Annotated in this window: 224 protein-coding genes, 1 tRNA gene, 1 other RNA gene and 1 riboswitch (2 of these 227 only partly in view); of the genes, 146 read left to right on the forward strand and 80 right to left on the reverse strand. The window is 67.9% G+C overall.

Features of this window, described 5'->3' with window-relative positions:
* The 3 genes from ACKI2N_RS02085 to ACKI2N_RS02095 form a co-directional block, all read right to left on the reverse strand.
* Nucleotides 1-363: the start of an ATP-binding cassette domain-containing protein gene (locus ACKI2N_RS02085; protein WP_426990321.1), read on the reverse strand. 2,226 nt of this gene lie to the left of the window's left edge; only the first 363 of its 2,589 coding nucleotides appear in the window; it begins with the start codon at nt 361-363; its stop codon lies beyond the left edge, outside the window.
* Nucleotides 360-1,238, reverse strand: a complete 879-nt coding sequence (locus ACKI2N_RS02090; RefSeq protein ID WP_420996151.1) for a branched-chain amino acid ABC transporter permease — start codon at nt 1,236-1,238, stop codon at nt 360-362. Before ACKI2N_RS02090 ends, ACKI2N_RS02085 begins: the two co-directional genes overlap by 4 nt.
* A gap of 71 nt (nt 1,239-1,309) precedes the next feature.
* Entirely contained in the window at nt 1,310-2,485 is a 1,176-nt protein-coding gene (locus tag ACKI2N_RS02095) for an ABC transporter substrate-binding protein (protein WP_420996152.1), read from the reverse strand.
* A 294-nt stretch (nt 2,486-2,779) separates the two neighbouring features.
* On the opposite strand from ACKI2N_RS02095, the gene ACKI2N_RS02100 reads away from it, so the two are divergent.
* From ACKI2N_RS02100 to ACKI2N_RS02120, 5 genes are all read left to right on the forward strand, one after another.
* The gene (locus ACKI2N_RS02100; protein WP_420996153.1) at nt 2,780-3,760 is read left to right on the forward strand and encodes a polysaccharide deacetylase family protein; all 981 of its coding nucleotides are present in this window, start codon (nt 2,780-2,782) and stop codon (nt 3,758-3,760) included.
* Between the two features lie 4 nt (nt 3,761-3,764).
* Nucleotides 3,765-4,577, forward strand: coding sequence for a GntR family transcriptional regulator (locus tag ACKI2N_RS02105; protein ID WP_420996154.1), 813 nt, complete (start codon nt 3,765-3,767; stop codon nt 4,575-4,577).
* A gap of 2 nt (nt 4,578-4,579) precedes the next feature.
* The gene (locus ACKI2N_RS02110; RefSeq protein ID WP_420996155.1) at nt 4,580-5,215 is read left to right on the forward strand and encodes a flavin reductase family protein; all 636 of its coding nucleotides are present in this window, start codon (nt 4,580-4,582) and stop codon (nt 5,213-5,215) included.
* Between the two features lie 85 nt (nt 5,216-5,300).
* A complete protein-coding gene (locus ACKI2N_RS02115) occupies nt 5,301-5,543 on the forward strand; it encodes a type II toxin-antitoxin system Phd/YefM family antitoxin (RefSeq protein WP_420996156.1) in 243 nt (80 codons plus the stop codon).
* Entirely contained in the window at nt 5,540-5,929 is a 390-nt protein-coding gene (locus ACKI2N_RS02120) for a type II toxin-antitoxin system VapC family toxin (RefSeq protein ID WP_420996157.1), read from the forward strand. Before ACKI2N_RS02115 ends, ACKI2N_RS02120 begins: the two co-directional genes overlap by 4 nt.
* 12 nt (nt 5,930-5,941) lie before the next feature.
* On the opposite strand, the gene ACKI2N_RS02125 is transcribed toward ACKI2N_RS02120, so the two are convergent.
* The 7 genes from ACKI2N_RS02125 to urtA form a co-directional block, all read right to left on the reverse strand.
* Nucleotides 5,942-6,274, reverse strand: a complete 333-nt coding sequence (locus ACKI2N_RS02125) for a zinc ribbon domain-containing protein (RefSeq protein WP_420996158.1) — start codon at nt 6,272-6,274, stop codon at nt 5,942-5,944.
* Nucleotides 6,275-6,353: 79 nt separating this feature from the next.
* Nucleotides 6,354-7,583 carry a formamidase gene (gene fmdA / locus ACKI2N_RS02130; RefSeq protein ID WP_420996159.1) on the reverse strand — a complete coding sequence of 410 codons (1,230 nt, stop codon included), beginning with the start codon at nt 7,581-7,583 and terminating at the stop codon, nt 6,354-6,356.
* Between the two features lie 37 nt (nt 7,584-7,620).
* Complete coding sequence (gene urtE, locus ACKI2N_RS02135) at nt 7,621-8,310, reverse strand: urea ABC transporter ATP-binding subunit UrtE (RefSeq protein ID WP_420996160.1); 690 nt, start codon at nt 8,308-8,310, stop codon at nt 7,621-7,623.
* A gap of 29 nt (nt 8,311-8,339) precedes the next feature.
* Nucleotides 8,340-9,083: an urea ABC transporter ATP-binding protein UrtD gene (gene urtD / locus ACKI2N_RS02140; protein WP_020204904.1), complete on the reverse strand. Its 744-nt coding sequence runs from the start codon at nt 9,081-9,083 to the stop codon at nt 8,340-8,342.
* Between the two features lie 16 nt (nt 9,084-9,099).
* Nucleotides 9,100-10,305, reverse strand: coding sequence for an urea ABC transporter permease subunit UrtC (gene urtC / locus ACKI2N_RS02145; protein ID WP_420996161.1), 1,206 nt, complete (start codon nt 10,303-10,305; stop codon nt 9,100-9,102).
* A 51-nt stretch (nt 10,306-10,356) separates the two neighbouring features.
* On the reverse strand, nt 10,357-11,271 hold the full coding sequence (urtB, locus tag ACKI2N_RS02150) for an urea ABC transporter permease subunit UrtB (RefSeq protein WP_420996162.1): 915 nt from the start codon (nt 11,269-11,271) through the stop codon (nt 10,357-10,359).
* 401 nt (nt 11,272-11,672) lie between these two features.
* Nucleotides 11,673-12,896 (reverse strand): urea ABC transporter substrate-binding protein, encoded by a 1,224-nt coding sequence (gene urtA / locus ACKI2N_RS02155; protein WP_420996282.1) that lies wholly within the window; start codon nt 12,894-12,896, stop codon nt 11,673-11,675.
* Nucleotides 12,897-13,192: 296 nt separating this feature from the next.
* Between urtA and ACKI2N_RS02160 the strand changes: the two genes are divergently transcribed.
* The gene (locus ACKI2N_RS02160) at nt 13,193-16,561 is read left to right on the forward strand and encodes an ATP-binding protein (RefSeq protein WP_420996163.1); all 3,369 of its coding nucleotides are present in this window, start codon (nt 13,193-13,195) and stop codon (nt 16,559-16,561) included.
* Nucleotides 16,545-17,429 (forward strand): response regulator, encoded by an 885-nt coding sequence (locus tag ACKI2N_RS02165; RefSeq protein ID WP_420996164.1) that lies wholly within the window; start codon nt 16,545-16,547, stop codon nt 17,427-17,429. Before ACKI2N_RS02160 ends, ACKI2N_RS02165 begins: the two co-directional genes overlap by 17 nt.
* A 19-nt stretch (nt 17,430-17,448) precedes the next feature.
* On the opposite strand, the gene dmeF is transcribed toward ACKI2N_RS02165, so the two are convergent.
* Nucleotides 17,449-18,489 carry a CDF family Co(II)/Ni(II) efflux transporter DmeF gene (gene dmeF, locus ACKI2N_RS02170; RefSeq protein ID WP_420996165.1) on the reverse strand — a complete coding sequence of 347 codons (1,041 nt, stop codon included), beginning with the start codon at nt 18,487-18,489 and terminating at the stop codon, nt 17,449-17,451.
* Nucleotides 18,490-18,720: 231 nt separating this feature from the next.
* Between dmeF and chrA the strand changes: the two genes are divergently transcribed.
* A complete protein-coding gene (gene chrA, locus ACKI2N_RS02175) occupies nt 18,721-20,070 on the forward strand; it encodes a chromate efflux transporter (protein WP_420996166.1) in 1,350 nt (449 codons plus the stop codon).
* Nucleotides 20,071-20,097: 27 nt separating this feature from the next.
* On the opposite strand, the gene ACKI2N_RS02180 is transcribed toward chrA, so the two are convergent.
* A complete protein-coding gene (locus ACKI2N_RS02180) occupies nt 20,098-21,018 on the reverse strand; it encodes a LysR family transcriptional regulator (RefSeq protein WP_420996167.1) in 921 nt (306 codons plus the stop codon).
* Between the two features lie 145 nt (nt 21,019-21,163).
* Between ACKI2N_RS02180 and ACKI2N_RS02185 the strand changes: the two genes are divergently transcribed.
* From ACKI2N_RS02185 to ACKI2N_RS02210, 6 genes are all read left to right on the forward strand, one after another.
* Nucleotides 21,164-22,195, forward strand: coding sequence for a tripartite tricarboxylate transporter substrate binding protein (locus tag ACKI2N_RS02185; protein WP_420996168.1), 1,032 nt, complete (start codon nt 21,164-21,166; stop codon nt 22,193-22,195).
* 58 nt (nt 22,196-22,253) lie between these two features.
* Nucleotides 22,254-23,672 (forward strand): 3-isopropylmalate dehydratase large subunit, encoded by a 1,419-nt coding sequence (gene leuC / locus ACKI2N_RS02190; RefSeq protein ID WP_420996169.1) that lies wholly within the window; start codon nt 22,254-22,256, stop codon nt 23,670-23,672.
* Nucleotides 23,665-24,366, forward strand: a complete 702-nt coding sequence (gene leuD, locus ACKI2N_RS02195) for a 3-isopropylmalate dehydratase small subunit (protein WP_420996170.1) — start codon at nt 23,665-23,667, stop codon at nt 24,364-24,366. The genes leuC and leuD overlap by 8 nt, the downstream gene beginning before the upstream one ends.
* A gap of 27 nt (nt 24,367-24,393) precedes the next feature.
* Nucleotides 24,394-25,278, forward strand: coding sequence for an alpha/beta fold hydrolase (locus ACKI2N_RS02200; protein ID WP_420996171.1), 885 nt, complete (start codon nt 24,394-24,396; stop codon nt 25,276-25,278).
* Nucleotides 25,279-25,611: 333 nt separating this feature from the next.
* A complete protein-coding gene (locus ACKI2N_RS02205) occupies nt 25,612-27,327 on the forward strand; it encodes a putative bifunctional diguanylate cyclase/phosphodiesterase (RefSeq protein WP_420996172.1) in 1,716 nt (571 codons plus the stop codon).
* Nucleotides 27,328-27,696: 369 nt separating this feature from the next.
* Nucleotides 27,697-28,275, forward strand: a complete 579-nt coding sequence (locus tag ACKI2N_RS02210) for an acyloxyacyl hydrolase (protein ID WP_420996173.1) — start codon at nt 27,697-27,699, stop codon at nt 28,273-28,275.
* Between the two features lie 37 nt (nt 28,276-28,312).
* On the opposite strand, the gene ACKI2N_RS02215 is transcribed toward ACKI2N_RS02210, so the two are convergent.
* Complete coding sequence (locus ACKI2N_RS02215; protein ID WP_420996174.1) at nt 28,313-29,836, reverse strand: PLP-dependent aminotransferase family protein; 1,524 nt, start codon at nt 29,834-29,836, stop codon at nt 28,313-28,315.
* A 371-nt stretch (nt 29,837-30,207) separates the two neighbouring features.
* Here ACKI2N_RS02215 and ACKI2N_RS02220 point away from each other — a divergent pair, with 371 nt between their 5' ends.
* The 4 genes from ACKI2N_RS02220 to ACKI2N_RS02235 all read left to right on the forward strand — a co-directional run bounded on the left by ACKI2N_RS02220 (nt 30,208) and on the right by ACKI2N_RS02235 (nt 35,441).
* Nucleotides 30,208-31,539, forward strand: a complete 1,332-nt coding sequence (locus ACKI2N_RS02220; protein WP_420996175.1) for an aspartate aminotransferase family protein — start codon at nt 30,208-30,210, stop codon at nt 31,537-31,539.
* Between the two features lie 53 nt (nt 31,540-31,592).
* Nucleotides 31,593-33,110 (forward strand): CoA-acylating methylmalonate-semialdehyde dehydrogenase, encoded by a 1,518-nt coding sequence (locus ACKI2N_RS02225; protein ID WP_420996176.1) that lies wholly within the window; start codon nt 31,593-31,595, stop codon nt 33,108-33,110.
* A 361-nt stretch (nt 33,111-33,471) separates the two neighbouring features.
* Nucleotides 33,472-34,863 carry an amino acid permease gene (locus ACKI2N_RS02230; protein ID WP_420996177.1) on the forward strand — a complete coding sequence of 464 codons (1,392 nt, stop codon included), beginning with the start codon at nt 33,472-33,474 and terminating at the stop codon, nt 34,861-34,863.
* A gap of 134 nt (nt 34,864-34,997) precedes the next feature.
* Nucleotides 34,998-35,441, forward strand: coding sequence for a MarR family winged helix-turn-helix transcriptional regulator (locus ACKI2N_RS02235; RefSeq protein ID WP_420996178.1), 444 nt, complete (start codon nt 34,998-35,000; stop codon nt 35,439-35,441).
* A gap of 98 nt (nt 35,442-35,539) precedes the next feature.
* On the opposite strand, the gene ACKI2N_RS02240 is transcribed toward ACKI2N_RS02235, so the two are convergent.
* Together ACKI2N_RS02240 and ACKI2N_RS02245 are read right to left on the reverse strand one after the other, a co-directional pair.
* The gene (locus ACKI2N_RS02240; protein WP_420996179.1) at nt 35,540-36,316 is read right to left on the reverse strand and encodes an enoyl-CoA hydratase-related protein; all 777 of its coding nucleotides are present in this window, start codon (nt 36,314-36,316) and stop codon (nt 35,540-35,542) included.
* 97 nt (nt 36,317-36,413) lie between these two features.
* Nucleotides 36,414-37,820: a PLP-dependent aminotransferase family protein gene (locus ACKI2N_RS02245; protein WP_420996180.1), complete on the reverse strand. Its 1,407-nt coding sequence runs from the start codon at nt 37,818-37,820 to the stop codon at nt 36,414-36,416.
* A 203-nt stretch (nt 37,821-38,023) separates the two neighbouring features.
* Here ACKI2N_RS02245 and ACKI2N_RS02250 point away from each other — a divergent pair, with 203 nt between their 5' ends.
* The gene (locus tag ACKI2N_RS02250) at nt 38,024-38,359 is read left to right on the forward strand and encodes a DUF2917 domain-containing protein (RefSeq protein ID WP_420996181.1); all 336 of its coding nucleotides are present in this window, start codon (nt 38,024-38,026) and stop codon (nt 38,357-38,359) included.
* A gap of 36 nt (nt 38,360-38,395) precedes the next feature.
* Here the strand turns inward: ACKI2N_RS02250 and ACKI2N_RS02255 are convergent, their stop codons facing one another.
* Nucleotides 38,396-39,304, reverse strand: a complete 909-nt coding sequence (locus tag ACKI2N_RS02255; RefSeq protein WP_420996182.1) for a LysR substrate-binding domain-containing protein — start codon at nt 39,302-39,304, stop codon at nt 38,396-38,398.
* Between the two features lie 136 nt (nt 39,305-39,440).
* Between ACKI2N_RS02255 and ACKI2N_RS02260 the strand changes: the two genes are divergently transcribed.
* The 4 genes from ACKI2N_RS02260 (at nt 39,441) to ACKI2N_RS02275 (ending at nt 45,485) form a co-directional block, all read left to right on the forward strand.
* Nucleotides 39,441-40,448 (forward strand): zinc-binding alcohol dehydrogenase family protein, encoded by a 1,008-nt coding sequence (locus tag ACKI2N_RS02260; RefSeq protein ID WP_420996183.1) that lies wholly within the window; start codon nt 39,441-39,443, stop codon nt 40,446-40,448.
* A gap of 262 nt (nt 40,449-40,710) precedes the next feature.
* Nucleotides 40,711-44,016: a fused isobutyryl-CoA mutase/GTPase IcmF gene (gene icmF / locus ACKI2N_RS02265; RefSeq protein ID WP_420996184.1), complete on the forward strand. Its 3,306-nt coding sequence runs from the start codon at nt 40,711-40,713 to the stop codon at nt 44,014-44,016.
* Nucleotides 44,017-44,126: 110 nt separating this feature from the next.
* Nucleotides 44,127-44,558: an HIT family protein gene (locus ACKI2N_RS02270; RefSeq protein ID WP_420996185.1), complete on the forward strand. Its 432-nt coding sequence runs from the start codon at nt 44,127-44,129 to the stop codon at nt 44,556-44,558.
* Between the two features lie 72 nt (nt 44,559-44,630).
* Nucleotides 44,631-45,485, forward strand: coding sequence for a 3-hydroxybutyryl-CoA dehydrogenase (locus ACKI2N_RS02275; protein ID WP_420996186.1), 855 nt, complete (start codon nt 44,631-44,633; stop codon nt 45,483-45,485).
* 119 nt (nt 45,486-45,604) lie between these two features.
* On the opposite strand, the gene ACKI2N_RS02280 is transcribed toward ACKI2N_RS02275, so the two are convergent.
* Nucleotides 45,605-46,198: a TetR/AcrR family transcriptional regulator gene (locus ACKI2N_RS02280; RefSeq protein WP_420996187.1), complete on the reverse strand. Its 594-nt coding sequence runs from the start codon at nt 46,196-46,198 to the stop codon at nt 45,605-45,607.
* Nucleotides 46,199-46,336: 138 nt separating this feature from the next.
* On the opposite strand from ACKI2N_RS02280, the gene ACKI2N_RS02285 reads away from it, so the two are divergent.
* Both ACKI2N_RS02285 and ACKI2N_RS02290 read left to right on the forward strand, forming a co-directional pair.
* Entirely contained in the window at nt 46,337-47,314 is a 978-nt protein-coding gene (locus tag ACKI2N_RS02285; protein WP_420996188.1) for a Nit6803 family nitrilase, read from the forward strand.
* A gap of 70 nt (nt 47,315-47,384) precedes the next feature.
* Nucleotides 47,385-47,960: a carbonic anhydrase gene (locus ACKI2N_RS02290; protein WP_420996189.1), complete on the forward strand. Its 576-nt coding sequence runs from the start codon at nt 47,385-47,387 to the stop codon at nt 47,958-47,960.
* A 293-nt stretch (nt 47,961-48,253) separates the two neighbouring features.
* Here ACKI2N_RS02290 and ACKI2N_RS02295 read toward each other — a convergent pair whose 3' ends face one another.
* Genes ACKI2N_RS02295 through ACKI2N_RS02305 form a run of 3 tightly spaced genes read right to left on the reverse strand, consistent with a single transcriptional unit; the run spans nt 48,254 to nt 54,037 of the window.
* Entirely contained in the window at nt 48,254-49,699 is a 1,446-nt protein-coding gene (locus tag ACKI2N_RS02295; RefSeq protein WP_420996190.1) for an AdeC/AdeK/OprM family multidrug efflux complex outer membrane factor, read from the reverse strand.
* Nucleotides 49,696-52,842 carry an efflux RND transporter permease subunit gene (locus ACKI2N_RS02300; protein ID WP_420996191.1) on the reverse strand — a complete coding sequence of 1,049 codons (3,147 nt, stop codon included), beginning with the start codon at nt 52,840-52,842 and terminating at the stop codon, nt 49,696-49,698. The genes ACKI2N_RS02295 and ACKI2N_RS02300 overlap by 4 nt, the downstream gene beginning before the upstream one ends.
* Nucleotides 52,843-52,882: 40 nt before the next feature.
* A complete protein-coding gene (locus ACKI2N_RS02305) occupies nt 52,883-54,037 on the reverse strand; it encodes an efflux RND transporter periplasmic adaptor subunit (RefSeq protein ID WP_420996192.1) in 1,155 nt (384 codons plus the stop codon).
* 642 nt (nt 54,038-54,679) lie between these two features.
* On the opposite strand from ACKI2N_RS02305, the gene ACKI2N_RS02310 reads away from it, so the two are divergent.
* The 3 genes from ACKI2N_RS02310 (at nt 54,680) to ACKI2N_RS02320 (ending at nt 57,572) form a co-directional block, all read left to right on the forward strand.
* Nucleotides 54,680-55,579: a LysR substrate-binding domain-containing protein gene (locus ACKI2N_RS02310; protein ID WP_420996193.1), complete on the forward strand. Its 900-nt coding sequence runs from the start codon at nt 54,680-54,682 to the stop codon at nt 55,577-55,579.
* Between the two features lie 217 nt (nt 55,580-55,796).
* Nucleotides 55,797-56,549: an SDR family NAD(P)-dependent oxidoreductase gene (locus ACKI2N_RS02315; protein ID WP_420996194.1), complete on the forward strand. Its 753-nt coding sequence runs from the start codon at nt 55,797-55,799 to the stop codon at nt 56,547-56,549.
* 33 nt (nt 56,550-56,582) lie between these two features.
* Nucleotides 56,583-57,572 carry a zinc-dependent alcohol dehydrogenase family protein gene (locus tag ACKI2N_RS02320; protein WP_420996195.1) on the forward strand — a complete coding sequence of 330 codons (990 nt, stop codon included), beginning with the start codon at nt 56,583-56,585 and terminating at the stop codon, nt 57,570-57,572.
* 33 nt (nt 57,573-57,605) lie between these two features.
* Here the strand turns inward: ACKI2N_RS02320 and ACKI2N_RS02325 are convergent, their stop codons facing one another.
* The gene (locus tag ACKI2N_RS02325) at nt 57,606-58,277 is read right to left on the reverse strand and encodes a Crp/Fnr family transcriptional regulator (RefSeq protein ID WP_420996196.1); all 672 of its coding nucleotides are present in this window, start codon (nt 58,275-58,277) and stop codon (nt 57,606-57,608) included.
* A gap of 243 nt (nt 58,278-58,520) precedes the next feature.
* Between ACKI2N_RS02325 and ACKI2N_RS02330 the strand changes: the two genes are divergently transcribed.
* From ACKI2N_RS02330 to ACKI2N_RS02360, 7 genes are all read left to right on the forward strand, one after another.
* Nucleotides 58,521-60,488 (forward strand): AMP-dependent synthetase/ligase, encoded by a 1,968-nt coding sequence (locus ACKI2N_RS02330; RefSeq protein ID WP_420996197.1) that lies wholly within the window; start codon nt 58,521-58,523, stop codon nt 60,486-60,488.
* A gap of 14 nt (nt 60,489-60,502) precedes the next feature.
* The gene (locus tag ACKI2N_RS02335) at nt 60,503-61,408 is read left to right on the forward strand and encodes an ABC transporter ATP-binding protein (protein WP_420996198.1); all 906 of its coding nucleotides are present in this window, start codon (nt 60,503-60,505) and stop codon (nt 61,406-61,408) included.
* Nucleotides 61,409-61,445: 37 nt separating this feature from the next.
* The gene (locus tag ACKI2N_RS02340) at nt 61,446-62,360 is read left to right on the forward strand and encodes a branched-chain amino acid ABC transporter permease (protein WP_020206308.1); all 915 of its coding nucleotides are present in this window, start codon (nt 61,446-61,448) and stop codon (nt 62,358-62,360) included.
* A gap of 29 nt (nt 62,361-62,389) precedes the next feature.
* Nucleotides 62,390-63,466: a branched-chain amino acid ABC transporter permease gene (locus ACKI2N_RS02345; protein ID WP_420996199.1), complete on the forward strand. Its 1,077-nt coding sequence runs from the start codon at nt 62,390-62,392 to the stop codon at nt 63,464-63,466.
* 84 nt (nt 63,467-63,550) lie between these two features.
* The gene (locus ACKI2N_RS02350) at nt 63,551-64,885 is read left to right on the forward strand and encodes an ABC transporter substrate-binding protein (protein WP_420996200.1); all 1,335 of its coding nucleotides are present in this window, start codon (nt 63,551-63,553) and stop codon (nt 64,883-64,885) included.
* Nucleotides 64,886-65,141: 256 nt separating this feature from the next.
* A complete protein-coding gene (locus ACKI2N_RS02355; protein WP_059410357.1) occupies nt 65,142-65,957 on the forward strand; it encodes an ABC transporter ATP-binding protein in 816 nt (271 codons plus the stop codon).
* Between the two features lie 206 nt (nt 65,958-66,163).
* Nucleotides 66,164-67,414 carry a phenylacetate--CoA ligase family protein gene (locus ACKI2N_RS02360; RefSeq protein WP_420996201.1) on the forward strand — a complete coding sequence of 417 codons (1,251 nt, stop codon included), beginning with the start codon at nt 66,164-66,166 and terminating at the stop codon, nt 67,412-67,414.
* Between the two features lie 581 nt (nt 67,415-67,995).
* On the opposite strand, the gene ACKI2N_RS02365 is transcribed toward ACKI2N_RS02360, so the two are convergent.
* Both ACKI2N_RS02365 and ACKI2N_RS02370 read right to left on the reverse strand, forming a co-directional pair.
* Nucleotides 67,996-68,613: a hypothetical protein gene (locus ACKI2N_RS02365; protein ID WP_420996202.1), complete on the reverse strand. Its 618-nt coding sequence runs from the start codon at nt 68,611-68,613 to the stop codon at nt 67,996-67,998.
* 244 nt (nt 68,614-68,857) lie between these two features.
* Nucleotides 68,858-69,310 carry a helix-turn-helix domain-containing protein gene (locus tag ACKI2N_RS02370; RefSeq protein ID WP_420996203.1) on the reverse strand — a complete coding sequence of 151 codons (453 nt, stop codon included), beginning with the start codon at nt 69,308-69,310 and terminating at the stop codon, nt 68,858-68,860.
* Nucleotides 69,311-69,472: 162 nt separating this feature from the next.
* Here ACKI2N_RS02370 and ACKI2N_RS02375 point away from each other — a divergent pair, with 162 nt between their 5' ends.
* From ACKI2N_RS02375 to ACKI2N_RS02625, 51 genes are all read left to right on the forward strand, one after another.
* Nucleotides 69,473-69,844, forward strand: coding sequence for a helix-turn-helix domain-containing protein (locus ACKI2N_RS02375; RefSeq protein ID WP_420996204.1), 372 nt, complete (start codon nt 69,473-69,475; stop codon nt 69,842-69,844).
* Nucleotides 69,845-69,871: 27 nt separating this feature from the next.
* The gene (locus tag ACKI2N_RS02380; protein ID WP_420996205.1) at nt 69,872-70,384 is read left to right on the forward strand and encodes a hypothetical protein; all 513 of its coding nucleotides are present in this window, start codon (nt 69,872-69,874) and stop codon (nt 70,382-70,384) included.
* A gap of 35 nt (nt 70,385-70,419) precedes the next feature.
* Nucleotides 70,420-72,654 carry a transposase gene (locus ACKI2N_RS02385; protein ID WP_420996206.1) on the forward strand — a complete coding sequence of 745 codons (2,235 nt, stop codon included), beginning with the start codon at nt 70,420-70,422 and terminating at the stop codon, nt 72,652-72,654.
* Nucleotides 72,655-72,672: 18 nt separating this feature from the next.
* Nucleotides 72,673-73,437, forward strand: coding sequence for an AAA family ATPase (locus ACKI2N_RS02390; protein WP_420996207.1), 765 nt, complete (start codon nt 72,673-72,675; stop codon nt 73,435-73,437).
* Nucleotides 73,437-73,718, forward strand: coding sequence for a hypothetical protein (locus ACKI2N_RS02395; protein ID WP_420996208.1), 282 nt, complete (start codon nt 73,437-73,439; stop codon nt 73,716-73,718). The genes ACKI2N_RS02390 and ACKI2N_RS02395 overlap by 1 nt, the downstream gene beginning before the upstream one ends.
* Nucleotides 73,708-74,343 carry a hypothetical protein gene (locus ACKI2N_RS02400; protein WP_420996209.1) on the forward strand — a complete coding sequence of 212 codons (636 nt, stop codon included), beginning with the start codon at nt 73,708-73,710 and terminating at the stop codon, nt 74,341-74,343. The genes ACKI2N_RS02395 and ACKI2N_RS02400 overlap by 11 nt, the downstream gene beginning before the upstream one ends.
* A complete protein-coding gene (locus tag ACKI2N_RS02405; RefSeq protein WP_420996210.1) occupies nt 74,333-74,821 on the forward strand; it encodes a MarR family transcriptional regulator in 489 nt (162 codons plus the stop codon). The genes ACKI2N_RS02400 and ACKI2N_RS02405 overlap by 11 nt, the downstream gene beginning before the upstream one ends.
* Entirely contained in the window at nt 74,818-75,156 is a 339-nt protein-coding gene (locus tag ACKI2N_RS02410; protein WP_420996211.1) for a hypothetical protein, read from the forward strand. The genes ACKI2N_RS02405 and ACKI2N_RS02410 overlap by 4 nt, the downstream gene beginning before the upstream one ends.
* Entirely contained in the window at nt 75,153-75,305 is a 153-nt protein-coding gene (locus ACKI2N_RS02415; protein ID WP_420996212.1) for a hypothetical protein, read from the forward strand. Before ACKI2N_RS02410 ends, ACKI2N_RS02415 begins: the two co-directional genes overlap by 4 nt.
* A 13-nt stretch (nt 75,306-75,318) precedes the next feature.
* Nucleotides 75,319-75,900 carry a hypothetical protein gene (locus ACKI2N_RS02420; protein WP_420996213.1) on the forward strand — a complete coding sequence of 194 codons (582 nt, stop codon included), beginning with the start codon at nt 75,319-75,321 and terminating at the stop codon, nt 75,898-75,900.
* On the forward strand, nt 75,897-76,256 hold the full coding sequence (locus ACKI2N_RS02425; protein ID WP_420996214.1) for a hypothetical protein: 360 nt from the start codon (nt 75,897-75,899) through the stop codon (nt 76,254-76,256). Before ACKI2N_RS02420 ends, ACKI2N_RS02425 begins: the two co-directional genes overlap by 4 nt.
* A 45-nt stretch (nt 76,257-76,301) precedes the next feature.
* Nucleotides 76,302-76,826 (forward strand): host-nuclease inhibitor Gam family protein, encoded by a 525-nt coding sequence (locus tag ACKI2N_RS02430; protein WP_420996215.1) that lies wholly within the window; start codon nt 76,302-76,304, stop codon nt 76,824-76,826.
* A gap of 10 nt (nt 76,827-76,836) precedes the next feature.
* Entirely contained in the window at nt 76,837-77,121 is a 285-nt protein-coding gene (locus tag ACKI2N_RS02435; RefSeq protein WP_420996216.1) for a hypothetical protein, read from the forward strand.
* 10 nt (nt 77,122-77,131) lie between these two features.
* Nucleotides 77,132-77,350, forward strand: a complete 219-nt coding sequence (locus ACKI2N_RS02440; protein ID WP_420996217.1) for a hypothetical protein — start codon at nt 77,132-77,134, stop codon at nt 77,348-77,350.
* Nucleotides 77,351-77,417: hammerhead ribozyme type II (locus ACKI2N_RS02445), an RNA gene on the forward strand. It begins immediately after the preceding gene.
* A gap of 8 nt (nt 77,418-77,425) precedes the next feature.
* A complete protein-coding gene (locus tag ACKI2N_RS02450) occupies nt 77,426-78,121 on the forward strand; it encodes a DUF2786 domain-containing protein (protein ID WP_420996218.1) in 696 nt (231 codons plus the stop codon).
* A 17-nt stretch (nt 78,122-78,138) separates the two neighbouring features.
* Nucleotides 78,139-78,792 carry a hypothetical protein gene (locus ACKI2N_RS02455; RefSeq protein ID WP_420996219.1) on the forward strand — a complete coding sequence of 218 codons (654 nt, stop codon included), beginning with the start codon at nt 78,139-78,141 and terminating at the stop codon, nt 78,790-78,792.
* Between the two features lie 4 nt (nt 78,793-78,796).
* On the forward strand, nt 78,797-79,192 hold the full coding sequence (locus ACKI2N_RS02460; RefSeq protein WP_420996220.1) for a gp16 family protein: 396 nt from the start codon (nt 78,797-78,799) through the stop codon (nt 79,190-79,192).
* 1 nt (nt 79,193) lies between these two features.
* Nucleotides 79,194-79,640 carry a Mor transcription activator family protein gene (locus ACKI2N_RS02465; protein ID WP_420996221.1) on the forward strand — a complete coding sequence of 149 codons (447 nt, stop codon included), beginning with the start codon at nt 79,194-79,196 and terminating at the stop codon, nt 79,638-79,640.
* Between the two features lie 140 nt (nt 79,641-79,780).
* Entirely contained in the window at nt 79,781-80,218 is a 438-nt protein-coding gene (locus ACKI2N_RS02470) for a structural protein P5 (RefSeq protein ID WP_420996222.1), read from the forward strand.
* Nucleotides 80,215-80,448, forward strand: coding sequence for a hypothetical protein (locus ACKI2N_RS02475; RefSeq protein ID WP_420996223.1), 234 nt, complete (start codon nt 80,215-80,217; stop codon nt 80,446-80,448). Before ACKI2N_RS02470 ends, ACKI2N_RS02475 begins: the two co-directional genes overlap by 4 nt.
* Nucleotides 80,435-81,046: a hypothetical protein gene (locus tag ACKI2N_RS02480; protein WP_420996224.1), complete on the forward strand. Its 612-nt coding sequence runs from the start codon at nt 80,435-80,437 to the stop codon at nt 81,044-81,046. The genes ACKI2N_RS02475 and ACKI2N_RS02480 overlap by 14 nt, the downstream gene beginning before the upstream one ends.
* Nucleotides 81,036-81,254: a TraR/DksA C4-type zinc finger protein gene (locus tag ACKI2N_RS02485; protein WP_420996225.1), complete on the forward strand. Its 219-nt coding sequence runs from the start codon at nt 81,036-81,038 to the stop codon at nt 81,252-81,254. The genes ACKI2N_RS02480 and ACKI2N_RS02485 overlap by 11 nt, the downstream gene beginning before the upstream one ends.
* Nucleotides 81,251-81,556: a hypothetical protein gene (locus ACKI2N_RS02490; protein ID WP_420996226.1), complete on the forward strand. Its 306-nt coding sequence runs from the start codon at nt 81,251-81,253 to the stop codon at nt 81,554-81,556. The genes ACKI2N_RS02485 and ACKI2N_RS02490 overlap by 4 nt, the downstream gene beginning before the upstream one ends.
* Nucleotides 81,556-81,780: a hypothetical protein gene (locus ACKI2N_RS02495; protein ID WP_420996227.1), complete on the forward strand. Its 225-nt coding sequence runs from the start codon at nt 81,556-81,558 to the stop codon at nt 81,778-81,780. The genes ACKI2N_RS02490 and ACKI2N_RS02495 overlap by 1 nt, the downstream gene beginning before the upstream one ends.
* Before the next feature lie 6 nt (nt 81,781-81,786).
* Nucleotides 81,787-82,287 carry a DUF1804 family protein gene (locus tag ACKI2N_RS02500; protein WP_420996228.1) on the forward strand — a complete coding sequence of 167 codons (501 nt, stop codon included), beginning with the start codon at nt 81,787-81,789 and terminating at the stop codon, nt 82,285-82,287.
* Nucleotides 82,280-84,058 (forward strand): hypothetical protein, encoded by a 1,779-nt coding sequence (locus tag ACKI2N_RS02505; protein WP_420996229.1) that lies wholly within the window; start codon nt 82,280-82,282, stop codon nt 84,056-84,058. The genes ACKI2N_RS02500 and ACKI2N_RS02505 overlap by 8 nt, the downstream gene beginning before the upstream one ends.
* Before the next feature lie 9 nt (nt 84,059-84,067).
* Nucleotides 84,068-85,666, forward strand: coding sequence for a DUF935 domain-containing protein (locus ACKI2N_RS02510; RefSeq protein WP_420996230.1), 1,599 nt, complete (start codon nt 84,068-84,070; stop codon nt 85,664-85,666).
* A complete protein-coding gene (locus ACKI2N_RS02515) occupies nt 85,653-86,957 on the forward strand; it encodes a phage minor head protein (RefSeq protein WP_420996231.1) in 1,305 nt (434 codons plus the stop codon). Before ACKI2N_RS02510 ends, ACKI2N_RS02515 begins: the two co-directional genes overlap by 14 nt.
* Nucleotides 86,958-87,062: 105 nt before the next feature.
* A complete protein-coding gene (locus ACKI2N_RS02520; protein ID WP_420996232.1) occupies nt 87,063-87,638 on the forward strand; it encodes a phage virion morphogenesis protein in 576 nt (191 codons plus the stop codon).
* A 206-nt stretch (nt 87,639-87,844) separates the two neighbouring features.
* Nucleotides 87,845-88,981: a phage protease gene (locus ACKI2N_RS02525; protein ID WP_420996233.1), complete on the forward strand. Its 1,137-nt coding sequence runs from the start codon at nt 87,845-87,847 to the stop codon at nt 88,979-88,981.
* Nucleotides 88,982-89,016: 35 nt separating this feature from the next.
* Nucleotides 89,017-89,427 (forward strand): hypothetical protein, encoded by a 411-nt coding sequence (locus ACKI2N_RS02530; RefSeq protein ID WP_420996234.1) that lies wholly within the window; start codon nt 89,017-89,019, stop codon nt 89,425-89,427.
* Between the two features lie 34 nt (nt 89,428-89,461).
* Nucleotides 89,462-90,529: a Mu-like prophage major head subunit gpT family protein gene (locus ACKI2N_RS02535; protein ID WP_420996235.1), complete on the forward strand. Its 1,068-nt coding sequence runs from the start codon at nt 89,462-89,464 to the stop codon at nt 90,527-90,529.
* Between the two features lie 120 nt (nt 90,530-90,649).
* Nucleotides 90,650-91,081 (forward strand): hypothetical protein, encoded by a 432-nt coding sequence (locus tag ACKI2N_RS02540; protein ID WP_420996236.1) that lies wholly within the window; start codon nt 90,650-90,652, stop codon nt 91,079-91,081.
* Between the two features lie 3 nt (nt 91,082-91,084).
* Nucleotides 91,085-91,510, forward strand: a complete 426-nt coding sequence (locus ACKI2N_RS02545) for a gp436 family protein (RefSeq protein WP_420996237.1) — start codon at nt 91,085-91,087, stop codon at nt 91,508-91,510.
* On the forward strand, nt 91,507-92,163 hold the full coding sequence (locus ACKI2N_RS02550) for a DUF1834 family protein (protein WP_420996238.1): 657 nt from the start codon (nt 91,507-91,509) through the stop codon (nt 92,161-92,163). Before ACKI2N_RS02545 ends, ACKI2N_RS02550 begins: the two co-directional genes overlap by 4 nt.
* A 3-nt stretch (nt 92,164-92,166) precedes the next feature.
* A complete protein-coding gene (locus tag ACKI2N_RS02555) occupies nt 92,167-92,367 on the forward strand; it encodes a DUF2635 domain-containing protein (RefSeq protein ID WP_420996239.1) in 201 nt (66 codons plus the stop codon).
* Nucleotides 92,364-93,785, forward strand: coding sequence for a phage tail sheath subtilisin-like domain-containing protein (locus ACKI2N_RS02560; protein ID WP_420996240.1), 1,422 nt, complete (start codon nt 92,364-92,366; stop codon nt 93,783-93,785). The genes ACKI2N_RS02555 and ACKI2N_RS02560 overlap by 4 nt, the downstream gene beginning before the upstream one ends.
* 36 nt (nt 93,786-93,821) lie before the next feature.
* Nucleotides 93,822-94,196: a phage tail protein gene (locus tag ACKI2N_RS02565; RefSeq protein ID WP_420996241.1), complete on the forward strand. Its 375-nt coding sequence runs from the start codon at nt 93,822-93,824 to the stop codon at nt 94,194-94,196.
* Nucleotides 94,193-94,573, forward strand: a complete 381-nt coding sequence (locus ACKI2N_RS02570) for a hypothetical protein (RefSeq protein ID WP_420996242.1) — start codon at nt 94,193-94,195, stop codon at nt 94,571-94,573. Before ACKI2N_RS02565 ends, ACKI2N_RS02570 begins: the two co-directional genes overlap by 4 nt.
* A gap of 161 nt (nt 94,574-94,734) precedes the next feature.
* Entirely contained in the window at nt 94,735-96,858 is a 2,124-nt protein-coding gene (locus ACKI2N_RS02575; protein WP_420996243.1) for a phage tail tape measure protein, read from the forward strand.
* Complete coding sequence (locus ACKI2N_RS02580; protein ID WP_420996244.1) at nt 96,858-98,180, forward strand: DNA circularization protein; 1,323 nt, start codon at nt 96,858-96,860, stop codon at nt 98,178-98,180. Before ACKI2N_RS02575 ends, ACKI2N_RS02580 begins: the two co-directional genes overlap by 1 nt.
* Before the next feature lie 22 nt (nt 98,181-98,202).
* Entirely contained in the window at nt 98,203-99,288 is a 1,086-nt protein-coding gene (locus ACKI2N_RS02585) for a phage baseplate assembly protein (RefSeq protein WP_420996245.1), read from the forward strand.
* Nucleotides 99,278-99,931 carry a phage baseplate assembly protein V gene (locus tag ACKI2N_RS02590; protein WP_420996246.1) on the forward strand — a complete coding sequence of 218 codons (654 nt, stop codon included), beginning with the start codon at nt 99,278-99,280 and terminating at the stop codon, nt 99,929-99,931. The genes ACKI2N_RS02585 and ACKI2N_RS02590 overlap by 11 nt, the downstream gene beginning before the upstream one ends.
* 58 nt (nt 99,932-99,989) lie before the next feature.
* Nucleotides 99,990-100,340, forward strand: a complete 351-nt coding sequence (locus tag ACKI2N_RS02595; protein ID WP_420996247.1) for a phage GP46 family protein — start codon at nt 99,990-99,992, stop codon at nt 100,338-100,340.
* Nucleotides 100,340-101,404 (forward strand): baseplate J/gp47 family protein, encoded by a 1,065-nt coding sequence (locus tag ACKI2N_RS02600; RefSeq protein ID WP_420996248.1) that lies wholly within the window; start codon nt 100,340-100,342, stop codon nt 101,402-101,404. The genes ACKI2N_RS02595 and ACKI2N_RS02600 overlap by 1 nt, the downstream gene beginning before the upstream one ends.
* Complete coding sequence (locus tag ACKI2N_RS02605; RefSeq protein ID WP_420996249.1) at nt 101,401-101,970, forward strand: YmfQ family protein; 570 nt, start codon at nt 101,401-101,403, stop codon at nt 101,968-101,970. Before ACKI2N_RS02600 ends, ACKI2N_RS02605 begins: the two co-directional genes overlap by 4 nt.
* Before the next feature lie 2 nt (nt 101,971-101,972).
* Entirely contained in the window at nt 101,973-102,914 is a 942-nt protein-coding gene (locus tag ACKI2N_RS02610; RefSeq protein ID WP_420996250.1) for a gp53-like domain-containing protein, read from the forward strand.
* 12 nt (nt 102,915-102,926) lie between these two features.
* Nucleotides 102,927-103,355, forward strand: a complete 429-nt coding sequence (locus ACKI2N_RS02615) for a tail fiber assembly protein (RefSeq protein WP_420996251.1) — start codon at nt 102,927-102,929, stop codon at nt 103,353-103,355.
* A complete protein-coding gene (locus ACKI2N_RS02620) occupies nt 103,352-103,954 on the forward strand; it encodes a DUF7338 family protein (protein ID WP_420996252.1) in 603 nt (200 codons plus the stop codon). Before ACKI2N_RS02615 ends, ACKI2N_RS02620 begins: the two co-directional genes overlap by 4 nt.
* 151 nt (nt 103,955-104,105) lie before the next feature.
* A complete protein-coding gene (locus tag ACKI2N_RS02625) occupies nt 104,106-104,897 on the forward strand; it encodes a DNA adenine methylase (protein WP_420996253.1) in 792 nt (263 codons plus the stop codon).
* Between the two features lie 555 nt (nt 104,898-105,452).
* Here the strand turns inward: ACKI2N_RS02625 and ACKI2N_RS02630 are convergent.
* Nucleotides 105,453-105,923: an Lrp/AsnC family transcriptional regulator gene (locus ACKI2N_RS02630; protein ID WP_420996255.1), complete on the reverse strand. Its 471-nt coding sequence runs from the start codon at nt 105,921-105,923 to the stop codon at nt 105,453-105,455.
* 295 nt (nt 105,924-106,218) lie between these two features.
* Between ACKI2N_RS02630 and ACKI2N_RS02635 the strand changes: the two genes are divergently transcribed.
* Nucleotides 106,219-107,655, forward strand: a complete 1,437-nt coding sequence (locus ACKI2N_RS02635) for an amino acid permease (protein ID WP_420996256.1) — start codon at nt 106,219-106,221, stop codon at nt 107,653-107,655.
* Nucleotides 107,656-107,665: 10 nt separating this feature from the next.
* On the opposite strand, the gene ACKI2N_RS02640 is transcribed toward ACKI2N_RS02635, so the two are convergent.
* Both ACKI2N_RS02640 and ACKI2N_RS02645 read right to left on the reverse strand, forming a co-directional pair.
* Nucleotides 107,666-108,088 (reverse strand): YbaN family protein, encoded by a 423-nt coding sequence (locus ACKI2N_RS02640; protein WP_420996257.1) that lies wholly within the window; start codon nt 108,086-108,088, stop codon nt 107,666-107,668.
* An 83-nt stretch (nt 108,089-108,171) separates the two neighbouring features.
* Nucleotides 108,172-109,149, reverse strand: a complete 978-nt coding sequence (locus tag ACKI2N_RS02645) for an NAD(P)H-dependent flavin oxidoreductase (protein ID WP_420996258.1) — start codon at nt 109,147-109,149, stop codon at nt 108,172-108,174.
* Nucleotides 109,150-109,600: 451 nt separating this feature from the next.
* Between ACKI2N_RS02645 and ACKI2N_RS02650 the strand changes: the two genes are divergently transcribed.
* Both ACKI2N_RS02650 and ACKI2N_RS02655 read left to right on the forward strand, forming a co-directional pair.
* Nucleotides 109,601-110,002 carry a hypothetical protein gene (locus ACKI2N_RS02650; protein ID WP_420996259.1) on the forward strand — a complete coding sequence of 134 codons (402 nt, stop codon included), beginning with the start codon at nt 109,601-109,603 and terminating at the stop codon, nt 110,000-110,002.
* Nucleotides 110,003-110,848: 846 nt separating this feature from the next.
* Nucleotides 110,849-111,121: a hypothetical protein gene (locus tag ACKI2N_RS02655; protein ID WP_420996260.1), complete on the forward strand. Its 273-nt coding sequence runs from the start codon at nt 110,849-110,851 to the stop codon at nt 111,119-111,121.
* Nucleotides 111,122-112,048: 927 nt separating this feature from the next.
* On the opposite strand, the gene ACKI2N_RS02660 is transcribed toward ACKI2N_RS02655, so the two are convergent.
* A complete protein-coding gene (locus ACKI2N_RS02660) occupies nt 112,049-112,468 on the reverse strand; it encodes a helix-turn-helix domain-containing protein (protein WP_420996261.1) in 420 nt (139 codons plus the stop codon).
* On the reverse strand, nt 112,465-112,764 hold the full coding sequence (locus ACKI2N_RS02665) for a type II toxin-antitoxin system HigB family toxin (RefSeq protein WP_420996262.1): 300 nt from the start codon (nt 112,762-112,764) through the stop codon (nt 112,465-112,467). Before ACKI2N_RS02665 ends, ACKI2N_RS02660 begins: the two co-directional genes overlap by 4 nt.
* A gap of 1,199 nt (nt 112,765-113,963) precedes the next feature.
* Between ACKI2N_RS02665 and ACKI2N_RS02670 the strand changes: the two genes are divergently transcribed.
* Together ACKI2N_RS02670 and ACKI2N_RS02675 are read left to right on the forward strand one after the other, a co-directional pair.
* Nucleotides 113,964-115,325: a hypothetical protein gene (locus ACKI2N_RS02670; RefSeq protein WP_420996263.1), complete on the forward strand. Its 1,362-nt coding sequence runs from the start codon at nt 113,964-113,966 to the stop codon at nt 115,323-115,325.
* Nucleotides 115,326-115,376: 51 nt separating this feature from the next.
* Complete coding sequence (locus ACKI2N_RS02675; protein WP_420996264.1) at nt 115,377-116,231, forward strand: DNA adenine methylase; 855 nt, start codon at nt 115,377-115,379, stop codon at nt 116,229-116,231.
* A gap of 368 nt (nt 116,232-116,599) precedes the next feature.
* Here the strand turns inward: ACKI2N_RS02675 and ACKI2N_RS02680 are convergent, their stop codons facing one another.
* From ACKI2N_RS02680 to ACKI2N_RS02725, 10 genes are all read right to left on the reverse strand, one after another.
* The gene (locus tag ACKI2N_RS02680; RefSeq protein ID WP_420996265.1) at nt 116,600-116,962 is read right to left on the reverse strand and encodes a DUF4124 domain-containing protein; all 363 of its coding nucleotides are present in this window, start codon (nt 116,960-116,962) and stop codon (nt 116,600-116,602) included.
* Nucleotides 116,963-117,002: 40 nt separating this feature from the next.
* The gene (locus ACKI2N_RS02685) at nt 117,003-117,332 is read right to left on the reverse strand and encodes a hypothetical protein (protein WP_420996266.1); all 330 of its coding nucleotides are present in this window, start codon (nt 117,330-117,332) and stop codon (nt 117,003-117,005) included.
* A gap of 3 nt (nt 117,333-117,335) precedes the next feature.
* Nucleotides 117,336-117,950 (reverse strand): hypothetical protein, encoded by a 615-nt coding sequence (locus ACKI2N_RS02690; protein ID WP_420996267.1) that lies wholly within the window; start codon nt 117,948-117,950, stop codon nt 117,336-117,338.
* Between the two features lie 2 nt (nt 117,951-117,952).
* Nucleotides 117,953-118,501 carry a PAAR domain-containing protein gene (locus ACKI2N_RS02695; RefSeq protein ID WP_420996268.1) on the reverse strand — a complete coding sequence of 183 codons (549 nt, stop codon included), beginning with the start codon at nt 118,499-118,501 and terminating at the stop codon, nt 117,953-117,955.
* 312 nt (nt 118,502-118,813) lie between these two features.
* Nucleotides 118,814-119,296 (reverse strand): DUF4411 family protein, encoded by a 483-nt coding sequence (locus ACKI2N_RS02700; RefSeq protein ID WP_420996269.1) that lies wholly within the window; start codon nt 119,294-119,296, stop codon nt 118,814-118,816.
* A complete protein-coding gene (locus ACKI2N_RS02705) occupies nt 119,283-120,431 on the reverse strand; it encodes a helix-turn-helix domain-containing protein (RefSeq protein ID WP_420996270.1) in 1,149 nt (382 codons plus the stop codon). The genes ACKI2N_RS02700 and ACKI2N_RS02705 overlap by 14 nt, the downstream gene beginning before the upstream one ends.
* 70 nt (nt 120,432-120,501) lie before the next feature.
* Complete coding sequence (locus ACKI2N_RS02710) at nt 120,502-120,900, reverse strand: DoxX family protein (protein ID WP_420996271.1); 399 nt, start codon at nt 120,898-120,900, stop codon at nt 120,502-120,504.
* Between the two features lie 36 nt (nt 120,901-120,936).
* Nucleotides 120,937-121,608, reverse strand: a complete 672-nt coding sequence (locus ACKI2N_RS02715; protein ID WP_420996272.1) for an alpha/beta hydrolase — start codon at nt 121,606-121,608, stop codon at nt 120,937-120,939.
* Nucleotides 121,605-122,465, reverse strand: coding sequence for a DODA-type extradiol aromatic ring-opening family dioxygenase (locus ACKI2N_RS02720; RefSeq protein ID WP_420996273.1), 861 nt, complete (start codon nt 122,463-122,465; stop codon nt 121,605-121,607). The genes ACKI2N_RS02715 and ACKI2N_RS02720 overlap by 4 nt, the downstream gene beginning before the upstream one ends.
* A 20-nt stretch (nt 122,466-122,485) precedes the next feature.
* A complete protein-coding gene (locus ACKI2N_RS02725; protein WP_420996274.1) occupies nt 122,486-123,115 on the reverse strand; it encodes an NADPH-dependent F420 reductase in 630 nt (209 codons plus the stop codon).
* Between the two features lie 110 nt (nt 123,116-123,225).
* On the opposite strand from ACKI2N_RS02725, the gene ACKI2N_RS02730 reads away from it, so the two are divergent.
* The 6 genes from ACKI2N_RS02730 to ACKI2N_RS02755 all read left to right on the forward strand — a co-directional run bounded on the left by ACKI2N_RS02730 (nt 123,226) and on the right by ACKI2N_RS02755 (nt 130,387).
* Nucleotides 123,226-124,125, forward strand: a complete 900-nt coding sequence (locus tag ACKI2N_RS02730) for a LysR family transcriptional regulator (protein ID WP_420996275.1) — start codon at nt 123,226-123,228, stop codon at nt 124,123-124,125.
* Between the two features lie 139 nt (nt 124,126-124,264).
* Entirely contained in the window at nt 124,265-125,188 is a 924-nt protein-coding gene (locus ACKI2N_RS02735; RefSeq protein ID WP_420996276.1) for a LysR substrate-binding domain-containing protein, read from the forward strand.
* A 126-nt stretch (nt 125,189-125,314) separates the two neighbouring features.
* The gene (locus tag ACKI2N_RS02740; protein ID WP_420996277.1) at nt 125,315-126,988 is read left to right on the forward strand and encodes an alpha-keto acid decarboxylase family protein; all 1,674 of its coding nucleotides are present in this window, start codon (nt 125,315-125,317) and stop codon (nt 126,986-126,988) included.
* Between the two features lie 101 nt (nt 126,989-127,089).
* On the forward strand, nt 127,090-127,593 hold the full coding sequence (locus ACKI2N_RS02745; protein WP_420996278.1) for a VOC family protein: 504 nt from the start codon (nt 127,090-127,092) through the stop codon (nt 127,591-127,593).
* 5 nt (nt 127,594-127,598) lie between these two features.
* On the forward strand, nt 127,599-128,873 hold the full coding sequence (locus ACKI2N_RS02750; RefSeq protein ID WP_420996279.1) for an MFS transporter: 1,275 nt from the start codon (nt 127,599-127,601) through the stop codon (nt 128,871-128,873).
* Nucleotides 128,874-128,919: 46 nt separating this feature from the next.
* Nucleotides 128,920-128,995: riboswitch (Fluoride riboswitch) on the forward strand.
* Nucleotides 128,996-129,082: 87 nt separating this feature from the next.
* Nucleotides 129,083-130,387 (forward strand): voltage-gated chloride channel family protein, encoded by a 1,305-nt coding sequence (locus ACKI2N_RS02755; protein WP_420996280.1) that lies wholly within the window; start codon nt 129,083-129,085, stop codon nt 130,385-130,387.
* A 19-nt stretch (nt 130,388-130,406) separates the two neighbouring features.
* Here ACKI2N_RS02755 and ACKI2N_RS02760 read toward each other — a convergent pair whose 3' ends face one another.
* The 7 genes from ACKI2N_RS02760 to ACKI2N_RS02790 all read right to left on the reverse strand — a co-directional run bounded on the left by ACKI2N_RS02760 (nt 130,407) and on the right by ACKI2N_RS02790 (nt 138,596).
* On the reverse strand, nt 130,407-131,060 hold the full coding sequence (locus ACKI2N_RS02760) for a DUF5074 domain-containing protein (protein ID WP_420996281.1): 654 nt from the start codon (nt 131,058-131,060) through the stop codon (nt 130,407-130,409).
* A 38-nt stretch (nt 131,061-131,098) separates the two neighbouring features.
* Entirely contained in the window at nt 131,099-132,337 is a 1,239-nt protein-coding gene (locus tag ACKI2N_RS02765; RefSeq protein ID WP_426990362.1) for a helix-turn-helix domain-containing protein, read from the reverse strand.
* A gap of 86 nt (nt 132,338-132,423) precedes the next feature.
* Nucleotides 132,424-133,977, reverse strand: coding sequence for a DHA2 family efflux MFS transporter permease subunit (locus ACKI2N_RS02770; protein WP_420998446.1), 1,554 nt, complete (start codon nt 133,975-133,977; stop codon nt 132,424-132,426).
* 108 nt (nt 133,978-134,085) lie between these two features.
* Entirely contained in the window at nt 134,086-135,345 is a 1,260-nt protein-coding gene (locus ACKI2N_RS02775) for an efflux RND transporter periplasmic adaptor subunit (protein ID WP_420998445.1), read from the reverse strand.
* 45 nt (nt 135,346-135,390) lie between these two features.
* A complete protein-coding gene (locus ACKI2N_RS02780; protein WP_426990819.1) occupies nt 135,391-136,950 on the reverse strand; it encodes an efflux transporter outer membrane subunit in 1,560 nt (519 codons plus the stop codon).
* Between the two features lie 648 nt (nt 136,951-137,598).
* Complete coding sequence (locus tag ACKI2N_RS02785) at nt 137,599-138,270, reverse strand: DUF2076 domain-containing protein (RefSeq protein ID WP_420998444.1); 672 nt, start codon at nt 138,268-138,270, stop codon at nt 137,599-137,601.
* A gap of 188 nt (nt 138,271-138,458) precedes the next feature.
* Nucleotides 138,459-138,596 carry a hypothetical protein gene (locus tag ACKI2N_RS02790; protein WP_420998443.1) on the reverse strand — a complete coding sequence of 46 codons (138 nt, stop codon included), beginning with the start codon at nt 138,594-138,596 and terminating at the stop codon, nt 138,459-138,461.
* Nucleotides 138,597-138,825: 229 nt separating this feature from the next.
* Here ACKI2N_RS02790 and ACKI2N_RS02795 point away from each other — a divergent pair, with 229 nt between their 5' ends.
* Complete coding sequence (locus tag ACKI2N_RS02795; RefSeq protein WP_420998442.1) at nt 138,826-139,554, forward strand: hypothetical protein; 729 nt, start codon at nt 138,826-138,828, stop codon at nt 139,552-139,554.
* Between the two features lie 39 nt (nt 139,555-139,593).
* Here the strand turns inward: ACKI2N_RS02795 and map are convergent, their stop codons facing one another.
* Nucleotides 139,594-140,412, reverse strand: a complete 819-nt coding sequence (map, locus tag ACKI2N_RS02800) for a type I methionyl aminopeptidase (RefSeq protein WP_420998441.1) — start codon at nt 140,410-140,412, stop codon at nt 139,594-139,596.
* Nucleotides 140,409-140,660, reverse strand: a complete 252-nt coding sequence (locus tag ACKI2N_RS02805) for a ParD-like family protein (RefSeq protein WP_420998440.1) — start codon at nt 140,658-140,660, stop codon at nt 140,409-140,411. Before ACKI2N_RS02805 ends, map begins: the two co-directional genes overlap by 4 nt.
* Before the next feature lie 247 nt (nt 140,661-140,907).
* On the opposite strand from ACKI2N_RS02805, the gene ACKI2N_RS02810 reads away from it, so the two are divergent.
* Nucleotides 140,908-141,654, forward strand: coding sequence for an SDR family NAD(P)-dependent oxidoreductase (locus tag ACKI2N_RS02810; protein ID WP_420998439.1), 747 nt, complete (start codon nt 140,908-140,910; stop codon nt 141,652-141,654).
* A gap of 14 nt (nt 141,655-141,668) precedes the next feature.
* On the opposite strand, the gene ACKI2N_RS02815 is transcribed toward ACKI2N_RS02810, so the two are convergent.
* From ACKI2N_RS02815 to ACKI2N_RS02825, 3 genes are all read right to left on the reverse strand, one after another.
* On the reverse strand, nt 141,669-142,766 hold the full coding sequence (locus ACKI2N_RS02815) for a DNA alkylation repair protein (RefSeq protein ID WP_420998438.1): 1,098 nt from the start codon (nt 142,764-142,766) through the stop codon (nt 141,669-141,671).
* A gap of 243 nt (nt 142,767-143,009) precedes the next feature.
* Nucleotides 143,010-143,096: transfer RNA gene (locus ACKI2N_RS02820), tRNA-Leu, on the reverse strand.
* Nucleotides 143,097-143,541: 445 nt separating this feature from the next.
* On the reverse strand, nt 143,542-144,540 hold the full coding sequence (locus tag ACKI2N_RS02825; protein ID WP_420998437.1) for an NAD-dependent epimerase/dehydratase family protein: 999 nt from the start codon (nt 144,538-144,540) through the stop codon (nt 143,542-143,544).
* A 97-nt stretch (nt 144,541-144,637) separates the two neighbouring features.
* Here ACKI2N_RS02825 and ACKI2N_RS02830 point away from each other — a divergent pair, with 97 nt between their 5' ends.
* Both ACKI2N_RS02830 and ACKI2N_RS02835 read left to right on the forward strand, forming a co-directional pair.
* A complete protein-coding gene (locus ACKI2N_RS02830) occupies nt 144,638-145,543 on the forward strand; it encodes a LysR family transcriptional regulator (RefSeq protein ID WP_420998436.1) in 906 nt (301 codons plus the stop codon).
* Nucleotides 145,544-145,697: 154 nt separating this feature from the next.
* Complete coding sequence (locus ACKI2N_RS02835) at nt 145,698-146,399, forward strand: glutathione S-transferase C-terminal domain-containing protein (protein WP_420998435.1); 702 nt, start codon at nt 145,698-145,700, stop codon at nt 146,397-146,399.
* Nucleotides 146,400-146,470: 71 nt separating this feature from the next.
* On the opposite strand, the gene ACKI2N_RS02840 is transcribed toward ACKI2N_RS02835, so the two are convergent.
* The 6 genes from ACKI2N_RS02840 to ACKI2N_RS02865 form a co-directional block, all read right to left on the reverse strand.
* Entirely contained in the window at nt 146,471-147,436 is a 966-nt protein-coding gene (locus ACKI2N_RS02840; RefSeq protein ID WP_420998434.1) for a spore coat U domain-containing protein, read from the reverse strand.
* Between the two features lie 47 nt (nt 147,437-147,483).
* The gene (locus ACKI2N_RS02845) at nt 147,484-149,811 is read right to left on the reverse strand and encodes a fimbria/pilus outer membrane usher protein (RefSeq protein ID WP_426990368.1); all 2,328 of its coding nucleotides are present in this window, start codon (nt 149,809-149,811) and stop codon (nt 147,484-147,486) included.
* Nucleotides 149,812-149,922: 111 nt separating this feature from the next.
* Nucleotides 149,923-150,798, reverse strand: a complete 876-nt coding sequence (locus ACKI2N_RS02850; RefSeq protein WP_420994510.1) for a molecular chaperone — start codon at nt 150,796-150,798, stop codon at nt 149,923-149,925.
* Nucleotides 150,799-150,837: 39 nt separating this feature from the next.
* The gene (locus tag ACKI2N_RS02855) at nt 150,838-151,365 is read right to left on the reverse strand and encodes a spore coat protein U domain-containing protein (protein WP_420994511.1); all 528 of its coding nucleotides are present in this window, start codon (nt 151,363-151,365) and stop codon (nt 150,838-150,840) included.
* 41 nt (nt 151,366-151,406) lie between these two features.
* Nucleotides 151,407-151,976 carry a spore coat protein U domain-containing protein gene (locus ACKI2N_RS02860; protein ID WP_420994512.1) on the reverse strand — a complete coding sequence of 190 codons (570 nt, stop codon included), beginning with the start codon at nt 151,974-151,976 and terminating at the stop codon, nt 151,407-151,409.
* Nucleotides 151,977-152,080: 104 nt separating this feature from the next.
* The gene (locus tag ACKI2N_RS02865; RefSeq protein WP_420994513.1) at nt 152,081-152,287 is read right to left on the reverse strand and encodes a hypothetical protein; all 207 of its coding nucleotides are present in this window, start codon (nt 152,285-152,287) and stop codon (nt 152,081-152,083) included.
* Between the two features lie 200 nt (nt 152,288-152,487).
* On the opposite strand from ACKI2N_RS02865, the gene ACKI2N_RS02870 reads away from it, so the two are divergent.
* Nucleotides 152,488-154,113: an EAL domain-containing protein gene (locus ACKI2N_RS02870; protein ID WP_420994693.1), complete on the forward strand. Its 1,626-nt coding sequence runs from the start codon at nt 152,488-152,490 to the stop codon at nt 154,111-154,113.
* Between the two features lie 113 nt (nt 154,114-154,226).
* On the opposite strand, the gene ACKI2N_RS02875 is transcribed toward ACKI2N_RS02870, so the two are convergent.
* Nucleotides 154,227-155,165 (reverse strand): LysR substrate-binding domain-containing protein, encoded by a 939-nt coding sequence (locus ACKI2N_RS02875; RefSeq protein ID WP_420994514.1) that lies wholly within the window; start codon nt 155,163-155,165, stop codon nt 154,227-154,229.
* A 144-nt stretch (nt 155,166-155,309) separates the two neighbouring features.
* Here ACKI2N_RS02875 and ACKI2N_RS02880 point away from each other — a divergent pair, with 144 nt between their 5' ends.
* Nucleotides 155,310-156,059, forward strand: coding sequence for an SDR family NAD(P)-dependent oxidoreductase (locus ACKI2N_RS02880; protein ID WP_420994515.1), 750 nt, complete (start codon nt 155,310-155,312; stop codon nt 156,057-156,059).
* Between the two features lie 43 nt (nt 156,060-156,102).
* Here ACKI2N_RS02880 and ACKI2N_RS02885 read toward each other — a convergent pair whose 3' ends face one another.
* The 5 genes from ACKI2N_RS02885 to ACKI2N_RS02905 form a co-directional block, all read right to left on the reverse strand.
* Complete coding sequence (locus tag ACKI2N_RS02885) at nt 156,103-157,296, reverse strand: class I SAM-dependent rRNA methyltransferase (protein ID WP_420994516.1); 1,194 nt, start codon at nt 157,294-157,296, stop codon at nt 156,103-156,105.
* A gap of 406 nt (nt 157,297-157,702) precedes the next feature.
* Nucleotides 157,703-158,005, reverse strand: coding sequence for an HP0495 family protein (locus tag ACKI2N_RS02890; RefSeq protein ID WP_420994517.1), 303 nt, complete (start codon nt 158,003-158,005; stop codon nt 157,703-157,705).
* 32 nt (nt 158,006-158,037) lie between these two features.
* A complete protein-coding gene (locus ACKI2N_RS02895) occupies nt 158,038-159,255 on the reverse strand; it encodes a D-alanyl-D-alanine carboxypeptidase family protein (RefSeq protein ID WP_420994518.1) in 1,218 nt (405 codons plus the stop codon).
* Nucleotides 159,256-159,332: 77 nt separating this feature from the next.
* Nucleotides 159,333-159,977 (reverse strand): alpha/beta hydrolase, encoded by a 645-nt coding sequence (locus tag ACKI2N_RS02900; protein ID WP_420994519.1) that lies wholly within the window; start codon nt 159,975-159,977, stop codon nt 159,333-159,335.
* Between the two features lie 118 nt (nt 159,978-160,095).
* Entirely contained in the window at nt 160,096-160,413 is a 318-nt protein-coding gene (locus tag ACKI2N_RS02905) for a (2Fe-2S) ferredoxin domain-containing protein (RefSeq protein ID WP_420994520.1), read from the reverse strand.
* 421 nt (nt 160,414-160,834) lie between these two features.
* Here ACKI2N_RS02905 and ACKI2N_RS02910 point away from each other — a divergent pair, with 421 nt between their 5' ends.
* The 4 genes from ACKI2N_RS02910 to cmdF all read left to right on the forward strand — a co-directional run bounded on the left by ACKI2N_RS02910 (nt 160,835) and on the right by cmdF (nt 167,281).
* Nucleotides 160,835-162,133, forward strand: a complete 1,299-nt coding sequence (locus ACKI2N_RS02910; RefSeq protein ID WP_420994521.1) for a dicarboxylate/amino acid:cation symporter — start codon at nt 160,835-160,837, stop codon at nt 162,131-162,133.
* Between the two features lie 91 nt (nt 162,134-162,224).
* On the forward strand, nt 162,225-164,237 hold the full coding sequence (locus ACKI2N_RS02915) for a sensor histidine kinase (protein ID WP_420994522.1): 2,013 nt from the start codon (nt 162,225-162,227) through the stop codon (nt 164,235-164,237).
* An 8-nt stretch (nt 164,238-164,245) separates the two neighbouring features.
* Nucleotides 164,246-165,562, forward strand: coding sequence for a sigma-54-dependent transcriptional regulator (locus ACKI2N_RS02920; RefSeq protein WP_420994523.1), 1,317 nt, complete (start codon nt 164,246-164,248; stop codon nt 165,560-165,562).
* Nucleotides 165,563-165,664: 102 nt separating this feature from the next.
* A complete protein-coding gene (gene cmdF, locus ACKI2N_RS02925) occupies nt 165,665-167,281 on the forward strand; it encodes a tyrosine 2,3-aminomutase (protein ID WP_420994524.1) in 1,617 nt (538 codons plus the stop codon).
* Nucleotides 167,282-167,309: 28 nt separating this feature from the next.
* Here cmdF and ACKI2N_RS02930 read toward each other — a convergent pair whose 3' ends face one another.
* The 3 genes from ACKI2N_RS02930 to ACKI2N_RS02940 all read right to left on the reverse strand — a co-directional run bounded on the left by ACKI2N_RS02930 (nt 167,310) and on the right by ACKI2N_RS02940 (nt 170,890).
* The gene (locus ACKI2N_RS02930; protein WP_420994525.1) at nt 167,310-169,358 is read right to left on the reverse strand and encodes an ATP-dependent helicase; all 2,049 of its coding nucleotides are present in this window, start codon (nt 169,356-169,358) and stop codon (nt 167,310-167,312) included.
* 279 nt (nt 169,359-169,637) lie between these two features.
* Complete coding sequence (locus ACKI2N_RS02935; protein ID WP_420994526.1) at nt 169,638-170,195, reverse strand: TlpA disulfide reductase family protein; 558 nt, start codon at nt 170,193-170,195, stop codon at nt 169,638-169,640.
* Nucleotides 170,196-170,368: 173 nt separating this feature from the next.
* Nucleotides 170,369-170,890: a thioredoxin gene (locus ACKI2N_RS02940; protein ID WP_420994527.1), complete on the reverse strand. Its 522-nt coding sequence runs from the start codon at nt 170,888-170,890 to the stop codon at nt 170,369-170,371.
* Between the two features lie 177 nt (nt 170,891-171,067).
* Between ACKI2N_RS02940 and ACKI2N_RS02945 the strand changes: the two genes are divergently transcribed.
* The 3 genes from ACKI2N_RS02945 (at nt 171,068) to ACKI2N_RS02955 (ending at nt 172,618) form a co-directional block, all read left to right on the forward strand.
* Nucleotides 171,068-171,661 carry a hypothetical protein gene (locus ACKI2N_RS02945; RefSeq protein WP_420994528.1) on the forward strand — a complete coding sequence of 198 codons (594 nt, stop codon included), beginning with the start codon at nt 171,068-171,070 and terminating at the stop codon, nt 171,659-171,661.
* Nucleotides 171,662-171,714: 53 nt separating this feature from the next.
* Nucleotides 171,715-172,362: a LysE family transporter gene (locus ACKI2N_RS02950; protein WP_420994529.1), complete on the forward strand. Its 648-nt coding sequence runs from the start codon at nt 171,715-171,717 to the stop codon at nt 172,360-172,362.
* An 88-nt stretch (nt 172,363-172,450) separates the two neighbouring features.
* On the forward strand, nt 172,451-172,618 hold the full coding sequence (locus ACKI2N_RS02955; protein WP_420994530.1) for a hypothetical protein: 168 nt from the start codon (nt 172,451-172,453) through the stop codon (nt 172,616-172,618).
* A 260-nt stretch (nt 172,619-172,878) separates the two neighbouring features.
* Here the strand turns inward: ACKI2N_RS02955 and ACKI2N_RS02960 are convergent, their stop codons facing one another.
* The gene (locus tag ACKI2N_RS02960; protein ID WP_420994531.1) at nt 172,879-174,423 is read right to left on the reverse strand and encodes a YifB family Mg chelatase-like AAA ATPase; all 1,545 of its coding nucleotides are present in this window, start codon (nt 174,421-174,423) and stop codon (nt 172,879-172,881) included.
* Nucleotides 174,424-174,564: 141 nt separating this feature from the next.
* Nucleotides 174,565-174,828: an accessory factor UbiK family protein gene (locus ACKI2N_RS02965; protein ID WP_020206861.1), complete on the reverse strand. Its 264-nt coding sequence runs from the start codon at nt 174,826-174,828 to the stop codon at nt 174,565-174,567.
* A gap of 374 nt (nt 174,829-175,202) precedes the next feature.
* Here ACKI2N_RS02965 and ACKI2N_RS02970 point away from each other — a divergent pair, with 374 nt between their 5' ends.
* The 10 genes from ACKI2N_RS02970 to bfr all read left to right on the forward strand — a co-directional run bounded on the left by ACKI2N_RS02970 (nt 175,203) and on the right by bfr (nt 184,690).
* On the forward strand, nt 175,203-176,012 hold the full coding sequence (locus tag ACKI2N_RS02970; protein WP_420994532.1) for a TorF family putative porin: 810 nt from the start codon (nt 175,203-175,205) through the stop codon (nt 176,010-176,012).
* 64 nt (nt 176,013-176,076) lie between these two features.
* A complete protein-coding gene (locus ACKI2N_RS02975; protein ID WP_006159494.1) occupies nt 176,077-176,415 on the forward strand; it encodes a P-II family nitrogen regulator in 339 nt (112 codons plus the stop codon).
* A 30-nt stretch (nt 176,416-176,445) separates the two neighbouring features.
* Entirely contained in the window at nt 176,446-177,984 is a 1,539-nt protein-coding gene (gene amt / locus ACKI2N_RS02980; protein ID WP_420994533.1) for an ammonium transporter, read from the forward strand.
* A 546-nt stretch (nt 177,985-178,530) separates the two neighbouring features.
* On the forward strand, nt 178,531-179,826 hold the full coding sequence (gene gshA / locus ACKI2N_RS02985; RefSeq protein ID WP_420994534.1) for a glutamate--cysteine ligase: 1,296 nt from the start codon (nt 178,531-178,533) through the stop codon (nt 179,824-179,826).
* A gap of 78 nt (nt 179,827-179,904) precedes the next feature.
* Nucleotides 179,905-180,858, forward strand: coding sequence for a glutathione synthase (gene gshB, locus ACKI2N_RS02990; RefSeq protein WP_420994535.1), 954 nt, complete (start codon nt 179,905-179,907; stop codon nt 180,856-180,858).
* Between the two features lie 82 nt (nt 180,859-180,940).
* A complete protein-coding gene (locus ACKI2N_RS02995; protein ID WP_420994536.1) occupies nt 180,941-181,396 on the forward strand; it encodes a PTS sugar transporter subunit IIA in 456 nt (151 codons plus the stop codon).
* On the forward strand, nt 181,365-181,634 hold the full coding sequence (locus ACKI2N_RS03000) for an HPr family phosphocarrier protein (RefSeq protein ID WP_020202613.1): 270 nt from the start codon (nt 181,365-181,367) through the stop codon (nt 181,632-181,634). The genes ACKI2N_RS02995 and ACKI2N_RS03000 overlap by 32 nt, the downstream gene beginning before the upstream one ends.
* A 136-nt stretch (nt 181,635-181,770) precedes the next feature.
* Complete coding sequence (gene ptsP, locus ACKI2N_RS03005; RefSeq protein WP_420994537.1) at nt 181,771-183,555, forward strand: phosphoenolpyruvate--protein phosphotransferase; 1,785 nt, start codon at nt 181,771-181,773, stop codon at nt 183,553-183,555.
* 246 nt (nt 183,556-183,801) lie between these two features.
* The gene (locus ACKI2N_RS03010; RefSeq protein ID WP_420994538.1) at nt 183,802-184,098 is read left to right on the forward strand and encodes a (2Fe-2S)-binding protein; all 297 of its coding nucleotides are present in this window, start codon (nt 183,802-183,804) and stop codon (nt 184,096-184,098) included.
* A 112-nt stretch (nt 184,099-184,210) separates the two neighbouring features.
* The gene (bfr, locus tag ACKI2N_RS03015) at nt 184,211-184,690 is read left to right on the forward strand and encodes a bacterioferritin (protein WP_420994539.1); all 480 of its coding nucleotides are present in this window, start codon (nt 184,211-184,213) and stop codon (nt 184,688-184,690) included.
* 247 nt (nt 184,691-184,937) lie between these two features.
* Here the strand turns inward: bfr and ACKI2N_RS03020 are convergent, their stop codons facing one another.
* The 3 genes from ACKI2N_RS03020 to gpmA form a co-directional block, all read right to left on the reverse strand.
* Entirely contained in the window at nt 184,938-185,705 is a 768-nt protein-coding gene (locus ACKI2N_RS03020; RefSeq protein WP_420994540.1) for a HesA/MoeB/ThiF family protein, read from the reverse strand.
* A gap of 51 nt (nt 185,706-185,756) precedes the next feature.
* Nucleotides 185,757-187,334, reverse strand: coding sequence for a S41 family peptidase (locus ACKI2N_RS03025; RefSeq protein WP_420994541.1), 1,578 nt, complete (start codon nt 187,332-187,334; stop codon nt 185,757-185,759).
* 162 nt (nt 187,335-187,496) lie between these two features.
* Nucleotides 187,497-188,243: a 2,3-diphosphoglycerate-dependent phosphoglycerate mutase gene (gpmA, locus tag ACKI2N_RS03030; RefSeq protein WP_420994542.1), complete on the reverse strand. Its 747-nt coding sequence runs from the start codon at nt 188,241-188,243 to the stop codon at nt 187,497-187,499.
* A gap of 139 nt (nt 188,244-188,382) precedes the next feature.
* Here gpmA and ACKI2N_RS03035 point away from each other — a divergent pair, with 139 nt between their 5' ends.
* From ACKI2N_RS03035 to ACKI2N_RS03055, 5 genes are all read left to right on the forward strand, one after another.
* Nucleotides 188,383-188,799, forward strand: a complete 417-nt coding sequence (locus ACKI2N_RS03035; RefSeq protein ID WP_420994543.1) for a rhodanese-like domain-containing protein — start codon at nt 188,383-188,385, stop codon at nt 188,797-188,799.
* Nucleotides 188,800-188,886: 87 nt separating this feature from the next.
* Nucleotides 188,887-189,144, forward strand: a complete 258-nt coding sequence (gene grxC / locus ACKI2N_RS03040; RefSeq protein ID WP_420994544.1) for a glutaredoxin 3 — start codon at nt 188,887-188,889, stop codon at nt 189,142-189,144.
* Between the two features lie 163 nt (nt 189,145-189,307).
* Nucleotides 189,308-189,826, forward strand: coding sequence for a protein-export chaperone SecB (gene secB, locus ACKI2N_RS03045; RefSeq protein ID WP_020202622.1), 519 nt, complete (start codon nt 189,308-189,310; stop codon nt 189,824-189,826).
* A gap of 120 nt (nt 189,827-189,946) precedes the next feature.
* Complete coding sequence (locus ACKI2N_RS03050; protein WP_420994545.1) at nt 189,947-190,963, forward strand: NAD(P)H-dependent glycerol-3-phosphate dehydrogenase; 1,017 nt, start codon at nt 189,947-189,949, stop codon at nt 190,961-190,963.
* Nucleotides 190,964-191,041: 78 nt separating this feature from the next.
* On the forward strand, nt 191,042-192,040 hold the full coding sequence (locus ACKI2N_RS03055) for a Bug family tripartite tricarboxylate transporter substrate binding protein (RefSeq protein ID WP_420994546.1): 999 nt from the start codon (nt 191,042-191,044) through the stop codon (nt 192,038-192,040).
* A 23-nt stretch (nt 192,041-192,063) separates the two neighbouring features.
* Here ACKI2N_RS03055 and trmL read toward each other — a convergent pair whose 3' ends face one another.
* Both trmL and ACKI2N_RS03065 read right to left on the reverse strand, forming a co-directional pair.
* Complete coding sequence (gene trmL, locus ACKI2N_RS03060; RefSeq protein ID WP_420994547.1) at nt 192,064-192,534, reverse strand: tRNA (uridine(34)/cytosine(34)/5-carboxymethylaminomethyluridine(34)-2'-O)-methyltransferase TrmL; 471 nt, start codon at nt 192,532-192,534, stop codon at nt 192,064-192,066.
* Nucleotides 192,535-192,636: 102 nt separating this feature from the next.
* Nucleotides 192,637-193,530 carry a ComF family protein gene (locus ACKI2N_RS03065; RefSeq protein WP_420994548.1) on the reverse strand — a complete coding sequence of 298 codons (894 nt, stop codon included), beginning with the start codon at nt 193,528-193,530 and terminating at the stop codon, nt 192,637-192,639.
* Here ACKI2N_RS03065 and ACKI2N_RS03070 point away from each other — a divergent pair.
* The 8 genes from ACKI2N_RS03070 to ACKI2N_RS03105 all read left to right on the forward strand — a co-directional run bounded on the left by ACKI2N_RS03070 (nt 193,519) and on the right by ACKI2N_RS03105 (nt 200,243).
* Nucleotides 193,519-194,463 (forward strand): methyltransferase domain-containing protein, encoded by a 945-nt coding sequence (locus tag ACKI2N_RS03070; protein WP_420994549.1) that lies wholly within the window; start codon nt 193,519-193,521, stop codon nt 194,461-194,463. The genes ACKI2N_RS03065 and ACKI2N_RS03070 overlap by 12 nt on opposite strands.
* Nucleotides 194,464-194,683: 220 nt before the next feature.
* Nucleotides 194,684-195,193 carry a DUF2244 domain-containing protein gene (locus tag ACKI2N_RS03075; RefSeq protein ID WP_420994550.1) on the forward strand — a complete coding sequence of 170 codons (510 nt, stop codon included), beginning with the start codon at nt 194,684-194,686 and terminating at the stop codon, nt 195,191-195,193.
* A gap of 62 nt (nt 195,194-195,255) precedes the next feature.
* Entirely contained in the window at nt 195,256-196,512 is a 1,257-nt protein-coding gene (gene coxB, locus ACKI2N_RS03080) for a cytochrome c oxidase subunit II (protein WP_420994551.1), read from the forward strand.
* A 23-nt stretch (nt 196,513-196,535) separates the two neighbouring features.
* On the forward strand, nt 196,536-198,155 hold the full coding sequence (gene ctaD, locus ACKI2N_RS03085; RefSeq protein ID WP_420994552.1) for a cytochrome c oxidase subunit I: 1,620 nt from the start codon (nt 196,536-196,538) through the stop codon (nt 198,153-198,155).
* A 65-nt stretch (nt 198,156-198,220) separates the two neighbouring features.
* A complete protein-coding gene (locus ACKI2N_RS03090) occupies nt 198,221-198,352 on the forward strand; it encodes a cytochrome oxidase small assembly protein (RefSeq protein WP_420994553.1) in 132 nt (43 codons plus the stop codon).
* A gap of 29 nt (nt 198,353-198,381) precedes the next feature.
* Entirely contained in the window at nt 198,382-198,993 is a 612-nt protein-coding gene (locus ACKI2N_RS03095) for a cytochrome c oxidase assembly protein (RefSeq protein ID WP_420994554.1), read from the forward strand.
* 70 nt (nt 198,994-199,063) lie between these two features.
* The gene (locus tag ACKI2N_RS03100) at nt 199,064-199,279 is read left to right on the forward strand and encodes a DUF2970 domain-containing protein (RefSeq protein WP_420994555.1); all 216 of its coding nucleotides are present in this window, start codon (nt 199,064-199,066) and stop codon (nt 199,277-199,279) included.
* Between the two features lie 103 nt (nt 199,280-199,382).
* Nucleotides 199,383-200,243: a cytochrome c oxidase subunit 3 gene (locus tag ACKI2N_RS03105; protein ID WP_420994556.1), complete on the forward strand. Its 861-nt coding sequence runs from the start codon at nt 199,383-199,385 to the stop codon at nt 200,241-200,243.
* 191 nt (nt 200,244-200,434) lie between these two features.
* Here ACKI2N_RS03105 and ACKI2N_RS03110 read toward each other — a convergent pair whose 3' ends face one another.
* A complete protein-coding gene (locus ACKI2N_RS03110; protein ID WP_420994557.1) occupies nt 200,435-200,644 on the reverse strand; it encodes a twin transmembrane helix small protein in 210 nt (69 codons plus the stop codon).
* 84 nt (nt 200,645-200,728) lie between these two features.
* Between ACKI2N_RS03110 and ACKI2N_RS03115 the strand changes: the two genes are divergently transcribed.
* The 5 genes from ACKI2N_RS03115 (at nt 200,729) to ACKI2N_RS03135 (ending at nt 205,063) form a co-directional block, all read left to right on the forward strand.
* Nucleotides 200,729-201,523 (forward strand): SURF1 family protein, encoded by a 795-nt coding sequence (locus ACKI2N_RS03115; protein WP_420994558.1) that lies wholly within the window; start codon nt 200,729-200,731, stop codon nt 201,521-201,523.
* 55 nt (nt 201,524-201,578) lie between these two features.
* The gene (locus tag ACKI2N_RS03120; RefSeq protein ID WP_420994559.1) at nt 201,579-202,235 is read left to right on the forward strand and encodes an SCO family protein; all 657 of its coding nucleotides are present in this window, start codon (nt 201,579-201,581) and stop codon (nt 202,233-202,235) included.
* 36 nt (nt 202,236-202,271) lie between these two features.
* The gene (locus ACKI2N_RS03125) at nt 202,272-203,375 is read left to right on the forward strand and encodes a COX15/CtaA family protein (protein WP_420994560.1); all 1,104 of its coding nucleotides are present in this window, start codon (nt 202,272-202,274) and stop codon (nt 203,373-203,375) included.
* The gene (locus ACKI2N_RS03130) at nt 203,372-204,307 is read left to right on the forward strand and encodes a heme o synthase (RefSeq protein WP_420994561.1); all 936 of its coding nucleotides are present in this window, start codon (nt 203,372-203,374) and stop codon (nt 204,305-204,307) included. Before ACKI2N_RS03125 ends, ACKI2N_RS03130 begins: the two co-directional genes overlap by 4 nt.
* A gap of 129 nt (nt 204,308-204,436) precedes the next feature.
* The gene (locus ACKI2N_RS03135; protein WP_420994563.1) at nt 204,437-205,063 is read left to right on the forward strand and encodes an SCO family protein; all 627 of its coding nucleotides are present in this window, start codon (nt 204,437-204,439) and stop codon (nt 205,061-205,063) included.
* 111 nt (nt 205,064-205,174) lie between these two features.
* Here the strand turns inward: ACKI2N_RS03135 and rpoH are convergent, their stop codons facing one another.
* Nucleotides 205,175-206,104, reverse strand: a complete 930-nt coding sequence (rpoH, locus tag ACKI2N_RS03140) for an RNA polymerase sigma factor RpoH (protein WP_420994564.1) — start codon at nt 206,102-206,104, stop codon at nt 205,175-205,177.
* Nucleotides 206,105-206,458: 354 nt separating this feature from the next.
* On the opposite strand from rpoH, the gene ACKI2N_RS03145 reads away from it, so the two are divergent.
* On the forward strand, nt 206,459-207,337 hold the full coding sequence (locus ACKI2N_RS03145) for a pirin family protein (RefSeq protein WP_420994565.1): 879 nt from the start codon (nt 206,459-206,461) through the stop codon (nt 207,335-207,337).
* Between the two features lie 44 nt (nt 207,338-207,381).
* Here ACKI2N_RS03145 and ybiB read toward each other — a convergent pair whose 3' ends face one another.
* The 5 genes from ybiB to ACKI2N_RS03170 all read right to left on the reverse strand — a co-directional run bounded on the left by ybiB (nt 207,382) and on the right by ACKI2N_RS03170 (nt 212,672).
* On the reverse strand, nt 207,382-208,389 hold the full coding sequence (ybiB, locus tag ACKI2N_RS03150; protein WP_420994566.1) for a DNA-binding protein YbiB: 1,008 nt from the start codon (nt 208,387-208,389) through the stop codon (nt 207,382-207,384).
* Nucleotides 208,390-208,506: 117 nt separating this feature from the next.
* Nucleotides 208,507-209,310 (reverse strand): ABC transporter ATP-binding protein, encoded by an 804-nt coding sequence (locus ACKI2N_RS03155; RefSeq protein WP_420994567.1) that lies wholly within the window; start codon nt 209,308-209,310, stop codon nt 208,507-208,509.
* Between the two features lie 17 nt (nt 209,311-209,327).
* The gene (gene ntrB, locus ACKI2N_RS03160) at nt 209,328-210,185 is read right to left on the reverse strand and encodes a nitrate ABC transporter permease (RefSeq protein WP_420994694.1); all 858 of its coding nucleotides are present in this window, start codon (nt 210,183-210,185) and stop codon (nt 209,328-209,330) included.
* Nucleotides 210,186-210,342: 157 nt separating this feature from the next.
* Complete coding sequence (locus tag ACKI2N_RS03165; RefSeq protein ID WP_420994568.1) at nt 210,343-211,662, reverse strand: CmpA/NrtA family ABC transporter substrate-binding protein; 1,320 nt, start codon at nt 211,660-211,662, stop codon at nt 210,343-210,345.
* A gap of 365 nt (nt 211,663-212,027) precedes the next feature.
* A complete protein-coding gene (locus ACKI2N_RS03170) occupies nt 212,028-212,672 on the reverse strand; it encodes an ANTAR domain-containing response regulator (RefSeq protein WP_420994569.1) in 645 nt (214 codons plus the stop codon).
* 225 nt (nt 212,673-212,897) lie between these two features.
* Here ACKI2N_RS03170 and ACKI2N_RS03175 point away from each other — a divergent pair, with 225 nt between their 5' ends.
* Nucleotides 212,898-213,599, forward strand: a complete 702-nt coding sequence (locus tag ACKI2N_RS03175) for a fumarylacetoacetate hydrolase family protein (protein ID WP_420994570.1) — start codon at nt 212,898-212,900, stop codon at nt 213,597-213,599.
* Between the two features lie 7 nt (nt 213,600-213,606).
* Nucleotides 213,607-214,251 carry a maleylacetoacetate isomerase gene (gene maiA, locus ACKI2N_RS03180; protein WP_420994695.1) on the forward strand — a complete coding sequence of 215 codons (645 nt, stop codon included), beginning with the start codon at nt 213,607-213,609 and terminating at the stop codon, nt 214,249-214,251.
* A 101-nt stretch (nt 214,252-214,352) separates the two neighbouring features.
* Here maiA and ftsY read toward each other — a convergent pair whose 3' ends face one another.
* Nucleotides 214,353-215,615, reverse strand: a complete 1,263-nt coding sequence (gene ftsY / locus ACKI2N_RS03185; RefSeq protein ID WP_420994571.1) for a signal recognition particle-docking protein FtsY — start codon at nt 215,613-215,615, stop codon at nt 214,353-214,355.
* Nucleotides 215,616-215,675: 60 nt separating this feature from the next.
* Here ftsY and ACKI2N_RS03190 point away from each other — a divergent pair, with 60 nt between their 5' ends.
* The 5 genes from ACKI2N_RS03190 to ACKI2N_RS03210 form a co-directional block, all read left to right on the forward strand.
* Nucleotides 215,676-217,214 (forward strand): M16 family metallopeptidase, encoded by a 1,539-nt coding sequence (locus tag ACKI2N_RS03190; protein ID WP_420994572.1) that lies wholly within the window; start codon nt 215,676-215,678, stop codon nt 217,212-217,214.
* A gap of 19 nt (nt 217,215-217,233) precedes the next feature.
* The gene (locus tag ACKI2N_RS03195) at nt 217,234-218,607 is read left to right on the forward strand and encodes a M16 family metallopeptidase (RefSeq protein ID WP_420994573.1); all 1,374 of its coding nucleotides are present in this window, start codon (nt 217,234-217,236) and stop codon (nt 218,605-218,607) included.
* 62 nt (nt 218,608-218,669) lie between these two features.
* A complete protein-coding gene (gene rsmD / locus ACKI2N_RS03200; RefSeq protein WP_420994574.1) occupies nt 218,670-219,299 on the forward strand; it encodes a 16S rRNA (guanine(966)-N(2))-methyltransferase RsmD in 630 nt (209 codons plus the stop codon).
* Nucleotides 219,300-219,514: 215 nt separating this feature from the next.
* Nucleotides 219,515-220,000, forward strand: a complete 486-nt coding sequence (gene coaD, locus ACKI2N_RS03205; RefSeq protein ID WP_011515175.1) for a pantetheine-phosphate adenylyltransferase — start codon at nt 219,515-219,517, stop codon at nt 219,998-220,000.
* Between the two features lie 69 nt (nt 220,001-220,069).
* Nucleotides 220,070-220,318, forward strand: partial view of a YfhL family 4Fe-4S dicluster ferredoxin gene (locus ACKI2N_RS03210; RefSeq protein WP_420994575.1) — the 5' portion only. 12 nt of this gene lie beyond the right edge of the window; the window shows 249 of its 261 coding nt (coding positions 1-249); the start codon lies at nt 220,070-220,072; the stop codon falls past the right edge of the window.

Below are 220,318 nucleotides of genomic sequence, written 5' to 3' on the forward strand. Positions count from 1 at the left end.
CGCCGCCGCCAGCAGCGCGCCCACCGGCCACGCGGCCCAGAAGCTCCAGCCGGCCTGCCCGGTCAGCACCGCCACCGCGTACGCGCCGATGGCGTAGAAGCCCACGTGGCCGAACGAGACCTGGCCGGTCAGCCCGAGCAGCAGGTTCAGGCCCACGCCGCAGATCGCCAGCATGGCGACGCCGGCGATGACGAAGACGAAATAGCCGTTGACCAGCAGCGCCGCCGCGCCGGCGGCTGCCAGCGCGAGCGCCATCGCGCCGACCTGCAGCGGCGTGCCGAGGCCCAGCAGCGGGGCTTTCGGCGTGTCGGCCGCGGATGCGGCAGCCGCCTGCGGCGCCGATGCGAGAGTGGAATCGTTCATACCTTGCGCACCTCCGCGCGCCCGAACAGGCCGTCAGGCCGCATGGCCAGCAGCACGATCACCAGCGTGAAGGTGATGATCTGGGTGTAGCCCGAGCCGAGCGACGCCGTCACCAGCGCCTCGGCCACGCCGAAGATCAGCCCCGCCACCATCACGCCCCAGGCGCTGCCCAGGCCGCCGAGGATGGCCACCGCGAAGGCCTTGAGGCCGAACACGGTACCCATGTCGGACTGCACGTTGAACAGCGGCGCGATCAGCACGCCGGCAATGCCGGCCAGCAGCGTGGACAGCGCGAACGACGCCGCCACCAGGCGCCGGATCGGGATGCCCATCAGGCGCGCGGCGTCGCGGTTCTGCACCACCGCCAGCATCGCCACGCCCCAGCGCGAGCGGCGCAGCGCGAGATGCAGCATCCCCGCCAGCGCCAGCCCGATCACCGGGATCAGCAACTGCAGCGGATAGACGCCCACGCCGGTGTCGCCGAGCTGCACCGACGCCGCCGCCAGCGGCGAGGGCAGGCTGCGCGGCTCGGTGCCGAAGGTCAGCATCACCACGTTGTCGAGCACGATGCCCAGCGCCACCGTGGCCATCAGCCACGCATTGGAGCCGCGGCTGGCGAACGGACGCACCGCCAGGAACTCCACCGCCAGCCCGTACAGCGCGCACAGCGCCAGCGCCGGCAGCACCGCCAGCGCCATCGGCCAGCCCAGCGTCTGCGCGAAGGTGTAGGTCAGCACCGCGCCGAGCATCATCGAGCTGCCCTGCGCGAAGTTGACCGTGGCCGAGACCGCGTAGGTAATGTGGAAGCCCAGTGCCATCAGCCCGTACATGCTGCCCAGGCCGAGGCCGCTGATGAGGGCGGAGATCCATAACATGGTGAGTCCTTGTGGTGCTTTGTGTTGCCTTGCCATGCGGATGCGGTTCGGGACGCCGCGCCGCCGCCGCCTTACTTCGCCACCGGCACGATCCGGTTGTCGATGAACTGCGCCCACACGTAGTCGTTCTCGCTCAGCGCGTCATGCACCTGCGGCGTGAACGGCTTGACGTAGGTCTTGATCAGGCCCTCGTAGCGGTCGATCTTGTAGAAGCCCTCGCGCACCGCCTCGCCCTTGGTGGAGCCGGCCTGCGCGATGGCCAGCGCGGCGAGCTGGGTGGCGTCGTAGGCGTTGGCCACGCCCACCGCCGGCGTGATGTCGTCCGGGCCCTTGATGTCGCTGTACCTGGCCTTCAGCTCGGCCACCACGCGCGTGCTGACCGGCGTGGGCGCGCCGAAGAAGCTGTAGGTCTGCACGAAGTGCACGTTCTTCGCATTGGCGCCGGCCAGTTCGGTGAAGCGCCCGCCAGCGGGGCCCCAGTGCGATACCACCGGCACCTTCCAGCCCATGCGGTCGAGCGATTTCACCACCTGCGCCGACGGGCCCACGTTGCCGACCATGAACAGCACGTCGGCGCCGGCGGCCTTGAGGCGGCCGAGCTGCGGCACCACGTCCACGTCGTTGGCCTCGAATTTCTCGATGCCGGCCGGCTTCAGGCCCTTGGCCGCGAGCGCCGCGACGATGCCCTTCTCGTTCGATTCGCCCCACGGGTTGTTGACCAGGATCAGGCCGGGCTTGCCGGCGTTGAAGCTCTTCTGCGCGTACTGCAGCATGGCCTTGTCCACCACTTCGTCCACCGCCGAGACGCGGAACGCATAGTTGGGGTTGGCGCCGTTGCGCGTGATCGGCGTGCCGGCCGCCCACGGTCCCATGAACGGCACCTTCTCCTGGTTGGCGATCGGCACGATGGCCATCGACACCGGCGTGTCCAGCCCGCCGAACAGCACCGCCACCTTCTCCTTGTAGATCAGCTCGCGCGCGGCCAGCACGCCCTTGGCGGGGTTGCCTTCGTCGTCGCGCCGCACCAGCTCCAGCTTGCGCCCGCCCAGCAGGCCGCCCCTGGCGTTGATCTCGTCGATGGCGACGGTCATGCCGCGCGTGAGCGCCTCGCCGGCGCGCGCCGACTGGCCGGACAGGGCCGTGACCAGCCCGATCTTGATGGTGTCGGCGGCGAGCGCGGGCAAGGCGGGCAGGGCGCAGGCGGCGGCGATGGCGGCCAGCACGGCGCGGCGAGAGACGGGGGTCATGGCAGTTCTCCGGAAAAGGGCAAAAGCAGGGGCAGGCAGGGATGGGAATGGGCTACGGGCCTTGCCGCTCGCAAGACGCATGCCATCCGTCTGCAAAACATGGCGAAATACCGCGACGACCGGGAATTCGATACGTAGACGATATGGCCTGCTTTTTGCGAACGATCCTGCCAAGAAGTTGCATACGATCAACGCAGCCCATCCCTGCACGATGTCGGTGCCCGATGCCCCGAGCGGTGGCGGGGCCGCACCGAAGCGGCGCCAGGGCGGGGCATGACGCGAGACATCCGGACCATGACGCAAAACCCGATTCCCCCGGCAGCCCAGGTGCTGGCCGGCGCCGGCCTTGACTCCGATTTCGGACCGCTGCGCACGCACGGCCGCTTTCCGTACCGGCCCATCACCGACACGGACAGCTACCGCTGGCCCGGCGGCGCGCGGCTGGCGGTCTACCTCGGCTTCAACATCGAGCACTTCGCCTTCGGCGAGGGACTCGGCGCCAACCTCGGCCCGGTCTCGCCGCAGCCGGACGTGCTCAACTACAGCTGGCGCGAGTACGGCAACCGCGTGGGCGCGTGGCGCTGCCTGGAGCTGTTCGACGAGCTCGCGCTGCCGGCCGGCGTGATCGTCAATACCGCGCTCTACGACCATTGCCCGCAAGTGGTGGACGCCTTCCTCGCGCGCGGCGACGAGCTGATCGGCCACGGCCACACCAACGCGCGCCGCCAGAGCGAGCTGGACGAAGCCGGCGAGCGCGCGCTGCTGCAGCATTGCCGCGCGCGCATCGCCGCGCATGCGGGCAAGGCGCCGTCGGGCTGGCTGTCGCCGTGGATCGCCGAGACCGCGCGCACCCCCGACCTGCTGGCCGAGACCGGCTACCGCTATACGCTCAACTGGTGCCACGACGACCGCCCGGTGCGCATGGACACGCGCGGCGGCCCGCTGTGGGCAATTCCCTATCCGCAGGAGCTCAACGACATTCCCATGATCGTGGGCCGCCAGATGGACGGCAGCGCCTTCGCCGACATGATCATCGACCAGTTCGACGAGATGCTGGCGCAGGCGGACCACCCGCGGCACCCGCAGCCGCTGGTGATGGGCATCGCGCTGCATCCCTACCTGGTCGGCCAGCCCTACCGGCTGCGCCACCTGCGCCGCGCGCTGGCGCACATCGCGGCGCGCGCCCAGCAGGGTGGCGTGTGGCTTGCCACGCCCGGCGCGATCTGCGACCACCTCGAACAGGTGGCGCCGCCGCCGGTCGCCGCTTCGCGCTAACATCATGCGCCCGAACGCTACCTTGACCATGGCCGACGTCATGCCCCGCCCCGCCTCGCCCCGCCCCGCCAGACCGAAAGCCGCGCCGCAGCGGGCCGCCCCGCCCGCGGACGCCTCGCCGGCCGACCTCGCCGGCGAAGCCCCGGCCGATGCCGACACCCGCATCTACCGTTCCATCTTCGACGGCGTGCTCAATCACCGCCTCACGCCCGGCACCAAGCTGCCCGAGCCCGAGCTGTGCCAGTTGTTCGGCGTCGGCCGCGCGGTGGTGCGGCGCGTGCTGGAAAAGCTCGCGCACGACGGCATCGTCGAGCTGCGCCCCAACAAGGGCGCGGTCATCGCCGAGCCCACGCCGGCCGAGACCAGCCAGATCTTCGAAGCGCGCCGCGCCATGGAGCGCGTGTTGGTGGAGCTGGCGGTGCAGCGCGTCACCGAGGCCGACCTGCGCGCGCTGCGCGAGCAGCTCGCCGCCGAGCACGAAGCCATGCACCGCTTCGACCAGCCCTCGTGGGCGCGGCTGGCCAGCGGCTTCCACCTGCGCATCGCGGCGCTGGCGCGCAACCCGGTGCTGCAGCGCTACCTGACCGAGCTGGTGTCGCGCTGCTCGCTGATCGTGGGCCTGTACGAGCCGCCCGGCCACGCGCCGTGCGAGCACGACGAGCACGCCGCCATCGTCGACTGCATCGAGCGCCGCGACGCCGCCGGCGCGGTGCAACGCATGGAAGCCCACCTGCGCGAGCTGGAGCAGCGCATCGAGACCTCGCGCATGCAGGGCGAGAAAAGCCTGGCGCAACTGCTCGGCCTGAGCAAGGAGTAAGCATGGAAGTCGACTTCGAAGCCATCACCGAATACCAGCGCTACAAGCTCATGGCGAGCCTGATCGTGCCGCGCCCGATCGCGCTGGTGACCACGCTGGCCGCCGACGGCACCGTCAATGCCGCGCCGTTCTCCATGTTCAACATGCTGGGCGAGGAGCCGCCCATCGTGATGATCAGCGTCAACCGGATGCAGGACGGCGCGCTCAAGGACACCGCCGTCAACATCGCGCGCAGCCATGAGTTCGTGGTGCACCTGAGCGACGAAGCGATGGCGCGGAAGATGCACGACTGCGGCGAGCGCCTGCCGCCCGACCAGAGCGAGCTGGCGCGCGTGGGCCTCACGCCGCTGCCCTCCAGCGCGGTCGCGCCGCCGCGCATCGCCGAGGCGCCGGTGGCGTTCGAATGCACGCTGTGGGAAACGCTGGAAACCGCCAGCCGCCAGATCTTCATCGGCCGCGTGCTGCGCCTGCACGCGCGCGACGGCCTGATCGACACCGAGACCTGGCGCGTGCGCCTGCAGGACTACTTCCCGGTGGGCCGCTTCGGCGCGAGCTTCTACGTGACCACGCGCGACCGGTTCTCGCTGGAGGCGGAGGCGGGGGTGGCTACGGCGAGTACGGCGGTGGACGAGATGTGAAGGTGCGCCGGGGACGCCCAGTCCGTGCTTGCCATGCGTGAACGCATAGACTAGACTAACCGAACTTAGTTTATCTGGGCGTACCATGCAAACCATCAATATCCACGAGGCGAAGACACATCTTTCCCGGCTCGTCGAGCAGGCGGCCAATGGCGAGCCATTCGTCATCGCCAAGGCCGGCAAGCCGCTGGTCAAGGTCGTCCCGCTTTCGGCGAGTACCGGAAAGGCAAAGCGGCTTGGCTTCCTTGTGGGCGAAATCTCCGTTCCCGACGATTTCGACCGGATGGGAGCCAAGGAAATCGAGCAGCTCTTCGGCGGGGACGCATGAAGATCTTGCTCGACACGCACTTGCTGCTGTGGGCGGCGGCTACGCCGCTGCGCCTGCCGGCGGATGCGCGAGCCCTCATCGAGGCGGAGGAGACGGAACTCTTCTTCAGCGCCGCCAGCATCTGGGAAATTGCCATCAAGCGCGGCCTGGGACGCGCCGACTTCCAGGTCGATGCGCGCGTGCTGCGGCGCGCGCTGCTCGACAACGAGTACAACGAGCTGCCGATCGGCAGCGAGCACGCCGTGGCCATCGAGAGCCTGCCTCCCATTCACAAGGACCCGTTCGACCGGCTGCTGGTGGCGCAGGCCACCGTCGAAGGCATCACCTTGCTGACGGCGGATGCGACCGTCGGCCAGTATCCCGGTCCCGTGCGCCTCGTGCGCTAGCGTGCCTCCCGCCTAATGGCTGATCATCCAGGGCCGCCCGTTCGGGTTGCCCTTGGGCGCGCCCGCCGGGGCGCCGGCCAGCTTCACCTTGCCGCCGCCCGCGCAGCACCCGCAGCCCGCGCCGTGCCCGCGCCCCGATTCCTTGGGCGCGTGCGCGCTGCGTTCGTTGATGGCGTGCGCGCGGCGCGACGCGGCCGGCATGCCGGCCAGCGACGGCGCGGCGACCAGCGCGCGTTCGGCGAAGCTGCCGCAGGACGGGCAGGCGCAGGGTTCGTCGCGGCGCGACATCGGCCGCAGCGCGGCGAAGTCGCCGCAGTCGCGGCAGCGGTAGTCGTAGGTGGGCATCGGGTGGTCTCCTGTCCGGGTTGCATGCGCGGGCCGCACGCGCCGTCGCGCGCGGCCCGCGCACGCGGTGCTGGCCTGTTCAAACGTCCTGCGAGATCGGCAGGTCCACGTCGCCCTTGATGTGCTTGACGGGGCCGTCCGCGCTCGGGCGGATGTCGAAGTCGAAGATCTGCGTGGGCAGCCACAGCGTCGCGCAGGCGTTGGGAATGTCCACCACGCCGCTGATGTGCCCCTGCACCGGCGCCGTGCCGAGGATGGAATAGGCCTGCGCCGGAGAGTAGCCGAACTTGGTCATGTACTCGATGGCGTTGAGGCAGGCCTGGCGGTAGGCCACGTGCACGTCCAGGTAATGCTGCTGGCCGGCCTCGTCCACCGAGATGCCTTCGAAGATCAGGTAGTCGTTGTAGTGCGGCGTGATCGGGCTGGGCTTGAAGATGGGGTTCTTGATGCCGTACTTGGCCATGCCGCCCTTGATCAGCGACACGCGCATGTGCACCCAGCCCGCCATCTCGATGGCGCCGCAGAAGGTGATTTCGCCGTCGCCCTGCGAGAAGTGCAGGTCGCCCACCGACAGGCCGGCGCCGTCCACGTAGACCGGGAAGTACACCTTGGCGCCGCGCGACAGGTCCTTGATGTCGCAGTTGCCGCCGTGCTCGCGCGGCGGCACCGTGCGCGCGCCGTGCGCGGCGGCCTGGTCGCGCGCGTCGCCCTGCAGGCGGCCCATGTGCGCGGTGGCCGCGAACGGCGGGTTGGCCAGCGGCGGCACGCGGTCCGGCTCGGTGGCGATGAAGTCCAGCTCGCGCTTGTTCCAGGTCTCCAGCATGGACTTGTCGGGCAGGCAGCCGATCAGCCCCGGGTGGATCAGCCCGGCGAAGTTGACGCCGGGAATGTGGCGCGACGAGGTGTAGAGGCCGTGGAAATCCCAGATCGATTTCTGCGCCAGCGGGAAATGGTCGGTCAGGAAGCCGCCGCCGTTCTGCTTGGAGAAGAAGCCGTTGAAGCCCCACTGGCTGTCGGCCTTGGCGCCGATGTCGAGCAGATCCACCACCAGCAGGTCGCCGGGCTCGGCGCCTTCCACGCCGACCGGGCCGGACAGGAAGTGCACGATCGACAGGTCGATGTCGCGCACGTCGTCGGCCGAGTCGTTGTTCTTGATGAAGCCGCCGGTCCAGTCGTAGGTCTCCAGGATGAAGTCGTCGCCGGGCTTGACCCAGCAGGCCATCGGGATGTCCGGGTGCCAGCGGTTGTGGACGTCGGGATTCTCGTACGGGGATTGGGCCAGGTCGACCTTGATCAGGGTGTCCGTCATGACATGCCTCCAGTGTTGGCGTGGGTTGGGGTGGGGTCTATACAGACAGCAGTTGCCGGATGTGCTCGACGTCGGTGCTGTCGCGCTGGGTCTCGTGCACGAAGCGCCCGCCTTCGATCACCAGCAGGCGGTCGGCCACGTCGAGCGCGAAGCTGAGCACCTGCTCGGAGAAGACGATGGTGATGTCGCGCGTGCGGCGGATCTCCAGCAGCGCGCGCGCGATGTCCTTGATGATGGAGGGCTGGATGCCCTCGGTGGGCTCGTCGAGCAGCAGCACCTTGGGATTGGCCACCAGCGCGCGCGCGATGGCCAGTTGCTGCTGCTGGCCGCCGGACAGGTTGCCGCCCTTGCGCCGGCGCATGTCGAACAGTACCGGGAACATGGCGAAGATCTCCTCGGGGATGCGGCGCGTCTTGCCCTGCTCCATGCCGGTGAGGATGTTCTCCTCCACGCTCAGGTGCGAGAAGATCATGCGCCCCTGCGGCACGTAGGCCAGCCCCGCGCGCACGCGGCGGTAGCTCTCGTCGCTGGCCACGTCGCGGCCGTCCACGCAGACCTGTCCCGAGCGCACCGGCAGCATGCCGATCATGGCCTTGAACAGCGTGGTCTTTCCCATGCCGTTGCGGCCCATGATGGCCACCGTCTCGCCCTGCGCGGCGGCGAACGACACGCCGTGCAGCGCCTCGCTCTGGCCGTAGTTCACGACCACGTTGTCGACTGTGAGCATGCTGGTTTCCTCCGGTAAAGTGGCCAGCATCAGTGGCCGAGATAGACGTCGATCACGCGCGGATCGTTCTGCACCTGCTCCATCGAGCCTTCCGCGAGGATCTTGCCCTGGTGCATCACGGTGACCTTGTCGGCGATGCGCTTGACGAAATCCATGTCGTGCTCGATCACGATCACCGCGCGCCCGCGGCTGATGCGCTTGAGCAGCTCGGCGGTCTGCTCGCGCTCGCGCACGCTCATGCCGGCGATGGGCTCGTCGAGCATCAGCAGCTGCGGCTCCTGCATCAGCAGCATGCCGATCTCCAGCCACTGCTTCTGTCCGTGCGAGAGTTGCGCGGCCTCGCGCCCGAGCGCGTCGCCCAGGCCGATCTCGGCGGCCACGTCGGCCACGCGCTGGCGCACCTCCGGCGTGGTGCGGAACATCAGCGCGCCGAACACGCCGCGCCCGCGCGGAAACGACACCGCGAGGTTCTGGAACACGCTGAGGTTCTCGTAGATGGACGGCGTCTGGAACTTGCGGCCCACGCCCGCGCGCACGATGCGGTACTCGGCCAGCCCGGTCATCTCGCGGTTGGCGAACTTGATGCTGCCGCCGGTGGCGCGCGTCTTGCCGCAGATCAGGTCGAGCAGCGTGGTCTTGCCGGCGCCATTGGGGCCGATGATCACGCGCAGCTCGTCGCGGTCCACGTAGAGCGTGAGGTTGTCGATGGCGCGAAAGCCGTCGAAGGAGACCGTCAGGTCCTCCACCGCCAGCATGAAATCGGTATTGCTCATGGCGTCTTCCTCGCGTTCAGGCGCGCTGCTGCGCGCCGGCTTCGGTGGTCCCGGCATCGCCGGCGGCGGCCGGTGTGGCCGGCGTGGCGGCGTGGTCGCGGCGCGCCATGTACTTGCGGTAGAGGCCGGCCAGCCCGTCGGGGAAGGCCACCACCACGCCGATGAACAGCGCCGCCATCAGGAACAGCCACAGGTCCGGGAAGCTCTCGGAGAAGTACGTCTTGCCGAAGTTGACCAGCAGCGTGCCCCACACCGCGCCCACCAGGCTCATGCGCCCGCCCACCGCGGCGAAGATCACCATCTCGATGGACGGCACGATGCCGACGAACGACGGCGACATGAAGCCCACCTGCAGCGTGAACAGCGCGCCGCCCACGGCCGACAGCGCCGCGGCCAGGCAGAACACGAAGACCTTGAACATCGCCACGTCGTAGCCGGAGAAGCGCACCCGGTCTTCCTTGTCGCGCATGGCCAGCAGCAGCACGCCGAGCTTGCTGCGCTGGATCCAGCGGCACAGCGCGATGGCGCCGAACAGCAGCGCCACGTTGGCGAAGTACAGGATCACCTTGGCGCTGTCGCTGCGGATGTCCCAGCCCAGCATGGTCTTGAGGTCGGTGATGCCGTTGACGCCGCCGGTGTAGCCCTGCTGGCCGATGATCAGCACCGACAGGATCAGCGCCACGGCCTGCGTGATGATGGCGAAGTAGACCCCGCCCACGCGCCGGCGGAACATGGCGAAGCTCACCACGAAGGCCAGCGCCACCGGCACCGCGATCACGCCGGCCAGCGCGAACGGCAGGTGGCGGAACGGCTCCCACCACCACGGCAGCGCGGTGAGCTGGTTCCAGTCCATGAAGTCGGGGATGCCGGGGGTGGACTGGATCGCGGTGCTCTTGGGGTCGGAAGCCTCGAGCTTGAGGAACATCGCCATGGCGTAGCCGCCGAGGCCGAAGAATACGCCCTGGCCGAGGCTGAGCACGCCGCCGTAGCCCCACAGCATGACCAGCCCGACGGCGACGAAGGCGTAGCTGAGGTACTTGCCGACCAGGTTGAGGCGGAACACGTCGAGCGCCAGCGGCATGACCACCACCAGCACCACGGCCAGCAGCAGGTAGCCGGAGAGTTCGCTGCGCAGCAGGCGCAGCGGCAGGGGCGGGCGGCGCGGCGCCGGCGCGGCGGAAGAGGAAGAAGCGGAAGAAGTGGAAGAAGCGGAAGGGGACATCACGAGCTCCTGGGGCGGTGCCGTTCGGTTCAATGGATGGCGATGGCGGCTTCAGCGCCGCACCGCCGGCGCGAACAGGCCTTGCGGGCGGATCATCAGGATGGTCACGATCAGCAGCAGCGTGAGCACGCGCGCCATCGAGCCGGTCAGGAAGAACTCGCTGATCGACTGCGCCTGCGCGATGCCGAAGGCCGAGGCCACGGTGCCGAGCAGGCTCGCCGCGCCGCCGAAGGTCACCACCAGGAACGAGTCGACGATGTACAGCGAGCCGCTGGTGGGGCCGGTCGAGCCGATCGTGGTGAAGGCCGCGCCGGCCACGCCGGCGATGCCGCAGCCGATGGCGAAGGTGAGGCGGTCGGTGCGGCGCGTGTTGATGCCGGCGGCATTGGCCATGGCGCGGTTGAGCGTGGTGGCGCGCACGCGCAGCCCCCAGCGCGAGCGGTACAGCGCCAGCCACACCATGCCGGTGACGAACAGCGTGAGCGCCATCACGAACAGGCCGTTGATGGGAATGTCGAGGCCCGCGGCCGGCGCCCACGAGCCCATCAGCCACTCCGGCAGCGTGGGGCTGACCTCTTTGGGGCCGAAGGTGGAGCGGAACGTCTGCTGCATGCCCAGCGACAGGCCCCAGGTCGCCAGCAGCGTGTCGAGCGGGCGGCGGTACAGGTGGCGGATCAGCGCCCACTCGGCCAGCCAGCCCGCGCAGAACGCCAGCACGAAGGCCGCGCCGATCGCCAGCGGGAAATAGAACGGCATCCACGACGGCGCCAGGCGCTCGGTCAGCGTGGAGGCCAGGAAGATGGTGTAGGCGCCGATCGTCATGAACTCGCCGTGGGCCATGTTGATCACGCCCATCTGGCCGAAGATGATGGCCAGGCCCAGCGCCATCAGCAGCAGCACCGAGAACAGGCTCAGGCCGGCAAAGCCCTGCATCAGGCCGATGTTCAGCATGTCGGTTAGATTCATGTCGCGCTCGCCAAGGAAAGAAAGGTGCATCGAAGACGCCGGACGACGGCGTCGGCTATCGGTTTTTTGGCGCCGGACAAGCGAAGCCGATGGTCTTGTCCGGCACGGCAGCATTGGCCAACCCCCGCCCTCTCCCCCGGCCCCTCTCCCGCTGCGCGGGAGAGGGGAGAAACCCCTCGGGCGATTGACGAAGCCGGCGAATGGGCCCACACCGCCAGAGCTGGCCCAAGCAAGGTGTTCTCCCTCTCCCCTCACGGGGAGAGGGCCGGGGAGAGGGGCGGTTTGACTAGGAGCCACCTCAGGCGGGGCCAACGGTTTTTTCCAGCCCGGCAGCATCCGCAAGCCCCCGCCCTCTCCCCCGGCCCCTCTCCCGCAGGCGGGAGAGGGGAGCAAACCAGGCTTTACTGATACCCCTTCGGGAACGGATTCGGCGGGATCAGCTGCGGCGACTCGGCCACCACCTTGAACTGCCCGTCGAGCTGCGCCAGGCCCACGCGCGTCTTGCTCCACAGGTGGTGGTTGGGGTCGACCTTGACGAAGCCTTCCGGCGCGGTCTTCAGCTCGATGCCGGGCGAGGACGCCACCACCTTGTCGATGTCGAAGCTGCCGGCCTTCTCCACCGCGGCCTTCCACAGCCACGGGCCGAGGTAGGCGGCCTGGGTCACGTCGCCGATCACCGACTTGGCGCCGTACTTGGTCTTGAACGCCTCGACGAAGGACTTGTTGTTGGCGTTGTCGAGCGACTGGAAGTACTTCATGGCGGCGTAGAAACCGGCGATGTTCTCGCCGCCGATGCCCAGCACTTCGTCCTCGGTCACCGAGATGGTCAGCAGGAACTGCTTGTCGGCGGTGATGCCGGCCGCCTTGAGCTGCTTGTAGAAGGCCACATTGGAGCCGCCCACCACGATGGCGTAGATGCAGTCCGGCTTGGCGACCTTGATCTTGTTGATCAGCGAGTTGAAGTTGGTGTGGCCCAGCGGGTAGTACTCCTCGCCCACCACCTTGAGCTTGAGGAAGTTCTCGATGTGCTTGCGCGCGATCTTGTTCGAGGTGCGTGGCCAGATGTAGTCCGAGCCGATCAGGAAGAAGCTCTTGGCGCCTTTCTGCTTGGCGGCCCAGTCCAGGCCCCAGATGATCTGCTGGGTGGCTTCCTGGCCGGTGTAGATGACGTTCTTGGATTGCTCCAGGCCTTCGTAGAAGGTCGGGTAGTAGAGCAGGCCGTTTTCCTTTTCGAAGATCGGCAGCACGGCCTTGCGCGAGGCCGAGGTCCAGCAGCCGAACACGGCCGCCACGCGGTCGTTGACCAGCAGCTTCTTGGACTTCTCGGCGAAGGTGGGCCAGTCGGAGGCGCCGTCTTCCTTGATGACCTTGATCTTGCGCCCGAGGATGCCGCCGGCGGCGTTGATCTGGTCGATGGCGAGCTGCTCGGCCTGGATCGAGCCGGTCTCGGAGATGGCCATGGTGCCGGTGGCGGAATGCAGCTGGCCGACCGTGACCTCGGTATCGGTGACGGCCAGCCTGGTGGTGTTGGCGACCGAGGTCGGCACCGCGGCGCGCGCCTGCATGCTCAGGCCGGACAGGCCCGCCAGCGACAGCGCCGGCAGCGAGGCCAGGCCCTGCATCATGCGCCGGCGCTGCGGCGAGATGGTGCCGCCGTCTTCGGTTTGCTGCGGTGGGAGGGACCCGTTCTTTGCTTTGTCACGCATGATCGACGCTCCTTGGAGGCGTGGTTGGATGGCGATGGAAGGCGGTGATTGACCCTGCGGCTGGATCATGGTGCAGCGCAACGCGCGCTTCCATACGTCATTCGACGTACGCGCATGCGCATGCCCGGCGGGCCGCCGGCACGGCACAGCTCTTGCATCAGCGCAACGCGGCCCACGCCCGGCCCAAGCCCGCACCGTCCGGAGTCATCCACCCCATGCCCACCGCCAGCCAGCCCGTGCAGCGCATCAGCAAGATCCGGCGCGACTACAACCGCTGGGTTGCCGACGAGACCCTGGAGGACTACGCGCTGCGTTTTGCACCAAGGACGTTCCGCAAGTGGAGCGCCTTCCGCGTGGCCAATACCGCTTTTGGTGCAGTGGCCTTCCTGGCGCTGGAGGCCATCGGCGCGGCCATCACGCTCAGCTACGGCTTCACCAACGCCATGTGGGCCATCGGCGTGGTCAGCCTGGCGATCTTCCTGACCGGCCTGCCGATCTCCTACTACGCCGCCCGCCACGGACTGGACATGGACCTGCTGGCGCGCGGCGCCGGCTTCGGCTACCTGGGCTCCACCGTCACCTCGCTGATCTACGCCAGCTTCACCTTCATCTTCTTCGCGCTCGAGGCGGCCATCATGGCGCAGGCCTTCGAGCTGCTGTTCGGGCTGCCGCGCTCGTTCGGCTACCTGCTCTCGGCGCTGGTGGTGATCCCGCTGGTCACGCACGGCGTGACGCTGATCTCGCGCTTCCAGTTGTGGACGCAGCCGCTGTGGCTGGTGCTGCTGGCGCTGCCCTACGCGGCGATCGCCTGGCGCGAGCCCGGCCTGTACGCCGACTTCCTCTCCTTCAACGGGCGCCTGGCCGAGGGCGACGGTTTCTCGTGGCACGCGTTCGGCGCCGCCGCCACCGTGACCGCCGCGCTGATCGCGCAGATCGGCGAGCAGGTGGACTTCCTGCGCTTCATGCCGGAGCTGACGCGGCGCAACCGGCTGCGCTGGTGGAGCGCGCTGATCGCCGCCGGCCCGGGCTGGATCCTGCTGGGCGCGGCCAAGATGGCGGGCGGCGCCTTCCTGGCCTTCGTCGCGCTGCAGGCCGAGGTGCCGATCTCGCATGCGCTGGAGCCCACGCAGATGTACCTGGCCGGCTTCGCGCGCGCGCTCGGCGGCGCCGGCCCGGCGTGGCTGGCGGTGGCGCTGACCGGGCTGTTCGTGCTGCTGTCGCAGACCAAGATCAACATCACCAATGCCTACGCCGGCTCGCTGGCGTGGTCCAACGTGTTCGCGCGGCTCACCCACAGCCATCCGGGGCGCGTGGTGTGGCTGGGCTTCAACGTGCTGATCGCGGTGATGCTGATGGCCATGGGCGTGTTCGAGGCGCTCGAGCAGGTGCTGGCGCTTTATGCCCACCTGGCGGTGGCGTGGGTCGGCGCCATCGTCGGCGACCTCGTCATCAGCAAGCCGCTGGGGCTGTCGCCGCGCACCATCGAGTTCCGCCGCGCCTACCTGTTCGACATCAACCCGGCCGGCTTCGGCGCCATGATGCTGGCGTCGGCGCTGTCGATGCTGGTGCACCTGGGCGCGTTCGGCGAGACGCTGCGGCCCGCTTCGATCGGCGTGGGGCTGGCGCTGGCCATCGCGTTCCCGCCGCTGATCGCCTTCGCCACCCACAGCCGCTACTACATCGCGCGCGTGCCGGTGGACTTCGGCCCGCGCCACAAGCGCGTGCGCTGCACGATCTGCCGCAACCCGTTCGAGGTGGAGGACGTGGCCGCGTGCCCGGCCTACCGCGGCCCGATCTGCTCGCTGTGCTGCACGCTCGACGCGCGCTGCGGCGACCGCTGCAAGCCCGGCGCCAGCGCGCAGGAACAGATCGCCACGGCGCTGGCGCGCGTGCTGCCGGCCGGCACGCCGCCGGTGATGGCGCGCCGCATCGGCCAGTTCTGCCTGGTGCTGGCGGGCATGGTGTTCGCGTTCGGCACGCTGCTGTGGCTGCTCTACACGCAGGAGCAGCTGTCCGGCTCGCTGTACGCGGCGATGCAGCCGCGCACCGGCCTGTTCGTCAAGATCTTCGCCGGGCTGCTGCTGTTCGCCGCGGTGGCGGCATGGTGGCTGGTGCTGGCCAACGAAAGCCGCGCGGTGGCGCAGGAAGAGTCGGAGCGGCAGAACATGCTGCTGCAGAAGGAAATCGACGCGCACCGCCACACCGACGCGCTGCTGCAGGGCGCCAAGGAAGCCGCCGAGAAGGCCAACCTGGCCAAGAGCCGCTTCATCACCGGCATGAGCCACGAGATGCGCGCCGGCCTGAATTCCATCCTCGGCTACTCGCAGCTGCTGCTGCGCGCGCCCCGGCTGCCGGGCGCACTGCGCGAAGACGTGCGCACCATCGGGCGCGCCGGCGAGCATCTCTCCAGCCTGGTGGACGGGCTGCTGGAGCTGTCGCGCATCGAGGCCGGCAAGCTGCGCCTGGCGCAGGAAGCGGTGGCGCTGGAAGGCCTGTTCGACGAACTGGTGCGCATGTTCCGCCCGCTGGCCGCGGCGCGCGGGCTGGCGTTCCACTACCGCGTGGAGGGCACGCTGCCCACGCACGTGCACGGCGACCCCAAGCGGCTGCGCCAGATCGTCATCAACCTGGTCAGCAACGCCATCAAGTTCACCGAGCAGGGCGCCGTCACGCTGTCGGTGCGGCACCAGCGCGAGCTGGCCACCATCGCGGTGAGCGACACCGGCCCGGGCATCGACGCCGCCGACCAGGCGCGCATCTTCGATCCGTTCGAGCGCGCCGGCGGCCACGACGACCGCGAGGGCATCGGCCTGGGGCTGGCCATCGTGCGGTTGCTGGCGGACCTGATGGGCGGCGAGATCCGCGTGCGCAGCGCGCCCGGCGCCGGCAGCGAGTTCACCGTGCGGCTGTACCTGCCGGCGGTGACGGCGCCGCTGGCGCGCCGCGCCGCCGCGCCGGACAGCCCGCTGCCGGCCAACGCGCGCGTGCTGGTGGTGGACGACCGCGCGGCGCACCGCGCCGTGCTGCTCGGCTTCCTGGCGCCGCTCGGCCTGGCCGTGCGCGAGGCGGGCGAGGGCGCCGCGGTGCTGCCCGCGGTGCAGCGCTGGCAGCCGCAACTGGTGCTGCTCGACCTCAACCTGCCGGACGCCTCGGGCTGGGACCTGTGCCGCATGCTGCGCGCGCTGCCGCGGCCGCCGCTGGTGGTGATCGTGTCCGCCAACGCGCACGAGAACACCGAGGAGGCGCGCGCCACGCACGGCTATTTCGCCTTCGTCAGCAAGCCGGTGCGCGAGGCGGAACTGATCGAGGTGGTGCGGCGCGCGCTGGCCGGCGCGGCCGAGCAGGACGCCGGCGCGCGCCCGGCGCATTCGGCGCACCGGGCGCCGCCCGCGGACCTGCTGCGCGAGCTGCTGCTGCTCGGCGCCACCGGGCGCCAGCGCGCGCTCGAGGCGCAACTGGCCGAGCTGGCCGAAGGCGCCGACGACAGCGCGCCGTGGGCCGCCCGCATGCTGGCGCTGGCGCGCAGCAATGCCGATGCATTCAACCATTCCCTAGGCGAGGCGCTCCATGATTCCCGCTCCTGACCTGCAGACCCGCGTGCTGGTGGTGGACGACAACGCCGACGCGCGCGGCTTCATCGCGCGGGCGCTCGGCGGCGAAGCCATGGCCGTGCATGCCGCCCACAGCGGCGACGCCGCGCTCGCCGCGCTGGCGTTCTTCGAGCCCGACGCGGTGCTGCTCGACGTGGACATGCCAGGCATGGACGGCTTCGCCACCTGCGCCGCGCTGGTCGACCGCCATGCCGACCTGCCGGTGATCTTCATGACGGGCCTGGGCGAGACCGGCCACATCGTGCGCGGCTTCGAAGTCGGCGGCTGCGACTACGTGACCAAGCCGGTGGCGATCGCCGAGGTGGTGGCGCGGGTGCGCTCGCACGCCGCCAAGGCGCGCCTGGCGCGCAGCGCGCGCGCGGCCGTGCTGGGCAGCGCGGTGCCGATGCTGGCGGCCGGCGCGGGCGGCCAGCTGATGTGGATGAACGCCAGCGCGGCGGCGCTGCTGCAGGCGCAGGGCCTGGCCGCGGTGCCGCCGGGCCAGGCCCTGCCCGCGCCGCTGGCCGCGGCGCTGCAATCGCTGCGCGAGGAGGCCGGGCCGCAGGATGCGTGTTGCGGCGCGCTGCAACTGCGCCGGCTCACCGGCGTGACGGCGGGCGTGACCGTGGTCGAACTGTCGCCGCATGCCACCTCCGAAGCCTGCACGGCGACCGAGCTGACGCCGCGCGAGGCGGAGGTGATGGTGTGGGTGGCGCGCGGCAAGACCAACCGCGACGTGGCCGAGATCCTCGGCATGAGCCCGCGCACGGTCAACAAGCATCTCGAGCATATCTACGAGAAGCTCGGCGTGGAGACGCGCACGGCGGCGGTGGCCGCCGCGCAGCGGGGCTTGCCGGCCTAGCCCGCCGCGCCCCGCGTGCTCAGGCCGGCCGCGGCGCCGGCGCGGCGCCGTCGTGGGGACAGCGGTGGATCTCCACCGTCACGTGCGCGAGTTCTTCATGCACGGACAGCGCCTGCCTGACGCGCGCCGGCGTCAGCGCCTCGTCATGCGTCACCAGGCTGGCGATCACGGCGAACTTCTGCTTGCCCACGCGCCACACGTGCAGGTCGGCCACGCGCGTGCCTTCGGGGCCGTCGTCGAAGCCGGCCAGCACCTCGCGCACCTCGTCCACCACCGGGTGGTCCATCTCGCGGTCCAGCAGCACGGTGCCGGTCTGCCGCAGCAGGCCCAGCGCCCAGTGGCCGACCAGCGCCGCGCCGGCCAGGCCCATCGCCGGGTCGAGCCAGCCCAGGCCGAGCCACCAGCCGCCGGCCAGCGCCAGCACCGCCAGCACCGAGGTGGCGGCATCGGCCAGCACGTGCAGGTAGGCGGAGCGCAGGTTGAGGTCGTGGCCGCCGTGGCCGCCGTGGCCGCCGTGGCCGCCGTGGCGGTGATCGTGCCCGTGGTCATGGCCGTGCGCATGCCCGTGATCGCGATCGTGATCGTGGCCATGAGCATGGCCATGGTGCGCGCCGCCCAGGATCAGCGCGCACGCCAGGTTGACCAGCAGGCCGCCGATGGTCACCGCCAGCGCTTCGCGGTAGTGGATGGCCTGCGGGCTGAACAGCCGCTCGACCGAGCCGTACGCCATCAGCGCGGCCACGCCGAGCAGGACGACGGCGCTGGCGAAACCGGCCAGCACTTCGATCTTCCACGCGCCGAAGGCGAAGCGGCGGTCGCCGGCGTAGCGGCGCGCCGCGGCGTAGGCGAAGGCGGTCAGACCGATGGCCAGCGCGTGCGAGCTCATGTGCCAGCCGTCGGCCAGCAGCGCCATCGAGTTGAACCACAGGCCGGCGGCGATCTCGGCCACCATGGTGGCGGCGGTGATCAGCATCACCAGGCGGGTGCCGCGCTCGGCGGCGCGGTTGCCGGTGTCGAATACGTGGCTGTGGGTCCAGCGGGAGAGGTCCTGGGTGTGCATGGCGGTCCTGTGTGGCGGATTCGGGGCGAACTGGCGCAAGCTTAACGGCAGCCGCGCCGGCGGTGCGCTTCATCCCTGCCGGGGGTGTGGATAGCGCGGCGGGCGGGCTGTCACATGGGCCTGCTATAAGTGCCTGTTATAAGTGTCTGCTATCGTTGGCGCGCCGCTTCCCCGCCGGCAAGGCGCGGGACGCCGCGGCACCCCCTACCGGACCAGAGCTCCCCGCACACGATGCACGCCTCCACCCTTGCCGCCGCGCCCGTCCCGGCGCCGATCTCCTTGCGCCAGGCGTTCTGGTACTGGCTCAAGCTGGGCTTCATCAGCTTCGGCGGGCCGGCGGGGCAGATCGCCATCATGCACGAGGACCTGGTCGAGCGGCGCCGCTGGATTTCCGAGGGCCGCTTCCTGCACGCGCTCAACTACTGCATGGTGCTGCCCGGGCCGGAGGCGCAGCAGCTCGCCACCTACATCGGCTGGCTGATGCACCGCACCTGGGGCGGGGTGATCGCGGGCGGGCTGTTCGTGCTGCCGTCGCTGCTGATCCTGATGCTGCTGTCGTGGATCTACCTGCGCTTCGGCGAGGTGCCGGCGGTGGCCGGCGTGCTGTACGGCATCAAGCCGGCGGTGACGGCCATCGTGGTGTCGGCGGCGTGGCGCATCGGCTCGCGCGCGCTCAGGAACGGCTGGCTGTGGGCCATCGCGGCGGCGTCGTTCGTCGCCATCTTCGGGCTTGGCCTGCCGTTCCCGGCCATCGTGGTGGCGGCGGCGCTGGCCGGCCACGTGGGCGGGCGCATCGCGCCGGGGCGCTTCGCCGGCGGCGGCGGGCACGGCGCCGGCAACGCGGGCCATGGCCCGGCGCTGATCGACGACCACACGCCCACGCCGGCGCATGCGTTTTTCTCGTGGCCGCGCTTCGCGCGCGTGCTGGCGGCCTTCCTGGCCATCTGGGCGCTGGCGCTGGGCGCGCTGGCCTGGCGCTACGGCTGGCAGGGCACGCTCACGCAGATGGGCTGGTTTTTCACCAAGGCCGCGCTGATGACCTTCGGCGGCGCCTACGCGGTGCTGCCGTATGTGTACCAGGGCGCGGTGGCGCATTTCCACTGGCTGAGCGCGCCGCAGATGATCGACGGCCTGGCGCTGGGCGAGACCACGCCCGGGCCGCTCATCATGGTGGTGGCCTTCGTCGGCTTCGTGGGCGGCTGGACCCATGCCGTGTTCGGCGCCGGCGCGCAGGTGGCCTCGGCGGTGGCGGCGGCCGCGGTGGTGACCTTCTTCACCTTCCTGCCGTCCTTCCTGTTCATCCTGCTGGGCGGCCCGTTCGTGGAAAGCACGCACGGCAACCTCAGGTTCACCGCGCCGCTGACCGCCATCACGGCGGCGGTGGTCGGCGTGATCGTCAACCTGGCGGTGTTCTTCGCCTATCACGTGCTGTGGCCGGCCGGGCTGCACGGCCGCTTCGACTGGCCTTCGGCGCTGATCGGGCTGGCCGCGGCGGTGGCGCTGTTCCGCTTCAGGGCCGGGGTGATCCCGGTGATCCTGGGCTGCGGGCTGGCCGGCATGGCCGTCGCGCTGCTGCGCTGAAGCCCGGCGCCCGGCGCCGGGAGTCCGCTACCAGCCGCTGTAGGGCGCGCCCGGCTCGCGGTGCGCGGCGAAGTGCCGGGCGAGATAGTCGACGAAGGCGCGCACCTTGGCGGTGAGGTGGTCGCGCGTGAGGAACACGGCCGACACGTCCGCCGGTGGCGTCGACCACTCCGGCAGCACCTGCCGCAGCCGGCCCGAGCGCAGCAGCGGCGCCACCTCCCATTCCGAGCGCATCAGGATGCCGTGGCCCTGAAGGGCCCAGCCGAGCGCGACCTCGCCGTCGTTGGTGCTGGCCGCGCCGCGCACCTTCACGGTTTCCTGGCGGCTGGCCGAGCGCAGGTGCCAGGTGCCGTAGGTGGCGTCGCTCTCGCGGATCACGATGCAGCGGTGCCGCTGCAGCTCGCGCGGCGAGGCGGGCTCGCCGTGGCCGGCCAGGTAGCGCGGCGCGGCGCACAGCAGGCGGCGGTTGTGGGCGAGGGGGCGCGCGGTCAGGCGCGCGTCGGGCAGGTCGCCCACGCGGATGCCCACGTCGAAGCCGGCCTCGGCCAGGTTGAGCGGCCGGTCGGTGAGCTCGAGCTGCACCTCCACCTCGGGGCAGGCCAGCAGGAAGGCGCCCACCGCGGGCGCCACGTGGCGCCGCCCGAAGCCCAGCGTGGCGTTGACCCGCAGCAGCCCGCGCGGCGCCACGCGGCTGCCGCCCAGGCCCTGCTCCAGTTCCTCCAGCTCGGCCAGGATGCGCGCACCCTGCGCCAGGTAGGCCTCGCCCTCCTGCGTCACGCTCAGGCGACGCGTGGTGCGGTTGAGCAGGCGCACGCCCAGGCGCGCCTCCAGCGCGGCCAGCCGCTTGCTGGCGGCCGACGGCGTGATGCCGAACTGCTGCGCCGCGCCGGCCAGGCTGCCGCGCTTGACCAGGGTGACGAAGAAGGCGAGGTCGGAGAAGGTGTCCAAACGCGGGAATTGGTGAATTGAAAGACTGAATGAAAGTCTGTGGATGAAATTATAGCGGCGTGTTCAATGGTTACACTGGCATCTCCATAAAACAGCGCGGCGGAAGCGTTCCCGTTTCCAAGCCGCCGGACCAAGGAGACCCACCATGACCCGTTCCACCGTGACCCGCGCGTTGACCACCCTGGCGCGCCGCGTGCGCCGCGCGCCCGCCGCCGCGCTTGGCGCGCTCGCCGTATCCGCGGTATCCGCCGCGCTGGCGCCCGCCGGCGCCGCCGCCGAGACCTTCCCGGCGCGGCCGATCCGCCTGATCGTGCCGTTCGCGCCCGGCGGCAGCGTGGACATCGCCGCGCGCCTGATCACGGAAGCCTGGGGCCGCCAGCTCGGCCAGCCGGTGGTGGCGGACAACCGCGCCGGCGCCTCCGGCAACATCGGCATGGACCAGACCGCCAAGGCCAGGCCCGACGGCTACACGCTGGCCATCAACAACGTGGCGCTGGCGGTCAATCCTTCGCTGTTCGCCCGGCTGCCGTTCGACACCGAGCGCGACCTGATGTCGGTCGGCACCATGGGCACCTCGCAGCATGTGCTGGTGGTCACCAACAGCCTGCCGGCCAAGGACGTGAAGCAGCTGATCGCGCTGGCCAAGAGCGAGCCCGGCAAGCTGAGCTTCGGCTCGGCCGGCACCGGCAGCACCCTCCACATGGCGGCGGAGCTGTTCAAGTCCGAGTCCGGCGCCAACATCCTGCACGTGCCCTACAAGGGCGGCGGCCCGGCCATGCTCGACACCATCGCCGGCCAGGTGCAGATCAGCTTCCCGGTGCTGTCGGCCGCGCAGCAGCAGGTGCAGGCCGGCAAGCTGCGCGCGCTGGCGGTGACCGGGCCCAAGCGCTCGCCGCTGATGCCGGGCGTGCCGACCGTCGCCGAGGCGGGCCTGCCCAACTACACGTTCGAGACCTGGTTCATCGTCAGCGCGCCGGCCGGCACGCCCAAGGACGTCGTCGCCACGCTCAACCGCACGCTGAACCAGGCGCTGTCCACGCCGGAGATGAAGGCGCGCCTGCTCAAGGAAGGCTTCGAGCCGCTCACCATGAGCCCGGCCCAGGCCGACGCGATGCTGCACAAGGAAACCCGGCGCTGGGCCGCGCAGATCAAGCAGGCCGGCATCACGCCGGAATAAGCCACGCCGGCCGCCCCCAGCGGCGGCCGCCATGCCACCCAACCACACGCACAGTCCCATGCCAGGCCGTACCCTTTACCGCAAGCTGGTGGATTCGCACACCGTGGCCGCGCTCGACGCCGACCACGTGCTGCTCTACGCGGATCTGCACCTGATGAACGAATACACCAGCCCGCAGGCGTTCGCCGGGCTGGCGGAACATGGCCGCGCCGTGCCCGCGCCGGGCCAGCAGGTGGCGGTGGTGGACCACATCATCCCCACCCACGCGCAGAGCCCGCGCCGCATCCAGGACCCGGCGTCCGCCTTGCAGGCGCGCAACCTCAAGCGCAACTGCGACCGGCACGGCATCCCGCTGTTCGACACCGACGACGCGCTGCAGGGCATCGAGCACGTGATCGCGCCCGAGCACGGCATGATCCGCCCGGGCATGGTGGTGCTGTGCGGCGACAGCCATACCACCACCTACGGCGCGCTGGGCGCGCTCGGCTTCGGCATCGGCACCTCCGAGGTGGAGCACGTGCTGGCCACGCAGACGCTGGTGTACCGCGTGGCGAAGGACATGCGCATCCGCGTGGACGGCACGCTGCCGCGCGGCGCCACCGCCAAGGACCTGATCCTCCACGTCATCAGCCGCATCGGCGCGCAGGGCGCGCGCGGCTACGTGGTGGAGTTCTGCGGCAGCGCCATCGGCGCGCTCTCGGTCGAGGCGCGCATGACCCTGTGCAACATGACGGTGGAAGCCGGCGCGCGCGGCGCGCTGATCGCGCCCGACGCGCGCACCATCGACTACGTGCTGGCGCGCGCGCCGGATATCGCCGGCGCGCTGCGCGAGCGCGCGCTGGCCTGCTGGCGCGGCCTGCACTCCGACGCCGGCGCGCGCTTCGACAGCGAACTCGCGTTCGACGCCGGCCACGTCGCGCCCTACGTGAGCTGGGGCACCAGCCCCGACCAGGCCATCGCCATCGACGCGCGCGTGCCGCTGCCCGCGGACGCCGCCGACGAGGTGGCGCGCAGCGCCGCGGCGCGCGCGCTCGACTACATCGGCCTGGAGGCCGGCGCCACGCTGGAGGGACTGCCGGTGCAGCGCGTGTTCATCGGCTCGTGCACCAACGGCCGCATCGAGGACCTGCGCGCGGTGGCCGACATCGTGCGCGGCCGCCGCGTGGCCGAGGGCGTGCGCGCGATGGTGGTGCCGGGCTCGGGCGCGGTGCGCGCCCAGGCCGAGGCCGAAGGCATCGCGCAGGTGCTGCTCGACGCCGGCTTCGAGTGGCGCAAGCCCGGCTGCTCGATGTGCCTGGCCATGAACGACGACGTGCTGGCGCCTGGCGAGCGCTGCGCCTCCACCACCAACCGCAATTTCGAGGGACGCCAGGGGCGCGCCGGGCGCACCCACCTGATGAGTCCCGCCATGGCCGCCGCCGCGGCGCTGACCGGCTGCATCACCGACGTGCGCCGCCTGGAGCAAACCGATGCCTGACGTCCGCAGCGAAATTCGCACCGAGAGCCATACCGAAAGCCAGGCCGAAAGCCAGGCCGGACATGACCTGATCGCCGCCACCGGCGCGCCGCTGCCGGTGGGCAACCTCGACACCGACCAGATCATGCCCAAGCAGTTCCTGCGCATCATCGACAAGGCCGGGCTGGACCGCGGGCTGCTGTACGACATGCGCTTCGACGCGCAGGGCGCGCCGCGCGCGGACTTCGTGCTCAACCAGCCGCGGTACCAGGGCGCCGGCGTGCTGGTGGCCGGGCCCAACTTCGGCTGCGGCTCCAGCCGCGAGCACGCGGTGTGGGGGCTGCAGCAGTTCGGCATCCGCGCGGTGATCGCGCCGAGCTTCGGCGAGATCTTCTACTCCAACGCCATCAACAACCGCCTGCTGCTGGCGATGCTGCCGCAGGCCGAGGTGGATGCGCTGATGGCCGCGGTGTCGGCGCCCGTGCCGGCGCGCATCGAGATCGACCTGGCCGCCATGACGGTGAGCGCCGGCGCGCTGCGCTTCGGCTTCGCGCTGGCCGAGCGCCACCGCCTGATGTTCCGCCAGGGCCTGGACATGATCGGCGCCACGCTGGCGCAGCAGGCGCGGATAGCGGAATTCGCGCGGCGCCATCACAATGCACAGCCGTGGCTGCAGGACGTCGCGGCCAGGACGATGGCGCGGCTGGCCGCCTAGGCGCGGCCGCATCCAGGAGGACCGATCGTGTTCGAAGGCTTCACCCCGCGCCGCGTGCCCTGCGGCGACGTCGAGATCCATGCCGTGGTGGGCGGGCAGGGCCCGGCCCTGCTGCTGCTGCACGGCCACCCGCAGACGCACGTGATCTGGCACAAGGTCGCCGCCGCGCTGGCGCGCCACTTCACCGTGGTCGCCACCGACCTGCGCGGCTACGGCGACAGCGGCAAGCCGGCCGGCCTGCCGGACCACGCCAACTACAGCAAGCGTGCCATGGCGCAGGACCAGGTGGCGGCGATGCGCGCGCTCGGCTTCGAGCGCTTCCTGGTGATGGCGCACGACCGCGGCGCGCGCGTGGCGCACCGCATGGCGCTGGACCATCCCGCCGCGGTGCGCCGGCTGGTGACGCTGGACGTCGCGCCCACGCTGGCCATGTACGAGCAGACCGGCCTGGCGTTCGCCACGGCCTACTGGCACTGGTTCTTCCTGATCCGTCCGGCGCCGTTCCCCGAGACGCTGATCGAGGCCGACCCCGCGCTCTACCTGCGCAGTACCATGGGCGCGCGCAGCGCGGGCCTGGCGCCGTTCACGGACGCGGCCATGGCCGAATACCTGCGTTGCCTCGGCTTGCCCGGCGCCGCGCACGGCCTGTGCGAGGACTACCGGGCCAGCGCCTCGATCGATCTCGGGCACGACCGCGCCGATCTCGCCGCCGGGCGCAAGGTCGAATGCGCGATGCTCGCGCTGTGGGGCGAGCAGGGCGCGGTGGGCCGCTGCTTCGCGCCGCTCGGGGAATGGCGCAAGGTGGCGCGCGACGTACGGGGCAAGAGCCTGCCGTGCGGCCATTACATCGCCGAGGAAGCGCCGGAGCTGCTGCTGGAAGAAACGCTGCCGTTCCTGCTGGCGGCGGGCTGAACCCCGCGCTGGCGCGCGGCGGCGCACGCCACTGTGGCGCGGAGCCGACGCAAGTGGGGCAGGCGGGGGGTACGAACCGCGCGCGCGCCGCCCGGCCCCGGCCGATGGCGCGATGGCGCGCCAAAGCGGCGGCGCGGCCGCCCCTGCAACGGGTGTTCGAGGATAAAATGCGCGGCGATGCATGCATCTGCCGCGTCGTCCCGGTCCGGGCCGGGCGACTTACAGGCCATCCTCTCCGCCATGGACGACACTTCCCCGCGCGCGCCGCTCCCGCCATCTGCCTCAACGTCTGCCGCGTCCGCCGCATCCGCCGCGCCTGCCGGCGTGGCCGCGATGGCGGACATGGCGGCGCATGCGGCGGCCGGGCCCGCGGCACCGCTGCTCGACTGCGTCGCCGATGCCATCGTCGCGCTCGACCGCGACTGGCGCTTCACCTACGTCAACGAGACCGCCGAACGCCTGTTCAGGCGCAGCCGCGCCGAACTGCTGGGCCGCGGCCTCCGCGACTGCTGCCCCGAGCTGGACGGCTCGCCCTGCTACCAGGCCGGCCTCGAGGCCGCCGCCAGCGGCGAGCCCCGCGCCTGTACCGCCTTCCATGCGCCGCTGGCCAGCTGGCTGGAGGCCCGCGTGTTTCCGCACGCGGGCGGGCTGACCATCCTGCTGCGCGACGTCAGCAGCGAGCGCGAGCAGTCCGCGCAGCTCGAGTACCACGCCGGCCACGACTACCTGACCGGCCTGCCCAACCGCCGGCGCTGCACGCAGGTGCTGGCGGATGCGGTGGCGGAGGCCGAGGCGGCCGCAGCGGGCGCGGCGGCCGGGGACGGCGCGGACGATGCGCACGCCGGCGGCGTGGCCGTGCTGTTCGTCGACCTCGACCGCTTCAAGGAAGTGAACGACGCGTTCGGCCACGCCGCCGGCGACACCCTGCTGCGCGAAGTGGCGGGGCGCTTCCGCGCGCTGCTCACGCCCGACGTGTTCGTGGCGCGCGTGGGCGGCGACGAGTTCGTCTTCATCCTGTGCCGCGCGCGCGCCGGCCAGGCCGAGCGCTTTGCCGGCTCCATCCTGGCCGGCGTCTCGCACCCGTTCCAGGTGGAGGGCCATGCGGTGCTGCTGGGCGCCAGCGTGGGCATCGCGCAGTGGCCGCAGGCGGGCAGCAGCGCCGACACCCTGCTCAACCACGCCGACGCCGCCATGTACGCCGCCAAGGGCGCGGGGCGCTTCCAGTTCCGCACCTTCCACCGCGATCTCGCGCACGGCATGCGCCAGCGCCTGCAATTGCGCGCCGACCTGCTGGCCGCGCTGGCCGACGACCAGCTCGTGCTGCATTTCCAGCCGCAATGGTCCCTGCCGGATGCGCGCCTGGTGGGCGCCGAGGCGCTGCTGCGCTGGCAGCACCCGGTGCACGGGCTGCTGCTGCCGGGCGCCTTCCTCGACGTGATCCTGGAGTCGCCGCTGGAAGCCGCGGTCGGCATGTGGGTGATGCGCGCCGTGTGCGGCCAGATCGCCGGCTGGCGCCGCGCGGGCCTGCCGGTGCCCAAGATCTCGCTCAACCTCTCGGCGCGCCAGCTGGTGATGCCGGGGCTGGCCGGGGTGCTGGCCGGGCTGGCGAGCGAACACCGGGTGCCGTGCGCGCTGCTGGACGTGGAAGTCACCGAGAACGCGCTGATGACCGATCTGGACAATGCCGCCGCGGCGCTGGGCGAGCTCAAGCGGGCCGGCATCAGCGCCTCGCTCGACGATTTCGGCTCGGGCTACTCCAGCCTGGCGTACCTGACGCGCCTGCCGGTCGACACGCTCAAGGTCGACAAATCCTTCGTCGCCGCGCTGGGCCGCGCGCCCGAGGCGCTGGCGGTGATGCGCGGGGTGATCGCGCTGGCCCGCTCGCTGGGCCTGCGCAGCCTGGCCGAAGGCGTGGAAAACGAGGCCCAGCAACGCCTGCTGGCCGACGAAGGCTGCGATGCGGCGCAGGGCTTCCTGCTCGGCAGGCCGCTGCCGGCGGCGGAATTTGCCGCCGTGATGCGCGGCGGCGGGGCCGCCGGGCGCGGCTGATGCAGCGCGGCAACAACCCGCAGGCATGCCGAGCACGATGGGGCCCGGAGGTGCATAATCGCCCACCAGTACGACAAGCCCTAGCCGGAGTGGTCGACCGGCTCAACATACATTCATGAATGGATGTATAATTCCGCGATCGTTTGCCTGGGTCCAAGCCGATTGGTCCAGGCGCCTGTTGCGGAACTTGACCATGACTTACCGTTTTATTGCCGGATGCATCGGCACCTGGCTTGCGATCGCCGTGACCGCGGGCTGGGTGGTGGAGCGCCTCTGGTCCTGAGTACGGGTGGTCGGCCTTGCCGCAGAGAGGCGGCAAGGTTTTCGCTAGGACTTGCCATTCTCGCGGTTTTACCACCCACCTTGCACATGACCAATCAGAAGAAGAAGGCCGGCCTTGCCCGCCGGTTCGCATCGCAATTCAAGGCGCTTGGCGCCATTGCCGCTCTCGGCGCCTGCGCAGCCGCGCATGCCGACCCTGCTGTCCATGTCGCCGTCGGCCGCGACCCCGGCCACAACATCAACAAGTACGAACTCGGCGTCAACTGGGACTCCGGCTTTGCCTGGGGCAACCCGCAGGGCTGGCAGTTCAAGCTGCAGTGGGAAGCCGAAGTCGCCGAGTGGAACACCCTGAGCGGCACCAACCACCACAACCTGACCGAATTCGGCTTCACGCCGGTCTGGCGCCTGGAAAAGCGCGGCGGCGCGTGGGTGCCGTTCCTCGAAGCCGCGGTCGGCGTGCGCATGCTGAGCAGCAAGTACACCTCGGAAGAGCACCGTTCGGGCAGCCTGTTCCAGTTCTCGGACATGCTCGGCCTGGGCGTGGCCTTCGGCCCGCGGACCGCGTACGAGGCCGGCTTCCGCTACCAGCACGTCTCCAACGCCGGCATCAAGCAGCCCAACCCGGGCAGCGGTTTCTACACGGGCTACGTGCGCTACCGCTTCTAAGGCCATCCGCCGGGCCCGGCGCCCGGCGCCCGGCGGCTCAGGCCAGCCGCGCCAGCCCCGGGCGCGCATTGCGCGCGCCGCGCGCCGGGCTCTCCGCCGGCGCTGCGCGCCCCTGCTCGCCACGCAGCGAATCGAAGAAGCGCCACAGCGCCGGCGCGTCGCTGGTCGCCACGTTGAAGCGGATCCACGGCGAATCGCCCTCGTCCGGCACGAAATACGATCCGGGCGCGAGCCAGATGCCGTGCTCCAGCGCCAGCGTGGCCAGCCGGTTGCCGGACCGCGCGGCCTCGTCACCGTCGCCGGCGCTTTTTCCGTTCTCGTCCGGTCGCACGCGCGCCCAGGCGAACATCCCGCCTTCCGGGCGCAGCAGCACTTCCAGCCCGTGCGCTTCCATCTTCTCCGTGATGCGGTCCTGCTGCCCGCGCAGCCGCTCGGCCAGCGCCGCCACATGGCGGCCGTAGTGGCCGCTGGCCAGCACCGAATACACCAGCCGCTCGGTCACTTCCGACGAAGTCAGCCCCACCGCCATCTTGGTGCGCGCCAGCGCCTTGGCCAGCTCCGGGCTGGCCGCCAGGTAGCCCACCCGCAGCGAAGGCGTGATGGTCTTGGAGAAGCCGTTCACGTAGATCACGTGCGAGAGCCCGTCCATGGCCGCCAGCATGGGCGAGCCGGCCGGCGCCAGCTCGCGGTAGATGTCGTCTTCCACCACCAGCAGCCGGTATTGCTCGGCCAGCTGCAGCACGCGGTGCGCGTTCATGCTGGTGAGCGTGCCGCCGGTGGGGTTCTGCAGCACCGTGTTGACGAACAGCGCGCGCGGCGCATGGGTGCGGATGGCATGGTCCAGCGCGTCGGTGTCCAGCCCGGCGGCGGTGCGGCGCACGCCGACCACCTGCAGGCCGGCCAGGCGCAGGATCTGCAGCAGGTTGCAGTAGCAGGGATCTTCCACCAGCACCGTGTCGCCGGGGCGCAGCAGCGTGCGCACCACCAGGTCCAGCGCCTGGGTGGCGCCCTGCGTGAGCACCACCTGCTGGGCCTGCACCGGCATGCCGTACTGGCTCAGGCCGGCGGCAATATGCTCGCGCAGCGCGGCGAAGCCGTAGGGGTGGCCGTAGCCCGACACCTGCGCGGCCGGCACGCGCGCGGCCGCGCGCATGGCCTGGTGCAGCCCTTCCTCGTTGAGCCAGTCGCCCGGCAGCCAGCCGGCGCCGGCCTTGATCGGCACGGAGTGATCGGCGAACACGTCGGACAGCAGCCAGGCCGCATTGAGCCCGGGCGCCTCCCAGCGTGCCGCGGGCGCCTGGCCCGCCGGCGCGTGGCGGTGCGCCACCGTATAGCCCGAGCCCACCCGCGCGCTCAGGTAGCCCAGCGCGGTCAGGCGGCCGTAGGCCTCGGCCACCGTGAACGTGCTGACGCCGTGCTGCTGGGCGAAACGCCGCACCGAAGGCAGCGCCACGCCGGCGCGCAGCACGCGGCGGTCGACCAGGCTGGCGATGCCGGCCACGATCTGTTCGGTCAGGGTGTCGCCGCCGCGGCGGCCGCGCACGAGTTCCAGGTTGAGCATGCGTCACGCACCATGAAATAGACCTGTACAGTTTAAGCGCGCCGCGCGGCAAACGGAAAGCACAGTTTCACGGCGCATCGATGCCGCACCGCAACGCAGTCCCCGCCACGGGCGGGCTTTTCCATGACGCGATGCGCAATCGCATTGCCCGCGGAGGGCGCGGCGGGTGCCGGCGACGCTGCCCTATCTGTACGGTTGTTGCAGCCTTGCCTGTACGGTCAGGCGAGGTTTTGCCGACCGTATATTCTTCAAGGCAGGCCGGGCCGCTACAGTGGCCCCATTCACCAGCAGTGCCCCCGGACAACTTACCGAACAACCCGGGCGCGGCCACGAGCGCCGCCGCCCAAGCCCGAACCCCCTGAGGAGGACGTATGGATGCCGCCAAGACCGTGATCCCCGATCTCGACGCCCTGTGGATGCCGTTTACCGCCAACCGCCAGTACAAGGCGGCGCCGCGCCTGCTCGCCTCGGCCAGCGGCATGTACTACACCACTCATGACGGCCGCCAGGTCCTCGACGGCTGCGCCGGCCTGTGGTGCGTGGCCGCCGGCCACTGCCGCACCGAGATCACCGAGGCGGTGACCCGCCAGGTGCAGACGCTGGACTACGCGCCGCCGTTCCAGATGAGCCACCCGCTCACCTTCGAGGCCGCCACCAAGCTGGCCGGCATCATGCCCGCGGGCCTGGACCGCATCTTCTTCACCAACTCGGGCTCGGAATCGGTCGACACCGCGCTGAAGATCGCGCTGGCCTACCACCGCGCGCGCGGCGAAGGCCAGCGCACCCGCTTCATCGGCCGCGAGCGCGGCTACCACGGCGTGGGCTTCGGCGGCATGGCGGTGGGCGGCATCGGCGGCAACCGCAAGGTGTTCTCCGCCAACCTGATGCCCGGCACCGACCACCTGCCGGCCACGCTCAACATCGCCGAGGCGGCCTACTCCAAGGGCCAGCCGCAATGGGGCGCGCACCTGGCCGAAGACCTCGAGCGCATCCTGGCGCTGCACGATCCGTCCAACGTGGCGGCCGTGATCGTCGAGCCGCTGGCCGGCTCGGCCGGCGTGCTGGTGCCGCCGGTGGGCTACCTGGAAAAGCTGCGCGAGATCACCAGCAAGCATGGCATCCTGCTGATCTTCGACGAAGTCATCACCGCCTTCGGCCGCCTGGGCGCGGCCACCGCGGCCGAGCGCTTCAAGGTCACGCCGGACCTGATCACCATGGCCAAGGCCATCAACAACGCAGCCGTGCCGATGGGCGCGGTGGCGGTGCGCCGCGAGGTGCACGACACCGTGGTCAACTCCGCCGCGCCTGGCGCGATCGAGTTCCTGCACGGCTACACCTACTCGGGCCACCCGCTGGCGGCCGCCGCGGCCATCGCCACGCTGGACATCTACAAGAACGAGAACCTGTTCGGCCGCGCCGCCGCGCTGGCTCCCGTGTTCGAGGCCGCCGCGCACTCGGTGCGCGGCGCGCCGCACGTGAAGGACATCCGCAACCTCGGCCTGGTGGCCGGCATCGAGCTGGAGCCGCGCGCGGGCCAGCCCGGCGCGCGCGGCTACGAGGCCTTCCTCAAGTGCCTGGAGCGCGGCGTGCTGGTGCGCTACACCGGCGACATCCTGGCCTTCTCGCCGCCGCTGATCATCACGGAAGAGCAGATCGGCCACATGTTCGACATCGTGAAGAAGGTCCTGCAGGAAGTGCAGTGACGCAGTGAGGCAGTGACCATCGCCACCGTCGAGACAAGACAAGGAACACTGACGTGAACATCGCAGAAAACCGGCAGATCGCCGACATCCAGCACTACATCGGCGGCACCGTGCGCGCCGCCTCGTCGGAGCGCTTCGCCGACGTCTTCAACCCGGCCACCGGCGCCGTGGCCGGCCGCGTGGCGCTGGGCAACGCGCAGGACGTGGCCGCCGCGGTGGCCGCCGCGCACGCGGCGTTCCCGGCCTGGTCCGAGACCGCGCCGCTCAAGCGCGCGCGCATCCTGTTCAAGTTCAAGGAACTGCTCGACAAGCACCACGACGACCTCGCCGCGCTGATCACGCGCGAGCACGGCAAGGTGTTCTCGGACGCCAAGGGCGAAGTCACGCGCGGCATCGAGGTGGTGGAATTCGCCTGCGGCATCCCCAACCTGCTCAAGACCGACTTCACCGACAACATCGGCGGCGGCATCGACAACTGGAACCTGCGCCAGCCGCTGGGCGTGGTGGCCGGCATCACGCCGTTCAACTTCCCGGTGATGGTGCCGATGTGGATGTTCCCGGTGGCGCTGGCGTGCGGCAATACGTTCGTGCTCAAGCCGTCCGAGCGCGACCCGTCGCCCTCGCTGCTGATCGCCGACCTGCTCAAGCAGGCCGGCCTGCCCGACGGCGTGTTCAACGTGGTGCAGGGCGGCAAGGAAGCCGTCGACGCGCTGCTCGAGCACAAGGACGTGCAGGCGCTGTCGTTCGTCGGCTCCACGCCGATCGCCGAGTACATCTACACCCAGGGCACGAAGTACGGCAAGCGCGTGCAGGCCCTCGGCGGCGCCAAGAACCACCTCGTGGTGATGCCCGACGCCGACCTCGACCAGGCCGTGGACGCGCTGATCGGCGCTGCCTACGGCTCGGCCGGCGAGCGCTGCATGGCGATCTCGGTGGCGGTGGCGGTCGGCGAGGTGGCCGACAAGCTGGTGCCGCGCCTGGCCGAGCGCGCCAGGACGCTGAAGATCCGCAACGGCATGGAAGCCGACGCCGAGATGGGCCCGCTGGTCACGGCGGCCCACAAGGCCAAGGTGGAAGGCTATATCGCCAAGGGCGTGGAAGAAGGTGCCACGCTGGTGACCGACGGCCGCGGCCACAAGGTCGAAGGCCATGAAGACGGCTTCTACGTGGGCGGCACGCTGTTCGACCACGTCACGCCGGACATGGCCATCTACAAGGAAGAGATCTTCGGCCCGGTGCTGTCGGTGGTGCGCGTGAACGACCTCGCGCATGCGGTGGAGCTGATCAACGCCCACGAGTTCGGCAACGGCGTGTCCTGCTACACCAGCGACGGCGGCGTGGCGCGCGCGTTCTCGCGCCAGATCCAGGTGGGCATGGTCGGCATCAACGTGCCGATCCCGGTGCCGATGGCGTGGCACTCGTTCGGCGGCTGGAAGCGCTCGCTGTTCGGCGACCATCACGCCTACGGCGAGGAAGGCATCCGCTTCTACACGCGCTACAAGAGCATCATGCAGCGCTGGCCGGACAGCATCGGCAAGGGCGCGGAATTCACCATGCCGGTGGCGAAGTAACGCCCCTCGCCCTGGCGGCGCGAATGCCCTTCACCAGTCGGTGCAAGGGCATTTTTCTTTGGCGGCTGGCGCGCCGGGCTCGCCCGGCGCGGGCGCGGCTCATGCGTGGCTCAGGCGGGCGGCGTGGCCCAGTCCTCGAACCCACTGCGGCCGCGTCCCAGGGCAGGATGCCGTCGAGGCGCGAGACGAAGGCGGAAACAAGCTGCGCGCGAAAGCGGGAGCTTTTGACACATGTCGGCATGTGGCCCGTCGGCGCTTTGCCCATGCCGGGCCAGGGGTGTCCCAAGTGACGTCCAGGCCGGCAGGCAGGAGTAAACTACGCGGCTTTTCAGAAGCCAAGAAGCGTCAGGAGTTGCCCGCCATGAGTCTGTTCCGCACCAAGAACATCGAAGCCATGCTGGCCGCGGCGCGCGACGACGGGCTGAAAAAGGTGCTCGGGCCGCTCGATCTCGTCATGATGGGCATCGGCGCCATCATCGGCACCGGCATTTTCGTGCTGACCGGCACCGGCGCGCTCACCGCCGGCCCGGCGCTGACCGTGTCCTTCGTGATCGCCGCGCTGGCGTGCGGGTTTGCCGCGCTGTGCTACGCGGAGTTCGCCTCCGCGATTCCCGTGTCCGGCTCCATCTATACCTACAGCTACGCCACGCTCGGCGAGATCGTGGCGTGGATGATCGGCTGGGACCTGCTGCTCGAATACGGGCTGGCCACCTCGGCGGTGTCGGTGGGCTGGTCGGGCTATTTCCAGTCGCTGATCGCCGGCTTCGGCATCCACCTGCCGGATGCGCTGAGCGCCGCGCCGGGCGCGGTGCCGGGCAAGGAAACGCTGTTCAACCTGCCGGCGGCCGCGATCATGCTGGCCATCACCTGGGTGGTGTCGTACGGCGTGCGCGAATCGGCGCGCCTGAACAACGTGATGGTCGCCATCAAGATCGCCGTGGTGCTGCTGTTCATCGCGGTGGGCGTGTGGCACGTGCAGCCGGCCAACTGGCGGCCGTTCGCGCCGTTCGGCTTCGACGGCATCTTCAACGCCGCGGCGCTGGTGTTCTTCGCCTTCATCGGCTTCGACGCGGTGACCTCCGCCGCCGAGGAGGTGCGCAACCCGCGCCGCGACCTGCCCATCGGCATCATCGGCTCGCTGGCGGTCTGCACGGTGCTGTACGTGACGGTGGCGGCCATCATGACCGGCATCGTGCCGTTCGCCAGTTTCGCCGGCATCGACCACCCGGTCTCGCTGGCGCTGCAATACGCCGGCGAGAACTGGGTGGCCGGCTTCGTCGACCTGGGCGCCATCCTCGGCATGACCACGGTGATCCTGGTGATGACCTTCGGCCAGACCCGCATCATCTTCGCCATGTCGCGCGACGGCCTGCTGCCCGCGCGCCTGTCGCGCGTGCACCCGGTGCACGCCACGCCGTTCTTCGCGACCTGGACGGTGGGCCTCGTGTTCGCGGCGATCGCCGCCTTCGTGCCGCTCAACGTGCTGGCCGAGCTGATCAATATCGGCACGCTGGCCGCCTTCACGCTGATCTCGGTGGCGGTGATGGTGCTGCGCAAGACCCGGCCGGAGCTGCCGCGCGCGTTCCGCTGCCCGGGCGTGCCGGTGGTGCCGCTGCTGTCGGTGGCGTTCTGCGTGTTCCTGATGGCCCACCTGCAGGCGCTGACCTGGATCGCCTTCCTGATCTGGCTGGCGCTGGGGCTGGCGATCTACTTCCTCTATGCGCGCCGCAACGCGGTGCTGCATGGCGGCTGAGGCGCGAGCGGGCCGGTGTCCCGCCGATGAGTCCGAACGCTGGCGGGCATGGTAAGGTTCGCACGCGAAGCGCTTCGCGACCGCCGATGGCCAGGGGCGCGGGCAATGGCAACCACCGATGCGAGGACGACAAGTTGACGGTAAAGGACGATTCGGAGCGCCGCCTGGTCTACCTGCTGAACGTCGGCCAGCGCCGCCTGCAGCGCTGGACGCAGGCCCGCGCCGCGGCCGGCGGCGTGACCGCCGCGCAGGCGGGCCTGCTGTATTTCCTGGGCAAGAACAACGGCGCGCTGATGAGCGAGGCGGCCGCCGCGCTCGACATGGGCGCCCCGGGCATGAGCGGCCTGGTGGACCGCATGGCCCTGGCGGGCCTGGTGGAGCGGCGCGCCGACGCCACCGACGGGCGCGCCTCGCGCATCTGGCTGACGCCGGCGGGCCGGGCCGCGCGGGCGCGCGCGAAAGCGGGCCTGGCGCAGCTCAACGCCCTGCTGACCGAAGGCTTCAGCGAGGCGGAAATGGCTACCGTCGCGCGCTGGCTGCAGAGCCTGCAGGACAAGTTTCCCGCCAGCGACGACTAAGACGCCGTTTCGAAAGGATCCTGGCGTCGTTGCGTGGCAAGGCAAGTACTACTTGTGCTTGTCCGCGGCCAAGCGCCCGGCCAGGACCGCTTCGCTTCCTACCCGCGCGCCACCTGCGAGAAATCGGCCGGGCGGCGCTGCGCGAACGCGGCAAAGGCCTCGCTGGCCTCCGCGCTCTTCAGGCGCTCTTCGAAGCAGGCGCTCTCCGCATCCATCTGCGCGACCAGCGCCTGCCCGTTGCGCATCAGTCCCTTCATCGCCAGCAGCGCGCCGGCCGGCTTGGCGGCGATGCGAGCGGCCATCGCCCTGGCTTGCGCATGCAGCTGGTCCGCCGGCACGGTGCGGTTGGCGATGCCCCAGGCCAGCGCCTGCGCGGCGGCCACCGGCTCGCCGAGCGCGAACATCTCGAACGCGCGCGCATGGCCCACGCGCAGCGGCATCAGCAGGCTGGAGGCGGCTTCCGGCACCAGCGCGAGGTTGATGAATGGCGTGATGAGCTGGGCGTCGTCGGCCAGCAGCACGTAATCGCAATGGAGCAGCATGGTGGTGCCGACGCCGACCGCCTTGCCCTGCACGGCGGCGACCAGTGGCACCCTGGCGGTGGCGAGGCTGCGCAGGAAGCGCAGCACGTGCCGCACGGCCGGGCCGTTGCCGGTGGCCTGGGCGGCGAACTCGCTGACGTCGTTGCCGGCGCTGAAGGTGTCGCCCGCGGCCTGGATGACGACGACGCGGATATCCGGATCATCCTGCGCGCCTTCGATGGCGTTCGCCAGCGCGCCGTACATGGCGTTGGTCAGCGCGTTCTTCTTGTCGGTGCGCGAGATGGTCAGCGTGAGTATGCCGCCGGCGAGGCCGGCTTCGAGTTCGGGGATCAATTCCTGTCTCCTGAAATAAGATTCGCATGCAAAGTATATCTACTTTGCATGCGAAGTAAACCGCTGGGCGCAGGGCCCGGCAGACAGGCGTCCGCTCTTATCTTTCGCGCGCGCCCGCCTCTTGCAGGAAGGCCAGCGCGCGCGGCTCCTCGACGAAGGCGGAATTGATGCGGATCCAGGCCGAGGTCTCGCCGCCGGGGCGGAAGTAGTTGCCCGGCGCCAGCGTCACGCCGTGCTGCTCGGCCAGCGTCACCAGCTCGCGCGAGTCCTCCACGCCGCGCGTGCGCGCCCACAGGAAGTTGCCGCCGGCCGGTTCGCAATACACCTCCCAGCCCGCGCCGTGCAGCCGCCGCACCGCGCCCGCGGTGGCCTGGCGCACGCGCAGGCGCAGGCGCTCCATGTACTTGCGGTAGGCGCCGCGCTCCAGCAGCGCGGCGGTCACGGCCTCGGCGAAGTGCGAGCCGGCCACGCTGGTGAGCACCTTCACGTCCACCAAGTCCTTGACCAGTGCCTTGTCGGCCACCAGGTAGCCGATGCGCAGCGAGGCCGACACCGTCTTGGAAAAGCCGCCGATGTAGATCACGTGCTCGAGCTGGTCCAGCGTGGCGAGGCGGTCGGTGAAGTGGGTCTGGAAATCCGAGAAGATGTCGTCCTCGACGAAGCGGAAGCCGTGCCGCCGCGCCAGCTCCAGCAGGCGGAACGCCACCGGCGGCGCCAGCGTGGAGCCGGTGGGGTTCTGCAGCACGCTGTTGGTGAAGAACAGCTTGGGCTTGTGCTCGCGCAGCAGCGCCTCGGCGGCGTCCGGGTCGGGGCCGCTGGCGGTGTGCGGCACGCCCACCAGGCGCACGCCGTGCAGCCGCAGCAGGCCGAACAGGTTGTAGTAGCCGGGATCCTCCACGAACACCGTGTCGCCGGGCTTGAGCAGGCGGCGCACCACCAGGTCCAGCGCCTGGCTGGCGCCGCTCGTGATCAGCACCTGCGGCAGCTCGGCGGTGATGCCGAGCTGCCGCACGCGCGTGAGCACGTGCTGGCGCAGCTCCGGCAGGCCCATCGGCGTGGCGTAGTGGATCACGCTGGCCACGTCGGTGCGCGACACCTGGCGGATGGCCTGGGTCAGGCCTTCGAGGTCGCGCCATTGCTCGGGCACGAAGCCGCCCGCCAGCTTGAGGGTGGCGCTCGGATGGTTGAACTGCTCGAGGATATGGTCCGACAGGTCTTCGGCCAGGCTCGGGTTGGACCAGCCGTTGGCCCCGCGCGCCAGCAGCGGGCTGTCCGCCACGAAGAAACCCGAGCCGTGGCGCGAATCGAGCAGGCCCTGCGACACCAGCCGGTCGTAGGCCTCGATCACCGGGAAGCGGCTGATGCCGTGCTCCGCCGCGAGCTGCCGGATCGACGGCAGGCGCGCGCCGGGCCGGACCTCGCTCGAGCTGATCCAGTTCTTGACCTCGTTGACGATCTGGTCGGTGATGGGCACGCCGGTGGCGGGGACGAGGGTGAGCTTCATGGGGGCGCGGGTCGGGAAAAACGTGTGCCGGGAAAGGCAAGTGTCAGGAAAAACTGCTGAACAGTACATGGGAAACTGTTCACGACTGTTCATGGGATTGTAGTTGCCGCCGTGAATAATGGAAGGCATGCGGAGGAGGTGCCCCCGCCGGTCGTGCCGGCAGGGCAGGGAGCCAACCGCAATGCAGAGACAGGAGCGGCAACATGCGTGAACTACGGACCTTCGAACTGGATGAACCTGGCCGGCCAGTGGGCTGGCGCGCCCGCGAAGGGCAAACCGTCAAGGCGGTCGAAGGGCGCCTGTGGCTGACCATCGAAGGGCACCATGCCGACATCTGGCTGCTGCCCGGGGCGGTGTTCGCGCTTCCGGCCGGCGCCAAGGTATGGCTGTCCGGCGAAAGCGAGGGGGCGCGCTTCATGCTGGCCGAGACACCGGTGCCGCTGTCGTGGCGCTGGCTGGCCATCGTCGGGCGCGCGCTGGGCCGGCGCCTGGGCCAGCGGCAGGCCGGCGCCGCGCAGTGCCCGGAGCCGGGCGTCTGAGCCACCGCCCGGCCGGGTCGTCGCGCCGTTCTCGTTCTATTTGCGGCGATAGAGGATGTCGGCGCAGCGCGTGCGCAGGAATTCGTGCAGCCGCTGCACCGCGGGCGTGAGCAGCGTGCGGTGCGCGCTGACCAGTTGCAGCGGCGTCGGCTCGCCGTACCCGGGCGGGAACAGTTCGACCAGGCGGCCGGCGTACAGGTCCGGCGAGACATCGATGCGCGACTTGTACACCAGCCCGTGGCCGGCCACCGCCCAGCGCCGCACCACATCGGCGTCGTCGCTGACGCGGTCGCCTTTCACCGTCACGGTTTCCACGCCGCGCGGCAGGTGGAAGGTCCAGCGCTCGTGCGTCTGCTCGCCCATCACGTAGCGCAGGCAATTGTGCTGGCGCAGGTCCTCGGGCGAGGCCGGCGCGCCGTGGCGTTTCAGGTAGGCGGGCGAGGCGCACAGCGTGCGGCGGTTGGCCGGCGCCAGCGGCAGCGCCACCAGGCTGGAATCGGCCAGCGCGCCGTAGCGCACGCCGATATCGAGCGGCTGGCGGAAGAAATCCGCGGTCTGGTCGCTGATGCGCAGGTGCAGGGAGACTTTCGGATGCGCCTGCTGGAACGTATCGAGCCACGGCAGCAGCACGTTGCGCCCCAGGTCCGACGGCGCGGACAGCCGGATCGGCCCGGCGATGTCGGCGCTGGCCTGCGCCAGCGCCTGGCGCCCGCCGTCGATGGCGGCCAGCGCGGCCTGCGCGTGCGGCAGGTAGCGCTCACCTTCCTCCGACAGGCGCAGGCTGCGCGTGGAGCGCACGAACAGGCGCAGGCCCAGCTCCTGCTCCAGCCGCTTCATGGCGCTGCTGGCCAGCGCGGGCGTGATGTCCAGCACTCTGGCCGCCGCGGAAAAGCTGCCTGACTCGGCGGTCTGGACAAATACCTGGAGGTCGTCGAGTCTGAGCATTTTCCTTGAATCGGCGAAAGTGTTTGCTGGATTAGACCATTTTTCGCCGAAGGCGGATAGGCGAACATCGCGGCATGCATCGGTGCGCTTCCTGCCTCCGATCCGCTCGATTCCCATGCCCAGGAGCCTTCCCGCCATGAAAGCCATTGCCTATACCCGCAACGACCTTCCCATCACCGATCCGGCCTCGCTGGTCGATATCGAGTTGCCGGTGCCCACGCCCGGCCCGCGCGACCTGCTGGTGGCGATCCGCGCCATCTCGGTCAACCCGGTGGACACCAAGGTGCGCGCCAAATTCCCGACCGAAGCCCCGCGCGTGCTGGGCTGGGACGCCGCTGGCACGGTGACCGCCGTGGGGGCCGAGGTCACGCTGTTCCGTCCCGGCGACGAGGTCTACTACGCCGGCGCGCTGGGCCGCCCCGGCAGCAACGCCGAATACAGCCTCGTGGACGAGCGCATCGCCGGCCGCAAGCCGGCCACGCTGACCGATGCGCACGCCGCCGCGCTGCCGCTGACCTCGCTGACCGCCTGGGAACTGCTGTTCGACCGCCTCCATATCACTGAGGGCGGCGGCGCCGGCCAGCACCTGCTGGTGGTCGGCGCGGCCGGCGGCGTGGGTTCGATCCTGGTGCAGCTGGCGCGCAAGCTCACCGGGCTGACCATCATCGGCACCGCCTCGCGCGCCGAAACCCGGCAATGGGTGCAGGACCTCGGCGCGCACCACGTCATCGACCACAGCCAGCCGCTGGCCGGCGAACTGGCCCGCATCGGCGTCAAGCAAGTCGAGCACATCGCCAGCCTGACGCATACCGATGCGCACTACGCCGCGCTGGTCGAAGCGCTGGCCCCGCAAGGCCAGTTCGCGCTGATCGACGACCCCGCCACGCTGGACGCCATGCCGCTCAAGCGCAAGTCGGCATCGCTGCACTGGGAGTTCATGTTCGCGCGCTCCCTGTTCGAGACCCCGGACATGATCCGCCAGCACGAGATCCTCGACCGGGTTGCCGGCCTGATCGACGACGGCACCCTCAAGACCACCCTCGGCGAGCACTACGGCACCATCAATGCCGCCAACCTGCGCCGCGCGCATGCCCTGCTCGAGAGCGGCCGCGCGCGCGGCAAGATCGTGCTCGAGGGGTTCTGAACGCCGCCGGGCGCCAGGTGCCGGCAGTATTGTCGATTTGCAAAAAGGGCGCTTCGGCGCCCTTTTGCTTTTTGGGGCGTCCATCCATTTTCCGGCGGGGAAACCGGACCGGCACGACTGCGCGCTACTTCGAAGCGGCAGATAGTTGTACCCTCACGACATGGCGGTCTGACGCGTCAGACAAACAGCGGGCGGCCATGGCGTTCCTCGGTTTGAGCAGTGACCTCGAAGCCTCACAAAACAATGGGTTCAGGTGGAGACAATGACCGATCTTTCCGACGTGCAGAAGGGCGCACAACCGGGCGCACAACCGGGCGCCTCCCATCCGGCGCAGGGACCGAAGGGTCCCGTCAACAAGGTGCGCTTCGTCACCGCGGCCTCGCTGTTCGACGGCCACGATGCCTCGATCAACATCATGCGGCGCATCCTGCAGTCCTCGGGCTGCGAGGTGATTCATCTCGGGCACAACCGCTCGGTGCAGGAGGTGGTCAACGCGGCGCTGCAGGAGGACGTGCAGGGCATCGCCATTTCCAGCTACCAGGGCGGCCACGTCGAGTACTTCAAGTACATGATCGACCTGCTGCGCGAGCGCGGCGGGGAGCATGTGCAGGTGTTCGGCGGCGGCGGCGGCGTGATCGTGCCCGATGAGATCCGCGAGCTCCAGGCCTACGGCGTGGCGCGCATCTTCAGCCCCGAGGACGGCCAGCGCATGGGCCTGGCCGGCATGATCGCGGACATGGTGCGGCGCTGCGACATCGACCTCGCGCGCTACGCGCCCGCCACGCTCGACGCGCTCCGGGGCGGCGGCCGCCGCGCGCTGGCGCAGCTGATCACGGCGCTGGAGAACGGCAAGGCCGCGCCGGGGCTGGCCGAGGCGCTGCGCGCCGAAGCGGCGGGCGTGGCGACGCCGGTGCTGGGCATCACGGGCACCGGCGGCGCCGGCAAGTCGTCGCTGACCGACGAGCTGATCCGCCGCTTCCGGCTGGACCAGCGCGACGCGCTGTCGATCGCGGTGATCTCCATCGATCCGTCGCGCCGCAAGTCGGGCGGCGCGCTGCTGGGCGACCGCATCCGCATGAACGCGATCGACCACCCGAACATCTTCATGCGCTCGCTGGCCACGCGCGAGGCCGGCTCGGAGATCTCGCGGGCGCTGCCGGACGTGCTGGCGGCGTGCAAGGCGGGCGGCTTCGACCTGATCGTGGTAGAGACCTCGGGCATCGGCCAGGGCGACGCGGCCATCGTGCCGCACGCGGACCTGTCGCTGTACGTGATGACGCCGGAGTTCGGCGCCGCCAGCCAGCTCGAGAAGATCGACATGCTGGACTTCGCCGATTTCGTCGCCATCAACAAGTTCGACCGCAAGGGCGCGCACGATGCCTGGCGCGACGTGGCCAGGCAGGTGCAGCGCAACCGCGAGCAATGGCATGGCAAGCCGGAAGACATGCCGGTCTACGGCACCCAGGCCTCGCGCTTCAACGACGACGGCGTCACCATGCTGTACCAGGGCCTGCGCGACGCCTTGCAGGCGCGCGGCATGCGCGTGGCCGAAGGCACGCTGCCGCGGCTGGCCGGGCGCATTTCCACCGGCCACAACGTGATCGTGCCGCCGGCGCGCAGCCGCTACCTGGCCGAGCTGGCCGACACCGTGCGCGCCTACCACCGCCGCGTGGCGGCGCAGAGCCGGCTGGCGCGCGAGCGCCAGCAACTGCGCGAGGCGCGCCGCATGCTGCTGGCCGCGCAGGGGCAGGATGGCGGCGACGCCCTGCAGGCGCTGGCCGGCGAACGCGACGCCGCGCTCGGCGCGCACGAGCGCAAGCTGCTGGCGATGTGGCCGGAAATGCGCCGCGCCTACGGCGGCGACGAATACGTGGTGAAGATCCGCGACAAGGAAATCCGCACCGCGCTGACCGCCAGGACGCTGTCCGGCACCACCATCCGCAAGGTGGTGCTGCCGCGCTTCGAGGACGACGGCGAAGTGCTGCGCTGGCTGATGCGCGAGAACGTGCCCGGCAGCTTTCCGTACACCGCCGGCGTGTTCGCCTTCAAGCGCGAGAACGAAGATCCCACCCGCATGTTCGCCGGCGAGGGCGACGCGTTTCGCACCAACCGCCGCTTCAGGCTGGTGTCCGAGGGCATGGACGCCAAGCGCCTGTCCACCGCGTTCGACTCGGTCACGCTGTACGGCGAGGACCCGCACACGCGCCCGGACATCTACGGCAAGGTCGGCAACTCGGGCGTGTCCATCGCCACGCTGGACGACATGAAGGTGCTGTACGACGGCTTCGACCTGACCAGCCCGTCGACCTCGGTGTCGATGACCATCAACGGCCCCGCGCCCACCATCCTGGCGATGTTCATGAACACCGCCATCGACCAGCAGCTCGACAAGTTCCGCGCCGACAACGGCCGCGAGCCCAGCGCCGGCGAGGAAGCCAAGATCCGCGCGTGGGTGCTGCAGAACGTGCGCGGCACGGTGCAGGCCGACATCCTCAAGGAAGACCAGGGCCAGAACACCTGCATCTTCTCCACCGAGTTCTCGCTCAAGGTGATGGGCGACATCCAGGAATACTTCGTGCACCACCAGGTGCGCAATTTCTACTCGGTGTCGATCTCCGGCTATCACATCGCGGAAGCCGGCGCCAACCCGATCTCGCAGCTCGCCTTCACGCTCGCCAACGGCTTCACCTACGTGGAGGCGTATCTCGCGCGCGGCATGCACATCGACGATTTCGCGCCCAACCTGTCGTTCTTCTTCTCCAACGGCATGGATCCCGAATACAGCGTGCTCGGGCGCGTGGCGCGCCGCATCTGGGCGGTGACCATGCGCGACAAGTACGGCGCCAACGAGCGCAGCCAGAAGCTCAAGTACCACATCCAGACCTCGGGCCGCTCGCTGCATGCGCAGGAAATCGACTTCAACGACATCCGCACCACGCTGCAGGCGCTGATCGCCATCTACGACAACTGCAACTCCCTGCACACCAACGCCTACGACGAGGCCATCACCACGCCCACCGGCGAATCGGTGCGCCGCGCGCTCGCCATCCAGCTCATCATCAACCGCGAATGGGGCGTGGCCAGGTGCGAGAACCCCAGCCAGGGCAGCTTCCTGATCGAGGAACTGACCGACCTGGTGGAAGAGGCGGTGATGCAGGAGTTCGAGCGCATCGCCGAGCGCGGCGGCGTGCTCGGCGCGATGGAGACCGGCTACCAGCGCGGCAAGATCCAGGAAGAGTCGCTGTACTACGAGCAGCGCAAGCACGACGGCACGCTGCCGATCATCGGCGTCAACACCTTCCGCAACCCGGATGGCGATCCCACCCCGCAGGCGCTGGAGCTGGCCCGCTCCAGCGACGCGGAAAAGCAGAGCCAGCTCGGCCGCCTGGCGGACTTCCACGCGCGCCACGCCGGCGCCGCGCCCGCCATGCTGGCGCGCCTGCGCCAGGCCGTGATCGACGACGAGAACGTGTTCGCCGTGCTGATGGACGCGGTGCGCACCTGCTCGCTGGGGCAGGTCACGCACGCGCTGTTCGAGGTGGGCGGGCAGTACCGCCGCAATATGTGATGCGGCCGCCGGGGTTTGGCGCGGCCCGGCGCTGCGTTAAACTTCAAGGCTGCGCCCGCCACAGCGCGCCATGGCATGCCGTGGCGCGCCCAACAGCAACGAGACCAGACATGAGCAACGCGTACGATCCCAACAACATCTTCGCCCGCATCCTGCGCGGCGAACTGCCGTGCACCAAGGTCTATGAGGATGACGACACCATCGCCTTCATGGACATCATGCCGCAGTCCGACGGCCACACGCTGGTGGTGACCAAGGAGCCCGCCGCCGAGATCTTCGACCTGTCCGAAGCCGCCGCCGGCGCCGCCATCCGCACCACGCAGCGCGTCGCGCGCGCCGTGCGCGCCGCGTTCAGCCCGGACGGCATCTCGATCGGCCAGTTCAACGGCGCCGCCGCCGGCCAGACCGTGCCCCACGTGCATTTCCACATCGTGCCGCGCTACGCCGACCGCGCCCTGCGCGGCCACGGCACCGACATCCAGGACCCGGCCGTGCTGGCCGAGCACGCCGGGCGCATCATCGCCGCGCTGCGCGAGGCCTGAGCAGGACACCGCATCGGCGCGCGCCGCCCGCGCGCCGCACCCCATCAAGCAACCCGCAACAAGGAAGAGAAAATGGCAATCAGGACAGTGGGCATCGTAGGCGCCGGCACCATGGGCAACGGCATCGCGCAGGCATGCGCCGTGGTGGGCCTGGACGTGGTGATGGTGGACATCAGCGACGCCGCCGTGCAGAAGGGCGTCGCCACCGTCGCCGGCAGCCTGGACCGCCTGATCAAGAAGGACAAGATCAGCGAAGCCGACAAGGCCGCGGCGCTCGCGCGCATCAAGGGCTCCACCGCCTACGACGACCTCAAGGCCGCCGACATCGTGATCGAAGCCGCCACCGAGAACTTCGACCTGAAGGTCAAGATCCTCAAGCAGATCGACGCCATCGTCGGCGACGACGTGGTGGTGGCCTCCAACACCTCCTCGATCTCGATCACCAAGCTGGCCGCCGTCATCAGCCGCCCGGCCAACTTCATCGGCATGCACTTCTTCAACCCGGTGCCGATGATGGCCCTGGTCGAGTTGATCCGCGGCCTGCAGACCAGCGACACCACGCACGCGCTGGTGGAAGCGCTGTCGAAGGAACTCGGCAAGTATCCGATCACGGTCAAGAACAACCCGGGCTTCGTGGTCAACCGCATCCTCTGCCCGATGATCAACGAAGCGTTCTGCGTGCTCGGCGAAGGCCTGGCTTCGCCGGAAGAGATCGACGAAGGCATGAAGCTGGGCTGCAACCACCCGATCGGCCCGCTGGCGCTGGCCGACATGATCGGCCTGGACACCATGCTGGCGGTGATGGAAGTGCTGTACACCGAATTCGCCGACCCGAAGTACCGCCCGGCCATGCTGATGCGCGAGATGGTGGCCGCAGGCTACCTGGGCCGCAAGACCGGCCGCGGCGTGTACGTCTACAGCAAGTAAAAGAGCAAGCGCGGCACGGCCACAGCAGGAACCAAAGCAAGAGCCGGCGACGGGATGCCCCTGTCGCCGGCTTTTTTTCTGCTCCGCCGCTGCCCGCGGTGGGCGGCCGCGTCAGGCGGTCAGGCGGCCGGCGCGGACTCCAGCAGCAGCGTCACGACGTTCTGCGCATTCGCCAGGATGGCCTTCGCCATGCCTGGCTCCAGCGCCAGGCGCGACAGCGTCACCGCGCCCACCATGGTCGACACGATCGCATCGGCCACGCCGGCCGGGTCGGCAATCTCCAGCTGCGCCGTCTGCTTCGCCAGCAGGCCCACCAGGCGCTCGCAGCCGCTCACGGCGGCCGCCTGGACCTGCTCGTCGAACTTCTCCAGCTCCCCGCCCAGGTTGGCCAGCGGGCATAGATAGACCGGATCCTCCACTTGCCGCTGGTTAAGGTAGCGCGACACGATCAGGTCGATCGCCTCGCGCGGTGCCTTGCCCGCCACGGCATCCTCGAACATGCCGATCAACTGGTCGAATGCCAGCCGGTTGGCCTCGGCGATGAGCTGTTCCTTCGACTCGAAGTGCCGGTAAAAGCCGCCCGCGGTCAGGCCGGCCGCCTCCATCACGTCCGCGATGCCCGTCGCGGCGAGCCCGCGCGCCAAAAAGAGCCGGGAAGCCGTCGCCACGATGCGCTTCCGGGTTTCCGCCGTATCGGCTTTCGATCTTTTCATTTGCCGCAATCCCCGGTTTCCAGAAAGTTGCCTTGCCTTATTTAGATTTTCATCATACTCTAAAACTTAGATGTTAGACATACGCTAAAACATCTGCTCCCCACCCCGGACCACTCTTCACTCTTCAGAGAGACCTCCATGACCATCATCAAGGCAGCTGCAGTCCAGATCAGCCCCGTCCTCTACAGCCGCGAAGGCACCGTGGACAAGGTCGTCCAGCAGATCCTCGCGCTCGGCCGCCAGGGCGTGCAGTTCGCCACCTTTCCCGAAACCGTGGTGCCGTACTACCCGTACTTCTCGTTCGTCCAGTCGCCCTACAAGATGGGCGCGGAACACTACAAGCTGCTGGAGCAGTCCGTGACGGTGCCGTCGGCCGCCACGCACGCCATCGGCGAAGCCGCCCGCCAGGCGGGCATGGTGGTGTCGATCGGCGTCAACGAGCGCGACGGCGGCACCATCTACAACACGCAATTGCTGTTCGACGCCGACGGCACGCTGATCCAGCGCCGCCGCAAGATCTCCCCGACTTATCACGAGCGCATGGTGTGGGGCTCGGGCGACGGCTCCGGCCTGCGCGCGGTGGACAGCGCGGTGGGGCGCATCGGCTCGCTGGCGTGCTGGGAGCACTACAACCCGCTGGCGCGCTACGCGCTGATGGCCGACGGCGAGCAGATCCATTCGGCGATGTATCCCGGCTCGTTCGCGGGCGACGTGTTCTCCGAGCAGATCTCGATCAATATCCGCCAGCACGCGCTGGAATCCGGCTGCTTCGTGGTCAACGCCACCGCCTGGCTCGATGCCGACCAGCAGGCCCGCATCATGAAAGACACCGGCTGCGACATCGAGCCGATCTCCAGCGGCTGCTACACCGCCATCGTGTCCCCGGAAGGCGCGCTGCTGGGCGAGCCGCTGCGCGCCGGCGAGGGCGCCGTGATCGCCGACCTGGACTTCGGCCTGATCGACAAGCGCAAGCGCATGATGGATTCGCGCGGCCACTACAGCCGCCCGGAGCTGCTCAGCCTGGTGATCGACCGCACGCCGCATGCCCACGTGCAGGAACGCAGCGCATACCCGGTGCCCGCCGCCGGCGACGAATCCGCCGAGACCGGCAACTGAGCCTCCCGGCCCGCCCGGGCCGCCAAGCCGACCGGGCTTTCACTTCCCCCATCCGCAAGAGAGACCTGACATGAACGAGACCGACAACGTCGTCGACAACCTGACCCGGCGCAACGAGACCTTCGCCGGCAGCCGCTTTTCCCCCGGCCTGAAGATGATGCCGTCGATGAAGACCATGGTCATCGGCTGCATCGACCCGCGCGTGGACCCGGCCGACGTGCTCGGCCTGGCGCCGGGCGAGGCGGCCGTGATCCGCAATATCGGCGGCCGGCTCGACCCCGCCACGCTGCAGACCATGGCGCTGATGCGCACCGTGGCGCAGTCGCGCGGCGGCAACGTCGGCGCGGGATGGAACCTGATCGTGCTGCACCACACCGACTGCGGCATCGTGGACTGCCACGTCCACGCGCCCGTGCAGCTCGCCAAGCATCTCGCGGTCGAGCCGGAGACCCTCGACGCGCTGGCCATCGGCGATCCGCACGCCGCCGTCGCGCTCGACGTCGCCGCGCTCAAGGCCAACCCGAAGCTGCCGGCGGAAATCCTCGTGACGGGGCTGGTGTATGACGTGGCGTCGGGGCTGGTGGAGACGGTCGTGCCGACGGCGCCGCTGCGGCCCGCGGCGGCGTTGCCGAAGGGGGGCGCTTGAGAGGGGCTGGATATTCGCAGTGAAGGCCGCTGGCGCGGCCGGGCGTTGTCGCGGGGGATGCGCCGGCGCGTGAGCGGGTGCTGGCCCTCTCCCCCGGCCCCTCTCCCGCAGGCGGGAGAGGGGAGCAAGACTGTGGTTGTCGGCCTTCGCCAGCAGGTCACGAGACCTCAAGCACGCAACGGTGTTCTCCCCTCTCCCGCCTGCGGGAGAGGGGCCGGGGGAGAGGGCGGGCGCCACCACGAAGCGCAAGACTCCGCGTACCGCAAACGCACCGCCCACCCCCACCGGCCGGCTTAAGAAGCCGGCGTCCCCGCAGAAGCTTCCTTCCATCCACCCCCGAGTGCCTTGTACAGGTTGACCTCGCTGCTCAGCTGGTTGAGCCGGTCGCCGATCAGCACCTGCTGCGCGTTGAACAGCTGGCGCTGCGCATCGAGCACGGTCAGGTAGTTGTCGACGCCGGTGCGGTAGCGCTGCTCGGCCAGCCGGTAGTAGTCCTGCGTCGCGTCGACCAGGCGCATCTGCGCCTGGAGCTGGTCGCCGAACGTGCCGCGCGCGGCAAGCCCGTCGGCCACTTCGCGGAAGGCCGTCTGGATGGTGCGCTCGTACTGGGCTACGTTGATGTCCTTCTGGATGCGCGCGTAGTCCAGGCTCGCCGACAAGCTGCCCGCGGTAAACAGCGGCAGGTTGATGTGCGGCTGGAACAGCCAGGTGCCCGAGCCCGCCGAGAACAGGTCGGAGAGCTGGTTGCTGGCCGTGCCGGCGGAGGCCGTCAGGCTGATGCTGGGGAAGAACGCCGCGCGCGCCGCGCCGATGTCGGCGTTGGCCGACAGCAACTGGTGCTCGGCCGACAGGATGTCGGGCCGGTTCTGCAGCAGGTCCGACGGCAGTCCGGCCGGGACCTCGGCCAGCAGCTTCTGGTCCAGCTCCAGGCCCGGCGGCAGGTCGGCCGGCATGCTGCTGGTGCCGAGCAGCTGCAGCAGCGCGTTCTCGTCCTGCGCGACCTGGCGCGTGTAGCGGGCCAGGCTGGCGCGCGCGGTCTCCACGCTGGTCTGCGCCTGGCGCAGGTCCAGGCGCGAGGCCACGCCCTCGTCGTAGCTGCGCCTGGTCAGGCGGTAGCTGCGCTCGTAGGTGCCGAGCGTGTCGCGCGTGAGCTGCAGCAGCGCCTCGTCGGCGCGCAGCGTCAGGTATGCATCCGCCACGCTTGAGACCAGCGCGATATGGGTGCCGCGCATGGCTTCCTGGCTGGCGAAGTAGCGCTCCAGCGTGGCGGTGCTCAGGCTGCGCACGCGCCCGAACAGGTCGAGCTCCCAAGCCGTGGTGCCGAGCGACACGCCGTAGCTGCTGCTGATGACGCGCTGGCCCGTGTTCGACAGGTCGGCCGGCACGCGCTGGCGCGAGCCCGACGCGCTGGCGTCCACCTCGGGGAACAGCTCGGCGCGCTGGATGCGGTACTGCGCGCGGTAAGCCTCCACGTTGAGCGCGGCCACGCGCAGGTCGCGGTTGTTGTCGAGCGCCGTCTCGATGAGGCGGCGCAGGCGCGGATCGGCGAAGAAATCGCGCCAGCCGAGCTCGGTCGCCTGCGGCGCCTGGGCGGTTGCGCCGGCCTGCGGGTAGGCCGGGCCCTGCGGATAGGCGCCCGCCACCGGCGCGGCCGGGCGCTCGTAGTGCGGAATCAGGCTGCAACCGGACAGCGCAGCGAGCGCCGCCGCGGCGGCCAGGCTAATCACGTGTTTTTTCATTGGAGCGCTTCCGTATTGAGGGGGGCCGCGTCGGCGTGCGGCTTGCGCTTGAACAGCGAGCCGACCACGACGAAGAACAGCGGCACCCAGAAGATGGCCAGGACGGTGGCCGTCACCATGCCGCCGATCACGCCAGTGCCGATGGCGTGCTGGCTGCCGGCGCCGGCGCCGCTCGATACCGCCAGCGGCGCCACGCCCAGCATGAACGCCAGCGAGGTCATGATGATCGGGCGCAGCCGCATGCGGCAGGCCTCGACCGCCGCCTCGACCATGCCCTTGCCCTGCTCATGCAGCTCCTTGGCGAACTCGACGATCAGGATCGCGTTCTTGGCCGACAGGCCGACCGTGGTCAGCAGGCCCACCTGGAAGAACACGTCGTTGGACAGCCCGCGCAGGAGCGTGGCCAGCAGCGCGCCGATCACGCCCAGCGGCACCACCAGCATCACCGAGAACGGGATCGACCAGCTTTCGTACAGCGCGGCCAGGCACAGGAACACCACCAGCAGCGACAGTGCGTACAGCGCCGGCGCCTGCGAGCCCGACAGCCGCTCCTCATACGACAGCCCGGTCCACGCGTAGCCGATGCCCGGCGGCATCTGCTTCATGATTTCCTCGACCGCCGCCATCGCCTCGCCCGAGCTGCGGCCCGCGGCCGGCTCGCCGAGCACTTCCACCGCCGGCACGCCGTTGTAGCGCTGCAGCTTGGGCGAGCCATAGCCCCACTTGCCGGTGGCGAAGGCCGAGAACGGCACCATCGCGCCCTTGTCGTTGCGCACGAACCACTTGTCCACGTCGTCCGGGTTCATGCGCGAGTTGGCCTGGCCCTGCAGGTAGACCCGCTTGACGCGGCCACGGTCGATGAAGTCGTTGACGTAGCTCGAGCCCCACGCGATGGACACCGTGTTGTTGATGTCCGACAGCGAGACGCCGAGCGCGCGCGCCTTTTCGTCGTCGATCTCCAGCAGGTACTGCGGCTGGTCGTTCAGGCCGTTCGGCCGCACGCGCTGGAGCACCGGGTTCTTCGCCGCCAGTTGCAGGAACTTGTCGCGCGCGTTCATCAGCGCCAGGTGGCCCAGGCCGGCCTGGTCCTGCATGTAGAGGTCGAAGCCGGTCGCGTTGCCCAGTTCCTGCACCGCGGGCGGCGCGAACGCGAACGACAGCGAATCGCGGAACGAGGCGAACTTGCGCTGCGCGCGCTGGGTCAGGTCGAACACGCTGGTGTTCTCGCCGCTGCGCTCCTCCCACGGCTTGAGCAGGATGAACGCCAGGCCCGAGTTCTGGCCGCGGCCGGCGAAGTTGAAGCCGTTCACCGTGAACAGCGAGTCCACCACCTTGCCCTCGTCCTTGAGCAGGTACTCGCGCATCTGGTCCAGCACCTTCTGCGTGCGCTCGGCGGTCGCGCCCGACGGGGTCTGCACCTGGGCATACAGCACGCCCTGGTCTTCTTCCGGCAGGAACGAGGTCGGGATGCGCGTAAACAGGAAGGCCATCGCCGCGACGATCGCGATGTAGAGCAGCAGGAACGGGATGCGGCGGCGCAGGATTCCCTTCACGCTGCGCTCATAGCCCTGCGTGGTGGCGATGAACTTGCGGTTGAACCAGCCGAAGAAGCCGCGCTTGTGCTCGCCGTGGTCGCCCTTGTCGATCGGCTTGAGCATGGTGGCGCACAGCGCCGGCGTCAGCACCAGCGCCACCAGCACCGACAGCACCATCGACGAGACGATGGTGATCGAGAACTGGCGGTAGATCACGCCGGTCGAGCCGCCGAAGAACGCCATCGGCAGGAACACCGCCGACAGCACCATCGCGATGCCCACCAGCGCGCCCTGGATCTGCCCCATCGACTTACGCGCGGCCTCCTTGGGAGACAGCCCTTCCTCGGCCATCACCCGCTCGACGTTCTCCACCACCACGATGGCATCGTCCACCAGCAGGCCGATCGCCAGCACCATGCCGAACATGGTCAGCGTGTTGATCGAGTAGCCGAACGCCGCCAGCACGCCGAAGGTGCCCAGCAGCACCACCGGCACGGCGATGGTCGGGATCAGCGTGGCGCGCACGTTCTGCAGGAACAGGTACATCACCAGGAACACCAGCACGATGGCCTCGAGCAGCGTCTTCACCACCTCGTGGATGGAGCCCGAGATCACCGGCGAGGTGTCATACGGATACACCACCTTCATGCCCGGCGGGAAGAACGGCTGCAGCTGGTCCAGCGTGGTGCGGATCGCCTTGACCGTCTCCAGCGCGTTGGCGCCGCTGGCCAGGCGCACGGCGATGCCGGACGCCGGCTGGCCGTTGTACTGCGCGTTGATGTTGTAGTCCTGCCCGCCCAGCTCGACCTGCGCCACGTCCTTCAGGCGCACCTGCGAGCCGTCCGGGTTGACCTTGAGCAGGATGTTGCCGAACTGCTCGCTGGTCTGCAGGCGGGTCTTGCCGATCACGCTGGCATTGAGCTGCTGGCCCTTGACCGCCGGCAGCCCGCCCAGCTGGCCCGAGGCCACCTGCACGTTCTGCGCCTTGATGGCGTTGCTGACGTCGAGCGGCGCGAGCTGGTAGCTGTTGAGCTTGGCCGGGTCGATCCACACGCGCATCGCGTACTGCGAGCCGAACACCTGGAAGTCGCCCACGCCATAGGTGCGCGACAGCGGATCCTGGATGTTCGAGACGATGTAGTTCGACAAGTCCTCGCGCGTCACCTTCGGATCGGTCGAGATCAGGCCCACGATGAGCAGGAAGTTGCGCACCGACTTGGTCACGCGGATACCCTGCTGCTGCACTTCCTGCGGCAGCAGCGGCGTGGCCAGCTGCAGCTTGTTCTGCACCTGGACCTGCGCGATGTCCGGGTTGGTGCCTTGCTCGAAGGTCACGGTGATGGTCATGCTGCCGTCGGAGTTGCTTTCCGACGAGATGTAGCGCAGGCGGTCCAGGCCGTTGAGCTGCTGCTCGATGACCTGCACGACCGTGTCCTGCACCGTCTCGGCGGAAGCGCCGGGGTAGTTGACCGAAATGGCGATGGTCGGCGGCGCGATGGCCGGGTACTGGCTGATCGGCAGTGCCCGGATCGACAGCACGCCGGCGAGCATGATGACCAGCGCGATCACCCACGCGAAGATCGGGCGATCGATGAAGAATTTAGACATGGAGGATTCCTTATCCCTTGTTCCTTGCTCTGGCTAGCGCTCAGGACTTGGCCAGCGCGGCGGCATCCGACGCGCCGCCGGCCGTGGCCGTGGCCGTGGCCGCTGCCGGTACCGCCTTGACCTTGGCGCCCGGGCGCACGAACTGCAGGCCCTCGACGATGACGCGGTCGCCGGCGCTCAGGCCGCTGGTCACCAGCCACTTGTCGCCCACGGCGCGCTCGGTGGTGAGCGTGCGCAGCTCGACCTCATCCTTGGCGTTGACCACCAGCGCGGTAGCCTGGCCCTTGAGGTCGCGCGTGACGCCGACCTGCGGCGCCAGGATCGCGTTGGCCTTGACGCCTTCGCTCAGGCGCGCGTGCACGAACATGCCCGGCAGCAGCACGTGGTTCGGGTTCGGGAACACCGCGCGCAGCGTCACCGAGCCGGTGCCCTGGTCCACCGACACTTCGGAGAACTCCAGCCGGCCCGCCTCGGGATAGACCGTGCCGTCCTCCAGCCGCAGGCTCACCTTGGCGGCGTTGGTGCCGGCGCTGTCGAGCTTGCCGTCGGCCAGCTCGCGGCGCAGGCGCAGCAGCGTGGACGAAGGCTGGGTCACGTCGACGTAGATCGGGTCGATCTGCTGGACCGTGGCCAGCGCGGTGGCCTGGCCGTTGACCGCCAGCGCGCCCTCGGTCACGGTGGAGCGGCCGATGCGCCCGGAGATCGGCGCCAGCACCTTGGTGTAGCGCAGGTTGATCTCGGCGCGCTGCACGGCGGCCTGCGCCTGCAGGAACGACGCCTTGGCCTCGGCCGCGGCCTGCTTGCTGACCGCTTCGTCGGCCACCAGGCGGCCGTAGCGCTCGGCCAGCAGGCGGCTCGATTCCAGCGTGGCCTGGGCGCTCTTGTAGGTCGCGTCGTAGGTGGCCGGGTCGATCTGGTACAGCTGCTGCCCTTGCTTGACGTCGCTGCCTTCCTTGAACAGCCGGCGCTGGATGATGCCGTCGACCTGCGGCCGCACTTCGGCGACCAGGTAGGCCGAGGTGCGGCCCGGCAGCTCGGAGTCGACCATGACCGACTGCGGTGCCAGCGTGACCACCCCGACCTGCGGCGGCTGCGGAGCCGCCGCTTGCTCTTTCTTGCCGCATCCGGCGAGCGCGGCCAGGGCAATCCCCGGCACGCCCAGAATCAAAGCACGCGTGATGCGCGATCGTTGCATTGCGATTTCCTAGAAGATTGAAAGACTGCGAGACCCGATCGACCTCCGGACCGTCCATCCTGCGGTCGCGTGGGTCAGCCGATACGGTTGAGTGAGAGCGCCCGCCTGCAGGCGCCTATGCCGGATGTCCGGCAGCGATTAAGATGCGAAGGTAGCTGACAGGTCAGATGTTGACAAGAGGATTATAGGGAAATGAAAAAGTTCAGACAAAGGGCGCTCCGGGCTGCCGGCGCCGGCTGTCGCCTGCGGCGCGGTACATGAGGAGGCCTGGTGTCGGGCGGGTCGGGACAGTCGCCGTCATGCCGCTGAAGCGAGCAAGGAACGTGCCGCCGGGGCCTCTCCATCACGGGCGCGAGTCCACCTACCGATACGCAGATAGGCGATTCTATCCCGGCTGCGCCGGGTTTTCCCGGCATTGTCCGGGCGAAATATTTCAAACGATTAATGCGAGCGGCGAAACCGCCGCGCGCTCTGCGGCATGTTGTCGCAGCGCCAGGGCCGCAGTGAGCCACTTTGGTGCGTGCGGCGGGGGCGAACGCAGCCGCCGGACCGCGCGCGGCCGATGAACGAAAATGGAGCGCGCCGGCGCGCTGCACGGGCGCCACGGTCTTCACGCGGTCTTCAAGACAGGACAATGCAGGCATGAACATGTTCGAAGCGATGGGAATCTTCGTCCAGGTGGTCGATCACGGCAGCTTCGCGCGCGCCGCGCAAGCCAATCAGCTCCATCGCCCCGCCGTGACCAAGGCCATCCAGCAACTGGAGCAGGAGCTCGGCGTGCAACTGCTGCGCCGTACCACGCGCAAGCTGAGCATGACCGAGGAGGGCGAGGAGTTTTACCAGCGCTGCACCCAGCTCCTGGGCGACTTCGCCGACGCGCTCGCGCTGTTCTCGCCCACCCACCCGCCCAAGGGCAAGCTGCGCCTGGACGTGCCCACCGCGGTGGCCAAGGCCATCATCGTGCCGGCCCTGCCCGACTTCCGCCGACGCTATCCGGCCATCGAACTGATCCTGCGCTGCTCGGACCACCCGGTCGACCTGATCGGCGAAGGCGTGGACTGCGCGGTGCGGCTCGGTGAGCTGGCGGACTCCAGCCTGGTGGCGCGCCGCGTCGGCACCATCCCGATGGTGACGTGCGGCTCGCCGGACTACCTGTCCCGGCACGGCACGCCGGCGTGCCTCGACGACCTCGACCGGCACGTCGCGGTCAATTTCCTGATCCAGCACGGCCGGCGCACGCTCGAATGGCAGTTCGAGGCGGATGGCGCCATCGTGTCGAAACACGTGCACAGCGACATCGTGGTGGACGACTCCGAAGCGTTCCACGCCTGCGGGCTGGCCGGCATGGGGCTGCTGCAGGGCCTGCGCCCGGCCTTGCAGCCCTATATCGACGCCGGGCAGCTGGTCGAGATCCTGCCCGGCATCAAGGCGGTGCCCCGGCCGATTTCCGTGGTCGTGACCGAGCGCCGCTATCGCCCGCCAAAGGTGGACGCGTTCATCGGCTGGCTGGCGCGGCTCTTCGTCGAGCAGGGACTGGCCTGAGCATTGTCATCGCTGGCGCGGTCTTTGTCGCCGTCGCCATTGTTATGGCCGCAGTAATAATCAAGTTCCCCGGCGCGCGTTTATCGGCGCGCGCATTGCGCGTAGATTCGCGCCGCGGGCAGTGCTGGTCTTTGCATTCCAAGGTTGGGCGACGAGGGCGGCGCTGGCGCCCGCTCACCGCCCGCCGCCAAGGCGGCACCAACCCGGGAAAACCAAGATGGACCTGCACCTCAACGGCAAGACCGCCGTGGTCACCGGCGCCAGCCAGGGCATCGGCCGCGCCATCGCCATGGCGCTGGCCGCCGAAGGCGCCAAGGTGTTCGCAACCGCGCGCAACGAGGCGCTGCTCGCCAGCCTGGCCGACGATATCGTCGCCGCCGGCGGCGCCGAGCCCGTCCTGCTGGCGCAGGACTTCGTCGCCGACGACGGCCCGCGCCGCATCGTCGACGCCGCGCTGGCGCAGCTCGGCCACGTCGACATCCTCGTCAACAACGCCGGCGGCAGCCGCCCGATGGGCGTGGACGCCCCCGAGGCGCAATGGCTCGAAGGCATGACGCTCAACTTCGACCGCCACCGCCAGCTCACCCAGGCGCTGCTGCCCAATTTCCTCGAACGCAAGGCGGGCGCCATCGTGAGCCTGTCCGGCAACCTGGAGCCGGAAGTCGTGAACGCCGCGATGGTGGCCAAGGCCGGCCTCGTGGTCTGGTCCAAGGGCCTGTCCGAGCAGCTCGGCCCGCATGGCATCACGGTCAACTGCGTGCAGCCCGGCCTGATCGACACCGCGCAGATCCGCCGCCTGTATCCCGGCGACGAGCGCCGCAAGTTCGCCGAGCGCGAGATCGCCCTGCGCGACTTCGGCGAGCCCGAGGACGTGGCCAACGTGGTGACCTTCCTGGTGTCGCCGCGTGCGCGCTATATCACCGGCACGGTGACGGTGGTCGACGGCGGCATGCGCCGCTATTCCTTCTGAACGATTCCTTTCCACCGCCAAGAGAACAACGCAATGCCAAAGGTTTACCAGTTCAACCGCACCGGCGGTCCCGAGGTGCTGGAACTGCATGAGGTCGAAGTGGCCGCGCCCGGCGCCGGCGAAGTGCAGATCCGCGTCAAGGCGATCGGCCTGAACCGCGCCGAAGTGATGTACCGCAGCGGGCAATACGTGATCGAGCCGCGCTTTCCGGCCCGCCTGGGCTATGAAGCCGCCGGCGTGGTGGAGGCGGTCGGCGACGGCGTGGCGGGCTTCGCGCCCGGCGACAAGGTCAGCGTGGTGCCCGCCTTCTCGTTCGCCGACTACGGCATGTACGGCGAGCTGGTCAACGCGCCCGCCCACGCGGTGGTCAGGCATCCCCGCGGCCTGCCGTTCGTCGACGCCGCCGCCGCGTGGATGATGTTCGTCACCGCCTACGGCGCGCTGGTCGAATTCGGCAACCTGCGCGCCGGCGAGACCGTGCTGGTGCGCGCGGCCTCCAGCAGCGTGGGACTGGCCGCCATCCAGATCGCCAGGATGGTGGGCGCGGTGCCGGTGGCCCTGACGCGCGGCAGCGCCAAGCGGCAGGCGCTGCTGGACGCCGGCGCGGCGCACGTCGTCGCCATGCAGGAGCAGGATCTGGTCGCCGAAGTGGCGCGCATCACCGGCGGCGCCGGCGCGCGCATGGCGTTCGACCCCGTGGGCGGCCCGCAAGCCGCCAAGCTGCTCAAGGCGCTGTCCGTCGACGGCATCTTCTTCCAGTACGGCGCGCTCGACGCCGGCGACATCCCGGTGCCGGTGATGGACCTGCTCGGCAAGCACCTGACGCTGCGCGGCTACGAGCTGTTCGAGATCACCACCGACCCGGACAAGCTGCGCAAGGCCCGCGACTTCGTCAACGCCGGCCTCGCCTCCGGCCAGCTCAAGCCGGTGGTGGACAAGACCTTCGCCTTCGCCGACATGGCCGAGGCGCACCGCTACATGGAGTCGAACGCGCAGGTCGGCAAGATCGTCGTCACCTTGTAGCGGCGCGCGCCGGACCGGCAGGCGCGGGGAGGCTCACTCCCCCCCGTACTGCCGCAGCCCCTCCAGGTCCAGCACCTCGATCACCCCGTAGTCCACCTTCACCAGCCCCTGCTGCTCCAGCACCTTGAGCGCCTGGTTGGCGCGCTGGCGCGAGATGCCAGCCAGCAGCCCGATCTCCTCCTGCGAGATCTCCAGCGTGGTGCCCAGCCCCGGATACAGGTGCTCGTTGAACAGCGACGACACCGCGCGCGCCACGCGCGAGTCGATGTCGAGCAGGCGCTCGTACTCCACCGCGGCGATGAACTGCCCGAGCCGCTCGTTGAACTGCGTGAGCAGGAAGCGCGTGAACGGCAGGCTGGTATCGAGCAGCCACTGGAACGTGTCGAGCGGCAGGAAGGCGATGCGCGAGCGCCGCAGCGCCATCACGTCGTACTTGCGGATCTCGCGCTTGAGCACCGCGCCCTCGCCGAACCAGCCGCCGGTGGGCACGCCGGTGAAGGTCACCGACTTGCCCGAGGGCGACACCGTGGTGATCTTGACGATGCCTTCGAGCACGCCCAGCCAGTGCTCGGCCACGTCGCCCTTGTGGCAAACGTAGTCGCCCTGGCTGTATTCGCGCACGCACATGGCGCGGCGCACGCGCTCGCGCTGCTCCGGCGTGAGGTCGGCCGCCCACACGCAGCGGTCCACGAAATCGTTAAGCATTAGCTGAAAACCCTTCCCGTAGGGATTAACCCCGAATTGTCACCGGCGTGACAACCGGGGGAAATGGCATGAACTATCTTACGATCACCACGAACCGCGAGTGCGCGCCAGGACAGGCGCGGCGGGCTTGTTGCGACGCGGCGGCCGCATGGCCGCCGGCGGGCAAAACAGGCCAAGTATAACCAGCGGAAGCAGGCTTGACACCGGCTGCGGAGCCCCGCCGCCGAGGGAAAGGAGACAGCGATGCAGGAACCGTCGGCGACGACCTTCCCGCGCCTGCTGCTGGCGCATGCCCAGCAGCGGCCCGGAAGCCCGGCCTACCGCGAGAAGGACCTCGGTATCTGGCAGACCTACAGCTGGGCGCAGGCCGCGCAGGAAGTGCGCGCGCTGGCCTGCGGGCTGGCCGCGCTCGGCTTCGCGCGCGGCATGAACCTGGCGGTGGTGGGCGACAACCGCCCGCGCCTGTACTGGGCCATGAGCGCCGCGCAGGCGCTCGGCGGCGTGCCCGTGCCGCTGTACCAGGACGCCATCGGCGGCGAGATGGTCTACGTGCTCGACGACGCCGAGATCGACTTCGCCGTCGTCGAGGACCAGGAGCAGGTCGACAAGCTGCTCGAGGTCGAGGCCCAGCTCGCGCGGCAGGGCCGCGCGGTGCGCCACATCATCTACGAAGACCCGCGCGGGCTGCGCGGCTACGACCAACCGGCATTGATGTCGTACCAGCGCCTGCAGGAGATCGGCCGCGAGTTCGACCGCGCCAACCCGGGCTTCTTCGACGCCGCCGTCGCGGCCGGCTCGCCCGAGGACACCGCCATCATCCTCTACACCTCCGGCACCACCGGCAAGCCCAAGGGCGTGTGCCACTCGCACCGCGGCCTGATCGGCGCGGCGCGCAACGGCTGCGCGTTCGACGGCCTGGTGCCCGGCGACGACGTGCTGTCCTACCTGCCGATGGCGTGGGTCGGCGACAACCTGTTCTCCTACGCGCAGGCCCTGGTGGCCGGCTTCACGGTGAACTGCCCCGAGTCGCGCGACACCGTGATGACCGACCTGCGCGAGATCGGCCCCACCTATTACTTCGCGCCGCCGCGCATCTACGAGAACCTGCTCACGCAGGTGATGATCCGCATGGAAGACGCGGGCTGGGCCAAGCGCCGCCTGTTCCACTGGGCCATGAACGTGGCGCGCCGCTGCGGCACCGACATCCTCGACGGGCGTCCGGTGCCGCTGGCCGAGCGCCTGCGCTACGCCGCCGGCGAAGCGCTGATCTACGGGCCGCTGCGCAACGTGCTCGGCATGAGCCGCATCCGCGTGGGCTACACCGCGGGCGAGGCCATCGGCCCGGACCTGTTCCGCTTCTACCGCTCCATCGGCGTCAATCTCAAGCAGTTCTACGGCCAGACCGAGACCTGCGCCTACGTCTGCCTGCAGCCGGACGGCAAGGTCAAGTTCGACTCCGTCGGCCCGGCCGCGCCCGGCATGGAGATCCGCATCGCCGACAACGGCGAGGTGCTGGTGCGCGGCGTGGGCCTGCTCAAGTCCTACTACAAGCGCGACGACGCCACCCGCGAGGCCATCAACGACGAAGGCTATTTCATGACCGGCGACGCCGGCGTGATCGACGCCGACGGCCACCTCAAGATCATCGACCGCGCCAAGGACGTCGGCAAGCTCGCCGACGGCGCGATGTTCGCGCCCAAGTACATCGAGAACAAGCTCAAGTTCTTTCCCTACATCAAGGAAGCGGTGGCCTTCGGCACCGGGCGCGACCGCGTCTGCGTGTTCATCAACATCGATTTCGACGCGGTGGGCAACTGGGCCGAGCGGCGCCACCTGGCGTATGCCGGCTATATCGACCTGGCCGCCCAGCCCGAGGTGATCGCCATGATCGGCGAGTGCGTGGAGCAGGTGAACGCCGACCTCGCGGCCGACGCCATGCTGGCCGGCTCGCAGGTGGCGCGCTTCCTGATCCTGCACAAGGAGCTCGACCCGGACGACGACGAGCTCACGCGCACGCGCAAGGTGCGGCGCGGCTTTATCGCGGAGAAATACGCGGCGCTGGTCGACGCGCTGTTCGCCGGCCGCGCCGAGCAGTTCATCGAGACGCGCGTGAAGTTCGAGGACGGGCGCGAAGGCAGCGTCTCGGCCACCCTGAAGCTGGTCGATGTGAAGCGCTTTGCGCCGGCTGCCGGCGCGGCGCGCGCGGCATGAGCGGAGACGCAAGGATGACCCAGATGGCATGGCAAGGCGTAGCGCGCGGCGGCGATGGCCAGCCCGCATGGAGCGGGGCGGCCACCGCGGCGATCGCGGCGGCCCCGGTGCAGGACGAGGCGCAGCCCGCGCAGGCGCACGCGCGCCAGGCCGGCGACGTGATCCTGGACCTGCAGAACATCTCGCTCTCGTTCGGCGGCGTGAAGGCGCTCACCGACATCTCGTTCGACGTGCGCGAGCACGAGATCCGCGCCATCATCGGCCCCAACGGCGCGGGCAAGAGTTCCATGCTCAACGTCATCAACGGGGTCTACCACCCGCAGCAGGGCCGCATCGTGTTCCGCGGCCAGGAGCGCCGCAAGATGCATCCCACCGAGGCCGCGCGCCAGGGCATCGCGCGCACCTTCCAGAACATCGCGCTGTTCAAGGGCATGACCGTGCTCGACAACATCATGACCGGGCGCAACACCAAGTTCCGCAGTGGCCTGCTGGCCAACGCGCTGTGGTGGGGCCCGGCGCGCAACGAGGAAATGCAGCACCGCCGCAAGGTGGAGGAAGTGATCGACTTCCTGGAGATCCAGGCCATCCGCAAGACCCCGGTGGGACGCCTGCCCTACGGCCTGCAAAAGCGCGTGGAACTCGCCCGCGCGCTGGCGGCCGAGCCGTCCATGCTGCTGCTCGACGAGCCGATGGCCGGCATGAACGTGGAAGAAAAGCAGGACATGTGCCGCTTCATCCTCGACGTGAACCACCAGTTCGGCACCACCATCGTGCTGATCGAGCACGACATGGGCGTGGTGATGGACATCTCCGACCGCGTGGTGGTGCTCGACTACGGCAAGAAGATCGGCGACGGCACGCCCGACGTGGTCAAGGCCAACCCGGACGTGATCCGCGCCTACCTCGGCGCCGGGCACTGAGCGCGCGGGATCCAGGTAACCGGAAACAGGGAACACCATGACCTTCTTCTTCGAGATCCTGATCGGCGGCCTGCTGTCGGGACTGATGTACTCGCTGGTGGCGCTCGGCTTCGTGCTGATCTACAAGGCCTCGGGCGTGTTCAACTTCGCCCAGGGCGCCATGGTCTACTTCGCCGCGCTGGCGGTGGTGGGGCTGATGGACAAGGGCTTGCCGATGTGGGCCGCCGTGATCGGCGCCTTCGGCGTGATGCTGGTGGTGGGCATCAGCACCGAGCGCTTCGTGCTGCGCAAGCTGGTCAACCAGCCGCCCATCACGCTGTTCATGGCCACCATCGGCCTGTCCTTCTTCCTCGAAGGGCTGGGGCCGCTGCTGTTCGGCAACGAGGTGCGGCCCATCAACCTCGGCATCGTCGACGAGCCGATCGAAGCCATCCTCACGCGCTTCAATATCGTGCTGTCCAAGTTCGACCTCGCCGCGGCGGCCATCGCCGGCATCCTGGTCGGCGCGCTGGCGCTGTTCTTCCAGTTCACCAAGGTCGGCCGCGCGCTGCGCGCGGTGGCGGACGATCACCAGGCGGCGCTGTCGCTGGGGATCCCGCTGCAGCATATCTGGGCCATCGTGTGGGGCGTGGCGGGGTTCGTCGCGCTGGTGGCGGGCATGCTGTGGGGTTCGCGCAATGGCGTGCAGTTCGCGCTGACGCTGACCGCGCTCAAGGCGCTGCCGGTGCTGATCCTGGGCGGCTTCACCTCGGTGCCGGGCGCCATCGTCGGCGGGCTCATCATCGGCGCGTCCGAGAAGCTGGCCGAGATCTACATTCCGCCGGTGTTCCAGTCCGCGTTCGGCGGCAACTTCGGCGGCATCGAAGGGTGGTTCCCCTACGTATTCGCGCTGCTGTTTCTCCTCGTCAGGCCGGAAGGACTGTTCGGCGAGAAGCACATCGACCGCGTCTGAGCGGCACGGCCCCAACAGGAGACAAGCCCATGTTCTATCGTGAAGCCGGCCAGTTCAAGACCACCTACGTGGCCGACAGCCAGGTATTCCCCATCCGCCAGGACCGCATCGGCTTTGCCGTGCTGATGGCGGTGGCCTTCGTGGCGATTCCGTTCACCGCGTCGGAATACTGGTTCTCCGCCATCCTGATCCCGTTCCTGATCTTCGCGCTCGCCGCGCTCGGCCTGAACATCCTGACCGGCTACGCCGGCCAGCTCTCGCTCGGCACCGCCGCGTTCATGGCGGTGGGGGCCTATGCTGCGTACAACTTCCAGCTGCGCATCGAAGGGCTGCCGGTGCTGCTCACCTTCATCCTGGCCGGGCTGTCCGCCGCGCTGGTGGGCGTGGCGTTCGGCCTGCCGTCGCTGCGCATCAAGGGCTTCTACCTCGCCGTGGCCACGCTGGCCGCGCAGTTCTTCGTGGTGTGGGCGCTGACCAAGTTCCCCTGGTTCTCCAACAACAGCTCCTCGGGCGTGATCACCGCGCAGAAGCTCGCGCTGTTTGGCATCGCCATCGACACGCCGGTCAAGAAATACCTGTTCGTGCTGGCGCTGGTGACGGTGCTGGCGATGGTGGCCAAGAACCTGGTGCGCTCCTCCACCGGGCGCGCCTGGATGTCGGTGCGCGACATGGACGTGGCCGCCGAGGTGATCGGCATCCCGCTGATGCGCACCAAGCTGCTGGCGTTCGCCGTCAGCTCGTTCTACTGCGGCGTGGCCGGCGCGCTGTACGCGTTCTGCTACCTCGGCTCGGTGGAGCCGGACGGCTTTTCGCTGGACCTGTCGTTCCGCGTGCTGTTCATGATCATCATCGGCGGCGTGGGCAGCATCCTCGGCTCCTTCCTCGGTGCGGCCTTCATCCTGCTGCTGCCGATCTTCCTGGACAACCTGCTGCCGCCGCTGGCCGCGCTGCTGCACCTGCCCTTCACCAACGCGGCGGTGTCGCACATCCAGCTGATGGTGTTCGGCGCGCTGATCATCTTCTTCCTGGTGGTGGAGCCGCACGGGCTGGCGCGGCTGTGGCAGATCGCCAAGGAAAAGCTGCGGCTGTGGCCGTTCCCGCACTGAGCCGCCAACAGGTTTTCGAGGTCGGACCAAGCAAAACGGGTATTCCATAACAAACACACACCTGCCAAGGTGAAGGAGACTGTCATGACCATCCTGATTCGCAACCTGCAGCGCATTGCCGTGGCGGCGGGCGCGTGCGCCGCGCTGCTGGCGCCGCCGGCCGCGCAGGCCCAGAGCGGCGAGCAGTTCGTGGCGCTGCCCAGCTACCGCGTGGGGCCGTACGGCGCCAACGGGCAGTCCTTCTACGGCGGCTTCATCGACTATCTCAACTACGTCAACCTGAAGGAAGGCGGCGTCAACGGCGTCAAGCTCTCGTGGGAAGAGTGCGAGACCGAGTACAACAACGCCAAGGGCGTGGAATGCTATGAGCGCCTGAAGGCCAAGAGCGCGGCCAGCAAGGGCACCGCGTACCACACCATGTCCACCGGCATCTCCTACGCGCTGGTGGACAAGACCTCGGCCGACAAGGTGCCGCTGGTGATGATGGGCTACGGCCGCACCGACGCGGTGGACGGCTCGGTGTTCCCCTACGCCTTCCCGCTGGTCACCACCTACCAGATGCAGGTCTCAGCCATCGTCAAGTTCCTCGCCGCCAAGAACAACGGCTCGCTGGCCGGCAAGAAGATCGTCTACCTGTACCACGACTCCGCCTACGGCAAGGAACCCATCGTCGCGCTGGAGGCCGAGGCCAAGCTCGGCAAGTTCAACCTGGTCGAGATCCCGGTGGCGCACCCCGGCAACGAGCAGGGCGCGCAATGGCTCAAGATCCGCCAGGAAAACCCCGACTACGTGATCTTCTGGGGCTGGGGCGTGATGAACCAGACCGCGCTCAAGGCCGCGCAGAAGGTGGGCTACGCGCGCGACAAGATGATCGGCTCGTGGTGGGCCGGCTCCGAGGAAGACACCGTGCCCGCCGGCGACGCCGCCAAGGGCTACATGAGCGCCACCTGGAACGTGGCCGGCAAGAACGTGCCGCTCATCGCCGACATCGACAAGGTGGTCTACGGCGCCGGCAAGGGCAACATGCAGGACCGCAACAAGGTCGGCTCCGTGCTCTACAACCGCGGCGTGTCCGCCGCCGTGGTCACCGTGGAAGCCATCCGCGTGGCGCAGGCCAGGTACGGCAAGGGCAAGGTCATGAGCGGAGACGACATGCGCTGGGCCTTCGAGAACCTCAACGTCACCAACGCGCGCCTGCAGCAGATCGGCGCCACCGGCCTGCTGCCCGAGATCAAGACCAGCTGCGACAACCACGAAGGCTCCGGCAAGGTGAAGATCCAGCAATGGGACGGCACCAGGTGGACCGTGGTGTCCGACTGGATCGAAGGCAACAAGAACCTGATCCACCCGCTGTTCAAGGCCACCGCCGCGCAGTTCGCCAAGGAAAAGGGGATCACGCCGGCGTGCATGAAGTCGTGATGGCGTTGGTTTGCTCCCCTCTCCCATGAAGTGGGAGAGGGGCCGGGGGAGAGGGCAGGGCGCCGGCAGAAGCGAAAGCGCTCACTCCGGGCGAACGCCGGCCCTCTCCCCCAACCCCTCTCCCGCAGGCGGGAGAGGGGAGCAAGGCGGCGGGAGATTGAACCGCCAACTGTTGCCTCTCCGCTTCCGCGCAGCGAAAGAAGGGAGCAGGAAAACGCCAGGCGCAGCAAGAAAGAACCACCAACCGAGCCGTACCATGACCCTCTTGTCCGTCAACAACATCGAAGTCATCTACGACCACGTCATCCTGGTGCTCAAGGGCGTCTCGCTCGACGTGCCGGAAGGCCGGATCGTGGCGCTGCTGGGCGCCAACGGCGCGGGCAAGACCACCACGCTCAAGGCCATCTCCAACCTGCTGCATGCCGAGCGCGGCGACGTCACCAAGGGCTCCATCGAATACCGCGGCGACCGCGTGGACCGCCTCACGCCCAACGCGCTGGTCAGGCGCGGCGTGATCCAGGTGATGGAAGGGCGCCACTGCTTCGCCCACCTCACGCTGGAAGAAAACCTGCTCACCGGCGCCTACACGCGCGGCCTCTCGCGCGCCGAGACGCGCGACGCGCTCGAGCGCATCTATGCCTATTTCCCGCGCCTGAAGACGCGCCGCAAGTCGCAGGCCGGCTACACCTCCGGCGGCGAGCAGCAGATGTGCGCGATCGGCCGGGCCATGATGGCCAAGCCCAGCATGATCTTGCTCGACGAGCCCTCGATGGGCCTGGCCCCGCAGATCGTGGAAGAGATCTTCGAGATCGTGCGCGACCTCAACCAGCGCGAAAAGGTCAGCTTCCTGCTGGCCGAGCAGAACACCATGGTGGCGCTGCGCTATGCCGACTACGGCTACATCCTCGAGAACGGCCGCGTGGTGATGGACGGCGCGGCCGAGGCGCTGCGCTCCAACGAGGACGTGAAGGAGTTCTACCTCGGCGTGGCGGCCAATGACGGCGAGGGCGGCGGGCGCAGCTCGTTCCGCGACGTCAAGAGTTATCGCCGAAGGAAGCGCTGGCTCGCCTGAGAAGGACTCATGGATTTACTGCGCGGCCCCGGGCACGTCCCGCGGTGCTCGCCGTACCCATGTACGGCTGCGCGCCTCGGACGCGCCGCGAGCTGCTCGCTACGCTCCCTGAGCCCTTCCCGGGACCATCTTCCGGCCTGGGCAGAGTTATTTTTATCACGATGATAGCCGCTCATTCTCATTCATACGCGATCCTGAGCCAAACCATGTCCGAACACTTCGATTCGCTGGAGACGCGCGCGCCCGCCGCGCGCGCGCAGGCCCTGCTGGCGGACCTGCGCCGGCAGGTAGCCCACGCCAAGGCGCACGCGCCTTACTTCGCGCAGCTGCTGCGCGAAGTGGACCCGGACGCGCTCGATTCGCGCGCGGCGCTGGCCGCGCTGCCGGTGACGCGCAAGTCAGAGCTCACGCAGCGCCAGCGCGCCGCGCCGCCGCTGGGCGGGCTCAACGCCACGCCGCTGGGCGGCCTGCGCCACATTTTTCAGTCGCCCGGCCCCATCCACGAGCCGGACGGCCACGGCGCCGACTGGTGGCGCATCGCGCGCGCCATGTTCGCCGCGGGCTTCCGTGCCGGGGACCTGGTCTACAACACCTTCTCCTATCACTTCACGCCGGCCGGCATGATGATGGAAAGCGGCGCGCACAAGCTGGGCTGCTGCGTGTTCCCGGCCGGCGTGGGCCAGACCGAATCGCAGGTGCAGGCGCTGGCCAGCCTGCAGCCGGCCGCCTACGCCGGCACGCCCTCGTTCCTGCGCATCCTGCTGGAGAAAGGCGACGAGATGGGCCTGCCGTGCACCAGCCTGCGCAAGGCGCTGGTCACCGGCGAAGCGCTGCCGCCCTCGCTGCGCGCCTGGTTCGGCGAGCGCGGCATCCGCGTGCAGCAGATGTACGGCAGCGCCGACGTCGGCCTGATCGCCTACGAAAGCGAAGGTGCTGACGGCTGGGTAGTGGACGAAGGCGTGCTGGTGGAAATCGTCGAGCCCGGCGGCACGCAGCCGATGCCCGACGGCGAGGTGGGCGAGGTAGTGGTGACCGTGCTGGGCAATGGCGATTACCCGCTGATCCGCTTCGGCACCGGCGACCTCTCCGCCTTCGTGGCCGGCTCCGCCGAGCGCGCCAGCCCGTGCGGGCGAACCAACCAGCGGCTCAAGGGATGGCTCGGCCGGGCCGACCAGACCACCAAGGTCAAAGGGATGTTTGTGCATCCCGGGCAGGTGGGCGAGGTCATGCGGCGGCATCCCGAGGTACGGGCAGCGCGGCTGATCGTCACCGGCAGCGTGGGGGCCGACGTGATGACCCTGCATTGCGATGCCACGCAGGGCGACGACAACCTGGCACGCGCCATCGGTGAATCATTGCGTGAAGTATTGCGCCTGCGCGGCGAAGTGCATTTTGTGGCGGCGGGGTCGTTGCCGGAGGACGGGAGGGTGATTGAGGATGCCAGGAGTTATGAGTGAAGGTTTATTGGTGGGTTTTGTTTAGAGTATGCATGCCTTCGTGGGCCTGGCGGCTCGGACTTTGATTGGTTTATTCTGGAGTCTGCTTGCGGCTGCGGGCCTAGCGGCTTGGGCTTGGTAGCCCATTCGCACACATGTAAGTGTCACTTTTCTTTTCTCGAAAAGAAAAGTAACCAAAAGAAAGCGATTCTTGCAGAAGGCTGGGCGCTCAGACTTTAAATCTGATGGTGGTTTCGTGGTGGGCACGTTGGCTTCGACGAGGCTGCTGACGCTACCGGTTTGCTCGCCTGTGGCGTCGCGGGTGGTGTTCGATTCGCGGTGAAGCTGCATGATGGCGTAGGCCCCGGTGGTTCAAGCTGCTGCCGCGACCGGAGCGGATGGGCACGTCATAGGCGCCGCGCTTGTGGGGTGGTGCTTGGTTTGGCATAGCAGGAAAGAAACAAAAAAAGGCTCCAAAGCCAATAAAATCAAGGCTTTCAGCCAATTTCCCCGCTCTGCGCCCTTTGGCACAAAACAGTCAAAAAACGAGCACCTTCTGAACAGATTTTGCACAAGGATTGGCACAGAGCGGGCGCCCATAGTCACTTCCTGCGCATGACGGCCAGATACAGCTTCTCCAGTTGGTCATCCGAGAGGTCAATCAAGGACTCCTTCCGCCAGGCTTTGCGCACGTAGTTGGTGCGCCAATGCTCCCAGCCGAACTCCTGGCACCGCGCATGGATAGCCCGCACCCGGCGCTCGCGCCAGCCCGCCGATCTATTCGCACCAGGCATGCCATCCAGCCTTGCACGCCAGCGCACGAGGTAGCTCTCGGCGCGATCAAAGGCGTCGGAAGCAATCTCCGCGTATGAACTGACCTTCATATGGGTGTTCAGGCGCTTCATTACGGCTGCGGGGGAGACCTCGTGCCCCTCCAGAACCCTTGATACGCCTACGATTTGGTCTCGTAGATCAAGGAGCCGGCGTTTCTGGGCGGCATCCAGGACGCCGCAGCCGGTTTGGACAACTGTGACCTTGGGGCGGACGTTAAAAACGTTGTGAACGTTGCCGTTCCCCACAAAGACAGTGCCACCACTCACGGTGACATTGGGCATGACCTGCCCTGGCGCGCTTGCTGGCGCCATCCCTTCATCTTCCCCGACCAGTTTGGCCCAGGCGTCGGCGAACCGGCGCCCTTTTTCTTGTACTACCACCTGCATTACCTCCTGAGCGGCCGAAGTCAGGAGATTGGCACCTTCCACCGGCCGCACTATGGAAGGGCCAGTTGTTGTTCTTCCTCTATATCGACCACCGGTGCGGCGGCCTTAACGAGCTCACTGCAGAAAGCTGCAAGGACCATGCAGCTTCGACTAAAAAGGCTGCAGCTTCCCTGCGCCCCTTTGTTTTCAAGGCTTCCACGGGATTTAACTCGGCATCTAGCGCGCGCGAAAGCTGCAGGCGAGATCAGGCGACCAGCCGCAGTATCCGCTCCACGCTCGGCCCCTCTGCTTTCCCCGTTTCGACAATGTAGTCGTAGAGCAGCGCAGCGAGCTCAGCCTTCTTCTTGGCGCTTGCGCGGACGCCTGCGGCAGCGATCTTGGTCTCAAGCTTTTCTAGTACCACCTCCAACAACTCGACATCCAGCGGGCCTGCTGACGGCTGCGCTCTCTCCCCGGAGTCGTCAAAGGTCATTGAGCCTTTCCCCGTCAACAGCCAGTCGACGCTGATCCCGAGGCTGCTGTAACAGGCCAGCAAATCCCCGCCCGGCATGCTTTTTCCTGCTTCATTGCCCTGCAATCCCGGCTTAGAAATCCCGAATTTGTCGGCCAACTTTTGTTGAGAGAGGCCAAGGAACTGCCTTGCTTCCTTCAGGCGCGCGGCAACGTCAGCCTTCCTCATTTCTGTCGCACTTGCCATCAGAACACCTCCCCAGAAGTGCGACACGCGTGTCGCACTTCACCAACTGTGTCGCACTTAGCGAAATCCTCAATGGAATCAAATGGTTGGAAATAACATGCCATTTGGCATGTCAAATCCGAAGTGCGACATCGCAAAACACGTTGCGTGGCGTGATGCACCATGCTATTGTTTGCTCCCATGGATAAGTTAAACACACCAAAAAAACCAGTCCTTGGTTCGAACAAGGACTGGCACCGGGTCGACATCAAGGCCGCGCTGGAACGGGCTGGGTATTCCCTCCGTCAGCTCAGCCTCCAGCACGGCTACGCACCCGGTTCGCTCAAGGCCACGTTAGACAGGCCGTGGCCTTGCGCGGAGCGAATCATCGCCGGCGCCATTGGCGTGCACCCGGCCGAAATCTGGCCAAGCCGCTATGACGCCAGCGGCAATCCCATGAGTGGTCGGAATCAACGCGGCATTGGCCGCTGGTCTACCCGTAAGTCTATCAGCGCACTTAACCATCGCAATGTTGAAAGCGCGGTGGCAGCTTAACTACGCCCCGTCCCAAGGATTTGACATATGAAACGGCGAGCAAATCAGGCGAAAGCGAGCAACCAGCTGGAGCTGTCCTTCTATGAAGTCCCCCCGCAACCCAAGAACGAGGCAGGTAGCTTGGACATCGCGATGAACATCCGCGAGGCCCTGGTCGACACCCTTGGCGGTGCTGCCGGTCGCGGTATGGACCGCCATGACGTGGCGGCACAGATTTCCCGCCTTGCCCACTACGACATCAGCAAGAACATGCTAGATCGCTACTGCGCGCCGAGCGCAGACGGATGGCGCTTTCCCGCCGAGGCCATCCCGGCCTTGGTTGTTGCCACCGGTGACTACCGACTTCTGGAGATTCTGGCTGCCGCCTGCGGCTGCAAGGTCTACCGAGGCCAGGAAGCCATGCTGGCGGAAATTGGCGCCCTGACTCTCCAAGAGCGCACTGTTAAGGATCGCCTCGCTGAACTGCGTCGCACGGTGCCGAAGTCGGTTCTTGACCGGCTGGTCGAGGAGGAAGCCAAGCGCAGCGGGGGGCGCCAGTGAAGGTCGGGTTCGACTTGATTGCCGAGGCGCTTTCCATGACGAAGCGCTCGGCAGAACGCCTGTCTTTGCGGGAGGGATGGCCTTTCTCCCTTGAGCCCGTTCGAGGTGGTCATCGCAAAGTCTTCTCCATTGCAGATCTTCCCACCGACATCCGGCGGAGGGTCGAGCGTCGAGAGGGGCTTAACGCGAGCGCTGACGCGGCAGTTGCCATCGACGTCGCCATCGCCCGCATCCGCCAATCGGCGGCCGAGAAGGCTGAGCAGCGCCGCCTGCAGGGCGAGGCCAACCTCAAGAAGCTCCTGGACAACATGTCCGAGGGGGTTAAGGCTCGCCTGGACGCCCGCTTCGCCGTCGTGCGCAGCTGGGAACAGTGGTTTGCCGCGGCCCGGTACATGACGCGCTCGGTCAGTTGGGAGGCCTATGCCCAAGCCTACAACGCCGGTGAGCTGCAGGTCGCCCACGAAGTCATCGTCGTCTTTCCGAAGGTGTCCGCCCGCTCGGTCCAGCGCTGGGTGCTGGACTTCGAGCGCGACGGCATGGCCGGTCTCATTGATGAGAACGACGGGCGCCTGCGCAAAGACGTCAACGTCTTCACCACCCAGCCCCTCCTGGAGAAGGTGACCATCGCGCTGCTGATCGAGCGCCCGCACCTGGGGGTGCAGAGCCTGCTGGACCTGATCGAGGCTGCTGCCACCGATGAGAAGACCGGCGCGCCGCTGTTTAACGTCCCGACGTACCACCAGGCGTACCGCTTCCTGAAAGCCTGGAAGGCCAAGAACGCCGAGCTGCTCAGCGCGTCGACCAACCCCGACCACTGGAAGAACCACTACATGACTGGCTTCGGCAACGCCTCGGCCGACGTGGTGCGCTTGAACCAGCGTTGGGAAATGGATGCGACGCCGGCCGACTGGATGCTGACCGACGACGATGGCACCCAACGCCGTTACAGCGCCTCGGTCGTCATCGACGTGTACAGCCGCCGCATGATCGCCGTGCTGGCCCCGACCCCCAAGACCGAGACACACAAGTTCGCGCTGCGCCAGGCCCTGCTGGCCTGGGGTAAGCCAGAGGAAATCGTGACCGACAACGGTAAGGACTACCAGAGCGTGGACTTTCAGGAAACGCTGCGCCAGCTCGAAATCCACCACCACACGACGGCGCCTTTCTCGCCGTGGGAAAAGCCCCACGTCGAGCGCGGTATCCAGACCATCCTGCACTCCAACCTGGAAGCGCTCTCCGCGTTCGTAGGCCATAACGTTACCGAGCGGTCCGCCATTGAGGCGCGCCAGAGCTTCGCCGAGCGCCTGTTCAAAAAGGACCAGGTCGTTGCGCTGGCCCTGCCGGCGGCGAAGCTCCAGCAGCTCATTAACGACTGGTTGGCGGGCACATACGAGCAGCGCGAGCATAGCGGCCTGGACAAGACCCCGTTCGAAATGGCTGCGGCCTATCGCGGAAAGCTGTCCCGAATCCAGGACGAGCGCGCCCTCGACCTGCTGCTGGCCCAGCCGGCCGGCAAGGGAAGCTATGTGGTGACGAAGAAGGGCCTGACCATCGAAGGCGCGAACTACATCGCCGCCGAGCTGGGCCTGTATGTCGGCCGCGACGTCCGCGTGCGTCAGACGGCGGACATGGGCGAGCTCGTGGTCTACCACGAGGGCGAATTCGTGTGCGTGGCGGTCTGCCCGGAGCGCACCGGTGTGTCGCGCAAGGAAATCGCCGCCCACGCCCGCGAAAAGCAGCGCGAGAACGTGCAACGGCTGCGCCGCGAGGCAAAGTCCACGAAGACCAACCCCGACCAGTTGATCGGATCGCTGCTGCGCAAGCGCGCGGAGGCTGCCGGCAAGCTGGCCGCGCTGCCCCAGCCCGCTGTTAAGCACGAGACGCCGGCCCTTGCCGCCGCTGGCGCGGCCCATCGCGCGCTGGCCGGTCGTCAGGAAGCCGCCCCGGTGCCGGCTGACCTGCAGCACATTCTCGACGCCCGCAAGCAGGCCGAGAGCAACCCCATCCCGGCCGAGGTTTCACCTCCGGCCACCAACGTCCACGCCATCCCGCTGACATCGCAGTTGCGCTTCCGTAAGTGGCTGGAACTCGACCAACTTATCGCCAATGGAGGTTCTATCGACGATGCCCGCCTGATCCGCTGGTACGGCACATACCCGCAACACCCTGAGTTCATGCCCATGAAAAAACGCCACCTGGAGCACGAACTCCAGGTGGCGCGTAGCGGCGATAGCAGCACGGTTGCACCCGTGCAGCACGCCTTCCGGTAAATCAAAAGCGACTTCATTATGACCAAGAACAACACCGCAAGCAAACCTGCAGCCCCGCGTCCGGCCGGCGGCGTCGCCCACATCGGCACCATGGACCTGGTGTCGGCCACCCTCCAACGGCTCGACAGCCGCCGCTCTGGCCTGCCTGGCATGGCTGTCCTCTACGGCCCCGCCGGCTGGGGGAAGACCTTCGCCACAAACCTGCTGGCTGTCGAGAACCGCGCGTACTACGTCCAGATGCGTAGCGCCTGGCGCTCCAAGACGCTGCTGGAAAAGGTGCTTTTCGAGATGGGCGTCCAGCACACCAGGGCGACCGTGCCGGCGCTGCTGGATATGGTCTGCGAGCAGCTGGGCGCGTCCGGGCGCACGCTGATCCTGGACGAGTTTGACTACGCGACCAAGTCGGACAACCTGATCGAGCTGACCCGGGACATCTACGAGGGTTCGCAAGGATCACTGCTCCTGGTCGGCGAGGAACTTCTGCCCAAGAAGCTGGAGCGCTGGGAGCGGTTCCATTCCCGCGTGCTGACGTGGGCGCCCGCCCAGCCCGTGACGGTGGAAGATGCCGCCAAGCTGGCCGCGATCTACGCCCCCGGCCTGGCTATCGACACCGCCGTCCTGACCCACCTGGTCGAGCAGGCCAACGGCTCCGTTCGCCGCGTATCGGTGAACCTGACCCAGCTCCATGAGCACAGCATGCTCTACGGACTGGACAGCATCGGCCTGGCTGACTTGAACAGTGTCGCCATCTACACCGGCCGCTCGCCGGAACGGAGGCTGTGATGAACGCCGGGACGCTGACGCTTTCGACGTTCGACCACTGCCGCTACCAGATCGGCCGCACCGACGCGCCCGAGCTGAAGGCGCGCGGCGTGATCCAAACCACGATTCAGGCCGATCCCCGCGCGGTGCTGTTCGACCTGAGCCTGACCGGCGCTCGCCGTCACCAGCGCGTGATGGTGACTGTCCTGCTGTTGCCTCCGGACCTGGACGGCCTGATCGGCCAACTGGTCGCCATGCGCGACATGCTCCACAGCCAACCGGGAGGAAGCCATGAGGCGTAAGCCCGCGCACCTCGAAATGAAGGGAGGCAAGACCAACCGCCAACGGATCTGGGAAGCCATCCGCGTGCGCCGCAGCAGCTTCGACCAGCTCCAACTTGCCGCCGATGTCGGTGGGCTGGAGCGCATCGTAGAGGAGTACGTCCGTTCGTTGCTGAGAGCTGGGTACATCGCGGTTATCCCGGACGAGAGGGCGGGCCTGGTCGGCACTCGACGCACCTACCGTCTCGTCCGGGATAACGGCGTTGAGGCTCCCCGCCTGACCAAGAGCGGTGAACCAGTACTGGCGAGCACGGGCAATGAAGCGATGTGGGGAACGATGCACCGCATGTTCGAGCGCAAAGACTTCAACTATCGCGAGCTGGTGGCGTTTGCCAGCACCGAGGCCAATCCCATCTCCGAGGAAACGGCACGCCACTACGTTACCGCGCTGGCCCAAGCCGGCTATCTGCGGGTGACACGGCAGGCCATGCGCGGAGCGAACGCGGCACCGGCGAGGTACGTCCTTATCGCGTCGAAGTTCTCCGGCCCGCGTCCCCCGATGATCCAGAACACCAAAGCGCTCTACGACCCCAACCAGGGCCGCGTCGTGTGGGTCGACACCAGGAGATTCGAAGATGGGGAATAAGCCCGCATACATGGCCGCGCCGTGGTTCGCGGACCTGCAGCGCGAAGTCCGGGCGTCCACCCAGGCGCACGTCGCACAACGCATGGGCGTGTCTCGCGTGACGCTGAACATCTTCCTTAACGGCAAGGGGGAGTACGGCAACGGCGGCGCCAAGCCGGACCGGATGGAGCTGCGTTACCGGCAAGCCTTCGAGCAGTTGTCCTGCCCGCACGACGGCCAGACCGTGGGTGTACAGCATTGCCGCGAGAAGGCGCTGTCCGGCGCACCGACGCACAACCCGCTCCAGCTAGGGCACTGGAAAGCCTGCCAGCAATGCGAGTTCAAGCCGCTACCGGCGGAGAAGCCGGTGGTGCTCATTCGACGTCCCCGCGCGAAGGTGGCCGATGACGTCCCCATGGCGGCACTGGACACCAAGACGCTGCCCCTGCCGGAAGTCGGCGCACCGCAAATTGAACTTAACACCGAGGAGACGGCATGACCCGCCTGAATCAATCCCACCCTCTCAAGCGCCAGCGCGGCGCGGTGGCGCTGTTCCCGCGTCCGCGCTTCGATGGACCCTTGGCGCGTGAACTGCACGCCGGCCTCGCCCGTATCGGCGCCGAGATCCGGCGCACCGCCGCCCTGGTCAACATCCGCCGGAAACTGCGTGCCATCGACCGTGAGGAGCGCCGCGCGACCAGCGAGGTCGCCTACCTGCGCGACGAGCTGCTGCAGCAGGAACGCAATCTGGCGTGGCTTGCCATCGAGCACAAGGCATCCCGAGACCAGCTCAACAGGCAGTACGAAAAGCACCTGGCGCAGGAGTCTCGATGAAACCCCGATTCAGCTTCCGTGCTTTCCTGCACACCCGCCTGGGCATCCTCCTCTGGACGCTGCTGGTCGCCGTGCTGGCCTTTCACCTGGGCCATTCCTCCAACCTGCAGCAGGGCGTCCAGAGTGCCCGAACGCGCATCACCACCTGACAGGAGCCGCCTGATGTCCATGCCGTCTTTCCGCTGCCCCTGCTGCAGGAACAAGCTGACCGTGGAGGTGATCTTCGCGCACGAAGGCGTGCGCGAGTCCGTCCAGCACCTGGTCAACGCCCATCCGGCCGGCAGCCGGCTGCTGCGTCCGCTGCTGGCCTACGTCGGCCTGTTCGCCCCCGTTAAGACCGACATGCGCTATGAGCGCGTGGCGTCGATCCTGGGCGAACTGCTGCCGATCATCAAGGCCGGCACGGTGCGCGATGCCCACGGCCAGGAGTGGCCCGCACCGATGGGGTATTGGTGCCAGGCTTTCGAGGAGATGCTCGCCCGCCGTGACAGCGGCGGCTTGAAGCTGCCCTTGAAGTCCCACGGCTACCTGACGGCCATCGTGGTGGGCATGTCGAACAAGACCGCCGCGAAGGCCGAGCAGCACGCGGAGGCACAACGCGCCGGCCATGCGGGTGCGGGCACCGCCCCCTCGCGCATGCAGGCCACCACCATCAACCAACCAGTGCCACGCGCCGCCGTCCCGGAAAGCGTTCTGCGGGCCGCAGGCATCCACAAAGCCAAGCAAACAGGAGAAAGCGTATGACCCTCACCAGCCTTCAAGCTGACTTCCAGCACGCCGCCAGGGAGCCAGTTATCTGGCGTGCAGAGCTGCAGCAACTCGCCATCGGCTACTTCGGCGCCCTCTATGCGGTTGGTGACGCCCAGACCATCGCCACGGTGTTTGAGTCGACCGCGATGGCAGTGGCGTTGATCACCTTCGCTGAATCGGTCGACTGGATCACGCCGTCGGCGCTGTCTGCCCTTCACCACCATGCTCACAACGCCCGCTACGTGGCCCTTCGCCAGTTGCAGCATAAAGCTGCGCAGTTCGCTGGCCCGTTCGTCGCGGCAAATATGCCGAGCATCCCCCGGCATCGGCAAGACAACCCAGCTCACTGATATTCCGAGCTGAATTTCTCCCTCCTACTTCATACGAAAAGACCAATGGCTACGAAACAACGTATCAAAGCCGCTGCCCAGCAGTGGGTTGCCCAATCCGAAACCGATGTGGCCGCAACGATTCGGCAGATCGGAGACGTCAGCCGCGATGTTGCCCGCCTCGCAGCTGACATGAACGATGAGATTGCAGCGATCACGTCTCGCTACCAAGAAATGATCCAGCCCAAGCAGGAGCGCCTGCAGGCCATGCAGAACGGTGTGCAGACCTGGTGTGAGGCGCACCGCGACACGCTCACCGGCGGCGGCAAGGTCAAGTCCTACAGCTTCATCACCGGACAGATCCAGTGGCGTCAGCGGCCGCCGAGCTGCTCGGTACGCGGTGCCGAGGCCGTCATCGCGCTGCTCAAGGGCCTGAGCCTTGATCGCTTCATCCGCACCAAGGAAGAGGTGAACAAGGAAGCGGTCCTCAACGAGCCGGATGCTGTTCTCGGCGTCGCTGGCCTGTCCGTCGTCACCGGCGTCGAGGACTTTGTTATCGAACCGTTCGAGCAGACGGCTTCCGCTCAGTGAAGGGGCTCGCATGGCAACCGCGAAGAAGGCTGTCCCCATGTGTGTCGTGCGCATTGGCTATCAGGACTATCTCCTTCCCGCCTCTGGCGGCATGAAGCTCGTGGAGCTGATGACCACTGCCGTGGAATGTGAGCAGACAGGCTACCAGCCGCCGAAATTCGTCATCGGCGAGCAACCGGAAGTGCGGCTGCAAATGGTTAAACAGCAGCACGTCCACCAGCGAGAACCGGGCAACAGCCGCGATGACGACCTCACCCTGGAAAACAAACCGAGCCCCGTGCTCCGCCTGCGCTAGGAGATCAACTATGGACAAGGACTTCACCGAGATGCAACTGAAGCTGAACAGCAGCGGCTCCTGGTCGAACGTGCTGCGCTGTGGCGTCGCACGCGAGCAGGAAGTTAAAGCGGCCTGCGAGACGCTGGTCAAGGCTTCCATCGGCCGCCTGAAATTCAAGCTGCTCGATGCGGCCGGCGGCGAGCTGGCCCGCCTCGGCCCACCGCATTACCGCTGGGAAGACGCGTAGGTGCGAAACACCCCGTAGTTGGGGTGTCTGCCGGGCGTGGTGGTTCGGCACTGATGAGCAGCCATAGGAGAAACGATGGACCGTAATACCGTTCTGGACAAGATCAAGAAGTGCCTCGCGCTGGCCGAGTCGGACAATCCACACGAGGCGGCAGCAGCGATGCGCCAAGCGCAGAAGCTGATGGAGATGCATGGCGTCAGCGCCGACGAGTTGGCCGCTGTCGATGTCGAGGAAGCATGGGGCCGGAGCTGTGCCACCCAGCGCCCGCCGCGTTATGAGGTTGCCCTGGTGAGCATGATCGCTTCGGCTTTCGGGTGCGATCTGGTCTTCTCGACGCGAGTCATGGGAGAGCGCTTCGCGGGTGGGTATGCGTTCATCGGCATGGGTGCTGCTGCCACCATTGCACAGTACACATATGGCGTTCTCGGTCGTCAACTGCGCAAATCCCGCACGACGTACATCAAGACCAAGCTGAAGCGCTGCGGCCCTAAGAACAAGGTCTCCCGGGCTGACGTGTTCTGCGAGGGGTGGGTGCATGCAGTGCGCAGCTTGGTCGAGGACATCGCAATTCCGAAGGCAAGCAGCCTGGCTATCGACGCCTATATGCGTGCCAACCATGCCGTCACCAAGACGCTGACGATGACGTCCCGTCAGCCTGGCCGCGGCGTCGAAGCTGCTGACGACCAATGGCGTGGATACCAGGCGGGACGCGGCGCCGTGCTCCATCGCGGCATCGACGGGGTGGCTATGCCCGCCCTGATGCTCACGTAATCAGAAACGGAGTGACTATGGACACAAAGAAAGAGCGCGCCGCGATTGCGGTTTGCCAGGTGCTCTACCCGGAGGCGTGGGCCAACGGGCAGACGTGGGGCCAATTTCCCCTGTCGACGCAGGACACGATGCGCCGCGCAGCATGCGCCGCCTTCACTGCGGTTGCCACCGACTCTGCGGCAGTCAAGCTCACCGACGATGCGGTGGTCGAGCTAAAAGCCCTCCTATCCGAGGCCCGCGCCACCATCGTGCAATGCACGCCTGTTTCCGACCAAGCCATGTCAGACGCCTTCCTTGGCCGTATCGATGCAGCACTGGATACCACGCCACCGAGCGCCAAGGTGCTGGACGAAGTGATGAAGGAACGCGATGACTACCACGATATGGCCGATAGACTGGCCGCCGCCATTGGCGAGCACTTGGGCGTTGACGTTGGCGAGCACAGCAGCGGCAACTGCCCGTGGACGGCGGCACTGGAAGCGCTTGATGGCCATCAGGACAGCCACGATGCGGCTCGGTTCGTCGCTCTCATGGGCGCGATGCTGGCCTATATCAACGACGAGCCTATGACAGCAGAACAGCAGGCTATCCAGGCAGCGTTCAACGTGGACCGCGCGACGACGATTGACGATGTGCGGGCAAAGATCGACGCAGCGACGCGAGGGAGTTGAGACCGTGGTAGCCAACACCATCCTCGCCAAGATCCACGTCGCCAAGAAGCAGTTGGCAATGGATGACGACGCCTACCGGGCAATGCTGCTGAGCGTCGGTGGCGTGTCTTCGTCGAAAGAGCTGACACCGCTTGGCGCTGCCAAGGTGCTGCGCCACCTGGAGAACTGTGGCTTCAAGCCGGTGCGCAAGTTCGGTCGGCGGCCGGCGCCGCCCCAGGATCGCAAGGCGCTGGTCGGCAAGATCGAAGCACTCCTGGCCGAAGCGAAGCGCCCTTGGGCCTATGTCGATGCGATGGCAAGCCGCATGTTCCAGATCGACAAGATCGACTGGTGCACGCCGGACCAGCTCTGGCGCATCGCCGCTGCCTTGCAGAAAGATGCACACCGTCACGGGAGGTAAGATGGATCTGTCCGATGTAACGAATCTGCTGCCTGTCGTCGTGCAGGTCATTGTCAGGACCATCGGCGTGTCCGCTGCGATCAAGCTGGTGGAACGTTTTGGCGGCTCGACGTTCCCGGTGCCGCTGCGCAAGAGCGCGGCCGGCGAGGTCCGCTACCAGGTGCTGGCCGAGACGGTCGGCGAGGAAGCCGCCACCCAACTGGTCAAGCTGCTGGGTCGCCAAGAAGTCTACATCCCGCTGTGCTCGCTGGCCCTGCGCGAACTGCGCGACCGCGAGATGCGCAGCGCCTTTGACACACTGACCGGTAAAGCCGAGAAGTACAGTGCACTGCAGGCAGTGGCGGCGCTCGCCGTTCGCTATCGGATCTCGGACCGCCAGGTTTGGCGCATCCTGAACCAGACGGACCGGATTGGACCGGCGCCAGAAACTCAGGCTACACTGTTCTGACTCGCCCCTTTTTCACTGCTAAGCCCCGCTTGATGCGGGGCTTTGTCTTTTCCGCCCCCTGACAGCCGCCAGGGTTCGCCTGCCGCGCGCGCAGCGAGAGACTGTCACCTGTTCTCACAGGTTCCAGTCAGGGGGAAATCGTGCAGCCGCGCGGCATCCGAAACAACAATCCGGGCAACATCCGATGGGGCGACGGCTGGCAGGGTCTCGTCGCGCCGCACATGCGCACCGATAAGGACTTTTGCCAATTCACCGAGGCGGTGTATGGCATCCGGGCGATCTGCCGCATCTTGCTGAACTACGGCAGCAAGGCCGGCATGCCCAGCATCGGTGGTCCCAACATCGACACGGTGCGCGAGGTCATCAGCCGCTGGGCGCCGCCCTCGGAGAATGACACCGAGGCGTACATCGCCAGCGTGGCCCGCAGCATCGCCACGCTTCCCAACGCGCATATCGACCTGACCGAGCCTCGCATCATGCGCGGCCTGGTCGTCGCCATCATCCAGCACGAAAACGGCCAGCAGCCGTACAGCGCCGCAATCATCGACCAGGCGCTTAGCCTGGCGGGCATCGCATGAAGCGCGTACTGGAGCTCATCACCGACGAGCACACCGGCCGGCTATCCCACACCAAGCTGTGGCCGAACGTCGCCAATCTGGTCGCCACGGTCCTGTTTGCCCGCGCCGGCTGGCTGAACCAGTTGACCGTGGAAATCTGGTGGGCATACCTGGGCTGTGTCGGCGGCTACACGGCCGTCATGCGCCTCGCACAGGCCATGCGGCAAAGGAAATCCAATGATCCAGCTTAACCGTCTCGAAGCCATTGTGCTCGCCGCCCTGGCGCTGCTTGCTGGCGCAGCTATCGGCACGCCGGTGGGCCTCTGGTATGGCGCGAGCCGTGCCACCGCGCTCGGCGATGCCAAGCTCTCCGAGCTGCAGCGGCAAACCGCATCAGCCAATGCGGAGGCGCTGCGCCTGGCCGGCGAGCGCTTCGCGCAGGAAGTCGGCCGGGGCAACCGGCTGAGCGCGGACCTGATCCTGGCCGAAACCCGCATCGACTCGCTTTCCCATCAACTCCAATCGAGGGTTAAGGATGTCACGACCGACTACCGTGAATCGCCTGGTGCTGGGCTGCAGCCGCTGCCTCGCTGTGTCTTTACTCGTGGCTGGGTGCGCGAGTACAACGCCGCCATCGGTGCTGACGTGCCCGTTGCCGGCCAAAGCGCCGGCACACTTGCTGAAGCGCCCGACGCCAGCGCTACCGCTGCAGGAGACGACAAGCTCCCCGCCAACGTCGACCAGGGCGCCATCCTGAGCCACCACATCGACTACGGCGCGCGCGCGCGAAAGCTCGAAGAACAGCTCAACCGGCTGATCGACTACGAGGAGGGCAAGGATGTTCAGTAACCGTGCCCTGGACAAGGCGTCCGAGCTGGAGCAAGCCGACCGCGATCAGGCGCTGCGCCGCGTTCGCGCGCGGATCGGTGTCGGCGCGTCGGCCGAGTTCTGTCAGGACGATGCCTGTGGCTTGCCCATTCCCGAGGCCCGGCGCCTGGCGGTGCCGGGGTGCCGCTATTGCGTGGACTGCCAGGTGCTGTGGGAGCGTGCGCGATGACCATCAGCGGCAGCCAGATTTGGGAGGCCATCAAGGTCTTCATCTCCGTGGCGGTGGCAATCGGTGGCCCGTTTCTCACCTGGTGGCTCGCGCGCGAGCGGGCCGAACGTCACGAGATCAAGGCCGCCACGGCCGCAATCGGGGTGGAGCTGACCGCGCTCAAGCTCGACCTCGCCAATCATTACGCGCGCAAGGAAGACGTTAAGGACAGTCGGCAGGAGGTGCTCGAAGCGGTAAAGAGCCTCGCCGCCAAGGTCGACCGTATCTACGACAAGCTCGACAACAAGGCAGACAAAACCTGATGACCGACCCGACCCAAGAAAGTGAAGAGCTGCGCCTGCTGCGTAAGATCGGCAACCAGGTGAGCGGCATGGACGTCAAACTCGACGGCATGGATGCCAAGATCGACCGCATCGAAGGCCGCGCCATTCGTCTGGGCGCGACTGCCGGTGCCGCCACTGGCGGCATTGCTGGCGGCATCGTGGCGATTGGCGTGCTGCTCGCGAAATACAAGCTCGGGGCCTGATGCCGCATGGCCCATCCCAAGGAAATCCGCGATGCTGTCCGGCGCGCCTACGTCTTCGACCGGCTGACGCTGGAGATCGCCGCCATGAAGGCCGGCGTCTCCTACGGCACGGCCAGGCGCTGGAAGGCCGATGCGGCCGAGACCGGCGACGACTGGGACCGTGCCCAAAGTGCCCAGCTTATCGCCGGTGGCACGCTGGAAGACATCGCACGCGGCGTGCTGGCCGGCCTGGTCACGCAGTACCAATCCACGATGGAGGAGCTCTCCAGGACCGATGATGTGAAGCCGCTGGAGAAGACCAAGCTGCTGGCGAGCCTGGCCGACAGCTTCCAGAAGACGGTGTCGGCCAGCAAGAAGATCCTGCCGGAGACCAACGAGCTTGCCATTGCGATGGACGTGCTGCAGCGCTTGGCCGCCTGGGTCAAGAACAACAAGCCCGAGCACATCCAGATCTTCGCGGAGATGCTGGAGCCGTTCGGCGTGGAGCTGAGCCGCGCCTATGGCTGAAAAATTCTCCGTCCGGGACTTCCATGAGGAGCTGGCGGACTTGTCCGCCAAACTCCTGCGCGACATCGAGGCACACCAGTCCGGCCTGGACGCAAGTCCGGCCGCCATCGCGGAGCGGCGGCGCCGTGTGCTCAAGGACCGCGACTTCGAGTTCTTCGCCTACACCTACTTCCCGCACCACATTCGCGGCACGCCATCGAGCTTTCAGAAGCATTTCTGCGACCGCTTCCCGAAGCTCCTGGACCAGCGCGGCGGCGCCCAGGAGTGGTGGGTTGCCCCTCGCGGCGAGGCCAAGTCCTCGCTCGCCACCAAGATCGGCCCAGCCTGGTGCGTCGTGGCCGGCCTGCTGCAGCGCCCGGAGGTACAGAAGGAAGTCGGCTGGGAGGGGCCGCTGCCGCCCTTCATCGACTACGTGATCCTGCTGGGCGCGGAGACGAAGCTGCCCGCCAAGCTGATCGAGGTGGTAAAGACCGAACTCACGGCCAACGCCATGCTGCAAGTGGACTTCCCTGAAGCCTGCGGCAGCACCACGCTCTGGCGCATCGGCGAGGCGGTCTTCCGCACCAATGTCAAGCTGGAGTCCTTCGGTGCCGACCAGGCCATCCGGGGCACCTTCCACGGCGCCAGTCGTCCCAAACTGCTGATGGGTGATGACCTTATCACCGACGCCGAGGCAAAGAGCCCCACGGAGCGCAATAACCGCTGGACCTGGCTCACGAAGGCAATCGACTACCTCGGCCCGCCGGACGGCAGCGTTAAGTACGCTGGTGTCGGCACCGTCCTGGACAAGGACGACCCGATCTCGCGCGCCAAGAAAACCATCGGCCATGTCGTCCATCACTTCCGGGCGATTGAACAAATGCCGACCAACATGGACCTGTGGGCGCAGTGCGAGGAGATCATGCGCAACCAGGATGGTCTTGAGATCGAAACTGCGGGCAAGGAAAGCCGCGTGGTGCCCGAGCACGAACTGCCGTCCTATCGCTTCTACCTGGCGCACAGGGCGGAAATGGATGCCGGCGCCAAGGTTTCCTGGCCGTCCGTGCGCCCGCTCTTTTGGCTGATGCGCCAGCGAGCCAAAGCGCCCAAGGCGTTTAACACCGAGCTGCAAGGCGACCCGCGTACCGACGAAGACAAGATCTTCGGCAACATCACATTCTGGGTGCAGCGCCTGCAGCACTGGATCATGTTCGGCGCGTGCGACCCATCTATGGGCGCGAACGAGAAATCCGACCCGTCCGCCTTGCTGGCGGGTGGCTTCGACACCTGGAACGGCAAGCTGCATGTTATCCATGCCGAGATCAAGCGCCGGGTGCCATCGAAGCTGGAAGCTGACCTGATTACGATGCAGCGCGAATTCAAATGCCGCGCCATCGGCTTCGAAAACAACAATGCCTATGAGCACTCGCGCCAGACCTTCATCAAGGCCAGCATGGCGGCCGGCGTGCCGCTGCCGCTGGTCGGTGTCACCGCCTCGGTACCGCCCGACGTGCGTATCGACGGCATGGAGCCCTTCATTACCGACCGCCTGGCGCCCAGCATCCTGCTGCATGCCGCTTTGCGGCAGCTGCTGGATGAATTGGACACCTGGCCGGAGAAACAGTCGCATCACCACTACGACGGCCTGACCGCGCTGCAGATCCTCTGGATGATCGCTTCCACCCGCGCGTACGGCCTCTACGACTACACCCCTGTGCCCAAGCGCTCGCACCAAGATTCACCCGGTGGGGACGATGACAACTTGACCCCGGGCGCCGGCGGCGCCTGGTAGGAACCACGCATGGCAAAGATCCTCGACCAATTCGGGCGGCCCTTCGAGCGGGCCGTCTTGTCCGAGCAGCAGTCCGCGCGTCTGCAAGCGCTGCAGCACGACTATGCCGGCCACCCCTCGCGCGGCCTGACGCCCGTAAAGCTCGCCCGTATCCTGGAACTGGCGGAAATCGGCGACCTGACGGCGCAGGCCGACCTCTTCCAGGACATGGAAGAAAAGGACGGCCACATCTTCGCCGAGATGAGCAAGCGCAAGCGCGCGCTGCTTACCCTGGACTGGAGCATCGCGCCGCCCAAGGACGCTACGGCCGAGGAGAAGAGGCAAGCCGAGCTGATCTCGACCTGGTTCCGTGAGCTGCCCGACTTCGACGATGTGCTGCTCGACCTTCTGGATGGCATCGGCCACGGCTTCTCCGCGTTGGAGATGAGCTGGGGCCGGGATGGTGGTATCTGGATGCCTGTTAGGTTCGAGCATCGGCCTCAGCGGTGGTTCATGACGCCGTTCGGACAACCTGAGGAACTGCGCCTGCGCGGTGACGCCGCAGCCGGCGTCGAGCTGTGGCCGTTCGGCTGGGCAGTCCATCGGCACAAGGCCAAGTCCGGTTATATCGGCCGAGGTGGCTTGCATCGCGTGCTTGCCTGGCCGTATCTCTTCAAGAATTTCTCTGTCCGGGATCTGGCCGAGTTCCTGGAGATCTACGGCCTGCCCCTGCGGGTAGGCACCTACGGCACCGGGGCCGGCAAGGAAGAAAAGCTGGCGCTGCTGCGCGCTGTCACCGAGATCGGCCACAACGCTGCGGGTATTGTCCCGGAAGGGATGAAGATCGAGTTTAAGTCGGCGGCACAGGGGAGCGAGGAACCGTATGAGGCCATGATTGGCTGGTGCGAGCGCACACAGTCCAAGGTGATCCTCGGTGGCACGCTCACGAGCCAGGCCGACGGCAAGTCTTCGACCAACGCCCTCGGCAATGTGCACAACGAGGTCCGGCATGACCTGATGGTGTCCGATGCGCGCCAGCTCGCCGGCACCATCAAGCGCGACATCATCTTCGCCATCTGCGCCCTTAATTTTGGCGTGGCTGACAGCCGGCGCATTCCCAACTTCGTCTTCGACACCCGCGCGCCCGAGGACATGAAGCTCTATGCCGAATCGCTTCCCAAGCTGGTGGGCATGGGCATGAAGGTGCCGCGACGTTGGGCGCACGAGAAGCTGGCGATTCCCGAACCCAAGGAAGACGAGGACATCCTCCAGGTGGCTCGGCCGGACATGGCAGTGCCCCCGGAACTGCGCCCCAAGGAAGCGCCTGCCCAGCCGGCCGCGCTGACTTACCGGGCCGTGCTCACCAACAGCCAGGGCGAGATCGTCTACCCGGACCAGCACGCGGTCGACCAGGTCACCGAAAACCTGCCTGCCGAGGCGCTAAGCGCCGGGATGGCGAAGCTGATGGCCCCCGCACTCCAGGCCATCCAGGCCGGCGAAGATCCCGACCAGGCCATCGCGGCGCTGATCGAAGCGTACCCCGATCTCGACGACGCGGCGGTGTCGGAGCTGCTGGCCCGCGCCATCTTCGTTGCCGACGTCTGGGGGCGCCTGAATGGCCGAGCCTGACCTGGCATACGCCATCGGCCTGCCGCCGGCCGAGGCAATACGCTTCTTCGAGAGCAAGGGCTACGCGGTCGGCTTCAAGTGGCAGGACGTCTGGGCGGAGGCGCACGCCAAGGCGTTCACGGTGGCTGGCGTCATGAAGATGGACATCCTCCAGGACATTCGCGGCGCCATGGAGAAGTCCATCCGCGAAGGTGGCACCCTGGCGGAGTTCCGTAAGGCGCTCCTGCCCGTCCTGGAAAGCAAGGGCTGGCTGGGCAAGGGTCATGTGGTCGATCCGGCGACGGGGGAGATCGAGGGCAAGCGCCTGGTCCCTCGGCGCCTGAAGACCATTTTCGAGATCAATATGCAGTCCGCCTACATGGCGGGCAGGTATAGCGAGCAGCTGGAGAACGCCGACGCGCGGCCCTATTGGGAGTATGTCGCTATCCTGGACAACCGCACCCGGCCGTCGCACCGGGCGCAGCATGGGCGGATTTTCCGTTACGACGATCCGTATTGGCGTTACTTCTACCCGCCGAACGGCTGGCGTTGCCGGTGCCGCGTGCGCACCCGGAGCCGGGCCTACATGGAGCGGCTAGGGCTGGCTGCATCGAGCAGCGAGGGGCATCTGCAGGAAGTCGACCAGGTCATCGACCGCGACGGCAACACCCGGCCGGCCATGGCCTACAAAGACCCGACCTCCGGCAAAACCTTTCTGGCCGACGCCAGCTTCGGCTACAACCCGGGCCGGGCCGCGTTCCAGCCAGAGCTGGACCGGTATCCGGCCGACGTGGCGCGGCAGTACGTTAAGGGCAGCCTCACCGGCCCCGATTTCCAGCAATGGTACCGGCGCACGGAAACGGCGGTCGCCGCAGCCCGCCAGGCCGCTCCCGACGCTGGCAGTGCGGCCATCCGCGCCTCGCTCGGCTCCGAGGTGCTGGGAGGCCAGCGCTACCCGGTCGGCATCCTGGGCGAGGCAGACCGTGCGGCACTCGGTGTCGAGGCTCAGACGGTCTGGCTCTCGGATGAAACCCTGATCAAGCAGCTCATCAACCGAGAGGGGCAATCCATCGGCTTGGCGGACTACTGGCGTGTGCAGAACGTGATCGAGCGCGCCCAACTGGTGGTACGTGACGGGGATGTGAGCCTGGTATTCGTGCGCCAGGAGGACCGGCTCTATCACGCGGTCATCAAGGCTACCAGGAGCGGCAAGGCCCTGTTTCTGACGTCGTTCCGGGAAACCAATATGGCGGCGGCGCAACGCGCAATGCGGCGTGGCCAGGTAGTGCGCAATGAGCTGGGGGAGAAGTAAGCCTCAGGAGGGACTCCCATTCCCCTCACGCGATCCGCCTATTGCGAGGCGTCCTACGGCCGGGAGATTCACCGTGTTTCCGAGGCTTAACAGAGAGTATAGAGCATGATCGACATCAAGGTCGACACCAGCAAGCTGGACCGCACCATTGAACGGCTGGAGAGTCTCGGGCGCAGCAAGCGTCCCCTCATGCGCCGTCTGGCGGCGGTCATGGCGGATGCCGTCGAAGAGAACTTCGCCCAGGAGGGGCGCCCGCAATGGCTGGGCCTGGCGCCCCGCACCCTCAAACGGCGTGCCGGCGGCAAGATCTTGCAGAACAGCGGACGCCTGGCCGCTTCTATCGTCTCCCAGGTGGAGAGTGACTCTGCGGCAGTCGGCACCAATGTGAAATATGCCGCGATTCACCAGTTTGGCGGCGAGATCACTCGCGCCGCCCATTCTGGCTGGGTGCGCCTGCGCACCGATGCGCGCGGCAACCTGGTCCGACAAGGTAAGGATGGCAAGGCCGCGCACCTGGCGGTCTTCGCCAAGGACGGCCACAAGCGTGCCCGGACCGTTCGATATACGAGCGCCGAGCGTAAGGTGAAAATACCCGCGCGGCCGTTCCTTGCGCTCACACCGGCGGACGAAGACAATATCGAGCGAACGGCGTCCGAGTACCTCGCCGAGCTGTTCAAATAGTCCTTTCCGGAATCCGGGCCGTGGTGCGATTTTCGACCATTGCAGCCACGGTGGCACCACCCATCCCCCTCCACCCCTGTTAAGGGGCTGTTAAAAACGGTCACAGCCCCATTCGCGTCCCCGCGCGACTCTCGCCAGTGCGCCCAATCCGCCGGGTGACACGTTTCCACCTCTGCGGATGATTCGGTCGTCGCCATCATGGCGACATGCCGATCTTCTTCATCGCCCGCCTCTCCGTCGAAATCCGGCCCGGCTCCAACGAGCTGCAGCTGATGCCGGCCGGTCCATTCCGTTCGCGCGACGGCCGCCCCAAGGAATGCGACGCCTGGCACATCGATGCTTCGACTGCGGCGGCCCTGATCGAGCAGGCCAACGCCAGGCAGACGCCGTATGTCATTGACTACGAGCACCAGACACTGACGGCAGCCACCAGCGGCCATCCCGCGCCGGCGTCCGGGTGGTTCAGCAAGATGGAATGGCGCGAAGGCGAAGGCTTGTTCGCCATCGATGTGGAATGGACCGAGCGCGCGGCCACGATGATCGCCGCCCGGGAGTACCGCTACATCTCCCCCGTCTTCAGCTACGACCCCAAGACCGGCGCCGTCGGCCAACTCCTGCACGCCGCCCTGACCAATAACCCAGCCATCGACGGCATGGACGACGTGTCCATCGCGGCCGCGTCGCGTCTGATGGCCGATTTGACCGCCACGACGGGGGCGTTGCCCGTCGAACCCCAACAGGAGCAACAGATGGATGAACTGATCGAGCAGCTGCGCTGGCTGCTCAATATGCCGGTCGGCGCGACCACGCAAGACATTCAGGCGCAGCTCAAGAAGCTGATCGACCAACTGGCGCCGGGCCAAGGCACGGCTGCGGCCTCGGTCAACCTGGCGGAGCTGCTCGCGCAGCGCGACCAGCAGATCGCCGCACTCTCGGCCAACCAGGTCGATCCGGCCCGGTTCGTACCGATTGCTGTGGTCGACGGCCTGCGTGCCGACATCGCCGCGCTCACCGAGAAAGTGGCGGCCCACAACGTTCAGGCCGAAGTGGTGACCATCGACAGCCTGGTTACCGCTGCGCTGACCGATGGCCGCCTGCATCCGACCATGGAAGGCTGGGCGCGCGATCTCGGTAAGTCGAATTTCGCCGCTCTCAAGTCGTATGTCGACCAGGCCAAGCCGATTGCTGCCCTGCGCGGCACGCAGACCGGCGGCGCTGCCCCTGCAGGCGTCACGCCCACGCAGCAGGATCCCGAAGTCGCTGGCGAGATGACCCTTGCCATCTGCGCGTCGCTCGGCATCAGCGCCGCCGACTACGCCAAGGCGCAGACGCCCGCAGCGTAACGCGGCGGCCCATTTCTCAACCTCTGGAGACGAGCATGACTGTGCTCACGACGGACCGCAATACCACCAACCGCGCCGGGATCGACTTCGAATTCCCGGTCGCCGCCAATACCAAGATTTTCGCGGGCGCCATCGCCGCAATCGACACCGCCACGGCAACTGCCACCAAGGGCGGCACTGCCACCACGCTCAAGGCGGTCGGCATCGCGCAGGCGACTGCGGACAACACCGGCGGCGCAGCGGGCGCCATTCGCGTGCGTGTGCGCCGCGGCGTCTGGCACGTGGCGAACTCGGCCGCAGCCGACCAGATCACGCTGGCCGACGTCAACACGGACTGCTACCTGGTCGACGACCAGACCGTCGCCAAGACCAACGGCGGCAACACGCGATCCATCGCGGGCAAGGTCCGCGACGTCGACGAGACCGGCGTCTGGGTCGAGTTCTAACCGGCCACCTACTTCTTAACACTCGGAGATACCGATGAAACTGACCCGTATCCATGGGCTCTTTGCCCTCGCAGCGGTGGCCGTGGTGGCCCTCGTCGCGAGCCTTGCCGGCGTTGCCGGCACCCCGGCCACGCCTGCCCAGCTCGCGCTGTCGGGCCTGCAACTGGACCAGGTCGACGAGCGCCTGCTCGGCATCTTCGGCGCCGGCCTGGTCGTCAACCGCGCCAACCTGAGCGCGCTCTTCCAGGGCTTCAAGGTGCTCTTCCAGAACGCCTTTACCGGCGCGCCGGCGGACTGGGACCAGGTCGCCATGCGCGTGCCCTCGACGACGTCCAAGGAAGTCTATCCATGGCTCGGCCAGACCACGCGCTTTCGTGAATGGATCGGCGACCGCGTGCTGCAGAACCTGATGCTGCACGACTTCACCATCAAGAACAAGCCGTGGGAAAACACCGTCACCATCGACCGCGACGAGATCGAGGACGACGTCTACAACGTGTACGGGCCAATGATCTCCCAACTGGGCCTGGACGCGAAGCAGCACCCCGACGAGCTGGTGTTCGCGCTGCTCGCCTCCGGCTTCGGTGCGCCTTGCTACGACGGCCAGTACTTCTTTGACACCGATCATCCGGTGCTCCGGCAGGACGGAACGACCGGTTCGGTCTCGAACTTCCAGGGCGGCACGGGCACGGCCTGGTACCTGCTCGACACCTCGAAGATGGTCAAGCCCCTGATCTACCAGGTGCGCAAGGACTACAAGTTCGTTGCCATGGACCAGGAGACCGATGAACAGGTCTTCACCAGCAAGAAGTTCCGCTACGGCGTCGACGCGCGTTCCAACGTGGGTTTTGGCCTGTGGCAACTCGCCTACGCCTCGCGGGAAGAGCTGACGGCCGAGTCCTACGGCGAAGCGCGCGCTGCGCTGTCGTCCATGAAGGGCGACAACGGCCGGCCGCTGGGCGTGCGGCCTTCGCTCCTGGTCGTGCCGCCGTCGCTGGAAGGCGCCGGCCTGCAGATCCTGCAGGCGGAGAAGAACGCCAGCGGTGCCACCAACATCTACCAGAACACGGCCAAGCTGCTCAACACGCCCTGGCTGAGCTGACGGGATAACTCCCGCCGAGACTGCCGCGCAACGCCGTAAGCGCGGAGGAAGGCAACCCGGACCCTCCGGCGGCAAGGTTTTGGGGTTCGGCAGTGTTAAACCCATTGATGGAGAGCCAGGATGGCCACCAGGAAAGTCAAAGTTCTGCGCGTCGTTAGCCGCAAGGACAGGTTTCGCCGCGCAGGACACGAGTTCGGCACCGAGCCGAAAGATCTCCCGCTGGATACGCTTTCTGCGCAACAACAGGCCGCGCTCAAGGGCGACCCGAATCTGGTCGTCGTTGAAACGGAAGTGGTGATCGACGACGATGGCAATGTCGTGCGTGATGTGCCGGCCGCCCTGGACGATGCGGAGGAGCGCCTGCGGGAATGGGCAACCGAACTGAACGGCCGCGCCAACGACCTCAAGGTGCGCGAAGACCAGGTCGCGGCGCGCGAGAAGGATGTCGAGGCCGCAGAAGTAACCCTGGCCGCGCGCGAAGCCACCGTGGTCGAACGTGAAGCCGGCGTGGCGCAAGCGGCCAACAAGCCCGCCGTCAAGGGCGCAAAGTAAGCCATGGCCTACGCAACGCGGGACGACATGGCGGCGCGGTTCGGTGAGGACGAGCTCATCGAGCTGACTGATCGGGCCAATGTGGGCGAGGTCGACGAGGCCGTGCTCGCGGCAGCCCTGGACGACGCCAGCGCCGAGATCGACAGCTACCTGGCCGGCCGCTATGCCGTCCCGCTTGCGCAGGTGCCCCGTTTCCTGACCGGCCTTTGCCAGGACATCGCTCGCTATCGCCTGTGCGGCAGCGGCACCCGTGCCACCGACGACATCAACGAGCGGTATCGCAACGCGATCCGCTTCCTGGAAAAGGTCGCCTCCGGCGCCGTGTCCATCGGACCCATCGCCAGCACCGGCACCGTGCCCCAGGCGGATAACCCGGTCGTCTTTAACAGTGGTGGCAAGGCGTTCGCACGCGGGCGAGGTGCTCTGTGAGCGCCCCGATTGTTACCGCCGTCGAGCTTGCCATTGTGGCGAGGTTGCGCCTCGGCCTCGGCAAGATGGTTAAGTCCGTTGAGACCTACGGCGGCGAGCTGGACGATGAGACCGACGAAGTGGTCCGCCGCTTCCCGGCCGCCTGGGTCACTTTCGGTGGTATCCGTGACACTCAGCCGACTTCGACGTCCCGCGACAAGTGGCGCGCCGAGGCGCTTTTCGCCGTGATGATCGGCGCGCGCAGTCTGCGCAACGAGCAGGCAGCCAGGCATGGGGGGGCTGGCAAGCACGAAGTCGGCACCAATCAACTGATCTATGCGGTACGGCGCCTGCTGACCCAGCAGGATCTCGATTTGCCCATTCGGGAGCTGGCACCTGGCAAGGTCCGCACACTGCGTCATGTGATCCTGAGCCAGGAAGCCTTCTCCTGCTACGCGCTGGAGTTTCACACCGCCTGGATTGACGAGGCGCTGCCGCGCGCCCGCTTCCCTGCGCCGGATGGCCCTGACCACCCCGATGCGATCTTTGCGGAATACCAGGGCCACCTCGGCGAGCCGGATACCGACTGGCTGCGCACCGGACTGAACTATTACCTGGCGCCCAACGACGGCAAGGCGGACGCCACCGATCTCATTGGCTCTGCAGAGGAGTAAGCCATGCAAGTGAAAGCCGCGCCCGGCATCCGGGTGCCGAAGGAACACAACCCGCGCCGGTATATCACCGATGCGCAGGCAGAGGACGTGCCGCGCAGTGCGTACTACCTGCGGATCTTGGCCGAGGGCGACCTGGTCCAGGTCGACCAGGTCAACGAGACCGCCACGGAGAAAACGGCGGTCGTCAAAGGGAGCAAGCAATGAGCAGCCCCAACATCAGCTTTGACCAGATCCCCAGCAGCATCCGCAAGCCGGGCAAATATTTCGAGTTCAACACCAAGCTGGCGGTACGCACGCTGCCTGGTAATCCCCAGCGCGTCCTGGTCGTCGCCCAGCGGCTGGCGAACGGCACCCAGCCGGCACTGGTGTCGGCCGACGTCTTCAGCGACTCGCAGGCCGCCACGCTGTTCGGCAGTGGCTCCTACGCGCATCTGATGGCGCGTGCCGCGATCACGGCCAACCCCTACCTTCAACTGACGGTGATCGGCGTCGACGATGCCGAAGCAGGACTGGCGGCCGCTGCCGACATCATAGTGACCGGGCCTGCCACCTCGCAGGGCGTCGTGAGCCTGTATGTGGGGACCGCGCGCACCGACGTCGCGGTCGACGTCTCCGACACGGCGGCGACCATCGCGACCGCGCTCGCGGCTGCCCTGACGAAGCAGGCGGACCTGCCGATCACGGCAACCGCCGCCGCAGGAACCGTTAAGGTCAAAGCCCGGCACAAAGGCGCCGCCGGCAACGGCATCAAACTCCATGCAGAGAGCACTGCCGCAGGTGTCACCGTTGCGGATGCTGCCATGACGGGCGGCCAGGTCGATCCCGATCTGGCGCCGGCCCTCGCGGTGGTGGTCAACGGCGGGCACAACATCGTCGTCAACCCGTTCGCCGACCAGGCGAGCCTCACGACCATCCGCACGCACCTGGAGTTCGTCTCCGGCCCGCGTGAGCAGCGCGGTGCCATTGGCGTGTGGGGCTGGCCCGGCTCGCTGTCGTCGGGGACCACGCTGGCGGCCCAGGCGAACAACGGTCGTATTGCCTGCGGTTGGCACCGTGGCTCGGTCAAACTGCCTTGCGAGATCGCTGCAGCCTACGCCGCCGTTATCGCCAGTGAGGAAGATCCCGCCCGTCCGCTCAACACGCTGGAGCTGCTCGGCCTGGACGTGACCCCCATCGACCAGCGCCCCAGCGTCACGGAGCAGGAAAACGCCCTGTACAACGGCCTGTCTCCGTTCGAGATTGGCCCCGGTGACAAGGTCCAGATCGTTCGGGCCATCACCACGTACACCAAAGACCCCCAGGGCATCGAGGACGTGTCGCTACTGGATCTGACCACGATCCGCACGCTCGACTACGCGCGCAAGGCATACCGCGAGCGGATCGCGCTGCGCTTTCCTCGGGAGAAGCTGTCCGAGCGCACTCCCGAGAAAGTCCGCTCCGAACTCCTGGACGTGTCCTACAAGCTGGAGGAGCTGGAGATCCTGGAGGCAGTCGACGAAAACAAGGCCGGCCACGTGGTGGAGCGCGACAGCCAGGACGTGAATCGTCTGAATGCCAAGATCCCCGTCGATGTCGTGAACGGCTTGCATGTCTTCGCCGGCCGCATCGACCTGCTGCTGTAACCGCGCGCCTATAACCGAACCAATAGGAGAGCCAATATGGCACTGCAAGAATATGCCGGCGCGATTGTGCTGGAGGTCGACGGCAAAGAGGTCGAGGTGGTCGACGTCAGCGCTACGATCAAGACCGGCCGCAAGCTGGTCAAGACGATGAACAAGACGGGCCGGGCCAAGGGCTTCGCCAGGGGCATCTCGGAATACGAGCTGTCGCTGACCGTTGTCATCCCGCTGTCCGGAGACCTGGACTGGCTGGCAGTCGAAGGCGCCAAGCTCACGGTCTACCCGAACAGCCCCGGCGGCCAGCGCGAGAGCTACGTCGACTGCTTCACCACCGAGGTGAGCGACAAGTACACCGTCGACAACGAGGCGCGCCGTGACGTCAAGATGAACTCGCTGCGCAAGGTGACCGAATGATGATCCAGGAAGGAAAGCTGGTATATGGCGTGGAGTTCCCGGCGCAGAGCGGCATCCTCCACTACGACTTCGCAATGCGCCTGCCGACCATCGACGACAACGTCGCTGCCATCGAGGAGGTCGGCACGGGCTCTTCACTGCGCATGAACGTGGCCATGCTGGCGCGATGCCTTACCCGCCTGGGTGACATTCCGAAGGAAGAGATCACCACGGCGCTGCTTAACACCATGGTCGACGATGACTATGACGTGTTGGCGGAGAAGCGGGACGAGCTCAAAAAAAAGCGCAGGACGTCGAGCGCTGCCTCGCGGACTACCGCCTCGCCGTCCTCCTCCTCGGCCGCCACGGCGTCGCCGAGTCAACCGTCCGCCAACTGACCGCGCCGGAGCTGGAAGGCTACCTTGCCGCCTTCTCCAAGCTTTACGGAGGTGGCAAGGGACGAGGCCATGGGCGCCGGGGGAATAGGACCGGCAGCCCGGACAGCGACGCAAACACCCGGCACATCGTCAGCAACCGTAAGAAGAAGCCCACCTAGCCTATGAGCAATCTCGAAGTCGCCATGCTGCTCAAGGCGCGCGACGAAGGCTCGCGCGTCGTCGCGCGTGGCATGTCGGAAATCGCCAAGGAGGCCAAGGGCGCCGAAGGTTCGGTCTCCGGCGTGACCCGGGAAAGCAAGCGCATGAGCGATGCACGCCAGATCCTTGGCGTGCGGGCCGAGCAAGCTATCCAGCGCGAGATCCGGCAGTCGGAGGCGGCCTATCGGCGGCTTGCCGCTGCGGGCACGATGTCGGCGCGCGAGCAATCGCGTGCCTACGACGCCATGCGGCAAAAGGTGAGCGAGCTGCGGCGCGAGATGGCCGGTGTGAATACCGCCCAGCGTGCCATCGCTACGGCGGCGCGGGGACTCGTTGGGGCCGGTGCCGGTGCCATGGCCGCCGGCTATGTGGTGGCCCAGCCAATGCGCCGCGTCGCCAGCTACGACATGCGCCTGGCGCAAATGACCAACACGGCCTTCGCCGACACCGAGGACGCCTCGGGCCGTAAGCTGTCCCAGGCCGAGCAGCTCGAACGCCGGCGCGCCGGCAAATCGCAGCTTGAGGGATACATCACTGCAGCGACCGGCGAAGGCGGCACGCGCGACGATACGGCCGCTGCGCTGGACAAGCTAATCGCACGCGGCATTTTCTCGCCTGAGCAAGCAGGCAAGCTGTTGCCGACGATCAACAAGGCCGCGACGGCGGCCGGCTCCAGCTCGGAGGAGATGACCGACGTGGTCATGGCGGCTGTGCAAAACGCCAAGATCCCGGTCGAGGAAATCCCGAAGGCGCTCGGCATGGCGCTGCGTGCCGGCCAGATGGGTGGCTTCGAGCTCAAGGACATGGCCCGCTGGTTGCCCAAGATGCTCGCCATGGGCGGCCTGTCCGGCCTGCGCGGCCAGGACGGCCTGGCGTCCATTCTCGCGGCCAGCCAACTCGCAGTGACGGCCGCCGGCGGCAGCGACGACGCCGGTAACAACGTCGTCAACCTGCTGCAGAAGATCACCTCCGCAGACACGGCCGCCGACTTCAAGAAGCTGTCCTCGCGCACCATGGGGGACAAGAACAAGGGCGACCCCGGCATTGATCTGTACGGCACGCTCGCTCAGGCGCGCAAGGAGGGTGTCGACCCGGTCGAGGCGTTCACTCGCCTGGTGCGCCGGGTGGCCGAAGCCGACAAGGACTTCGCCACCATGCAGAAGCGCGCCAAGGAAAGCGGCGACGACAAGGACAAGTCCGCCATGTATGGCGGCATGGCGGACATCCTGATGGCGCGTGGCGTCGGCAAGACCATTCAGGACCGGCAGGCGATGCTCGGCTTGCTTCCCATGCTGTTTAACCCTAAAGCCTATACGGACATGAAGCAGGGCATCCTGCAGGGCGATGAGACTGCCCTGACTGTGAACCAGGCATTCATCAAGGAACAGGCCGGCTTCAAATTTCAGCAAGGCCAGAACGCGGTAGAGAAAGGCGAGTACGACTCCATCGGCAAGCTCAACGGTGCCGTGGGTGACGTGGTCGGCAAGCTGGCCGAATACGGGGCGCAGTACCCCTCGCTCACGGCATCGGTCATGGGTGCCACCGTGGCGATCAAGGCCATGGCGGCGGCGGCTATGGCCGGGGGAGCCGCCAACCTGCTGGCCGGCCGGGCCGGTGCCGCAGGCGCGGGAGCACTGGCCGGCCAGGTCGGAGGCGCCGCCCGCCTTGCCGGCGCTGCTGCCGGTGCCAGCCGCTTCGCGCGGTTCGCCGCACCGGTGGCTCTGCTGGGTGCCGGCTTCGAGGCTTACAACGTCAGCCAGAACAAAATGCTGACGGACGGGCAGCGCAAGAGCGAGTACACCCGTGTTACCGGTGGTGTTGGCGGCGCACTGGCTGGTGCGGCTGCAGGCGCCGCCATCGGCTCCGCCGTTCCGCTGGTGGGCACGGCAATCGGCGGCATCGCTGGCGGCATTCTTGGCAGCCTCGGCGGTGAGGGCCTGGGCAAGATGCTGGGCGACGCGCTGTTCCGCGCAGAAACCGCCAAGCAGCCGCAGCCCATCACTGTGCCAGTGACGGTGAATCTCGATGGCCGCCAGGTGGCCGAGGCAGTCAACCAGGTCAACGCGCAAAGCGGCCGGAGAAATTGATGGCTTGGGAAGAGACCCTACTCGATGCCTCGTTCCGCGGGGTTCCTTTTGACTGCATGCGCACTCGCGACTCGGCAGCCCGCGACCTGGCCCGGCATGCGTACCCCTATCTCGATGGCGAGGACGTGGAGGATATGGGCCGCAAGGGGCGCCATATTTCGATCTCGGCCATCTTCTTCGGGAGCGACTACGAGACCCGGCTGCAGGCGTTCATCAAGGCGCTGGACGAGCGCGGCTATGGTGAGCTCATCCATCCCGTTTTCGGTAGCATCAAAGCGCAGGTGGCCGACTACGACGTCGAGCATGAGGCCGATTCGGTGGACGCATGTACGGTGTCGATCCAGATGGTCGAGGCGACGCCCGGCAACCCGTTCTTTGTCCAGCAGTTGCCGGTACAAAAGGCCCAGGCTGCAAGCCAGCTCGCCGACATTGGCAAGATGAAAGGCATCGACCTGTTTGCCCGCGCCCTGGACGGCATCAAGGCGGTGAAGGGGGCGCTCGGCGCCGTCACCGCGTTGCGCAACGTGCTGACGGGCACCCTCGGTGCCATTCGTGCGCAGGTTAAGGAATTCACCAGCACGGCCCTTGACCTGATCGATTTCCCGCGCGCATTCGCCGCCGATGTGGTCGGCATGATGTCCGGGATGTTCGATCTGCGTTCGTTCGATGTCGGCGTCATGATGGGCGACTGGAAGGGACTCGTCGGGAAGCTCGACTACGTTGTACAACTCCCTGCGAAGGTGGCGAGCGGTACCGTCTCGTCCTCCGGCAGCGATGCCGGTGGTGGTGGTGGTGGTGGTGGTGGCGGTGGTGGTGGCGGTGGCGGTGGCGGTGGCGGTGGGCAAGTCGCCGCCGTTAAACCGATCCCGGCCGATCCGATCCATGTGGCAGTTGTTACGACGGTCGTCAAGATTGCTGCCGCCACTACATTGGCCGAGGCAGCGGCTACGGTGCTCGAAGCGGAAGCCGACGCCCCTACGCTGCCGCCGCAGCAGGTTGAGCAAATCGCCAACGACGTGCGCGACAGCCTACAGGACGCCATCGAGGCGGTACGCGACCTGTATCCGGTTGACCAGGCGCGGCCAGTGATTGAAGCGCTGCGCGACATCGCGGCCGCCGTCCAGGATACGGCCATCGCCGTGATCGATGCTCGGCCGCCGTTAGGCACGCGCGTGGTGGAGTCGCCTGGCAACCTGCACCTGGTCGCCCATCGCTGGTACGGTGACTTCAGCCGCGCCGCAGAGCTGCTCCGGCTGAATCCGCAGTTGCGCAATCCCAATGACCTGAAAGCGGGCGACATCCTCTTCGCGTATGCCAAGTAACGAGATTGCGGCCGACGACGTCGTGAACCTGCTGATTGGCGGCAAAGTGCATAGCACCTGGAGCCGCTATGACGTCGATTCGGACCTGCTGATTCCTGCCGATGCCTGGCAGGTCGAGCTGGGCCTGCCCCAGGGTAAGCTGCCGCCCTTGGTGCAGGAGGGTGTCCAGGTCGAAGTCCGGATTGGCCGGGATACGGTCATGACGGGTCGCGTCGACGAGATCACGCACGAGGTCTCCGAGGGTAGCAACAGCTTTTCCATGAGCGGGCGGGACGGTGCTGCTATCCTGGTTGACTGCTCGGCGCCGATCTTCACCGCCAAGATGGCGACCCTTGCCGAAATCGTTGCCAGCGTCGTCAAGCCGCTAGGGCTTGCCAAGGTCCGTATCGACGCAGATCGGGCATCCACCGTAGACAAGATCAACGTCGAGCCTGGGGACACTGCCTGGGACACCGTGATGCACGCGGCCGAGGCTAACGGATTGTGGCCGTGGTTCGAGCCTGACGGTACGCTGGTAGTCGGGGGGCCGGACTACAGCAAGCCGCCCGTAGCGAGCCTGGTGATGAAGCGTGACGGTCGCGGGAACAATCTGATCAGCCTGGCGCATACGCGGTCCATGGCGGACCGATACTCCGAGGTTACGGTGCTCGGCCAGGCGCATGGCACCGCAGTCGAAAATGGGCAGAACGCGATCCGCGCAACCGTGCGCGACGAGGCGGTGCAGTTGTACCGGCCCAAGGTAGTGACCGACCATGACGCGACGAACCGCGATACGGCCCGCTCGCGCGCACGCAAGATCATTTCCGATTCACGCCTCAAGGGCCGAACACTCACGGCGCGCGTTAAGGGGCACCGCACCAGTGACGGCGTGCTATGGACGCCAGGGCAGCGTATCCACGTCCTGAGCGAGCCGCACGAGATCGACGCGGTCTTCTTCCTGATGGCGAGGCGATTCTCGCGCGGTCGCGGACAGGGCACCACCACCACGCTCACGCTCAAGGAAGACGGCGTCTGGGTGCTGGATGCCCATCCACACAAGCGCGCAAAGAAGCGGGCCAAGGGTCGTACAGCCAAGGGCGAAATTCTGGAGATCGTCGATGTGGGGTGAAGTCGATAAGCGTATCCGGCGGGCCATGACGGGCGTGCGTCTCGCTTTTCGTGGCGTGCTAACGCGGGTGGACAGTGGCGGTGCCGTCCAGTTCATCCAGGGCGAAGGCGTTGCCGGCGAGACGCTGCAGGACAACGAGCTGTTCCAGCACTACGGCTATACGTCGAATCCGCCAAACGGTACGATGGCGGTGATTCTGCCGGTCGGCGGCAAGACGAGCCACGGCATCGTCATTGCCACCGAGCACGGGTCATACCGCCTCAAAGCGCTCAAGCCCGGCGAGGTGGCCATCTACACCGACGAGGGCGCGAAAATCGTGCTCAAGCGCGGCCGGCTTATCGAAACCGAGTGCGACGTCTACCGGGTCAACTGCAAGACCTGGGAGGTCAACGCCTCGGAGAAAGCGGATTTCAACACGCCGATGCTGACCGCCAGCAAGGAGCTGACGGCGCAGGATCAGATCCATGGCAATGGGGGGATGACCGTTAAAGGTGGCGACGGGGCTAAGTTCGACGGCGACGTCGAGCAGACGAATGGCAGCTTCCAGACCGATGGGGATGTGAAGGCAGGGGCCGTCAGCCTGGAGCACCATAGGCACCCGGGAGATTCAGGTGGTGTTACCGACGAGCCTCTAACGTCGTAGGCACCTACTGACGTCGTTCACTCTCCTGTCGTTACCACCATAGCCCGACAATCGGGCTATGGACGCGCTTCTCGATCCGCAGACCGGTAGCTACACCGGTACCCGGACCAACACCCTCGCCAATGCCATCTACCTGCGGTTGCAAACGCCGCTGGGGAGCTGGTGGGCGGATAAAACGCTCGGCTCGCGGCTGCACGAGCTCAAACGCGAGAAGGACAAGCCGCGCGTCGCCAAGCTCGCCCAGCAATACGCCGGGCAGGCGCTCCAGCCCATCCTCGATGACGGCCGTGCGAAGTCCATCACGGTCAGTACCTCACGCCCGCAAAGCGGCTGGCTTGTGCTGCTCATTGAGGTCGTGGACGCTGGCGGGCGCGTGCAACACTTCCAACATCCTGTGCGGGTGGTCTGATGGCATTTGTTGTTCCACCCTTTGCCAGCATCCGCGACACGCTGCTGCGCGATTTGAAGTCGCTATTGCCGGAGGCTGATGTCGGCCCCGACAGCGATCACTTTGTGCGGGCAAGCTCGGTAGCCAGTGCAATCGAGGGGCTCTATGAGCACCAGACGTGGCTGGTCAAACAGATATTCCCGGACACGGCCGATAGCGAATACCTGGCGCTGCATGCCCAGGTGCGAGGACTGTCGTACAAGTCGGCGGTCTCCGCCGGCGGCACGATCCTGCTGACCGGCGTGCCGAACAGCCCCATTCCGAGCGACCTGGTCGTCAAGATCGGCGATGCATCCTACGTGACAACCGCGACAGGTCAGCTCGATGCTGATGGCGCAGCCACCATTGCGGCCAAAGCGCAGACGGCTGGTCTTGCCGGCAACCTGCAGCCAGGTGCGAAGGGGAGCCTCATGGCACCGCCGCTTGGCGTCGCCAGCGAGGTCACCGTGGTGACGATGGTCGGCGGCGTCGACGTGGAGACGGATGCGGAGCTGCTCGCGCGCCTGCTGGAGCTCATCCGGCGGCCGCCTGCAGGTGGCAATCGATACGACTATCGTCGCTGGGCCATGGAGGTTCCCGGTGTTTCCGCTGCCTATGTGTATCCGCTTCGCCGTGGTCTTGGCACCGTCGACGTGGTTATCACGTCGGCGGGTGCGCTGCCATCCCAGGACACGATTGCTGCGGTCCAGGCGCATATCGACGACATGCGGCCGGTGACGGCGAAGAACTGCCTCATCCTCGCGCCGACGGAGCGCATCGTCGATCTGAGCACTGCGGTGAGCCTGGATGGAATCACCATCGCCGCTGCGCGCGGCCAGATCACGGCTGCGGAGGCGGCGTACTTCGATCAACTGGCGCCTGGCGAGACGGCCTACCGCAGTCGCATCGAGACAATTATTTCCGGCCTCGCCGGCGTCGTTGATCGCGAGGTGTCGGCGCCGGCCGCGAACGTGGTGCCGGTGGTGGACGCGACCAAGGTCGAATGGTTGCGCCTCGGCGACGTGAACGTCGTACCCATGCCATGAAACACGCCCAACTCCTGGCGCTGCTGCTCCCGCTGGAAAGCTACGCGCCCAGCGTCGCACCGCTCGCGCAAGAACTCGCAGCCGAAGGCAATGCGCTCGATGCCACTCTGGCGTCGACGTCGCTCGCAGAGGGCGGGATCACGCCGTTCTTTGCCGCGCAGCTGCTACCCGATTGGGAGCGAGTGTGCGGCATCACGCCGACCAACGGGGCTTCGTATCAGCAGCGCCAACAGATGGTGATTGCCAAGCTGGCAGAGGTCGGAGGTCTCTCCATTCCGTACTTCAAACGGCTGGCGGCCGGTATGGGATACACCATCGAGATCAACGAGCCGCAGCCGTTCCGGGCCGGCATCAACCGTGCGGGGGACCAGCTCTGGACGGCAGACATCATCTGGGTATGGCGGGTCGTGGTCAAGACCGGCAACGTGCGTGCTTTTAGCTTTCGTGCAGGCTTGTCCGCTGCGGGCGAGGCATTGACTGCGTTCGGAGACGCGATCATCGAGACGGTGTTCAACGATCTCAAGCCGGCACATACCTTTGTCTATTTTGCTTATCAGGAGGCATAACGATGCAGGATCTGATGCCGCCCATCGGCACGCAGGACGGACTCTTTCACGACGGCAATCCGGCGACCGGTGAAATCGGCACGCTGGTAACGGCACTCTGGCTCAACGCTGTCCAGAGTGCAGCGAGGAATGTCCAGGCGGAGCTGAAGAACCTCTTGGAGGAACTCGGCGGGGAGCTCGACCCTGGAAAGGATGACCAACTCAAGACGCTACTCAAAGATGCGCTTGCCGACAAGGCCCCTGTGGACTCTCCCGACTTCACTGGGGCAGCCACCGGTACCACACCGTCTCAATTCGACAAGAGCAAAAGGCTGCCGACAACCGAGTTCGTCAGAACCTTCGGCAAGCAGCTATCCGGAGTAACGCCCGTTCAGGGCGCACTGGTCGGCACCGTTGCCCACGTGGGTGGCAAGGTCTACGGGTATGGAGCGACGCTGAATTCCTATAGCGTTCCCAACTCGACTGCGGGCCAGATCCCCACGGGCGCGACGGTGACCATCGCCAACTTTGGGTCGAGCGCCATGACCATCGTGCCCCAAGGGACCGACAAGCTCGGGTTGCCGACCGGAAGCACCCCGACAAGCTTTGTTATGCCATCGGGTACGTCCGCCGAGTTCACCTTGGGAAACGGCGGCATTTGGTTTATTACGGGCACAGCTGTGTTGGCCTCCAGCGCTCAGTTTGGTGTTGCGCTTGGCCAGAGCGGCTACCAAAAACTGCCCAGTGGGCTGCTTATTCAATGGGGCCAAGTTACAGCGACGGCGGGCGGCGTACTAGTGTTGTATCCCGTCGCGTTCCCCAACAATGTTTTTACGGCCACGATTGGTTCGAACGGCGCTGCTGCCTCCTACGTCTGGACCACCTGGCCGATTACGACGAGTGGCTTCTATGCCTATACCGCAGCACCGTCTGCAGCTTCCACTTGGATTGCAATTGGGTATTGAAAAGGAAGAACCATGAGGTATGCCGCAATTGACAGTGAGTCCTTTGTCGTAGCGTATTACTCCGACGACATCCACACGCCGGAACAAATTCCTGCTGGGGCGATTGCCCTTACAGATGACGCCTATATGGCGCTGCTGGACGGTCAGGCTGCCGGGAAACGGGGCAAGGTCACTTCGGAGGGTGAGCCGATTCTGGTCGATCCTCCGCCGCCGACCTTGGCTCAATTGTCCGAGCGTGCGCGGGTGAAACGCGACGAGCTGCTGCGCGCGGCGGCCGACAAGATTGCGCCTCTGCAGGACGCTGTCGACCTGAGCGAAGCTACGGACGCCGAGCGGGCACGCCTGCAAGGATGGAAGCGATATCGCGTTGACATGAACCGTATCGACCAGCAACCGGGTTTCCCCCAAGCCATCGACTGGCCGGAGGCGCCTGACGCATGATGATCGTCCGCTTCGTTTTCTTCTGGCTCGCTGACTTCGCTGTCAACGTGACGGCATACACGTTAAACCCGCTCCTGGCCCTGTTTGCCAACTCGGCCGGGCAATTGCCGGCGTGGCTCCGGTGGTTTCAGACTTATGACGCCAGCCTGGACGGCATGGGTGCGGACGGCAAGATCGAACCACGCTTCGTCGCCAGTACCTCCTGGCTGCGCGACGAGGCCGGACAGCCTCGCAACCAGTTCTATCGTTACATCTGTCGAGTGGCCTGGCTCTACCGGAACAATGCCTACGGGTTCGCTATCGATGTGCTGGGAGCCGTCGGGCCGTTCGCGGAGGTCGGGAGCGGTATGGAATTGTCCCTGCCGGCGCTACAGGCTGTGCCTGGAAACCGCTATCCCGCGCAAGGAGGCTGGCGCTTGGAGCTTTATCGAGGCTCCGATGGCCGGATGTACTTCCATTACTGGCTGGTCAAGGACCGGGGTAACGGGCAATGCCACGAGGCGAACGTCGGCTGGAAGATCGCGCCAGGCAGCGACCGTGCGCAACTGGTCTGCCGCTATTCGCCATGGCGCGCGTTCGAGACGACGCCGGCGGCCTGAAACCGGCAGAACGTTGAGAAAAGACGCGGCGGTGTGATCGGTGCGCTAACACCGACCACACCCCGCTCTCGCAGTTATGGGCTGCAAGTTAGGCCAGGGCCGCGCCACCTCGCGAGGCGGGCGGAATCCTACCATATTATTCAAAAGTCACATGACAAGCCCGATTGTTCCTTGGATGGGCGGTAAGCGCCGCTTGGCAGACAAGCTGCTGCCCCTGTTTCCGGCGCATGAATGTTACGTTGAGGTTTTCTGCGGCGGTGCCGCCTTGTATTTCCTGCGCCAGGTGCCGGCGCCGGTTGAGGTCATCAACGACATCAACGGCGACCTGGTCAACCTGTATCGGGTTGTCCAAAACCACCTGGAGGAATTCGTCCGGCAATTCAAATGGGCGATCTCCAGCCGTCAAGTGTTCAAGTGGCAGCAGATGACCAAACCCGAAACCCTCACGGACATCCAGCGGGCGGCGAGGTTCTACTACCTGCAGCACCACGCCTTTGGTGGCAAGGTCGACGGCCAGAACTACGGCACCGCCACCACCGCGCCGATGGTCAACCTGTTAAGGATCGAGGAAAGCCTATCTGCAGCCCATCTGCGGCTGGCTAGCACCAACGTAGAGAACCTGCCGTGGCATGAGTGCGTGCAGCGCTATGACCGGCCTCACACGCTGTTCTATCTCGATCCGCCGTACTGGCAGACAGAGGGCTATGGCGTGCCGTTTGGCTTTGAGAACTACCGAGCGATGGCCGAGATCATGCGGACATGCAAGGGGAAGGTAATGGTTTCAATCAACGACCATCCGGACATTCGGGCTGTGTTTGAAGGGCACCACATGATGGGCCTGGGCATCAAATACAGCGTCGCCGGTGCTGCGGGCCGGGGCGAGGCCAGTCAGGAACTGGTGATTACCAATTGGAGGCCAGACGACCTCGGCCAGCTTTTTTGAGCCGAGATGCCCTGGTGGTGGGGAGATTCCTGGGGCGAGTACCTGAAATCAGTGTTAAATCGCACCGGGGCGGCGTGCCATACCATGCGCAAAATTGAGCCAAACTGCGCGCGGCGTTACAGCGCTGGTTTCGTGGTGGGCGCGGTGGCCCCAGTTTGAACGTAGCCCCATACACCCGCGCCCCGGTCCACCACGCCCACCACGAAACCATGAGGGTGCTACGTCGTGGTGGTCCGAGCCGGTAACGGCAGATGGCCGAACAAGCAGTGTGCCCGCCATCATAGGTCTGACCCCGAAACCAATATCACCAGCAAGATCGTGGTGGGCCGCACCGGTAACGGCAGGATGCCAGCAGAACCACAGTCCCCACCACGAAACCATCAACAACCAGAAACCCCAACGTTTCTGCCCCTGCCGGCCAGGCAGTCCGCTTTCTTTGCCTACTTTCTTTTCGGAAAAAAGAAAGTAGGTCGCTCCGGGGGAGCGAAAGCCTTTGACTTTGAATTTGACTTTGACTTTAAAGATTTTTTACTTTGAGTTTAAAGAATTTAAAAATCAAATATCAAAAATATCCAAAACCGACCCCGTCCTCTTAACCGTAGCCAACACAATATTAGAATTAATCGCCATCACCCCAGGCGCCTTATGCAACCTCTCGACAACAAATTCAGAATAATGCTCGAGGTTCCGCGCCCGCACGGTCAGCACATAGTTGGACGGACCCGACACGATCCGCGCCGTCACCACCTCCGGCCAGCCATTCAGCGCCTGCACGAAGTTCTCGTGCCAGCGCTCCACGTCGGTGCGCATCGACACCTGCACCAATGCCTCGAACTCCATGCCCAGCGCCTTGGCGTCGAGCACGCAGCGGTAGCCGGCGATCACGCCGGCCTCTTCCAGTAGTTTCACCCGCCGGAAGCAGGCCGAGGCGGACAGGTTCACTGCTTCGGCCAGTTCCTGGTTCGTGGTTTTTCCGTCGCGGGTGAGGTGACGCAGGATGCGGACATCGATCAGGTCAAGTTTCATTCTGAATATTTAACCGCAAAATCGGTCTTGTACGAAATAAATGCAGCGCAAGATGATTTAATGCGGTAATAAGTCGAAGAAAATTCAATTATCTGTTTGTTAATATACCTCTCCCGGAGCGCAAAAGCACTGGCCGGCCTGCGGTGCCACGTAGCCGGAAGAACAAAAAGAGAGGAGACACATCGATGAAGACATCGAATCCCCCGGAGTGCCCGGGACCATGCGGCCCGCGCGCTGGACGAGGCAACCGCGTGGCCTCGCGCCGGCACGGCCGGCCGCCCGAAGGAGACAAGCCATGACCCGTCCCCCGCGGCAGTTCCGGCAGATCGCCGAGCGCGAGAAAGGGCTGCGGCGCAGCCTCAGCGCCAGCCAGATGACCATGATCGCCATCGGCGGCGCGGTCGGCACCGGGTTGTTCCTCGGCAGCGGTTTCGCCATCGGCTTTGCCGGCCCGAGCGTGCTGGTGAGCTACGCCATCGGCGCGCTTATCGCGCTGCTGCTGATGGGCTGCCTGGCCGAGATGACGGTCGCGCACCCCACCTCCGGCTCGTTCGGCGCCTATGCCGAGCACTACATCGGCCCGCTGGCCGGCTTCCTGGTGCGCTACGCCTACTGGGCCTGCATCGTGCTGGCGGTCGGAGCGGAGGTCACGGCCACCGCGCTCTACATGAAGTACTGGTTCCCGGCGGTGCCGGGGTGGTTCTGGATCGTGTCGTTCTCGGGCGCGCTGGTGCTGGTCAACGCGCTGAGCGTCAATATCTTCGGCGCGGTCGAGTACGGGTTCTCGGTCATCAAGATCGCCGCCATCGTCGGCTTCATCCTGCTCGGCGCCTACGTGGTCTTCGGCGCGCCGACGCTGGTCGGCAGCGGCGCGCGGCAGGCCGGCTTCCACCACTACACCGCGCACGGCGGCTTTTTTCCCAACGGCATCGGCGGCACGTGGGTGGCGGTCATCGTCTCCATCTTCAGCTACCTGAGCATCGAGATGATCGCCGTGGCCGCCGGCGAGGCGCAGGACCCGGAGCGCGCCGTCACGCGCGCGTTCCGCTCCACCATGCTGCGGCTGGTGCTGTTCTACCTGCTCACGCTCGCGCTGATGCTGGCCATCGTGCCGTGGACGGCCGCCGGCCACGACCAGAGCCCGTTCGTCAGGGTCATGGAAGCGATCCGCGTTCCGGGCGCGGCCGGCGTGATCAACTTCGTGGTGCTGATCGCCGCGCTGTCGGCCATGAACAGCCAGCTCTACATCACCACGCGCATGATGTTCAGCCTCGCGCGCGCGGGCTACGCGCCGCGGCAACTGGGCCAGCTCAGCGCGCGCGGCGTGCCGCTGCCGGCGCTGCTGCTGTCCACCGGCGGCATCGGCATCGCCACGCTGGTGAGCATCGTCTATCCCGATGCCTCGTTCACCATCATGATGGCCGTGTCGATGTTCGGCGCGCTGTTCACGTGGATGATGATCTTCGTCACTCACTATTTCTTCCGCCGCGCGTGGCGCGCCCGGGGCGGCGCGCCGCTGCGCTTTCGCATGTGGGGCTTTCCGGTGCTCACGCTGCTTGGCGCGGGGCTGATGCTGGCCATCATGCTCACCACCGCGTTCACGCAGGCGTTCCGCATGACGCTGGTGTTCGGCGTGCCGTTCCTGGCGGTGCTGACCGTGGCTTACTTCGGCTGGTACCGGGCGCGTGCGGCGCACGCGCAGGCGCAGGGACGGGGTGGGGAGGTGGCCTGAGCCGGCGCGCTCAGGCGTCGCCGTCCGTGGCGGACGGCGGATAGCCGCCGCGCGGCCGCGTCGGCAGCCACAGCAGCCACCCCGTCACCGCCGCCGCGCAGGCCAGCAGGGCAGCCGAGACGAACGGGCGTTCGCGCAGCAGCCACGCCGTGGCGCCCATCGACGGCCACATGGTGCCGATGGCCAGCCACTTGGCGCGCAGCGGCACGCTGCGGTGCCGCTGCCAGTCATGCACCAGCGGCCCCAGCCGCGGATGCGCCAGCAGCCGCGCATGAAAATGCGCCGAGCCGCGCGCGAAGCACGCCGCCGCCAGCAGCACGAACGGCGTGGTCGGCAACACCGGCAGGAAGATCCCGACGATGCCCAGCAGCAGGCTGAGCACCCCGAGCACCACGAACAGCGCGCGCAGCACCCGCTCGCGGTGGCTGCGCACGGCGGCGCCGGTGCCGGCATTGGCGCCGGCGCGAGTGTCTGCACCGGCGTTGGTGCCGGAGCTGGCGGGCGGCCGCTTCGCGCTCAGACCGCCAGCCCCAGGCGCGCGCGCGCCGCGTCGTACTCGGCCTTCATGCGCGCCACGATCTCGCCGGCGGTGGGGATGTCGTGAATCTGCCCCACGCCCTGGCCCGCGCCCCACACATCCTTCCACGCTTTCGCCTTGGACGCGCCGCTGGAGAAATCCATCTTGGTCTTGTCCGCTTCCGGCAGGTTCTCCGGGTCCAGCCCGGACGCCACGATGCTCTCGCGGATGTAGTTGCCGTGCACGCCGGTGAACAGGTTGGTGTAGATGATGTCCGCCGCAGCCGAGGTGGTGATCGACTGCTTGTATTGCTCGCTCGCGTGCGCCTCCTGCGAAGCGATGAAGCGCGTGCCCACGTAGGCGAAGTCCGCGCCCATCGCCTGCGCGGCCAGCACCGCCTCGCCGGTGGCGATGGACCCCGACAGCGCGATCACGCCGTCGAAGATCTTGCGCACCTCGCCCACCAGCGCGAACGGCGACAACGTGCCCGCGTGCCCGCCCGCGCCGGCCGCCACCAGGATCAGGCCATCCACGCCGGCCTCGATGGCCTTCTGCGCATGGCGGATGCTGATCACGTCGTGCAGCACGATGCCGCCGTAGCCGTGCACCGCGTCGATCATCTCCCTGGGCGGCGCGCGCAGCGAGGTGATGAAAATCGGCACCTTGTGGTCCACGCACACCTTGATGTCATGCTCCAGCCGCACGTTGGACGCGTGCACGATCTGGTTCACCGCCACCGGCCCCACCGGCGCGCCCGGGTTGGCCGCGCGGAAGCTGGCCAACTCCTCCTCGATCTGCGTCAGCCAGTCGCCCAGCACCTCCGCCGGGCGCGCGTTCAGCGCGGGGAAGGAACCGACGATGCCCGCCTTGCATTGCGCCAGCACCAGCTCCGGATAACTGACGATGAACATGGGCGAGGCAATGACGGGCAGGGCGAGGTTCTGCAGGACCTTCGGCAATTGTCTGGCGGCGGGCATGGTGTCTCCTGAACCACGGCGGGCGCCGCGACGGCGCCCGGGGGATGTGAACGATCGTTCGATTATAGGGAGTTTCCGCGCGGCGGCGCCGCAGGCCAGCTAGAGGCGCCCGTCTACGGCCGCAGGGCCGGGCGCGGGCGCGTGTAAGAAACCGATACAAGCACGCATCCCCGCGGGGTGCACGGCGGATGCGCCTTATGCGTTAAACGCTTACAAGGCAGCGCGGAATGACCGGTGCATGCGCGAGTTGGTTCCATGCGCATTGTTTCGTTTACAGAACAGTGTATTGACTGAATCAGGGTTTCCCCTAGGTCGATCCCGGGCGTACATTTCGTGAACCGCCAGCTTTCCCGCCCAACCGCCCGCAAGGCGATTGCCATGGAACAGGCAGCAGCGCCGGCCCGGCCGGCGCGCGTCCCCAGCCAGTAGTCAGCAGCAAAGGAGTGCATTCATGAGTTCCATCCTCGAAGCCCTGTTCTCCAAGCACATCGGCGACCCCGATCGCGTGGTCACCGCGCTCAACCACCAGGAGATCGTCGTCGCCCTGTCAGCGCTGGTCGCCGAGAAGAACGTCGCCATCCTGCACATGCTCTACCCGCGCACCGACGCCCGCACCCACCGCAGCCTGGACGCCCTGGTCGGCGCGCTGCACAACCACGGCCTGCACCAGGTGGCCGAACTGGTCTCGCAGGAAGCGCACTACCTCGTGTTCAAGGACCCCGCCAAGGCGTGGAAGACCCTGCAGGAAATCCGCCACGACTCGCTGGCCATCGGCGTGCATCTTTACTACAAGGGTGCCACCGGCGACGCGGCGGAACGTGAGCTGGATACGGATGCGCATCGGAAGGCTTGAGATGGTGCAGGTATTGCAGCGGCGTGGCCCCGCGCTGCGTGGTTGCTGATCTGCTGACTGACTTCCCGGTTTGCTCCCCTCTCCCATGAGATGGGAGAGGGGCCGGGGGAGAGGGCAAAGCGCTTGCGAATGACGAACACGGTCACTTTGCGGAGCGCCTGATTTCCTCCTCCCCCGCTGCCCCGCACGCAGGAGAGCGGCGTGCCACAAAGCGCCAGGCCGGCTTCGTCAGCAGTCTCAAGGCCCCGCAATGCGGGGCCTTGTCGCATGTTCTTGCTGAAGACGAACATGTGCCGGGTGCTTGCGCATGCAGTGTTTTGGCTCGGCCCAGGCGTGTGCGTTTGCTGATCCTGCGTCGCCGCAGTCGAGCGCGGCGTTTGCTGTGACTGCTGAAATGCCAGGGTGGAGGGTGTGGCAGGCGGTTGTGGGACTGGCGTTCAGGGACGCAAAAAAATCTGCTGTTGGTAACAGAGGTTATCATTTCGGCCGTGATGGCATGGATAGACTGTGGGCGTTGCTGCAGCCGCAGCGACCGGGAATAGCAGCCCGTACATGAAGGGCGGACAATCGCCAGCCGGCGATTTCTTTTCGTCCATCACGCCTTCGCGTGCCCCTATGGGCGGGCCTGGGCGGGGGAGCCTTCGGGCTCGCCGATTCCTTTGTGTCGGTCTGCTACCTCGCCTTGCGCCCGCCCACCCCGAATAGCAGCGGGGAGCGGTGTCGAAATCGCTCACAAAGGAGGCATTCACATGTCTATGTCCTTGCCGGCCCGTTCCGGGCTAATTCCGCATCCGCAGTTTCCCATCACCTCCGGCGGCATCGTGTCGATGCAAAGGAGCGTGTCCCATGAATAAGCACGTCAGCCACGGTATCACCGTAGAACGTAGTGGTGCGGATATGTTCGTGACCATGCATTCGCCGCAGGAAAACCCGCTGAGTCTCGCCGCGCAGAAAGCGGGGCAGCTTTATGGGCTGCTGCATATCGTCTGTGACTACGTGGCGGCTAATGAGTCGCTGGTCGGGCTGGATCCGCAGGTGCAGGAGGGAGTGCTGTCGCTTGCGGCTGGGTTGGCGCGGGAGGCGCTGGCTTTGAGTGAGATGGCGGGGGTGGTTGGGTAGGAGGTGATGGGCAGCCGGGCGTGCTTGGGGTGCGCTCGGTCAAATGGGGCACTGGAAACCAATATTCGATCTGTCTTGATGGCCCAAAAACCGAGTAGTGGCCAATGGACGGTTGCCAAGGATGGCAGCCTCCGACCTTATGGGACATCTGGCCTATAAGATTGGGGTCCGTTTGTGGATGGTGCTTGGTCAGTGCGACAGCGCGTATCCATGCCCCCGCAACACCGCAACACCGCAACACCGCAACACCGCAACACCGCAACACCGCAACACCGCAACACCGCAACACCGCAACACCGCAACCCGCTTCATGCGAAGTCCCGGCCGTCGCGTTCATCTTGCCTAATGAGGGTACGCCTCATCGCCTTGGGCGGAGGAGTGGCCTAATCGGTTTCGGAGCCATAGTGATAGGTTGTCATCGGTCATTGGCCGCCACTCGCGCGTAGAAGTCATTTGTCGTGGAACGATCCACGCCTCTCCGTTGGTACTACCCGCGGTAGATGGCTGCGGTTCGTCGCGTCATTTTCTTTTGTCGACGCGGCTGTCTTTAGGAGAAACGCCCTCTCCGCGAACTTCGTTCTTGCGAAATGATTACCACGCTGCACATCTGGTTGGAGACCATCACTGCCTGCGTCCTTGGCGTTCACCTGCAGCAGGCTGACCATGCGTGGCGGACAGCTGTCGGCGTTGCTCTCGTAGCAGCTTCACCTAGGCTGTCAGCACGTAGAACAAGTGCGCTTTGACGCGTTCCGGGTCAGGCGCTGGTGGCTGTAGATCAGGTCTGCTCGACTTGGTTAATCGGTGATAGGGATACGGCAAAAATTGCCTGTCGGATTATCTACGCACGACACAAAAGAAAACGGCGAAGCGTGCCATGAGGTTGCATGCTTCGCCAGGGCAGTCGTCCGGGGTTGCTAGCCGGGCGACTTAAAGAAAAACGCTAATATCGGTCGAGAAACGCTCGGCCAGCGCCTTTGCCACGCTTTTGCTGATAGCACGGCGACCTGCCAAAATATCGCTAATGAGAGTCGGAGACGCAATATCAGTGAGGTCCTTTTGCTTGAGGTCATGGGTCTCTAGCAAATAACGCAGAACCTCGCGGGGCTCGGCAGTTGGAACGTCGACATGCTGAGTTTCCCAAATACCGATCAATTCAGTTACCAGATCAAACAAATCGTTCAGCGGGCTGCCCTCTTCACGAGGTTGATCGGCCAGGTCGTCGGCGAGCGCGACCATCTTCTGATAGTCGTCCTCGTTGCGGATAGGTTTTAGAAAAACCTGGCCCTGCAACAGGGCCCAGGTCTTCGCAATTTCGGGAAAGCCTCCCGAATGGCGTTGAGTGTTCATTTCCCTCTATTTTTCCTTGTCCATTCGTCATATTCCTCATGCGTATATATATGGCGAATGAACATCTTTTGCCGGTCGAAGTTTATCTCTGCAATTACCCGATACTTATTTCCGCCGACGTTGAAAATATAATAATTGGGCCGCACGTAATCGACCGTCCCAAAAGTCTCTTTCAAACTCGGCAAATCTTTCGCCAGGCACTTCTGCGCCAGGTGGTACCAGGCTAGCAACGAAACGCTAGCGGCAGGGTATTTGGCTATAAAATCAAGGACTCGTTGCTTTGAAATCGGATTCATGGCTCGTTAATTGGTTAATCGTAATATCTGCTTGCATTGTGTACCGTCCTTTTTAAGTGGGAGCACCACGTTCCCGGGTCGAGGGCATACTCGCCCCCCCTCTCTGCTAGACATCGTGCCTAGGGTCCGCCCGGGCTGTACTGCCCCGGTTTAGTAGTCACCTGCACGGCTAGCCGCGCTTGGTGCTTGATATTACTGGGTGAACTACGAAGCGTAGTTTATACGCGTTTTGCGAAGTTCGCAAGATGCGTAGTCAGAAAAAATTCACACAGCGGTGAGCCATAAGCCAAGGCACTAGTAGACCGAGGCGCCTTTTGCACCGCTCTCGCGGTCGGCCATCGACAGAGCGTTATTGCAACCACGTGGATCGTCGTGAGCTGCGCGACGGTGCTGCCAGTACCGTCAAACGAGGTGGGCAGCAGCACATAGGGCGCGACCTCATCGTCCTTTGGCCACTGCGGCGTCCGTAGCAACGCGGGCCAGGGCCCAGATACAGTTGCCGCCGCGCAGCGTGCCGGCAACCTCCATCTTGAAACCAGGCTTGGCGGTGGCAACTAGCGACCCACTTTAGCCACTTGGATGCTGAACTCGCGAGCGACCGTGGCGCTGTGTTACCGTTACTGCACTGCGCCGCAGATTTCGCGCTCTTCCTCGGTATTAGGCTGGGCTGCCATGAGTCATACCAGGCAAACGGTTCGAGAACGTTGTCGCGCCAGCACATGTCGTCCCCCTGGCGGTCTGTTAGCCACGGGAGACCGTCATGTCGCATTGTGCCGGCGGGCAATTGGTTCAGGGATGAGCTTTCCTCACGGTTTTTAAACACATGCGCGAAGATAGCTTCTCGCCCCACCCACTCGAACGAGGGGTGATGTCAGCCTCGAATCGTGACGTTGTCTAGGGTGAGTGCGGCATATTTCAAGGTAGCATCTCGCCTTGCCCGGCCAACCTATCCCAGCGCAGGGTGCGCCTTGCAGCAGGGACCTGTCACTTAGAGCTTACGGTGACCGGCCGCGAATTTAAGACAACAGAACGAAAGTAGTACTTACTGGGACATTCTTGGGGGGGTGAGAGCATGAGTGCATGCAAAACGAAGGTACTGCCAAAAGCGTTGCGGTCCTATGGTCGACGCGCCTCAATATATCCGTGTCAGCCAGTCCCTACCCTATCGATCAACGTATGCGTAGCAGGAGGAAGTCGCCATGGCGGGTAAGAGTGCGGCCTCTTCTAGAGATAAGTACATAACCGTCCCCTCAAAGTTAGTCCATCTGGATGGGGACAATCCGAGGCACGACCCGCTTGAGCGCGAACCCGACATCATTGCTAAGCTGTGCGACTCCCAGTTGGTCGCCTTGGCGACCGATATCGCTAGAATCGGCTCCCTGAGTCCGCTGGAGATCCTTGGTGTCATCGAATACGATGGACTGCCAAGTCACTACGTGTCCGTGGAGGGAAATCGTCGCACATGCGCGCTGCTGCTACTTTCAGATCCGAGCCGTGCGCCATCGGAGTACCGGGAAATTTTCCGGAAATTAGCCAAGGAAGGCAATATTCCGCGAGAACTGCGGGTTTTTGTCTTTCCGGACCGGGCGAGCGCTCAACCGTGGATCGATCGACGCCATCTTGGCGCACAGGGGGGCATTGGCACGCGTGAATGGGATTCTGATGCCAAGGCTCGCGCCGCTAAGCGGACTGCAGCCAAAACAACGGCTAAGGCCGATGTTCTGGCTCTGGCCGTTCGGGATCGCCTCGTTGAAGTGGGCCTTCTGGATGCACAACAGCGCGTGATGGTCAGTATCACGACACTTTCGCGCTATCTCAACAACACTAGCCGTCGAGCGATACTGGGGCTCAAAGGTGTCGATGAGGAGGGGCGCCTGATCTATACCCACGCCCCTTCCGAAGTGGATCAAACCTTGCTCCAGATGGTGCTGGACAGTCTTCCGACACCCGACAGAAAGCAAGCCCCAGTGCATTCACGCTCGAACGCCGCCGAACGAGATGCATACGTACAGCGCCTAGCGGCGAGCGGAAGAGTCCCCGTCACCCCCCTGGCACAGCCAGCGACACCCGCGTTCGCGTCTTCGCCGGCCGCCCAACCGAAGGGGGCCGCGCCTAGAGCGCGAAGCTCAGCCAATCCGGCGAACCGAAACAAGCTGATGCAGTCGAGCTTTTCGGTGAAGTCCAAGGACAAGACGCTGTTACGTCTGCGTAGTGAGATGTTGGGCTTGCCGATCGATGAACATGAGTTCGCAGCAAACTATTTGCTGCGGGCATTCGTGGAGCGTGTGTTGGTTCTGTACTATCGGCGAAATGATCCCAAGCGTCCGGACGTGAGCGACTTCGAGATGGCCCAAGCCTGTGCAGCAGACGCAAAAGCAGAAAGTGCACCGCGCAAGGTGCTGCAAGTCCTGAACCAGAACGCCTCCAAAACGGCTATTGCTCATAGCATGCACACGCTCGGCACTGCGGTGCACCTTGGGACGATACCCGTACGTCGCCACTTGGTGGCTGCATTCGACACATGGGAGCCGGCTCTCAAATACATGCTCGACGCCATGTAGACCGCTAATTGCGCTGGCCAGCCGCCGACATAATTGATATGGTGTCGAACTATGCCTACAACAGACTCTCCCCTGCGTTATCCCGGGGGCAAGACACAACTTACCCCGTTCGTCCTTGACCTTGCAAAAGCCAACGATGTCTTGCGCGGCGTTTATGCGGAACCGTTCGCTGGTGGGGCGGGCATTGCATGGCGGCTGCTGCTGAATGGCGACATGACAGAGGTATGGCTAAACGATATCGACCCGGCCATTTCTGCATTCTGGCACGCCGTCGTGCACGAGCCAGACCCACTGTGCGAAAAGATTCTCAAGACCAAGATCACGATCCCGGAGTGGCAAAAGCAGCGTGCCATCCTTTTCGACGCCACAGCCGATGTTCAGGCACTCGCATTTGCCACGCTGTTCTTGAACCGAACAAACCGGTCCGGCATACTGAAAGGCGGAGTGATCGGTGGCAAGAACCAAACCGGCAATTATGCGCTCGACTGCCGATTTAACCGCGCCGAGTTGATCCAGAAGATACAGCGCATTCACACATACAAAGAGGTCATCCACCTCAGTCAATTTGACGCGGAACGATGCCTCAGAGACTGGAGCAAACGTTTGCCCAAGCGAGCGCTGCTCAACATCGATCCTCCGTATTATGCGCAAGGCAAAGACTTGTACTTGAGCTTCTATGAGCCAACCGATCATGCCCGACTCGCAAAGCTTGTCCGCGGCTTGCAGTGTCCGTGGATGTTGACGTATGACGACGTGCCCGAAATAGAGGCTTTGTACGATGGTATGCCCATCTATCGGAAAGGCCTAACGTACTACGCCCAAGTCAAGCGCAAAGCCTCCGAACTATTGGTCCTGTCGAAGAAGCTTGTCGTGCCTGCTGGCCTTGTGACGTGTGACAGGGCCTGAAGCGGTGGCTTGTGATGCACGCCCGTCTTGTAACCATCATGCTGGCGGTTCGCCTATCAACGGATACGGGGCATATCCGATAGCGCGGGTCAGCGTCAGTTCATTGCTATAGCGGACGCCCATCGAATATATGGTATTCGTAGTGGCCGCTCCTGGCCCGGCAGAGGCCAGTTTCAGGCCTCCAGATTTGTGACTGCCGTTCGACAAGAGTCATTGAATAGACCGCAACGAAATCCTTGTCGACGATAACCTGCAGAAGCAACGCAAGAGTTGCTTCGGCGCCTAGGCCATACGTTGACCCAGGTGGCAGGCGCAGGGTCTACCGTGTGAATAGAAGGAGCATTAGCCAACATCGTGCCAAAGCGCAATCACTCACACCGATTAGCCGAAATCTGTGCCCCCGTCCTCTGAACTGCCTCCGCCGCCCGCTGTGCCTCCGCTGCATCGCCGCGCGCCATCGCGCGCTCCGACCAAGCCAGGTTTGCCGTGTATGTTTGCCGAAGGGAAGGGCAGACAATGCTGGATGCCAACCGCTTGGCAGATTGCTGGTCCCCAATCACGAACGGCTGCGCACGATCCTCGGCGTTGAGCTGCCCGATGGATTTGCGAGTCAGTTCTGTCTTGGCGCTGTCCGGACAAGGTGAATCCTGGAGCGTGACCTTCCCTGCGGGACTTCGGCATTGATAGATGGTCTGGGCCTGAACGCCCGTGCCGATCACGATCAGCAGCAACAGTAGCGGTATCCGCATCGTAATCCTCCCGAGGGGGATTCTAGCGTGGGCCTGGCGGAACCGGATCAAACGCAATGCTCTCGTTCACCCAACCATCCACCCCATTCTCACAGCGCATCCTCGATGACACATTGATGTCCTTCCCATACTGCTGCACCAGTTTGCATTTGGTACCGGGAGCGAGAACCGCGATTGGTTTCTCACCAACAAGCGCAGATGAGGGCACATCGACAATATCCTTATACACAGGGACATGCGTGATGACTGTGTAGGTTTTCCAGTCCAGCCACGCATACCCGGTTGCCGACATCGCGGCGAAGAACGTAAATGCGAGAACCGGGACAGCAACGAACAGGATGCGGAGCCTCATTCCCTAGAGCCCGAAAAGGCTGCGCTTCTTGCGAGGCGTTGCTTGCACTGGTGGCTTTGCTTCCCTGCCCTCAACATATGGCTTCACGGTGTACTTGTATTCTTTTATGAAACGGTTCGATTTGCGGAGCATTGCTAGCAGTTCGGCTGGTGTCGACGGCGTTGGAAGCCCGCGTGGGTCATATCCGTGAATTCCAACCAATTCCAGGACATCGGCGATGTTGGAGGAGCAGGAGTTGGAGAAGATGCTGTACTTCGACGACACGGCTACCCGATGTTCCAACTCTTTACGGATGATGTCTTCCTCTCGGGGAGATATCCACATCTCCACGCCTATGACCTCGCGGTAGCTGCGATTGCTCCGCAAGTAGTCCTGCCATCGTCCCCTCATATACTTCTTGTGAGCACGGCTGTAGACCATGTCGTCGGAGCGGAATGCAATTGAGGCGTGCCCGAATTGAGAGCCTTCCGATATAAGGCGGCTGTCAAATATGGCAACTTCGATGTAATTGCGGTCGACGGTGACAGGCTTCTCAGCGGTGGATTGGACTGACGTCGTTGAGCGTTGTGCGACCTTGACCAAGGTCTTGCCATTCGGGGCCTTAAGCGTATTGGTCACTGTCAACCCTCAAGGAAGATGGAGACGTTTTCGGCGCTAGCTATTGCGGCCAGCAGGTGCGTCCGTCCTTCAGCGTCGGTGGTGCCATGCTCAATCTTGCCGGAGCCGCGCTGAATAGCATAGGCTGCGTTTCGAATGGGTTCCCCGGTTTCGGCATCTTTCAGAACGTAGCGTTCGTTGTAGCCACTGTCTCGGCGTTGATCAGACCCAGAAGACGCCGATGCGTATCTTTCGTGGACGGCGGGGCGACCGGAACCGTCGTCTATGTCGACTTGTATCGTGAACGTGCTTTGTGAGGGAAGTACCACCGGGCTTTCCGGGCACTTGCAGTGCACTCGTGCGCCTTCGACAAGGATTGTCTTTCCCATAAGCGTAAAGCGTGGATGGCAGTCATTGAAGACTGGGCCGCCTTTCCCGCAAGCCGGACATGTTGCAAAATCGCCTTCCACGGCGAATTGCCTGCCATCGTGAGTCGAGGTGCCGGTGCCTGTCAGTGTTCCTTTGGTACTTGTATCATCCCCATTTCTCAATGCGCGTCGCATATCAGTCATATTGTTTCCTCGCTGCTATTTTGGCTATGCCAGTGATCGTATCGAGGGCGCTGATGGGTAAGAATAGTGGTTTTATTGGGCGTTAAAGTATGCCGTACCTTGGGTACTTCGGCTGAGCACAGAAAGTTAATTTACATGATAAGTATTGAAATGTCTTTCAGATTTTTCTTGATATAGATAAATTAATTGATTAATTTTATGAGAATGAGGCGTAGGAAGATTCCTGTCTTCAGCGGGGTTGAGTTGCTCCAGCCTTGTTGGCATGTTTGACCGACAGTCTCAGACTGTGGTCCAACAGCCGATCTCCAAGACTCAACCAAACACTACCCCCGACCGCCGGATGTATTGCAGGAAATCCACGCATGAAACCGCCACTTCCGGCATCGCACATATGGACGGAATCTTCCGCTTTGACGGGACATCGGGCGGTAGATTCTGAATCGCCTCGTTGCTGACCAGTTCATACCCATATGCCCGGGCAGTTGCGATGATCAGCAGATCATTCTCACCGACGCCTTTGGGATGATATGCATCTCCCGCAATGCCAAGCAGCCTCTTGATGCGCATCGCATCTTGCACAATGGCATTCGTGACCTCTAGCCTCTCAAGGTTCGCCTGAAGGAGCCAGTCACTACAATCCGGTGTTCCCGCGCTGACCTCGACATACGCTACGCCGGGCATCATCAAGCGCCTCGCATTGACCTCGCTCGCGATCCAGCCCCACAAGCCGGGAAATTGCTCAACCGGATAGTTGTCCCACGCGTAGATCATTGACGAGGCGTCAAACACCTGCATAGAAGCGTTCCAACTGATGCAGGTCTTTGATCTTGAGTCCGTCCAGGTAGCCGCTCGCCTTTGCGAGGGTGATTTGCCTGTTGTTGACGGCGTCCAATACCGTCCGCACAAACTTGTCTCCAAAGATGTGCGTGGGCTCCCGATGGCGGTACGCGCGGCTGCCACCGTCCAGGTTGGGCAGCGGTTGTTCGGCTCTCCAATGGCGGTAGGACGCGTATTGCAGTTGCGTGATTCTTCCCGCGTCCAGCAAACGCCTGAGAATGACTTCCGTGCTCACGCCCCATTGACGCGCTTGGGGCTTGAGCCATTCGTCAAAGCCGGCGGGGTCATTGGGGCGCTCGGGGTCGCTGATGTTCTGGAGGAATCCGTGCGGGACAAGCAACTGCCCGGCAAATGCATTGGCTTCGCGCTCGTGCCCGCGGTGCGACTGCATATCGGCTTCGTCGTCGATCGAGCTGCTTCGATGCAACAGGAGATGGCCAAGCTCGTGCATCAACGTGAACGACTGCTGCGATTCCCAGGGCAGCTTCTTGACCACGATCACCGGGCAAGCCGGTTCGTAGATGCTGAAGCCCAGGATCGGGCTCTCTTTCGCGATCTGCCACTTGCCGTTGTAGCCGTTGCTGCGGAATACCAGGATGCCGCGTGCTTCTATGGCGGCTCTGTAGCTATCGAAGGTATTGCCGTCCGCCAGTCCCAGCCATCTGCGCGCTATCCGCGCTGCCTCGACCGGGTCTTGGCGTGGAAGCCGGGGTGGATTGAACGCGGGAAAGGCTTCGCCCTCAAGGTCTTCGCGAAGACTCATGTAGATGGCGCGCTGTTTTTCCACCCGCTCGATCAACACCTTGAGCTTGGCGCTGAGCTCGGGCTTCTGGTTGGCCAGCGTGCGAAACGCCGGCGTGTGCACTTGCACCGCATCGACCGGGCCCTGCTCGAGAAAGAAGAGGGCGCCACGGCCGAAGACGGCCGCCATCTTGCTCAACTGTGCAAACGTCAGGCCGCCTTCGCCTGCCAGCACGTGCGCCATAGTGGCTGGCGAAATGCCGGCGGCGAGCGCAAGTTCCTCTGGCGTCGTACCGTGGTCGGTACAGCACCATAGGATGCGTTCGGGGTTGATCGACTGTATGCGTTCCATCGCGTTCGATTATAAGAGGGAACGCGGCCACGGGGCGACGCCACTTTTGGTTAGCGGAAGCCCCGAGGCACTACCCCCGCGATGCCTTCAAGGCCAGCGCCCCGTCGCCCAGCAGCGCCACGACCAGTGCCGCCACCGCCAGGAACACCGGATACTCCCACCCGCCATGCGGGTTGGTGAAGCTCCAGCCGTTGCCGAAGTGGACGGTGGCGGCGCCGAACAGCTCTGCGGCGGCCACGGCGGCTACCCAGCGCGAGAACACGCCAAGGATGAGCAGCGCGCCGCCGGCGATCTCGAAGGCGATGATGGGATAGGCGAGGAAGCCGGGGAAGCCCACGGACTGGAAGAAGCTGGCGGTGCCGGCGGGGGTGAAGACCAGCAGCTTGGTCAGTCCGTGCGCGATGAACATGATGCCGAGGGCGAGGCGTAGCGCGAGGGCGGCGTAGGGGGCGGTGCGGTTGTCGATCATGATGGGGGCTCCGTTGATGGGGTTCGGTCGGGGTTGTCAGTCGAGGTTGAGGGTGTGGTCCAGCCATTGCACGAAATCCGCGATTTCCTCGCGGGCCAGTTCATGGCCCATGTCGTAGAGGCGGGTCTGGCGGCGCACGCCGAGGCGGTCGAGCTGGGCGTCGGCGCGCTCTGCCCAGAACGGGGGCAGCTTGTCGTCGCGGCGGCCGTGGGCGATGAACGCGCTGAGCGTGCGCAGGGCTTCGGGCGGGGCGATGCGCGGCTCGAGTTCGGGCAGGATGCGGCCGCTGAGCAGGCCGAAGCCGCTGACTTTCTGCGGCGCGCTGAGCGCGGCGCTGGCGCTGACGATGCCGCCCTGGCTGAAGCCGGCGATGACGGTGGGCAGCGCGGGCTGGGCGTCGAGAAAGCGCAGCACGCGCTCGCGGCTGGCTTCGGCTTGCGCGGCTTCGATGACGGGGCCGCCGGCGGTGAAGCTGACGTGGAACCACGCGAAGGCGAACGGGCCCATGCGCAGCGGCGCGCGCAGCAGCAGGACTTCCAGGCCGGCGGGCCAGTGGTGTTCCAGCCCGGCGAAGTTGGATTCGTTGCCGCCCACGCCATGCAGCAGCACCAGCCGCGCGCGCGGCGCCTGGGGCTGGCGCGCGCGGCGGTAGTGCAGGCCGGAGCAGGGTTCGAATTCGAGGGCGGCGGGCAGGTCAGTCTGGCTCATGCCGTCACCTCTTGTTGTGCGGGTTGCGCGCGTTGCGTCCGTGCCTGCGGGCTGTCGAAGAGATAGCTGTCCATCGCCAGCACGCCATGGACGACGCCGCCTGCGAGCACGCGCAGCGCGTAGTCTTCGCCGGCGGCGCCGAGCGCGATGAACAGCGGCAGGAAGTGTTCGTCGGTCGGATGCGCGCGCTCGGCGTCGGGCGCGAGGTCGCGGTATGCCAGCAGCTTGCCGATCTGCCCGCGGCGCAGCGTCTCGGCGGTCCAGCGGGCGAACTCGACCACGTATTCGGCCGCGCCCGGCGCGGCGCCGCGGAACTCGTACAGGTTGTGCGTGAGGCTGCCCGATGCCACGATCAGCACGCCTTGCTCGCGCAGCGGCCGCAGCGCCTGGCCGAAGCGCACCGCGTCGGCGGGCGTCAGCGGCGCGGGCAGCGAGACCTGCACGACCGGCACGTCGGCCGCGGGCAGCAGGTGCAGCAGCGGCACCCAGGCGCCGTGGTCGAGCCCGCGCTGCGGGTCGGGCGTGGCGGGCCAGCCGGCGGCGCCGAGCAGCGACTGGATCTGCGCGGCCAGCGCGGGCTGGCCCGGCGCGGGATATTGCAGCCGGTACAGCGCTTCGGGGAAGCCGCCGAAGTCATGGATGGTGGCCGGGGCCTGGCTGGTGCCGATGCGCACGCCGCCGCGCGTGCGCCAGTGCGGCGAGATCACGACCACGGCGCTCGGGCGCGGCAGCGCCTGGCCGAGCGCGGCGAGGCTGGCGCCGGCCTCGCCGGGTTCGACGGCGAACGTGGGCGCGCCGTGGGAGACAAAGAGAACGGGAGAGAGAATGGGAGAGGGGGCGGGTGAAGGATTGGGCATGACGGGTCTCGCTTGCGGGTTCATTTCCGGATCCAGGCGGGCGCGATCGACGTGCCCAGCCCGGCGCCATAGCCGAGGTAGATGTTCAGGCCCGCCAGCGGCTCCAGGTAGCGCGCGTTGACGAGGCCGCCGGCGTCGACGGTCTCGAAGCCCAGGCTGTGCGCGAGCGCGATGGCGGTCTGCCTGGCGCGCTCGCTGTCGCTGGCGACGAACACGCTGGCGCGCCGGTCGCCGGCGAACACCGGGCCGTCGGCCAGCACCTGCGCGAACAGTGTGTTGAAGGCCTTGGCCACCTGCGCGCCGGGCAGCGCCCGGGCGATTTCCTCGGCGGCGCTGGTGGTGTGGCCGATGGTCAGGCCCATGTAGTCGGGCGTGAGCGGGTTGGTGATGTCGATGACCACCTTGCCGGACAGATCGCCCAGGCTGCGCAGCGCGGCGGCGGCGTCCGCGTAGGCGGTGGCGACGATGACGACTTCGCTGCCGGCCGCGGCCTGGGCGGCGGGGCGGGCCTCGACGTTGGGGAACTGGCTGGCCAGCGCCTGCGCCTTGGCCAGGTCGCGGCCGGTGATGCGCACGGTGTGGCCTGCCTGGCTGAGCTGGCGCGCGAAGGCGGAACCCATGTTGCCGGTGCCGATGAGGGTGATGTGCATGGTTGCCTCTATAAAACGGTGGGAAGGTGATTCCGAGTTTATAGATTCAATTGCAGGGATAAAGATGGTCTAATGCGACAAATCATCCCGATAAATGAGACAAAAGAGAAATGGATCGCGCCCTCGAGATGCAGGTGTTCTGCACGGTGGTGGACAAAGGCAGCTTCATTGCCGCCACGGAGCCGCTGGCCATGTCCAAGGCGGCGGTGTCGCGCTACGTGAACGCGCTGGAGGCGCGGCTCGGCGTGCGGCTGCTGCACCGGACCACGCGGCGGCTGTCGCTGACCGAGGAGGGGCGGATCTTCTATCAGCAGGCGCGCGACGTGCTGGCGCTGATGGACGCCGCCGAGGGCGCGGCGGCGTCCGGCTCGGAGGAGCCGGCGGGCGTGCTGCGCATCAATGCGCCGCTGAGCTTCGGCATCGAGCACCTCGCGCCGCTGTGGGCGGGCTTCATGCACGCGCACCCGAAGATCGAGCTCGACATCAGCCTCAACGACCGCGTGGTCGATCTGGTGGAGGAGGGCTTCGACGTGGCGGTGCGCATCGCGCGCATGGAGGACTCGTCACTGGTGGGCCGCCGCCTGGCCAGCACGCGCATGCGCCTGTGCGCGGCGCCGGCGTACCTGGCCAGGCATGCGCCGCTGGCCCGGCCGGCGGACCTGCTGGCGCACAAGGTGATCGCGTACAGCCACTTCGCCTCGCGCAACGAATGGACCTTCACCGGCCCGCAGGGCGACGTCACCGTGCAGACGCAGCCGGCGGTACGCTGCAACAACGGCGACACGTGCCGCGCCATCGGCCTGAGCGGCGGCGGCATCCTGCTGCAGCCGAGCTTCATGCTGTTCGAGGACATCCGGCGCGGCGACCTCGTGGAAATCCTGCCGGGGTACCGCGCGGTCGAGCTCGGCATCTATGCCGTGTACCCGTCGCGCAAGCACCTGCCGCCCAAGGTGCGGGCGCTGATCAACTACCTCGTGGAGTGCTTCGCGGACGTCCGCTGGGACGACTGACCCGGCCCGCCGGTGCCGCGGCGGCGCCGCATCGACTAAGCTGTACTGTGACCATGGCGTCGCCCGCCGCCGACGCGCCGCGCCTGCCGCGGCCAGCCCGATCCGACCACGCCGGGAGCCGATCATCAAGATCCGACACTTGCGCTATTTCGTGAAGATCGTCGAGGCCGGGAGCTTCTCGCGCGCCGCGGCGACGGTGTTCGTCGCGCAGCCCACGCTCAGCCTGCAGATGGCGGAGCTGGAGGCGGAGCTCGGCGTCACGCTGCTGCAACGCAGCGCGCGCGGCGTGCGGCCCACGGCCGCGGGCGAGGCGCTGTACCGGGAGGCCACGCAGATCCTGCGGCATATCGAGCGGCTGCCCGACATCGTGCGCTTTACCGGCGACGAGGTGGCGGGCGCCGTGCGGCTGGGTGTGTCGTCGTCGCTGGCGCCGGTGCTGGCCGGCCCGTTCATGAAGGCGTGCAAGGCGGCGCTGCCGAAGGTCAGCCTTAATTTCATGACGGAGGACAGCGCCACGCTGTCCGCGCGCACGGTGGCCGGCCAGCTCGACCTGGCCGTGGTGCTGGAGGCCGAGCCCACGCCGGGGCTGCTGCGGCATGGCCTGTTCCGCCAGCGCCTTTACCTCGTCACGCGCAAGCAGGCGGCGCCCGCGCCGGGCGTGGTCACGCTGCGCCACGTGGCGCAGGAGCCGCTCATCCTGCCCGGTGCGCCCAACGCCACGCGCACGCTGATCGACGCCGGCTTTGCCGCCGCCGGCGTGGCGCCCAACGTGGTGGCCGAGGCCAACCTGATGTGGGGCCTGCTGTCGGCGGTCCATTCGGGCGTGGCCGCCACCATCCTGCCGCTCGGCGATTTCTCCGCGGCGCCCGGCCACGAGGGCTTCGCCGCCACGCCGGTGGAGCCGCCGCTGTACCAGACGGCCTATATCGTCTTCTCGCAGGCCGGCGGCCTGCCGCGCGCGGCCGAAGTCGTGCGCCGCCTGTTCGAGTCCTTCATCGACGAGCTGCTGGGCGCCGGCCCGCCGGCCGGCATGGAGCGCATCGCGCCCGGCGGCGAGCCATAGCGGGCGGCAATGGCCGTATTGCAAACCGGTATTTCTGCTTGCGCCCGGCTTCGACCACAGTATGTTCATCGCCAGGGCAGCCGCCGATGGCGCTTTCATCGCCTCCAACCTGATGGACATACCGCCATGATCCAGACCGCCCAGACTGCCCCGCCCGCCCCGACAGTGATCCAGCACGTGCTTTCGCGGCTCGCCGACCTCGGCGTCGCCGACGTCTTCGGCGTGCCTGGCGACTATTCGTTCGCGGTCAGCGACGCGATCTGCCACCACGACCGCATGCGCTGGATCGGCTGCTGCAACGAGCTCAACGCGGCCTATGCGGCCGACGGCTACGCGCGCATCAAGGGCGTGGGCGCCGTGTGCACGACCTACGGCGTGGGCGAGCTGAGCGCCATCAACGGCATTGCCGGCGCCTATGCCGAGCACCTGCCGGTGTTCCACCTCGTCGGCATGCCGGACATGGCCACGCAGGGCGCGCGCGCGCTGATGCACCACACGCTGGGCAACGGCGAGTACGACCTGTACCGGCGCATGAGCGAGCCGGTGGTGTGCGCGCACGCGGTGATGACGCCGCACAACGTGGCCTACGAGACCGAGCGGCTGATCGCCGAGGCGCTCTACCACCGCCGTCCGGTCTACATGGCGTTCCCGGCCAACCTCGCCAACCAGCCGGTGCAGGGCGCGTGCGAGCCGTTCGCGCCGGCGCGCAGCGATCCGGCCACGCTGGAGGCCGCCGCGCAGGCCATTGCCGGCGCGCTTGGCGCGGCCGGGCATGCCTGCATGCTGCCGGGCATCCTGGCGGTGCGCGCCGGCGCGCGCGAGGCCTTGCGCCGCTTCGCCGACGCGTCCGGCCTGCCGTTCGCCACCATGTTCATGGCCAAGTCGGTGCTCGACGAGCAGCAGCCGGCGTATGCCGGCATGTACTGCGGCGAGCTGATGAACCCGGAGGTGCAGCGCTTCGTCGAGGGCGCGGATTGCGTGCTGATCGTCGGCTCGCCGCTGACCGACTTCAACACCGGCGCCTTCACCGCGCACCTGGACCCGATGCGCACCATCACCATCGGCCACCACCGCGCCACGGTCAGGGGCAAGGTCTTCGACGGCGTGGAGCTGGGCGAGCTGCTGCTGGCGCTGGCCGGCCGCCTGCCGCGCCGCGCCTGGCCGATGCCCGCCGCCGCCGCGCCGCAAGCGCCGGCCGGCAGCGGCGGCGACGCCATCGACGCCGCCGCGCTCTATCCGCGGCTGGCGCAATGCATCCGGCCCGACGACCTGGTCATCGCGGAGACCGGCACGGTGTCGATGGGGCTGGCGTTCGGCCGCCTGCCGCGCGGCGCCACCTTCCACAACCAGACGCTGTGGGGCTCGATCGGCTGGGCCACGCCCGCGGCGCTCGGCGCGGCCGTGGCGGCGCCGCAGCGGCGCGTGCTGCTGTTTACCGGCGAGGGCGCGCACCAGCTCACGGCGCAGGAGATCAGCCAGTTCGGGCGGCTCGGGCTGCGCCCGCTGGTGTTCGTCCTCAACAATGGCGGCTACCTGATCGAGCGGCTGCTGTGCGCGGAGCCGGACATCGCCTACAACGACGTCGCGCCGTGGCGCTACAGCGCGCTGCCCCATGCGCTCGGCTGCGACGGCTGGGTGACCGCCCGCGCCACCACCTGCGGCGAGCTGGACGACGCGCTGGCCACGGCGCAGCAGGCCGCCTCCGGCGCCTACATCGAGGTGGTGACCGACGCCTACGCGGCATCGCCGCTGGCGCAGCAACTCGGCGACGCGCTGAAGGCGCTGCGCGCGGCGCACTGAGCGCCACCGGACGCCACCTAGCCACCCCTTATCACCAAGCGGTCCGGCGCCTCCGCGGCGCCGGCCTGGCCCGCCTTCGCACCCGAGAAAGAGGAACCGACATGTCCCGCCATCCGATCAGCCACCCAATCAGCCACCCAATCGGCCACCAAATCAGCGACCGGAACACCGACGAAATCGCCGACGAAATCGCCAACGAAATCACCGGAGAAATCGCCAACGAGGCAGCCGTCTGCAAGGCGCTCACGGTCAACCACATCGCCATTTCGGTCAGCGACCTGCAACGCTCCAGGCAGTGGTATTGCCGGATGTTCGGCCTGCGCGTGATCCAGGAGTCCGAGCAGAGCGTGCTGCTGGGCTTCGGCGACAGCATGCTGGTGCTGCGGCCCGATCCGCGCCCGGGCACCATCTCGCACTTCATGTTCGGCATCGACCGCTTCGACGCGGCCAGCCTGGCGGCGCGGCTGCGCGCGCAGGGGCTGGACCCGCAGGCGGATTCGGACAGCTTCCACGTGCGCGACCCGGACGGCCTCAACGTCCAGGTGGGCGACAAGGGCCTCGGCTTGTCCGAGGGCATCGTCGAGAACGGCTTCCGGATGCGGTGAGCGCCATGACGATACCTGATCAGGCACAGCGCGGCGCGCCCGGGCAGCCCGGCTCCGGCGCGCGGATGTGGGCGGCGGCGTGGATCGTCGCCACCGTCTTCATGCTCTCCAACACGCCGACGCCGCTCTACGTGCACTGGCAGCAGCGCATGGGTTTCTCGTCCGGCATGCTGACGGTGATTTTCGCGGCCTACGTGGCGGGCATGCTGCTGACGCTGCTGGTGGCCGGGCAGGTGTCGGACCGGCACGGGCGCCGGGTGGTGCTGGCGCCGGGCATGGCGGCGGCCATCGTGGCGTGCGCGCTGTTCGCCACCGCGTCGTCGGTGGCGGCGCTGGTGGTGGCGCGGCTGCTTACCGGCATGGCGGTCGCGGCGGCGGTGTCCGCCGGCATCTCGGCGGTGGCCGAGCAGGGCGGCCCGGCGCGCGAGCGGCAGGCGTCGCTGGCGGCGTCGGTGGCGATGGTGACGGGCGCCGCGCTCGGGCCGATGCTCGCCGGGGTGATCGGCTTTCTCGCCGTGGATACGGTGCCCTGGGTATTCGCGGTCGCCGGCGCGCTGGTGGCGAGCGCGCTGCTGCTGGTCTGCGTGCTGCCGCTGGCGGGGGCGGGGGCGGGCAAGCTATCCGCGCCGGCGCCGGCGCCCGCGGCGGCGTTCCGCCTGCGGCTGCCCACCGTCGCGCCGGAGTATCGCCGCTTCCTCGCGTGGGGCATCGCCGTGTATGCGCCGGCGCTGGCCGGCGCGGCCTTCGTGCTCTCGCTGGCGCCGTCGCTGCTGGCCGCCTTGCGCGGCACGCACGATCCGCTGATCGCCGGCGGCATGGTGTGCGCGATGTTCGTGGCCGCCACCGTGATCCAGTTCCCGGTGCGCGGGCTGGCGGTGCGCACCATGCTGCTGGCCGGGGCGCTGGCCACGGTGGCGGCGGTGTCGTGCCTGGCGCTGGCCGCGTACCTGGAGATGGCGCCGCTGGTCATCGCCGCGGCGCTGCTGATGGGCACGGCGCTGGGGCTCGGGCAGCTGGGCGGGCTGACGCTGATCGGCACGCACGTGCCCGACGCCCAGCGCGCCGAGGCCAACGCGGCCTTGAACATGGCTGGCTATTTCCCGGCCGGGCTGCTGCCGGTGGCGACCGGCTACCTGGTGGACGTGGTGGGCATCCATGCCGGCGCGGCGGTGTTCGCGGCGGTGCTGGGCGGCGCCGCGCTGCTGGGTGCCGGCTTCGTCGCCAGGACCTTGCCGGGCGGCGGCGCGGCCGCGCCGCGCGTGACCGCGCCAGTGCACTGAGCGCGGGCCGGGCGCTTGCGCCCGGCATCGGGCTGCGGCAAAATGCACGGCTTGCGGAGATGGCATGCCTCCCTTAACCGCCGACGGCAGCAACCTTGTCGGCTGATGATGCCTACGAGTTCCTGGACAGGGAAGTCGTAGGCTCGCGTCTGTGCGATCACCATGCGGCGTCCCGCCGTCCAGGTTTGTGTTCTGCGAATCTGGTCATCATGAAGAAAACATTCGTTCCGCCCGAGCCCCTGGCGATGCTGCCTTACCTGGGCCGCTGGCTCGTTCTCGCGTCCGCCGCCGGCGTGCTTGCCGGCACCGGCTCGGCCGCGCTCCTCGTCGCGCTGGACTGGGCCACGGCGACGCGCGTGTCGCACCCGTGGCTGCTGTGGCTGCTGCCATTCGCCGGCCTCGCGGTGGGGCTGGTCTATCACTACCTGGGGCAGTCGGTGGAAGGGGGCAACAACCTGCTCATCGACGAGATCCACGACCCCAGGCGCATCGTGCCCAAGCGCATGGCGCCGCTGATCCTCGCCGGCACCGTGGTCACGCACCTGTTCGGCGGCTCGGCGGGGCGCGAGGGCACCGCGGTGCAGATGGGCGGCAGCTTTGCCGACTACCTCACGCGGCTGTTCCGGCTCGGCGCGCCGGCGCGCCGCATCCTGCTGATGGCGGGCATCAGCGCGGGCTTTGCCTCGGTGTTCGGCACGCCGCTGGCCGGCGCGGTGTTCGGGCTGGAGGTGCTGGCGATCGGGCGGCTGCGCTATGACGCCATCCTGCCGTGCTTCGTGGCCGCCATCGTGGGCGACCTGGTCCCGCCGCTGCTCGGCGTGCATCACACGGTGTACGCGGTGCCGTTCGTGCCGCATCCCGGCCCGCTGACGCTGGGCGCGATGGTGCTGGCGGGCATCGTCTTCGGCGTGGCCGGCATGACGTTCGCCGAGGCCACGCACCGCCTGTCGCGCGCGCTCAAGCGCCGCATCGCCTTCGGCCCGCTGCGGCCTTTCCTGGGCGGCGCCGTGGTCGCGGCGGCGGCCATGCTGATCGGCACCGACAAATATCTGGGGCTGGGCATCCCGACCATCGTGGCGGCGTTCCAGGGGCCGCTGCCGGCCTACGACTTCGCCGGCAAGATGGCGTTCACGGTGGCGACGCTGGCCTCGGGCTTCAAGGGCGGCGAGGTGACGCCGCTGTTCTACATCGGCGCCACGCTCGGCAACGCGCTGGCCTGCGTGCTGCCGCTGCCCGTGCCGCTGCTGGCCGGCGCGGGCTTCGTCGCGGTGTTCGCCGGCGCGGCCAACACGCCGATCGCCTCGACCATCATGGCGATGGAGCTGTTCGGCCCGGAGGTGGGCGTGTTCGCGGGCGTGGCGTGCGTGGTGAGCTATTTGTTCTCCGGCCACACCGGGATCTATCACGCGCAGCGCGTGGGCCAGGCCAAGCGCGCGCGCGTGCCGGAGGGGTTGCGGCTGTCGGAAGTGCCGGCTTTCCGGCGGGGTGAGCGGGACGCCGCGGAGAAACGCTGAGCGCGGCGCCCGCGCCCGCTCACTCGTCCCCGGCCCGGTCGCGCGCGGGCCGGCGCACGGCGCGCAGCTTGCCGCTGTCGCCGCCGCCGCAGTAGAACGTGCCGGCGCCGTCGGACTCGAGCCCGGACACGCCGGCGCCGGCCGGCATGTCGAGCTGTTCCAGCACCTCGCCGGTGTGCGGGTCGATGCGCCGCAGCTCGCCCTGCTCGGCTTCCCAGGTGCCGTGCCAGAGTTCGCCGTCGACCCAGGTGACGCCGGTGACGAAGCGGCTCGACGCGATGGTGCGCAGGACCGCGCCGGTCTCGGGGTCGACCTGGTGGATCTTGCGCTCGCGGTACTGGCCGACCCAGAGCATGCCTTCGGCCCAAGCCATGCCCGAGACGGCGCCGCCGCGGGGCGCCGGGATGGTGGCGAGCACGCGGCCGCTGCCCGGATCGATCTTCTGGATGCGGTCTTCGGCGATCTGGAACAGGTGCCGGCCGTCGAAGGCGGTGCCGGCGTGCGCGGCGACCGCGATGGCGCGCACGGTCTCGCCGCTGGCCGGGTCCAGCTCGTTGAGCTTGTCGCCGCTGGCGAACCAGACGTGGTGGCCGTCATAGGTGACGCCGGCGACGTGGCCGATGCCCGGGAAGGGGCCGTATTCGCGGAGGATTTCGGCTGCGGATCGTTTCATGTCTGCCTCATGGTCGCGCGGTGGTGGTGGAGTGCATCCTACTCACTCGGCAGCGGCGCGGGGAGTAACAAGGTCGTCGAGAATCCCGGCCCGGGCGGCGTCATCCAGCGCCGCGCGCGGCCGTGGCCGAACGGCTGCACCTTGCCGGCCGCGGCCAGCGCGTCGAGCGCGCGCTGCACGGTGCGCTGGCTGGCGCCGAGCGCGAGCGCCAGCGCGGAGCTGGACCACGACTCGCCGTCGGCGAGGCAGGCCAGCAGCGCGGCGTGCTTGTCTTCCACCGGCCGCGCCAGCAGCACCACCTCGCGCGCGCGGCGCGGCGAGAGCACGAAGCCCCGCGGCGTGGCGTCCACGCCGGCGAGCGCGCGCAGCAACGCGCGCAGGCGGCCGATTTCCACGCGCAGCCGCGCGCGGTGCGAGGCGTCGGCGTGCCGGGCGCGGAAGGCCAGGGCGATCAGCGTGTCGCGCGGCACGTCGGCGGGCCACGCCTCGGCCAGCGCGCGCGCCAGCGTGAACAGGACCGGGCGCGTGGCGAGGCAGACCACGTGGCCGGCGTCGCGCACCGCGTGGCGGCAGGCGTCCACCACCAGCACCGGCGATGCCAGCAGCGTTTCCACTTCGTCGAGCAGCACGGGCCGCGCCTGCCCGCGCGCGACCAGGCGCGCGGCGGGCGCGTCGAGCACGGCGCGGGCGTGCTCGACTTCCGCCGCCAGCGCGGGGATGCCGGCGTCGCGCGCGGCCAGCCGGGCGCGGGCCAGCGCCGCGCGCGCGGCCCGGGGCTGCAGGCGCCGCATCGCGATGCCCGCGGCGATCAGCTCGTGGGCCGCGCGCAGCGCGGGCGGCAACGGCGCGGGGTCGGGTGCGGCGTGCGTGGCAAGTGCGGAAAGCGCGTGGGCGGCTTCGTCGAGGCGGCCGATCAGCAGCAGGCGCCGGATGGCGAGATAGCGCGCATGCGCGGCGTTCACCGGGTCGCCGTGCGCGGCCAGCGTGGCGCGCGCCGCGTCGAGCGCCTTCGCGGGCCAGCCGAGGTCGCGCGCGGCCAGCGCGATCTCGGCCTCGGCCACCACGCAGCGGGCGCGCGCCACGGCTTCCCTGGGGCCGAAGGCGCGCGCGGCGCCGCGCACCAGCGCCCGGGCGCGCGCGAAATCGCCGAGCTGCGCCAGCGCGATGCCGCGCAGCGCGAGCGCCGGCGCGTCGTCGCGCAGGGCGACGCGGTTCAGCGCGCCGAGCGGATCGCCGGCGGCGAGCGCGCGCGCCGCCGCCGCGATCAGCGAGTCCATCGGAATCCCGCCACGCTTGTCACCCCCGCCGTTGGATGTCCGCGGCTAATCTAGCACACGGCCATCCGCCCGGCGCCGCGCCGCGCTCAGTGCGCCACCACCGGCGGCCCGCCGCCGCCGCCCTTGGCCGGGCGCGTGATCCAGATGAGCGGAATGATCAGCACGTAGATGGCGGCCGAGACGAAGAAGATGTCGTTGAGCCCCATCATCGCGGCCTGCGAGTTGACCGTGAAGTTGAACAGCGCGTGCGCGGAATCGGTGCCCAGGTGCAGCAGCGAATGCAGGGCGTCGATCTGGTGGTTGAACATCGGGTTGTCGATGCTGGCCTGCTCGGTCAGGCGCACGTGATGCAGCACGGTGCGGTTGTTCCATTCGTTGCCCGCGATCGACGTGCCGACCGCGCCGCAGAACACGCGCGCGAAGTTCGACAGGCCGGCCGCGTCCGGCAGCCGCTCGGGCGGCTGCCCGGACAGGATGATCGAGGTGAGCGGCACGAAGAAGAGCGCCATCGGGATGCCTTGCAGCAGCGTGGGCAGCACCAGGTGCCAGGTGTCGATGTCGGTCACGTAGTTGGTGCGCATGTAGAACACGACGGCGAAGCCGAGGAACGACAGCGTGGCGAGCACGCGCGCGTTGCCGGGCTTGAGCACGCGCCCGACCAGCGGCGACAGCAGCAGCGCGAAGATGCCCAGCGGCGCGGTGACGAGGCCGGCGTCGACGGAGCGGTAGTTGAGGAATTCCTGCATCCATTGCGGCAGCAGCACCAGGTTGCCGAAGAACACCGCATAGGCGATCGAGATGGCGATGGTGCCGCCGAAGAAGTTGCGCTGCGCGAACAGCCGCAGGTTGACGATGGGGTTTTCCTCGGTCAGCTCCCAGATGAGGAAGAGCAGGAACGTGAGCAGCGCGGTGATGCCGAGCACGACGATCACCGGCGAGTTGAACCAGTCCAGGTCCTTGCCCTTGTCGAGCATGACCTGCAGCGAGCCGACCCAGGCCACCAGCAGCCCCAGGCCGACGGCGTCGATGGGTGCCTTGCGCGTCGGTGTCTCGCGCTTGCGGTAGAGCATCCACGTGACGGTGGCGGCGAAGATGCCGACCGGGATGTTGATGTAGAAGATCCACGACCAGCTGTAGTTGTCGGTGATCCAGCCGCCCAGCACGGGGCCGGCGATGGGGCCCACGGTGGCGGTCATGCCCCACAGCGCGAGCGCGGTCGCGGCTTTCTGCTTTGGATAGGAGCCCAGCAGGATGGCCTGCGACATCGGGATCAGCGGGCCGGCCATGGCGCCTTGCAGCACGCGCGCGACCAGCAGCACGGGCAGGCTCGGCGCGATGGCGCATAGCCACGAGGCCAGCGTGAACAGCGCGATCGAGGCGACGAACAGCCGGATCTGGCCCACGCGCTGGGTGAGCCAGCCGGTGAGCGGGATCGACACGGCGTTGGCCGCGGCGAACACGGTGATGACCCAGGTGCCCTGGTCGACGGAGACGCCGAGGTTGCCGGAGATGGTCGGGATCGCGACGTTGGCGATCGAGGTGTCGAGCACGTTCATGAACGTGGCGAGCGCCACCGCGATCGTCGCGAGGACGAGCTGGCCGCCCTGCATCGGGGGAAGAGGTGCCTGAGCCTGAGCCATGGATTGAGCCTCGTGATGAGTCGTTCGGCGAACCGGCCGGCTTGCCCGCTGGCGGGACCGCGCTGGTGACGCTGCTGCTGCTGCTGCTGCTGCCGCTGTTGCCGCCGCCTACGCGGCCTGCGCCAGCTTCGTGGCCGCGCCCTTGCGCGGGGCGGCACGGCCGATGGCGGTGGCGGGGGTGGCGGGGGTGGCGGAGCGGGTCGCCGCGTTGGCCGCGACGATGCGCGCGATCTCCGCGTCGGCCTCGTCGCCGTATCTGGCGAACACGTCGGTCTGGTACGCGGTGGTGGCGGCGTTGCCGAGCTCGCTGCCGCTCTGGTCGTGGATGTCCACGTCCACGTGCATCGACAGCCCGATGCGCAGTGGATGCCGCTCCAGCTCCTTCGCGTCGAGCGCGACGCGCACCGGCAGCCGCTGCACCACCTTGATCCAGTTGCCGGTGGCGTTTTCCGCCGGCAGCAGCGAGAACGCCGAGCCGGTGCCGGCCGAGAAGCCGGCCACGCGGCCGTGGTACGTCACCGACGAGCCATAGGCGTCCGCCGTCAGCGTCACCGGCTGGCCGATGCGCATGTGCTGCAGGTGGACCTCCTTGAAGTTCGCGTCCACCCACACTTCCTGCAGCGGCACCACCGCCATCAGCGGCGTGCCCGGCTGCACGCGCTGGCCTACCTGCACCGAGCGCTGCGCCACGTAGCCCATCACCGGCGCCGGCAGCATGTTGCGGGCGTTGGCCAGGTACGCGTCGCGCACGCGCGCGGCGGCGGCCTGCACGTCGGGATGGCTGGCGATGGTGGTGTTGACCGTGAGCGCGCGGTTCGCCGCGAGCTGCTCGCGCGCGGCGTCGAGCGCGGCCTGCGCGCTCCTGACCGCGTCGCGCGCGTGGGAGATGTCTTCCTGCGAGACCGAGCCGGTCTGCGACACCGCCAGGCGCCGGCGCAGGTCGTCCTGCGCGCGCGCGAGGTCCGACTCGCGCACCGCCATCTGGGCGGCGAGCTGCGCGTCGTCGACGAACAGGCCGCGCACCTGGCGCACCGTCTGCGCCAGCGCGGCCTCGGTCTGCTCCAGCTTCACGCGCGCGTCGGCGGCGTCGAGCTCCACCAGCGGCTGGCCTTCGCGCACCGTCTGCGTGTTGTCGGCGCGCACCGCGATCACGGTGCCGGTCACCTGCGGGGTGATCTGCACCACGTTGCCGTTCACGTAGGCGTCGTCGGTGCTCTCGTGGTAGCGCGCCACCAGGAAGTAATACAGCCCGTAGGCCACCGCCGCGATCACGACGACGACCGCCAGCAGCACGATCAGCAGGCGGCGCGGGCCGTGCTGGGCTTCTGGCAGCGGATCCGCTGCCGGTTGTTGAGGTGAGGTGCTCATGGCTTTTGCTCCGGGTGCTTGTTCGGTCGGGTCTGGGTGACTGGTTCAGCGGGCGATGCCGTCTGCGTTCGCGGGCGCGGCCGGCGTGGCGGCGGACACGGTGAGCGGCGCTGGCGGGGAGGCCGGCGGCGACGATGCGGTGGCGCCGCCCGCCGGCGGCATCGCCAGCCCGGCGGCCTGCGCGTCGAAGCCGCCGCCCAGCGCGCGGATCAGCGTCATCTGCTGGTCGCGCCGCTGCATCGCCAGGTTCGTCACCGTCTGCTCCGCCGCGAGCCGTGCCTGGTCTGCCTGCAATACGTCGAGCTGCGGCGACAGCCCGGCCCGGTAGTTCACCACCGCGAGCTGGTAGGCCCGCGTGGAGGCGTCCAGCGCCTGCCTGGCATCGCCGAGCTGCCGGTCCGTCGAGCGGATCGACGACACCTGCGTGGCGACTTCCGACAGCGCGTTCACCAGGGTCTGGTCGTAGTGCGCCACGTCGGCGTCGAAGTCCGCGTAGCGTCCCTTGAGCTGCGCGCGCAGCGCCCCCGCGTCGAACAGCGGCAGGTGGATCGCCGGGCCGGCTTCGATCTGTCGGCTCGACGCCTGCAGGAAGCGGCCCCAGCCGAGCGCGTCGAGGCCGAGGCTGGCGGAGAGATTCACGTCGGGGAAAAACTCGGCCTTGGCTTCCTTCACGTCCTGCAGCGCGGCCTCCACCTGCCAGCGCGCCGCCACGATGTCCGGGCGGCGCGCGATCAGGTCGGCCGGCAGCGCGTCGGGCAGCGTGACCGGCGCGCCCGCGCCGAGCACCGGCTGCGCGATCTGCAGGCCGCGGTCCGGGCCCGCGCCCAGCAGCGCGCCCAACTGGTAGCGCACCACCTCGATCTGCCCGTCGAACTGGCTCAGCGTGGCGCGGCTGGTGGCCACGTCGCCGCGCGCGGTCTGCCGCTGCTGGTTGGTGTCCAGGCCCGCGGCGACGCGGTCTTCGGTGATCGCGCCGATCGCCACGCGGTTGTCGATCTCGCGCCGCGCGATGTCGCGCAGCGCGTAGAGCTGCGCGAGCTGGTTATAGGTGCGCGCCACCGTCGCGGCCAGCGTCACGCGCGCCTGCTGCAGGTCCGCCTGGGCGGCCTTCTGCTGCGAGACGGCCTGGGCCACCCGCGCGCGGTTCTTGCCCCACAGGTCCAGGTCCCAGGAAGCGCTCGCCAGCGTGTCGTACTCGCTGTACCAGACGCCGCCGAACGGCGGCGGCAGCAGGTTGGGCGAAAGCCGCAGGCGGTTCCATCCCGCGCTGCCCTGCACCTGCGGGTAGAGCGCCGCGCGCGACGAGTCGATATAGGAGCTGGCCTTGGCCAGCCGCGCCCCGGCTTCGGCGATGGTGGGATTGCCCTTGAGCGCCTCGGCCACGAGCCGCGGCAACTGCGGGTCGCCAAACTGCGCGGTCCAGTCGAGCGAGGGCCACTGGCCGCCCTCGGCCGGCAGGCTGCGCGCGGTGGCGTACTGCGCGGGCGTGGCGATCTGGCTGTCGCTGTGGATGCCGCCATAGTTCACGCAGCCGGCCAGCGCGAGCGCGGCGGCGGCCGCGGCCAGCGGCATGCGGACCGCCCGCGAGCCGGTCCGGCCCTGCATGGCGGGCGAACCGCGCAAGCGGCGCGCGACGGGGGGCTCGTCTTCGGTCGGGATCATGCGAGTGGCTCCATGCGGTGAACATCATCGGTGTGTGTTTCGCCGGCCCGTACCGTCATGTCCTTCGCTGAGCGAGCGATAACCTCGTGGCAAGAGTAGGCGGTCTCGCGCGACGCGGGTTTCGGTGCGGGGGCGTTTTTGCTTAGATGCACGCTGGCGCATGGGTGCGGGCGCGCGGGCCGCCGCGCGGCGCGCCGCGTCAGCGCGGACCCGCGCGTGGGGGCGACCGGGGCGCGTGATGGAAGGCGGGAAGGACCGGCGCAGGCGCGGGCGGGGATGTCAGCGAGAAAGCGCGGCGCCCGGGCGTGGCGCCGGGGGAAATGCGGATGCGGGGATCGGGGCATGGCGCCATGACGAAGCCGCCCGGCGCGAGGGCCGGGCTGTCATGCGTGCGCTCAGGGCCGCGCGAGCGGCGCCGGCGGCGGCTGTCGACGATCGACATCGCTTTCGTGAGCCAGTGGACCATCCCGGCGTGGCCGGGAGGGTCATGTTGCCAGGGGAGCCGTGGGTGGCGGCCGGCGTGGTACGCGCGTTACGCGCACCACTCGCACCGCTCGCACGACGTGCATGGCGCGCACGCGCGCCGTGCCGTCATGCGTTGAACGAGTCGTCGTCCAGGAAGTCGTCGGTGCCGAGGTCGTCCAGCCCGTTGTCGAGCCCGCCGTCGTTCTGGTTCTGCGACAAGCGGTCGTCGTTGTCGTAGTAGTTGTTGACGACGGTCTCGGTCGGCAGCGCCCCGGCGGCGGGCTGCCCGAGGAAGCCGCTGCCGCTGTTGTGGTGGAACAGGTTTTCGAGGCCCTGGAACAGGAATGCGCCACCGGCCACGCCGGCGGCCGTGGTGGCGATGCCGCCGAGCGCGCTGCCCAGGCCGCCGCTCAGGAAACCCGGCCGGGCAGCTTGTGCCGGCATGGCCGGCGGTTCGGGCGGCAGCGACGCGGGCGCGCTGGCCGGCGGGGGCATGACGGGACGCGCCACGGCGGGGCTGGCGTGCACGCCCCAGGCGTTTTCCGTATCGAGAAAGCGGTTGGCGCCGCCTGCCTGCGCGGCCTGCAGCTGGTTCTGGAGCGCGGCGATCTGGGTCTTGGCCGAGGCCAGCGCATGGTCGAGCAGCAGGGCGCGCTGGACCAGCAGGTAAGCGGCATCGGGCTGCCTGGCGACGGCGTCGGCGATCAGCGCCTCCGCCTGGGGATCCTTCGCGCCCGCGCGGGCTTGCGTCAACTGGGTCAGGAAGCCGTCCAGTGCTTGCATCTCTTGGGGGGTCATGGCACCACCTATCCGGGTTGTTGAGTGATCCCAGTCTAGGGGCCGAGACTTAAGCAAGACTTAAAACGACGGCGAAAACGACGGCGGTGTCGGGTGCCTGCCACGCCTCGCGGCGGCTGGCCGCTGCGGCGGGTGCCGCGGTGGCTGTTTCAGGCGTCGGTTCAGGCGTTCTGTCCGGGATGGCTGTTTCAGGACTTCTTCTTGGCGACGCCGTCGTTGCCGACGCGCGACTGCACCGCGCCGAACGGGGCGGCGGGGGCGGCGGGCTTCTTGGGCTGCTTCGGTTTCTTGGCTTCGCGGTTGCCGCGTAGTTGACTCTTGGCCATGGTGGTACTCCTGTGGAGTCTTGCATTGCTTGCCGGAGGGCCTATCCAGCATACGCCGTTAAGGCGCGGCAAAGGGGAATATCGGGAAATATCGCGCGGGGAATGCGGTTCGCCCTGCTTCCCGGCGGCATGGCGCTCGTCCGCGGGCGCCGGCGTTGCCGGGTCCGGTGTTCGGGGCGGGAGGGCCGTTCTGGCAAGATATGGCATTCACGCCCTCTGGAGCCACCGCATGCGCAACCTGGATTTCAGTTCCTGGCAGGGATTGCTTTCGACACTGTTCGGGCTGGCCGTGATCACCCTGATCGGGGTCGGCATACGCCTGCTCGCCATGCAGACGATCCAGCAGCGCCGCGAGCGCGAGAACCGCCAGATCAACGAGCGCCTGCGCACGCTCATTGCGGCTTACAAGACGCTGGGCGGGTCCTTCACCGGCAATCTCGCGGTGGATCCCACGCATCTGCGCGACCTGCTGCGCCAGGGCGAACCGGCCGCCGGGCGGGAGGAGGAGGAAGGGCCAGGAACGGCGGCGGTGGGCGAGCAACTCGTGGCGCAACGGCGCAGCGTCGACCGCACGCGGCGGATGCGCGACGCGGTGGAAGCGGCATTGTCCGACATCATCCTGCTGGGCACCGAGGAACAGGTGCGGCTGGCGGCGAAGGCCGCGGCCGAGCTGGTGGCGGGCCGCCCCACGCACACCGACGCGCTGGTGATTTCGCTGCGCGACTTTATCCGCCATGTGCTCGACCTGGAGCCGGTGCCCGCCGGTCTCCCGATCCCCAGGCAGGGCCCGGCGCGGCCGTCGGCGGCGCGCGGCAAGGGCGACGGCGGCGAAGCGAAACAGGGCGGCGCCAAGGGTGGCGGCGGTGGAGGCGGCGGCATGGGCATGGGCGGCGGCCTGGGCGGCGGCGGCCTGGGCGGCAGCCTTGGCGCGGACGACGAGCAGGAGCATCACCGCTAGGCCGCGCCGCGCCTTCCTTCGGCCGGCGGGCCCGCCCGCTCAGGCCGCCTCGGCGCCGCCGCCCGCCTCCAGGTCTTCATACTCCCCGGGGCCGTCCGGCCACGGCGTCAGGATTTCCACGCCGTCCGCCGTCACCGCCACCATGTGTTCCCATTGCGCGGAAAGCGAGTGGTCGCGGGTCACGACGGTCCAGCCGTCCGGCAGCTCTTTGACGTGCCGCTTGCCGGCGTTGATCATCGGCTCGATGGTAAACACCATGCCTTCCCTGAGGCGCAGCCCTTCGCCGCGGTTGCCGTAGTGGAGCACCTGCGGCTCGTCGTGATAGATCGTGCCGATGCCGTGCCCGCAGTATTCCCGCACCACGCTGAAGCCTTCGCGGTGCGCCACCGTCTGGATGGCGTGTCCCACGTCGCCCAGCGTCGCGCCGGGGCGCACCTGGCGGATGCCGGCGAGGAGGGCTTCGTAGGTGGTGCGCACCAGCTTGCGGGCCAGCGGCGCGGGCTCGCCGACGAAGTACATGCGGCTGGTGTCGCCGAACCAGCCGTCCTTGATGATGGCCACGTCGAGATTGACGATGTCGCCGGCCTTCAGCACCTTGGCGGCCGACGGAATGCCGTGGCAGACCACCTGGTTCACCGAGGTGCACAGCGTCTTCTGGTAGCCGTGATACCCGATGTTGGCGGGCGTCACCTTCAGCTCGTCGACGATGTAGTCGTGGCAGATGCGGTCCAGGTCCGCCGTGCTGGCGCCGGGCTTCACGTGGGGCGCGATCATGCGCAGCACGTCGGCGGCGAGCTTGCCGGCTTCGCGGGAGAGCGCGATCTCCGCCGGCGCTTTGATCGGCACGCCGCGTCTCATCGCGCGCCTCCGGCGGCGGCCAGCCGCGGGGCTTCGCCGGCCAGGATGGTGGCCAGGTCGAAGTGGCCGGCCTGCTCGGCGCGCATGAGCAACTGGCAGATCTCGGCATGGTTGAGCGCCGGGTTCAGCTCGGCCAGCATGCCGATGCGCATCCAGTGCTCGGCCTGCGCATTGATGGAACGGGACAGTGCACTGCTGCTCAGGCGCAGGTTCTCGTGCATCTGGTCCGAGATTTTGACGATGCCCATTTTTTGAATATACGAAACATAAACGGATCGTATATTACCACGGCCTGCGCCGGTGGCAAGGGCGAAGTACCGGAAGCGGCGCAATGCCGTCCGGCCCGGCGCTCGCTGCCATGCCTTTGAGGCATGCCCGCCAGCCTGCAAAGTCTTTTTCCTTTCCGCGCGGCGTGACTAGATTACGGCTCAAGGCGGCGACGGCCGTCCGCGTTTTGCCACCCCCTTCCTTGATCTCGCCAAACGGAGTCTCACCATGACCAACCTCAGCGGAAAGACCGCACTCGTCACCGGCGCGTCCCGCGGCATCGGCCGCGCCAGCGCGCTCGCCCTCGCCCGGGCCGGCGCGCAGGTGCTCGTGCACTACAGCAGCAACGAAAAGGCGGCCGACGCGGTGGTGGCCGAGATCCGCGCGGCCGGCGGCAACGCGCGCAAGGTCGCCGCCGACCTGCGCGCCGCGGACGGGCCGCACGCGCTGGCCGCGCGCGTGCGCGAGGTGGTCGGCGGCCGGCTCGACATCCTGGTGGCGAATGCCGGCATCTCGAAGGCGGTCGCCATCGCGGACATGACCGTGGCGGATTTCGACGACCTGTTCGCGGTGAACGTGCGCGCGCCGTTCTTCCTCGTGCAGCAATTGCTGCCGGTGATGTGCAAGGGCAGCAGCATCGTGCTGCTGTCGTCGCTGGCGGCGCGCGCGTCGGTCGGCACGCTGTCGGCCTACGCCGCCACCAAGGGCGCGGTGGACACGCTGGTCAGACACTTTGCCGCCGCACTGGGCGAGCGCGGCATCCGCGTGAACGCGGTGGCGCCGGGCGTGGTCGACACCGATATGTCGAGCATCGTGAAGACCGACGACGGCCGCGCCTACGCGCTCGGCATGCAGGCCCTCAAGCGCATCGCGCAGGCCGACGACATTGCCGGGGCGATCACCTTCCTCGCCTCCGACGACGCGCGCTGGGTCACCGGCGACACGCTGCGCGTGGATGGCGGCTCGAAGCTCTAGGCCCGGGCGCGCCGTCAGCGGCGCAGATCGAAGAACGCGCTCGCCATGCGCTGGCCGTTCACGACCAGCTCCACTTCGTGGCGGCCCGGGTAATGCGTGCGCGTGGTGAAGTCGCGGATATGCTGGCTGCGCCGGACCGACACGCGCTGCCCGCCCGCCAGCGACAGTGCCTTGAGCTTGAATACCTTGGCCGAGGTCGCGCCGGATTTCTTCACGTAGGCGATCCGGTAGTCGACGACCAGCCTCTGCGGGTCCGGCGACGTCGACACCAGCTCGAACGACAGCGTGACCGAGTCGCCCAGCGCGATGCTGGCCGGCGTGACGGCGAACCCGCCCACCGCCACCCGCGGCGCGGCGCCCGCGCCGATCGCCGCCAGCGCGCGCGGGTCTGCCTGCTTGACCAGCGTGCGCAGCGCCTGCTTCACGATCCACGCGGTATGCGCATTGCCGGCCGGCCATTTCCCCACCAGGTCCAGCACCCATTGCGGGTGTGTCTTGGCGATGTCGTTGAGGTGGTTCGCCACGGACTTGCGGACATAGAGACTGCCGTCCGCGCGCAGGTTGCCGAGGATCTTCGCGGTCAGCGCCGGGTCGGCCTCTATCGCGCCGAGCCGGAAGGACCACGGCAGGCGCGGGCGGCTGCCTTCGCTGGCCAGGCGGCGCACCGCGTCGCTGGGGTCCGTCGACCACGCTTCCATGGTGGCGAGCGCGCGTGGCAGGTCGTCGCGCAGGAATTCGCGGACCCCGAATTCCGAGGAGCCGAACTGCGTGAAATACCTGAGCGCTGCCATCGACACGTCGAACGCATGGCGCCCGTATTGTCCGACGTAGTCGGGCGGCACCAGCGACATGAAGCCGCCGCCGAGGCGCGGCGCGGCCTCGCTCAGCATGGCGAGCGCGCCGTCGAAGCCGGACGGGCAAGCCGCGTGGATGGCGGCGCTCGCCTGGCGCACGCGCGCCATCAGGGTCAGGTCTTCAAGACCGTCGAGCGCAACCGCGAGAAAGGTCTTCGCGTCGAAGTCGGGGGCAACGGAGCGCAGCAGCTTCGCCAGTTCGCGCAAGCGCTGCTCGCCCATTGCCAGTTTCAGCGGAACTGGCGCAGCTTTGGTCATGGATAGGTCTCGTGCCGGTTCGGACCGTGGATCGGTCTGGTGGCGGCAGCATAGATCATGCTGCTGTCAGTTTCCGTCAGGAGACTTCGGGGGAGAGCAAGAGCGGGTAAGCGCGCGCGGGGACGGCGCGGCGAAAGCGCATGCCGGAAAACACAAAACCCCGCTGGCGCAAGGCTTCGCGGGGTTCCGATGGACTGCTTCCTGCTATCTTCTTCCGGCCTGTTACTGCGCCGTACAGCTTCGTGGTGCCCAGGAGAGGACTCGAACCTCCACAGTGTTGCCACCGCTAGGACCTGAACCTAGTGCGTCTACCAATTTCGCCACCTGGGCAAGCTGAGCCGCGCATTTTACCCAAGAAATGGAAATTTGCAAGCGTCCGGTTCGGGGACGGGCCGGCGCAGTCCCGCCCGGGGCTGCGCCGATGCCGGCTGCCGGGAGGGGAGGCCGGGCGCCCCGGGTGTTCCTGTCAGGTCAGGAGGTTGAAGGCGAACCCCAGCGCGATCGCGCCGCCAAGCGCTTCCAGTGCTGCCAGTGCGAGAAGGTTCTTCAAAACGAAGGCATCATCCTGCTTGGTCACCATGGTGTCGTCTCCCGGTATAGGAATCCACGGCTGGAAGTCGATGGCAAGCACAGCGGTACGGATCCACGCTCCAGCCACGTCTTAACGCGTTTTCAGTAGACCGCAACGCGGGGCCGGCGAAAAGTTGGCATAAACCCGTACGGCGACCGGTGCAGGGCAGCATTGCCGGCGCCGTTGCCGCTCCCGGCCGGCGCGCTACGCCGCCGCCATCGCCGCCCGCCCGGCCGGCGGCAGGTTGCCCATGCCGGCCAGCGTCGCCTCCACCGCCGCGTCGAGCGGGGTGTGCGGCTCGTGTCCCAGCACCGCCAGCAGCCGCGCGTTGTCCATGTGCACGGGGGTCTCCCACAGGTAGCGCATCTCGCGCAGTTCGCGCAGCGTCGCCACGAACGGCGAGGCCAGCGTGACCAGCCACCACGGGAAGGCGGCCACGCGCGGCGCGGCCCCGGTGCGGCGCAGCATCACGCGGCGGATGGCATCGTTCATCCGGGTGCCGTCCGCATCCCAGTGGCCGGCCGTATGGAAACGGGCGAAGGCTTCCAGGCTGTCGCGGCGCGCCAGCAGTTCGACCATCGTGCGCGCGACGTCGGGCAGGTAGGACCACTGGTGCCCGATGCCGCGCCGGCCCGGATAGCTGATGGTCTTCACCGCGCGGCCGGGCTTGACCAGGCCTTGCGAGAACCAGTTGTTGCCGGCGCCCGGCCCGAAGAAGTCCCCGGCGCGCACGATGATGACCCGGGCACCCGCGTGGCTGGCCTGTTCCAGCCGCCGTTCCAGCTCCACGCGGATGGCGCCCTTCCTGGTGCGCGGCCGCTGCGGCGCGTCTTCCCGCAGCACGGGAAAGGCATCGGGGCCGTAGTTGTAGACCGTGCCGGGCAGCACGATGGTCGCGCCCTGCGCGATGGCGGCGGCGATGGTGTTGTCGAGCATCGGCAGCACCAGCTGCGACCAGTTGCGGTATCCGGGCGGGTTGACCGCGTGGACGATCACCGCGCAGCCCGCCGCGGCGTCGAGCACGTCCCTGTGCCGGAGCGCGTCGCCGCGGATCCACAGGATGCCGTCCTTGTGTTCGACGGCCTGCGCGGCGCCGCGCTTGAGCGCCCGCACGTCCCAGCCGGCGTCGCGCAGCTGGCGCGCGACCTCGCCGCCGGCGCCGCCGGTGGCGCCAAGAACCAGAACCGTGTTGCTGCTTGCCATCTTGCTCTCCAGGAAAAGACCGTCGATGGCCGTATTCTGGGACGCCGCGGGATAAACGGAAATTGCCTAATTGGTACTAGTAGCTATACATTTATGTATGACTTCGAATATCGGTTGGGAACTCTACCGCGCCTTTCTCAGCGTGCTGAAAGAGGGCTCGCTGTCGGGCGCGGCGCGCGAGCTGGGACTCACCCAGCCGACGGTGGGGCGCCATGTGGCCGCGCTGGAGGCGGCGCTGGGCGTGGCCTTGTTCACCCGCTCGCAGCTCGGCCTGACCCCGACCGAGGCGGCGCTGGGCCTGCGCGCCTACGCCGAGACCATGGCCAGCACCGCCGCCTCGCTCGAGCGCGCGGCCTCGGGCTACGGCGAAGGCGTGCGCGGCGTGGTGCGCATATCGGCCAGCGAGGTCGTCGGGGTGGAGGTGCTGCCGCCCATCGTCGAGCAATTGCGGCGGCGGCATGCGCAGCTCAAGGTCGAGCTGGTGCTGACCAACCGCGTGCAGGACCTGCTGCGGCGCGAGGCCGACATCGCGGTGCGCATGATGCGGCCCGAGCAGGCGCAGCTGGTGGCGCGCCGGGTCGGCAATATCGAGCTGGGCCTGCATGCGCGCAAGGATTACCTGGTGCGGTGCGGCACGCCGCAGCGCACCAGCGAGCTGGCCAGGCATGCGCTGATCGGCTACGACCAGCCGAGCGCGTTCGTGCGCGCGGCCAGCCGGTCTTTCCGGGAGTTCACCCGCGATGCCTTCGCGATCCGCACCGACAGCGACCTCGCGCAGCTGGCGATGATCCGCGGCGGCGTGGGCATCGGCATCTGCCAGGCCGCGCTGGCCGCGCGCGACGACACGCTGGTGCGCGTGCTGCCGGCGGCGTTCTCGATGCAGCTCGAGACCTGGGTGACGATGCACGAAGACCTGCGCGACAGTCCGCGCTGCCGGGCTGCGTTCGATGCGCTGGCCGAGGGGCTGGCGGCATACGCCGGGCAGGGGAAGATCGGCAGGTGACGCGGCGTGCATGGGCGTGGCCGCGGCGCTGGCGAATGTGGCGGCGCGGGCGCCTGCCCGCTGCGCGCCCCGCGTTCGCGCTTGCCTTGCGCGGCCATTTCCCGAACACTGCGGGAACACTCGTGCCAGGCTGGCCGCCAGCAAGGAGCGCCGCGTGATCACACTCTATTCCTACCCGGACCTGTTCGGCGTGGAGGACAACAATCCCTACGGCCTCAAGGTCTTCGCGTTCTTGAAGTTGTGCGGCGTGGCGTTCGAGCATCGCCATATCCTCGACGCGAGGTCGGCGCCGCGCGCGCAGCTGCCCTACGTGGATGACGACGGCCACGCCATCGGCGACAGCGACGCCATCGTGCGCCACGTGACGCAGCGCTGCGGCCTGACCATCGACGCGGCGCTGACCGGCGCGCAGCGCGACCTCGACCACCTCGTGCGGCGCACGCTGGACGACCTGTACTGGGTGATGTCGTATTCGCGCTGGCGCGACGAGCGCTACTGGCCGGCCTTCATGGCGGCCCTGCTGCGCACGCATCCCGATCTCACCGAGGACGCGCTCGTCGCCGCGCAGAAGTACAACTTCGAGCGCTACTACTACCAGGGGATCGGGCGCTACGAGCCGGACGACGTGTACGCGCGCGGCATCGCCGACCTCGCGGTGGTGTCCCGGCTGATCGGCGAGCAGGCCTTCCTGTTCGGCGCCGCGCCGGCCAGCACCGACGCGGGCATCTACGGCTTCGTCGCCAACATCTATTGCTACGACATCGATACGCCGCTCAAGCGCTTCGTGCTGTCGCGGCCGAACCTGGTGCGGCACTGCAACGGGGTGCGCGCGGCGATGGGGCAGGGCGCGCGGTAGGCCGGCACGGCGCGGCTTTCCGTTGCGTCCCGTCGGTAGCGCCCGTCGGTAGCGCAAGTCGGTAGCGCAAGTCAGTAGCGCACGTCCACGATCACGCTGTCGACGTAGGTGCCGGCCGGCGGCGTGGGCTGGTCGGCATAGATCCTTGCCGTGTACGGAAACGATTTCGCCGAGATGCCGTCGGCGGGGCCGCCGCTGCCCGCGCGGCCGGCGCCGGCGCCCCATACCGTGCCGGCCGGGCCGAAGATGTCGTACTGCAGGCGGCGCGCGCCGCTCGCCATTTGCCGGCGGCCGTCGGGGGCGGGAAAGTTGCCGCCGCTCAGGCCCACGGTGAAGACCATGCCCTTCGTGCACGTCAGCGACAGGCTGCCGCTGACCGGCGCAAAGCTCGTCACGGTGGGCGCGGCGCCGAAGTCGATGTCGGACGCGCCGATCAGGCAGTCGTTGGTCACCGTGAGCGTCAGCGCGAATGCCGACCTGCCGCCGCCCGCGTCCCTGCCCAGGCACGCGCCCAGCACGCCGATGCCCGCGCAATAGCCCCACTGCCAGTAGATCGTCGCCGTGTCGGTATAGGTGCCGGCGGCGATGCTGGCATTCGCCGGCAGCGTGCGGAGGTAGAGCGGCAGCGCTTTCGAGGGGCCGCCGAACACGCCGAGGAAGTTCGCCAGCTGGCCGGTGGCCCAGTTGTAGCCGGTATTGATGTTCAGGGGCACGTTGCCTTGCGGGTCGGCATAGATGCGGTAGGGGATCGTGTCGCCGCCGGGGCCGGCCAGGCTGCCCTGGTTGGCCGAGGTGATGACGGCGTTGATCTGGTCGCCCAGGATCAGGAAGCCGGCGACGGCGCCGGTGCAGGTCAGCCCGCTGTTGACGGTCGAGGTGGCCAGCGGCTGGGTCCGCGCCGCGAACGACCCCACGGTGCCGAACGAGGCCGGGCTGCCGGCGATGGCCGAGCAGCTTGCCCGCGCCGGCGGCGACAGCAGCAGGCCGAGCAGTGCCGGCGCCAGGCAGCGCCGCCAGGTGCCGTGAAGGCGTTTCATGTTCCGCTCCTCGCAATGACATGATCGGATCGAAGTGGGCCGCCGCGTCATTCGCCGCAGGCCAGCGGGCCTACTTGATGGATGCGGCCGGCGCCGGGAGGGATGGAGAACGTGGCGGCGCAGCGGCTGCCGTCCGCGCGTGTCACGCGCAGGTGGTTGCGCAGCGCGAGCCCTTCCAGGTAGGTTTCGCCGCCCCACCCGACCAGCGCGGTCTGGCCGCTTTCGCGGTGCGTGACGCGCGCGCCCGGCCGGAGCGGCGCGCCGGCGCCGTCGACCAGCCGGATGCGGGCCGACACCACCTTTTCCACCGGGAACGTCACCAGCGCGCCGGCGCGGCCGCGCACCGCCACGTGGCGCTCGAGCACGGGCACGCGCACGTCGTCGGGCAGGCCGAGCGGATCGATCTCGTATTTCGCCGCGTAGTACGACGGCGCCCACGGCACCAGCAGGTGGCCGCGGCTGTCGGTCTCGCCGGCCACCTGGTTCTCGTAGCGCACCGGCACGCCGGGGTGTCCTTGCGTGTCGACCAGCACGAAGGCGTCGTCGATCCGGTTGGCGGGCAGCACCGCGCCGTTCATCAGCACCAGCGAGCCCTGCGCTTCGCCCCAGCGCGCATGTGCCTGGCCGCCGCCGCCATACACGCCGCCCTGCACCTGGAAGTAGCGGTTGCGCCAGGCAAGGTCCGCCTGCTGGTAGCGCGCCGCGCCGCCGGCATAGGCAAGGTTCCAGCCCAGGCCGCCGTCGCTCGGCACGGCGCGGCTGTATTGCACGCGCTGGCTAGCGCCGCCGCGCTCGTGCGCGAGCGAGCCGGTCACCGTTCCCTTGGCGCCGAGCGGCACGACCACCTGCAGCTGCGCGGCCACGCCGCGGCCGGCGATGGTCTTGTTGATGGCGGCGAACAGCGTCGCGCCGCCGGACAGCGCGCGCGTATAGGACAGGTTGGCGATGCGCGCATGCGTGCCGCCGCTCGCGCGCACGTCGACATAGCCGGCGCCCAGCGTGCCGCCGCCGAAATGCAGCGCCGCCGTGGCCTGCGTGCTGCCGCGCGCCATGTGGTGGCCGCTGCCGGCGGGCCGGTCGTAGGCGGACAGGTCGCCATAGCCCGCGCTGCGCCGGATATGCTGCACGCCCACGCTGAACCGTGGCGATGCATAGCCGTGGCCGAGCGCGTATTGCTGGCCGGCGCGGCCATCGAGCCGGCTGAAGGCCGCGGCGAGGTCGACCGTGCCCAGCATGCCGATGCCCACGCCGGCGCCGAGGCCGCCCAGCGCCAGTCCCTTGCCCGCCTCGGCATGGCCTTCGACGGTGAGGCTGTCGGTGATGCCGCGGCGCAGGGTGGCCGCCGCCGCGGGTTTGCCGTAGGCCAGCGAACGGCTGCCGTAGTGGCGCCGCATCGCGCCGGCCGCGAGCGCGTAGTCCGACAAGCCGGCCTTGAGCAGCGTGCTGGCGGCATAGAACGGGATGGTGGCCGACACCTGGCGGCCGAGCGCGTCGGTGGTGACGACGGTGGCTTCGCCGGCGCCGTTGATGAAGGGCACGTTGCCGAGCGTGAACGGCCCCGGGTTGACGTGGCCCGTGGCTGCCCTGCTGCCGTTGATGAAGAGGTCGACCGCGCTGGGCACCGCCGCCAGCCCGGAGAATTCCGGCAGCGGATAGGTGACGAGGTCCGGGCGCACCCTGAAGTTGCGCGAGACGGCGATGTCGCCCAGGCGCACCGCGCTGTTCCACGCCAGCGCGCCGGTGACGAGATCGCCCGCCTGGTAGGTGTGCATGCGGTCCTGGTCGGAATAGGTCCACGCGGTGTCGTAGCGCAGGTAGCCGCCGGCCGCGCCGGCGCCGCCATGCCGGTAGACGCCGGTGTTGGCGGCGCTGCCCCATCCGCCGAACATCCGCTGCTCGCTCCAGGCGGACACGGCGGGAGGCGCGCCGGCGCTGGCCGCGGCGCTGGCGTACACGTCATAGTTGAGCAGCATGCCGGGGCTGACCGCCGCCGGCGCGTGCCGGCGCTGCCGGGCTTGTCCCACCGGCTGCCGGGGCAGCCACGCCGGCGGCACGGTCAGGCCGAGCTGTTGTTCGGCGCCGCGGTACTCGACCCGCACGCCGGCGAGCGTGGCGGGATTCACCAGCTCGCCCGCGGCGGCGTCGGCGCGCACCGAGACACCCGCCAGGTCCGCGGCGCACAGGAAATAGGCGCCGTCGCGCTGCAGCACGGGTGCCACGCGCCCGCTCGGCAGTTCGTTGACCACCAGTTCCAGGTAGAGCGTGGCCGCGCGCATCGCCGCGCCCGCCGGCGGCAGCGCGCATGGGGCCTCGCCGGTGGCGGCGGCCGGCGCGGCGCCGCCGGGCCGTGCCGCGCCGGCCGCCGCCAACATCATGCCGACGGCCCACGCCGCCGCCTGCGGGCGCGGCGGACGCGGCGGACGCCGTGGCCGGGTTGCCGGCCCGATGGCGCGTCGCACGCGGTCACCGTTCGCGCATGGCCGGATTCACTGGCCGGCGCCCGCGGCCTCGGCATCGAGGACGACGCCGGGCGTGCCGTTGACCGTGGCCAGCAAGCGCGCATGCGGGTCCGGCCTCAGCTCGCGCGGCAGTTCCCAGCGCACGCGCGCGCCCGGCAGCACGTAGCCGAGCAGGCCCGGCGCGAGCACGGCCTGGCTGCCTGCCGTCTCGAAGCTGGCGCCGGTGACGCGCGCGTGCACCGCGCCGCGGTTCGAGATGGCGAGCCAGCGCTTTCCGCCGGCTTCGTCGAGCCGCCATGACAGCGCGGGGCGCGCGGCGGCGGCATCGCCGCGCTGGTCCGGCATGGCCGTGGCGCGCACGCCTTCGCCGTAGACGAACAGCGGTATCGAGTAGCGCATCTGGAACCGGATGCCGAACGACGGCGCCTCTTGCCTTGCGCCGCCTCCGGCGTCCGCAGCGTCGGCTACATCCGCAGCCTCGCCGGCGTCGCGCGGCTGCGGGAGCTCGTCGATCAGCACGCGGTAGGCCTGCTCGGTGCCGGGCACGGCCTCCCGCAGCCTGGTCAGGCGGATCAGCTGGCGCCGGCCCGGCGGCACCGTCGCCATCGGCGGGCTGCCGGCCACGCGGTCCTGGTCGGCCGAGAGGACATCCTCGCCGGCCTGCTGCCGCCAGCCCATCACGCGGACCTGCAACGTCACCGGGCGCGTGTCGCGGTTCTCGAGCCAGAGCGCGGCGGCGCGCTGGCCGCTTTCGATGACCGGGTCGATCGGCCAGATCATCACGGAGGTGGCCGCGCGCGCGGGTGCGCAGGCGAGCGCGGCGGCGGCCAGGCCGGACAGCGCGAGGCGGCATGGCGCGCCGGCGGGCCGGCGCGGCGGGCTTGCCAGGATGGGGGCGTTCATGGCGTGCTCCTTGGCGATTGCCGCGGGATTCCCGGGCGTTCAATAGGTCAGCGTGACTTGCGCGGTGTCGGTGTAGGCGCCCGGCGGCGCCCGGCCGCCCGGCAGCGTCAGCTCGCCGTGGAGCGGCAGGCTGGCGACGCCCGGGACCATCACGGACACCGCCTGCCCGATGGCGATGGGCCGGGTGCGGCCGGCGTCGGCATAGAGCCGGTACGCGACCAGCGTGCCGGCGGCGCCGCGCAGGTGGCGTTGCCCGCCGGACGGGTGGAGGCCGCCGTCGACGGTCATCCTGAGCGCCGTTGCGCCGGCGCATTCGATCTGCAGCGCGCCGGCCAGCGCGGCGCCCGCCTGTCCGCTGGCGACGGCGGGGTACGTGCCGAAGTCGAGCGTGCCGAGCGCGAGTCCCGTGCCCGCGCCGCCGCCGGCCACGCCGCAGCCGGGCACGATGCGCGCGCTGACCAGCAGCGTGCGGGTGGCCGGCAGCATGGTGTCCGCGCAGGCGGGGGCGGGCGCGGACAGGACGACGGGAAGGGCGGCAGGAAGGGAGGCCAGCAGGGAGGCCAGCATCCCGGCGGCCGGCCGCGCCCGGCGGGAAGCGGCGCGCGCGCTCACCATGCGAGCGTGACGTTGAGGGTGTCCAGGTAGGTGCCCGCCGCCAGCGCCGACGTGCTGGTCTTGTGCACCACGCCATGGATCGGCAGCGAGAACGTGGCGCCCGGCGCGGGCACCGGCACGGCGTGCGCGGTGCCGGCGACGTACGGGTGCGCGTGGGCGGCGTCGGAGTACACCTCGTAGGGCACATAGTTCGTGCCGTTGGCGAGCGCGCGCGAGCCGATGCCCTCGCCCGCGCCCTTGCCGCCGTTCTGGCCGGCGTCGAGCGTGACTTGCAGCGCGGTGACGTCCGGCGAGCACGTCATCTGCGTGGCGGCCGCGCCGCCGCCGACGGCCTGCGCCGTCACCTTGCCGGTGAAGCCGCCGGGCTGCGCGCCGAAATCCAGCGTGCCGAAGTTGGCCAGGACGCCGGTCGAGCCGGTGCCGGCATCGATCGCGCAGCCGGTGGTCAGGACGAGCCGGGCATTGACGGCGCCGTTCAGCGAGGATGAGCCGGCCTGCGCCAAGGCGGCGGTCCAGGCGCAGGCGCAGGCGATGGCGGCGGCGGAAATCGAGGTGATTTTCATGATCCTGTTTTTTGATTTCTGGTTGAGTTGAATTGTCATTTCTTTCATTCGATATTCAAGTATTTGAATCCATGTTGAATGGAAGTTGATGCGAATCAATGAATTCAAAAAACACAATCGACTTTTGCTTTATTGCCTGCGCCTTCGGTTGAATTTCCTGCTGTATTCATGGCAATCTTCGCGGTTTCGCGGATCTCGGCGACAGGGTGGCCTGGCGAGGAGGGACGGATTGATCCGGCACCCTGCGCGATCTGGAAAAATTGCTCGTATCGATCTATATATGATTTATCTGCGGCGCGGCGATGTCGCATTAAATCGCTCGGCAGAAATTCCGTACATGATCCATTAATCCATCCTGTCGCGCCATCGGAACGCTCCGATCACGGCGCGAAGAATTAATCAGGGTTATCGTCAATGCCGTATTTGCACCGGCACCGCGCGGGCGGAAACGCCCGGCGCTTGCCTCTTGCCCGTTACCTCTTGCCTTTCTCGCAGGGAGCTACCCTTGTCCGTGTCGGAACTGCCTGACCGCCCGCCGTGGCGCCGCCATCTGCTGCTGGTTCCGGTCGCGCTCGCGCCGCTGCTGCTGTGCATGGCGCTGAGCTGGACCGAAGCGCGCCGCCATGAGCGGCACGAGGCGATGCAGGTCGCCGACCTCGTGCGCAACCGGGCGGAGAGCATACTGGCGCACGCGCGCCTGGTCGCGGGCCAGCTCTTGCCCCTGACGGAGCGGCCGTGCGCGCCGGTCGCCAACGAGCTGGCGCGCGTGGGTTCGCTGGAGCCGTACTTCCGCTCCGTGCTGCTGACCGAGGCGGACCGCATCTACTGTTCGTCGATCGACGGCCCGGTGGACTACCCGCTGTCCGCGATCAAGCCGTTCCCGGCGCGCGTGCCCGGCAAGCCGTGGATCCGCGTGGTGCGCGGCTCGCCGCTGATGCCGGACCGCCCGGCGCTGCTGGTGGAGAAGTCCGGCGGCGCGCGTTCGGTGCTGACCATCGTCGACGGCCAGCACCTGCTCGACCTGCTGCAGGCAGTGGCGCCGCTGGGCGGCTACAGCCTGGAGCTGCGCGTGGGCGACGGCATCGCGCTGCGCGGCGGCGTGCCGGAGGCCACGCCCGCCATGACCTCGACGCTGTTCGAGGAGGATGTCGATGCGTCGGGCACCAGGATCGGCGTGCGCGTGCACGGGTTGCGCGCGCGCCTGTACGCCGCCTGGCACGAGCTGCTGCAGCGTTTCATGCCGTTCGCGGTGCTGCTGTCCGGCGTGCTGGTCTTCCTTTGCCATCGCCTGCAGCAAAGCCGGCGCTCGGAGCGCGAGCAGTTGCTGCGCGCCATCCGCGATGGCGAGTTCCACGTCGAATACCAGCCGGTCTACAGCGCCGCCGAGGACCGCTGCGAAGGCGCGGAGGCGCTGCTGCGCTGGAACCGCCCGGGCACGGGTCCGGTGCGCCCCGACGTCTTCATCGCCACCGCGGAGCAGACGCATGTCATCGTGCCGCTGACGCGGCACCTGCTGGAGATGGTGGCGCGCGATTTTCGCGGCTGGCAGACCCGGCCCGGCTTTCACCTCGGCATCAACCTCGCCGCCGAGCACCTGTCGAGCCCGGGCCTGCTGGCCGACATGCGCGGCTTCCTGGCCGAGGTGTCGGCGCACCAGCCGGTGGTGGTGCTGGAGATCACCGAGCGCGGGCTGGTCGAGAATCCGGAGCAGGCCCAGCGCAACCTGCACGCGCTGCGCGCCGAGGGCGTGCGCGTGGCCATCGACGATTTCGGCACCGGCTATTGCGCGCTGTCCTACCTGGAGCGGTTTCCGTTCGACCTGCTGAAGGTGGACAAGGGTTTCGTGCAGGCGATCGATCCGGAGCGGGGCAACGCGCCGGTGCTGGACACCATCATCGGCCTGGCGCAGCGCCTGGGCGCCGGGCTGGTGGCCGAAGGCGTGGAGCGCTCGGTGCAGCTGGACTACCTGCGCGCGCGCGGCGTTTCCTTCATGCAGGGCTTCCTGTACGCGCGGCCGATGCCGTCGCTGGAGTTCGCGCGCTGGTATGCGGGCGCGGGGCAGCGCCGCTTGCCGGACGGCGCCGGCGAGGCAAAAAAAAGCCCCGCTACGCCGCGGGGCAACTACCACGAAGACTGATAGGAAGAGGCGGAAGGGCACCTGCCAATGCCGCATCCGCATGGCAGACTATAGGCGGGCTTTGTGACGGACCGAAGACGTTCGCGTGAAGCCATGATGACGGCGGCGGCGCGCTATCGGGCCGCGCCCGCGGCCGGCACGCCGAAGCCGCGCACGAGCGCGTCGAGCAGCGTGCGCACCGCCGGCACCAGCCCGCGCCGGCTAGGGAATACCGCGTGCACGACGCCGACCGGCAGGCGGAATTCCGGCAGCACCCGGATCAGCGCGCCTTCGTCGAGCGCGCGCTGCACGAAGTTGCGTGGCAGGCAGGCCACGCCGGCGCCGTCGCAGGCGGCGTGCAGCAGCGTGGACATATCGTCGGTCGCCAGCCGGGGTACGTGATGAAAGGGCACGCTCTCGCCGTCGGGCCCGCGCAAGGGCCATGCATGCTTGTCGGCCACCTGTCCGGTGCTCAGCGTCGGCAAGCCGGCGAGCGCCGCCACCGTCGCCGGGTTGCCGTAGCAGGCAAGCAGGCGCGGGCTGGCGACCAGCACCATTTCCGAGTCGCTCAGCGGACGCACGGCCAGGTCGGAGTCATCGAGCGGCGGCCGCCGCACGCGGATGGCGATATCGAACCCTTCCTTCACCACGTTGACGCGCCGGTTGGTGGCCACCAGGTCGATGCGCACCAGCGGGTGCCCGGCCAGGTAGCGCGACAGGATGGCCGCCACGTCGCTGCGCAGCAGCCCCACCGGGCAACTGAGGCGCACCACGCCCTGCGGCGCGGAGCGGACCCGTTCGACGGCTTCGCGCGCCGCGCGGGCCTCGCTCTCCAGCGCCACGCAATGCCGGTAGAGCGTCTTGCCGATCTCCGTCACGGTGATGTTGCGGGTGGTGCGGTGGAGCAGGCGCACGCCGAGCTGCGCTTCGAGTTCCGCGACCCGCCGGCTCAGCTTCGATGCCTGCATGCCGGTGGCGCGCGCGGCGGCGGTATAGCCGCCGTGCTCGACCACCTTGGCGAACAGCAGCATGTCGGTCACGTCGGGGAAATCGGGCAGATCGGCGGCGGGCAAAAGCGGCTCCTTGGGGACTATTGCAAATATAGAACGATCCCTTGCCGCCAGCTGCCTTGTTGCGCGGACAGGCGCGGCCTATTCTGCTTGCACACCGGCCCGCCGACAGTGGCAGCCGCACCACACCGCACAGGAAACCGCAGCATGGGCAACAGACTCGAAGGCAAGATCGCCGTCATCACCGGCGCCAATTCCGGCATCGGCCTCGCCACCGCCAGGCGCTTCGTCGCCGAAGGCGCGCGCGTCTTCATCACCGGGCGCCGCCAGGACGCGCTCGACGCCGCGGTCGGACAGATCGGCGGCAACGTCACCGCGTTTCGCGGCGACGTTGCCAGCCTCGACGACCTGGACCGGCTCTACGCGCTGGTCGCGCAAGAGGCGGGACACATCGACGTGCTGTTCGCCAATGCCGGCGGCGGCGAATTCGCGCCGCTCGGCACCATCACCGAAGCGCACTATGAACGCACCTTCGATACCAATGTGAAGGGCACCTTGTTCACGGTGCAGAAGGCGCTGCCGCTGCTCAGGGACGGCGCCTCGGTGATCCTGACCGGCTCCACCACCGGCTCCATGGGCACCGAAGCGTTCAGCGTGTACAGCGCCAGCAAGGCCGCGGTGCGCAACTTCGCGCGCTCGTGGATTCTCGACCTGAAGCCGCGCGGCATCCGCGTCAACGTGCTGAGCCCCGGGGCCACGCGCACGCCGGGCCTGGACGGACTGGTGCCGGAGGGGCAGGTCGATGCGATCTATGGCCACCTGGCGGCATCCACGCCGCTCGGCCGGGTCGGCGATCCGGCGGAGATCGCCGCCGCCGCGCTGTTCCTCGCCTCGGACGACAGCAGCTTCGTGAACGGCGCCGAGTTCTTCGTCGACGGCGGCCTGGCGCAGGTGTGAACCCGCCAGGATGGATGAGGGCGCGGCCGCCGGGGCCGGGACCTCAGATCTTTTCCAGCAGCAGGCCCTTGAGGTATTCGCCTTCGGGGAAGGCCGCCAGCATCGGGTGGTCGGTGCCGGCCGACAGGCGCCGCAGGATGCGCGCATCGACGCGCGCGTCGGTTGCCGCGCCGGCCACGATCTTCTGGAACAGCTCCATGCTGATCGCGCCCGAGCACGAGTACGTGAACAGCAGGCCGCCCGGGCGCAGCAGCTGCATGCCGACCAGGTTGATTTCCTTGTAGGCGCGCGCGGCGCGGTCGATGTGCTGGGCCGACGGCGCGAACTTGGGCGGGTCCAGCACGATCAGGTCGAACTGGCGGCCCTCGGCGCGGAACTGGCGCAGCGTCTTGAACACGTCGGCATCGAGCCAGGTGGCGCGTTCGGGGTCGAAGCCGTTGAGGGTGACGTTGCCGGCGGCGGTCTTGAGCGCCTCGCCGGAGGAGTCGATCGAGGTCACGGCGGTGGCGCCGCCGCGCAGCGCGGCCAGCGAGAAGCCGCCGGTGTAGCAGAAGCAGTTGAGCACTTCGCGGCCGGCGGCGAGGTCGCCGACCAGCTTGCGGTTGTCGCGCTGGTCCACGTAGAAGCCGGTCTTGTGGCCGTTGCGCACGTCCACGTAGTAGCGCACGCCGTGCTCGGTGACGTTGAGTTCCGGGTCGGGCCCGGCGCCGGCCAGCACGCCGGTGACCAGCGGCAGGCCTTCGCGCTCGCGCACGGCGGCGTCGGAGCGCTCGTACACGTTGGGGCAGCCGGTTTCCTTGACCAGCGCCTGCACCAGCGCATCCTTCCACGCCTCGACGCCGGCCGAGTTGAACTGGCACACCAGCTGGCCGGTGGCGCCGCTGCCGTAGTAGTCGACGATCAGGCCGGGCAGGCGGTCGGACTCGCCGAAGACCAGGCGCACGGCGTTGCTGTCGGCGACCCACTGCTTGCGGTGCGCCAGCGCCGCGGACACGCGGCGCTTGAACATGGCGTGGTCGACCGGCTCGTTCTCGTCGAAGCTCCACACCCGCGCGCGGATCTGCGAGGAAGGGCTGTACGCCGCGCGCGCCAGGAAGCGGCCGTCGGCGGCACGCACGACCACGGTGCTGCCGGGCTCGCAGCGGCCTTCGGTGGCGGCCACGCCGGTGGCGTAGACCCAGGGGTGGCGGCGCAGCAGGGATTTTTCCTTGCCGGGCTTGAGGGTGATGGTGTTCATGGTTTTTTGGTTTTGGGTCTGCCCGGCGGCGGGCAACGAAGCCGAGGGTTCTTTCCGGCACGGCGGCATTCGCCAGCTCCCGCCCTCTCCCCCGGCCCCTCTCCGGCCAAGCGGGAGAGGGGAGCAAACCTCGGGGCGATGAACGGAGCCGGCGGGATGCGCCAGCGCCGTGCGAGCTGGCCCAAGCAAGGTGTCCTCCCTCTCCCCTCACGGGGAGAGGGCCGGGGAGAGGGGCGGTTTGGCCAGGAGCCACATCAAGCGGGGCCAACGGTGTTGTCCAGCTTGGTGGCGAGAAATGAAGCCACCGGTTTTTTCCGGCACGGCAGCATTCGCCGGCTCCCGCCCTCTCCCCCGGCCCTTCTCCGGCCAAGCGGGAGAGGGGAGCGAACCGGCGGCGGATGCCGACTTACAGCACGATCTTCACCATCGGATGCGAGGTCAGCGCGCGGTACAGGTCGTCGAGCTGTTCGCGGCTGGTGACCCAGACCGTGATGGTCAGGCCGAGGTAGTTGCCGTTGCGCGACGGGCGCATTTCCAGCTTGCCGGCGTGGAAATCGGCGTCGAATTCCTGCACCAGCGTGACGATGGCCTCGGCGAAGCCGTCCTGCATGCTGCCCATCACCTTGATGGGGAAATGGCTGGGGTATTCGATCAGCGACTCGGACGGCGGAATGTCGCCCGGCTTGCCCTTGGTGTCATCGGTGCTCATTGGGGAGCCCTCCTGCTTGCTCACTTGCTTGCTTACTTGCGCTTGAACCACAGGCGGATGGTATCCCACAGGCGGCCGAAGAAGCCGGCCTCGGGCACCTCTTCCAGCGCCACCACCGGGAATTCGGCCACCTTGGTGGCGCCGTCCATCAGCTTGACGGTGCCGACCTGCTGGCCGGCGGCGATCGGCGCCACCAGCAGTTCCTGGCGCTCCAGCACCGGCTTGATGCGCCCGCCGGTGCCCTTGGGCACGGTGATGAAGGTCTCGTCCTTCACGCCGATCTTGATGGCCGATGTCTTGCCCTTGTAGATGTCCGGCGTGGCCAGCACCTGGCCGCGGTCGTACAGGCGCAGCGTGTCGAAGAACTGGAAGCCGTAGTTGAGGATCTTCAGGCTTTCCTGCGTGCGCACGGCCTCGGTGGTGGTGCCGATCACCACCGAGATCAGGCGGCGCGAACCGTTCGGCACATTGGCCAGCGGGCGCTTGGCCGAGGAGATCAGGCAGTAGCCGGCCGACTTGGTGTGCCCGGTCTTGACGCCGTCCACGGTCGGGTCGATGTAGAGCAGGCGGTTGCGGTTGGGCTGGCGGATCTTGTTGTAGGTGAATTCCTTCTGCGAGTACATGCCGTAGTACTCGGGGAAGTCCTTGATCAGGCGCGTGGTCAGCGTGGCCAGGTCGTTGGCCGTGGTGTAGTGGTTCGGGTCGGGGATGCCGTCGGTGTTGGTGAAGTGGGTGTTCTTCATGCCCAGTTGCTGGGCCTCGCGGTTCATCATCGCCACGAAGCCTTCTTCCGAGCCGCCCACGGCTTCGGCCAGCGCCAGCGCGGCGTCGTTGCCCGACTGCACGATCAGGCCCAGCAGCAGGTCCTGCACGCTGACCGGCTTGTTGGGCTCGAGGAACATGCGCGACTCGTCGCTCTTGACCTTGAGCACGAGCGTGGTCGGCACCACGGTCTGCTCCAGCGTCAGGCGCTTTTCCTTGAGCGCGGCGAAGGCCAGGTAGGCGGTCATCAGCTTGGTCAGCGAGGCCGGCTCGATGCGCTGGTCGGCATTCTGCGAGGCCAGGGCCTGGCCGCTGGTGGCGTCGAACAGCATCCAGGACTTGGCCGCGACCTGCGGCGTCGGCACGCCTTGCGCGCGTGCGGGCGCGGGCGCCACCAGCGTGGCGGCGCCGAGCACGGCGGCGGTGGCGGCGGCAGCCAGGACGGATGTGTTGGCGGACGCGAAAAGCGGCGTGGCTCTATTCAACATGTTTCAGTTTCCGACAAAAAAATGGGTACGGGCAAGGTGCGTGCGAACGTGCGGGCGGGGCAACGAGCGTGGCCGCGTCACGGCTCCCATGCATTGACGACAAGCTGCTTGATCAGGTGCAGCTTGCGGTGAAAGAAGTGGTCGGCGCCGGGGATCACGATCACCGGCAGTTCCTGAGGGCGGGCCCAGTCGAACACGCTCGCCAGCGGCACGGTCTCGTCCTGCTCGCCGTGGATGACGATGGCGTCGGCCGGCACCGCGGCCACCTGCCAGCGGCTGGCGGCGGTGCCCACCATGACCAGGCGCTGCGGCGCCGTGCCGGCCTCGGCCAGGCGCCGCGCCACGTGGCTGGCGACAAAGCTGCCGAACGAGAAGCCGCCCAGCGCCAGCGGCAGCGTGGCGGCCGCGGGCGACCACGCGGCCTGCGTGCGCATCCAGGCGATCACGGCCAGCAGGTCGTCCTGCTCGCCCACGCCGTTGTCGTGGGTGCCGGCGCTGCCGCCCACGCCGCGGAAGTTGGGGCGCACGGTGGCGTAGCCGAGCTGCACGAAGCTGCGCGCCAGGGTCTGCGCCACCTTGTTGTCCTTGGTGCCACCGAACAGCGGATGCGGGTGGGCCACCAGCGCGAGGCCGCGCGGCGCCTGGCCCTGCGGCAGGTCCACCGAAAGGTCGATGGCGCCGGCCGGGCCGGTGATGGTGAGTACCTGGGTATGCGCGTTCATGGAATACCGGAAGCAGGGGACTGGATGGCGGCATGGCTGGCGCCGGCGCGATGGCGCGCGGGCTTGCAGCGATGCCGGGGATTCAGGGGTGTCCGCGCGGCGGGCGCGGACCGGCGGCTCAGCGGTCGATCATCAGGCGCTCGACCGGCTTGCCGCCCACCAGGTGGCTGTCGATGATTTCGTCGATGTCGTGCTCGTCGACGAAGGTGTACCAGACGGCCTCGGGGTAGACCACCAGCACCGGGCCGAGTTCACAGCGGTCCAGGCAGCCGGCCTTGTTGATCCGCACGCGCCCCTCGCCGTTGATGCCCAGCGCCTTGCAGCGCTTCTTGGCGTATTCCTGCATGGCCTGGGCATTGTGGTCGGCGCAGCAGGCCCGGCCGTCGTCGCGCTGGTTGAGGCAGAAGAAAACGTGGTGCTGGTAGAAGCTGCTCATGCGTGCTTGGCGGGTGTCGGGCGGCATGCGGCACCGGGAGGCTCGGGTGCCCGGCGCGCGCGCCGGCCGCTGGGGTCAGGTGGAAGCCCTGAATTATACGGCGTCGCGCGGGACGATTTACCGCTTTGCGGGGCGCCGGCGGGGCGGGGACCGCCGGGCCCGCTCCCGCGGGTGGCGTAGCGGGCACCTTTGCGGCGGCCGGCTTCCGGATTTCCGGACCGGCGCTTTCCGGATTTCCGGAAAGCCGGAGTGCGCGCGCCGGCGCTTAGATATTTTCCCTTTGGAATCAGCGGCTTGGCGCGCCGCGCGCGGCTGGCACGGCGGTTGCGACGCATAAGGCAGACGCGCCCTCATGACAAGGGCGCGCGATCCTGCCGCCGCTGCGGCGGCGGGGCACGGTCAAAACACCGAGGACGACATCATGAGGAAACCCTTTTACAAGATCCTGTACGTGCAGGTGCTGTTCGCCATTGTGGTCGGCATCGTGCTCGGACACTTCTGGCCCGACACCGGCGTGGCCATGAAGCCGCTGGGAGACGCCTTCATCAAGCTGATCAAGATGATCATCGGGCCGATCATCTTCTGTACCGTGGTGTCCGGCATCGCCGGCATGCGCGACATGAAGAAGGTGGGCCGGGTCGGCGGCAAGGCGCTGCTGTACTTCGAGATCGTCTCCACCTTCGCGCTGCTGATCGGCCTGCTGGCCGCCCATGCGCTCAAGCCGGGCGTGGGCTTCAACATCGATCCGGCCACGCTGGACACCAAGGCGATCTCGCAATACGTGAAGCAGGCGCACGGCCAGAGCACGGTCGAGTTCTTCATGCACATCATCCCGGACACGATCTTCAGCGCCTTCGCCAACGGCGAGATCCTGCAGATCCTGCTGGTGTCGATGTTCTTCGGCTCGGCGCTGGCGGCCATGGGCGACCGCTCGAAGATCGTGTTTGACTTCGTCGACCAGGTCTCCAAGGTGTTCTTCCACATCGTGCACGTGATCACCAAGGTGGCGCCGCTCGGCGCGTTCGGCGCGATGGCCTTCACCATCGGCAAGTACGGCCTGGGCTCGCTGGTGCCGCTGCTCAAGCTGATCGGCACGTTCTACTTCACGGCCATCGTGTTCGTGGTGGTGGTGCTGGGCACGATCGCGCGCTTCACGGGCTTCTCGATCTTCCGCTTCGTCGCCTACATCAAGGAAGAGCTGCTGATCGTGCTGGGCACCAGCTCGTCGGAAGCGGCGCTGCCGCACCTGATGGAAAAGCTGGAGAAGCTGGGCTGCTCCAAGTCGGTGGTGGGCCTGGTGGTCCCCACGGGTTACTCGTTCAACCTGGACGGCACCAATATCTACATGACCATGGCGGTGATCTTCATCGCCCAGGCCACCGGCATCGAGCTGACGCTGCTGCAGCAGCTCACCGTGCTGGGCGTGGCGATGATCACCTCCAAGGGCGCCAGTGGCGTGACCGGCTCGGGCTTCATCACGCTGGCCGCCACGCTGGCGGTGGTGCCCGACATCCCGGTGGCGGGCATGGTGCTGATCCTGGGCATCGACCGCTTCATGAGCGAGTGCCGCGCGCTGACCAACATCGTCGGCAACGGCGTGGCCACGGTGGTGATGTCGGCCTGGGAGCGCGAGCTCGACCGCACGCAGCTCGACCGCGTGCTGCGCCGCGGCGGCGATGGTACGGCCGAACTTGCCGAAGCCGGCACCGGCGTCCGCTGAGGACGCCGCCGGCAGCCGCGGCACAGCCGCGGCGCCAGCCGGCGCCGCCCGCCAGCGGGTATCATCGGCGCGTGTCCCAACGCATGCGCCGATGCCACATTCCGACGATTTCCTCGCCGTGCATGATCCCGCTTCCGCCCGCGTGGTGCACGCGCCGGGCGAGGGCGGCGGCTCGTGGCGGGGATTTGCCGCGGCGCTGGCCGCCGGCCTGCTGCTGCTGTGCTCGCTGACCTGGCTGGTCTCGGCGCAGCGCGGCATCGACGCACTGCAGCAGACCACCGCCACGCGCGCCGACCGTTACGCGGCCACGCTGGAAAGCACGCTGGACCGCTACGAGTTCCTGCCGGCGCTGGTCTCGCTCCACCCGTTCGTACACGACCTGCTGGCCGCGCCCGACGATCCCGCGCGCGTGGCGGCGGCCAACCGCTACCTGTCCGAGGTCAACCGCCGCGCGCGCGCCTCGGCCACCTACGTGATCGCGGCCAACGGCATCGCGCTGGCGGCCAGCAACCACGACCTGCCGGGCAGCTTCGTCGGCACCGACTATCGCTTCCGGCCCTATTTCCAGATTGCCTCGCGCGGCCAGATCGGGCGCTTCTATGCCATCGGCGTGACCAACGACGAGCCCGGCTACTACATCGCCCAGCCGGTCAAGTCCGGCGGGCGCGTGGTGGGCGTGACGGTGGTCAAGCTCAACCTGGAGTGGTTCCAGCGCGCCGGCGCCGGCGGCGCCGAGCCGGTGATGGTGAGCGACGACCACGGCGTGATCTTCCTGTCCTCCGTGCCGGCCTGGCAATACCGCACGCTGCGCGCGCTGCCGCCCGAGCTGCAGGCGGAGCTGGACCGCACGCGCCAGTACCACGACCAGGAAGTCAGGCCGCTGCCGCTCGAAGCGCTGCGCTCGCCGGTGACGCGCTGGCTTGCCCAGGCCGTGCTGCGCGACGGCGCGCGGCTGGTGCGCATCGGCGCCGGCGGCAATGCCGAGCGCTACCTGGAGATCAGCCGCAAGGTCGGCCCGGCCGACTGGACCATGCAGGTGCTGGCGGCGCTCGACCCGGTGCTGGCCAGCGCGCGCAACGCCACGCTGGGCGCGGCGCTGGCCTATGCCTGCATGTGCCTGCTGCTGTTCAACTGGCGCCAGCGCCGCCAGCGCGCGCGCGACATCGAATACGGCCGGCGCCTGCTCGAGGCCGCCTACGACGAGCTGGAGCGCCGCGTGGAGGGGCGCACCGCCGACCTGATGGCGATCAACGAACAGCTCGAAGCCGAAGTGGCCGAGCGCACCCGCGCCGAGAGCGAGCTGCGCGCCGCCCAGGACGAGCTGGTGCAGGCCAGCAAGCTCGCGGCGCTGGGCCAGATGGCCGCCGGCATCACCCACGAGCTGAACCAGCCGCTGGCGGCGCTGCGCACGTTCTCCGACAACACGCGCGTGCTGCTCGAGCGCGGCAAGCTCGATGCGGCCACCGACAACCTCGCCGCCATCGCCGACCTGACCGCGCGCATGGGCAAGATCACCGGCCAGCTCAAGCTGTTTGCCGGCAAGGCGCGCCCGCGCCGCCACGCGGTGCCGGTGCGCGCCGCGCTCGACCACGTGCTGGCGCTGATGGCCCCGCGCCTGGGCGCGGTGGCGCTGCGGGTGGACGGCTTGTCGGCGGCGCCCGGCCCGGCGGTCTGGGCCGACGAGCTCAAGCTCGAACAGGTGCTGCTCAACCTGCTCGGCAATGCGCTCGATGCGCTGGCCGCCGCCGCGCCGGCGGCGCCTTGCGTGGAAGTGGCGGTCAGCGAGCAGGGCGACACCGTCGGCATCGCCGTGCGCGACAATGGCGCGGGCATCGCCGAGGACGCGCTGCCGCGGCTGTTCGAGCCGTTCTTCACCACCAAGGAAATCGGCCAGGGGCTGGGCCTGGGCCTGGCCATCTCCACCTCCATCGTGCGCGAGTTCGGCGGCCAGCTGAGCGCGGCCAACCGCGCCGGCGGCGGCGCCGAGTTCGTGGTGGTGCTGCGGCGCGCGCCGCTGCCGGGCGAGGCCGCGGCCGCCGCTGCCGCGCCCGGTTCCGCCGCCGCTGCCGCCACTTCCACCGCTTCACCTACCCACACCCAGTGAGCATCGCCATGCAAGACGGATTGCGGGTCCTGTTCGTCGAAGACGAACCCCTGGTGCGCCAGGCCACCGCGCAGAGCCTGGAGCTGGCCGGCTTCAACGTGCTGGCGCTGCCCTCGGCCGAAGCCGCCATGCCGCACCTGTCGGCCGAGTTTCCCGGCGTGCTGGTGACCGACGTGCGCCTGACCGGCGCCAGCGGGCTGGACCTGCTGCAGCACTGCCGCAACGCCGCGCCGGGCGTGCCGGTGATCCTGGTCACCGGCCACGGCGACATCACCATGGCCGTGCAGGCCATGCGCGAGGGCGCCTACGATTTCATCGAGAAGCCGTTCGGCGCCGACCGCCTGACCGAGACCGTGCGGCGCGCGCTGGAGCGGCGCGCGCTGGAGCTGGAGAACCGCGCGCTGCGGCGCGAGCTGGCCGGGCCCGCCGCGGGCACCCGCATCATCGGCCGCTCGCCGGCCATCGAGCAGGTGCGCACGCTGGTGGCCAACGTGGCCGCCACCGACGTGCCGGTGATGATCAACGGCGAGACCGGCACCGGCAAGGAGCTGGTGGCGCGCAGCCTGCACGCGCTGTCCACGCGGCACCAGGCGCCCTTCGTGGCGCTCAACTGCGGCGCGGTGCCGGAAGCCATCTTCGAGAGCGAGATGTTCGGCCACGAGGCCGGCGCCTTCACCGGCGCGGGCAAGCGCCGCGTGGGCAAGCTCGAGCACGCCTCGGGCGGCACGCTGTTCCTCGACGAGATCGAGAGCATGCCGCTGGCGCTGCAGGTCAAGCTGCTGCGCGTGCTGCAGGAGGGCACGCTGGAGCGGCTGGGCTCCAATGCCTCGATCGGCATCGACGTGCGCATCGTGGCCGCGGCCAAGGGCGACATGGAAACGCTGGTGGCCAAGGGCGCCTTCCGCCAGGATCTGCTGTACCGACTCAACGTGGTGACCATCCCGCTGCCGCCGCTGCGCGAGCGGCGCGAGGACATCGTGCCGCTGTTCGAGCATTTCATGCTGGTGGCGGCGGTGCGCTACCAGCGGCCCGCGCCCATCCTGTCCGAGCTGCAGCGCCAGGCGCTGATGCAGCGCGCCTGGCCCGGCAACGTGCGCGAGCTGCGCAACGCGGCCGACCGGCTGGTGCTGGGCGTGCCGGAGGGCGGCGCGCGCGCCGACGCGCTGGACGATTCCACGCCGCTCAAGGAGCGCATGGAGCACTACGAGCGCGCGGTGATCGCCGACACGCTGGCGCGCACCGGCGGCGCGGTCAGCCAGGCGGCCGACCTGCTGCAAGTGGGCAAGGCCACGCTGTACGAGAAGATCAAGCGCTACGGGCTCTGACCTGACGCGGGGCCGGCGCCGGCTTCCTCCGCCGATCTTGATACACTCGCGGGCTCCGCATGCCGCCCGGCATGCCTGCGAACAGCTCATCCGGAACAAGCCATGAACGAGGTATCCCTGGAGGCCGGCGCGCCCGTGCCGGTCGACGGACATCAACTGACCGCCGCAGCGGTGGCGCACGTGGCGCGCGGCGATGGCGCCGCGCGGCTGGACGACGCGGCGCGCGCGCACGTGGCCGATGCGCGCGCGCGCTTCGAGCAGCTGGCCTCGGCCAATATCCCGATCTACGGCGTGTCCACCGGCTTCGGCGAGCTGGTCCACAACTGGGTGGACATCGAGCATGGCCGCGCGCTGCAGGAAAACCTGCTGCGCAGCCACTGCGCCGGCGTGGGCCCGCTGTTCGCGCGCGAGGAAGTGCGCGCCATGATGGTGGCGCGCGCCAACGCGCTGGCGCGCGGTTATTCGGCGGTGCGCCCGCTGGTGATCGAGCAGCTGCTGCGCTACGTGGAAGCCGGCATCACGCCGGCGGTGCCGCAGGTCGGCTCGCTCGGCGCCAGCGGCGACCTCGCGCCGCTGGCGCACATCGCCATCACGCTGATCGGCGAAGGCAAGGTGCTGCTGGCCGACGGCGGCACCGCGCCCACCGCGCAGGTGCTGCGCGAGCATGGCATCGAGCCCATCAAGCTGGCCTACAAGGAAGGGCTGGCGCTGATCAACGGCACCTCGGCCATGACCGGCATGTCGTGCCTGCTGCTGGAAACCATGCGCGCGCAGGTGACGCAGGCGGAGATCATCGCCGCGCTGGCGCTCGAAGGGCTGAACGCCTCGGCCGACGCCTTCATGACGCATGGCCACGACATCGCCAAGCCGCATCCCGGGCAGGTGCGGTCCGCGGCCAATATGCGCGCGCTGCTGGCGGGCGCCACGCGCCTGTCGGGCCACGGCGAGCTGGCCGGCGAGATGAAGACGCGCGCCGGCGGCGAGAAGAACACCGGCACCGGCGTATTCATCCAGAAGGCCTATACGCTGCGCTGCATCCCGCAGGTGCTGGGCGCGGTGCGCGACACGCTGGGCCATTGCGCCGCGGTGGTGGAGCGCGAGCTGAACTCGTCCAACGACAACCCGCTGTTCTTCGACGACGGCGAGCTGTTCCACGGCGGCAATTTCCACGGCCAGCAGGTGGCGTTCGCGATGGACTTCCTCGCCATCGCGGCCACGCAGCTCGGCGTGGTGTCCGAGCGCCGCCTGAACCGCCTGCTCAGCCCGCACCTGAACAACGGGCTGCCGGCGTTCCTGGCGGCGGCCAACGAGGGCCTGAGCTGCGGCTTTGCCGGCGCGCAGTACCCGGCCACGGCGCTGATCGCCGAGAACCGCACCATCTGCAGCCCGGCCAGCATCCAGAGCGTGCCGTCCAACGGCGACAACCAGGACGTGGTGAGCATGGGCCTGATCGGCGCGCGCAACGCGCGCCGCATCATCGACAACAACCAGTACATCCTGGCCGTGGAACTGCTGGCCGCGTGCCAGGCGGCCGAACTGGCGGGCGCGGTGGCGCACCTGTCGCCGGCCGGGCGCGCGGTGTTCGGCTTCGTGCGCGAGCGCGTGCCGTTCCTGGACATGGACCGCTACATGACCGACGACATCGAAGCCATCGCCGCGCAGTTGCGCGCGGGCGCGCTGGTGGCGGTGGTGCGCGCGGCGGGCGCCGCGGTGCACTGACGCGCCGCCATGCGTCGATGCGCGGCCGCTAGCGCCACATGTCGCGCATCTTGCCGCCGAGGTCCAGCTTCGGCAGCGAGGCCTTGGCCGGGGCCTGCGGCACGGGCGGCGGCTCCGGCCACGCCCGGCTGTGGAACAGCGGCATCACGCGGTTGGGCAGGAAGCGCGTGCGCGAGGCATAGATATGGCGGTCGCCGAAGCCGCTTTGCTGCTGCACGTAGAAGCGCTGCGGCACCACGATGTCCAGGTGGTCGCGCGCGCGCGTCATGGCCACGTAGAGCAGGCGGCGTTCTTCCTCGATTTCCTCGGTGGTGCCGGTGGCCAGGTCCGACGGCATGCAGCCATCCACGGCATTGAGCACGTAGACCGCCTTCCATTCCTGGCCCTTGGCCGAGTGGATGGTGGAGAGGATCAGGTAGTCCTCGTCGCGCAGCGGCGCGCCGGATTCGTCGCTGGAGGCGTCGGGCGGGTCCAGCGTGAGCTCGGTCAGGAAACGCTCGCGCGAGGCATAGGTGGCGGCGACGCGCTCGAGCTGCTGCAGGTCGGCGGCGCGCGCGTGGGCGTCGTCGTGCATGCGCTCCAGGTGCGGCTGGTACCACGCCACCACCTGCTCGAAGACCGATGGCCACGGCGCGGCCGGCGCCATCAGGACGCGCGCCAGCGCGACGAATTCCGGCCAGGCCTCGGCCGCGGCCGGCGGCGCCTCGAACGACTCGAGCGCGAACAGCGGCTCGGTGGCGACCTCGATGGCGTCGAGCACGCGCGCGGCGGTCTTGGGCCCCACGCCGGGCATCAGTTGCAGGCTGCGGAAGGCCGCCATGCGGTCGCGCGGGTTTTCCATCCAGCGCACCACCGCCAGCACGTCCTTGACGTGGGTCGATTCCAGGAATTTCAGGCCGCCGAACTTCACGAACGGGATGTTGCGGCGGACCAGCTCGATCTCCAGCTGGGCGCTGTAGTCGGCGGCGCGGAACAGCACCGCCTGCGAGATCAGCGCCAGCCCGGCCTCGCGCCGCGCCAGGATCTGCTCGGCCACGTAGCGGGCCTGGTCGGCTTCGTCGTTGACCACCACGATGTGCGGCTTTTCGGCCGAGGCGCGCTCGGACCACAGGTCCTTGGTGAAGCGCTCGGCCGCCAGGCCGATCACGGCGTTGGCGGCCGACAGGATGGGCTGCGTGGAGCGGTAGTTCTGCGACAGCGTGACCGTGTCCGCCGCCGGCGAGAACTGCGTGGGGAAATCGAGGATGTTGCGCACCGTGGCGCCACGGAAGGCATAGATGGACTGGGCGTCGTCGCCCACCACCGTGAGGCCGCGCCCGTGCGGCTTGAGCGCCAGCAGGATGGCGGCCTGCAGCGCGTTGGTGTCCTGGTATTCGTCGACCAGCACGTGGTCGAAGCGCGCGCCCATGTCCTGCGCCAGCGCCGGTTCGCCGAGCGCCTGGGCCCAGTAGAGCAGCAGGTCGTCGTAGTCGAGCACCTGCTGCTTCTGCTTGGCCTCCACGTAGCCGGCGAACAGGCCGCGCAGCGCGTCGGCCCACTGGGCGTAGCGCGGGAACCAGTGCTTGAGCACGTCTTCGAGCGGGGCCTGGGTGTTGACCACGCGCGAGTAGATCGACAGGCAGGTTTCCTTGCGCGGGAAGCGCGAGGCCTGCGCCGACAGGCCGAGGTCGTGCCGCACCATGTTCATCAGGTCGGCGGCGTCGCCGCGGTCGCTGATGGTGAAGGCGGGCGACAGGCCCAGCGTCTCGGCGTACTCGCGCAGCAGGCGCGCGCCGATGGCGTGGAAGGTGCCCGACCATTGCAGCGCGGCGCGCCCGGCGCCGCTGGCCTGGTTGCCGAGCGCCTGGTCGACGATGCGCTCGACGCGGCGCCCCATCTCGGCGGCGGCGCGCCGCGAGAACGTCAGCAGCAGGATGCGGCGTGGATCGGCGCCGCCCAGCACCAGGTGCGCCACGCGGTGCGCCAGCGTATTGGTCTTGCCCGAGCCGGCGCCGGCGATGATCAGCAGCGGCGCGGCCGCCTCGTGCGTCACGGCGGCGCGCTGCTCGGGGTTCAGCCTGGCCAGATGCGGCGGCACGTCCGCGGCGGGCTGTGGCGGCGGGGCGGGCGGGGCTGGACGGGCATCGCCGGGCGTGGCGACAGGGGCGGAATCGAGTAACACGGCAGGGCCTCAGGGATGCGGGCGCGCGCATGTGCGCTGCCGGGCATGGGCGGGACGAAGGCGAAAAACGGCTGCCGGTAACTGTATATCCATACAGGCCGCGCGCGCAAGCCGCAGCGTTGCGCGCGCGGCCTTGCCATCAGGACAGTGCCTGCAAAGGCTGGCGCAGGGAAAGGATCGGGGGACCGGGCGCGGTCAGGCGGCCTTGGCCAGGGCGCCGTCGAGCAGTTTGTGCAGTGCGTCCCACTCGGGTTCGCCCACGTAGCGCTTGAGGATGTGGCCGTCCTTGTCGATCACGAAGGTGGTCGGGGTCAGCTGCACTTCGCCGAAGGCCTTGGCGGCGGCGCCGTCGGAATCCATCGCCACCTTGAACGGCAGCTGGCGCGTTTGCGCATAATTCATCACGTACATGGGCGGGTCGTAGCTCATCGCCACGGCCACGAACTCCAGGCCCTTGCCCTTGAACTTGTCGTAGGTGCGGACCATTTCCGGCATCTCCTTGACGCAGGTGACGCAACTGGTGGCCCAGAAGTTGACCAGGTAGACCTTGCCCTTGAGGTCGGCGGTGCTGACCTTTTCGCCCGACAGCAGGGTGAAGGTGGCGGGCGGCGCGGAGTTGGCCGGCGCGATGGCGCGGTAGCCGAAGAAGCCGAGCACGGCGACCAGCACCACGGCGCCGGCGACGGGCCAGAGCTTGCGTCGGGCGGAGGCGGTGGCCGGGATGGACTTGGCGGGGGAGGCCGAGGTCGTCATGATGCTTGCCGGCGGATCATGCCGGCGGGTCAGGGACAAGCTCCTATTCTACTGCCGCGGCCGCTGCGCTGCCGGAGGCAATGCCCGGGGCGGCCAGGCTGCGGCGATTGGCCGCAGTGCCGCGCGACGGCGGCGTGGAATCGGCGTGGAATCAGCGTTGAATCAGCGTTGAATCAGCGGGGCGCGGCCAGCGCCGCGCGGGCCTGGTCCAGCGCCTGCTCCAGGTAGGCGCCGTAGAAATCCGGCTGCAGGCCGCGCAGCGGCGAGGCCAGCGAGCGGCCGCGCGCGTCGAGGAACAGCACCGTGGGCGCCACCGACACGTTGTGGCTGCGCGCCCATTCGCGCGCGGTGGTCATGGTGCCGTCGGCATTGCGCAGCGGCGTGCCGGCGGTCATGTCCAGCTCGCGCGCCTCGATTTCGCCGGCGGCGGCCTGCGGGCCGAGATAATTGCGGCGCACGGTTTCGCAGTAGACGCAGCCGGGCAGGCTGACCAGCACCACGAGCGGCTCGCCCCTGCCGGCGGCGGCCGCGCCTTGCGCGGCGAGGTCGGTGGCGGGAGGCAGATGGGCGGGCGCGGCCTGCGCGCCCGCGCCGCCGGCGAGCAGGGCGGCGCCCAGCAGCAGGGCGGCCACGGCATGCCGGACGCGCGTCCCGGGGGGCGGCGGCGATGGCGAAAGGCGGGGGAAACGTGGCATGGCCGGGCAGGGAATGCGCGCGCTTGCGCGGGTTCCCCGATAATAGCGGCTTCCGCTCGCATCCGCGGGGCCATGCCGGCCTGCCGCGGGTGCGGGACCGCACCATCATGCCGCGGCAGTCCGCGGGACCGCTGCGCTATCCTCTTCCTCCTATCCTCTTCGCCTACCGCCGCCGCGATGCTCCACGCCTGGTTTGCCCGCCTGCCGTCCACGCTGTCCGTTCTTGGCGCAGCCGCCGCCGTCTGCGCATTGGCCGCGTGCTCGCCGCGCTATGACTGGCGCACCATCCAGTCCAGCGAGGGTGCCTACGCCGCGCTCTACCCGGGCAAGCCGACCGGCGCCGCGCGCGAGGTGGCGATCGCCGGGCGCAAGCTGCCGATGACGATGGAGGCCGCGCGCGTCGACGAGACCCTGTTCGCGGTGGGCGTGGTGACCTTGCCCGCCGACGACGCCGCCTTGCGCCAGGCCGCGCTGGAATCGATGCAGGCCGGGCTGCTCGGCAATCTCGGCCCGCATCCCGCCGGGGCGGTCAAGACCCGCCAGGTGACGGTGATGTCGGCCGCCACGCCGGCGGTGGCGCTGCCGGGCGTGGAGGTGCAGGTGGCGGCGGTGTCGCCGCAGGACCAGGCGCCGCGCCGGCTGACCGCGCGGCTGGTGGCCTCGGGCGTGCGCGTCTACCAGGCGGTGGTGCTGGAGTCCGGCGACGCGGCGCGCGACCAGCGCCAGGCGGAGCAGATCGACCAGTTCCTGACGGGCTTCCACCCGTTCTGAGCGCGGTTCGAGCCTGCGGGACCGGTGCAACGGTTTTTTCAAGGAGTGATGTCATGCGTTGGGAAGTTTGGCTGGCCTATTTCGCGGCCTGCTGGGTGATTGCCGTGTCGCCGGGGTCGGGCGCGGTGCTGTCGATGAGCCACGGCCTGTCCTACGGGCTGCGCAAGACCACCACCACCATCTTCGGCCTGCAGGCCGGGCTGGTGATCATCCTGCTGGTGGCGGGCGGCGGCCTGGGCGCGCTGCTGCTGGCTTCCGAGCACGCCTTCGCCGTGGTCAAGACGGTGGGCGCGCTGTACCTGATCTACCTGGGCGTGCAGCAATGGCGCGCGCGCGTGGAAGACAGCCCGGCCGAGGCCGATACGGCGGCCGCCCCGCGCGTGGCCGCGCTCAGCCCGCGCCGGCGCTTCGCCACCGGCCTGCTGACCAACGTGACCAATCCCAAGGGCATCATCTTCATGGTCGCGGTGCTGCCGCAGTTCATCGATCCCGCCCGTCCGCTGGCGCCCCAGCTCGCCGTGCTGGCCGCGACCATGTGCGGCGTGGACCTGGTGGTGATGCACGGCTACGCGCTGCTGGCGTCGCGCATGCGTGGCCTGTTCCGCAACGCGCGCGCCATGCGCTGGCAGAACCGCGTGTTCGGCAGCGTGCTGGTGGCGGTGGGCACGGCGCTGTTCTTCGTGCGGCGCCATCCGGGCTGAGCGGCGGCCTGCCGGCGCCGCATCGCCGCTGGCTCCCGGGGCGCCGGTTTGCTTAAATAGGTGCATTGCCCCGTCGCGGAGTCCAGCCATGCGCAGTCCCACCCTCTTGCAGGCCCTGCCGTCCGGGCGTCCGCGCCATACCGTGCCGCCGGTGGAGGAGCCCGGGCCGCCGGGCGTGCCCCCCGACCTGCCGCTGCCGCCCGAGGACGATCCGCCGCCGGCCGAGCCGCCCGTCGCGGTGCCGCCGCGCGGATAAAGACACATCGCGCGCCGGCCCGGGACATACCGTGCTTCCGCTTCCCGAGCGAAGTTCGGGTGACAAAGTCCGCGCCGTGCCAGCAGACAGGGTGGTCGATCCGATTTCCCGATGCCGTGTGCAGCCTAGAAGGTGTTTTCTGGCTTTCGTATAAATGAAAATCAAGCGGCGATTTCACAAATAGCCTGCTCTCTCCTACGCTTGCGCCAACCGCGTGGGTACATCTCTCTCGTGCTAGTTCCCGGTCTTTCACAATCCGCTCACGGCGTGCGCAACGCTCGCCGGTACTGGATCGCCTCGCCCACATGGCCGGGCTGCAGTAGCTCGGCCCCTTCCAGGTCCGCCACCGTGCGGGCGATCTTCAATACGCGGAAATAAGCGCGCGCCGACCAGGCCAGCTTGGCCATGGCGCCGCGCAGCATCGCCTGCGCCTCGGGCGCGAGCGGGCAGTGCTCGTCGATCTCGCGGCCGGCCAGCGCGGCGTTGGGTTTGCCCTGGCGCGCCTGCTGCCGGGCGCGCGCGGTCAGTACGCGCTCGCGCACGTCGGCGCTGGCCTCGCCGGGCGGGCCGTCGAGCATTTCCTGCTGGTCCTGGGCGGGCACCTCGATCTGCAGGTCGATGCGGTCGAGCAGCGGGCCGGACAGCCGGGACTGGTAGCGCAGCACCTGGTCGGGCGTGCAGCGGCAGGGCCGGGACGGATGGCCGAGGTAGCCGCAGGGGCAGGGGTTCATGGCGGCGACGAACTGGAAGCGGGCCGGGAAGTCCGACTGTCGCGCGGCGCGCGAGATGGTGACTCGGCCGGACTCCAGCGGTTCGCGCAGGACTTCTAGCACCTTGCGGTCGAACTCCGGCAGTTCGTCCAGGAACAGCACGCCGTGATGGGCCAGCGAGATCTCGCCCGGCCGGGGATTGCCGCCGCCGCCGACCAGTGCCGCCGCCGAGGCGGTGTGGTGCGGGGCCCGGTAGGGCCGCTCGCGCCAGCGGGCGGGGTGGAAGCCGGCCGCGGTGAGGCTTTGCACGGCGGCGGATTCCAGCGCTTCTTCCAGCGTCATGGGCGGCAGCAGGCCGGGAAAGCGCTGGGCCAGCATGGACTTGCCGGTGCCGGGCGGGCCGACCAGCAGCGCCGAGTGCTGCCCGGCGGCGGCGATCTCCATGGCGCGGCGGGCCTGTGCCTGCCCGCGCACGTCGCGCATGTCGGGACCGGCCGGCGCGGCGTCGTCCCCGGCGATCAGCGGCTCGGCGCGCGGCAGCCGGCCGTCGGGCAGCGGCCCAAGGTGAGCACAGACTTCCAGCAGGGAGCGCGCCGCATAGACGGTGACGCCGTCGATCAGGGCCGCCTCGGGGCCATTGCCGGCCGCCACCACGAAGGCGCGCGGCGGCCCGGCGCCGGCGGCCTGGCGTGCCGCGTTGTCCCGCCCCAGGCCCATGGCCATGGCCAGCGCGCCGCGCACCGGGCGCAATTCCCCCGACAGGGACAGCTCGCCGGCGAACTCGCTGGCATCCAGGCCGTCGAGCGGGATCTGTCCGCTGGCGGCAAGGATGCCCAGGGCGATGGGCAGGTCGAAGCGCCCGGATTCCTTGGGCAGGTCGGCTGGCGCCAGGTTGACCGTGATGCGCCGGTTCGGGAATTCGAAGCGGCTGTTGATGATGGCGGCGCGGACCCGCTCGCGGCTTTCGCGCACTTCGGTGTCGGCCAGGCCGACGATGCTGCAGGCGGGCAGGCCGTTGGCGAGGTGGACCTCGACCGACACCGGCGGGGCCTCCAGCCCAGTCAGCGCCCGGCTGCGCAGCAGGGCGAGGCTCATCGCGGCTCCCTGGCCACCGGCGCAAGCATCAAGGAAGTGTTAACGAAAATGGCCGCCGGAGTGCGGCGGCCATCGTGGCGGGCGGAGCTTCGGCCCGGGACCATCGGCGTCCCCGGGCGAAAGGGCGGCGCGGCAAGCGCGTCAGCCCGCGGCCGGGGTGTCCGTGCCACCGGCGGCGCGGCGTTCCAGCTCGAGCACGCGCGCTTCCAGTTCTTCCAGGCGCGCCCGGGTGCGGGCCAGCACCTGCGACTGCACGTCGAATTCCTCGCGCGTGACCAGGTCCAGCTTGGAAAAGCCCTGCGCCATCATGCTGCGCACGTTTTTCTCGATGTCCTTGGCGGGCGAGTTGCGCAGCGCTTCGCTGACCTTGGCCTGGAAATCGTTGAACAGGTCGGTCGGTTTCATGGTGATTCTCCTTTTGCACCGCGTTGGTGCGGATGAGGGGTGGGCGGGGCCGCTCTGCTGCATCGCGGTGCAGCTCCGCGGGACGCGGGCAAACGCGGTGCGCACTCGGCACTTGCCGCCGGCATGGGCCGATTATCGCGCTTCGCGCGCCGCCGGGAAAGCGCTGGCGCTGTCTGGTAACACCTTTTGACGTATCGGCGCGCGCGCGGCCGGCCGCCAGGGGGGGATAAAGGAGGGATTTCTCCTGCACAAAAAGCGGGGGCGCGGGGGGCCGAGAGGCTGGCACGGCAGTTGCAGTATTGAAACCAGGAGCCTCGTTTCACTACTTATTCCAAACACACGAGTACCGAGCCAAAAAAAAGGAGAAGAAATCCATGAAGAAGTTGGCCCTTGCAGTCAGTGCCAGTGCAATCGTGCTTTGCGGCCTCGCGCCTGCGGCTTTTGCCCAGAGCTCCACTCAGGAAGGAGGAGCATCCACCGACGCCGCCGCCGCGGCCGACGCCTCCCCGCATACGTTCTCGGCCAACGTGACGCTGGCCAGCGAATATCGCTATCGCGGCCTGATGCAGACCAACCGCCGCCCGGCCATCCAGGGCGGTTTCGATTACTCGCATTCGAGTGGCTTCTATATCGGCAACTGGAACTCGAACATCAGCTGGCTCGACAACAGCAACCCTGAAGTGTCGGCGCCGATCGAGATGGATTTCTACGCCGGCTTCAAGAATACCGTCACCATCGCCGGACTGGACTGGAACTATGACGCCGGCGTGCTGCAGTACTACTACCCGGGCGACTACCCCGACGGCTTTACGCGCCCGAACACCACGGAGCTCTATGTCGGCGCCGGCTACGGCCCGGTGTTCCTGAAGTATTCGCAGTCGATGACCAACCTGTTCGGTTTCGCGGACAGCCGCTACAGCTACTACGTGGACCTGAGCGCCAACGTGCCGCTGAATTTCTGGGACCTGACGGTGAACGCGCACGTTGGCTACCAGAACGTGAAGCACATCGACAGCGCCTCGTACACGGACTGGAAGCTGGGCCTGACCAAGGACCTGGGCAAGGGCTTCGCGGTGGCGATCGCGTATATCGACACCAATGCGCACCGCTCGGTCTACACCAATACCTCCGGCCGCTATGTCGGCCGCGCCACGGCGTGGGCATCGATCACCAAGACTTTCTAAACAAGCGTGAGGTAGAGCGGGCGGCCGGCGCATACCGGGCCGCCGCGCTCAGAGGAGAAATCGGATGAAACTCATCATCGCTGTCATCAAGCCGTTCAAGCTCGACGAGGTGCGCGAAGCGCTCTCCGACGTCGGCGTGTCCGGCATCACCGTGACCGAGGTCAAGGGCTTCGGTCGCCAGAAGGGCCATACCGAGCTGTACCGGGGCGCGGAGTACATCGTCGACTTCCTGCCCAAGGTGAAGATCGAAGTGGCCGTCCCGGACGACGTGGTGGACCGGGCCATCGAGGCGATCGAAAAATCGGCGCGCACTGGCAAGATCGGCGACGGCAAGATCTTCGTTGCCCCGATCGAGCAGGTCATCCGCATCCGCACCGGCGAGACCGGCGGCGATGCGCTGTGACGCATAGCCCAACGACAAGAGGTTAATCACATGAAATCCTGGTTCAAGCGCATCCTGACAACCGGCGCCGTGGCGCTGGCCCTGGGCACGGCCGGCATCGGCCTGGCCACGCACGCCGTGGCGCAGGACAAGCCTGCCGCCGAGGCTTCGGCTCCGGCCGCCGCCGCGGCTCCGGCACCTGCTGCTGCCGCGCCCGCCGCCGCCGCAGCCGCGCCGGCCGCAGCACCGGCGGCCGCTCCCGAGGCTGCCCCGGCACCCGTGCCCAACAAGGGCGATACCGCCTGGCTGCTGGTCGCGACCGCCTTCGTCATCCTGATGACGCTGCCTGGCCTGGCCCTGTTCTACGGTGGCCTGGTCCGTTCGAAGAACATGCTGTCGGTGCTGATGCAGTGCCTGGTGATCTTCTCGCTGGTGTCGCTGCTGTGGGCCATCTACGGCTACAGCTTCGCCTTCACCGAGGGCAACGCCTTCTTCGGCGGCACCGACCGGCTCTTCATGAAGGGCCTGGTCGCCGACGCCGTGACCGCGACCTTCAGCAAGGGCGTGGTGGTGCCGGAACTGGCCTTCTTCGCCTTCCAGTGCGCCTTCGCGGCGATCACCTGCGGCCTGATCATCGGCGCCTTCGCCGAGCGCGCCAAGTTCTCGGCGGTGCTGGTGTTCGTGGTGCTGTGGTTCACCTTCGCCTACATCCCGATGGCCCACATGGTCTGGTTCTGGCCGGGTCCGGACGCCTACACCGACGCGGCAGCAGGCGCGGCGGCCACGGCCAAGGGCGGCTGGCTGTTCCAGAAGGGCGCGCTCGACTACGCCGGCGGCACGGTGGTGCACATCAACGCGGCCGTGGCCGGCCTGGTGGGTGCCTTCATGTTCGGCAAGCGCATCGGCTTCGGCCGCGAGGCACTGCGTCCGCACAGCCTGACCTTCACCATGGTGGGCGCTTCGCTGCTGTGGTTCGGCTGGTTCGGCTTCAACGCCGGCTCGGGCCTGGAAGCCAACGGCGGCGCCGCGCTGGCCTTCGTCAACACGCTGCTGGCGACCTGCGCCGCCGTGCTGGCCTGGACCTTCGGCGAATGGGTCAGCAAGGGCAAGCCGTCGATGCTGGGCGGTGCCTCGGGCGCCGTGGCCGGCCTGGTGGCGATCACCCCGGCGGCCGGCTTCGTCGGCCCGATGGGCTCGATCGTGATCGGTATCGCCGCCGGCCTGCTGTGCCTGTGGGGCGTGACCGGCCTGAAGAAGCTGCTGGGCATGGACGACTCGCTGGACGTGTTCGGCGTGCACGGCGTGGGCGGCATCCTGGGCGCGCTGCTGACCGGCGTGTTCGCGGCGCCGAGCCTGGGCGGCACGGGCGTCTATGACTATGTGGCCAACAAGGTGGCCGACGACTACTCGATCGCGGGCCAGGTGTGGATCCAGTTCGAGGGCGTGCTGACCACCATCGTTTGGTCCGGCGTGGTGGCCTTCGTGGCCTACAAGCTGGTGGACATGCTGATCGGCCTGCGGGTGCCGGAAGAAGAAGAGCGCGAGGGTCTGGACATTACCTCGCACGGCGAGACCGCGTATGAGGCCTGATCGTAAAGGTGTTGTGCTGGAGAGCTGATTGGGAATCTTCTCTCAGGAGTTTCGCCCGGCCTCGTGCCGGGCTTTTTTCATTCCGATGCCGGCATCGTGGCGGCTTTTGCGGCGAAACTGCCGTCATCGTGCTGTGTGGGCGTCCTGCCGGGCCGTGCGCGCATGGCGCGCACGGATTTTTCGCCGGGTGCTTAAATCCGATCTTAAAAAGCTTCAATTGTTTTAGGGGGGCCGCGCACATACAGTGCGAGTGAGGCAGTTTCCTCCACCTGCAGAACGCTCCCCGTATCTGTCAGGCCATTTGAAAGCGCGACGCATGTCGCGCTTTTTTTTGCCCCGGTCACCCCCCGCCCCCCGGATGGCCGGCCGCCGGGGGGCGCCGGGCGGCCGGCAAGTGGCGCCCGGCCCCTTTTAATCGGGCCCGCCACCCCCATATCCTTCTTCCTCTTGCCGGTGCTCGCATATGCTTATTCAGGCGGCGCCAGCAGCCAATTGGCCGTTCCTCTACAATCTGGGCGAACGATAAAGACGATCAATAGGATGTATATGGTCCCGCATCTCATCACCGCGCTGAACGGTCCGCTGCTCGAGCTGGAAAAAAAGATCCTGGACGCTACGCCGTCCATCGAGCGCTGGTTCAGGCTGGAATGGCAGGAACATACGCCTCCGTTCTACTGTTCGGTGGACCTGCGCAACGCCGGTTTCAAGCTGGCGCCGGTCGACACCAACCTGTTCCCGGGCGGCTTCAACAACCTGGCGCCGGAAATGCTGCCGCTGGCGGTGCAGGCCGCCATGGCCGCGATCGAGAAGATCTGCCCGGACGCCAAGAACCTGCTGCTGATCCCCGAGCGCCACACGCGCAACATGTTCTACCTGCAGAACGTGGCGCGCCTGTCGCTGATCATGCGCCAGGCCGGGCTCAACGTCCGCCTGGGCTCGCTGTCCGAGGACATCACCGAACCCACCCCGATCGAGCTGCCCGACGGCCAGACGCTGGTGGTCGAGCCGCTGGCGCGCCTGGGCGTGCGCGGGCGCCGCCTCGGCCTGAAGGACTTCGACCCCTGTTCGATCCTGCTCAACAACGATCTCTCGGCCGGCATCCCGCCGATCCTGGAGAACATCAACGAGCAATACCTGCTGCCGCCGCTGCACGCGGGCTGGTCGACGCGGCGCAAGACCAGCCATTTCGCCGCCTACGACGAAGTGGCCAAGAAGTTCGCCAAGCTGATCGACATCGACCCGTGGATGGTCAACCCGTACTTCGCCAAGTGCTCGGGCATCGATTTCCACGAGCGCGTGGGCGAGGAAGCGCTGGCCGATTCGGTCGAGGCCGTGCTCAAGAAGATCGCCAAGAAGTACCGCGAGTACGGCATCAAGGAAACGCCCTACGTGGTGGTCAAGGCCGACGCGGGCACCTACGGCATGGGCATCATGACCGTGCGCGATCCGTCCGAGGTCAAGGGGCTGAACCGCAAGGAACGCAACAAGATGAGCGTCGTCAAGGAAGGCCTCGAGGTCAACGACGTCATCATCCAGGAAGGCGTGCACACCTTCGAGAAGATCAACGAGGCGGTGGCCGAGCCGGTGGTGTACATGATCGACCGCTATGTGGTCGGCGGCTTCTACCGCGTCCATACCGGCCGCGGCAACGACGAGAACCTGAATGCGCCGGGCATGCATTTCGTGCCGCTGGCGTTCGCGCCCAACGGCATCCCGGACAGCCACGCCAAGCCGGGCGCCGCGGTGCCGAACCGTTTCTACATGTATGGCGTGGTGGCGCGCCTGGCCCTGCTGGCGGCCTCGCTGGAACTTGAGAAGACCGACCCCAATCCGATTCTGTAGGGCGCCGCCGCCGCTGGCGGCAGTGCCTCGACGTGCCGCGCGGCCTGCGCGGCAATCCTGCGACCCGGGACAGCCATCATGCGCATTCTGTTTATTACCGACCCGCTCGACACCTTCAAGACCTACAAGGACTCCACCTACGCCATGATGGTGGAGGCGGCCGAGCGCGGCCACGAGCTGTTCGTCTGCCTGCAGTCGCAACTGTCGCTGTCGGCGCACCAGGTCGAGGCCGTGGTGCGTCCGCTGCAGCTTACCGGCGACGGCCATGACTGGTACCGCGCGGGCGAGCCCTCGCTGCAGCCGCTGACCGGCTTCGACGCGGTGCTGATGCGCAAGGACCCGCCGTTCGACATGGAATACGTGACCAGCACCTGGCTGCTGGAACTGGCCGAGTCGCATGGCGCCAATGTGTTCAACAAGCCACAGGCGGTGCGCGACTTCTCCGAGAAGCTGGCGATCGCCAGGTATCCCCGGTTCACCACGCCGACCCTGGTCACGCGCGACGCCGACCGCATCCGCGCGTTTCACGCCGAGCACCGCGACATCATCCTCAAGCCGCTCGACGGCATGGGCGGCATGGGCATCTTCCGCATCGGCGCGGATGGCCTGAACCTCGGCTCCATCATCGAGACGCTGGGCGAGAACGGCGCGCGCACGCTGATGGCGCAGCGCTACATCCCCGAGATCAAGGACGGCGACAAGCGCATCCTGCTGATCGGCGGCAAGCCGGTGCCATACTCGCTGGCACGCATTCCCAAGGACGGCGAAGTGCGCGGCAACCTGGCCGCGGGCGGCACCGGGCGCGCGCAGGAGCTGTCGCGGCGCGACCGCGAGATCGCCGAGACGCTGGCGCCCGAGCTGTGGGCGCGCGGCCTGCTGCTGGTGGGGCTGGATGCGATCGGCGACTACCTCACGGAAGTCAATGTGACGAGTCCGACCTGTTTCCAGGAAATCACGCAGCAGACCGGCTTCCGCGTGGCCGCCATGTTCATCGACGCGCTGGAGCAGGCGGTACAGGCCCGCGCCGCCTGATCCGCCCGCCGGCGCGGCGGCCTGGCCGATTCGCCGGCTGGAGTGCCTGCTACAATCGCGTCAATCCAACGGATTCACCACCATGGCAGGCATCCTGATCATCGCGCACGCCCCGCTGGCTTCGGCATTGCGCGAGTGCGCCGCCCACGTCTACTGCGGCCAGCCCCAACGGCTCGAAGCGATCGACGTCACGCCCGACGCCGATCCGGCGGCCGTGCTGGCCGAAGCCCGGCGCCGCCTGGCGGAGATCTGCGAAGACAACGGCGCGCTGGTGCTGACCGACATCTTTGGCGCCACGCCGGCCAATATCGCCGCGCGCCTGGCCGAGCCGGGCCGCGTCAGGGTGCTGGCCGGCGTCAACCTTCCCATGCTGGTGCGCGCCATTTGCTACCGTACCGAGAAGCTCGACCAGCTCGCCCTCAAGGCGCTGGCCGGCGGCTCGCAAGGGGTATTGCAGGTAGGCTCCACCACTGTCCAGAACCAGATCGCAAATCATCCCGACAAATATGCTGCAGAGGGACACCAACATCATCAATAAGCTCGGGCTGCATGCCCGCGCTTCCGCCAAGCTGACGCAGCTGGCGGGCAGTTTCGTGAGTCAGGTCAAGATGTCGCGCAATGGCCGGCAGGTTGACGCCAAGAGCATCATGGGCGTGATGATGCTGGCCGCCGGCATCGGCTCGACCGTGACCATCGAGACCGACGGGCCCGACGAGCAGGAGGCGATGGACGCGCTGCTGGCGCTGATCGCCAACCGCTTCGGCGAGGGAGAATAAAGGCCGGCCCGGGATGAGGGCGGCGGCACCGTCCGCCATGGCGTGCCCGGCCGGGGCCGCCTCGCCCCATCCTGCCACGGTCTTCGAGGTTGCTGGCCCTGGCCAGACTTTTTAAACGTTCCTGACGGAGCGGTACATGCCATTTGCCCTGCACGGCATCCCGGTCTCGCGCGGCGTCGCCATCGGCCGCGCGCATCTGCTGGCGCCTGCCGCGCTCGATGTCTCCCATTACCTGGTCGACGAAGACCGGCTCGAGGACGAGGTCGAGCGCCTGCGTTCCGCGCGCGCGGTGGTGCGCGCCGAGCTCGCCGCGCTCAAGCGCGACCTGCCGCGCGAGGCGCCGGAGGAGATGGGCGCCTTCCTCGACGTGCACGCGATGATCCTCGACGACGAGGCGCTCGCGCGCGAGCCCGAGGCACTGATCCGCAACCGCCGCTACAACGCCGAATGGGCGCTGACCACGCGGCTCGAAGAGCTGATGCGGCAGTTCGACGAAATCGAGGACGAATACCTGCGCGAGCGCAAGGCGGACATCCGCCAGGTGGTCGAGCGCATTCTCAAGGTGCTGGCCGGCGCGGCCGTGCTGGCGCCGGCCCCGGCGCCGCCTTCCTCGCTGGCGCCGGATGGGGAGCCGGCGCCGGGCGTGATCGTGGTCGCGCACGACATCGCGCCGGCCGACATGCTGCAGTTCCGCCACACCGTGTTCCACGGCTTCGTGACCGACCTCGGCGGGCGCACTTCGCACACCGCCATCGTGGCGCGCAGCCTGGACATTCCCGCCGCGGTGGGCGTGCAGAGCGCCAGCGAGCTGATCCGCCAGGACGACTGGGTCATCATCGACGGCGACGCCGGTCTGGTGATCGTCGATCCGTCGGCGATCATCCTCGAGGAATACCGCCACCGCCAGAGCGAGCGCGCGCTGGAGAAGAAGCGCCTGCAGCGCCTGCGCCATACGCCGGCGGTGACGCTGGACGGGCTGGAGATCGACCTGCTGGCCAACATCGAGATGGCCGAGGACGCCAGCGCGGCGCTGGCCGCGGGCGCGGTCGGCGTGGGCCTGTTCCGCTCCGAGTTCCTGTTCATGAACCGGCGCGGCGAGCTGCCCGACGAGGAGGAACAGTTCCAGGCCTACCGCGGCGCCGTGGATGCCATGCACGGCCTGCCGGTCACGATCCGCACCATCGACATCGGCGCCGACAAGCCGCTCGACGGGCGCGACGGCCGGGATAGCCGCGGCGACCGCGGCGACGATTTCGAAACCGCGCTCAATCCGGCGCTGGGCCTGCGCGCGATCCGCTGGTCGTTGTCCGAGCCGGCGATGTTCCTGACCCAGTTGCGCGCGCTGCTGCGCGCCTCGGCTTTCGGGCCGGTGCGGCTGCTGATCCCGATGCTGGCGCACGCGCGCGAGATCGACCAGACCCTGGAGCTGATCGCCCAGGCCAAGCGCCAGCTCGAGGCGCGCGGCCAGGCCTTCGACCCGGACATCAAGGTCGGCGCCATGATCGAGATCCCGGCCGCGGTACTGATGCTGCCGCTGTTCCTGCGGCGCATGGATTTCCTCTCCATCGGCACCAACGACCTGATCCAGTACACGCTGGCCATCGACCGCGCCGACAACGCGGTGGCGCACCTGTACGACCCGCTGCATCCGGCGGTGCTGCAGCTGATCGCGCGCACCATCCGCGAGGCCAACCACGCCGGCGTGCCGGTGGCGGTGTGCGGCGAAATGGCCGGCGACCCGGCCATGACGCGCCTGCTGCTGGGCATGGGGCTGCGCGAGTTCTCCATGCATCCGTCGCAACTGCTGCGGGTCAAGCAGGAAGTCCTGCACGCCGACTGCCAGCGGCTCGAACGCATGGTGGAACAGGTGCTGTCGGCCTACGAGCCGGACGAACTGGCCAGCGCGCTCAAGCAGCTCTGAGGCAGCGCTGAAACCCTGGTTCCGGTGGGGTTTTTCACCTCGATGCGACACCCATCAGGGTGTTGCATCCGTCTCTTCAAGACAGCACTGTGACGATCCCGGCATGCTCGCGGCGGTGCGGAGTGGCGCCTCCCGGGCATGTATCCGTTGTGGCTTAATGGGAATTGTTATCATTTTCGATCTCTGATATTCTGGCGTACATCGCGGGTGACATGCCGGTGTCACCGCTGCCCCAAGGAGGGATTTGTGTACGTTTGCATCTGCAACCAGGTTACCGACCGAGAAATCCATGGCGCCGTGCATCTTGGCGTGGAAACGCTCGACGAACTGGCGGAAACGCTGGGCGTGGGCACCTGTTGTGGCCGGTGCCGCGATTGCGCGCAGCAAGTGCTGTGCGAAGGCGTGGCCGCAGTGCGCAGCGTCACGGTCGCCACCATCCAGGTGGTGGACATTTCATCCTGTTCGTCGTCAGGTCCGCGTGCCATAATGGACACTCGGGACCCGGCAGTCGCGAACGACCAGCAAACCGAGCTGGTTGCCTGAACTCGCCCGCAACTTTCAGGTTGCGGCGCGTTTTCCCATTTCCAGACTGCACGCGGCGCGCCTTGCGCCGCTTCGCGTTTTTGCGGGGGCCCGATGCAACAGGAGCCTCCAAATGAAAGGTGACAAGAAGGTCATCCAACACCTGAACGCGCAGCTGAAGAACGAGCTGACCGCGATCAACCAGTATTTCCTGCATGCCCGCATGTACCGCCACTGGGGCCTGAAGAAGCTCGGCGACGTGGAGTACAAGGAATCGATCGGCGAGATGAAGCACGCCGACCGCCTGATCGAGCGAATCCTCATGCTCGACGGACTGCCCAACCTGCAGGACCTGAACAAGCTGCTGCTGGGTGAGGACACCCCGGAAATGCTCAAGTGCGACCTCAAGCTCGAGCAGGGCGCGCACGCCACGGTCAAGGAAGGCATCGCTTATTGCGAATCGGTGGGCGACTACGTCAGCCGCGAGATCCTGGTCGATATCCTGACCGACACCGAAGAGCACATCGAATACCTGGAAACGCAGCTCGACCTGATCGACAAGGTCGGCCTGCCGAACTATCTGCAATCGCAGATGGAGCCGGGCGAGTTGTAAGCCTGGCAGTCGGCCGCAAGTTCGCGAGAACGCAGTGGCCGCACCCGCGCGGCGCCGTCCGGTGCTGCCGCCACCGCCTGGACTCTGGCGGTAATTCCTCTCATTCGGATTCGGATTCCCATTCGAGCGCACCCGAACTCGTGCGGGCTCTTTCGGGATTGGCCAGTCGCGTGCGCGCAGGACCGGGCCGAAGCCCGCGGACTCCGGAGATCGTATTGTCTCCGGCCTCCAGGCGAGGCGCGAGGCGCTACGCGCCGTGCGGCCCGCCGTGCCCGCCGCAGACTTCGCAGTCGGCCGAGCGCCCAAGCCGCATCGTGGTCCACTCCATGCCGAGCGCATCGACCATCAGCAGGCGCCCGGCCAGGCTGGTGCCGATACCCGTGAGCAGCTTGAGCGCCTCGGCGGCCTGCACGGTGCCGACCATCCCCACCAGCGGCGCGAACACGCCCATGGTGGCGCAGGCGGCCTCCTGCGCGGGCTGCGATGGCGGGAACAGGCAAGCGTAGCAGGGCGCGCCGGGCTGGCGACGGTCGAACACGCTGATCTGCCCGTCGAAGCGCAGCGCGGCGCCGGATACCAGCGGCACATGGTGCCGCACGCAGGCGCGGTTGACGGCCTGGCGCGTGGCGAAGTTGTCGCTGCAATCGAGCACCACGTCGGCCGCGGCGACCAGTTGCGCGAGTTCGGTCTCGCCCACGCGCGCGGCAATCAACCGCACGTCGATGTCCGGGTTGATGCGCAGCATGCCTTCGCGCGCCGATTCCACCTTGGGCCGGCCCACGTTGGCGGTGCTGTGGATTACCTGGCGCTGCAGGTTGGTGAGGTCGACCACGTCGTCGTCCACCACCGTGATGGTGCCGACTCCGGCGGAGGCGAGATAAGGCAGCGCGGCCGCGCCCAGTCCGCCGGCGCCGATCACCAGCGCATGGCCGGCCAGCAGCCGGCCTTGTCCTTCGATGCCGAGTTCGTCGAGCAGGATATGCCGCGAGTAGCGCAGCAGTTGGTTGTCGTTCATGCCGTGCAATGCAAGAGCGGCCCCGCAGGGCCGCTCTTGTCCGTCAGGATGTCAGGGAGTCTTGCCGGTCGGGGTGCCCAGCGGCGTTCCGATCGGGGCGCTCGCCGGCGCGTCCTTGCCGGCAGGCTGCCTGGCCGGGGCGGGCTTGGTGGCGGGCTTGGCGGCCGGCTTGTCGGAGGTCGCCACGGCTTCGAGCCTGGACTTGGAGCGCTTGACCGGCTGGCCTTCGAGCTGGGCGACGGCCTGCTGCAGCATGAAGTCGTCCGCCGAGCCGAACTCGATGGGCTTCTTCTTGCGTTCCTGGTCGCGCTGCTCCGGCGTCTTCTTGGCGTTTTCTTCCTCGAGCCGGCGCAGTTCCTCGACGCGGCGCTGCTCGCGCTCGTTCATCTCCGGCTCTTCCGATTCCTGCTTGTTGTGCAGGTGGCGCTCGGTGTCGATCTCGCGCGTGATCAGGGCGTCGTCGGGATCGCCTTCCGGGTTCTGGTCGACCGGGATGTCCGGACGGATGCCCTTGGCCTGGATCGACTTGCCGGTCGGCGTGTAGTAGTAAGCGATGGTCAGCTTGATGCCGGTGTCGTTGGTCAGCGGGCGCACGGTCTGCACCGAGCCCTTGCCGAAGGTGGTCTTGCCCATGATCAGCGCGCGCTTGTGGTCCTGCAGCGCGCCGGCCACGATCTCGGAAGCCGAGGCCGAGTAGGCGTTGGTCAGCACCACCATCGGGATCTTCTTGTACAGCGCCGGCAGGTCCTTGAGCGGATCGTCCTCGAGCGAGGACAGGCGGTAGTTGTTGAAGGTCGCCTTGTAGACGCGCTTGGCGTCGGGCACCTGGCCGTTGGTCGAGACCACGGTCACGTCTTCCGGCAGGAAGGCCGCGGCCACGCCCACGGCGCCTTGCAGCACGCCGCCGCCGTTGTTGCGCAGGTCCAGGATCACGCCCTTGAGGTTGGGGTTCTTCTTGGCCAGCTCGTCGAGCTTCTTGCCCAGGTCGGCCACGGTGCGTTCCTGGAAGCTGGTCAGCCGTACCCAGGCCAGGCGGTCGTTGTCGATCAGCTTGGCCTTGACCGACTGCACGCGGATCTCGGCGCGCGTGATCGAGACCGGGAAGGTGCGCTCGTCGCTCTTGCGGTAGATGGTCAGCGTGACCTTGGTGCCCGGCTCGCCGCGCATGCGCTTGACCGCCTGCTCCAGCGGCAGGCCACGCACGGGCTTGTCGTCGATGCGGGTGATCAGGTCGCCCGGCTGGATGCCGGCGCGGAAGGCGGGGGTGTCCTCGATCGGGTTGATGACCTTGACCAGCCCTTCTTCCTGCGAGATCTCGATGCCCAGGCCGGCGAAGCGCCCGCGCGTGCCTTCCTGCAGTTCCTTGAAGTCCTTTTCGTCCAGGTAGGCCGAATGCGGGTCGAGGCTGGCGACCATGCCCTTGATGGCCTCGGTCAGCAGCTTCTTGTCGTCGACCGGCTCCACGTACTCGCGCTTGATCTGGCCGAAGATGTCCGCCATCAGGCGCAACTGCTCCAGCGGCAGCGGCCCGGACGAGTTCTGCGCGGTGGCCGAGAGCTGCATGGTGGCCAGCACGCCGGCGACGAGTCCGGCAGTAACAAGACTGATGTTCTTGAGCGTCTTACGCATGAGGGCTGCCTGAACGTGTGAGGAAAATGCGGTGTAGGACCCGGCCTGGTGCGTCACACCGGCCGGTTTTGTCCGACAGTATAAGAGGGAGTGGGAAAAAAGGCCTGCCCCACCGTGTGCCAGGGCCGGGCACCGCGCGGCGGCGCGCGCCCGGCCTTCGCCTCAGCGTGCCTTGCCCTGGTTGGCCACGGCGGCCAGCGATGCGGCGATCGCTTCCTGGTCGCCCAGGTAGTAATGGCGCAGCGGACGCAGATCGGCGTCCAGCTCGTACACGAGCGGGGTGCCATTGGGAATGTTGATGCCAACGATGTCGTCATCCGAGATCTGGTCCAGGTACTTCACCAGCGCGCGGATACTGTTGCCATGGGCGGCAATCACCACGCGCTTCCCGGATTTGATGTCAGGTGCAATGAATTCGTTCCATAGCGGCAGTACGCGGGCCACCGTGTCCTTGAGGCATTCGGTGAGCGGGATCTGCTCGCGCGGCACGCCGGCGTAGCGCGGGTCGTCGTATGAGGCACGCGGATCGTCTTCCTCGAGCGCCGGCGGCGGGGTGTCGTAGCTGCGGCGCCATACCAGCACCTGCTGGTCGCCGAACTTGGCGGCGGTCTCGGCCTTGTTGAGGCCGGACAGCGCGCCGTAGTGGCGCTCGTTCAGGCGCCACTCGTTGCGCACCGGGATCCACATCTGGTCCATCTCGTCCTGCACGTGCCACAGCGTGCGGATGGCCCGCTTGAGCACGGAGGTATAGGCTACGTCGAAGGCGAAGCCCGCCTCGCGCAGCAGCTTGCCGCCCAGCTTGGCCTGGGCCACGCCGGTTTCGGTCAGGTCGACGTCGACCCAGCCGGTGAAACGGTTTTCGAGATTCCAGGTGGATTCGCCGTGGCGAATGAGGACGAGTTTGTACATGCTGCTTCCAGAGCGTGAGAAACCTGTGCGCGCCATGTCACTCGTTCCGTTCATGTGTCAAGTAAGAGACAATGACGGCTCGCGGGCGCGAAACCGTCTATTTTATAATGCCGCCGACTCAACCCACCGGAATGCCAACGTGAATTTCTTCGCCGACTACAACAACCTTGCCTTGATCGCCATCGCCGTGGTGTCGGGCGGCCTGCTGGCCTGGCCCGTCATCTCGCGCGGCTCCCTGGGCGGCAAGTCGGTCAACCCGGCCGCCGCGACGCAGCTGATCAACAAGCGCAATGCCGTGGTCGTGGACATCCGGGAAGCCACCGAATACGCCAAGGGCCACCTGCCGCAGGCCAAGAGCGCGCCACTCGCCGACCTGGCCGGCCGCGCCGCCGGCCTTGCAAAGGACAAGTCCGTACCCATCATCGTGGTGTGCCAGACCGGCCAGCGCTCGGGCAAGGGCCAAGCAGCCCTGAAGGAAGCCGGTTACAGTGAGGTCTATTCGCTCGAAGGCGGCCTGGCCGCGTGGCAGCAAGCCGGCCTGCCGGTGGTCAAGTAAGCGCGCGCCGGGCGCGGCAAGGGGCGCGCCAGCGTGCCTGGCCGGCCGCCCCGAGCTTCGCCAGTTTCTAGTTTCAAGGAGAACCGCATGGCCCGCGTTGTGATGTACAGCACGGTAGTTTGTCCGTATTGCCAGATGGCCGAGCGCCTTCTGAAGGCCAAGGGCGTGGAGGCGATCGAGAAGATCCTGATCGACCGCGAACCCGGCAAGCGCGAAGAAATGATGACCCGCACCGGCCGCCGCACGGTGCCCCAGATCTACATCGACGAAACCCACGTAGGCGGTTTCGACGACCTCTCCGCGCTCGACCGCCGGGGCGGCCTGGTGCCGCTGCTGGCTGCCTGAGGCAAATTCCTAGCCGCGATGCGGGTGAATTCGCCACCCGCGTCATGTACCATATGCGTTTTCCAACCGGGTGCCGACCCGGGTCGCCAGCCTGGGCCTTAGCCGCCCGCGGGGCTCGCGGCCGCGGTATCTGGCGTCCAATGCCCATTCCCGGAAGCCTTTCATGAGCGACCAGCAAAACAATCAGCAGGAAGACCAGCCGTTCTTCAACATCCAGCGCGTGTACCTGAAGGACATGTCGCTCGAACAGCCGAACTCGCCCGCCATCTTCCTCGAGACCGAAGCGCCGGCCGTGGAAGTCCAGGTGAACGTGGGTGCCACGCAGCTGCAGGAAGGCATCTTCGAAGTGGTGGTGACCGGCACGGTGACCACCAAGGTGCAGGACAAGGTTGCCTTCCTGGTCGAAGCGCACCAGGCCGGCATCTTCGACATCCGCAACGTGCCGGTGGAGCAGCTCGACCCGCTGCTGGGCATCGCCTGCCCGACCATCCTCTATCCGTACCTGCGCGGCAATATCGCCGACGTGATCACGCGCGCCGGCTTCCAGGCCATCCACCTGTCGGAAATCAATTTCCAGGCGCTCTACGAGCAGCGCCTGCAGGCAGCGATGCAGGAAGCCGAAGCCGCCCAGGGCGGCAACAGCGGCATCGTGATGCCCGACGGCAGCCAGGCCCGCCACTGATCCACGGATCCTGGCGCGGCATGCGGTAAAGACGGGGCCACGTGCCCCGTTTTGTGTTTTCCGGCCCGCCGGCGCGGCGGGCCACGCGGCCGGCAGGTCGATCGAGCGAGGCAAAGCATCATGAAAATCACTGTCTTCGGTGCCGGGGCCTGGGGCACCGCGCTGGCCAGCCATGCGGCCGCGGCCCACGACGTGGTGCTGTGGGGCCGTGACGCCGCCGAACTGTCGGCGCTCGGCGCGCGCCATGAAAACGCCGCCTACCTGCCCGGCGTGGCGCTGTCGGCGCGGCTCGCGGTGGAGGCCGGCTTCGAGCGCGCCGCCGCGCACGTGGATGCCGATCCCGACGGCCTGCTGATCGTGGCCACGCCGGTCTCCGGGCTGCGCGAGATGACGCGCCGGCTGGCCGCGCGGCGCCACGCGGACTTGCGCATGCTGTGGCTGTGCAAGGGTTTCGAGGCGGCCACCAATGCCTTGCCGCACCAGATGGTGCGCGAAGAACTGGACGCCGCGGGCCGCCTCGGCGATGCCATGTTCGGCGTGCTGACCGGCCCCAGCTTCGCCCGCGAGGTGGCGCTCGGCCTGCCGTGCGCGCTGACCGTGGCCGGCACCTCGCCGCTGCTCGCCGACCTGGCGCAGCAGGGCTTCCACCACCACGCGATGCGCATCTACGGCAGCGACGACCTGGTCGGCGCCGAGGTGGGGGGCGCCGTCAAGAACGTGCTGGCGATCGCCACCGGCGCCAGCGACGGGCTCGGCCTGGGCCTGAACGCGCGCGCCGCGCTGGTGACGCGCGGCCTGGCCGAGATGACGCGGCTGGGCATGGCGCTGGGCGGGCGCGTCGAGACCTTCATGGGCCTGGCCGGCGTGGGCGACCTGATCCTGACCGCCACCGGCGACCTTTCGCGCAACCGCAAGGTGGGCCAGCAACTGGCCGAGGGCAAGACGCTCGAACAGATCCTTGCCGATCTTGGCCACGTGGCCGAAGGCGTGCGCTGCGCCCAGGCGGTAGCCGCGCTGGCCGCGGCGCACGGCGTGGAGATGCCGATCACGCGCGCGGTCTGCGCGGTGCTGTTCGAGGGTTTGCCGGTGGCCGACGCGGTGGCGCGCCTGCTGCAGCGCGACGCGCGCGACGAGTGAGCGCGTCGCTTTCTCTTTTCCTTTCCTGGCGGTGATGCCCGTGGCGACGCGGATGTCCTGCTTGCGTTGTCTTCTCCCATGCCCCAAGACTTTATCGCGGCCCGGCGCCGCGCCCTGATCGCCCTGGCCGCCGGCGCCGTGCCCGGCGCGCTGCTGGCCGCGCCCGCCGCGGCGCAGCCCTGGCCGGCGCGGCCCATCCGCCTGGTGGTGCCGTTCCCGGCCGGCTCGTCGCCGGACCTGATCGCGCGCCTGCTGACCGAGAAGCTGTCGGTGTCGCTCGGCCAGCCGCTGGTGGTGGAGAACCGCCCCGGCGCGGGCGGCAACATCGGCACCGGCATGGTGGCGCGCGCCGCGCCCGACGGCTACACGCTGCTGCTGACCATCAACGGCCCGCTGGTCACCGCGCCGACGCTGTCGCGCCATCTCGGCTACGACCCGGTGCGCCAGCTCGCGCCGGTGTCGCTGGTGGCGACCTCGCCCAATGTGCTGGTGGTGGATGCGCGCCTGCCGGTGCACGACGTGCGCGAGTTCGTGGCGCTGGCCCGCTCGCGTCCGGGCGCGCTGAACTACGGCTCGGTCGGCAACGGCAGTGCCGCGCACCTGGCCATGGAGCAGCTCAAGGCGATGGCGAAGATCGACCTGGCCCATATTCCCTACCCGGGCTTTGCGCAGATCACCACCGCCATGGTCGGCGGCCAGGTGCAGGCCGGCTTCATGGTGCCGGCGATCGCCATGCCGCTGGTGAACGCGGGCAAGCTGCGCATCATCGCCGTCACCACCAGCGGGCGCACCAGCCTGCTGCCCGCGGTGCCCACCGTGGCCGAGGCCGGCTATCCCGGTTTCGAGGCGATCTCGTGGCAGGCCGTGCTGGCGCCGGCGGGCACGCCCGCGCCGGTGATCGACCGGCTCTACCGCGAGCTGGTGGCGATCATCGGCAGCGAGGACGTGCGCGCCCGCATGCGCGCGCAGTATTTCGTGCCGGCGGGCACGGCGCCGCAGTCGCTGCGCGAGACCATGGCGAGCGAGAAGGCGCGCTGGGACAAGGTGATCCGGAGCGCCGGCGTGGAGCCGGAATAGCCTGGGGCGGATAGTCCGGGGCGTTATGCGCCGCCGGCGAAACCGTTCTGGCGCCAGGCCTCGAACACCACCACGGCCACCGTGTTGGAGAGATTGAGGCTGCGGTTGTCGGGCCGCATCGGCAGGCGGATGCGCTGCGCGGCGGGAAACCACTCGCGCCGCTGGGGCGCCAGGCCGCGCGTCTCCGAGCCGAACACGAACCAGTCGCCGGGGCGGAAGCCGACCTGCCCGAACGGCGTCGAGCCATGCGTGGTGAGGGCGAACATGCGGGCAGGATCGGGTTGTTCGCTGGCCATCAGGGCGTCCCAGTTCTCGTGCACGCGCATGCTGGCGTACTCGTGGTAGTCCAGGCCGGCGCGGCGCATGCGCGCATCCTCGAGCGGGAAGCCAAGCGGCTTGACCAGGTGGAGGCGGGCGCCGGTGTTGGCGCACAGGCGGATCACATTGCCGGTGTTGGGCGGGATCTCGGGTTCGACCAGGACGACATTGAACATGTTGGGGGGCGGGCCGCGGGGCGCCGCTTGGAAAACGCTGCGCAGCTTACCTTGCCGGGTGGCGCCTGTCACGCCATGCCGCCGCGCGGCAGCCCGGTCCCGCTACGGCGTGCGCAGCGGGACGAACAATGTGACGCGCGCCGCGCCGTGCGCCTTCAGCACGCGCGCGGCTTCTCCCAGTGTCGCGCCGCTGGTCATCACGTCGTCCACCAGCCCCACGTGCAGGCCGGCGACGTCGTTGCCCGGCGCCAGGCCGAAAGCGCCCTGCAGGTTGGCCTGCCGCGCGGGCAGGTCCAGCGAAGCCTGGGCCGGCGTGTCGCGCAGGCGGGCCAGCAACGCCGGCTGTGCGCGCACGCCGAGGCGGCGCGCCAGCGGCCTGGCGATCTCCCATGACTGGTTGAAGCCGCGCGCCGCCAGCCGCTGCGCGGACAGCGGCACCGGCGCGAGCAGGTGGGGGAGGTCAGGGAGGCCGCGCAGGCCGGGCTCGGCGCGCGGGACGCCGCGGGTGGCATGCCAGCGGTCCGCGAGCGCCGCCGCCAGCCAGTCCGCCAGCGGCAGCGCGCCGCCGAACTTGAGCGCCAGCACCAGTCCGTCCTGCGGGCTGGCGTAGTCGCCGAGGGCCAGGGCGGCGTCGAAGGCGGGCGGCTCCAGCCGGCAGTGATTGCACAGCGAGCCGTGGCGCGGCGTGGGCCGCGCACAGCTGCGGCAACGTGCCGCAGGGGCCAGCAGCTCGCGCGCGCAGCCGGCGCACACGGCATCCTCCTGCACCTCGCCGCACAGCGCGCACGCGGACGGCAGCAGGGCGCGCCACAGCCGGCGCGCATGGCGGCGCAGTGCGCCCTCGGCAGGGCGGGCGCCGGCAGCCGCGGCGGCGCGCGCGTATACTTGCGGTCCGGCCGCCGCGCCCGCGGGCGTGCGCGCCGCATTCCGCCCGGGCGCCTGCGTCCGGCCGTGCTCCTCATTTTCCTGTTGCCTGGCTTGCCCGTGTCCCTGCATGACGCCGACTCCCCCGATGCCTATTTGCCGCCCGCGCGGCTGACCCGCCTCGCCTTCGACCGGCGCAGCGCCGGCTTCGGCCAGCTCGACTTCCTGCTCGGCGAGATTGGCCAGCGCATGCAGGAGCGCATGCAGATGATCCGGCTGTCGCCCGCGCGCGCGCTCGATATCGGCTGCGGCCACGGCCGCGGCCTGGCCGCGCTGCGCGCGCAGTACCCGGACGCGCAGATCGCCGGCCTGGACATCTCCGGCGCCATGCTGCGCGAGGCGGCCCAGCGCGATCCCCAGCGCCAGGCCGGCTGGCTCGGCCGCATGCTCGGCAAGCGGCCCGTGTTCGACCTGGTGCAGGGCGATCTTGCCACATTGCCGTTCGCGCCGGCCAGCTTCGACCTGCTCTGGTCCAACCTGGCGCTGCACTGGCATCCGGAACCACATAGGGTATTTCCCGAGTGGCATCGTGTCGCACGTGACGAAGGCCTGGTGCTGTTCTCGCTGTTCGGGCCCGACACGCTGGCCGAGCTGCGCGCGGCCTTCGCGGAGGTCGACGGCGGCACGCATTCGCTGCGCTTCGTCGACATGCACGACATCGGCGACATGCTGGTTCACAGCGGATGGTCCACGCCTGTGATGGACATGGAAACGCTGACGATCACCTATGAATCGCCGCGCACGCTGCTGCGCGAAGTGCAGGCCTTCGGCGGCCTGCGGCTGCCGCCAATCCCAGGCCAGGGCTTGCGTGGCCGGCGTTGGTTCGAGGCGCTGCTGGCGGCGCTGGAGCGCCGCCGCAATGCCGACGGACTGATTGCGCTGACCTTCGAGATCGTCTACGGGCATGCGTGGAAACTGGCGCCGCGCGGCCGGCAGGAGGTCGACGAACTCGGCCGCGCGGTGGTGCCGCTGGACAAGATCGGGCGCGCGCCGCCGCGCCGATAGCGTGCCGCAGAGGCCCGCAGCATGCACCGCGCCGATGCACAAAACGGCGCCGCGCGCCACCCCGGCGGTCAAGGGGCGGCCTTGTTCGAGTAGGCGAAGCGCCCTATAATGCGCCAGTTTGTCGCAGTGGTTCCCCTGGCACATGTGCCCCGGAATCGCACTAAGATAGTGCGGCCCAGGCGATCGTCCCAGGTGTGCATCCTATGCAGAGTGGTGGGCGATGCAAGACTTGGGTATCGCATTCCAGACGGCGCAAGACGGGTCCGGCAGCAGTGCCGGCGGGCCCGGCGCGCCGGACAAAGACTGGCTGATGAAGCGGAACTGTTCGCTGTCTCCACGCCAGGTCGGCTGGTTCTACCTCTCAATCGTCTGTGTCTCGCTCGCCATCGCGTCGTTCTTTGCGTGGCGAGGGTCGTGGTTCGTGCTGCCTTTCGCCGGGCTGGACCTGCTGGGCCTGGGCATCGCGCTGCTGGTCTACGCGCGGCACGCGGCCGACTACGAGCGCGTCAGCCTGGCGGGCGGCCTGCTGGTGGTCGTATCCGTCAATGCCGGGCAGGTGACGCGGCATGAATTCAACCCGCTCTGGGTGCGGGTCGAGCTGGATGAATCGTTACGGGCGCTGGTGCAGTTGCGCTCGGGTAAGTGCGCTGTGCAGGTGGGGTGTTTTCTGGACCCGTACAAGCGCAGAAAGTTCGCGCAGGAGCTCGTATCTGCCTTGCGCCGCCTCTGACGGAGACTGGCGGCGGCCGGGCGGGCTGACAGATTTGAATCTGTAAATTGGGTAGATAACAAATGAAAATGTGGAAGAAGGCATCCGCAGCGTGTCTAACGGGCGCGTCCCTGCTCGTTAGCCAGGCAGCCCTGGCAGTGGAAGACATGCCGGGCGGCCCAGCAGTGCGCCAGCTCAACCTGACTGAACCCGTTACCAAGATCGCCGAACAGATTCACTGGCTCAACTGGATGATGCTGATCATCTGCACGGTGATCTTCGTCGGCGTGTTCGGGGTGATGTTCTACTCCGTGTTCAAGCACCGCAAGTCCAAGGGTGCCAAGTCAGCCTCCTTCCACGAAAGCATCACCGTCGAGGTGATCTGGACCATCATCCCCTTCCTGATCGTCATCGGCATGGCGCTGCCCGCCACCAAGACGGTCGTGGCGATGAAGGACACCACCAATTCCGACATCACCATCAAGGCCACCGGCTACCAGTGGAAATGGGGCTATGACTACCTGAAGGGCGACGGCGAGGGCATTTCCTTCGTCTCCACCCTGACCACCCCGCGCGACCAGATCAACAACGAGGCACCGAAGTCGAACACCTACCTGATGGAGGTGGACAACGAGCTGGTGGTGCCCGTCAACAAGAAGATCCGCATCGTCACCACCGCCAACGACGTGATCCACGCGTGGATGATCCCGGCCTTCGGCGTCAAGCAGGATGCGATCCCCGGCTTCGTGCGCGACACCTGGTTCAAGGCCGAGAAGATCGGCGTGTACCGCGGCCAGTGCGCCGAGCTGTGCGGCAAGGAACACGCCTTCATGCCGATCGTGGTGCGCGTGGTATCCGACGCCGACTACGCCAAGTGGGTGGACGGCAAGAAGAAGGAACTCGCCGCCAAGGCCGACGACCCCAACAAGACCTGGACCCTCGAAGAGCTCAAGGCGCGCGGCGAGAAGGTCTACACCGCCAACTGCGCGGTCTGCCACCAGCCCAACGGCAAGGGCGGCGGCGCGTTCCCGGCGCTGGACGGCTCCAAGGTCGTGAACGGCCCGAAGGCCGGCCAGATGCACATCCTGCTCGAAGGCAAGGGCGCCATGCCCGTCTGGAAGCACCTCTCCGATACCGAGCTCGCCGCCGTGATGACCTTTACCCGCAACAACTGGGGCAACCATACCGGCGAAGTGATTCAACCGAGCGATTTCGTGAACGCCCGTGCGGGCAAGTTCCCGGAAGGCGGCGGCGCTGCCGGCGGCGACGCCGCTCCCAAGGCGGAAGACAAGCCCGCCGCCAAGCAGGCCAGCGTCGCGGGCGACCGCGCGGCAGGCTGATCAGGATTACAGGAGTTTTCGCGATGAGTACTGTTACCCCGGACGCGCTCGGCCACCCGCACGATCATGCGCATGACGACCACGCGCACGATGAGCATCACGATCACCCGCACGGCTGGCGCCGCTGGCTGTTCGCCACCAACCACAAGGACATCGGCACGCTGTACCTGCTGTTCTCGTTCACCATGCTGCTGTCGGGCGGCATGCTGGCGCTGCTGATCCGCCTGGAGCTGTTCGAGCCGGGCCTGCAGTTCTTCCGCCCCGAGCTGTTCAACCAGTTCACCACCATGCACGGCCTGATCATGGTGTTCGGCGCGATCATGCCGGCCTTCGTGGGCTTCGCCAACTGGATGATCCCGCTGCAGATCGGCGCCTCCGACATGGCGTTCGCGCGCATGAACAACTTCAGCTTCTGGCTGATGCCGCCGGCCGCGCTGCTGCTGGTGCTGTCGTTCTTCGCGCCGGGCGGCGCCACCGCCGCCGGCTGGACCCTGTACGCGCCGCTGTCGGTGCAGATGGGCCCGGGCATGGACATGGCCATCTTCGCTATGCACATCATGGGCGCGTCGTCGATCATGGGCTCGATCAACATCATCGTCACCGTGCTCAACATGCGCGCGCCCGGCATGACGCTGATGAAGATGCCGATGTTCTGCTGGACCTGGCTGATCACCGCCTACCTGCTGATCGCCGTGATGCCCGTGCTGGCCGGCGCCATCACCATGGTGCTGACCGACCGCCACTTCGGCACGAGCTTCTTCTCGGCCGCCGGCGGCGGCGATCCGGTGATGTACCAGCACATCTTCTGGTTCTTCGGCCACCCCGAGGTGTACATCATGATCCTGCCCGCGTTCGGGATCATCTCGCACGTGGTGCCGACCTTCGCCCGCAAGCGCCTGTTCGGCTACAGCTCGATGGTGTACGCCACCGCCTCGATCGCCATCCTGTCGTTCATCGTGTGGGCGCACCACATGTTCACGACCGGCATGCCGGTGACCGGCCAGCTGTTCTTCATGTACGCGACCATGCTGATCGCGGTGCCGACCGCCGTGAAGATCTTCAACTGGATCGCCACCATGTGGCGCGGCTCGATGACCTTCGAGACGCCGATGCTGTTCGCCATCGGCTTCATCTTCGTGTTCACCATCGGCGGCTTCACCGGCCTGATGCCGGCGGTCGCGCCGATCGACATCCAGCTGCAGGACACCTATTTCATCGTGGCCCACTTCCACTATGTGCTGGTGGCCGGCTCGCTGTTCGCGATGTTCTCGGGCTTCTACTACTGGGGTCCGAAGTGGAGCGGTTTCATGTACAACGAAACCCGCGGCCAGATCCACTTCTGGGGGTCGATGATCTTCTTCAACATCACCTTCTTCCCGATGCACTTCCTGGGCCTGGCCGGCATGCCGCGCCGCTATGCCGACTATCCGACCCAGTTCGCCGACTTCAACGCGATCGCCTCGATCGGCGCGCTTGGCTTCGGGCTGATGCAGGTGTATTTCTTCTTCTTCGTGGTGCTGCCGTCGTACCGCGGCGGGGAGAAGGCCGGCGACAAGCCCTGGGATGGCGCCGAAGGCCTGGAGTGGACCGTGCCGTCGCCGGCGCCGTTCCACACCTTCGAAGTCCCGCCGCAGGTCCGGTAAGGCGCAACACGACGCGGATGGACGGGCGCACGCCTGTCCGTCCCGCGTCACGCAAGCAGGATGTCATGCAGGATCCAGACAAAAGTCCATCGCAGCCGGACCGCAAGGCCGCCAATGTCCGTCTCGGCCTGATCCTTTTCTCGATCGTGGTGGTTTTCTTTTTGGGTTTCTTCGCCAAGATGATTCTTCTGGGCTGAAGCCGCAGGGGATGGCGCAGGGGATGGGAATGAGCACGAACCAGCCGTCGCAGGACACCGCCGACAAGCGCTTCAACCGCAGCATGATGCTGCGGCTGCTGGTGGTGGTGGCGCTGATGTTTTCGTTCGGCTACGCGCTGGTGCCGCTGTACAAGAAGATCTGCGAGATCACCGGCCTCAACGTGGTGACCACGCGCGACCTCTACGGCGGGCAGGTCAAGAACACGCAGGTGGACAAGAGCCGCACCATCACGGTCGAGTTCGATTCCAACGCGCGCGGCCCGTTCGCGTTCCGGCCGGTGAAGAGCAGCATGGAAGTGCATCCGGGCGAGATGGCCACCATCGTCTACGAGGTGGCCAACGGCCAGCCGCGCGATATCTCGGCGCAGGCGATCCCGAGCTACCTGCCCAAGCTGGCCACGCAGTATTTCAAGAAGATCGAGTGCTTCTGCTTCAAGCAGCAGACCCTCAAGGCAAAAGAAGCACGCGAGATGCCGGTGGTGTTCGTGATCGATCCGGACCTGCCGAAAGATGTGAAGAACATTACGCTGTCCTATACCTTCTTCGAGATCGGCGCGCCGGTGGCGCAGGCGCCGCAGGACGGCACGCAGACGCCGGCCGGAGCAGGCAAGGGCATTTGAGCCGTGGCCGGCGCAGCCGGCGCGGGCCGAAGCCGTACGTAGCAATATGCAGCAGTAGCGGGAGCAAGCCGTGGAAGAGATGAAGGGCGCGGTCAAGCGCAAGCTGTCTTTCTTGCAGACGCTGCGCGCGGTGTTCTGGTCGTTCATCGGCCTGCGCAAGGGCAGCGAGCACGAGCGCGACATGGCGCAGCTCAATCCGGTCCACGTGATCATCGCCGGACTGGTAGGGGTAGCCATCCTGATCGCGGTGCTGATCGCCGTCGTGCGCGTGGTCGTGGCAGGGTGAGGTAGCAGGTAGAAGCAGGCAAAAGCATGCCGCCGGCCAGCTGTCGGGGCCGGATGTGCGGATAACGATGACTGAATCAAGACTCTGAGCTGGAGAAAAAAGAATGAGTGCGAACCGCGCCAACGCTCCGTACTACTTCGTACCGGGCCCCTCGCGCCATCCGATCACGGCGGCCTTCGGCCTGCTGCTGACGGCCGGCGGGGCCGCAGGCTGGGTAAACGGACAACCCTGGGGACCGTACGTCTGCGGCCTCGGCCTGCTGTGGTTCCTGTTCGTGCTCAAGAGCTGGTTCGGCGATGCCATCAGCGAATCCGAGACCGGCAAGTACGGCAAGAACATCGACCTGTCCTTCCGCTGGTCGATGGGCTGGTTCATCTTCTCCGAGGTGATGTTCTTCGCGGCCTTCTTCGGCGCGCTGTTCTATGCCCGCAACATCGCCATGCCGTGGCTGGGCGACCTGAACAACAAGATCCTGTGGCCCGACTTCGCCGCGGTGTGGCCCAACACCGGGCCGGCCGGCGTGATCGAGAGCTTCCAGACCATGGGCCCGTGGCCGATCCCCACGATCAACACGGCGCTGCTGCTGACCTCCGGCGTGACGCTGACCTGGGCGCACCATGCGCTGCTGGCCAACAAGCGCAGCCAGCTGATCCAGGGCCTGGTGCTGACCATCCTGCTGGGCGCGGTCTTCATGTGCTTCCAGGTGTACGAGTACCACCATGCCTACACCGAGCTGAACCTCAAGCTGACCTCGGGCATCTACGGCTCCACCTTCTTCCTGCTGACCGGCTTCCACGGCTTCCACGTGACCATGGGCGCGATCATGCTGACGGTGGTGCTGGTGCGCGTGCTGAAGGGCCATTTCACGCCCGACCACCACTTCGCCTTCGAAGGCGCCGCCTGGTACTGGCACTTCGTGGACGTGGTGTGGCTGTTCCTCTATATCGTGGTGTACTGGCTGTAAGGCACCCCGTTGCACTGTCCGCCGGCCATGCCGGCGGCATCGCCGGGAAGGGGCTCCCTTCCCGCGGGAACAAAAAACAAGCGCCGCAGGAGCCTGACCAGCCTGCGGCGCTTGTTTTTTGCGAGCCTGTCGCAGTCCTGCGAATGGTGGGCGAGCGGCCGGCGGGCGGTTGCCGGCCCGGCATCCGCGCCTCACGGCCCCATGCGGATGCCCGTGCTCTGTATCCAGCCCATCCAGTGCGAAAACAGGATGAAGAGGAACAGGGCCACCGAGAAGCCGACCCGGAACATCAGCGAGCGCATCATGTTCGGCGTCCTGCCGCGGTCGCGCATCATGAAGAACAGGGCGGAGGCCAGGCTGCCGACGATGAGGATGAACGCGATGAAGATGACGATGCGCATGGATGGCCCGCGGGCACGGGATCGGCTGGAGGTGAAGTACCATTATCGCACCGGCGCGCCGTTGCAGGCACTCGGGGGCCGCCCGTGAAACCGTGGCGCGCGCTGAGCCCGGTCCCCACCCTCGCCGCGCTGGCGGTGATCGCCGTGACCTGCGCGCTGGGCCACTGGCAGCTCGACCGCGCCCACGAGAAGATCGCGCGGGCGCAGCGGCTGCAGGCGCTGGCCGCGCAGCCGCCGCTGGAAATCGGGCCGGCGCTGGCGGCGGGCCCGGTGGCCGAGCGGCGCGTGCATGTGCGCGGCCGCTTCGATCCCGGCCATACCGTATTGCTGGACAACCGGCCGCACGGCAACGGCACCGACAGCCGCGCCGGCTTCCTGGTGCTGACGCCGCTGCGCGTGGCGGGCGGCGGCCCGGCCGCGCCGGCGGTGCTGGTGCTGCGCGGCTGGCTGCCGCGCGATGCGCAGGACCGCACCCGCATCGCGCCGTTCTCCACGCCCGGGGGGGAGGTGGACCTGGAAGGCACGGCGCTGGAAACGGTGCCCCGGGTCTTCGGCCTCGGCCGGGGCGCGCAGGCGGAGGCCGGCCAGAAGATCCGCCAGAATGTGGATATCGCCGCCTTCGCCAGGGAGCTCGGCGTGACCTTGCAGCCCTTCGTGCTGGAGCAGCGCAGCGACAGCGGCGATGGCCTGGCGCGCGACTGGGCGCCGGTGGACATCGGCGCCGACCGCCATTACGGCTACGCCTTCCAGTGGTTCGGGCTGGCCGCGCTGACGCTGGTGCTGCTGGTGGCACTGGCTTGGCGGCGCGCGCGCCGCATGGCGGCTGGCGCACAACCAGAGATGCAGCCCGAACCACGGCGGGGCCGCGCGGTCAGATGAGCGCGGCGACCGCGACCGGACACCCGAGAGACAGAAGAAGAGACGAACGAACGTGATGCAACAACGAGATCCAGCCCCGGCCCAGGCCGCGCGCGCCGCACCGCAAGACCCGCGCATCGATGCCCGCACCCGGCGCGGCCGCATCCAGATGCTGCTGCTGTTGCTGGTGTGCGCGTCGCCGGTGATTGCCTCCTACCTGACCTACTACGTATTCAGGCCGGCCGGCGGCACCACCAACTACGGCACGCTGATCGAGCCGCAGCGCCCGATACCGGCGATGCAGGTCGCCAACGAGCGCGCCGAGCCGGTGCCGCTGGCCAGCTTCAAGGGCAAGTGGCTGCTGATCAGCACCGACGGCGCCGCGTGCGACGAGGCCTGCGCCAGGAAGCTGTTCACCATCCGCCAGCTGCGCGCCGGCCAGGGCGAGGACCGCGAGCGCATCGTGCCGGTATGGCTGGTCAGCGACGATGGCCCCATCGACGCGCGCCTGAGCGCCGCCTACAACGAGCCCTACGCCGGCGTGCGCTTCCTGCGCGCCAGCCACGACGCGCTGCAGCAGTGGCTGCCGCCCGGCGAGGGCGCGCGCATCGAGGACACGCTTTACCTCGTCGACCCGCTCGGCAACCTGATGATGCGCTTCCCGAAGGACCCGGATCCCAAGAAGGTGAGTTCCGACCTGAAGAAGCTGCTCAAGTACTCCCGCATCGGCTGAGGGCCGGGCTCACGGCCAGAATCAACGACTACGCGCATGCTGCTCCAACTCGCCGTCATCGGCGTCCTGATCGCACTGTTCCCGCTCAGCTACGTGCTGGTCAGGGGCGACCGCAACAAGTACCGCAAGCTGGTGTGGATCACCGCTTTCCTGACGCTCGACCTGATCATGTTCGGCAGCTTCACGCGGCTGACCGATTCCGGCCTGGGCTGCCCGGACTGGCCGGGCTGCTATGGCCACTCCAACCCGCACGCGGCCAGCGAGCCGATCCGCGCTGCCGAGACCGCGCTGCCGAGCGGGCCGGTTTCCGCCACCAAGGCCTGGATCGAGATGATCCACCGCTACTTCGCCATGGCGGTGGGCGTGCTGATCATCACGCTGATGGTGCTGGCCTGGGTCAGGCGGCGCGAGCTGCGGCAGTCGCCGTGGTTCGCCACCGGCGTGCTGTTGCTGGTGTGCGTGCAGGGGGCGTTCGGCGCGTTCACGGTCACGCTCAAGCTGCAGCCCGTCATCGTGGTCACGCACCTGATGCTGGGCATGGGCCTGCTGGCGTCGCTGATCTGGCTGGGCTCGCGCAACGACCCGCCGCTGGGCGTGGCGCCGGCCGCCGGCGCGCTGCGCTGGCCGGCGCGCCTGGCGCTGGCGCTGCTCGTGCTGCAGATCTTCCTGGGCGGCTGGGTGAGCACCAACTACGCGGTGCTGGCCTGCACCGACTTCCCGCTGTGCAACGGGCAGCTGGTGCCGGACATGGACTTCCGCCACGGCTTCACGCTGTGGCGCCAGCTTGGCATGACCGCCGATGGCGACTACATCCCGCACTCGGCGCTGGTGGCGATCCACTGGGTGCACCGCGGCTTTGCCTTCGTGGTGCTGGGCTACCTGGCGTGGTTCGGGCTGCGCGCGCGCCGCTTCGGCGGACTGTCGCGCCATGCGGGCTGGCTGCTGGGCATGCTCGCGCTGCAGCTGGCCACGGGCCTTTCCAACATCGTGTTCGACTGGCCGCTGGTGGCCGCGGTGGCCCACAACGGCGGCGCGGCGGTGCTTCTGATGCTGTTGGTCCGCCTCAACTACAATATAGGGCTCGCGGCGCGCGCCGCTGATATCGCTACTGACGTGCCGGCCGCCGTGCGCGCCACATGAAAGAGAAGAATCCCTCCGTGGTTACTGCTACCCACCCTCATCCCGACGGACGGGTCCGTCACCTGGTCCGCCAATACGCCGCCCTCACCAAGCCCCGCGTCACGCAACTGGCTGTGTTCTGCGCCATCATCGGCATGTTCCTGGCCACGCCGGGCATGGTGCCGTGGTCCGTGCTGGTCGGCGGCGCGGCCGGGATCTGGCTGCTGGCGGGCGCGGCTTTCGCCATCAACTGCCTGGTCGAGCAGAAGATCGATGCGATGATGCGCCGCACCGCGTGGCGCCCCTCGGCCACCGGCGAGATCACCACGGCGCAGACGCTGGTGTTCTCGGCCGTGCTGGGCGGGGCGGGGATGTGGGTGCTGCACGTTTTCACCAATGACCTGACCATGTGGCTCACGGTGGCGACCTTCGTCGGCTACGCGGTGGTGTACACCATCCTGCTCAAGCCGGCCACGCCGCAGAACATCGTGATCGGCGGCCTGTCCGGCGCCATGCCGCCCGCGCTGGGCTGGGCGGCGGTCTCGGGCACCGTGCCGGCCGAGGCATGGTTCCTGGTGCTCATCATCTTCACCTGGACGCCGCCGCATTTCTGGGCGCTGGCGCTGTACCGCCGCGCCGACTACGCCAAGTCGGGCCTGCCGATGCTGCCGATCACTCACGGCGAGCGCTTTACCCTGCTGCATATCCTGCTGTACACGCTGATCATGATCGCGGCCACGCTGCTGCCCTTCGTGTACGGCATGTGCGGCTACATCTACCTGGCGTCCGCGCTGATCCTGGGCGGCGGTTTCCTGGCCTATGCGTGGAAGCTGTATCGCAACTACTCGGATGCGCTGGCGCGGCGCATGTTCCGCTTCTCGATCCTCTACCTGTCGCTGCTGTTCGCGGCGCTGCTGGTCGACCACTACTTCAAGTTCCTGCCGCAGCCCTGAGCCGCGGCCGGCGCCGGGCGCGGCATCTTGTCGCGGCCCGGGCGCAGCGGCGGCGCGATCGGCGATACTGCCCCCCTATGCCAATGTGAAGCGGCCGCCGTGCGCCGCCTCATCCATCACGCGACTCGAATGCCTACCCGCTCCCTTCCCGGTTCTTCCTCCAGCTTCGCGCTGTTCCGCCGTTTTTGCCTGCTGGCGCTGTGCTCGCTGCTGCTCGCCGCGTGCGGCCAGCAGCGCGCGTCGTTCAAGAACGTCGACATCACCGGAGGCAGCGAATTCGGCAAGGACTTCGTGCTCACCGACCACACCGGCAAGGTCCGCACGCTGGCCGACTTCAAGGGCAAGGCGGTGGTGATGTTCTTCGGTTATACGCATTGCCCGGACGTCTGCCCCACCACCATGGCCGAGCTCAAGGCGGTGATGGAGCAGCTCGGCCCGGACGCCGACAAGGTGCAGGTGCTGTTCGTCACGGTCGACCCGCAACGCGATACGCAGGAACTGCTGGCGCAATACGTGCCCGCGTTCGACCCGCGCTTCCTGGGCATGCGCGCGGCCGACGACGCGGCGCTGCAGAAGGTGGCCAAGGACTTCAAGGTGTACTACGCCAAGGTGCCGGGCACCTCGCCGAACAACTACACGATGGACCATTCGGCCGGCAGCTACGTGTTCGACCCGAGCGGCAAGCTGCGCCTGTTCATCCGCCACGGCCAGGGTCCGGAGCCGATCGTGCACGATCTCAAGCAACTGCTTTCCTGAGCGCGGCAAGGCCGCCCGCAGCGCGCAGACGAAAAAAGGGCCGGTCGCGAGACCGGCCCTTTTTCCATGGCGGCGCGCGGCGCGGCTTGGCGCCGCCGCGCTGCCGCGCGCTCAGGCGAAGGCCTGCAGCGCGCCCTTCATCTTCTTCATCGCCGCGGTCTCGATCTGGCGGATGCGCTCGGCGGACACGCCGAACTCGTCAGCCAGCTCGTGCAGCGTGGAGCCGCCCGAGCCGTCGTCGTTGACATGCAGCCAGCGTGCCTCGATGATGCGGCGGCTGCGGTCGTCGAGCTTGCTCAGCGCTTCTTCCAGGCCCTGCACCTGCATGCGGTCGTTGCGCTGGGCCTCGATCACGCGGGTCGGCTCGTTGTGGTTGTCGGCCAGGTAGGCGATGGGGGCGAATTCCTCCTCGCCGTCGTCGATCTGGCCTTCCAGCGCGAGGTCGCCGCCCGACAGGCGGGTTTCCATCTCCATCACTTCTTCCGGCTTGACGTTCAGCTCGCGCGCGACCGCGTCGATCTGTTCCGGCGTGAAGGTGTGGGGACCCTGCTTGTGGCTGCGCAGGTTGAAGAACAGCTTGCGCTGGGCCTTGGTGGTGGCCACCTTGACCATGCGCCAGTTCTTCAGCACGTACTCGTGGATCTCGGCCTTGATCCAGTGCATGGCATACGACACCAGGCGCACGCCCTGGTCCGGGTCGAAGCGCTTCACGGCCTTCATCAGGCCGATATTGCCTTCCTGGATCAGGTCGGCGTGGGGCAGGCCGTAGCCGAGGTACTGGCGGGCGATGGACACCACCAGGCGCAGGTGCGACAGCACCAGGCGCCGCGCCGCGTCGACGGAGTCGTGCTCGCGCAGGTCGCGCGCAAGCCGCTGCTCCTCCTCGGGGGTCAGCATGGGGATACGGTGGACAGCCTGGATATAGCTGTCCAGGTTTCCCAGGTTACCGGGAAACGTCAGCGCGAACGCCCCGGCGCCCTGAGGCGCCGTAGGCAGGCGGCTGCTGGTTTGGGTTTGGTCGGCAGATAGGACCGCGTTCACTCGATTGCTCCTTTCGCATCCGGCGGGTGGGTTGCCCGCGGCGCTCGCCCGGAGGGTCCGCGCACTGCATTGCAACACATATTAGCACTCAAGCCGGGAGACTGCTAAGTTGGAGTCCCTATAGGGTTGATAGTTCCAACTAATTGATATTGCGGATCGCATAGTGTGTTGCCGGGGCCAGTCTCTGCCATGTGGCGTCATCACTATCAGACGGCATCCGCTGCCTTATCGGACAAAGATTAGAGGGAACGCGCCCGTTCTGGTTCTGTCGCCGGATGAGATGCTGTGTTCCGCCAGCGGCTACACTCTTTTCATTTGGCCGGCCCTCAGCTTCGGCCCAACCGGGGAGAATTCATGTCTGCCATCGAACACTTGCTCAAACCGCACATACGTGATCTCGGCGACGGTTTCACCGTCAGCCGCGTGCTGCCTGCCGCCGCGGCCCAGACGGTGGGGCCGTTCATTTTCTTCGACCACATGGGCCCCACCGTCCTGCCGCGCGGCCAGGGGCTGGACGTGCGCCCCCATCCGCATATCGGGCTGGCTACCGTGACCTACCTGTTCGAAGGGGAAATCCTTCACCACGACAGCCTGGGCAGCAAGCAGGTCATCCGTCCCGGCGACGTCAACTGGATGACGGCCGGCAAGGGCATCGCGCACTCGGAGCGCTCGCCCGAGGTCGCCCGCGAGGCCGGACCCGCCCTGCACGGCATCCAGACCTGGGTGGCGCTGCCGCTGGAACACGAGACCGTCGAGCCATCCTTCTTCCACCATCCCGCCGCGACGCTGCCCAAGCTCGAGCGTCCCGGCGTGCGGATGACGGTGATCGCGGGCGACGCGTTCGGCGCCGAGGCGCCCGTCAAGGTCTTCAGTCGCACGCTGTACGTCGCGATCGAGCTCGAGCCGGGCGCCACCCTGGAGATCCCGCCCGAGCATGCGCAGCGCGCCGTCTATCCGGTCGACGGCGTGGTCGCGCTCGACGGCGAGGTGCTGCCGGAACGCCACATGGCCGTGCTCGTGCCCGGCCAGGCGGCCACGCTGACCGCCGAGGCGCCCGCGCGCGTGATGCTGCTCGGCGGCGACCCGACCGACGGGCACCGCTTCATCTTCTGGAATTTCGTGGCCAGCAGCAAGGAGGCCATCGAGGCCGCGTCGCAGCGCTGGGAAGACGACCGGTTCCCGCGCGTGCCGGGCGAGGACGACCGTATCCCGCTGCCCCCGCGCAAGCGCTGAGCGGGCCGGCCAGCCGGCGGCCCGTCCAGGTCGCCCGGGCCCGGTCAGAGCGGGCTGGCCCAGGCCACGCGCGTGCCTTGCTGCACGCAGCCGCGGATCGCCTCGACCTGGGTCGCGATCGGCGCCGGGACCGGCGCCTTGCCGTCCAGCACGGCGCGGATCCAGGCCGCGGTCTGCGCAATGTCGTTGCCGGGCGGCAGTTCGGGCACCTCGCCGATCGAGCCCGCGGTGGGGTCGACCAGCGTGCGCTGGTGGCCGTCGTGCAGCCAGTCGATGCGGCCGGCGCGGCGCGCATCCGCCACCACCTCGCCCTCGGTGCCGCGCGCCAGCAGCACGTTGGCCGGCTCGCGCGAGAAATAATCGGTCAGGGTCTCGCGGTATTCCGGATGGGTGTAGCTGTACAGCCGCAGGGCCTCCGCCGGCGTATGCGCGCCGACCGGCTGCAGCATCTTCGCCACCGTGTGCGAGGAATTGCGCAGCCCGATCTGCATGCGCCGGTCGAGCAGGCGCGACAGCGCCGGCGACAGCACGTCGACCGGCAGCACCGCCAGCGGGTTGTCCTTTTCCCGCAGGCGGGACTCGGCTTCGGCGACCGTCGCGCAGGGCGCGACGCCGAGCGCTTCGAACAGCGCGATGCTGGTCACGCGCCCGCTGAACTCGCGGCTGCCGTGCACCAGCACCGGCATGCCTTCGCGCGCCAGCAGCAGCGCCAGCAGCGGCACCAGGTTGGGCTGCTTGCGCGCGCCGTTGTAGCTGGGAATGGAGACCACCACGCGGTCGGGCGGCGCGGCCAGCGGCAGGCAGTGCGCGTGCGCGGCCTCCAGCATGCCGGCCAGTTCGTGCGGCGCCTCGCCCTTGATGCGGTAGGCCATCAGCACGGCGCCCAGCTCGATGTCGGCCACGCGGCCGGCCAGCATGGCGTCGAACAGCGTCTGCGCATCCTCGCGCGGCAGCGCGCGGGCGCCGTTGACGCCGCGGCCGATTTCCTTGATGTACCTGGCTGCGGCGAAAGGGGTGGCGGCGGGCGTGCCGGAGGTGGCGGAATCGGTCATGGCGGGCTGGGACGGTGTTGTTTGAGGTTCATGATAGCGGAGCGGGCCGGCGCTGCCCATCGCAGCCGCCGGCCCGCCTTCATGCCTTCTTCGCGATTCCCGCCGTCGCGCGGGCGCTCAGGCCGCTTCCTTGAGCGCCGGATTGCGCTGCTTGCGGTACAGGAAGTCCAGCACCGCGGTGCGGCAGGCGTGGTAGGCCTTGTCGTCGGCCAGCGCCATGCGCTCGCGCGGGCGCGGCAGGTCCACCGGCAGCACTTCGCCGATGGTCGCGGCGGGGCCGTTGGTCATCATGACGATGCGGTCGGCCAGCAGCACGGCCTCGTCCACGTCGTGGGTCACCATCACCACCGTGCTGCGGGTCTTGGCGACGATCTTGATCAGTTCGTCCTGCAGGTGGGCGCGCGTGAGCGCATCGAGCGCGCCGAACGGCTCGTCCATCAGCAGCACCTTGGGCTCCATCGCCAGCGCGCGCGCGATGCCCACGCGCTGCTTCATGCCGCCGGAGATTTCCTGCGGGTACTTGCCTTCGGCATGGGTCAGGCCGACCATCGCCAGCGTGTCGTGCGTGCGCGCCTTGAGCTGCGCCCGGTTCTCGCTGCCGCCGAACACGCGCTCGACGCCCAGGTAGACGTTCTCGAAGCAGGTCAGCCACGGCAGCAGCGAGTGGTTCTGGAACACCACCGCGCGGTCCGGGCCGGGGCCGGCGATCTCGCGCCCGGCGCAGATCAGCGCGCCGCTGCTGGGGCGGTCGAGCCCGGCCAGCAGGTTCAGCAGCGTCGATTTGCCGCAGCCGGAGTGTCCGATCAGCGTGATGAACTCGCCCTGGGCGATGGTCAGGTTGACGTCGCGCAGCGCGACGAACGGCCCCTTCTTGGTCTTGAAGGTCTGGCCCACGTTTTCGATACGGACGAACTTTTCCATGAGGCTCTCCGGTTGGCTCAGTTGCCGTAGCTGAAGCGCTTGGCCAGGCTCAGCAGCGCGTATTCCAGCAGCAGGCCCACCACGCCGATGATGAAGATGGCGATCACGATGTGCTCCACCTTCAGGTTGTTCCACTCGTCCCACAGCCAGAAGCCGATGCCGGTGCCGCCGGTCAGCATTTCCGCGGCCACGATCACCAGCCACGCGGTGCCGATCGACAGCCGCACGCCGGTCAGCATGTAGGGCAGCACCGCGGGCAGCAGCACGCGTGTGAAGACCTTCCATTCGGACAGGTCGAGCACGCGCGCCACGTTCAGGTAGTCCTGCGGCACGCGCGTCACGCCTACCGCGGTATTGATGACCATCGGCCAGATCGAGCAGATGAAGATGGCCCAGATCGCGGCCGGGTTGGCGGCCTTGAACAGCAGCAGCCCGATCGGTAGCCACGCCAGCGGCGAGACCGGCCGCAGCAGGCTGATGATGGGCGCCATCATGGCGTTGAGAAAAGCGAAGCGGCCCAGCGCGAAGCCGGCCGGGATGCCGACCAGCGCGGCCAGCCCGAAGCCCGCCGCCACGCGCGCCAGCGACGCCAGCACGTTCCAGCCGATGCCCTGGTCGTTCGGCCCGTTGCGGTAGAACGGGTCGGAGAACAGCGGCACGGCCGCATGCCAGGTGGCGGCCGGCGTCGGGATGGCCGGGATCAGCGTGGCCACGCCGTGCCAGAACAGCAGGAACAGCGCGAAGCCGGCGACCGGGGGCATCACCTTGAGCACCACCGCCGCGAGGGCCTCGCGCCGCGCGGCGCGGCGCGCCTCGGCCTGGGCCTCCAGCGCGCGGCGCTCGGTGCGCTCGTGCGCCTGCGGGTCGCCGGGCATGGCGAGTGCGGCGAGCGCGGCGTCGGGCGGAGAAGCAGGGTTGCCGGCATGGTCGGCCGACCGGGCTAGTGCATTCACGTCAGGCTCCTTGGAGGCGCCGGCGCGCTGGCGGCGCCGGCATTCACACGGCATTCACACGACAATCGGACTGGCTGGCTCAGGCCTTGATCTTGAAGCCGTCGGCGTAGGCCTTCGGGTCCTTGGCGGCATCCCACACCACGCCGTCCATCAGGCGCGCGGTGCGGAAATCGCTCTTGGGCAGCGGCACCTGCGCGGCTTCGGCGCCCAGCTTGTAGACATCGATGCGGTTGACCTTCTTCGCCACCGCCAGATAGTCGGGATGCTCCTTGAGCAGGCCCCAGCGCTTGTGCTGCGTGAGGAACCACATGCCGTCGGAGAGGAAGGGGTAGTTGGCGCTGCCGTCCTGGTAGAACTTCATCGAGTCCGGGTCGTCCCAGGTCTTGCCCAGGCCGTTGCTGTAGCGGCCCAGCATGCGGTCCAGGATGATATCCATGTCGGTGTTGACGTAGGACTTGGCGGCGATGGTCTCGGCGGTCTTGCGGCGGTTGGAGGCCGAGGCGTCGATGTACTTGGAGGCTTCCAGCACCGCGGCCACCATCGCGCGCGCGGTGTTCGGGTATTTCTGCACGAACTCGGCCGTGGTGCCGAGCACCTTCTCGGGATGGTCCTTCCAGATGGCCTGCGTGGTCTCGGCGGTGAAGCCGATCTTGTCGGCGATGGCGCGTGCGCCCCAGGGCTCGCCCACGCAGTAGCCGTCCATGTTGCCCACGCGCATGTTGGCCACCATCTGCGGCGGCGGCACGGTGATGGTCTTGGCGTCCTGCATCGGGTTGATGCCGTTGGCGGCCAGCCAGTAGTACAGCCACATCGCGTGGGTGCCGGTGGGGAAGGTCTGGGCGAAGGTGTAGTCGCGCTTTTCCTTGGCCATCAGCGCCTTCAGGCTCGCGCCGTCCCTGACGCCCTTCTCGGCCAGCTTGGACGACAGCGTGATGGCCTGGCCGTTATGGTTCAGGTTCATCAGCACGGCCATGTCTTTCTTGGGGCCGCCGATGCCGAGCTGCACGCCGTAGACCAGGCCGTAGAGCACGTGCGCGGCATCCAGCTCGCCGTTGACGAGCTTGTCGCGCACGCCGGCCCAGGAGGCTTCCTTGGTGGGCGTGATCTTGATGCCGTACTTCTTGTCGAAGCCGAGCGTGCCCGCCATCACCACCGAGGCGCAGTCCGTGAGCGGGATGAAGCCGATCTTCACCTCCGGCTTTTCCGGCGCGTCGGAGCCGGCCGCCCAGGCGCCCGCGCGCACCAGCGGATCGACCAGCGTGACCACGCTGGCGCCGGCGATGGTCGCCAGCGCGCGGCGGCGCCCGCTGCTGGCGGGCACCGCGTCGGCCACGGCGGTGCTGGCATCGGTGGCGACCGCGGCATGCAGCGGCTTGGCAATCTTCAGGCGAGAGGGCATTCCACGGCTCCAAAAGAAAAGCGTCCTGAACCGCGCCGCGTTCGCCAGAAAGCGGGGCAGTCCAGGACGCCGTTGTCCTGTGATGCGGCACTGCCTTCGTTGGCGGCGCCCATCGGGTTTGTGGCCGGCCTTCGTTGGCCGGCCTGGCAATTACGCAAGTGGCATGCCAGGCGCCAGAACGGTGAAATGGGGCCGATCGGCCGCAGCGCGGCGCCAGGCCGGGCACGCGGCGCACAGGGTCCGGGAACCGGAAGGCCGGGAAGCCGCCGGGCGGTGCCCGGGACGGTGCGCGCCGGCCGCCGGCGTCGTGCCAAGTTTGTGCAATGCACCAGGGACGTGCGGGCGTGTCCTGCGCGACGCCATGCTCAGCTCATCACATCGATCACGCGCCGCGCGGCCTCGACCAGCTTGATGCCGCGCTCCATCGCCATGTTGCGCAGCCGCTTGTAGGCCTCGTCTTCCGTCATGCCGCGTTCCTTCATCAGCAGGCCCTTGGCGCGCTCCACTTCCTTGCGCTCGGCCAGCTGCAGGCGCGTGGCGTCGAGCTCGGCGCGCAGTTCCTGGTCGAGCTGGAAGCGCGCATAGGCCACGTCGAGCACGGTCTTGACGCGCTCGGCGCGCAGGCCGTCGACGATGTACGCGGTGATGCCGGCGGTGAGCGCGGCCTTGATGCGCTGGGCGTCGTCGTTGTCCGTGAACAGCACGATCGGCCGCGGCGCGTGCTGTGTCGAGACGCACACGTGCTCCACCGTGTCGCGCGCGGCCGACTCCGAGGCGATGATGATCAGGTCGGGCTGGCGCGCGGCGATGGCGTCCGGCAGGCGCAGGTCGGCGTCCACCGTGTCGATGTCGGTGAAGCCCGCCGAGATCAGGCCGGCCTGGATGGTCTCGACGTTGAGCGGGTCGCCATCGTGCGGATCCCTGACCAGCAGGATGCGCAGGCTGCGCGATGCGGCAGGCGGCGTCGCGGGACTCGGCGGGCTGGGAGGGGCAGGGGAGCGTCGGGTCATGGGGTCAGGGGCATTGCGGGTGGCCATGCAAGAACCGCGCCGGATGACTCTCTCCATGTATTGCGGGGATACCCGCATGCGCGTCGCGCGGGCGCACGCGGCGCGGGGGCGCGGTGTATGCTATTGCCCTGCTGCGCGGCAGGGTGTCCGCTGGCGACGCCACGGCGCAGGCGCGCGGCCTCAAAAACACAGTACACACAGTACAAGCAAAGTCTGGAGAGTTGGATGACCGAATTCGTATTCGCCCCGCCCGCGCCGACCGGCGTACCCGTGCGCGGTGGCAGCGCCCGGTTCCCGGTGCGCCGGGTCTACTGCGTGGGCCGCAATTATGCCGCCCATGCCCGTGAAATGGGTTCGGACCCCGACCGCGAACCGCCGTTCTTCTTCTGCAAGCCCGCCGACGCGGTGAGCTACGTGGCCGACGGCACCGAAGGCCACTTCCCGTATCCGCAGGGCACCAGCAACTGCCACTATGAGGTGGAACTGGTGGTGGCCATCGGCAAGGGCGGCAAGGACATCGCCGAGGCCGACGCCGCCAGCCACGTGTTCGGCTACGCCATCGGCCTCGACATGACGCGCCGCGACCTGCAGAACGAATCGAAGAAGACCGGGCGCCCCTGGGAAACCGGCAAGGCCTTCGACAAGTCCGCGCCGATCGGCCCGATCGTGCCGGTGTCCGCCATCGGCCATCCTGAAAAGGGCGCGGTCACGCTGGCCGTGAACGGCGCCGAGAAGCAGCGCGGCGACCTTTCCGACCTGATCTGGTCGGTGCCGGAAATGGTGTCCTACCTGTCGCGCCTGTTCGAGCTGCAGCCGGGCGACCTGATCTACAGCGGCACGCCCGAAGGCGTGGGCCCGGTGGTCAAGGGCGACGTCATGCAATGCAAGATCGAAGGCGTGGGCGAGCTCACCGTCAAGGTGGTGTGAGCCGATGCTGAAGCTCTACAGCTACTTCCGTAGCTCGGCTTCGTACCGGGTGCGCATCGCGCTGAACCTCAAGGGCCTGCCCTACGACTACGAGCCGGTGCACCTGCTGCGCGACGGCGGCCAGCAACTGCTGCCCGCCTATCGCGCGCTCAATCCGGACGCGCTGGTGCCGACCCTGGTCGACGACGATCACGTGCTGATGCAATCGGTCGCGATGGTGGAGTACCTCGACGAGATCCATCCCGAGCCCCCGCTGCTGCCCGGCAGCGCGCTCGACCGCGCCTATATCCGCGCGGTGGCGCTCGAGGTCGCATGCGAGATCCACCCGCTCAACAACCTGCGCGTGCTGAAGTACCTCAAGCACACGCTGGGCGTGGCGGAGGAGGCCAAGGACGCGTGGTACCGCCACTGGGTCGAGCTGGGCTTCGAGGCGGTCAACGCCAACCTCGTGCGCGCGGGCAAGGCCGGCCGTTTCTGCTTCGGCGACACGCCGACGCTGGCCGATATCTGCCTGGTGCCGCAGGTGTTCAATGCGCAGCGCTTCAATATCGACGTGAGCCGCTACCCGGCGATCGCCAAGGCGTTCGATGCGTGCATGGCACTGCCGGCTTTCCAGCAGGCCGAGCCGAAGGCGCAGCCGGACGCGGAGTAGCGCGGCGGGCGGCGGGCGACAAAAAACCCCGCGGTGGCTTGCGGGGTTTTTTTATTGCCGGCAATGCAGCCCCCGCCATCGTTCGCGGGGTTCCTCGCCGTTCAGCCCAGCAAGGCCTCGGCGAACTCGTCGGCCTTGAACGGCTGCAGGTCTTCGACCTTCTCGCCCACGCCGATGAAGTAGACCGGCACCGGGCGCTGGCGCGCGATGGCGGCAAGGATGCCGCCCTTGGCGGTGCCGTCGAGCTTGGTCACGATCAGCCCGGTCAGCCCGAGCGCGTCGTCGAACGCCTTGACCTGGGACAGCGCGTTCTGGCCGGTGTTGGCGTCGATCACCAGCAGCGCTTCGTGCGGCGCGCTCGGCATGGCCTTGGCGATGACGCGCTTGACCTTCTTGAGCTCTTCCATCAGGTGCAACTGCGTCGGCAGGCGCCCGGCGGTGTCCGCCATCACGATGTCGATGCCGCGCGCGCGCGCGGCGTTGACCGCGTCGAAGATCACCGCGGCCGGGTCGCCGCTCTCCTGCGAGACCACGGTGACGTTGTTGCGCTCGCCCCAGATCGTCAGCTGCTCGCGCGCGGCGGCGCGGAAGGTGTCGCCGGCGGCCAGCAGCACGGACTGGCCATAGCTCTGGAAATGCTTGCACAGCTTGCCGATGCTGGTGGTCTTGCCGGCGCCGTTGACGCCCGCGATCATCATCACCAGCGGCTGCTCGCGGCCCAGCGCCATGGTTTTCTCGAGCGGGCGCAGCAGGTTGGCAAGCAGCTCGCGCAGCGCGGCCTTGACGCCCTCGGAGGTCTCGATGCGTTCGCTCTTGACCTGGCGGCGCAGCTCGCCGAGCAGGTATTCGGTGGCTTCCACGCCGGCGTCCGCCATCAGCAGGGCGGTTTCCAGCTCCTCGAACAGGGCTTCGTCGACCTTGACCCCGACGAACAGGGTGCCGAGGTTGCGGCTGGTCTTGGACAGGCCCGAGCGCAGGCGCTGCATCCAGCCGCGCCGGGCTTCCGGCGTGGCGGCCGGCGGCGGGGTCAGGACCATGTCTTCGGCGGCGGCCGGCTCGGGCAGGCTTGCCGCCGGCTGGAGGGGCGGTCGGAGGGGCGGCTGCGGGGTTGCCTGCGGGGTTGCTTGCGGGTTGGACTGCTGCGGGGCCGGCGCGGAGAAAGCCGCCGGCGCGGGCGCGGGAATGGCGGCGGTCAGGGGTTGGGGAGCCGGGGCCGGAGCCTGGGCAGGACCGGCTGCGGGAAGCGCCGTTGGGGCGGCGACCGGCGGCGGAACGGGGGCAGGCGCGGCCGCGGGCGCCGGGGCCGGCACCTCGGGTGGCGCACTGGCCGGTTCGGCCTTGCGCTTCTTCCAGAAACTAAACATTGGGAAAGGGGTCAATACCCCGGTAGAATCAATCGCCAAAATTCTAGCAGACGGGGTCGCATGAACCATTGTGCTGTCAGGTCCAGGCCGGGCGTCGCCCGTGCCGCATCGCCGCTCGGCGGCGCCGGCGCGTCCGGCGTTTTGCGCGCCGCCGCATATGCCCGGCGCCTTCTTCCCACCCTGCTGCTAGGCGCACTGCCATGGTTCGGCGCGGCGCATGCGCAGACCGGCGTGGTTGCGCCGCCCCTGCCCACCGGCCAGGCCACCGCCTCGCGGAGCGCGGCAGCCGAGGCTACCACTACCGAGTTCACGCTGTCCAACGGTATGCGCGTGATCGTCAAGGAAGACCATCGCGCTCCCACCGTGGCCCACCAGATCTGGTACCGGGTCGGCGGCATGGACGAGGTCAGCGGCACCACCGGCGTGGCGCACATGCTCGAGCACATGATGTTCAAGGGCACGCCCAAGGTGGGCCTCGGCGAGTTCTCCAAGCAGATCGCCGAGCTGGGCGGGCGCGAGAACGCCATGACCAACCGCGACTTCACGCTCTACTACCAGCAGATCGGCAAGCAGTACCTGCCGCGCATGATGGAGCTGGAGGCCGACCGCATGGCCAACCTCATCATCCGCAAGGACGAGTTCGAGCGCGAGATGAAGGTGGTGATGGAAGAGCGCCGCCTGCGCACCGACGACTCCGCGCGCGGCACCGTCTACGAGCAGCTGCTGGCCACGGTATTCACCGCCGCGCCGTACCGCCACCCGGTGATCGGCTGGATGGACGACCTCGTCAACATGCGCGTGGAAGACGTGCAGGCCTGGTACCGCGAGTGGTACGTGCCCAACAACGCGCTGCTGATCGTCACCGGCGACGTCACCGCCGCCGAGGTGAAGAAGATGGCCGAGCGCACCTACGGCAAGCTCAAGCCGCGTCCGCTGCCGCTGCGCAAGACCCAGCTCGAGGCCGAGCAGAAGGGCGTCAAGCGGATCTGGGTCAAGGCGCCGGCCGAGAATCCCTACGTGGTGCTGGCCTACAAGGTGCCGCGCCTGCACGACGTCGACAAGGACGTCGACCCCTACGCGCTCGAGGTCCTGGCCGCCGTGCTCAACGGCTACGACAACGCGCGCCTGACGCGCGACCTGGTGCGCGACCAGCGCCTGGCGGACGACGTCAACGTCGGCTACGACAGCATCAACCGCGCGGAATCCGTCATGGTGCTCGACGGCACCCCGGCCGCCGGCCACACCACCGAAGAGATCGAGCGCGCGCTGCGCGACGAAGTCGCCCGCATCGCGCGCGACGGCGTCTCGCCCGAGGAGCTCAAGCGCGTCAAGACGCAGGTCGTGGCCTCGCAGATCTACAAGCGCGACTCCGTGTTCGGGCAAGGCATGGAGATCGGGGTGGCGGAGATGGCCGGCATTTCCTGGCGCCAGCTCGACCGCATGCTGGAGCGCATCAAGGAAGTCACGCCGGCCCAGGTGCAGGCGGTGGCCGCCAAGTATTTCAGCGACGACAACCTGACTGTGGCCACGCTGCTGCCCCAGCCGATCGATCCCAACAAGAAGCAACAGGCGCCGGTCGATCCCGGCTCGCTGCGCTAAGCCTCCAAGAGGACCGAAGATGCCTCTCTTTGCCCCGACGATCCCGTCGCCGCGCCTGCTGCGCCGCCTCGCGGGCGTGGCCTGCGGCGCGCTGCTCGCAGCCACCTCGCTGCTCGCCCCGCAGGCCGCGCAGGCCGCCATCCCGATCGAGCAGTGGACCACCTCCACCGGCGCGCGCGTCTATTTCGTGCGCAGCCCGTCCATCCCCATGCTGGACGTCAATATCGATTTCGACGCCGGCAGCCGCTATGACCCGCCCGGCAAGGCGGGGCTGGCCACGCTGACGTCCGCGCTGCTCGACAAGGGCGCCAATGCGCAGGACGGCCAGCCCGCCCGCGACGAAGCCCAGGTGGCCGACGCCTTCGCCGATACCGGCGCGGACTTCGGCGGCGCCGCCAGCAGCGACCGCGGCGGCATCGGCCTGCGCACGCTCACCAGCGAGCCCGAGCTGAGCCAGTCGCTCGCGCTCGCCGCGCAGCTGATCAAGGCCCCGGCCTACCCGGATGCCGTGGTCGCGCGCGAGAAGCAGCGCCTGATCACCGCCATCCGCGAGGCCGACTCCCGGCCCGGCGTGATCGCCGACAAGATGGTGTCGCGCGCGATCTATCCCGCCCATCCGTATGGCGTGTCCGCCACCGCGGCCTCGGTCGAGTCCATCACGCGGGCCGACCTGGAACGCTTCTGGCGCGACAATTTCGCCGCCTCGCGCGCCGTGGTGACGCTGATCGGCGCGATCGACCGCAAGCAGGCCGAGTCCATCGCCGAGGCGCTGACGCGCGGCCTGCCGGCCGGCGCCGCGCCGCCGGCCATGCCGCCGGTGCAGCTCGCCATCCCGGCCAGCGAGCAGCGCGTGCCGCATGCGGCGCAACAGGCCACGGTGGCGATGGGCCAGCCCGCCATCGCCCGCGGCGACCCCGACTACTTCGCGCTGCTGGTGGGCAACTACGTGCTCGGCGGCGGCGGCTTCAGCTCGCGCCTGACCAACGAGGTGCGCGAGAAGCGCGGCCTGACCTACGGCGTGGACAGCTATTTCGCGCCGGCCAAGCAGGCAGGCCCGTTCGGCATCGGCCTGCAAACCAAGAAGGAGCAGACCAACGAGGCGCTGGCGCTGGTGCGCAAGGTGCTGGCGCAGTATGTGGCGGAAGGCCCGACCGAGGCCGAGCTCAAGGCGGCCAAGGACAACCTCGTCAACGGCTTCCCGCTGCGCATCGACAGCAACCGCAAGCTGCTGACCAACGTGGCCAATATCGGCTGGTACGGCCTGCCGCTGGACTACCTGGACACCTGGACCGCCCAGATCGGCAAGGTGACGCGCAGCCAGGTGAAGGAGGCCTTCCAGCGCCATGTGCATCCGGATGCCATGGCCACGGTGATCGTGGGCGGACCGGAATAAGGCAAGGTGCCGGGGCGGCGCCCGGGCGCGCGCGGCGCGCCCGCAGGCTCTACAATCACGGCATGAATTCGCGTACCCGATCTCCTTCGCCCGCCCCCCGCGGGCCATCCCCAAAGCCTGCCGTACGGCGCTCGTCCGCGCAGGTCCGCATCATCGGTGGCAGGTGGAAGCGCACGCCGCTGCCCGTGCTCGACGCCGAAGGCCTGCGTCCCACGCCGGACCGCGTGCGGGAAACCCTGTTCAACTGGCTCGGCCAGGACATGTCCGGCCTGGCTTGCCTGGACCTGTTCGCCGGCTCCGGCGCGCTGGGCTTCGAGGCCGCGTCGCGCGGCGCGGCGCAGGTGACCATGGTGGAAGCCAACCCGCGCGTGGCAAAACAATTGCGCGACAACCAGTACCGGCTCGACGCGCAGCAGATCCGCATCGTGCAAGGTGACGCATTCGCAACCGCCGCGCAGATGCCGGGCGCCAGCTTCGACGTCGTCTTCCTGGACCCGCCCTTCGCGCAGGACTGGATCGGGCCCGCGCTCGAGCATGCGGCCAGGCTGTCGCGCCCGGGCGGCGCGGTCTACGTGGAAACCGACCGCGCCCTGAACGGCCCCGACGCGCCGGTGCCGGCCGCGCTGGAGATCGTGCGGCACGCCCGCGCGGGCGCGGTGCACTTCCATTTGCTGCAGCACAGGACCAGCTGATTCGCCGCGGCCGGGACGCCGTGACCGGCCATCGCACGCTAGATGCGGCGGTGCCGCGAAACCGGCGCCGGGCGGCTTGCAAGTGCCGCTTTTAGGGTTACACTACGCCGCTGTCGCCAACGCTCGTCACGCAGCCTTGGTTCCCAGCCCTCACCATAGCGGGCGGGGCCGAGCGGCCCATCCAGGACCGGCAACGGGCAGAACAAGGAGGAAGCATGGTCGTCGCGGTCTACCCCGGCACTTTCGATCCAATGACCCGGGGCCACGAGGATCTGGTGCGCAGAGCGTCCAATATCTTCGATGAGCTCGTGGTCGGTGTGGCGCATAGTCCCAACAAGCGCCCGTTCTTTTCGCTGGAAGAGCGCATCGGGATCGCCCGCGAAGTACTGGGCCACTATCCCAACGTGCGCGTGGAAGGCTTCTCCGGCCTGCTCAAGGATTTCGTCCGCAAGAACAACGCACGCGTGATCGTGCGCGGCCTGCGCGCCGTGTCCGACTTCGAGTACGAGTTCCAGATGGCGGGCATGAACCGCTACCTGCTGCCCGACGTGGAAACCATGTTCCTGACGCCGTCGGACCAGTACCAGTTCATCTCGGGCACCTTCGTGCGCGAGATCGCGGTGCTCGGCGGCGACGTCAGCAAGTTCGTATTCCCCTCGGTCGAGCGCTGGCTGCAGGAGAAGATCGGCAAAGCGGAATAGAATGGCGGCTTGCGACATGCGGACCGCGGCCAGTCGGGCGCGGCCCATGTCCGGGTTAAAGGAAACACCATGGCACTGATGATCACCGACGACTGCATCAATTGCGACGTTTGTGAGCCGGAGTGCCCGAACGAAGCCATTTCGATGGGGCCCGAGATCTATGAGATCGACCCCAACAAATGCACGGAATGCGTCGGACACTTCGATGAACCGCAATGCCAGCAGGTCTGCCCCGTGGCTTGCATCCCGCACGATCCGGCCCGGATCGAATCGCGCGAGACGCTGATGGGGCGCTACCGCCTGCTGACGGCGGCCAAG

Source organism: Cupriavidus sp. 30B13 (assembly GCF_049059565.2).
In the GTDB taxonomy this organism is placed as follows: domain Bacteria; phylum Pseudomonadota; class Gammaproteobacteria; order Burkholderiales; family Burkholderiaceae; genus Cupriavidus.

Excerpts from the sequence above, each read along its gene's own strand:
- ACKI2N_RS02695 (WP_420996268.1), bottom strand. The coding sequence starts at position 118,501 with ATGACTGATATGCGACGCGCATTGAGAAATGGGGATGATACAAGTACC.
- ACKI2N_RS02790 (WP_420998443.1), bottom strand. The coding sequence starts at position 138,596 with ATGGCCAAGAGTCAACTACGCGGCAACCGCGAAGCCAAGAAACCGAAG.
- ACKI2N_RS02505 (WP_420996229.1), top strand. The coding sequence starts at position 82,280 with ATGGCTGAAAAATTCTCCGTCCGGGACTTCCATGAGGAGCTGGCGGAC.
- ACKI2N_RS02665 (WP_420996262.1), bottom strand. The coding sequence starts at position 112,764 with ATGAATCCGATTTCAAAGCAACGAGTCCTTGATTTTATAGCCAAATAC.
- ACKI2N_RS02420 (WP_420996213.1), top strand. The coding sequence starts at position 75,319 with ATGTCCATGCCGTCTTTCCGCTGCCCCTGCTGCAGGAACAAGCTGACC.
- gshA (WP_420994534.1), top strand. The coding sequence starts at position 178,531 with ATGGTCCCGCATCTCATCACCGCGCTGAACGGTCCGCTGCTCGAGCTG.
- ACKI2N_RS02745 (WP_420996278.1), top strand. The coding sequence starts at position 127,090 with ATGTCCCGCCATCCGATCAGCCACCCAATCAGCCACCCAATCGGCCAC.
- gpmA (WP_420994542.1), bottom strand. The coding sequence starts at position 188,243 with ATGTACAAACTCGTCCTCATTCGCCACGGCGAATCCACCTGGAATCTC.
- rsmD (WP_420994574.1), top strand. The coding sequence starts at position 218,670 with ATGAATTCGCGTACCCGATCTCCTTCGCCCGCCCCCCGCGGGCCATCC.
- ACKI2N_RS02785 (WP_420998444.1), bottom strand. The coding sequence starts at position 138,270 with ATGACCCCCCAAGAGATGCAAGCACTGGACGGCTTCCTGACCCAGTTG.
- ACKI2N_RS02465 (WP_420996221.1), top strand. The coding sequence starts at position 79,194 with ATGGATCTGTCCGATGTAACGAATCTGCTGCCTGTCGTCGTGCAGGTC.
- ACKI2N_RS02850 (WP_420994510.1), bottom strand. The coding sequence starts at position 150,798 with ATGAACGCCCCCATCCTGGCAAGCCCGCCGCGCCGGCCCGCCGGCGCG.
- ACKI2N_RS02440 (WP_420996217.1), top strand. The coding sequence starts at position 77,132 with ATGGACAAGGACTTCACCGAGATGCAACTGAAGCTGAACAGCAGCGGC.
- ACKI2N_RS02105 (WP_420996154.1), top strand. The coding sequence starts at position 3,765 with ATGCGCCCGAACGCTACCTTGACCATGGCCGACGTCATGCCCCGCCCC.
- ACKI2N_RS03190 (WP_420994572.1), top strand. The coding sequence starts at position 215,676 with ATGAACCATTGTGCTGTCAGGTCCAGGCCGGGCGTCGCCCGTGCCGCA.
- ybiB (WP_420994566.1), bottom strand. The coding sequence starts at position 208,389 with ATGACCGATTCCGCCACCTCCGGCACGCCCGCCGCCACCCCTTTCGCC.
- ACKI2N_RS02810 (WP_420998439.1), top strand. The coding sequence starts at position 140,908 with ATGACCAACCTCAGCGGAAAGACCGCACTCGTCACCGGCGCGTCCCGC.
- ACKI2N_RS02615 (WP_420996251.1), top strand. The coding sequence starts at position 102,927 with ATGAGGTATGCCGCAATTGACAGTGAGTCCTTTGTCGTAGCGTATTAC.
- ACKI2N_RS02570 (WP_420996242.1), top strand. The coding sequence starts at position 94,193 with ATGATGATCCAGGAAGGAAAGCTGGTATATGGCGTGGAGTTCCCGGCG.
- ACKI2N_RS02165 (WP_420996164.1), top strand. The coding sequence starts at position 16,545 with ATGATTCCCGCTCCTGACCTGCAGACCCGCGTGCTGGTGGTGGACGAC.
- ACKI2N_RS02160 (WP_420996163.1), top strand. The coding sequence starts at position 13,193 with ATGCCCACCGCCAGCCAGCCCGTGCAGCGCATCAGCAAGATCCGGCGC.
- ACKI2N_RS02110 (WP_420996155.1), top strand. The coding sequence starts at position 4,580 with ATGGAAGTCGACTTCGAAGCCATCACCGAATACCAGCGCTACAAGCTC.
- ACKI2N_RS03125 (WP_420994560.1), top strand. The coding sequence starts at position 202,272 with ATGCTGCTCCAACTCGCCGTCATCGGCGTCCTGATCGCACTGTTCCCG.
- ACKI2N_RS02645 (WP_420996258.1), bottom strand. The coding sequence starts at position 109,149 with ATGCCCGCCGCCAGACAATTGCCGAAGGTCCTGCAGAACCTCGCCCTG.
- ACKI2N_RS02125 (WP_420996158.1), bottom strand. The coding sequence starts at position 6,274 with ATGCCCACCTACGACTACCGCTGCCGCGACTGCGGCGACTTCGCCGCG.
- ACKI2N_RS02675 (WP_420996264.1), top strand. The coding sequence starts at position 115,377 with ATGCCTACAACAGACTCTCCCCTGCGTTATCCCGGGGGCAAGACACAA.
- ACKI2N_RS02095 (WP_420996152.1), bottom strand. The coding sequence starts at position 2,485 with ATGACCCCCGTCTCTCGCCGCGCCGTGCTGGCCGCCATCGCCGCCGCC.
- ACKI2N_RS03135 (WP_420994563.1), top strand. The coding sequence starts at position 204,437 with ATGCCTACCCGCTCCCTTCCCGGTTCTTCCTCCAGCTTCGCGCTGTTC.
- secB (WP_020202622.1), top strand. The coding sequence starts at position 189,308 with ATGAGCGACCAGCAAAACAATCAGCAGGAAGACCAGCCGTTCTTCAAC.
- ACKI2N_RS02780 (WP_426990819.1), bottom strand. The coding sequence starts at position 136,950 with ATGCAGGGCCGGACCGGCTCGCGGGCGGTCCGCATGCCGCTGGCCGCG.
- ACKI2N_RS02205 (WP_420996172.1), top strand. The coding sequence starts at position 25,612 with ATGGCGGACATGGCGGCGCATGCGGCGGCCGGGCCCGCGGCACCGCTG.
- ACKI2N_RS02840 (WP_420998434.1), bottom strand. The coding sequence starts at position 147,436 with ATGAAACGCCTTCACGGCACCTGGCGGCGCTGCCTGGCGCCGGCACTG.
- map (WP_420998441.1), bottom strand. The coding sequence starts at position 140,412 with ATGAGACGCGGCGTGCCGATCAAAGCGCCGGCGGAGATCGCGCTCTCC.
- ACKI2N_RS02380 (WP_420996205.1), top strand. The coding sequence starts at position 69,872 with ATGAAACGGCGAGCAAATCAGGCGAAAGCGAGCAACCAGCTGGAGCTG.
- gshB (WP_420994535.1), top strand. The coding sequence starts at position 179,905 with ATGCGCATTCTGTTTATTACCGACCCGCTCGACACCTTCAAGACCTAC.
- ACKI2N_RS02300 (WP_420996191.1), bottom strand. The coding sequence starts at position 52,842 with ATGTCTAAATTCTTCATCGATCGCCCGATCTTCGCGTGGGTGATCGCG.
- ACKI2N_RS02360 (WP_420996201.1), top strand. The coding sequence starts at position 66,164 with ATGTCCGAACACTTCGATTCGCTGGAGACGCGCGCGCCCGCCGCGCGC.
- ACKI2N_RS02340 (WP_020206308.1), top strand. The coding sequence starts at position 61,446 with ATGACCTTCTTCTTCGAGATCCTGATCGGCGGCCTGCTGTCGGGACTG.
- ACKI2N_RS03110 (WP_420994557.1), bottom strand. The coding sequence starts at position 200,644 with ATGCGCATCGTCATCTTCATCGCGTTCATCCTCATCGTCGGCAGCCTG.
- urtD (WP_020204904.1), bottom strand. The coding sequence starts at position 9,083 with ATGAGCAATACCGATTTCATGCTGGCGGTGGAGGACCTGACGGTCTCC.
- ACKI2N_RS03145 (WP_420994565.1), top strand. The coding sequence starts at position 206,459 with ATGTCTGCCATCGAACACTTGCTCAAACCGCACATACGTGATCTCGGC.
- ACKI2N_RS03090 (WP_420994553.1), top strand. The coding sequence starts at position 198,221 with ATGCAGGATCCAGACAAAAGTCCATCGCAGCCGGACCGCAAGGCCGCC.
- ACKI2N_RS03105 (WP_420994556.1), top strand. The coding sequence starts at position 199,383 with ATGAGTGCGAACCGCGCCAACGCTCCGTACTACTTCGTACCGGGCCCC.
- ACKI2N_RS03025 (WP_420994541.1), bottom strand. The coding sequence starts at position 187,334 with ATGCGTAAGACGCTCAAGAACATCAGTCTTGTTACTGCCGGACTCGTC.
- ACKI2N_RS02260 (WP_420996183.1), top strand. The coding sequence starts at position 39,441 with ATGAAAGCCATTGCCTATACCCGCAACGACCTTCCCATCACCGATCCG.
- ACKI2N_RS02830 (WP_420998436.1), top strand. The coding sequence starts at position 144,638 with ATGACTTCGAATATCGGTTGGGAACTCTACCGCGCCTTTCTCAGCGTG.
- trmL (WP_420994547.1), bottom strand. The coding sequence starts at position 192,534 with ATGTTCAATGTCGTCCTGGTCGAACCCGAGATCCCGCCCAACACCGGC.
- ACKI2N_RS03155 (WP_420994567.1), bottom strand. The coding sequence starts at position 209,310 with ATGGAAAAGTTCGTCCGTATCGAAAACGTGGGCCAGACCTTCAAGACC.
- ACKI2N_RS02760 (WP_420996281.1), bottom strand. The coding sequence starts at position 131,060 with ATGAAACGATCCGCAGCCGAAATCCTCCGCGAATACGGCCCCTTCCCG.
- ACKI2N_RS02210 (WP_420996173.1), top strand. The coding sequence starts at position 27,697 with ATGACCAATCAGAAGAAGAAGGCCGGCCTTGCCCGCCGGTTCGCATCG.
- ACKI2N_RS02370 (WP_420996203.1), bottom strand. The coding sequence starts at position 69,310 with ATGGCAAGTGCGACAGAAATGAGGAAGGCTGACGTTGCCGCGCGCCTG.
- ACKI2N_RS02595 (WP_420996247.1), top strand. The coding sequence starts at position 99,990 with ATGGACGCGCTTCTCGATCCGCAGACCGGTAGCTACACCGGTACCCGG.
- ACKI2N_RS02280 (WP_420996187.1), bottom strand. The coding sequence starts at position 46,198 with ATGAAAAGATCGAAAGCCGATACGGCGGAAACCCGGAAGCGCATCGTG.
- ACKI2N_RS02945 (WP_420994528.1), top strand. The coding sequence starts at position 171,068 with ATGCTCCACGCCTGGTTTGCCCGCCTGCCGTCCACGCTGTCCGTTCTT.
- ACKI2N_RS02610 (WP_420996250.1), top strand. The coding sequence starts at position 101,973 with ATGCAGGATCTGATGCCGCCCATCGGCACGCAGGACGGACTCTTTCAC.
- ACKI2N_RS02625 (WP_420996253.1), top strand. The coding sequence starts at position 104,106 with ATGACAAGCCCGATTGTTCCTTGGATGGGCGGTAAGCGCCGCTTGGCA.
- ACKI2N_RS02765 (WP_426990362.1), bottom strand. The coding sequence starts at position 132,337 with ATGGACTCGCTGATCGCGGCGGCGGCGCGCGCGCTCGCCGCCGGCGAT.
- ACKI2N_RS02755 (WP_420996280.1), top strand. The coding sequence starts at position 129,083 with ATGAAGAAAACATTCGTTCCGCCCGAGCCCCTGGCGATGCTGCCTTAC.
- ACKI2N_RS02740 (WP_420996277.1), top strand. The coding sequence starts at position 125,315 with ATGATCCAGACCGCCCAGACTGCCCCGCCCGCCCCGACAGTGATCCAG.
- ACKI2N_RS02725 (WP_420996274.1), bottom strand. The coding sequence starts at position 123,115 with ATGCACATCACCCTCATCGGCACCGGCAACATGGGTTCCGCCTTCGCG.
- urtC (WP_420996161.1), bottom strand. The coding sequence starts at position 10,305 with ATGTCCCCTTCCGCTTCTTCCACTTCTTCCGCTTCTTCCTCTTCCGCC.
- urtA (WP_420996282.1), bottom strand. The coding sequence starts at position 12,896 with ATGATGCAGGGCCTGGCCTCGCTGCCGGCGCTGTCGCTGGCGGGCCTG.
- ACKI2N_RS03020 (WP_420994540.1), bottom strand. The coding sequence starts at position 185,705 with ATGAACGACAACCAACTGCTGCGCTACTCGCGGCATATCCTGCTCGAC.
- amt (WP_420994533.1), top strand. The coding sequence starts at position 176,446 with ATGAAATCCTGGTTCAAGCGCATCCTGACAACCGGCGCCGTGGCGCTG.
- ACKI2N_RS02685 (WP_420996266.1), bottom strand. The coding sequence starts at position 117,332 with ATGAGGCTCCGCATCCTGTTCGTTGCTGTCCCGGTTCTCGCATTTACG.
- ACKI2N_RS02890 (WP_420994517.1), bottom strand. The coding sequence starts at position 158,005 with ATGAGCACCGATGACACCAAGGGCAAGCCGGGCGACATTCCGCCGTCC.
- ACKI2N_RS02700 (WP_420996269.1), bottom strand. The coding sequence starts at position 119,296 with ATGCAGGTGTTTGACGCCTCGTCAATGATCTACGCGTGGGACAACTAT.
- fmdA (WP_420996159.1), bottom strand. The coding sequence starts at position 7,583 with ATGACGGACACCCTGATCAAGGTCGACCTGGCCCAATCCCCGTACGAG.
- ACKI2N_RS02100 (WP_420996153.1), top strand. The coding sequence starts at position 2,780 with ATGACGCAAAACCCGATTCCCCCGGCAGCCCAGGTGCTGGCCGGCGCC.
- ACKI2N_RS02555 (WP_420996239.1), top strand. The coding sequence starts at position 92,167 with ATGCAAGTGAAAGCCGCGCCCGGCATCCGGGTGCCGAAGGAACACAAC.
- ACKI2N_RS02330 (WP_420996197.1), top strand. The coding sequence starts at position 58,521 with ATGCAGGAACCGTCGGCGACGACCTTCCCGCGCCTGCTGCTGGCGCAT.
- ACKI2N_RS02560 (WP_420996240.1), top strand. The coding sequence starts at position 92,364 with ATGAGCAGCCCCAACATCAGCTTTGACCAGATCCCCAGCAGCATCCGC.
- ACKI2N_RS02120 (WP_420996157.1), top strand. The coding sequence starts at position 5,540 with ATGAAGATCTTGCTCGACACGCACTTGCTGCTGTGGGCGGCGGCTACG.
- ACKI2N_RS02345 (WP_420996199.1), top strand. The coding sequence starts at position 62,390 with ATGTTCTATCGTGAAGCCGGCCAGTTCAAGACCACCTACGTGGCCGAC.
- ACKI2N_RS02290 (WP_420996189.1), top strand. The coding sequence starts at position 47,385 with ATGAACGAGACCGACAACGTCGTCGACAACCTGACCCGGCGCAACGAG.
- ACKI2N_RS02935 (WP_420994526.1), bottom strand. The coding sequence starts at position 170,195 with ATGACGACCTCGGCCTCCCCCGCCAAGTCCATCCCGGCCACCGCCTCC.
- urtE (WP_420996160.1), bottom strand. The coding sequence starts at position 8,310 with ATGCTCACAGTCGACAACGTGGTCGTGAACTACGGCCAGAGCGAGGCG.
- ACKI2N_RS02715 (WP_420996272.1), bottom strand. The coding sequence starts at position 121,608 with ATGAGCCAGACTGACCTGCCCGCCGCCCTCGAATTCGAACCCTGCTCC.
- ACKI2N_RS02915 (WP_420994522.1), top strand. The coding sequence starts at position 162,225 with ATGCCACATTCCGACGATTTCCTCGCCGTGCATGATCCCGCTTCCGCC.
- chrA (WP_420996166.1), top strand. The coding sequence starts at position 18,721 with ATGCACGCCTCCACCCTTGCCGCCGCGCCCGTCCCGGCGCCGATCTCC.
- ACKI2N_RS02270 (WP_420996185.1), top strand. The coding sequence starts at position 44,127 with ATGAGCAACGCGTACGATCCCAACAACATCTTCGCCCGCATCCTGCGC.
- ACKI2N_RS02605 (WP_420996249.1), top strand. The coding sequence starts at position 101,401 with ATGAAACACGCCCAACTCCTGGCGCTGCTGCTCCCGCTGGAAAGCTAC.
- ACKI2N_RS02900 (WP_420994519.1), bottom strand. The coding sequence starts at position 159,977 with ATGAACGCGCATACCCAGGTACTCACCATCACCGGCCCGGCCGGCGCC.
- ACKI2N_RS02390 (WP_420996207.1), top strand. The coding sequence starts at position 72,673 with ATGACCAAGAACAACACCGCAAGCAAACCTGCAGCCCCGCGTCCGGCC.
- ACKI2N_RS02865 (WP_420994513.1), bottom strand. The coding sequence starts at position 152,287 with ATGCGACATCGCCGCGCCGCAGATAAATCATATATAGATCGATACGAG.
- ACKI2N_RS02805 (WP_420998440.1), bottom strand. The coding sequence starts at position 140,660 with ATGGGCATCGTCAAAATCTCGGACCAGATGCACGAGAACCTGCGCCTG.
- ACKI2N_RS02530 (WP_420996234.1), top strand. The coding sequence starts at position 89,017 with ATGACTGTGCTCACGACGGACCGCAATACCACCAACCGCGCCGGGATC.
- ACKI2N_RS02670 (WP_420996263.1), top strand. The coding sequence starts at position 113,964 with ATGGCGGGTAAGAGTGCGGCCTCTTCTAGAGATAAGTACATAACCGTC.
- ACKI2N_RS02400 (WP_420996209.1), top strand. The coding sequence starts at position 73,708 with ATGAGGCGTAAGCCCGCGCACCTCGAAATGAAGGGAGGCAAGACCAAC.
- ACKI2N_RS02540 (WP_420996236.1), top strand. The coding sequence starts at position 90,650 with ATGGCCACCAGGAAAGTCAAAGTTCTGCGCGTCGTTAGCCGCAAGGAC.
- ACKI2N_RS03050 (WP_420994545.1), top strand. The coding sequence starts at position 189,947 with ATGAAAATCACTGTCTTCGGTGCCGGGGCCTGGGGCACCGCGCTGGCC.
- ntrB (WP_420994694.1), bottom strand. The coding sequence starts at position 210,185 with ATGCCCGGCGACCCGCAGGCGCACGAGCGCACCGAGCGCCGCGCGCTG.
- ACKI2N_RS02720 (WP_420996273.1), bottom strand. The coding sequence starts at position 122,465 with ATGCCCAATCCTTCACCCGCCCCCTCTCCCATTCTCTCTCCCGTTCTC.
- ACKI2N_RS02515 (WP_420996231.1), top strand. The coding sequence starts at position 85,653 with ATGGCCGAGCCTGACCTGGCATACGCCATCGGCCTGCCGCCGGCCGAG.
- ACKI2N_RS02825 (WP_420998437.1), bottom strand. The coding sequence starts at position 144,540 with ATGGCAAGCAGCAACACGGTTCTGGTTCTTGGCGCCACCGGCGGCGCC.
- ACKI2N_RS02275 (WP_420996186.1), top strand. The coding sequence starts at position 44,631 with ATGGCAATCAGGACAGTGGGCATCGTAGGCGCCGGCACCATGGGCAAC.
- icmF (WP_420996184.1), top strand. The coding sequence starts at position 40,711 with ATGACCGATCTTTCCGACGTGCAGAAGGGCGCACAACCGGGCGCACAA.
- ACKI2N_RS02975 (WP_006159494.1), top strand. The coding sequence starts at position 176,077 with ATGAAACTCATCATCGCTGTCATCAAGCCGTTCAAGCTCGACGAGGTG.
- ACKI2N_RS02965 (WP_020206861.1), bottom strand. The coding sequence starts at position 174,828 with ATGAAACCGACCGACCTGTTCAACGATTTCCAGGCCAAGGTCAGCGAA.
- ACKI2N_RS02885 (WP_420994516.1), bottom strand. The coding sequence starts at position 157,296 with ATGAACACCATCACCCTCAAGCCCGGCAAGGAAAAATCCCTGCTGCGC.
- ACKI2N_RS02475 (WP_420996223.1), top strand. The coding sequence starts at position 80,215 with ATGAAGCGCGTACTGGAGCTCATCACCGACGAGCACACCGGCCGGCTA.
- ACKI2N_RS02770 (WP_420998446.1), bottom strand. The coding sequence starts at position 133,977 with ATGGCTCAGGCTCAGGCACCTCTTCCCCCGATGCAGGGCGGCCAGCTC.
- ptsP (WP_420994537.1), top strand. The coding sequence starts at position 181,771 with ATGCCATTTGCCCTGCACGGCATCCCGGTCTCGCGCGGCGTCGCCATC.
- grxC (WP_420994544.1), top strand. The coding sequence starts at position 188,887 with ATGGCCCGCGTTGTGATGTACAGCACGGTAGTTTGTCCGTATTGCCAG.
- ACKI2N_RS02450 (WP_420996218.1), top strand. The coding sequence starts at position 77,426 with ATGGACCGTAATACCGTTCTGGACAAGATCAAGAAGTGCCTCGCGCTG.
- ACKI2N_RS02480 (WP_420996224.1), top strand. The coding sequence starts at position 80,435 with ATGATCCAGCTTAACCGTCTCGAAGCCATTGTGCTCGCCGCCCTGGCG.
- ftsY (WP_420994571.1), bottom strand. The coding sequence starts at position 215,615 with ATGTTTAGTTTCTGGAAGAAGCGCAAGGCCGAACCGGCCAGTGCGCCA.
- ACKI2N_RS02115 (WP_420996156.1), top strand. The coding sequence starts at position 5,301 with ATGCAAACCATCAATATCCACGAGGCGAAGACACATCTTTCCCGGCTC.
- ACKI2N_RS02510 (WP_420996230.1), top strand. The coding sequence starts at position 84,068 with ATGGCAAAGATCCTCGACCAATTCGGGCGGCCCTTCGAGCGGGCCGTC.
- ACKI2N_RS02995 (WP_420994536.1), top strand. The coding sequence starts at position 180,941 with ATGGCAGGCATCCTGATCATCGCGCACGCCCCGCTGGCTTCGGCATTG.
- ACKI2N_RS02575 (WP_420996243.1), top strand. The coding sequence starts at position 94,735 with ATGAGCAATCTCGAAGTCGCCATGCTGCTCAAGGCGCGCGACGAAGGC.
- ACKI2N_RS02775 (WP_420998445.1), bottom strand. The coding sequence starts at position 135,345 with ATGAGCACCTCACCTCAACAACCGGCAGCGGATCCGCTGCCAGAAGCC.
- ACKI2N_RS02495 (WP_420996227.1), top strand. The coding sequence starts at position 81,556 with ATGACCGACCCGACCCAAGAAAGTGAAGAGCTGCGCCTGCTGCGTAAG.
- ACKI2N_RS03165 (WP_420994568.1), bottom strand. The coding sequence starts at position 211,662 with ATGCCCTCTCGCCTGAAGATTGCCAAGCCGCTGCATGCCGCGGTCGCC.
- ACKI2N_RS02320 (WP_420996195.1), top strand. The coding sequence starts at position 56,583 with ATGCCAAAGGTTTACCAGTTCAACCGCACCGGCGGTCCCGAGGTGCTG.
- ACKI2N_RS02815 (WP_420998438.1), bottom strand. The coding sequence starts at position 142,766 with ATGACCAAAGCTGCGCCAGTTCCGCTGAAACTGGCAATGGGCGAGCAG.
- ACKI2N_RS03170 (WP_420994569.1), bottom strand. The coding sequence starts at position 212,672 with ATGACCCGACGCTCCCCTGCCCCTCCCAGCCCGCCGAGTCCCGCGACG.
- dmeF (WP_420996165.1), bottom strand. The coding sequence starts at position 18,489 with ATGCACACCCAGGACCTCTCCCGCTGGACCCACAGCCACGTATTCGAC.
- ACKI2N_RS02395 (WP_420996208.1), top strand. The coding sequence starts at position 73,437 with ATGAACGCCGGGACGCTGACGCTTTCGACGTTCGACCACTGCCGCTAC.
- ACKI2N_RS02795 (WP_420998442.1), top strand. The coding sequence starts at position 138,826 with ATGCGCAACCTGGATTTCAGTTCCTGGCAGGGATTGCTTTCGACACTG.
- ACKI2N_RS02920 (WP_420994523.1), top strand. The coding sequence starts at position 164,246 with ATGCAAGACGGATTGCGGGTCCTGTTCGTCGAAGACGAACCCCTGGTG.
- ACKI2N_RS02310 (WP_420996193.1), top strand. The coding sequence starts at position 54,680 with ATGAACATGTTCGAAGCGATGGGAATCTTCGTCCAGGTGGTCGATCAC.
- ACKI2N_RS03175 (WP_420994570.1), top strand. The coding sequence starts at position 212,898 with ATGACCGAATTCGTATTCGCCCCGCCCGCGCCGACCGGCGTACCCGTG.
- ACKI2N_RS02250 (WP_420996181.1), top strand. The coding sequence starts at position 38,024 with ATGCGTGAACTACGGACCTTCGAACTGGATGAACCTGGCCGGCCAGTG.
- coxB (WP_420994551.1), top strand. The coding sequence starts at position 195,256 with ATGAAAATGTGGAAGAAGGCATCCGCAGCGTGTCTAACGGGCGCGTCC.
- ACKI2N_RS02950 (WP_420994529.1), top strand. The coding sequence starts at position 171,715 with ATGCGTTGGGAAGTTTGGCTGGCCTATTTCGCGGCCTGCTGGGTGATT.
- ACKI2N_RS02090 (WP_420996151.1), bottom strand. The coding sequence starts at position 1,238 with ATGTTATGGATCTCCGCCCTCATCAGCGGCCTCGGCCTGGGCAGCATG.
- ACKI2N_RS02325 (WP_420996196.1), bottom strand. The coding sequence starts at position 58,277 with ATGCTTAACGATTTCGTGGACCGCTGCGTGTGGGCGGCCGACCTCACG.
- ACKI2N_RS02545 (WP_420996237.1), top strand. The coding sequence starts at position 91,085 with ATGGCCTACGCAACGCGGGACGACATGGCGGCGCGGTTCGGTGAGGAC.
- cmdF (WP_420994524.1), top strand. The coding sequence starts at position 165,665 with ATGAACGAGGTATCCCTGGAGGCCGGCGCGCCCGTGCCGGTCGACGGA.
- ACKI2N_RS02905 (WP_420994520.1), bottom strand. The coding sequence starts at position 160,413 with ATGAGCAGCTTCTACCAGCACCACGTTTTCTTCTGCCTCAACCAGCGC.
- ACKI2N_RS02970 (WP_420994532.1), top strand. The coding sequence starts at position 175,203 with ATGAAGAAGTTGGCCCTTGCAGTCAGTGCCAGTGCAATCGTGCTTTGC.
- ACKI2N_RS02650 (WP_420996259.1), top strand. The coding sequence starts at position 109,601 with ATGAGTTCCATCCTCGAAGCCCTGTTCTCCAAGCACATCGGCGACCCC.
- ACKI2N_RS02955 (WP_420994530.1), top strand. The coding sequence starts at position 172,451 with ATGCGCAGTCCCACCCTCTTGCAGGCCCTGCCGTCCGGGCGTCCGCGC.
- ACKI2N_RS03075 (WP_420994550.1), top strand. The coding sequence starts at position 194,684 with ATGCAAGACTTGGGTATCGCATTCCAGACGGCGCAAGACGGGTCCGGC.
- ACKI2N_RS02410 (WP_420996211.1), top strand. The coding sequence starts at position 74,818 with ATGACCCGCCTGAATCAATCCCACCCTCTCAAGCGCCAGCGCGGCGCG.
- ACKI2N_RS02350 (WP_420996200.1), top strand. The coding sequence starts at position 63,551 with ATGACCATCCTGATTCGCAACCTGCAGCGCATTGCCGTGGCGGCGGGC.
- ACKI2N_RS02910 (WP_420994521.1), top strand. The coding sequence starts at position 160,835 with ATGAGGAAACCCTTTTACAAGATCCTGTACGTGCAGGTGCTGTTCGCC.
- ACKI2N_RS02285 (WP_420996188.1), top strand. The coding sequence starts at position 46,337 with ATGACCATCATCAAGGCAGCTGCAGTCCAGATCAGCCCCGTCCTCTAC.
- ctaD (WP_420994552.1), top strand. The coding sequence starts at position 196,536 with ATGAGTACTGTTACCCCGGACGCGCTCGGCCACCCGCACGATCATGCG.
- ACKI2N_RS03000 (WP_020202613.1), top strand. The coding sequence starts at position 181,365 with ATGCTGCAGAGGGACACCAACATCATCAATAAGCTCGGGCTGCATGCC.
- ACKI2N_RS02960 (WP_420994531.1), bottom strand. The coding sequence starts at position 174,423 with ATGAGCCTCGCCCTGCTGCGCAGCCGGGCGCTGACTGGGCTGGAGGCC.
- ACKI2N_RS02895 (WP_420994518.1), bottom strand. The coding sequence starts at position 159,255 with ATGTTGAATAGAGCCACGCCGCTTTTCGCGTCCGCCAACACATCCGTC.
- ACKI2N_RS02230 (WP_420996177.1), top strand. The coding sequence starts at position 33,472 with ATGAGTCTGTTCCGCACCAAGAACATCGAAGCCATGCTGGCCGCGGCG.
- ACKI2N_RS02185 (WP_420996168.1), top strand. The coding sequence starts at position 21,164 with ATGACCCGTTCCACCGTGACCCGCGCGTTGACCACCCTGGCGCGCCGC.
- ACKI2N_RS02860 (WP_420994512.1), bottom strand. The coding sequence starts at position 151,976 with ATGAAAATCACCTCGATTTCCGCCGCCGCCATCGCCTGCGCCTGCGCC.
- ACKI2N_RS03065 (WP_420994548.1), bottom strand. The coding sequence starts at position 193,530 with ATGCAGGGACACGGGCAAGCCAGGCAACAGGAAAATGAGGAGCACGGC.
- ACKI2N_RS02630 (WP_420996255.1), bottom strand. The coding sequence starts at position 105,923 with ATGAAACTTGACCTGATCGATGTCCGCATCCTGCGTCACCTCACCCGC.
- ACKI2N_RS02405 (WP_420996210.1), top strand. The coding sequence starts at position 74,333 with ATGGGGAATAAGCCCGCATACATGGCCGCGCCGTGGTTCGCGGACCTG.
- coaD (WP_011515175.1), top strand. The coding sequence starts at position 219,515 with ATGGTCGTCGCGGTCTACCCCGGCACTTTCGATCCAATGACCCGGGGC.
- ACKI2N_RS02455 (WP_420996219.1), top strand. The coding sequence starts at position 78,139 with ATGGACACAAAGAAAGAGCGCGCCGCGATTGCGGTTTGCCAGGTGCTC.
- ACKI2N_RS02520 (WP_420996232.1), top strand. The coding sequence starts at position 87,063 with ATGATCGACATCAAGGTCGACACCAGCAAGCTGGACCGCACCATTGAA.
- ACKI2N_RS02375 (WP_420996204.1), top strand. The coding sequence starts at position 69,473 with ATGCTATTGTTTGCTCCCATGGATAAGTTAAACACACCAAAAAAACCA.
- ACKI2N_RS02855 (WP_420994511.1), bottom strand. The coding sequence starts at position 151,365 with ATGCTGGCCTCCCTGCTGGCCTCCCTTCCTGCCGCCCTTCCCGTCGTC.
- ACKI2N_RS02845 (WP_426990368.1), bottom strand. The coding sequence starts at position 149,811 with ATGATGTTGGCGGCGGCCGGCGCGGCACGGCCCGGCGGCGCCGCGCCG.
- ACKI2N_RS03195 (WP_420994573.1), top strand. The coding sequence starts at position 217,234 with ATGCCTCTCTTTGCCCCGACGATCCCGTCGCCGCGCCTGCTGCGCCGC.
- leuD (WP_420996170.1), top strand. The coding sequence starts at position 23,665 with ATGCCTGACGTCCGCAGCGAAATTCGCACCGAGAGCCATACCGAAAGC.
- ACKI2N_RS02880 (WP_420994515.1), top strand. The coding sequence starts at position 155,310 with ATGGGCAACAGACTCGAAGGCAAGATCGCCGTCATCACCGGCGCCAAT.
- ACKI2N_RS02415 (WP_420996212.1), top strand. The coding sequence starts at position 75,153 with ATGAAACCCCGATTCAGCTTCCGTGCTTTCCTGCACACCCGCCTGGGC.
- ACKI2N_RS02335 (WP_420996198.1), top strand. The coding sequence starts at position 60,503 with ATGACCCAGATGGCATGGCAAGGCGTAGCGCGCGGCGGCGATGGCCAG.
- ACKI2N_RS02385 (WP_420996206.1), top strand. The coding sequence starts at position 70,420 with ATGACGAAGCGCTCGGCAGAACGCCTGTCTTTGCGGGAGGGATGGCCT.
- ACKI2N_RS02295 (WP_420996190.1), bottom strand. The coding sequence starts at position 49,699 with ATGAAAAAACACGTGATTAGCCTGGCCGCCGCGGCGGCGCTCGCTGCG.
- urtB (WP_420996162.1), bottom strand. The coding sequence starts at position 11,271 with ATGAATCTAACCGACATGCTGAACATCGGCCTGATGCAGGGCTTTGCC.
- ACKI2N_RS02710 (WP_420996271.1), bottom strand. The coding sequence starts at position 120,900 with ATGATCGACAACCGCACCGCCCCCTACGCCGCCCTCGCGCTACGCCTC.
- ACKI2N_RS03130 (WP_420994561.1), top strand. The coding sequence starts at position 203,372 with ATGAAAGAGAAGAATCCCTCCGTGGTTACTGCTACCCACCCTCATCCC.
- ACKI2N_RS02660 (WP_420996261.1), bottom strand. The coding sequence starts at position 112,468 with ATGAACACTCAACGCCATTCGGGAGGCTTTCCCGAAATTGCGAAGACC.
- ACKI2N_RS02730 (WP_420996275.1), top strand. The coding sequence starts at position 123,226 with ATGGATCGCGCCCTCGAGATGCAGGTGTTCTGCACGGTGGTGGACAAA.
- ACKI2N_RS02220 (WP_420996175.1), top strand. The coding sequence starts at position 30,208 with ATGGATGCCGCCAAGACCGTGATCCCCGATCTCGACGCCCTGTGGATG.
- ACKI2N_RS02355 (WP_059410357.1), top strand. The coding sequence starts at position 65,142 with ATGACCCTCTTGTCCGTCAACAACATCGAAGTCATCTACGACCACGTC.
- ACKI2N_RS02430 (WP_420996215.1), top strand. The coding sequence starts at position 76,302 with ATGGCTACGAAACAACGTATCAAAGCCGCTGCCCAGCAGTGGGTTGCC.
- ACKI2N_RS02500 (WP_420996228.1), top strand. The coding sequence starts at position 81,787 with ATGGCCCATCCCAAGGAAATCCGCGATGCTGTCCGGCGCGCCTACGTC.
- ACKI2N_RS02590 (WP_420996246.1), top strand. The coding sequence starts at position 99,278 with ATGTGGGGTGAAGTCGATAAGCGTATCCGGCGGGCCATGACGGGCGTG.
- ACKI2N_RS02435 (WP_420996216.1), top strand. The coding sequence starts at position 76,837 with ATGGCAACCGCGAAGAAGGCTGTCCCCATGTGTGTCGTGCGCATTGGC.
- ACKI2N_RS02750 (WP_420996279.1), top strand. The coding sequence starts at position 127,599 with ATGACGATACCTGATCAGGCACAGCGCGGCGCGCCCGGGCAGCCCGGC.
- ACKI2N_RS02425 (WP_420996214.1), top strand. The coding sequence starts at position 75,897 with ATGACCCTCACCAGCCTTCAAGCTGACTTCCAGCACGCCGCCAGGGAG.
- ACKI2N_RS02305 (WP_420996192.1), bottom strand. The coding sequence starts at position 54,037 with ATGCAACGATCGCGCATCACGCGTGCTTTGATTCTGGGCGTGCCGGGG.
- ACKI2N_RS02525 (WP_420996233.1), top strand. The coding sequence starts at position 87,845 with ATGCCGATCTTCTTCATCGCCCGCCTCTCCGTCGAAATCCGGCCCGGC.
- ACKI2N_RS02655 (WP_420996260.1), top strand. The coding sequence starts at position 110,849 with ATGAATAAGCACGTCAGCCACGGTATCACCGTAGAACGTAGTGGTGCG.
- ACKI2N_RS02255 (WP_420996182.1), bottom strand. The coding sequence starts at position 39,304 with ATGCTCAGACTCGACGACCTCCAGGTATTTGTCCAGACCGCCGAGTCA.
- ACKI2N_RS02705 (WP_420996270.1), bottom strand. The coding sequence starts at position 120,431 with ATGGAACGCATACAGTCGATCAACCCCGAACGCATCCTATGGTGCTGT.
- leuC (WP_420996169.1), top strand. The coding sequence starts at position 22,254 with ATGCCAGGCCGTACCCTTTACCGCAAGCTGGTGGATTCGCACACCGTG.
- bfr (WP_420994539.1), top strand. The coding sequence starts at position 184,211 with ATGAAAGGTGACAAGAAGGTCATCCAACACCTGAACGCGCAGCTGAAG.
- ACKI2N_RS03120 (WP_420994559.1), top strand. The coding sequence starts at position 201,579 with ATGCAACAACGAGATCCAGCCCCGGCCCAGGCCGCGCGCGCCGCACCG.
- ACKI2N_RS03055 (WP_420994546.1), top strand. The coding sequence starts at position 191,042 with ATGCCCCAAGACTTTATCGCGGCCCGGCGCCGCGCCCTGATCGCCCTG.
- ACKI2N_RS02535 (WP_420996235.1), top strand. The coding sequence starts at position 89,462 with ATGAAACTGACCCGTATCCATGGGCTCTTTGCCCTCGCAGCGGTGGCC.
- ACKI2N_RS02365 (WP_420996202.1), bottom strand. The coding sequence starts at position 68,613 with ATGCAGGTGGTAGTACAAGAAAAAGGGCGCCGGTTCGCCGACGCCTGG.
- ACKI2N_RS02635 (WP_420996256.1), top strand. The coding sequence starts at position 106,219 with ATGACCCGTCCCCCGCGGCAGTTCCGGCAGATCGCCGAGCGCGAGAAA.
- ACKI2N_RS02215 (WP_420996174.1), bottom strand. The coding sequence starts at position 29,836 with ATGCTCAACCTGGAACTCGTGCGCGGCCGCCGCGGCGGCGACACCCTG.
- ACKI2N_RS02315 (WP_420996194.1), top strand. The coding sequence starts at position 55,797 with ATGGACCTGCACCTCAACGGCAAGACCGCCGTGGTCACCGGCGCCAGC.
- ACKI2N_RS02485 (WP_420996225.1), top strand. The coding sequence starts at position 81,036 with ATGTTCAGTAACCGTGCCCTGGACAAGGCGTCCGAGCTGGAGCAAGCC.
- ACKI2N_RS02940 (WP_420994527.1), bottom strand. The coding sequence starts at position 170,890 with ATGCCACGTTTCCCCCGCCTTTCGCCATCGCCGCCGCCCCCCGGGACG.
- ACKI2N_RS03095 (WP_420994554.1), top strand. The coding sequence starts at position 198,382 with ATGAGCACGAACCAGCCGTCGCAGGACACCGCCGACAAGCGCTTCAAC.
- ACKI2N_RS02245 (WP_420996180.1), bottom strand. The coding sequence starts at position 37,820 with ATGAAGCTCACCCTCGTCCCCGCCACCGGCGTGCCCATCACCGACCAG.
- ACKI2N_RS02620 (WP_420996252.1), top strand. The coding sequence starts at position 103,352 with ATGATGATCGTCCGCTTCGTTTTCTTCTGGCTCGCTGACTTCGCTGTC.
- ACKI2N_RS02490 (WP_420996226.1), top strand. The coding sequence starts at position 81,251 with ATGACCATCAGCGGCAGCCAGATTTGGGAGGCCATCAAGGTCTTCATC.
- ACKI2N_RS02565 (WP_420996241.1), top strand. The coding sequence starts at position 93,822 with ATGGCACTGCAAGAATATGCCGGCGCGATTGTGCTGGAGGTCGACGGC.
- ACKI2N_RS02600 (WP_420996248.1), top strand. The coding sequence starts at position 100,340 with ATGGCATTTGTTGTTCCACCCTTTGCCAGCATCCGCGACACGCTGCTG.
- ACKI2N_RS02580 (WP_420996244.1), top strand. The coding sequence starts at position 96,858 with ATGGCTTGGGAAGAGACCCTACTCGATGCCTCGTTCCGCGGGGTTCCT.